This window comes from Xanthomonas euroxanthea, assembly GCF_900476395.1.
Classification (GTDB): Bacteria; Pseudomonadota; Gammaproteobacteria; order Xanthomonadales; family Xanthomonadaceae; genus Xanthomonas; species Xanthomonas euroxanthea.
The window spans coordinates 230,686-459,944 of the sequence record NZ_UIHB01000005.1 but is presented as its reverse complement, the minus strand read 5'-3'; the positions used below and the strand labels follow the sequence as shown (position 1 = coordinate 459,944).

Here is a 229,259-nt window from a genome sequence, read left to right as displayed (position 1 = left end):
GTGGATTCGAGCACGGTGCGCTGACTGCGGCTGCGATGTGCGGCATGCACGAAGCTGCGATCCAATTTGAGTTCGGTGAAGGGAATGCTGGCCAGGCGCTGCAGCGAGGAAAACCCCGTGCCGTAGTCGTCGATCGACAGGCCGAAGCCGTGCAGGCGCAGGCGCGCCAGCATGCTCAAGGCATTGGCCGGCTCCACGATGGCGCTTTCGGTGAGTTCCAGCACCAGATCGGCAGGGCTCAGGCCGTTGTCGCCCAGCTTGCCGCACAGCTGTTCGAGAAAGCCCTGCTCGCCGAGCAGGTTGGGCGACAGGTTCAGCGCCAGGCTCAGCTCCAGGCCTTCCGCGCGCCAGTCCACCAGTTGCGCGACTGCCATGTCGATCACCTGCTGGGTCAGGGCATGGATCAGGCCCTCGCGTTCGGCCAGCGGAATGAAGCGGTCCGGCCCGATCATGTCGCCTTGCGGGCGGCGCCAGCGGGCGAGCGCTTCCACGCCGCGCAGGCGACCGTCCTTGAGATCGAGCTTGGGTTGGTAGGCCACGCGGATTTCGCCGCGGCGCATGGCCCGGTCCAGCCGCGAGGCAGCCGCGCCACCGCTGGACATCAGCGGCGAGATCGCCGCCTGGGCAAACGCGGGCGCGTTCGTGGCCAGTCCCGGTTCGCACTCCAGCACGTTGGCCAGGTCCTGCAGATGCATCGGCTTTTCGATGCCGCCGAGCACGCGCACGCCGGCGCTGCGGCTGAGCTGCATCACCGCATCGATCAGGGCGCCGCCGCGCTGCGAGACCACCACCACCGGCACGCTGTACTTGCCGCGTGCCAGCGCATCCAGCAGCTGCACGCCATCCATGCCCGGCATTTCCAGATCGATCAGCAGCAGCGACGGGGCCACTGCACTGCTCAGCCAAGCCAGCGCGGCGTGGCCGTCGACTGCGCCGTCGACGGCGACGGCACCGAGCTGGCGGCACAGCGCCATCGCGTGTTCGCGCTGGACCACGCTGTCGTCGACGACCAGTACCGGGCCGTCCAGCGCGCAGCTGCAGGAGAGAAGGGTGGGGCGCATGGGAGTCCTTGCGTGCAGGCTGGACATGTCAGGCTGCCAGCTCGGCGACAGGCAGCTGGGCGAGGGCGTCGTTGCCCAGCACCGCATCGGCGTCGAGCAGGATCACGAAGCGCTCGCCGATCCTGGCCATCGCATGGATGCATTCGCGTGCGATGCCGGCGCCAAAACTGGGCGCGTCGGCAATCGCATCGGGCGCGATTTCCAGCACCTCGCTCACCGCATCCACCAACAGGCCGAGCACCTGATGCGTATGGCCATGGGCGATCTCCACGATCACGATGCAGCTGCGCTTGGTGATCGCGCTGGCGTTGCGGCCGAAGCGCTGCTGCAGATCCACCACCGGCACCACCGCGCCGCGCAGGTTGATCACCCCGCGCAGGGCCGGCGGCATCATCGGCACGTCGGTCGGCATGCGGTATTCGATGATTTCCTTGATGCCGAGGATGCCCAGGCCGAACATCTCCGTGCCCAGCACAAAGGTCAGGTATTGCTGCGGCGCCGTCGATGGCGGCGCGACGGCGGTTGGCATGGTGCTGGCTGCGCTGTGCGGTTGCATCGTCGTGTCCTCAGAAGCTGGCGAACTGCGATTCGTCGATCGCATCGGCGGTGGCTGCCACCGCGCTGAACTGGCGCACGTTGCTGCGACGCGGCGGCGCGCTGATTGCGGTGCTGCTGCCATGCGGTGCGATCCGGCGCGGGCCCGGCTTGTTGCTGGGCGATGCCGCCGCGCGCGCGCCATTGCCGAGCCGGAAGAAGCCCATCAACTGCTGCAGTTGTTCGGCCTGCGCGCTCATTTCCTCCGAGGTGGCGGCCAGTTCTTCGGCATTGGCGGCGGCCGACTGCGTGGTCTGGTTCAACTGGCCGACGGCGGTGTTGATCTGGCTGACGCCGGCGGTCTGTTCTTCGGAAGCCGCGGCGATTTCCTGCACCAGGTCGGAGGTGCGGCGGATCGAGGGCACCATCTCGCCGAGCACGCGGCCGGCGCTTTCGGCCAGGTCCACGCTGGAGCCGGCCACCTCGCCGATCTCCTGCGCGGCGATCTGGCTGCGCTCGGCCAGCTTGCGCACTTCCGCCGCCACCACCGCAAAGCCCTTGCCATGTTCGCCGGCACGCGCGGCCTCGATGGCGGCATTGAGCGCCAGCAGGTTGGTCTGGTAGGCGATGTCGTCGATGATGCCGATCTTTTTGGCGATGTCCTTCATCGCCACCACGGTGGCGCGCACGGTGTCGCCGCCATCGGCCGCCTCGCTGGCCGCCTTGGCAGCCATGCTGTCGGTGACGCGCGCGTTCTCGGTGTTCTGCGCGATGGAGGCGGTCATCTGTTCCAGCGAGGCGCTGGTCTCTTCCACCCCGGCCGCCTGTTCGCTGGCGGCCTGCGCCAGCGCCTGTGCGGTGGCGCTGACCTGTTCGGAGGCGCTGGCCAGGTTCTCGGCGTTGCGGTTGACCTCATCGACGATCTCGGTCAGCCGGCTCATGGTGGTGTTGACGTAGCGCTGCATGTCGGCGAAGGCGCCTTCGTAGCGGCCTTCCACGGTATGGGTGAGGTCACCGTCGGCCATCGCGCCCATCACCTGGATCACCTCGGAAATGCTGCGCAGGTTGCCGCGCGCACGCTCCACGGTGTCGTTGATGAAGGCCTTCTTGCCCGGCAGCTGCGCCAGCGGTGCCTCGAAGTTGCCGCGGCCGAATTCGGCCACCACACCCATCGCCAGCTTCTTGACCGCGATATGCGCGCCCACCATCTGGTTGATGCCGGTGGCCATGCTGCGGAAATCGCCGTCGAAACCGCTGCTGTCGATGACCACATCGATATCGCCGGCTTCGTGTTCGGCCGACATGTGGTTGATCTCGCGGATCAGGCCGGTGAGGTTGCCGCGCACCTGTTCCAGGGTCTCGTTGATGAAGCGCTTCTTGCCCGGCAGCAACGGCAGCTGCGCGGTGAAGTTGCCGCGGCCGAACTCGGCCACGCAGGCGATGGCCTGTTTCTTGACCGCGATGTGGCTGGCTACCATTGCATTGATGCCTTCGGCCATGCGGCGGAAATCGCCGGTGAAACGTTGCGTGTCGATGACCACGTCGATATCGCCGGCGTCGTGCTCGGCCGCCATGTGGTTGACCTCGGCGACCATGCCGGTGAGGTTGCCGCGGATCTGCTCGACGATCTCGTTGATGAGGGCCTTCTTGCCCGGCAGGCGTTCCAGCTCGGCGGAGAAGTTGCCGCGGCCGAACTCGGCCACGCAGGCCATGAGCTGCTTCTCGACCGCGATATGGTTGGTGACCAGGCGGTTGATGCCTTCGCCGGTGGTGCGGAAATCGCCATCGAAGCGTGCCACGTCGATGCGCGCGTCGATCTCGCCGGCGTCGTGTTCCTGCCAGACGCGGTTGATCTCCTGGTTGACCTGGGCAATGGTGCCCTGCACCTTGCGCAGCGCACGCAGCACCTCGCAGGCCTGCTCGTCGCGCAGCTGCGGCAGGGCGACGGCGAAGTTGCCACGCGCGAATGCATCCAGCGTGGTGGTGGCAAGCTCCAGCGAGCCGGCCGCGATGCGGATCGCATGGAGCAGCAACGCACCGCTGACGAGTGCGGCCAGGACGCTGGCGGCGAGCAGGGCGCCGTGCGACAGCGTCAGCGCAAAGCCGGCGACCACCACCACGACAGGCAAGGCAAGGGCGAGGGCGGCGGTGAACCACAACTGCGTGGCGATCGGGAGACGGTGTGACATGGCGGCAGCTTCCTGGGGTCAGGGAACAACGAACGAGGCGGTGATGTGGGGAGTGCTTGTGTGGTGACTCAGGCCGCCAGGGCGTCCTGGTTTGGATGCAATTGCTGCAGCAGGCTGGGTACGTCGAGAATCAGCGCGACATCGCCGCTGCCCAGGATGCTCGAACCGCTGATGCCCTTGACCTGTGCGAAGACCCTGGACAACGGCTTGATCACGGTCTGCCATTCGCCCAGCAAGGTGTCCACGACCAGCCCGAAACGCTGCGCGCCCTGGCGGATCACCACGATGCTCTCGCGCGCAGGCGTCCTGCCGCCGAGCGCGAACAGTGCGCGCAGGCGTACATACGGCAGCACGCTGCCACGCAGGTCGATGTAGTCGCTGCTGTAGTCGGGCGTGAATTCCACGCATTCCTCCACCACGTCCAGCGGCACCACGAACACCGATTTACCGACGCCGACCTGGAAGCCGTTGATGATGGCCAGCGTCAGCGGCAACCGCACCGAAATGGTGGTGCCCAGGCCTGCGGTGCTGTCGATCTCCACGGTGCCGCGCAGCGCGGTGATGTTGCGCTTGACCACGTCCATGCCCACGCCGCGGCCGGACAGGTTGGTGACCTTTTCGGCGGTGGAAAACCCCGGCTCGAAGATCATCGCGAATACCTCGCGGTCGCTGAGCTGGCGGCCCGGCTCGATCAGCCCGCGTTCCAGCGCCTTGGCCAGGATGCGGTCGCGATTCAGGCCGCCACCGTCGTCGGTGATCTGGATGACGATGCTGCCGGAATCGTGATAGGCATTCAGGCCCACGGTGCCGCGTGCGGGCTTGCCGCGTGCCACGCGCACCTCCGCCGGTTCGATGCCGTGATCCATGGCGTTGCGCACCAGATGGGTGAGCGGGTCGCCGATCTTTTCCACCACCGACTTGTCCAGTTCGGTGTCTTCGCCGGCCACGACCAGCGCGATGTCCTTGCCGAGTTCGCGCGCCACGTCGTGCACCACGCGCTGGAAGCGGCTGAAAGTGCCGCCGATCTTGACCATGCGCAGTTGCAGGGCGCTTTCGCGCACCTCTTCCACCAGGCCGGCCAGGATCGAGGCCGATTCCAGCAACTGTGCATCGCCGGTGCGCTGCGCGTTGGCATTGGTGCCGGCCACCGCGATGATGAGTTCGCCGACCAGGTCGATCATGCGATCGAGCTTGTCGGCGTCCACGCGGATCGAGCGCGCGTCGGCGTTGCGTGCGCCGGTGTCCTGCTGCGGACGTGCCGACGCTGTGGCCGGCACGGCCGCCAGCACGCCGCTAACCGGCGCGGCCGCAGCCACGACCGGCTCGTCTGCAAGCACGGTGCTGGCGTCCATCGGTGCCGGTACCGAGATGATCTCCAGGTCGCAGTCCTCGCGTACGAACTCGAACACGTCCTCGATCGCGGCACGGTCGGCATCGCTGCGCAGCAGGATCCGGAAGCCCAGGTAATTGGCTTCCGGATCCAGCGCTTCGAAGCTCGGCAGCCCGCTGACATCGGTATTGATCGACTCGACCGAGCCCAGCCCGCGCAAGTTGCGAATCAGCTTGAGCGGCGAGTTGCCGTAGCGCAGCGCATCGGCGAACAATTTCAGCGTGATGCGCCAGTAACCGCTCTGTTTCTCCGGGGTGTTGTGCTGGACGGCCGTGGCAGTGACACCGCAGGCGCTGACCTGCAGGTAGGTCTGCAGTTGCGCCAGCAGGGGCTCGGCCTCTGCAGTCAGGGCGTCGGCATCGGCGTGTGCCGGATCGGCTGCGGTTTCCACCAGGGCGTGGATGTGGTCGCAGCACACCAGCAGCAGCGCGATCAGTTCCGAGCTCAGCGTCAGTGCATCGTCGCGCACCAGGTCCAGCACGCTTTCCACGACGTGGGTGAAACCGACCAGCTGCGGCAGATCGAACAATCCACCCGAGCCCTTGATGGTGTGCGCCGCACGGAAGATCGCATTGACCGCATCCGGCGAGGATTCGCCACGCTCGGCTTCGAGCAGGTGACGTTCCATGTCTTCGAGCAGGTCCCGGCTTTCGGCCAGGAAGGTCTGCATCAGCTGGTTCATGTCCATGCGTGTCGCCGGTCCCTTAGTGAATGCGTTCGCCGAGACCCGCAACCGCATGCGGGTACAGCGCTTCGAGCAGGCCGAGCAGTTCGATCACATCGACCACCGCGCGGCTGGAATCGGTCAGCGAGAACGGCCGGCCGTCGGCCTGGATCGCCTGCTTGGTCGCCAGCAGCAACTGCAGGCCGGTGGTGTCGATCTCGCTGACCGCCCCCAGGTCCAGATGCAGCCCGCCCGGATGCAGCAAGGCCGGCTGCAGCAGCGGCTTGAGTTCGGCAGCGCGACGGATGGTCATCTCGCCTTCCAGGGCAAGCGTCAGCGGCGCGGGTAGATCGGACAGTGGCGTGTTCATTGATGCCTCAAGCGATGCGATGGCGCACGGTTGCGTGCCATGACGCGGAAGAAGGTCGCTCCGGCGTGGGCTTGCGTGGGCAGTGCTGCACACGGAGATCACGCCGGTCCATGCAGGTATCGGCGCGTGACAGGAATATTTAGGCCAAATTCAGTGCAGTGACGAATTTGAGAAGGCCATCACTGCCTGGGCATTAATTGCTCAGCTTTGTCGCAAGCAGGCTCAGGACACCAATGTCCTGGACAGTCCCGCAAGACAGATAGCCGCGTTCCCGTCGGCTTCTTGAGTGCCTGCGGCGTGAGGCGGTGCAAGGCGGCTGCAGCAACGACGCACCAGACAGGTCGCCTGCCTCCTGCACCGGCAGCGCAAGGGGCATGGGCTTTAGCGGAGGTGCCGCATTGGATCGGCGGCACTGTGCGCAGTGCCTGCAACGCGGTCGGCGCGTCCTGGCGTCTTCCAGGCCGGGCGCGGCGCCCATGGCAGGCGCAGCCGACCGCAGCGCGGTCTCATCTTGGCGCCAGCATCGTCAGCAGGCCGCGCGCGGCGTTGAAGCGGTCCGCGCCTTCCGGCAGCGGCAGCTTGATGCGCAGCTTGTCCGGGCCGTCCATCGTGTAGATCTTCGGCTGCTTCTGGATCATCTGGATCACCGCCATCGGGTCGATCGCCGGTTTTGCCTCGAAGACCAGCCGGCCACCGTGTTCGCCCAGGTCCAGCTTGCGCACGCCCAGCGCATTGGCCTGCAGCTTGAGTTCGGCAATGGCGAACAGGTGCTTGACCGGGTCCGGCAGCAGGCCGAAGCGGTCGATCATCTCCACCTGCAATTCGCGCAATGCATCGGCATCGCGTGCGCTGGAGATGCGCTTGTACAGCGTCAGCCGCGTATGCACGTCCGGCAGGTAATCCTCGGGAATCAGCGAGGCCACATGCAGCTCCACTTCGGCGCCGCGGACTTCCTCGCCGGCATCCAGATCCGGCAGCTTGCCCTGGCGGATGCTGCGTACCGCGCGTTCCAGCAGCTCGGTGTACAGGCTGAAGCCGACCTCGGCCATCTGCCCGCTCTGGTCCTCGCCCAGCAGCTCGCCGGCGCCGCGGATTTCCAGATCGTGCGTGGCCAGGGTGAAGCCGGCGCCGAGCTCGTCCATGGAGGCGATCGCTTCCAGGCGTTTGGCCGCGTCGGAGGTCATCGAACGTCGATCCGGCACCACCAGGTACGCGTAGGCGCGGTGATGCGAGCGGCCGACGCGGCCGCGCAGCTGGTGCAGCTGGGCCAGGCCGAAGCGGTCGGCGCGGTTGATGATGATGGTGTTGGCGTTGGGAATGTCGATGCCCGACTCGATGATCGTGGTCGACAGCAACACGTTGAAGCGCTGCTTCTGGAAATCCAGCATCACCCGCTCCAGCTCGCGCTCGGGCATCTGCCCGTGGGCGATGCCGATGCGCGCTTCCGGCACCAGCTCGGACAGCTCGCGCTGCATGCGCACGATGCTTTCCACATCGTTGTGCAGGAAGTACAGCTGCCCGCCGCGACTGAGCTCGCGCTGGAAGGCCTCGCGCAGCAGCGCGTTGTCCCAGGCAGTGATGAAGGTCTGCACCGCCAGCCGGTTCGGTGGCGGGGTGGCGATGATCGACAGGTCGCGCAGCCCGGCCATGGCCATGTTGAGCGTGCGCGGGATGGGGGTTGCGGTGAGCGTGAGCAGATGCACGTTGGCGCGCATCGCCTTGAGTGCTTCTTTTTGCCGCACGCCGAAGCGCTGCTCTTCGTCGACCACGACCAGGCCCAGGTCCTTGAACTTGACGTCCGGCTGCAGCAGCCGGTGCGTGCCGATGATCACGTCGATCTCGCCGCTGGCCACCTTCTCCAGCTCGGCCTTGATTTCCTTGGTGCTCTTGAAGCGCGACAGCACTTCCACCTTCATCGGGTAGTCGGCGAAGCGGTCGCGGAAATTGCGGTAATGCTGCTCGGCCAGCAGCGTTGTCGGCACCAGCACGGCAACCTGCTTGCCGGCGCTGGCGGCGGCAAAGGCGGCGCGCACCGCGACCTCGGTCTTGCCGAAGCCGACATCGCCGCAGACCACGCGGTCCATCGGCTGGCTGCTGCCCAGGTCGCGCAGGGTCGCATCGATGGCCGCCAGCTGGTCGCCGGTTTCCTCGAACGGAAAGCCGGCCGCGAACGGCTCGTACATCGCCCGGTCTACCTGCAAGGCCAGCCCGGCGCGTGCGCGCCGGCGCGCCTGGATCTCCAGCAATTCGGCCGCCACGTCGCGGACCTTTTCGGCCGCCTTGCGCTTGGCCTTGGTCCACTGCTCGCCGCCCAGCGAATGCAGCGGCGCGGTCTCGGCCGAGGCGCCGGAATAGCGGCTGATCAGATGCAGCTGCGCCACCGGCACGTACAGGCGGTCGCCCTTGGCGTATTCGATTTCCAGGAACTCGCCGGGCATGCCACCGGCATCGAGCACGATCAGCCCGCGGTAGCGGCCCACACCGTGGTCTTCGTGCACGATCGGCGCGCCTTCGGACAGCTCGCCCAGGTCGCGGATGATCGCTTCCGGTTCGCGCCCGACCCGGCGGCTGCGCCGCGGCTGGTTGGCGCGCTCGGGAAACAGCTGGCGCTCGGTCAGGACCGCAATCTGCGGGGTGTCCAGCGCAAAGCCGTCTTCCAGCGGCGCCACGGTGATACCGAAGCGCAGCTTGGTGGCAGCCAGGAAGGCGGGCAGGTCGGCAACGACCTCCGGCTTCAGCTGCGCGGCGGCCAGCACTTCCATCAAGGCTTCGCGCCGGCCGGCGGTATCGGCGGCCACCAGCACGCGGCCGGGATAATGGCCCAGGAACGAGGACAGCGCCTGGCCGGCCGGCGCGTCCTTTGCCGCCACCGGCAGCGGCGGCAAGGGCTGGTCGCCCAGCGCGGCGGCCTCGTCGATGCGCGGATGATCGCTGGCCCAGACTTCGATGCGCGCCAGCTTGTTGAGCCGCTCGCGCAAGGCGTCCGGCGATTGATACAGCTCGTCCGGCGTCAGCAGCGGGCGTTCCACGTCGTGGCGGCGCTGTTCGTAGCGGTCCTGTGCCTGCGCCCAGAACGTATCGGCCGCATTGGAGACACCGGTGGCGACCAGCGGCAACACGCGCTTGTCCAGATAATCGAACAAGGTGGCGGTCTTGCTGAAGAACATCGGCAGGTAGTACTCGACGCCCGACGGCGCCAGACCCGATTTCAGGTCGTGGTACAGCGCGCTGCGCCGGGTGTCCACGTCGAAGCGCTCGCGCAGGCAGGCCAGCACGCGCTCCACGCTGGCATCGTCCATCGGCACTTCGCGGCCGGGCAGCAGCTTGACGGCCTCGACCTTGTCCAGCGAGCGCTGCGATTCCGGGTCGAAGGCACGGATGGAGTCGATATCCTCGTCCAGCAACTCGATCCGCAACGGCGTGGCTTCGCCCATCGGAAATACGTCGAGCAGGCCGCCGCGCACCGCGAAATCGCCCGGGTCCATCACCTGCGGCACATTGCGGTAGCCGGCGCTTTCCAGCCGGCGTTTTTCCGCATCCAGATCCAGCCGCTGGCCGACCTTCAGATCGAAACTGCCGCCGACGATATAGCTCAGCGGTGCCAGCTGCTGCATCAGCGTCTGCACCGGCACGATCACCACCCCACGGGTCAGCGCGGGCAGCCGATGCAGCGCCGCCAGGCGCTGGCTGATGATTTCCGGATGCGGGCTGAACTGGTCGTAGGGCAGGGTCTCCCAATCGGGAAACGGCACCACCGGCAACGTGGCGTGCTCGCCGAGCAAGGCGTGCAGATCCGCCTCGATCTGATGCGCGCTCTGGTTGTCGCGTGCGATCACCAGCAGCGGGCCGGCATGCGCCTCGGCGGCGCGTGCGATCGACCAGGCCAGCGCAGTCGGCGAAGACGGAGCGCGCCAATAGGCGCGGAGCTGGCCGGACTTGGGCAGCGGCGGAGAGGGGAAGGTGGTTGGCGACGGCATCAGCCGGCAATTTTATCAGAGCACCCACCACGCCCGGTCCATCCGGCGTGAAAGCCGGCCTCGGCCCGCCTGCGCAGAAGCGCGCTGCACGGTCCTGCCTTAGCTATCGACTTGCTCGTACCGGGCACCGCCTGGGCCAGCACGCCGGTGGACCAGTTGCAGTCGTAAGCGCAGTCAAAAGCCCAATCAAAAACCCAGTCAAAAGCCCAGTCAAAAGCCCAGTCGGTCGAGGGTGCGGTGCCCTCACCGCTTGCGGGACACGCCGTGAACCCATCCCTGGGGGCTCGGTGGCGGCATCCATGCCGCCACACGGTCCCGCAATCGGTGAGGGCACCGCACCAGACAGTTGGTCGGTTGTTTGAAAAGCTGGTCCGCTGCCCTGGCTTTCTTGCGGAACGAGCGGACACGTCCTTGCCCGAGCAGGGCACCGTGCCTGCTCGCACTGTGCCGACCGACCATCCCGACAGGTCCTTGCCCGCTCACCGTCGCGGGACCTTACGCGGCATGGATGCCGCGTAAGAGCCTACAAGGACGTACTTGCGGCGTGTCCTGCGATGGTGGGCGGGCAAGGGCCCTGCAGCCAAGTGACAGATCAACAATCAAAGCCGGGTGAGTCGAGGGTGCGGCGTCCTCACCGCTCGCGGGACACGCCGTGAATCCGTCCATGGAGGCTCGGTGGCGGCATCCATGCCGCCACACGGTCCCGCAACCGGCGAGGGCATTGGCTGGTTGGTTGCTTAAAAGGCGTATCCGTTGATCGGTCAGCGTTAGGGGACGCTTCCTTGTCGGAACAGCAGACCACGGTGCCTGCTCTTACCAAACACACCGGCCATCTCGACAGGTCCTTGCCCGCTCACCGTCGCGGGACCTTACGCGGCATGGATGCCGCGTAAGAGCCTACAAGGACGTACTTGCGGCGTGTCCTGCGATGGTGGGCGGGCAAGGGCCCTGCAGCCAAGTCGCAGACCAACCGCCCAAGCCGCTTCACGAATCCCAATCCCCAATCCCGAATCCCAGCCCCTCAGGCATCCAGCTCCAGCACCATGCGCACCAACTCCGGCGAATCCGGATGCGGCTGCGGCTTGAAGCCCAGCGACTCGGCCAGTTGCAGCATCGGCACATTGCTTTGCAGCACGTCGCCGAACAGGCAATCCAGGTATTTGCGCCGCGCCCACTTGACCAGCTTGCGCATCAGCTGCCGTCCCAGTCCCTGGCCGGCGACGAAGCTGCTGACCAGAATGGTGTACTCGGCCTGGCGGGTGCCCGGCACCAGCGCTGCACGCGCCACCGCGCCCACCAGGGCTTCACCCGGCGGCAGCTGCTCGGCGGCCACCAGCACGATTTCGCTCTTGGGATTGGGATGGGTCAGGCGCTGCACCATCTCCGGGGTGATTTCGGCAGAGGAACGCACGAACCGCGCGCGGATTTCCTCCGGTCCCAACAGGCTGAAAGCGCCCTGCAGCGGCGGGCCGTCCTCTGGACGGATCGGGCGGAGCAGAAGCGTGCGGCCATTGGGCAGACTGAAGTTTTCATGCCAGGGAGGCATGCGATTGCGAATGGCCATGACCGGTGTTCCTTAAAGATCGGAAGATTCTGGCACCCGCCCAGCGCACAACCGTGAATGAATCCGGTGCGCCGCTGGGGGCCGTCAGGGGGTGGCAGTGCTTCCCTCATCACTGTACCGAGCGATACCGTGATCCAGTCGTGAGTATGCGGCCGCGTTTGCCAGCGCGAGGAGGCGTCTGGCGCCGGCGAATCAGGCGTCCTGGCGCAGCCACTCCAGCCGGGTCGAAGCACCGGCCTCGCCGAGATGCTGCTTCAGCACCGGCAGCGCGGGCGCCAGCATCTGGTCGAACTGCCACGGCGCATTGACGATCAACAGCCCGCTGCCGGTCAGGCGCAGCGGCGAGTCGTCCGGGCGCACCTGCAGCTCGGCCACCAGCACCGACTTGGCCGGCAGCGTGGCAGCCTTGCGCATGAAGGGCTGCAGGCTGCGGCGGAGCTTGATCGGGTACCACACCATGCAGATCGCCTGCGGCCAGCGCGCCAGGGTCTCGCGCACGCTGTGGATGACCTGCGGGTACTCGGCATCCTGCGATTCGTACGGCGGGTCGATCAGCACCAGCCCGCGGCCGATCCTGGTCTCGCCCGCGCGTGGCGGCACGAAGGCACGAATCGCCTCGTAGCCATCGCCGGCATGCACGCGTACGCGGCTGTCCTTGGCGAACAGGCGCTTGAGCGCCTCGGCCTCTTCCGGCTGCAATTCGCAGAACGCCATGCGGTCCTGCTCGCGCAGTGCCTGCGCCGCCAGCAGCGGCGAACCGGGATAGTGGTTGATCTGGATGCCGGCGGTGGCGCGCGCCGGCTTCTGGCCGGGCGTGGCCGGGCGGGCGATGGTCTGGTTGTCGGCCTGAACCGCGCGCAGATAGCGTTCCACCACCTCGGGCAGGGTCGACTCGGCCATCAGCCGCATCACCCCGGCATCGGCCTCGTTGGTCTTGCGGCTCTCTTCGCCGCCGAGCTGGTAGCGCCCGCGTCCGGCGTGGGTATCGAGCACGAAGAACGGGGTGTCCTTGCGCTTGAGGGTGTCGATCAGCGCCAGCAAGGCGATGTGCTTGAGCACGTCGGCATGGTTGCCGGCATGGAAGGCGTGGCGATAGTTCATCGCGGCAGTGTACGGGCCGCGCCAGCATGCGGCTATGCTGCGCGCCATGTCCGAGTCCCCCGCCCGCGTGCTCGTCGTCGAAGACGAAGCCGCCATTGCCGATACCGTGCTGTACGCGCTGCGCAGCGAAGGCTATGCGCCCGAGCATTGCCTGCTGGGCCGCGACGCGTTGGCGCGGCTGCGTGCCGACCCGGCCGATGTGGTGGTGCTGGACGTGGGCCTGCCGGACATCAACGGCTTCGAGGTGTGCCGCACGCTGCGCGGTTTCAGCGATGTGCCGGTGATCTTCCTGACCGCGCGCAATGACGAGATCGACCGCGTGCTCGGCCTGGAACTGGGCGCCGACGACTACATGGCCAAGCCGTTCTCCCCGCGCGAGCTGGTGGCGCGGGTGCGCGCACGGCTGCGTCGTCGCAACCAGGCCGCCGTGGTGGAGCCGGGCTGGCAGCCGCATGGCGCGTTTGCGATCGATCGGGAGGGCAGCCGCATCCGCTACGGCGATGCGCTGCTGCCGCTGACCCGCTACGAGTACGCGCTGCTGTCGGCGCTGTTGCAGCGCCCCGGTGCGATCCTGAGCCGCGCGCAGCTGATGGACCGCGGCTGGGACGCCAGCGCCGACAGCGCAGACCGCACCGTGGACACTCATATCAAGACGCTGCGCGGCAAGCTGCGCCAGGCCGGCGTGCCGGCCGACCCGATCCGCACCCATCGTGGCCTCGGCTACGCGCTGGAGCTGTAGTCATGGGCGAGCGCAGGCGTGGCGTTGTTCTCCGGGCCGGGGCCTGAGATGCGGCTCGGTCTCAAGTTGTTCCTGGGCTTCTTCCTGATCGTCGGGCTGGCCGCGTTCTTCGTGATGCGGGTGTTCGTCAACGAGGTCAAGCCGGGCGTGCGCCAGGCGATGGAATCCACGCTGGTGGACGCGGCAAACGTACTGGCGGAAATGGCCAGCGGCGAGCTGGCTGCCGGCACCATCGCCAGCGGCAGCTTTGCGCGCAACGTGGCGCAGGCGCAGCGGCGCGACCCCAAGGCCTGGGTGTGGCGGTTCCGCAAGAACGATGTGGCCTACCGCGTCACCGTCACCGACGCGCGTGGCGTGGTGGTGTTCGACTCGCTGGGCCGCGATGTAGGCCGCGACAACTCGCGCTGGAACGATGTCTATCGCACCTTGCGCGGCGAATACGGCGCGCGTTCCAGCCCCGAGGTCGATGGCGACCCGACCGCCACGGTGATGCATGTGGCCGCACCGATCTACGCGCCGAATGACCCAGCCAAGTTGATCGGCGTGCTGACGCTGGCGCAGCCCAATCGCAGCATCGACCCGTTCATCGAGGCCAGCCAGCGCAACATCCTGCAGCGCGGTGCCTGGCTGATCGGCATTTCCGCGCTGATCGGCATCTGGATGACCTGGTGGCTGATGCGCGGCATCGGCCGGCTCAATCGCTACGCACAGGCGGTGAGCGCCGGCGTGCCGGTGCCGCCGCCCGAGCCGCGCGGCGATGAAATCGGCGACCTGGGCCAGGCGCTGGAAAGCATGCGGCGCAAGCTGGAAGGCAAGGCCTACGTCGAGCAGTACGTGCAGTCGCTGACGCACGAGATGAAGAGCCCGCTGGCGGCAATCCGGGGTGCGTCCGAACTGTTGAGCGAGCCACTGCCGGAAGCCGATCGCCAGCACTTTGTCGCCAGCATCCGCGCGCAGGAGCTGCGCCTGACCGAAACCATCGACAAGCTGCTCGCACTGGCCGAGGTGGAACAGCACGGCTGGTTGCAGACGCGCGAGCGCGTCGCGGTGGCCGGCCTGCTGCAGGCGGCAATGGACGCCGTGTTGCCGCGCGCGGCAGCGGCCGGCGTGCGGCTGGACAGCGATGCCGGCTCCGACACGGCGCGCGGGCAGTACGTGCTCGGCGATGGATTCCTGCTGCGCCAGGCGCTGATCAACCTGCTGGAAAACGCCATCGCGTTCTCACCGCAGGGCAGCACCATCCAGTTGCGTGCACAGGTGCTGAAGGGGCAGGTGCAGCTGGTGGTGCAGGACCGTGGCAGCGGCGTGCCGGACTACGCACTGGAACGGGTGTTCGAGCGGTTCTATTCGCTGGCCCGCCCGCAGACCGGACAACGCAGCTCCGGCCTCGGCCTGCCGTTCGTGCGCGAAGTCGCGCGCCTGCACGGCGGCGAGGCGACACTGGACAATCGGGACGGTGGCGGTGCGATCGCGACCCTGCGCCTGCCCATCGGCTAGGCGCGGCTGACAATCCGTAGCGAGCAGTCGTCAGGTGGGTGCGGACGGCGCGGAGCAACCGGAGTGGACCAGTGGTACGCGAAGATTCCGCGCGCCGTCCGCGCCCGCCTGGCGGCTGCGCAGTAGGTTGTTGGCAGCTCTGGACCGCATGCATGCCACATGTGCACAGGCCGGAGCCAATGGCGCCCGCATCGCGGTGCACTGAAGCGGCATGCGCCAGGGCACATGCCGCCTCCGTGTCGGCCGCGCATCACGGTGCGCAGCCGCTGTGTGCTAGTGCACCACGTCGGCCACCATGACGTCCTTGGCGACCACCGACCAGGACAGCTTGCCAAAGCCCTTGTTGCCCCATTCGGTGCCCCAGCTGTTTTCGACGATCAGCCCGTCGCTGTCATACCCCAGCGCGACCACCGCGTGCCCGCCCAGGATCGGCGTCTTGATGTCGTAGTCGACCTGGTTCTTCGGCGTGAGGTCTTCAAACCCCTGGCGGACATAGAAGCCGATGACCACCGGCGTGGACGAGGCCAGCGCGAGTTTGATCTGTTCAATCAGGGCCCGCCCGCCATCGCCGTCGCCCGAGTACAGCACGGTGTACTTGCGGTACGGCGTGGGGTTCTTGGCAGCGTTGGCGCGGTCGGCTGCGGTGGGCGGATTCTTCCAGTTGTAGTTGCCCCACGAGTAATGCTGCTCGGTATCGATGCCCTGGGCCAGCGCGACGTCCAGCGGCGCTTCCAGCGTGGAGCCCTCATCGACGCCGTTGTTGACCTGGCTGTAGAGATACATCGGGGCGAAGCGGGTTTGCGCCTGCTTGCTGGCGTTGGCGTACCAACCGGTCAGGGTGTGGGCGGTTGCCCATGACGCACATGATCCCACCTGGCCCTGGTCGCCTGGCGCGATGGCCCAGGCAGTCAGGTCCACCGTGGCGGGCAGGGGTCTGGCGGCGCTGGCAATGCCGAACAAGGGCGTGACCGGCTGCATCAATGACGAGGGTTTCAGACCCATCCCGTGCATTGCCGCCTGTGCGGCGGCGGAGGACAGGCTCAGGGCAGCAAGCAGGCAGAGGCTGAGTGAACGTTGCTTGTTCATGGAAGGCAAACTCCAGGCGAAAGAGGAATGCAGTGGTGCGCACTTCTGGAACCACGGCCGGCAGGCGGGCATACGCGTGCGACACCGCCGATACGGCGTGCAAGTTGAAGGAGGACGCGACGAAACGACGGCACTGGAACGCCGTGATCAATACAGACTCGAAAAAAGCGATGGCCCCGTGATGCGCAACTGCACGCGCATCGTTGCGCCTGGCGGCCAGGCGCGCGCCGGTGATGCGAAACCTTGGCGATGCAACGGAAGCACGTCCTGGGCCTTGGTTGCAGTTTTGCAGGGCGAACACTGCATTTCCTAACTGGGTCACAGTGCCGGTCGCCGATCCTGCCGATCGCCCACTTCACATTCGCTTCAAATTCGCCTCAAACCCCCGACACCGGCGCATCGCACCCTGGCCACCTCCCCGAATGAGGATGGTCGATGAAATCCCTGAAACTGTTGTTGCGCTTCGCCACCATTGGCGGATTGATCCTGTTGCTGCTGATTCCGTTGCTGTTGATCCGCGGCACCGTGCAGGACCGTGCGCGTTACCGCGACGAGGCGGTGGAGCGGGTGGCGCAGAGCAAGGCCGGCGAGCAGCAGTTCATCGCGCCGGTGCGGGTGCTGCCGTTTACCGAGGATGTGCAGGTCACCGAGCCCGACGAGCAGGGCAATCCGCGCAAGGTCTGGCGCAAGCGCGACGGCCAGTTGCTGCAGACCCCGCGCACGCTCAGCCTGAGCGGCGAGTTGACCCCGTCCGAGCGGAGGATCGGCCTGTTCCGCGTGCAGGTGTATGCGTGGAAGGCCAGGCTCAAGGCCGAGTTCGAGCCTTTCGCCTATCCGGCCGTGGACGGTCGTCGCTATGGCCAGCCGCATCTGGCGGTGGGTATTTCCGATGTGCGTGGCCTGGTCGGCACGCCGAGCCTGCGCGTGGACGGGCGCACACTGCCGCTGGAGAGCGGGGCAGGCGGCCTGGCGGCGCGCTCGGCCGGTATCCACGCCGATCTGCAGCCGCTGGGCGATGCGCTGGCCGGCACGCTGGGCGAAGACAATCTGGTGGAGATGTCCTTCGTGCTGGACGGCACCCGCAGCCTGGCGATCGCGCCGATTGCCGACAACAACGACATCGCGCTGCGCTCGGCCTGGCCGCATCCGCTGTTCGGCGGGCGCTTCCTGCCCAATGCGCCGACCATCGGCGCGCGTGGTTTCGATGCGAGCTGGTCGTTGTCCTCGCTGGCCACCGGTGCGCAGACCCAGCTGCAGTCCAGCCAGTCGTCGCTGGATACGCTGCAAGTGCAGCTGGTCGACCCGGTGGACGTGTACACCCAGGCCGACCGGGCCAGCAAGTACGGCATCCTGTTCGTGGTGCTGACCTTCGTGGCGTTCGTGTTGTTCGAGCTGATCAAGCGTCTGCCGATCCATCCCCTGCAGTACCTGCTGGTGGGGCTGGCGCTGGCGATCTTCTTCCTGTTGCTGCTGAGCCTTTCCGAGCACATCGCGTTCTGGCAGGCGTACCTGGTGTCGGCCGCGGCATGTATCGGCCTGCAGTTCTTCTACCTGTCCGGGGTGTTGCGCAGCTGGGCGCGCGCAGCCGGGTTCTCGGTGATGCTCACTGCGTTGTACGGGGTGCTCTACAGCCTGTTGATCTCCGAAGACAACGCGCTGCTGATGGGATCGCTGCTGCTGTTCGGCATCCTGGCCAGCATCATGTGGGTGACCCGCAAGCTCGATTGGTACGAGCTTGGCAACAGCCTGCGCTGAGGCCGGCATGTTCGCTCACGCACGGCTGCACCGGCGGGCGCAGCGCTTGCTGCCCGCCGGGATCGACACGGTGGCGCTGCTTCCCGCAGCGCTGCCGCAGGCCTGGGAAGCTTCGCCGTTGTCGGCCTTGCCCTTGCACCGCGACGGACGCCGCGGGGTGATCGGCCTGCGCCTGCATCCAGGCACCGCGCAGGCACTGCGCCTGGATGGCAGCCGATTCCTGCAGGCGGCACAGCGGCAGGACGTGCCGGCAGACAGCGCGCTTCAGCGCGGCTACGGGCCATGGCAGCGGTTGAGCAACGGCAGCTACTGGGCGCGCAGCACCGATGCACTGCGCGGCGTGCTGCTGGCCAGCGAGGAGGCGGCGGTGTGGTTGTTGTGGCAGCAGCCGGTGGCCCCGGCCGCGATCAACGGCCGCTGGCTGCGCTGACCCACGGCAGCGCCGCGGCGCCAGGCTGGCTTACCATGGCCGGCATGAGCGGCTCCTCCCTGATCGTCGAAACGGTGCGCGGCACGCAGGTGCTGCCGCATCTGGCTGCGGTGGCGCAACTGCGCATCGCGGTGTTTCGCGCCTGGCCGTACCTGTATGACGGCGATGCCGATTACGAGCGCGGCTACCTGGCCGCGTATGCGGCCTCGCCGGACAGCGTGTTCGTGCTGGCACGCGATGGCGATGCGGTGATCGGCGCCTCCACCGGGCTGCCGCTGCTCGACGACAGCGACGCCTTCCATGCGCCGTTCCGCGCGGCCGGCATCGATCCGGCCGGCGTGTTCTATTTCGGCGAATCGGTGCTGCTGCCGGAATATCGCGGGCAGGGAATCGGCCACGCCTTCTTCGACCGGCGCGAGGCGCATGCGCGTGCACTGGGGCGCTTCGCGCTCACCGCGTTCTGCTCGGTGGAACGTGCGCAAGACGATCCGCGCCAGCCGGCCGACCATCGACCCAACGATGTGTTCTGGCGCAAACGTGGCTATGCACCGCAACCGGACATGCGCGTGCAGCTGGCGTGGGCGGAGTTGCAACACGGCGAGATCGACCACAGTCTGCGGGTTTGGACGCGGGCATTGCCGCCGTGACCGATTCGCTTCCTACGTCATCGATCCATCGCAACCAGGCCGCCAGATGAAAATTGCCGTCGCCAAATACCCGATCGGCAAACCCGCCGACTTCGCCGCCTTTGCCGCACGCCAGTCCGCGCTGGTGGGCGAGGCGGCCGCCGCCGGCGCGCGCCTGCTGGTGCTGCCGGAATACCTGTCGCTGGAGTTGGGCGCGACCTTCGGCACGCAGATTTCTGCCGGCTTGCCCGAGTCGCTGGCGGCGATCCAGGCGCTGCGTGCGCCGTGGCTGGAGCTGTTTGCCGGCCTGGCGCGCCGGCATCAGCTGCATCTGGTTGCCGGCAGCTTCCTGCTGGATCTGGGCCAGGGCCGTTACCGCAACCGCAGCGACTGGTTCACGCCCGACGGCCGGCACGGCTGGCAGGACAAGCTGCAGCTGACCGGCTTCGAAAAGGCTACCGGGCTGATCGAGCCGGGCGATACGGTGAAGGTGTTCGAGCTGGATGGCGTGCGTGCAGCGATCGCGATCTGCTACGACAGCGAGTTCCCGCTGCCGGTGCGCGCGCAGTACGAGGCCGGCGCGCGGCTGCTGATCGTGCCCAGCTGCACCGACACCGCCGCCGGCGCGATGCGGGTGCGCGTCGGTTGCCTGGCGCGCGCGCTGGAAAACCGCGTATTCGTCGCGCAATCGGTCACGGCCGGGCAAGCGCCGTGGAGCCCGGCGCTGGACGTCAATACCGGCGAAGCGGCGGTGTTTGCCCCGATGGATGTCGGCTTCCCGGCCGACGGCGTGCTGGCGCAGACCCAGGGCGGTACCGTGTGGGCGTATGCGGAGCTGGATTTCGCCGCCTTCGAGGCCAGCCGCGCGCAGGCCCAGGTCGCCAACGACCGCGATTGGGTCGGTCAATCGGGCGCTCACCTCACGCGTGCCACGCTGGCCTCCTTCGACTGACACGCGCGGCCATCCAGCCACTGCGGCGTGCATCGCCGCGCGAGCGCCGCCGTTGCCCGTGACCGGCTCGCGTACGCTTCGAGCGTTCTGCGCTATTCCCTGATTCGTCACCCGCACCGCCCACCAGGTTCCCATGGCCAAGAAAACCCTGATTCCACACAGCGTCCGTCTCGAGTTCGCGCCCGGCGCGCTGGTGCACAGCAATCTGTCCGGCGCGGCGTTTACCGACGACTGGCTGTGGGTGGCCGGCGACGAAGCCTGCGCGGTGGATCGCCTGCGCAGGCTCGAGCCCGTGCAGCGCGAGACGCTGCGCTTCGGCCAGGGGCAGAGTTTTGCGCTGGCCGAGCTGCTGGACCTGCCCGGCGAGGCGGCCGAGGAGGCGGACCTGGAAGGCATGGCGCTGTCGGACGGCTACCTGTGGGTGGTCGGCTCGCATGGGCTCAAGCGCAAGAACGCCAAGCGCAATCGCGACGATGCCGACAACGCCAAACGCCTGACCAAGCTCAAGCTCGACGCCAACCGCCGCCTGCTGGCCTGCCTGCCGATCGAGCGCGATGCCGACGGCACCCCGCGCCTGGTGCGCCAAGCCGCCGATGGCCGTCGCGCGCTGCGGCTCAAGGGCGATGCCAAACACAACCAACTCACCGAGCTGCTGGCCGACGATCCGCATGTTGGCCCGTTCATGAAGATTCCCGGCAAGGACAACGGCTTCGACATCGAAGGCATCGTGGTGGACGGCGAGCGCCTGCTGCTGGGCCTGCGCGGGCCGGTGCTGCGCGGCTGGTCGGCGCTGCTGGAGATCCGCGTCCAGGCGCATGGCGACCACCTGCGGCTGGCGCCGCTGGACGAGGACGGCACGCTGCTGCGCAAGCACTTCCTGCAATTGGGCGGGCTGGGCATCCGCGACCTGCACTATTCCGGCGACGACCTGTACCTGCTGGCCGGCCCGACCATGGTGTTGAATGGCGAAATCCGCCTGTTCAAATGGCCGGACGCACGTACCGTGCTGGCCACCAACCAGGCACCGGTGCGCTTTCAGCACGAGTTGCTGGAATCGGCGGTGTTGCCGCACGGCACCGACAGCGACCGCGCCGAGGCGATCTGCAATCTTCCCGGGCACCTGGCCGGCGACACGCCCAGCTGGCTGGTGCTGTACGACGCGCCCGGCCCGGCGCGCAGCGGCGGCGATGACGTGGTCTACGGCGACCTGTTGCGCAACCGCTGAGCCGCGTGCGGGCAGGTCCGTGCTGGTCAAGGTAAAATCGGCCGATCCCCGTTTCGCCGAGCGCTCCATGACCTGCCGCACCCGCTTTGCCCCCAGCCCCACCGGTTACCTGCACATCGGCGGCGCCCGCACCGCGCTGTATTGCTGGCTGGAGGCGCGCCGTCGCGGCGGGCAGTTCGTGCTGCGCATCGAGGACACCGACCGTGAGCGCAGCACCCAGGCCGCGATCGACGCCATCCTGGAGGCGATGGACTGGCTGGGCCTGGACTATGACGAAGGCCCGATCTACCAGACCCAGCGCGTGGCCCGCTACCAGGAGGTGGCCGAGCAACTGCTGGCGCAGGGCAAGGCCTATTACGCCTACGAAACCCGCGAAGAACTCGACGCCATGCGCGAGGCCGCCATGGCCCGGCAGGAAAAGCCGCGCTACAACGGCGCCGCCCGCGAGCAGAACCTGCCGTACCGCGACGACCCCAACCGGGTCATCCGCTTCAAGAACCCGGTCGGCGGCACGGTGGTGTTCGACGACCTGATCAAGGGCGTCATCGAGATTGCCAACAGCGAGCTCGACGACATGGTGATCTTCCGCCCGGACGGCTTCCCCACCTACAACTTCGCGGTGGTGGTGGACGATTGGGACATGGGCATCACCGAGGTGATCCGCGGCGATGACCACATCAACAACACCCCGCGCCAGATCAACATCTATGAGGCGCTGGGGGCGACTGTTCCCAAGTTCGCGCACATGCCGATGATCCTGGACGAGCAGGGCGCCAAGCTGTCCAAGCGCACCGGCGCGGCCGACGTGATGCAGTACAAGGACGCCGGCTACCTGCCGCATGCGCTGATCAACTACCTGGCACGTCTGGGTTGGTCGCACGGCGACCAGGAGTTGTTCAGTCGCCAGGAATTGCTCGACCTGTTCGACGTCAAGGACGTCAATTCCAAGGCCGCGCGCCTGGACATGGCCAAGTTGGGCTGGGTCAACCAGCATTACCTCAAGACCGACGACCCGGCCAGCATCGCCCCGCAGCTGGAATACCAGCTCGCCCGGCTCGGCATCGATGTGGCCGCCGGCCCGGCCGCCGCCGACGTGGTGGTGGCACTGCGCGAGCGCGTGCAGACCTTGAAGGACATGGCCGAAAAAGCCGTGGTCTGGTACCAGCCGCTGGAAACCTACGACGAGGCGGCGGTGATGAAGCACCTCAAGCTGGGTGCGGAAGTGCCGCTGGGCAAGGCGCGCGAACTGCTGGCGGCACAGAGCGAATGGAGCGTGGAGACCGTCTCGGCCGCGCTGCACGACGCGGCCGCCGCGCTGGAGCTGGGCATGGGCAAGGTGGCCCAGCCGCTGCGCGTGGCCATCACCGGCACCCAGGTCAGCCCGGACATTTCGCAGACCGTGTACCTGGCCGGACGCGAGGGCGCCTTGAAACGCATCGATGCCGCACTCATCAAGATAGGGGCGGGCTGACCGCCGGAGCCTGTATGACCAAGCATACGCACACCCAAACGCACGATCAGGAACATGCCTGCACAGCCCCGCATCACCATGTGGACGATGCCAACGGCTTCGTGCGCGCGGTGGAGCGTGCCTGCAGCGAGCGCGGCCTGCGGCTGACGCCGATCCGCGCCAATGTGCTGCGGCTGATTGCCGACGCCGGCAAGCCGGTCAAGGCCTACGAGTTGCTGGACTGGGTGCGCGAAGGCAAGGGCGTCGGTGCCGACGCCCCGCCCACGGTGTACCGCGCGCTGGATTTCCTGATGGCCAACGGCTTCGTGCACAAGCTCGAATCGGTCAATGCCTTCGTCGCCTGCCACCACCCCAACAGCGCCCAGCACTCGGTGCCGTTCCTGATCTGCGACCGCTGCCACAGCGCGGTGGAGCTGGAAGACCGCGAGGTGGTGGCGCAACTGGAAGCGCGCGCCAAGGCGCTGGGTTTCCAGCCGCAGGCGCAGACGCTGGAAGTGCACGGCCTGTGCGCCAAGTGCGCGGTGGCCGAGTAAGGATCGCCAGCCAAAACGCAGGGCGGTTCGCTTAGAGCGGCTGACAAAACCCAACGTGCGAGTGCCATGCACGCGCATCAGTGAGGTCGCTAGCGGCGCATCGCTTAACTCAGGTATCAGACACCACCGCGCATCACGCCGCGGCGTCGGTCTTGCTGCCATAGCCCGCCAGAAACAAGGCGACCGCGCGCTGCGTCGCCTCGCGCAGATACGCGGGCGAGGGGTTCTTGAGTGCGCCGAACAGGCAGGGCATCAGGGTTTCCGCCTCCAGCAGCCCGCCGAACTGCCTGGCCGCGATCAGGACATCGGCGCAGCGGATCACGCCGCGATCCATCTGCGTCTGCAGATAGTCGGCCATGCGCTGCACACCTTCTTCCGGGCCGGAATTGAAGAACAACGCGCCCACGTCCGACCGCCCCGACACGCCGATGATGGTTTGCCAGATGGTGATCGAGCTGGGCGCGCACAGGAAGCTGAGGATGTCCTCGCCGAAGCGCTGCAGGGTCTCGGCGACCGGGCCGTTGCTCTGCGAAAGCGCGTCCAGCAGCGGGTCGATGTAGCGGTCGGACATGTCCTTGGCAAACGCCACAAACAGCTCATCCTTGGATGGGAAATAGCCGTAGAGCGTGCGCTTGGAGCCGCCGACGCGGGCGGCGATCTGCGACATCGAGGCGCCTTCGAAGCCCAGTTCGAGGAACACCTCGCTGGCCGCCTGCACGATGGCGTCGCGTTTTCCTTCGGTTCTGACCCGCATCAACTGACTCCGTTGGGTAGTTAAGTATACCGACTGGGCAGTAATGCTTGACGGCCACGGATGCGCTCATTAGGATACCGAACCGTACCGTTTAGATTTAATCATCCTGCGTTCCGTCGGAGACCTCCCGTGCGTCCTCATGCTGCGTTTCGCCTGCCCCTGCTTGCTTCTGCCGTTGCAGCCACCCTCCTGCTCAGTGCCTGCGGCAGCCCGCCGGGCGGACCGCCGCCGGCGGAGGGCATGCCCGAAATGGGCGTGCTGACCGTCAGGCCGCAGCCGGTGACCCTGACCACCGAGCTCCCCGGGCGCACGGTTCCCTACCTGATCGCCGAAGTTCGCCCACAGGTGGGCGGCATCGTGCAGTCGCGCCAGTTCACCGAGGGCGGCGACGTCAAGGCCGGGCAGACGCTGTACCAGATCGATCCGGCGACCTACCGCGCCAGCTATGCCAGCGCCCAGGCCACCCTGGCCAAGGCGCAGGCCAACCTGCGCACCGCCAGGCTCAAGGCCGAGCGCTACACCGAACTGGTGCAGATCAAGGCGATCAGCCAGCAGGACGGCGACGACACCGCCGCTGCACTGGGCCAGGCCGAGGCCGATGTGGCGGCCGGCAAGGCCAGCGTGGAAACCGCGCGCATCAACCTGGCCTTCGCGCGCCTGGACGCGCCGATCTCCGGCCGCATCGGCCGCTCCAGCGTCACCCCGGGCGCCTTGGTGACCGCCAACCAGGCCACCGCGCTGACCACCATCCAGCAACTGGACCCGATCTACATCGACGTCACCCAGCCCAGCGCGGCCTTGCTCCGCCTGAAGCAGGCGATGGCGCGCGGCGAGCTGGAGAAGGCCGGCGACGATGCGGCAAAGGTGTCGCTGCTGCTGGAAGACGGCAGCACCTATCCGCTGCAGGGCCACCTGGCGTTTTCCGATGTCACCGTCGACCAGAACACCGGCTCGATCACCCTGCGCGCGGTGTTCCCGAACCCGAATGCGGAGTTGTTGCCGGGCATGTATGTGCGCGCGGTGCTGCAGGAGGGCATCAAGGAGCAGGGCGTACTGGTGCCGCAGCAGGCGGTCTCGCGCAATGGCGCCGGCAAGCCGACCGCGTTCGTGGTCGGTGCCGATCACAAGCTGCAACTGCGCGTACTGGAAACCGACCGCGAAGTCGGCGACCAGTGGCTGGTGCGCAGCGGCCTGAAGGCCGGCGAGCAACTGGTGGTCGAGGGCGTCTCGCGCGCCCGCGACGGCATCGAGGTCAAGACCGTGCCGTGGCAGCCCAAGGGCAAGCCCGCCGCCGGTGCTGGCAATGCTGCCGGCACGCCTTCCGCCCCGACCGCACCGCGTGCGGCCAACTGAGGCGGGATCACACGTCATGGCACGCTTCTTCATCGATCGTCCGATCTTCGCCTGGGTGCTGGCCATCATCGTGATGCTGGCCGGCATCCTGTCCATCGCCACCTTGCCGATTGCGCAATACCCCAGCATCGCGCCGCCCGCCGTCGCCATCACCGCCAACTATCCGGGCGCCTCGGCGCAGACCCTGGAAGACACCGTCACCCAGGTCATCGAGCAGAAGATGAAGGGGCTGGACCACCTCAGCTACATGGCCTCCACCAGCGAATCCAGCGGTGCGGTGACCATCACGCTGACCTTCGACAACGGCACCGACCCGGACACCGCGCAGGTGCAGGTGCAGAACAAGTTGTCGCTGGCCACGCCATTGTTGCCGCAGGAAGTGCAGCAGCAGGGCGTGACGGTGACCAAGTCGGCCACCAACTTCCTCAACGTGCTGGCCTTCACTTCCGAAGACGGCAGCATGAGCGATTCGGACCTGTCCGATTACGTGGCTGCCAACGTGCAGGAAACCATCAGCCGCGTCGAAGGCGTGGGCGACACCACCTTGTTCGGCTCGCAGTACGCGATGCGGGTATGGATGGACCCGAACAAGTTGAACAACTTCAGCCTGACCCCGGTGGATGTGCGCACCGCGATCCAGGCGCAGAACGCGCAGGTGTCGGCCGGCCAGCTGGGCGCGTTGCCGGCGGTGCCCAACCAGCAGCTCAATGCCACCATCACCGCGCAGACCCGGCTGAAGACCGCCGGGGAGTTCGAGAACATCCTGCTGCGCACGCAGTCCGATGGCTCGCAGGTGCGCCTGCGCGATGTGGCACGCATCGAACTGGGCAGCGAGAGCTACAACACGGTGGGCCGCTACAACGGCAAGCCGGCCGCCGGTCTGGCGATCAAGCTGGCCACCGGCGCCAATGCGCTGGATACGGTGCGCGCGATCGACAAGAGCCTGGAGGAGCAGGAGAAATTCTTCCCGCCCGGCATGAAGGTGCAAAAGCCGTACGACACCACGCCGTTCGTGCGCATCTCCATCGAGCAGGTGGTGCATACGCTGATCGAAGCGGTGGTGCTGGTGTTTCTGGTGATGTACCTGTTCCTGCAGAATTTTCGCGCGACGCTGATACCGACCATCGCGGTGCCGGTGGTGTTGCTCGGCACCTTCGGCGTGCTGGCGGCGTTCGGTTTCACCATCAACACGCTGACCATGTTCGCGATGGTGCTGGCGATCGGCCTGCTGGTGGACGATGCCATCGTGGTGGTGGAAAACGTCGAACGCGTGATGGGCGAGGAGCAGTTGTCGCCCAGGGACGCCACGCGCAAGTCGATGGACCAGATCTCCGGCGCGCTGGTCGGCGTGGCTCTGGTACTGGCCGCGGTGTTCGTGCCGATGGCGTTCTTCGGCGGTTCCACCGGTGTGATCTACCGGCAGTTCTCGATCACGATTGTTTCTGCCATGACCTTGTCGGTGCTGGTGGCGATGATCCTGACCCCTGCCCTGTGCGCCACCTTGCTCAAGCCGGTGGAGAAGGGCCATGGTCTGGCGACCACCGGCTTCTTCGGCTGGTTCAACCGCCTGTTCGATCGCGGCAACACCGGCTACCAGGGCGTGGTGCGGCACATGCTGGGCAAGGGCTGGCGCTACATGCTGGCCTATGCGGTGTTGCTGGCGCTGGTGGTGTTCGGCTTCATGAAGCTGCCGGTGGGCTTCCTGCCGGACGAGGACCAGGGCACGCTGTTCGTGCTGGTGCAATTGCCGCCCGGTGCCACCGATGCGCGCACCGGCGAGGTGCTCAAGCAGGTGGAGCATCACTTCCTGGTCGATCAGAAGGACTCGGTCGCCGGCATCTTTGCGGTCTCCGGTTTCAGCTTTGCCGGTACCGGCCAGAACGTGGGCTTTGCCTTCGTCAAGTTGCGGCCGTGGGACGAGCGCACCGGCAAGGGCCAGAGCGTCACCGACGTGGCGGGCAAGGCCGGTGCGTTCTTCAGCACCATTCGCGATGCCAAGGTGTTTGCGTTCGCACCGCCGGCAGTCTCCGAGCTGGGTAATGCGACCGGCTTCGACCTGATGCTGCAGGACCGCGCCAACCTCGGCCACGCCGCCTTGATGCAGGCACGCGATCAACTGCTGGCCGAGCTGTCGCAGGACAAGCGGCTGGTGGCGGTGCGCCCGAATGGGCAGGAAGACACGCCCGAGTTCAAGCTGGAGATCGATTCGCACAAGGCGCAGGCCATGGGCGTGTCGATCGCCGATATCAACAACACCTTCTCCAGCGCCTGGGGCAGCACCTACGTCAACGACTTCATCGACAAGGGCCGCGTCAAGAAGGTGATGCTGCAGGCCGACGCGGTGTACCGCATGAATCCGCAGGACATCGACCGCTGGTTCGTGCGCAACAGCGCCGGCACGATGGTGCCATTCAATGCCTTCGCCACTGCCAGCTGGCAATCGGGCTCGCCGCGGTTGGAGCGTTACAACAGCGTGCCGTCGGTGGAGATCCTGGGCATGGCGATGCCCGGTGCGGCCTCCAGCGGCGAGGCGATGCAGATCGTGGAAGCGGCGGCGGCCAAGTTGCCGCCGGGCATCGGCTACGAGTGGACCGGGTTGTCGCGGCAGGAAAAATCCTCGACCGGCCAGACCGGGCTGTTGTACGGGCTGTCGATCCTGATCGTGTTCCTGTGTCTGGCCGCGTTGTACGAAAGCTGGGCGATTCCGTTCTCGGTGATCCTGGTGGTGCCGCTGGGCGTATTCGGCACGCTGCTGGGCGCACTGCTGACCTGGAAAATGAACGATGTGTACTTCCAGGTAGGCCTGCTCACCACGATTGGTCTTGCATCGAAAAACGCGATCCTGATCGTGGAATTTGCTAAGGAACTGCACGAAAGCGGCAAGAGCCTGGTCGCAGCGGCACTGGAAGCGGCGCGCATGCGCCTGCGGCCGATCCTGATGACATCGCTGGCCTTCATCCTGGGCGTGGTGCCGCTGGTGCTCGGCAGTGGTGCCGGTGCAGGCGCACAGCATGCCTTGGGCACCGCGGTGATCGGCGGCATGTTGTCCGGCACGATCCTGGCGATCTTCTTCGTGCCGCTGTTCTTCGTGCTGATCAGCGGCTTGTTCAAGCGCCGCGCACAGCCCACTTCGCCCGCACCGCAACCGGCAGGACACTGAGATGACACCGATCCGCATGACATTGACCGCGATGGCGGTGGCCGGCGTGCTGTCCGGATGCACCCTGATGCCGCGCTATGCACGGCCCGACGCACCGGTGCCCGAGCGTTTTGCCGGCACCGAGCTCGCGACGGCATCCAATACCACCGCTGCCGCCAGCCCCGAGCCGGCGGTCGATATCGCCAACATCGGCTGGCGGCAGGTGTTCACCGACCCGGCGCTACAGCAGGTGATCGCGCTGGCATTGGAGAACAATCGCGACCTGCGCGTGGCCGCACTCAACATCGAGGTGGCACGTGCGCAGTACCGGGTGGAGCGCGCTGCGCTGCTGCCCGCCGTGCAGGGCACCGGCACCGCCAATAACGCGCGCACGCCGGCGGAGCTGGCCATTCCAGGCCAGCCGCAGGTGTTCCGGACCTACAGCGCCAACATCGGCGTCAGTGCGTACGAGCTGGATCTGTTCGGGCGTGTGCGCAGCCTCAAGGAACAGGCGCTGCAACAGTTCCTGTCCACCGCCGAGGCACGCCGCAGCGCCCATATCAGCCTGGTGGCCGAAGTGGCCACCGCCTATCTGACGCTGGCGGCCGATCAGCAGTTGCTGCAGCTGGCGCAGTCCACCTTGAGCAGCCAGGGCGACAGTTATCGCCTGCAGCAACGCAGTTTCGAGCTGGGTGTGGCTTCGCAGCTCACCTTGCGCCAGGCGCAGACCACGGTGGAAACCGCGCGCGTGGACGTGGAGCGCTATACCGCGCAGGTGGCGCAGGACCGCAACGCCCTGGTGCTGCTGGTCGGCACGCAGCTGCCGGCGGAGCTGTTGCCGCGGGCCTTGCCCGACGGCGCCAGCGTGGACGGCAACGTGCTGGCCAGCGTGCCGGCCGGCTTGCCGTCGCAGTTGCTGCAGCGTCGCCCGGATATCCTCGAGGCCGAGCGCAACCTGCGTGCGGCCAATGCCAACATCGGTGCGGCGCGCGCGGCGTTCTTCCCCAGCATCAGCCTGACCGCATCGACCGGCTCGTCCAGCAGTAGCCTGTCCAACCTGTTCGATTCCGGCACCCGCGCCTGGAGCTTCGTGCCCACGCTGACGCTGCCGATCTTCAACGCCGGGCGTAACCGCGCCAACCTGGACATGGCCAAGGCCAACCGAGACATCGAGGTGGCGCAATACGAAAAGGCGATCCAGAGCGCATTCCGCGAGGTTTCCGATGCGCTCGCGCAACGCGAGACCCTGGGCCGGCAATTGCAGGCGCAACAGGCTCTGGTCGACGCCACCGCTGACAGCTACCGGCTGTCGCAGGCGCGCTTCGAACGCGGCGTGGACAGCTACCTGCAGGCGCTGGATGCGCAGCGCGCGCTGTACAGCGCGCAGCAGAGCTTGATCACCACGCAGCTGTCGCGCTTCACCAATCTGGCGACGTTCTACAAGGCGATGGGCGGTGGTTGGCTGCAATCGGCCGAGCCGGCGGTGGCAACGACTGCGACGGGGCAGCCACGTGGATGACGCCGCTGCCGAACCGCCAGCACCCAGGCATGCACCGCACGACAAACGTGGTGCGATTCTGCGCGCGGCAGGCGAGCTGTTTCCACGCCAGGGCTTCGACAGGACCAGCATGGACAGCATCGCCGAGCGCGCGATGGTGTCCAAGGCCACGGTGTATGCGCATTTCGCCTCCAAGGAGGTGCTGTTCCGCACCACCCTGGAGGCGCTGGCGCACCAATCGCCCAATCCCTGGGAGGCGCTGTTGAACATGCGCGGGCCGTTGCCCGTGCGTCTGCTCGCCATCGCCGATGCGGTCGTGCGCATGGCGGCCAGGAATGCACTGGGCGATGCCGCGTATGGACTGGTGCGGCCGCCGGCACTGCCCGGCCAGATGCGCGAGGAGATGTGGACGCTGGGCTTCGAACGCTACGACACCACGATGCGTGCGGTGCTGGCGCGCGAAGTGGAGCAGGGCAGCCTGGTCATCGACAATCTGCCGGATGCCTCGGTGCATTTCTTCGGATTGATGACCGGGATGCCGGCCAATGCGGCGCTGCGTGGCGACCCATTGCAGGCACCGGCCGCCACGCCGCACGCGTATGTTGCCAGTGCGTTGGCGCTGTTCCTGCGCGCGTATCGGCCGCAATCGCCAGCGGTGACGACGGCAGGCAAGCGCGAGGTGCCGAGCGGGTTCTAGCGGCGGGGGCAGGCAGCGTGATGGATGGGGGGCGGTGGTGTCCGCGCTGGGCCTGGGCTGCATGGGCCTGAGTTATGGCTTCGGGCCGGCGACCGCGCGCAAGGTGTTCGCTCTGCACTTTCCCGGCACCACCAAGCGGCATCGCCTGGAAGAAAATCTGGGCGGCGCCGCATTGACCTTGAACAGCGAGGATCTTGCGCGCATCCAGCAGGCGCTGGATGCGGTGGCGATTGTCGGCGAGCGTTACCGCCCGGAGCAGCAGAAGCTGGTCGGTAAATAACCCCGGCGATCCAACTGACCGCCAACCGACGTAGTTGTAGGAGCGTGCCCGCGCGCGATGGAGCTTTACCGATAAAGCCCCGTCGCGCGCAGGCACGCTCCTACACACGCATGTCAGCGCACCAGAGCGTGCCGCAGTACGTCGGTCACCAGTCTCAAACCTGCCGCCAACCGACGCTGTTGTAGGAGCGTGCCCGCGCGCGATGGGGCTTTACCGATAAGGCCCCGTCGCGCGCAGGCACGCTCCTACACGAGCATTCCAACGCACCAGAGCGTGCCGCAACGCGTCGGTCACCAGCCTCAAACCTGCCGCCAACCGACGCTGTTGTAGGAGCGTGCCCGCGCGCGATGCAGCTTTACCGATAAGGCCTCGTCGCGCGCAGGCACGCTCCTACACGGACGCGTCAGCGCGCCGGATCGTGCCGCAATGCGTCGATCACGACCTTGAGTGCGCTTGAGGTTTGGCGGCGGCTGGGGTAATAGGCGTAATAGCCGTCGAATGGGGCGCGCCAGTCCTCCAGCACGCGGCGTAGCCGGCCGGCGGCGAGGTGCTCCAACACCATGGTTTCCGGCAAGAACGCGAGTCCGCCGCCGGCCAGTGCGGCACGCAGCACCGCGCTGCTGCCGTTGAATGTCCATTGCCCGTCCACGCGGACCTTGACCTCGTGCCCGTCCTTTTCGAAGTCCCAGACCAGCAAGCCGCCGTGGGTGGGCAGGCGCAGGCCGATGCAGTTGTGCCTGGCCAGGTCGGCCGGGGCAGCAGGGATGGTGTGGTGCACGAAGTAGCCCGGCACCGCCACCACCGCCATGCGCTGCATCGGGCTGATCGGCACCGCGATCATGTCCTTGGCGACCTGATCGCCCAGCCGGATGCCGATGTCGTAGCGCTGGGCAACGATATCGGCCAGCCCGTAATCGACGGTGATCTCGATCCTGAGGTCAGGATAGTCGGGCAGCACCTGCGACAACGCTGGCCAGATGTAGGCGTCGGCGGCGTGGCCGGTAGTGGTGATACGGATGGTGCCGGCCGGCGTGTCGCGGAATTCGGTGAGCGCGGACAGTTCGTGGTCGATCTCCTGCAGCCGCGGAGCCAGGGTGTCGAACAGGCGTGCGCCGGCTTCGGTCATCGACACGCTGCGCGTGGTGCGGGTCAACAGGCGGATGCCCAGACGTGCTTCCAGTGCGCGCACGGTATGGCTCAGCGCCGATTGCGAGACGCCAAGCTGCGCGGCGGCGCGGGTGAAGCTGCCTTCGCGCGCCACGGCGACGAAGGCCTGCAGATCGTTGAGGTTTTCCCGCGCCATTGGTTGCGAATGCCGACTCCACCGCATGCCATTCATGCGGCTGCATCATGCGCGATGGTGCGTGATGGCTCCACACCCGGCGGGTCATGGCCGCATTGATGCGCTGTGTTTCTAGGTGCATGCGCTGCTGCCTGGGTAATGCCGGTGCGCCTGCACGCTACAGTGCAGTCACTTGAATCGAGGAGCACGGCCATGAATCTGTTTGCAACCGCGATGTCGCTGTCGATGATGGCTGCCGTCACGCCCGCAGGTGAAGAGCGACACGCGATCAGGGTGAGCAAGGCCGGCGGCGCCGCATCTGCAGCCGGCCCGGCCGACTATTTCACCGGCACCGTGCGCATCGATGCGCCTTTCCAGGCCGATGCGCCGGCGCGGGTGGGCGGTGCCACCGTCACCTTCGAGCCGGGCGCGCGCACCGCCTGGCACACCCATCCGTTGGGGCAGACGCTGATCGTCACCGCCGGCGCCGGGCGTGTGCAGGAATGGGGCAAGCCGGCGCAGCAGATCCGCCCGGGCGACATCGTGTGGATTCCGCCGGGCGTCAAGCACTGGCACGGCGCCAACGCGACCGTGGCAATGTCGCACATTGCCATCGCCGAAGCGCAGGATGGCTCGCCGGTGACCTGGCTGGAGCAGGTCAGCGAGGCGCAGTACGCGGCTGAGTGAACGGTGCTCAACGATGACCTGGTGCGGTCTGCCGCGTCATCGTCGGTGATACATGTCGCTTGGTGCGGGCGCGTGACTGCGCTCCACTGCGCGCGGACAGGCTTACGCCGCTTGTGTCGCAGCCTGTGCCCCGGCACGCAACCGTTGTGCGTCACGTGCGGGCGGCGCGCCGAGAATGCGCGCGTAGTCGCGACTGAATTGCGAGGCGCTCTCGTAGCCGACGCGGAAGCCGGCATCAGCGGCATTCAGCGCTTCGGCCAGCATCAGCCGGCGCGCTTCGTGCACGCGCAGATGCGAGCGATATTCCAGCGGCGTCATCGAGGTGACCGCCTTGAAATGCGCATGAAAGGTGGAGCGGCTCATTGCCGACAGATCGGCAATCTGCTCGATACGGAAGCGCTGTGCGTAATGCTCGCGCAGCCAGACAATGGCTTTGGAAATCTGGTTGAGTCGGCTGTCGGCAATGGCCATCTGGCGCACCACCGCATTGGCCGGATCGGCCATCAGGCGATAGAGCACTTCGCGCAGCACCAGCGGTGCCAGCGCGGCAATCTCCTGGGGTTGATCGAGCAGACGCGCCAGCCGCACTGCAGCGTCCTGCAATGGCGGCGTGCTGTGGTTGAGCAACAACCCGGCCTGCGCCGCATCGCGTTGCGGCTCGACCAGCTCCGGGTGGCTGACGGCCAGGTCGCTCAGCACGGCGGTGTCCAGATCCAGGCAGAAACACAGATACGGCTGCGCGGCGCTGGCCTCGATCACCGAACCGACGATCGGCAGATCCACCGAGGCCACCAGATACATCTGCGGGTGATAGAGATACGCCGCCGCACCCAGCATCGCCTGCTTGCGGCCTTGCGCCACCAGGCACAGCATCGGCGTATAGACCGTGGGCACCGACACCGTCGGCGAGGCGCTGCGCATGATCTGCAGCCCGGCAATCCGGGTGGCGTGCATGCCATCGCCAGGGGCGTGGCGCAGCAGGATGTCGGTCATCTCGGTCAAGGCGGACATGCAGGACTCGGCAGTGGCACCAGGCGGCCTGGCCGCGATGCCGTCGATCGTACAAGACCGGATGTCATGGAGCCGGCAGGTCCGCAGCAGCGGCAGGCCACGGCAGCGCCGGTTGGCGCCGACACGTGCGTTCAGGTCCTTGCACGCCCAGCGCCTCAACACGACAGGCCTACCATGATCTGATAGGGCGCTCACGCGCGCGCCGTATCATGGGCGTCTGTTTCCGTGATCGTCTCGCCCATGCCCGCAAAACGTTCGACCATCCCCGCGCCGACGCGCCCCGCCGACTGGAAGGCGCTCGAGGCCGCCGCCACGGCCGAACTTGCGCGTCGCACAGCGCAAGCGCATCAGCAGATCCTGGGATTGTTGAACACGCATGGGCATCTGCTCAGCGAGGCGCAGCGGCGCGGCTTGCACAAGCGCTTGGTGCGTGCGGGGGGCTAAGAGCGGCGAAAAAACTCTATATCGGCAGCGGCGACGTGTTGGTCACGCGCGCCTTGTTGATCGATGAGTCGAATGCGCGGTGCCCTCGCCACCTTCGGGACACGCCGTGAATCCGTCCCTGGAGGCTCCTCGGCGGCATCCATGCCGCCGAGGGTCCCGCAAGTGGCGAGGGCACCGCACCAGAAAGTTGGTCGGTTATCGCACCAAAGGCCACTTGTCGTCGGATGTGCATCAAATGTTGCGACGTTGAGCCGGCGCATCAGTATCGGACAACCTGATTTTCGAACAACGCGCAGCGTGCACTGCTTGCACCTGCACACCGACCATCCCGACAGGTCCTTGCCCGCCACCGTCGCGGGACCGTGAGCGGCATGGATGCCGCGCCAGAACCTGCACGGACGTACTTGCGGCGTGTCCCGCGATGGTGGGCGGGCGAGGGCCATGCAGTAAAGCCACAGATCACCCGCTCTACAGCTGATCCATCCGCAAAGCCGTAGATTGGCTGCTCTCCAAGACGTCACGTCGCAGCCACGCATCGCTCCGCGTCCAGCGAGCACTGGCCGACGCAAGCACCAAACTTGCGTTCAACCGACACGCTCCCACGGCGGCACTTCGCCCAGGCGTTCCAGCAGAAACTCCACGAATGCGCGCACGCGCGGTGGCTGCAGCTGGCGGGCCGGCATCACCGCGTTGATCTGCGTGGTCGGTGGCGGGTAGTCGGGGAGGACCTCGACCAACCGGCCGTCGCGCAGCTCCTCGGCAATGTGCCAGTACGAATGCAACGCGATGCCTTGGCCGGCGACGGCCGCATCGCGGATCAACTCGCCGAAGTTGCTTTCGAAGCGGCTTTGCATGCGCACGCGTACCAGGCCACCCTCCGGCGTTTGCAACCGCCACACGTCCTGGCGGCCGTCGCGGCCCATCAGCAGCACGCCGGCGTGCCCGGCCAGGTCGTCCGGCGTGCGCGGGGTGCCATGGCGCTTCAGGTAATCGGGCGAGGCGGCGAGGGTGCGGCGGTTGTCGGCGATGCGCCGCGCCACCAGCCCGGAGTCGTCCAGCGGGCCGATGCGGATCGCCAGATCGAAGCCTTGCCTGACCAGGTCCACCAGGTCGTCGCTCAGATGCGCGCTGATGTGCACGCGCGGATGCCGGGCCTGGAATTCCGGCAGCAGCGGCGACACGTATTGCCGCCCGAACGAGGCCGACAGGGTCATGCGCAGGATGCCGCCGACCGCGTGCGCGCTCTCGCGCAGGTCGTCGGCCAGCGCGTCCAGATCCTGCACCAGCACGCGGCCGCGCTCGGCCAGGCGCTGGCCCTCGGGGGTGGGGTGCAGCCGGCGCGTGGTCCGGTGCAGCAGGCGCACGCCCAGCTCGCGTTCCAGCCGCTTCAGGCGCTGGCTGGCGACCGCCAGCGACAGGTCCAGGCTGCGCGCACCGGCGGTGATCGAGCCGGAATCGAGCACGCGCAGAAACAGCGCGATGTCGCCGAGGCGGTCCATGCGATTCTCAATGATTGGTTGATAGTGAATCAGGATAGCAGGGGTTTTTGCTTAGGACGCCGGAGCGCAGGCTGTGGGTCGTCTTCCCTGGTCCCTGCCCATGTCCGCTTCCGTGCGTTCTTCCCGCTTTCCGCCAGCGCTGCTGGCGCTGACCATCGGTGCCTTCGGCATCGGCACCACCGAGTTCGTGATCATGGGCCTGCTGCAGCAGGTGGCCACCGACCTGGGCGTGTCGCTCAGCGCCGCCGGCCTGCTGATCAGCGGCTATGCGCTGGGCGTGTTCGTCGGGGCGCCGGTGCTGACGCTGGCCAGTGCGCGCTTGCCGCGCAAGGCGGTGCTGGTCGGGTTGATGGCGATCTTCACCCTGGGCAACGTGGCCTGCGCGCTGGCGCCGGACTACACCAGCCTGATGGTCGCACGCGTGCTGACCTCGCTGGCGCACGGCACCTTCTTCGGCGTGGGCGCGGTGGTGGCGACCTCGCTGGTCCCGGCCGAGCGCCGCGCTTCGGCAATCTCGCTGATGTTTGCCGGGCTGACCGTGGCCACCCTGCTGGGGGTGCCGGCCGGCGCCTGGCTGGGCCTGCAGCTGGGCTGGCGGGCGACGTTCTGGGCGGTTGCGAGCGTCGGTGTGCTGGCCACGGCCGCGGTGGCGCTGTGGGTACCGGCGAACGCAGGCGCAGCCGCAGCGGTGTCATGGCGGCAGGAAGTGGCGGTGCTGGGGCGCGGCCAAGTGGTGCTGGCGCTGGCGATGACGGTGGTGGGCTATGCCGGCGTGTTCGCGGTGTTTACCTATATCCAGCCGTTGCTGGTGGAGGTGACCGGTTTTGCGCAGACCGCGGTGTCGCCGGTGTTGCTGGTCTTCGGTGTCGGCATGATCGTCGGCAATCTGCTGGGAGGGCGCCTGGCCGACCGGCGCCCCACCGCCGCCTTGCTGGGCAGCCTGGGGGCATTGGTGGTGGTGCTCGCTGCGATGGGCCTGGTCCTGCACAACAAGACCGCGATGGTGGTGTTCGTCGGGCTGCTGGGCGTGGCCGCCTTCGCCACCGTGGCGCCGCTGCAACTGCGCGTGCTCGAGCATGCGCGTGGTGCCGGCCAGAACCTGGCCTCCAGTCTCAATATCGCCGCGTTCAATCTGGGCAATGCCGTGGGCGCCTGGCTGGGCGGTGTGGTGATCGCCACCCATGCCGGCCTGGTTGCCACGCCGTGGGTCGCCGCGTTGTTGAGCGCGATGGGCCTGGGGATCGCGTTGTGGAGCGTGCAGCTGCAACGCCGGCGTGCCGCTGCGCCGGGCGTCTGCGTGCAGGCGGGTTGATTCGGTCCTGCCGGCGCAGCGCGCAGTACTTGCGCAACCGGCAGACCTGCGCGATCGGCGCCATCGGCGCAGGTCGCCGGCGAGCGGATCGTCGCGGCTGGCGTCGCGCAGTGGCCGATCCTCCGGCACTGCGCGTGGATTTTCTTTCGGTTTCAAGGAGTAGTGCGATGGACACACGTTTTCTCGGCCGGTCCGGTTTCAAGGTGCCGGTGCTCGGTCTGGGTGCCGGTACCTTTGGCGGCAAGGGGCCGCTGTTTTCTGCCTGGGGCGATACCGATGTGGCGCAGGCGCAGCGCATGATCGATCTGTGCCTGGAGGCGGGCCTGAACCTGTTCGACACTGCCGATGTGTATTCGGACGGTGCCTCCGAAGAGATTCTCGGCCAGGCGCTGCAGGGGCGCCGCGATCAGGTGATCCTGTCGACCAAGACCGGCCTGCGCCTGGGCGATGGGCCCAACGATGCCGGAGCATCGCGCTTCCGCCTGCTGCGTGCGGTGGATGCCTCGTTGCGGCGCTTGCGCACCGACCATATCGATCTGCTGCAGCTGCATGCCTTCGACGCGATGACGCCGGTGGAAGAAACCCTGTCCACGCTGGATGGGCTGGTCCGCGCCGGCAAGGTGCGCTACCTGGGTGCGTCCAATTACGCCGGTTGGCAGCTGATGAAGTCGTTGGCGGTGGCCGATGCGCAGGGCTGGAGCCGCTTTGTCGCCAACCAGACCTACTACTCGCTGGCCGGGCGCGACTACGAATGGGAGCTGATGCCGCTGGGCATCGACCAGGGCGTGGGCGCAGTGGTGTGGAGTCCGCTGGGGTGGGGCCGCCTGACCGGCAAGCTGCGGCGCGGCCAACCGCTGCCGGACACCAGCCGCCTGCATACGACGGCCGCTGCGGGCCCGGCGATCAGCGATGAGCGCCTGTTCGACATTGTCGATGTGCTGGACGCCATTGCCGAGGAGACCGGGCGCAGCGTGCCGCAGATCGCCATCAACTGGCTGCTGCAGCGGCCCACCGTCAGCACGGTGCTGATCGGCGCGCGCGACGAAACCCAGCTGCGCCAGAACCTGGGTGCGGTGGGCTGGTCGCTGACGGCCGAGCAGCGCACGCGCCTGGAGGCGGTGAGCGCGGTGGAGCCGCCGTATCCGTACTACCCGTACTGGCGCGGGCATTTTGCAGAGCGCAGCCCGCTGCCGGTATAGGCATGGTGGCCGCCCGCGTGCCGCCGGCAGACGCCAGCACCACGCGCGGGCTGGTGGGCGCACGTTGCGGCGTGGGCAGCGACCGGTGCACGCCTTCTGCGCGGATCACCAGCGATACGCCACCGACATCTGGTATTGCCGCCCGGCGATCGGCCGGCCCATGAACACGCCGCCGGTGGCCGCACCGGGCACGCGCACATTGCCTTCGGTCAGCCCCAGCGTATCGGTGACGTTGCTGCCGCTGGCGGTCACTTCCCAATGCTCGCCCACATGCAGGTTGGCGCCGATATCCACCATGTCGTAGGACGGCAGGCGCTGGCTGTTGGCCAGGTCGGCGAAGCGATCGCCGATGTAGGAGTAGGTGGCGAACAGCTTGAGGTCGCCGAACGGCAGCATCCAGTAGTAGCTGGGCGTCACGCGGAACTGCCGCTTGGGCTGGCGCATCACCTGGTTGCCGGTGAACTCGCGGTAGTTGCGGTATTTCGCATCCAGCCACACCCCGGTGCCGGCCAGCTCGAAGCCGCCGAACGGGCGGATGGCGCCTTCCACCTCCAGGCCGCGCGCGCGCGAATCCCCAACGGTGGTGAAGTTCTCGCCATTGGCCAAAAACGCCTGGAATGGCGAATTCTTGAAGGTGTTGTAGAACGCGGTCAGATACAGGTCGTAGCTGCTGGCGCCGGACTTGAGCCCGAGTTCGTACTGATCCACGTCCTGCACGCGATTCTGGCCATCGCGCAGATTGTCGAAGCCGGGAAACTTTACCCCCGAGTTGACGCGCGCGAACAGGCTGTTGCTGTCGTTGAGCTTGAAGTTCAGGCCCGCCGTCCACGAGAACGCCTCGTCGTCCTGGTCGATGCGGCGCGTGCTGGCCAGCGCCAGCGAGGTGGCGTTGTCGTACAGCGTGGCCGGGTTGCCGTCCAGGTCCACCGTGGCGGTGTCGTGCACGTCACCGGTGACGCTCTGGCGCTCGTAGCGTGCGCCCAGGTCCAGACGCAGCTGGTCATTGATTTCCCATTCGTCGGCGACGAAGGCGGCAATGTTCTCGCCGTCGTAGTTGGCGCGCAGGTTGAAGAACGCAGTGCTGGTGAAGCCCTGCCGCGTGGCCTGGCGCCCGTCAGCCAGATCCACGTCGATGCGGCGCGCGTTGTTCTGCGCTGTGAGCAACATGGTGTTGCCCAGGTACCAGGTATCTGCGGAGGAATACCTGGCGTAGTACGTGCCTACGGTGAGCGTATTGCCGGCAAACAGTTCGCGGCTCAGGCGCAGGTCGTTGGTGACCGAGTTCAGGCGCTTGTCCACCGACCACCAGCCGGCTTCCAGCACCTGCTGGTTCGGATCCACCGCGCCGCCGCCGTTGGTGAAGCGGCCGCTGCCAGCGCTGCCATAGCCGGCGATGAAGTCACCCAGCCGCTGCGGCGCATCCCCGGTGAACAGGGCATAGGTCGGCGCACTGCCGCTCATCACATTGAAGCGGTCGGCGATGGTCCAGTCGCCGCGCTCCCAGTTCAATTCGCCGCCGAACACATCGATGTTGACGCCGCGCCCATCGGCCAGATCGCGCTGGATGGTCTGCCCGTTCGGCCCGACCAGCAGATCGACATTGCGGAAGTCGCGGCCGAGCAGGGTGCCGGTCTGCGCATTCAAGCCGGGGAAACTGGACAGGTCGTTGCCGTTGTTGCGCGACAGCAGCGGAATGGCGGTGTAGAAGGCGTTGTTGTCGTCGGTATGCCGCGCGTAGAACGCCACCTCGCCGCTGTCCCAGCGCTTGCTCAGCGTGGCGCTGAACTGGCCGCCCTTGTCGGCGGCGAACTGCGGGTCGCGCACGCCATCGGTTTCGCGGAAGAACCCTCCCACGCTGTAGTACCAGCCATTGCCCATCGGCCCGCTGTTGAACACATCGATGCGGCGCAGGGCGTTGTTGCCGCCGGTCAGGCGCACGCTGCCTTCCGGTTCGTCCTGGCCTTTTTTCTGGATGAAATTGACCGTCAGCCCCGGCTGCCCGTTGGAGAAGATCGGGCTGGAACCGCCACGCAACACCTCCATGCGCTCGACCGTGTCGTCGACACGGAACAGCGTGGAATTTTCCAGAAACGACAGGCTTGGCGGCGGAAACAGCGGCGAGCCATCCAGTTGCATGGTCACGAACGGCGCATCGCCTTCGGACGGCATGCCGCGCACGAAGATGTTGGCACCGGTGCCGCCACCGCTGGGCTCGGCCCATACGCCCGGCACGATCTTCAACAGGTCCGCGGTGCTCTGCGGGACGGCCTGCTGGATCTGCTCCGGGCTGGCGGTGGTGATCGAAAAGCTGGCATCGCGCTTGGCCAGGCCCTTGAAGCGCGCGGTGCCGCTGACGATCACCGCATCCAGCGTGGTGGCGTCCTGTTGTGGCGGTGCCGCAGGCGCGGTTTGCGCGTAGGCGACAGGGCTGAGCAGGGCGATGATGGTCAATGACAGGGCGTGGCGGGACAGGGACGAGGTCATGCGTGCTCTCCTTCAATCGCAGCGATCGACGCAAGCCCCGCAAAACGCGGGCGAGCGCCGGAAAGGTGATGTGCCGCACAGGAGCGCGCCGGAACGGCAACGCGCGCATGCAGTGCGTGCTGCCGTTCTAATGGAAGCCGGGGCAAAAGCTGTTGTGCGCCGCATCAGCGGCAGACCGCGATGGCGGGCTGGTCGGCAGCCAGGCAACGCAGTTGCCGGCCCTGCGCAGCGGTGCACGGACCGGGAAAGAAGGCGTCCTGCCCGATCGCAACCGGTGCCAAGCGCATCACGTACCGTCTGCACATGCAGCTGTTTTCTGCCGTGCGACCACCAGCCGGCTGCGCAAGCTGACACATGACGAGGCCGCCCGAAGGCGGCCTCGCTTATGACGGCGGGAGAGAGGTACCGTCAGAAGAACATGCGCACGCCGAACGAGGCGCTGCGGCCGGGAAGCAACACATCGTCCTTGAGGAAGGAGGTGTGCACGCGTGCGTCCTGGTTGGTCAGGTTGTTGCCGTCCAGGAACACTTCCCACGCATTGCTGCCGCGGTCCACGTGGTAGGCCAGATGCGCATCGACGAACGTGTAGCCGTCGGTCGGGGTTTCGTTCACTGCCACCTTGTCCTGCTTCATGGTGCGGGTGGCACCGAGTGAGGCGCGCCATGCATCGGCATTCCAGCGCATCTGCGCGCCGACACGGCCCGGGGCGATGCGCGGCAGGTTGCCGCCATCCTTCAGGCGTGCACGCACGGTGTCGCCGAACACGCGCAGGTCCCACGCGCCGGTGTCGTTGTCGGCCAGATGGAAGGTGGCCTCGCCCTCGAAACCGTGGAAAACCGCATCGTTCTGCGTCCACTGGCGGATCGGCAGGAAGTCGTTGTCCTCTTCGTTGAACCACTGGCCGCCGGTATCGACGATGTAGACGAAGTCGTTGTAGCGGTTGTAGTACGCAGCGATCTTGGCATCCACCCAGGTGTTCTGGAAGTTCAGCCCCAGCTCGGCTTGGTTGGCCTTCTCGGTCTTCAGGTCCGCATCGCCGATCTCGTAGGCGAGGGTGGCGATATGCGGGCCGTTGGCGAACAGCTCCTCCTCGGCCGGCGCGCGCTCGGCATGGTCGAGGTTGGCGGTCAGGCGCCACTGTTCGTTGAAGCGGAAACCGCCGCTGGCCGAGAAGCTGGTCGGGGTGAAGTCGCGGTCCACGCCGATGTCGGTGGTGTACTTGACCTTGTCCACGCGCGCGCCGATTTCGGCGGTGACGCGGTCCCAGCTGTTGCGCGCAACGCCGAACACGCCCAGCGAGCGGGTGTCGGTCTTGGGGACGAAGGATTCTTCGCCCACTGCCTGGAAGGTGGTGTCGCTGCCCTGCAGGCCGAATGCGGTCTGCCAGCCGCCGCCGAAGGTGAAGGAGGCCTCCACGCGGCCTTCGTTGGCGCGCTTGGTGAACACGGTGCCCACTTCTTCGCCTTCGAATTCGGTATGCGCGTAATCGGTGTGGCCGAAGCTGTAGCGCACTGCACTGCCTTCGCCCCAGGGATCGGTCAGCCCGCCCTTGAGGTCGTAGCGGTCCTGCTGCAGCTTCAACGACACCCCGCGCTCGCCGATCGACAGATCGCCCGGCTCGCCGGGGTTGCCGTAGTTGTCGCGGAAGCGCGAGGCCGACAGGCCGACGAAGCCCCAGTCGCCGGACAGCGAGGCGCCGACCGAGCCGACCTTGGAGTCGATCCAGGAATTGGCCTGGCGTCCTTGCGGGGTGTCGTAATCGTTCTGGTTGCGGTACACGCCGTCGGCATGGATCGACAGGCCGCTGCCGTTGCCGGCATCGACGCGGAACATGTCGGTGTTGCCGTCCTTGTCGCCGCCGTCGAAGCGCACTTCGGCGCGGCCGCTGAAGCCGTCCACCGGGGTTTCGGCAATGCGTCCGTCGACCACGTTGACCACGCCGCCGATCGCGCCGGAGCCGTACAGCAGCGTGGACGGACCCTTGAGCACTTCGATCTGGTTGGCCAGGAACGGCTCGATCGCCGGCGAGTGATCCTGGCTGACCGTGGACACGTCCTGGGTGGACAGGCCGTCGCGCAGCACCGCCACGCGCGGGCCGTCCAGGCCACGGATGATCGGCCGGCCGACGCCGGGGCCGAAGTTGGAACTCTGCACGCCGGGCAGGCTGGCCACGGTTTCGCCCAGGCTGGAACTGCGCACTTCGTCCAGGCGTTCGCCGGCCAGCACTTCGACCGGGCGGCTCAGCTCGCCGGCCGCATCGCGCAGCGGGCTGGCGGTAACGACGACCTTGTCCAGGTCCTTGATGTGGCGGCCACTGGAAGCGGTGGCGTCGTGGCGCGTGTCCGAGCTGGGCGGGGTCTGCGGGTCGGCAACCGCCGGCGCGTCCGCGGCCATGGCCAGGGCGGGCGTCAGCAGGCTGGTCAAGGCCAGCGAGAGGGTGGAGCGACGAAACGAGAAAACGGGGCGAGGGTGCATGGCGGGCCGGACTCTGTGGTTGTTACTTTATATCAACGATAAGGCGCAGCTTGGCCACTGCGCCGACGGCGGGACCCGCTCAGCTGCGCGATGCAGTGGTGCGGGCCTGGAACAAGGAAGATGTTATATTATTCCACATCGCCGCGAGCCCCTGCTGGAAGTCATGCCTCTACCGTCTCTTCGCCATGTGCTCGACCGCTTCGGTGCGACCGGTTCGCTGCTGTGCGCCGTGCATTGCGCGGTGCTGCCGCTGGTGCTGGCCCTGGCCCCGTCCCTGGGCCTGTCGTTCTGGCTGGGCGACGGGGTCGAACGGGCCATCGTGGTGTTCGTGACGCTGCTGGGCCTGTTCAGCCTGGTACTGGGCTATCGCCGGCACAAGGCGCTGCATGCGCTGGCGCTGCTGCTGCCGGGCCTGTTGTTGCTGTGGGCCGGCCTGCTGTACGACCCGCTGCATCACGCGGTGCTGCCGCATGCCGTGGTGATGACGCTCGGCGGCGCGCTGGTCGGCATCGCCCACCTGGTCAATCTGCGTCTGAATCACGGGCACGCCCACGTCCACGACGCCAGCTGCGTCCACTAGCCCGGGCTGCGCGGGCAGGGGCCTACGTGGTAGGCTTGCCGGCCTTGCGCGAGGGCGCCGCCGGCGTAAACCTCGCCAGACCCGTGTTCAGCGCGGGGATTTTGTATTCAGTATTCACATTCAGGAGTCGACGAACATGGGTAAGGGTGACCGCAAGACCGCCAAGGGCAAGCGCTACAATTCCAGCTACGGCAATTCGCGTTCGCACGCGGTGAGCAAGGTCGTCGTGGGTGCAGCTGCCCCGGTTGCCAAGAAGGGCGTGGTCAAGGCGCCGGCCAAGAAGGCTGTTGCCAAGAAGACCGTTGCCAAGGCCGGCTGATCCCTAGCCCGCTTCGCGACACCAGAACGCGGCGCTTGCGCCGCGTTTTTTTATGTCCCGCATCGACGCCGCTGGTTTAGTGCGGCGCTGCCGCAGCCTGCGGTGGGTGTGTCGGCGTCGGCGCCAGCAACTGTTCGGCCAGGCCGCGATAGATCGGCGTCCTGCACACCAGCCCGGACATGGCACGCGCAATCAGCACGGTGGCCAGGATCGGCAGCAGCATCTGGCTGGTGTCGGTCAGTTCCAGCGAGATCACCGCCGAGGTCAGTGGCGCCTGGGTCACGCCGGTCAGATACGCGCACATGCCCAGCAGCACGAAGGTGCGCGGGTCCACGCCCGGCATCAGCACCGACAGGTTGTGGCCGATGCCGGCACCCACCGCCAGCGCCGGCGAGAACAGGCCGCCCGGAATGCCGGCCAGGTACGAGACCAGGTTGGCCAGCAGCTTCATCAGCCCGAATTCGTGGCCGACCACCGCGTGGCCCTGCACCAGGCTGCGCGCCTGCTCGTAGCCGGTGCCGAACGCGCCCTGCCCGAACACCAGCGCCAGGCCAACCAGAGCCACGCCGCACAGCGCGGCCAGCAGCACCGGATGGCGCTGGCGCAACGCCGCCAGCCAGCGTGGCTTGCCGCCGACGCTGGCCAGCACCAGGCGCGCGAAGATGCCGCCGAGCAGGCCGGCCACGCAGCCGCAGAGCGCGATCGCCAGCCAGGCCTGGCCCAGCGGCAAGGCCACCGCCACCTTGCCGAAGTAGGTGTAGTTGCCCAGCAGGCCCAGCGACACCACGCCGCCGACGATCACCGCGGTCAGCAGGGTGCCGGAGAAGCGGTGTTCGAAGCGCCCGCTCAATTCCTCGATCGCAAACACCACCCCGGCCAGCGGCGTGTTGAACGCTGCGGCGATACCGGCAGCGCCGCCGGCCAGCAGGAAATGCGAGAGCTCGCGCGGATCATGGAACCCGAACCAGCGCCCGAACACATGCATCAGGCTGGCGCCGACATGCACGGTGGGGCCTTCGCGGCCGACCGAGGCGCCACCGAGCAGCGACAAGGTGGTCAGGGCAAGCTTGCCGATCGACACCCGCAGCGACAGATTGCTCTGGCGGAATGCCGCGTCGTCATATTCCAGCGCCGCGATGACCTGCGGAATGCCGCTGCCACGCGTAGGCCGCATCGCGCCGGAGGTGAGCCAGGCCAGCAGGGCGAAGATGCCCGGCGTCAGCAGCAGCGCCCACCAGATCGAATGCGCGGTGATGCGCTGGAACACCTGGAAGGCGGCGTCGCTGGCCTTGGCGAACACGATCGCCACCAGTGCCACTGCAATGGCGCCACCCCACAGTGCGGCGCGGCGACGCCAGCCTTCGCTGGACAACAACGGCCGCAGCCGAAGCCGGCGCGGCGAGGGATCAGGAGCAGACATGGCGCCATTGTCGCATCCACGCAGCGCCGCCGCGACGCGTCACTCAGCGCGTATCGGCCGGCGGCACGCGCAAGGCCGGCAGCAGCGTGGCGGGATTGCCATCGTTGGGCGCGGCAGGAATGCCCAGCAACCGTGTCATCAGCGCATACACATCGACGTTGTCGAACCCCGGCAAGGTCTTGCCCTGCGCCAGATCCGGGCCCTGCGCCAGGAACACCGCGCGCATCGACGGCAGCGCCGGATCGAAGCCGTGCGAGCCGCGCATCTGATCGCGCGGGCGCCTGGCCAGCTTGTCCGGGAACAGTGCATCCCAGCCTTCGTGCATCTGGCACACGATCGGCGGAATGCGCGGATGGGTGCCGTAGTGCCAGCGTGCGGGCAGCGCCGTCTTGCGCCAGCAGTCGTACTGCGCATGCGCGCCGAGCAGGCCGGCTTCGGCGCGGGCCTGCTGTCCCGGCAATGGCGCAAAGCCGATCACCTGCCCCTCGGTCACGGCGGTGGCGATATCTGGCCGCACCATGTCCTGCACGCTGATCGCCTGCCCGGGCGGCACCTCGGCCATGCCGTGGTCGGACACCACGACGATGTTGGTGCGCTCGCGCGTGCCGTCGCGCTGCATGCCGGCCAGCAGCCGGCCGATCGCGCCATCCACCGCACGCACGCTGTCGGCGTATTGGCGTGATTCCGGGCCGTGGTCGTGGCCGGCTTCGTCCACGTGTTCGAAGTACAGCGTGACCAGGCGGTTGCGGTCGGCGCCGGACGCGGCCAGCCACCCCAGCACCTCGTCCACGCGCGCGTCCAGGCTGGTGCCTTCTTCGTAGTGGCGCCACCGCGTGGGGCGCACACCGCCGATCGCCGCCTCGCTGCCCGGCCACGACCAAGTCGCGGCATGCAGGCCGTGCGTTTCCGCGCCCACCCACAGCGGCTCGCCGCCCCACCAGCGCGCATCGCCGACCGCATCCTGCTTGCTCAACCAGAAGCCGCCCAGCGTCGCATCGCGCATGCTGTTGTGCACGATGCCGTGGTGGTCCGGTCGCAGGCCGGTGACCAGCGTGTAGTGATTGGGAAAGGTCAGCGACGGGTACGACGGCGTCATCCAGCGCGCACGCACGCCGTCGTGCGCCAGCTGCGACAGATGCGGTGTGATGCCGCGATCGAGCATGTCCGCGCGCAGGCCGTCGATGGAGATCAGCAGCACGCTGTGCGGCGCATCGTTGCGCGGTGCGTGCGCCGGGGCGGGCACCGCGGCGACGGGCGCTGGCGCGTGACGCGAAGGGGAGGGGGAGGTACAAGCCGCGAGCAGTGCGAGCGCGGCAAACACAAGACGTCGATCGATCATCGCGCCAGTTTACGGCCTCGCAATGACGTCGCGAAGTCAGCGCGTGCCGGTGGCGGATGCGGCGAACAGGTCGTCGGCCGCCGCGCTCCGGCGCGGTGACCAGCCCTCCAGCTGCAACAGTGCCTGCTTGGTCGGCAGGCCGCCGCCGAAGCCGGTCAGCGCACCATTGGCGCCGATCACGCGATGGCAGGGCAGCACGATCGGGAGTGGATTGCGTCCATTGGCGGCGCCGACCGCGCGGCTGGCGGCCGGGCGTCCCACCGCGTGCGCGAGTTGCGCATAGCTCCAGGTCTGCCCGAACGGAATCTGCGCCAGCGTGTGCCAGACCTGCAGCTGGAACGGCGTGCCGGTCGGTGCCAACGGCAGGTCGAAGCTGCGCCGCCCGCCATGCAGGTAATCGAGCAATTGTTCGCGCGCCTCGCGCACCAGCGGCGCATCCGGGGCATGCTGCCAGCGCGCGCGGCCGACCGCGTCGTAGCGGTTCTGCGCGAACAGGATGTGGTGCACGCCGGCAGCATCGGCGGCCACGCTGAGTGCGCCGATCGGCGAGGGAAAGGTGTCGTACTGCAGTGTGCTCATGAACAGGTGTCCTTGCGATCGACAGCGAGATGCCAAAGGTGCAACACGGCGTAGGCGCGCCAGGGTCGCCAGGCCTGCGAGCGCGCTTCGGTGGCACGCTCGCTCAGGCGCTCGGGGGTGCCGAGCACCTGCTGCAGGATCAGGTCGCCGGCCGGAAACGCATCCGGATGCGAGAGCGCACGCATGGCGATGTAGTGCGCAGTCCACGGCCCGATGCCGGGCAAGGCCGTGCAGGCGGCGACGAATTCGGGCAGGCGCTGGCCGGCGCCGAAATGCAGCCGCCCTTGCGCACACGCCGATGCCAGCGCACGCAACGTGGCGGCGCGTGCACGCGGCAGGCCGAGCTGTTCCAGCGGCGCTTCGGCCAGCTGTGCCGGGGTCGGAAAGATGCGGTCCAGGCCGGGCGGCATCTCCCCGTGATGGCCGCCATGCCGATCGACCAGCCGCGCCGCCAGCGTGGCCGCGCCGGCCACGCTGATCTGCTGGCCCAGCACGGCGCGCACGGCCACTTCGAAGCCGTCCCAGCCACCCGGTACGCGCAGGCCGGGGCGGCGCGCGATCGCCTCGGCCAGCAGCGGCTCGGCCGCCAGCGTGGCGTGCACCGCCTGCAGGTCTGCATCCAGATCGAACAGCCGGCGCACCCGCCGCACGATCTGCGGGATCTGGCGCGGGTCGGTCGCGCCGATGCGCAGCAGCAACTCCGCACGCTGCGGCGCCGCGCTGACCTCGATCAGCGTCGCGTTGCCCGGGGTGCCGATCACACGCCGGTAGCCGCTGGCGTCGACCTGCTCGATACCGGGAATCGCGCGGCGCTGCAGAAACGCCAGCATTGCCGGCAGGTCCAGCGGCGGGCGATAGCCCAGGCGCAGGGTCAACGCACCACCCGGCACCTCGGCACGCTGCTTGCGCAGCGCCGATGGCGGCATCCCGCAGCCTTCCAGGAAGGCTGCATTGAAGCGACGCAGGCTGTTGAAGCCGGCCGCCAGTGCGACCTCGGTCACCGGCAATGCGGTCTCGGTCAGCAGCTGCTTGGCCAGCAGCAGCCGGCGCGTGCCGTGCACCTGGATCGGGGTGGCACCGAGCTGCTGCACGAACTGCCGCTGCAGCTGGCGCGCGCTCAGGCCCACCGCATCGGCCAGGGTCTGCACCGGCTGCTCCTGCAGGGCCCCGTCGGCAATCATCGCCAATGCGCGTTGCACACTCTCTTCGCCCAGGTGCTGCTGCGCCTGCGGCGACAGCTCGGGGCGGCAGCGCAGGCACGGCCGGTAGCCGGCGGCACTGGCTGCCGCCGCGCTGGGGTAATAGCTGATGTTGCCCGGCTTGGGCGGCGGTGCCGGGCACACCGGGCGGCAGTAGATGCCGGTGCTGCGCACCGCCGTGAAGAACAGCCCGTCGAAGCGCGCATCGCGCGCCAGGCGGGCGCGGTCGCATTGGAGTCGGTCGGGTGTGGCGGTCTGCATGGCGCCAGTCTATGCGCTCACTCCAGCTGCGGCTGGCCGTTTTCGGACAGGGTTGCACCGCGCCTGTGTGTTCATGGCAGGGTCAAACGGTGGGCCCGTTCAGCCATAGACTGAGGGTGATCTCCGTCGCGGTCCGTTGCCTGACATCATGCTGAAACTGCTCTGCCTGTCCCTTTCCTGCCTGCTGGCGCTGGTGGCCTGTGAGCGCACCGGTACCTCGGCCGATGCCGCCGCCACGCAACAGGGCGGCGCGGGGCAGGGCGATGGTGACCACATGGTGTCGGTGGACACGCCCGAGCCGGCAGCGCCGCCGCCGCGGCCACGCGCGCAGGCGGGCGAGGCCGGCTGGCCGCAGGCGGAGCTGGACGCGGGCAAGGCCTGGATCAGTTGCGCTACCGATTACAGCAGCGACGCCGGCGACGGCACGCTGCTGCCGGCGCTGGACCGCGCCAGCGTGGAGGCGGCGCTGGCGCCATGCCGCGATACCGGCCTGCTGCGGGTGCGCTATGCCGGCAAGATCAACGCCGGCTTCGCAGCGTTGGTGTGGCGGCTGGCCACGGTGGCCGGGCAATTGCAGTTGCCGCATCGCATCCTGGACCTGGATTCCAGCGGCGGGCAGGTGGAAGCGGCGATCCGCGCCGGCGATGTGATCGGCGAATCCAACTGGACCATCTGGGTGCGCGAAGGCTCGATCTGCCACAGCGCCTGCGTGTTCGTGCTGGCCGCCGGCGACAACCGGCTGGTGGCCGGCAAGGTCGGCATCCACCGCATGATGCGGATCAGTTCCAAGGCCACCTCGCGCGCGGAACTCAATCGCGAGTTGCGCGAGGTCTACGGCAACGTCAAGGATTATCTGGAGCGCAACGGCGTGGCGGTGGCGGTGGCCGACCTGATGATGACCGTGCCCAATCGCAGCCTGCGCCTGCTGACGATGGACGAGCTGCGCGAGTACGGGCTGGATGGCACCAACGCGGTGCAGGACGATCTGGAGCGCATCCGCCAGATGCGCAAGTGCGGCGACGCCTTCGTGCGCCGCAAGGACGCGTTCCTGGTCGCCTTCGATCACAAGTGCAAGGGCGAGGGCGCCGATCTGGAGGCGGTCAACGCCTGCGGCCTGGCCTTGAAGCAGCGCTTCGGGTTTCCCGATGCGGCCTGCCCGGAAGAAAGCCCGCTGGCCGAAACCGATGCCGCCGCGCTGCCGGTAACCGCCGCACCGGACGCCGCGGCGGCGGCCGACGCAGCGCCGGCCGCATCGACCGCCGCCGAGCCTGCGCCGGGGCCCGCCCAGGGCGACGGCTGAGCTTCACGCGCACCGCACTGCCGGCTGCCTATGGTCGCGGCATATCACGGAGCCGGGGGCGCCATGCTCGGAAAGACAAAAGGTGTTGCGCTGGCGTATCTGCCATCGGCGTTGCTGGTGCTGGCCGGATTCGGCGTGGCCGAGCTCCTGCAGGTGATTGCGGCGGCCAGCCGGGTGCAGTGGCCGGCCACGCTGGCAGTGTGGCTGAGCCTGGTGGCGCTGATCGCGGCCATCGCCCGCGCGCTGTGGATCAGCTGGCGGCTATGGCGGCCGCGCGGCGTCGCGGCGGTTCCGCCCGGCGGCGAAGTCTGATGTTGCCAGGGCCGGCGCGGATTGCCCACACCCGGCTCCTGCGATCGTCGCGCGCTCACCGCTGCAGGCAGCGCAGGTCTTAAACTGCCGCACCCGCCACGCGCCCGCGTTGGCTCCCATTCGTTCGCTCCGTACAAGGTCAATCTGCCCCATGTTCCGTCCTCGTCTGCTTGCCGCGCTGCTGTTGGCTCCCTCGCTGGTCCTGGCCCAACAGCCGCAGACCGCTGCACGTCCGGCTGCCGCTGCGTCGACGGCGGCGCCCGCGGTCAACCCGGCGCAGCAGGCGCAGCTGGTCAAACAGAACACCGAGATGACCCAGGCGGCATTGCGGGTGGCGCAGATGGTCGATGCCAACCAGGTGGCCTCGCTGTGGGATGGCGCCTCCAGCGTCGCCAAGACCGCGGTCAAGCGCGATGCCTTCGTGAGCCAGATCGGTGCCGAACGTGCGCGCCTGGGGGCGGTGGTCGGACGCGGGCAGGGCTCGGTGACGCGGGTCAAATACGCCGCCGGCGCGCAGGTGCCCGAAGGCCTGTACGTCAACATCAGCTTCCCGACCCGCTTTGCCAAGGCCCAGCAGCCGGTGCGCGAGCTGGTGTCGTTCCGTCTGGACGAGGACAAGACCTGGCGGCTCGCCGGGTACAGCCTGCGCGCGTCGATCAAGTGATCTTGCAGCGCATCGGGAGACCCGCGTGGAACTGACCATCGAACTACAGATGCTGGGCTGGGCCATGGTGCTCGGTCTGGTGCAACTGCTGGCCGCCTCGGCCAGCATGACCGCTCAGCGCGGGACCAAGTGGAATGCCAGCGCCCGCGATGGCGATGCCAAGCCGTTGACCGGCATTGCGGCGCGGCTGGATCGCGCATTCCGCAACTATCTGGAGACCTTCCCGATCTTCGCGGCCGCCGTCCTGGCAGTGAGCGTTGCCGGCCGTACCAGTGCAGACACCGCGCTGGGCGTGCAGCTGTACCTGTGGGCGCGCGTGGCGTACGTGCCGGCATATGCGGCGGGGATTCCCTACCTGCGCAGCGCAATCTGGGTGGTGTCGTTCTGGGGCATCGTCAAACTGGTGCGGGCGTTGCTGGGCTGGTGACGCAGGCCAGGTGGTGTGCGCGCAGCCGGTGGCACAGTGACCGAGAAAACGCAGCAATAAGTCGCGCGCCCGCGACTGCGGTGGTCCGCCTGTTCGGTTGCTGCTTGATCCTGATCAAGTCCGGCCAGCACCACTGCCGTAAACTGAGAGCCGCTACCAAGACGGCTGCGCCCACCGCCAGGCGTGCGTGCTCGATGCTGCATGTGCCACGCATACATGCCGATTGCGCTGCACCGACCGCATCCACCTGACCACGGCACGCAAGGTCTTGTTAGCTTCTCTGGATTTCGGTGGTAAAGGAGCGCGGCATGCAATCGGTGGATATCGCAGTCATTGGTGCCGGGCCGGTTGGCCTGAGTTTTGCGCGCTCCCTGGCCGGCAGTGGCCTGTCGGTGATGCTGGTCGACCAGCAGCCACGCGCGCAGCTGGCCGAGCCGGCCTTCGACGGGCGCGAGATCGCGCTGACTCATGCCTCGCGTGCACTGCTGGAGCAATTGGGCATCTGGCAGCAATTTCCCGCCGATGCGATCTCGCCGCTGCGCGACGCCCGTGTCATGGACGGGCATTCGCACTTCGCATTGACCTTCGCTGCCTCCGCGCGTGGTGCCGGCGATCTGGGCTGGCTGGTGCCCAATCATCTGATCCGTCGTGCGGCCTGGCAGGCGGTGCAGGCGCAAGCTGCGTTGGAGATGCGCTGCTCTTGCACGCTGCAGGCCGTGCAGCAGGAGCGCGGCCGCGTGGTGCTGCAGTTGTCCGATGGGGAAACGGTGTCGGCGCGCCTGCTGGTGGCGGCCGACAGCCGGTTTTCCAGTACCCGGCGCCTGCTCGGCATCGGCGCGCAGCTGCGTGATTTCGGCAAAACCATGCTGGTGTGCCGGATGCGCCATGCGCTGCCGCACCGGCATGCCGCCTGGGAGTGGTTTGGCTACGGCAAGACGCTGGCGTTGTTGCCGCTGCAGGGCAATCGCGCCGGTGCGGTGCTGACCCTGCCGCCGCGACAGGTGGAGGCCTTGCTGGCGATGGAGGCGGCGGACTTCAGTGCGGCAGTGACCGAGGCGTTCGAGCATCGGCTCGGGCCGATGCAGCAGGACGGCAGCCGGCATGCCTATCCACTGGTGGCCGCCTATGCACAATGCTTTATCGCCGAGCGTGCCGCGCTGATCGGCGATGCGGCGGTGGGCATGCACCCGGTCACCGCGCATGGTTTCAATTTCGGATTGCAGAGCCAGGCACGCCTGGCCGAGCGTGTGCGTGCCGCTGCTGCAGCCGGACGCGACATCGGGGCTGCGGCCCTGCTGCAGGGGTACGAGCGGGCGCACCGGCTGGCGACGCGGCCGCTGTATGAAGCGACCAACGCGCTGGCCGCGCTGTACACCGACGACCGTGCGCCGGCCCGCCTGCTGCGACGCGGTGCCTTGCGTGCGGCGCATGCGGTGGCGCCGTTCAAGCAGGCGATTGCGGCGCATCTGACCCAGCGCAGCGTCTGAGGTATCGAAGTGGGAGCGGGGAGGCGCAGTGCGTGCAGCGCTGCACTGTGGTCCTCATGCGCAGTGGCCTGCAACGGTGTTCGACGCGCGGGCGGGCAATGCGGTCATCCGCTCGCTTGCAGGTGTTCTTGTGGCAATCGGGCGGGCTCGGTCAGCTCGGCTGTCATCAGTGCTGTCATCAGGCGCGCCGCAGTCAGGACGCGGCCATCAGGACGCAGCCATCAGGCCGGCGCATCGACCCGCGCAAGAATCGCATCGATCGCGGTGCGCGCATCGCCGCTGCGCAAGGCGTCTTCCAGCAGTGGAATCACCCAGGCGCAGCCGGCCTTGGTCACGTCTGCGCGCCAGCCGCCGGGCCAGCCTTCCAGTTCGTGCAAGGCCAGCATGCTGCAACCGCCGCGCTCGGCGTGACCGCCACGGATCGACTGCTCGAACCAGAACGGCGTGTCCGACTCGACGTCGATCGAAAAGATGTAGACATCGTGGTCCGGATCGTCCGCCGAGGGCGCGTTGTTGCGCCAGCCGACCTGCACCACGCTCATTCTGCCGGCTCCGCATCGGGGTCCAGCGCCAGCACGCGGATCTCCACATCGTCCAGTTGCACGCACTGGCCGGGGCGGATCTTGGCGGTCTTGCGCAGTTCCTGCACGCCATCGACGCTGACCGCGCCGCTGGCGACGATCGCCTTGCCCTGGCCACCGCTGTCGGCAATACCGGCCAGCTTGAGCAACTGGTTGAGTTCGATGTACTCGCCGTCCAGGTCGAATTCCAGAAATTGCATGGTGCGCTCGGTGACAGGAAGACGGCGATTATCCGCCTGTCGCAGCCGGCAACACCACCATGCCGAACGCAGCCCCGGCAGGTGGAGTCGGTGCAGCAGCGCTACGCCGGCGTCGCGGTGCGGCGTCGGCAAGCTTATTCGCGTCGAAAGCGTGCAATCTCGTCCAGCATGCTTTCGGCGCGCACGACGCCGGGCCCGGCATGCGCGTTGTCGATGCGCTCCAGCCACGGATGGCGTTTGCGCTGCAGCCGTCGATAGCCGAGCCAGGTGCCGATGCCGCCGAGCACGCCCACCAGCAGATTGAGCAGCAGCCAGTCGTGCGGCAGGGTCAGACCGGTCAGTGCGCGCCAGCCGGCGTCGGCCACGGCCACCCACAGCACCCAGAACGCCACGCCCAGCCACGGGGCCACCCGCGTGCGCCAGCGCCGCAACTGCGCGAGCGCGCGCTGCGTCGGCAGCAGCGGTCCGGCAAAGTCCAGTTGCGCCAGCAGCTGCAGCTGCCGTAGTGCGGAGATCGCCAGCGCAATGCTCCACAACTGCAGCAGCACGCCGCCGATGATCGCCGCAACCTGATCGGTATGGGCAAGCCAGCTGCGCGCGATCACGACGTGCAGCGCCACCGCGCACAGCAATTGCGCGGACTGGCTCACCCACAGCGGGCGCAGGCTGGTGCGCGCCGCATGGCCACGCACCTGGCCGATGATGTGACCGATCTGCGTGCCGTGCTGATCCAGGCGGTGTTCCATCGCGTGCCAGGCGCGTTGCATGTCGTCGAGTTCCATCGAATGTTCCTTGGGCGAAGTGGGTGGTCAGAGTTCGGCGCGGATGCGCGCCTTGAGGCGGCTGAGTTTCGTGGCGACATTGGTCTCGCTGATGCCGAGCACCTCGCCGATCTCGCGGTAGCTGTGCGCGTCCAGGTACAGCAGCATCAAGGCGCGTTCCAGCGGCGGCAGGTGGGCGATGAAGCCGTGGAGCGCGGCGACCTGCTGCGCGTGTGCCGGGTCGCGCGCCAGCGGATCGGCGATGCTGTCGGCCACCGCCTCCAGCGGGAGCGGGTCCTGCGGCGCGCGGCTGCGACCGCGCAGATCGCTGATCGCAACGTTCAAGGCAATGCGATACATCCAGGTGGAAAAGCGCCGGCCGGCGTCATAGCCGGGGAACGCGCGCCATAACTGCACGGTGATGTCTTGCGCCAGCTCGGCGCGGTCGTCCGGGTTCCAGCAATAGCTGGCCGCGACCTTCAGGACGATGCCGCGGTGCTGCTGCAGCAACGCGTTGAAGCGGGTGTGCAGGTCTGTTTCCAGGGACATGGCTCCGGCCGGGGTGGGTGGATGACAAGGGTCGAGGAGATGATTCGCCGCAGCGGGCGAATCCTCACAAGCTGAACGGACTGTCACGGAAATTTCGACAGCGGGGGGCCTGAGGGCGCACACTATGCTGCTTTGCGCCTGCCGGCTCCGTGCGGCGCCTCCGGAGTTACCCAATGACCCAAGAATCTCCCGCGCCGCTGCTGTTTGCAGACCTCGGCCTCTCAGACGCTGTGATGAAGGCGGTTGCCGCCGTCGGCTACGAGTCGCCGTCGCCGATCCAGGCCGCCACCATTCCCGCGCTGCTGGCCGGCCGCGACGTGCTCGGCCAGGCGCAGACCGGCACCGGCAAGACCGCCGCGTTCGCGCTGCCGGTGCTGTCCAACGCCGACCTCAACCAGCTCAAGCCGCAGGCGCTGGTGCTGGCCCCGACCCGCGAGCTGGCCATCCAGGTCGCCGAGGCGTTCCAGAAATATGCCGAAGCCATTCCCGGCTTCCGCGTGCTGCCGGTCTACGGCGGCCAGCCCTACGCGCAGCAGCTGAGCGCGCTCAAGCGCGGCGTGCATGTGGTGGTCGGCACTCCCGGCCGGGTGATTGATCACCTGGATCGCGGCACGCTGGACCTGTCCCAGCTCAAGACGCTGGTGCTGGACGAAGCCGACGAAATGCTGCGCATGGGCTTCATCGACGACGTCGAAGCGGTGCTGAAGAAGTTGCCGGAGAAACGCCAGGTGGCGCTGTTCTCGGCGACCATGCCGCCGGCGATCCGCCGCATCGCGCAGACCTATCTGAAGGACCCGGCCGAAGTCACCATCGCGGCCAAGACCACCACCTCGGCCAATATCCGCCAGCGCTACTGGTGGGTGAGCGGCCTGCACAAGCTGGACGCGCTGACCCGCATCCTGGAGGTCGAGCCGTTCGACGGCATGATCATCTTCGCGCGCACCAAGGCCGCCACCGAAGAGCTGGCGCAGAAGCTGCAGGCACGCGGCATGGCCGCGGCGGCCATCAATGGCGACATGCAGCAGGCCGCCCGCGAGAAGACCATTGCCCAGCTCAAGGACGGCAAGCTCGACATCCTGGTCGCCACCGACGTGGCCGCGCGCGGCCTGGACGTGGAGCGCGTCAGCCATGTGCTGAACTACGACATCCCGTACGACACCGAAAGCTACGTGCACCGCATCGGCCGTACCGGCCGTGCCGGCCGCAATGGCGACGCGATCCTGTTCGTCACCCCGCGCGAGAAGGGCATGCTGCGTTCGATCGAGCGCGCCACCCGCCAGCCGATCGAAGAGATGCAGCTGCCGAGCGTGGATGCGGTCAACGACACCCGCGTGGCAAGGTTCATGACCCGCATCACCGAGACCCTGGCCGGCGGCCAGATCGAGATGTATCGCGATCTGCTGCAGCGCTACGAGAGCGAGAACAACGTGCCGGCGATCGATATCGCCGCGGCGATGGCCAAGCTGCTGCAGGGCGATGCGCCGTTTCTGCTGACCCCGCCGGTGCGTGGCGCACGCGAGGAATTCGCTCCGCGCGAGCGCAACGATCGCGGTGATCGCGGCGAGCGTCCGCGCTTCGAGCCGAAGTTCGAGCGTGGCCCGCGTGCCGATGGTGAGCGCGCGGCACGCCCGCCGCGTGCGGAACGTCCGGCCTTCGCCGATGATGGCGCCGGTGCCGAGCGCCCGCGTCGCGACCCGGTTGCCCCGCGTGGCGAGCCGGAATTCGGCATGGAGAGCTACCGCATCGAAGTGGGCCACACCCACGGCGTGAAGCCGGCCAATATCGTCGGCGCGATCGCCAACGAAGCCGGCCTGGAAAGCCGTTACATCGGCCGTATCGACATCCAGGACGACTATTCGATCCTGGACCTGCCGGCCGACATGCCGCGCGAGCTGCTGACGCACCTGAAGAAAGTGTGGGTGTCCGGCCAGCAGCTCAACATGCGCAAGCTGGAAGACGGCGAGGCGGCTGCAGCGCCGTCCAGGCCGCGCTTCCCGCGCGGCGGCAAGCCGTCCGGCCGCCCGAATGGCCCGAACCGTCCGATGGACCGTGCCGGCGCGCCGCATCGCAAGGGCCCGCCCAAGCCCCGCGGCGAGTAAGCGCCGCTGAGGACCCGGCAGCGTTCGGCGGTCCTGCCGTCGCTGCGGGGCGCCGTGGTCGTTATGTTGGTTGATGCATATCGGACTGCAGGCGTCACGCGCTGACGTCTCGGGGATTGCCGGCAGCGTCCTGCCGGCCAGGCGAAGTGCCTGCGTCGACCGTGGTCAAGCAGGCGCTGCCATACAGACTGCGCCATTGCGGCCGCTACTGCCTTCAGGCGCCCACTGGGCGCCTGAATCGCATGGGGCGGCGGCAGGGTTCGAGGGTGACAATGGCGCAGATGGCGGGCGGTACCGGCGGTAGGCAGACCATGCATCTGATGCGCGGCTGGCTGACGCTTCCCTTGGCCTTGTTGATCGGCATGGCCATCAGCATGGCGGTGCTCTCTGCGCTGATGATCGAGATCCAGTCCGGAGCGACGTCCTGGATCGTCGGCCAGAGCCACTGGTCCAATGCCCAGCAGGAGTCGGTGTACTGGCTGGAGCGCTACCTGGGGAGCGGCGATCCGGCCGACCTGCAGGCCGCCTGCCGCGCGCTGGAAGTGCCGCTCGGCGACCGCGCGGCCCGCGAGGCGGTCGAGCAACCGGTGATCGACTGGAGCGCGGTCCATGCCGGGCTGGCGGCCGGCCGCAATGCCCCTGAGGACATGCCGCAAATGGTGCGGCTGTATCGCTACGGCCATGTCTTTCCGTATCTGCGCGACGCCATCGCGATGTGGAAACACACCGATGCCGACCTGTTGCAGCTGAGCGCGCTGGCCGACCGGGCCGCCTCGGTGCAGGCCGCCAGCCGCCCGGATCCGCGCGCGCTGCAGGCCCTGCGCGATGAGCTGCATCTGCTCGATGGCCGCATGCGCAGCGATACGGCGCAGTTCCAGGCGCTGCTGATCCGCTGCGCGCGGCTGCTGCACGACATGATGGTGATCTGCAGCTTGGCGACCTTGCTGCTGGTGCTGACCACCTGCGTGCTGGCGATGCGCCGCATCGGCGATTACCTGCTCTCGCACGAAGGCCGCTTTCGCACCGCGTTCCAACAGGCGGCGCTGGGCATGGTCAAGTTCGACCTGCGTGGCCGCGTGCTCGATGCCAATGCCTCGATGGCCGACATCCTGCGCTACCGGCCCGAAGAGCTGCAGGCCTGCACGCTGGCAGAGGTGATGCATCCGGACGACATCGCGCTGGACAGCCGCGGCATGGTCGACTGGCCGACCCTGCTGCAGTCCGGCGAGCGACGCTTCCTGCGCGCCGATGGCGGGGTGATGTGGGGGCGCTGGAGTGCCTCGCTGGTGGAACCCGGCCCGGAAGAGCCGACCCTGGTGCTGGCGGTGATCGAGGATGTCTCGCACGCGCACGAGCTTGCCGACGAAGTCGCCTTCCATGCGCGCCACGATGCCCTGACCGGCCTGATCAACCGCCGCGAGATCGAACGCCGGCTGCTGCGCCTGATCGAGCCGCCGCAATCGCCGCAGCTCCGCCATGCGCTGTGCTTCGTCGACCTGGATCACTTCAAGCTGGTCAACGACACCTTCGGGCATGCGGTGGGCGACAAGTTCCTGTGCCACTTCGCCGATGTGATCACCATGCAGCTGCGCCCCGGCGACTGGCTGGGGCGGCTGGGTGGCGACGAGTTCGCGATCCTGCTGGCCAATACCGACCTGGCGCAGGCGCAAACCGTGCTCGAGCGCATGCACGCGGTGCTGGGTCAGCCATGGAGCCACCAGGGCGGGCGGCCGCTGACGCCCGGTTGCAGCTTCGGCGTGGTGGAAATCCGCCAGGGCGCCAGCGACGTCAATGCCTTGATGACCGCCGCCGACCTGGCCTGTTACGCAGCCAAGGAAGAGGGGCGCAACCGGATTCGCTGTTTTGGCGAAAACGATTTGGCGCTGGCGCGGCGCCGCCACGACGGCGGCTGGATCAGCGCGGTGCAGCAGGCCATCGCCGAGGACCGCCTGCTGCTGTATGCGCAGAAGATCCAGGTGTTGCGCGATCCGGGACGCCTGCAGTACGAAGTGCTGGTGCGCATGCGCGCGGGTGACGGGCGGGTGCTGAGTCCGGGCGAATTCCTGCCTGCGGTGGAACGCTACGGCCTGGGGCGCATGGTCGACGTGCATGTGCTGGAAACGCTGTGCGCGCAGCTGGCGGCCAATCCGCTGCACTTGGCTAATCTGGATCTGTGCCACGTCAACCTGTCTGCGCAGTCGATCGCGCAAGCGGATTTTCTCGATTTCGTGTGCGCCCTGTTCGAGCGCTATCCGAGCCTGGTGCCCAAGCTGTGCATGGAGATCACCGAGACCGCCGTCATTGGCGATCTGGAGCACGCGCGGCGCTTCGTGCAGAGCGTGCGCGCGCGCGGCTGCCATGTGGCGCTGGACGATTTCGGCAGCGGCCTGGCCTCGTTCGGCTATCTCAAGCAGTTCACCGTGGATGTCCTCAAGATCGATTGCGGCTTCGTACGCAACTACGCACACGACGCGGTGGACCGTGCGGCGGTGCATTCGATCGCGCAGGTGGGCCTGGCGCTGGGCATCGAAGTGGTCGCCGAGGGCGTGGAGTCGGAGGCGGACATTCCCGGCCTGCACGAGGCCGGAGTGGGCCAGGTGCAGGGTTTCAGCCTGCATCGTCCATGCCCGCTCGACGAGTTGCTGCACGCCGGGCAGCCGCTGCTGGCGTTGTCCTGATCGCACATGGGTGCACGCGGGGCGCTGCAAATCGCCGATAATCGGCCGATGACGACCCGACTCAACAAATACATCGCCGAAACCGGCTTCTGCTCCCGCCGCGAGGCCGATCGCCTGATCGGCGAACGCCGGGTCACCGTCAATGGCGTGGCCGCCGGCACCGGTGCGGTGGTGGGCGAGGACGACACCGTGCTGGTGGACGGCCAGCCACTGCGCACGCGCGCCGCCAGCAAGCCCGGTGGGCGCAAGCATGTCTACATCGCACTCAACAAGCCGGTGGGCATCACCTGCACCACCGAAAGTTCGGTCAAGGGCAACATCGTCGAATTCGTCGGCCACGAGCAGCGCATCTTTCCGGTCGGCCGGCTCGACAAGGAGTCCGAGGGGCTGATCCTGATGACCAGCAACGGCAACATCGTCAACGAGATCCTGCGCGCGGAAAATCGCCACCAGAAGGAATATCTGGTGGCGGTCAACAAGCCGGTCACCGACGAATTCCTGCGTGGCATGGCGCGCGGCGTGCGCATCCACAACGAGACCACGTTGCCGTGCCGCACCGCGCGCATCGCCAAGTTCGGCTTCCGCATCGTGCTGGAGCAGGGCTTGAACCGGCAGATCCGCCTGATGTCCGCCGAATTCGGCTACCGCGTGACCCAGCTGCGCCGTGTGCGCATCGACAACATCAAGCTGGCCGCGCTCAAGCCCGGGCAGTGGCGCAACCTCAGTGATGCGGAATTGCGCGGATTGCTGCCGCAACGCACCGATTGGTGATGGGGCCCGGCGCGATGGGCCGCACATAGCGGCACGGTGCGCCGGCTGCGCATGTGCAGCCCAATGGCCGCGCATGACCGGCTCGGTCATACTTGCGCCGCTGACAGCCAGCTGGGGGAGCAGGCAGCGTGATCAAACCGACATTGCCGGACAACGAAGCCGAACGACTGGCCGCGCTGCGTCAGTACGAGGTGCTGGATTCGCCGCCCGAGCGTGCCTTCGACGACCTCACCATGATCGCGTCCACGTTGTGCCAGACGCAGATGGCGGCGGTGGTGCTGGTGGACGAGCAGCGGCAATGGTTCAAGTCCGCACATGGCGCGCCGCGTAGCGAAGCGTCGCGCGATATCTCGTTCTGCGCGCATGCGATCCTGCGCCCGGACGAAGTGATGATGGTCGACGACACCTTGCTCGACCCGCGCTTCCACGACAATCCGATGGTGACCGGCAGCTCTGCGGTGCGCTTCTATGCCGGCGCGCCGTTGGTGACCAGCGGCGGCATGGCGCTGGGCTCGCTGTGCGTGTTCGACCAGACCCCGGCGCATCTGCGCGAAGAGCAGCGGCAGGCGCTGCAGGCATTGTCGCGGCAGGCCGCACATCTGCTGGAACTGCGCCTGGCCGGCAAGCGCCTGCGCCAGCAACTGCATGAGCGCCAATGGTACGAACAGCAGCTGGCAAGTTACTACGCGCAAATGGATGCGTTGAACGCCGATCTGGTCGAGCAGACCCGCACCGATCCGCTGACCGGCCTGCCCAATCGACGTGCGTTTGCGGCGGCCCTGGGCGTGGCCATGGAACAGACGCGTGCGGCGGGCCAGCCGTTATCGGTGGCGTTGCTGGACGTGGACCACTTCAAGACCGTCAACGACGTGCACGGGCACGATCAGGGCGATGTGGTGCTGCGCGAGCTGTCGGCGTTGCTGCGCGCGCATGTGGCCGGTGCCGGCACCATCGCGCGTTACGGCGGCGAGGAATTCGTGCTGCTGCTGCCCGATGTGGATCTGCTGCAGGCACGCGTGCAGTGCGAGTACCTGCGCCAGAGCGTGGCAGTGATGACGATCGCGCTGCCGGTAACGGTGAGTATCGGCGTGGCCACGCTGCATCCGCAGGAAAGCGCGGACGCGGTGATCAAGCGCGCCGACCAGGCCCTGTATGCGGCCAAGCGGGGCGGGCGCGACCAGGTGGTGGCGTTGGGGTAGGGGTGGTTGTGATCGTGGTGATGTGCGGGCGTTGCTGCGTTATCGACAAGGCCGGTCGCGGCCTGGGCCGCTCCTACGACGACGGTTGTTGCTTGTGCGGTGCCGTCAGTCGACGATGTTCTTCGCCTCGGCGGTGCCGAGCAGTTCCGGATGCACGATCGTGCGTCGGCGTTCCAGCACTGGATGCAGGAACACCGCGCCGAGAATGATCGCCACGCCGAGATAGAACTGCACGGTCAACTCGCGTTGCTCGCCGAGCAGGGCGATCGCCAGCACGATGGCGTAGACCGGTTCGAGATTGGTCACCAGCTGCACCGAGTAGGCGCTGAGATGGCGCAGCGCCACCAGCGCCAGCGCAAACGGCAGCAGGGTGCAGGCCAGCGACAGCACCAGCAGCAGGATGCCGTCGTGCAGGCCGGGAACGATCAGCAGATCGCCATGCAGCGACGGCAGCACCAACGGCATGGCCGGTGCCAGCACGGTCAAGGTCAGCGTGCCGGCACCGAGTTCCAGTGCGGTGACGGTGAGCGGGTCGGCATGCGCGACCATGCGCTTGTTGAGCGAGCCGAACAGGCCCACGAACACCGCAGAAATCGCGCCGACCACCACGCCGGCACGCATGCCATCGGGCACCCCGCCGACCACCAGGGCCACCCCGGGCAGCACCGCCAGGCCGAACAGCAATTCGCGCGGGCGGAAGGGGCGCTGCGTCACCCATGGCTCGATCACTGCAGTGAACACCGGCGCCAGCGCGATGCAGGTCGCCGCCACCGAGGCATTGGCCAGCTTGATCGCGCCGTAGAAGGTCAGCCAGTGCAGGGCCACCAACGCGCCGATGCCGCAGTAGCCCAGCACCACGCGCGCGGACAGGCCGCGCAGCCCGCGCCATACCCGCGGCAACAGGGCCAGTGCCACCACCACGATCAACATGCGCCACCACACCAACGGCAACGCCGGCAGCGTGATCAGCTTGCCCAGGATCGCGGTGATGCCCCAGAGCAGGACGCAGAAATGGATTTGCAGTTGCGCCTTGCGCAGGTCGGTCATGGCCATGCGCCATTGTCGCGCAAGACGCGCCGCAACGCCGCTGCCTAGCGCGACCCCAACGCCTGCAGCAATGCCATTGCCGCAGCCGGATTGCGCTCCTTGGCGGCACTGATGAAAAACACGAACACCTCGCGTGGGGTGACCTTGACGTGCGTGGCCGCGTCGACATGCGGCAGGTCCGCCGGATCGTCGCCGCGCCGCCAGGCCTGGATGCGCTCGGCCCAGCGCGCCAGTGCCGGCGCAGGGTAACCGGCATGCAGGCGCGCCTGGCTGCGCATCAGGCGCGCATAGACGAAGTCGGTGGACAGATCGGCAAAGGACGGGTGCGCGTCCGAGTCGGTGAACACCGTGGCCACCCCATGCCGGCGCACCAGTGCCAGCAGCGAGGCATCCACCGCGTCGTGGTCGCGGATTTCCAGCACATGGCGCAGCACGCGCTTGCCGGCGCGCTTGGGCAGCAACGACAGGAACGCGTCCAGGTCGTCGGCCTGCAGCCGGTGCCCCTGTTCGAACTGCCACACCAGCGGCCCCAGCGTGTCGCCGAGCTCGACAATGCCGCCGATGAAGTCGTCCACCTGCGCCTGGGTGCCGGCCAGTTTGCGCGACTGGGTGATGCGGCGCGGTGCCTTGGCCGAGAACACGAACCCGGGCGGCACCTGCTCGCGCCACTTCGCGTAGGTCGCCGGCTTCTGTGCCCCGTAGTAGGTGCCGTTGATCTCGATGGCGGTGAGGTGGCGGCTTGCGTATTCCAGCTCGCGGCGTTGTACCAGCCCTTCCGGATAGAACATCCCCGCCCGCCACGGCGCATACACCCAGCCGCCGATACCGACGTGGATGCCATCGAGCGCGGGCGGGGTGGCGGCGAACAGATCGGTCATGAGGGATTCCACGTTGGCGTGAGCGCGTGCCTGGCATGTCCGGTGCACGCACCTGTTGCAGGCCGCCCCGATGATAGCCCCGCCGGCTTCGCCGTGACGCCCCGCAGTTGCCGCAGCGTCCGCGCGCACGCCCAGGCAGGCGCGGCCGTTGGCCGGGACCATCTGCAGGCAAGGGATGGATAGCGATCCAGGCGCAGCCGGCCAAGCGGCGCGGCGATCGGCGGCCTCCTCGGCAGCTTACGCGGACGCGGCCATGCCGCTACCATCGCAGCTCGCCACTTACGGACCGCAGCGATGACCTGGACCACGCCCGATCTGTGTGACCGCTTTCCCGAGGTGAGCATCGCCGAACCGGTGTTCCGCTCCTACGGCGCACGTGGGGCATTCTCCGGGCCGATCGTCACCGTGCGCTGTTTCGAGGACAACTCGCGCGTGCGCGAACTGGCCGCCACGCCCGGCGACGGACGGGTGCTGGTGGTGGACGGGCAGGGCTCGTTGAAACATGCCCTGCTCGGCGACCAGATCGCCGCACAGGCGGTCGCCAATGGCTGGGCCGGCGTGTTGATCCACGGCTGCGTGCGCGATGTGGAGATCCTGGCCACGCTGCCGCTGGGCGTGCTGGCGCTGGGCGCCTGCCCGCGCCGCACCGAGCGGCGCGATCTGGGCGATGTGGATGTGCCGGTGAATTTTGCCGGTGTGGCCTTCGTGCCCGGCCATTGGCTGTATGCCGATGGCAACGGCGTGTTGGTGGCACCGCTGCCACTGTCGCTGGACAGTGCGGGCGGATCGATCTGAGCGACATGCGAGGACCTGGGACAGTAACCGTGAACCGATGGCTGAGTGGAGGCGTGCTGATGCTGGCAAGCGTGGTGGCGACGACGCAGGCGGCCGAGCTTCCCGCCGGCATGCAGCAGTTCGACGCGCAGATGGAGCGCGTGCGCGAGCAGTTCGATGTGCCCGGCATTGCGGTGGCCATCGTCAAGGATGGGCAGGTGGTGCTGGAGCGCGGCTACGGCGTGCGCGAGATCGGCAAGCCTGCGCCGGTGCAGGCCGATACGCTGTTCGCGATCGCCTCCAACACCAAGGCCTTCACTGCCGCGTCGCTGTCGATCCTGGCCGACGAGGGCAAGCTCTCGCTCGATGACAAGGTCGTCGATCACCTGCCGTGGTTCCGCATGTCCGACCCGTACGTCAGCGGCGAGATGCGCCTGCGCGATCTGCTCGCGCACCGCAGCGGCTTGAGCCTGGGCGCGGGCGACCTGCTGTTCTGGCCGACCACCAGCTACAGCACCGACGAGGTGGTGCAGCGCCTGTCCAAGGTGCCGTTGAAGGGCGGTTTCCGCGATCGCTACGCCTACGACAACATCTTGTACGCGGTGGCGCAGAAGGTGATCGAGCAGGTCTCCGGGCAGAGCTATGCGGCGTTCCTGCAGCAACGCATCTTCGCCCCGGTCGGCATGCGCGGCACGCGCTTCAATGCCGACCATCTGCAGCCGGGCGACAACGCGGCGGTGGGCCATGCCAAATACGACTTCACCCAGCTGCGCACCGTCGCGCCGCTGACCTGGTCCAACAATTCCGGTGCCGGCGGCATCTATGCCAGCGCGCACGACATGGCGCTGTGGATGAAGGTGCAACTGGCCGGCGGCATTCTGCCCGATGGCACGCCGCTGTTCAGTGCCAAACGGCAGCAGGACATGTGGTCGATGATCACGCCGATCGCGATTGCCGAACCGGCCGTGCCGGAGCTGGCGGCAGCACGGCCCAATTTTTCCGGCTACGGCGAAGGCTGGAGCCTGAGCGATTACCGCGGCCATCGGCTGGTCTGGCACACCGGCGGCTGGCCGGGCATGGTGTCGCGGCTGACGCTGGTGCCCGACCAGCAACTGGGCGTGGTGGTGTTGACCAACCAGGAAGTCGGCGCGGCCTTCAATGCAGTGACCCTGCAGGTGCTGGATGCGTTCCTGCAGGTGCCGGCCACCGATTGGACCGCCGCCTATGCCAAGGCCGTGGCCAAGGCCGATGGCGATGCGGACACCAGCTGGAAGAAGCATCTGGACGCACGTGCAGCGCGCTCCACGCCGTCGCTGCCGTTGCGCAGCTATGCGGCGACCTATCGCGACCCGTGGTACGGCGATGTGGTGATCCGTCAGGACGGCAAGCGCCTGCGTCTGCAGTTTTCCAGGACCGCGCAATTGATCGGCACGCTGGAGCATTGGCAGCACGACAGCTTCATCGTGCGCTGGGACGACCGCTCATTGAATGCCGATGCCTTCGTCAATTTCGCGCTGACCCCGGATGGCGCGGTGCGCGAGATGCGGATGGAGGCGGTGTCGCCGCTGACCGATTTCAGCTTCGATTTCCAGGATCTGGTGTTGACGCCGGTGGCGGCAGCGCAGTCGACGCAGAAGTGATGCTTCGCTGATCCTTGCGGCGGCCATCGCCACTGCCCCGAGCGTGCGGTGGCCGGCTGCCTGTGCTGCAGCGTCGGCGCCGTGCGCACCGATGGCCTGGCGGTGGGGCGCCATCGGCGCCGCAGCCGCGCACACCGCGCATGGGCCTTGCGCAACCGGGCTCGGCGCATGGGCCACGTCGTCCGGGCCAACCGTGACGATGACTCCAGCCTCGCTCCGCCAAGGCCTGCGCGCCAGCTGCACGATGGCTATCGCCCACCGACACGGCTCGTTATGATCCGCGCACTTCTCAGGGATGTCGCCGAACGCATGACCACTCCGCAGATGTCGGTGTACTTCTTCCTGCAGGCCGCCGCGATCCTGCTGGTCTGTCGTCTGGTGGGGCTGCTGGCCAGGCGGATCGGCCAGCCGCAGGTGGTGGGCGAGATGATCGCCGGGGTGATGCTGGGGCCGTCGCTGTTCGGCGTGCTGGCACCTGCGACGCAGGCAGCCCTGTTTCCCAGGCAGACCATGGATGTGCTGTACGTGTTCGCGCAGTTCGGCGTGGGCCTGTACATGTTCCTGGTCGGTACCGACTTCCGCGGGGACCATTTCCGCGCGCGCTATCGCAGTGCGATGAGCGTGTCGATGGCCGGCATCGCGGTACCGTTCGCGTTGGCCTTTGCCCTGTGCCCGTGGTTGATCAACGTCGGCGGCCTGTTTTCGGAAAAGGCCAAGTTGATGGAGGCCTCGCTGTTCCTGGGGGCGGCCATCGCGATCACCGCGTTCCCGATGCTGGCGCGCATCATCCACGAGCGCGGTCTGACCAATAGCCCGTTGGGCACGCTGGCACTGACTGCAGGTGCGTTCGACGATGCGGCGGCGTGGTGCATTCTTGCCGTGGTCCTGGCCAGCTTCGGCGGCAGTTGGGGTAGTGCCTATCTGGCCATCGGCGGCGGGGTGGCCTATGCATTGTTCATGATCTTTGTCGGCCGGCATCTGCTGCGCCGCCTGGACGCCTACGTGGTGCCGAACCAGCCGCTCGGCAACGGTGTGCTCGCGGTGGTGTTGATGCTGTTCTGCCTCAGCGCGTGGGCAATGGATGCGATCGGCATCCACGCCGTGTTTGGCGGCTTCCTGCTGGGCGTCTGCCTGCCCAGGGGAGCGTTGACCGAAAAACTGCGCGAGATGCTGCAGCCGTTCGTGGTGGTATTGCTGCTGCCGCTGTTCTTCACCTATTCCGGCCTCAAGACCCAGCTCAGCGTGCTGCTGCAGCCGCAGATCATGCTGGCAGGTGTGGCGATCCTGGCCGCATCGTTCATCGGCAAGGGCGTGGCCTGCTGGGCCGCGGCGCGTGCCACCGGCGAGAACAACCGCGATGCGATGGCGATCGGCTCGCTGATGAATGCACGTGGCCTGATGGAGCTGATCATCATCAATATCGGCCTGCAGGCCGGGGTGATCGAACAGGGCCTGTTCTCGGTGCTGGTGCTGATGGCGATCCTCTCGACCCTGATGGCCACGCCGCTGTTCAACTGGATCATGCGGCGCCATCGCAACGTGACCGATGCGGTGCCGAGCCTGCAGCAGCGCTGAGGCGCTGCCATCGATTCCACCGATGCGGGCACGCGCTGCTGTCGCCTGACGCCTGCGCTTCGATGGTGGTCGCATCCAGGCGCCCCGATGCCTGCTGCGATACACGGCGCCCCGCGCGCTGGCGTCGCGCGGCTTGCGGGCATCCGTGCAGCATCCGGGCACCGTGCGGCGGCGGAGTCACCATCCCGGCGTATGTGGCCGGTCCGTTGCAGGTGCGTGCGCGCGCCTGCAGGACCGATAGCGGCAGGGTGCACCTTGCGGCACCGGCGGCGCAGCGATGCAGCCAGTGGCGTGGCGCTGCATACTTGCAGCGCAAACAGGTAGCCAAAACACGATGAGCAAGGCCAAGAAGAAAGCTGCACAGCAGGCGGTGCCCGCACCTGCGCCGGTGTATCAGCTGCATGTTTCGCTGGTGGAGAGCGCGCCGTTGATCTGGCGCCGCGTGCTGGTGGCGGGGGCGCTGCGCCTGGCCACGCTGCATCGCGTGCTGCAACCGGTGATGGGCTGGCACGGCGCGCATCCGTACGAATTCGACCTGGGCGGCGGCCGCTATGGCGAGTCCGGGCTGGACGTGCCGGACCGCTCGCGGCTCAAGCACGCCGCGCGCGTCACCGTCGAAAGCGCGGTGGGCGAGCTGGAGCGCTTCGACTATTTCTATGGGGCCGGCGCCGGCTGGCAGCACCGCGTCCAGGTCGAGGCGATCCTGCCGCCGGATGCGGGCTTGCGTGTGGCCCGTTGCGTGGACGGCGCCAACGCCTGCCCGCCGGAAAACAGCGAAGGGATCGACCACTACCAGGCATTGCTGCAGATCATCGCCGACCCGGATCATGCCCAGCATGTGCAGGAACTGGCCACTCTGGGCGGGCGCCTGGAGCCGGGCCATTTCGATCCGGCCGAGGTCAACCGCCTGCTTGCGCGTGTTCGTGAGTGAGCGTCGCTGCGCAGGACGTTGGCCAGCGTGATCCCGACGCGCGCTGGTCGGCACGGTGCAGCCACTGGCTGACACCCCATGACCTGTGGTGGTCACCGGGCCATGCCTGGCGCAGGCAGCCGCAAGCGATGCAAGGGAGCCGGTTGTCCGGCGCATGCAGCGCACGCCTGGCTTGCGTCTGTGGAAGCAGGCGCCGGCACTGGCGCCACTGCAGCTTGACGCGCGATCAGCTAGCCTGATGCCCCGGTTTTTCCCGAAAGTGTCTGCGATGTTTCGCTGGTTCGAATCCCTGATCGATGTCTTCCCGCCCATCGAGCGGGACATGCCGCCACGTAGCGTGTGGCGGTTCTACCTGCATTACCTGCGGCCGTTGTGGCCGATCCTGCTGGCCACGCTGATCGCCGGATTGCTGCTGGCCCTGGTGGAAGTGGCGATGTTCGACTTCCTCGGGCGCATCGTCGACATGCTGGCCGAGCGACCGGGAGCGGACTTCTTCCGCCGGCATGCCGGCGAGTTGACCTGGATGGCGGCGATCACGCTGGTGGCGCGGCCATTGTTCACCGGCCTGCACAACCTGTTGGTCAACCAGGCGATCGTGCCGGGGCTGAGCAACCGCTCGCGCTGGCTGATGCACAACTACGTGGTGCGGCAGAGCCTGGGCTTCTTCAACAACGATTTCGCCGGCCGGATCGCCAACCGGGTGATGCAGACCGGGACCTCGCTGCGCGAATCGGCGGTGCAGATGGTCGATGCGCTCTGGTACATCGTGGTCTACACCGGCAGCGCGCTGTGGTTGTTTGCGCAGGCCGACCCGTGGCTGATGCTGCCGCTGCTGATCTGGCTGGTGGTGTACGTCGCGTTGATGGCGTTCTTCGTGCCGCGCATGAAGGCGCGCGCGTGGATCGCATCGGATGCGCGCTCCAAGGCCACCGGGCGCATCGTCGACGGCTACACCAATATCTCCACGTTGAAGCTGTTTGCTCACGCCGGCCGCGAACAGGCCTATGTGCGCGATGCGATCGACGAGCTGGCGGTGAAACATCGCGGGCAGACCCGCGTGACCACCACCATGGATACCGCCATTGCGGTGGCCAACGGCTTTCTGATCGTCGGTACGTGCGGGCTGGCGTTGTGGCTGTGGAGCCGCGGCCAGATCAGCGTGGGCGCGATCACGCTGGCGACCGGCCTGGTGATCCGCATCCACAACATGTCCGGCTGGATCATGTGGACGGTCAACGGCATCTTCGAAGACATCGGCAGCGTGCAGGACGGCATGCAGACCATCTCGCAGCCGGTGCTGGTGCAGGACGCGCCCGACGCAGTGCCGCTGCAGGTGACCCAGGGCCAGGTGCAGTTCGAGCACATCCATTTCCATTACGGCAAGCGCGGCGGGGTGATCGCCGGGCTGGATCTGCAGGTGCGTGCCGGCGAGAAGATCGGCCTGGTCGGCCCATCGGGCGCGGGCAAGTCGACCCTGGTCAACGTGTTGCTGCGTCTGTACGACCTGGAGCAGGGACGCATCCTCATCGATGGGCAGGACATCGCCCAGGTCACCCAGGAAAGCCTGCGCGGGCAGATCGGCCTGGTGACCCAGGACACCTCGCTATTGCATCGTTCGATCCGCGACAACCTGCTGTATGGCAGGCCGCAGGCCAGCGACGCGCAGATGCTGGAAGCGGTGCGCAAGGCGCGCGCGGAAGGCTTCATCGACACGCTGGTCGATGGCGAAGGCCGGCGCGGATTCGATGCCTATGTGGGCGAACGCGGGGTCAAGCTGTCGGGCGGTCAGCGGCAGCGCATCGCCATTGCGCGCGTGCTGCTGAAGGATGCGCCGATCCTGATCCTGGACGAGGCCACCTCGGCGCTGGACTCGGAAGTGGAAGCGGCGATCCAGGACAGCCTGGACGCGTTGATGGGCAACAAGACCGTCATCGCGATTGCGCACCGCCTCTCCACCATCGCGCGCATGGACCGGCTGGTGGTGATGGATGCCGGACGCATCGTCGAGACCGGCACGCATGCGCAACTGATCGCGCAGGGCGGCCTGTATGCACGCCTGTGGGCGCGGCAAACCGGCGGGTTCGTTGCGGCCGATGGGTGATGTGGTTGTCGAGTGGGTGGCGGAAATGTGCAGCCACGGCAGCAGCGGCACTGGCAAACCCCTCTCCTGCGGGGCGCCAAGGCACGGCCTGCGCGCCACTGGCGCGCGTGGCCTGGAGCGCCCGCGCTGCAAGCGCGGGCCGGGGCTCGGAGCGGGGGGTGGGGTGAGGGTACGGGCGAAGCCACTCGCCAGGTGGGCTGCACGAGGCTTCGCGCGCGCCCTCATCCGCCCCTGCGGGTCACCTTCTCCCGCGTGCGGGAGAAGGGACATGCATGAGCGCCGCAGTAACCGCTCTTCCTTGTGCGGGAGAAGCATCGGTCACTCGATCGGCTGATCCAGCATCAGCTCGCGTGCAAAGCGCACCGGCGGGGCGCCGTAGGACAGCATCTGGTCGTGGTATGCCTTCAGGTTGAACTTGTCGCCCAGCTTGTCCTGCACCGCCTTGCGCGTGTCCAGATGTTCCTGCACGCCGACGAAGTAAGTCGGCAGCTGCGCCGACGACAGTTGCGCGCGCACCCACTTGCCCGAGGCCTCGCTCTCCTGCTGGAAGGTGTCGTGGGTCATCAGGTGCATCGCCTTGTCGCGCTCCCAGCCGTCCACATGCACGCCCTGGTCGAGGATGGCGTTGGCGATGGTGCGCAGGTAGAACTTGAGCTGCACCAGGTGGAACAGTGGGTCGTTATCCAGATAGCCCTGTTCCTGCATCATGCGCTCGGTGTACACCGCCCAGCCTTCGGCGAACATGCCCGAGCGCAGCACCGCGCGCAGCGTGGAGGGGAATTTGGCCGAATGCCAGCCTTCCAGGTAATGGCCCGGGGTGCCTTCGTGGATGCTGAGCAGGTGGATCATGCGGCTGTTGTACTCGCGCAGGAACGAATCGACCTGCTTGTCGTTCCAGTCGTCGGGAATCGGCGAGACCGCATAGAAGGTCTTGAGATTCTTGTCGAGCGGGCCGGGCGAATCGCAGTACGCCACCGCCACGCCGCGCTGGAACTCCGGCATCAGGATGATGTCCACCGGCGAATCGGGCAGCGTCATCAGATCCTTCTGGCGTACGAACTCGGTGGACTGCGCCAGTGCGGCCTTGGCATCGTCCACCACCTTGTCGCGTGCCGGCTTGTCGGCATAGGCCAGTTCCAGCGCCGCCTCAATCGCGGCCTGCTGCTGGTCGTCGTTGGGCGTTTCGGGCAGTGCCGGTGCGCCGGGCTTGTCCTTGAGCACCGTGCGGGCGATGCCGTACATCTCGCTGCGCACGCGCTTGAGCTCGGACTCGGCGCGCTGCTTGATCTCGCCGCGCGACAGCGACGACAGCAGCGCGAATTTCAGCTTCTGATCGTAGAGTTGCGCACCGACGCGGAAATCGCCCTTGGCATTGGGCACCAGCACGGTCTCCAGCCAGGTCTGCTGCTCGGCCACGGCCTTGCGCAGAGCGTCGATGGCGGCCTGCGCGCGGGCCGCTTCGATCGGGCCGAGCTGGCCGATGTTGGGCGCGATGAAGGTGTCGACGATGCTCAGGATGCCCTTGTTCTGCTTGGCCACCGTTTCGGCATGGATCTTCGGCACGCGGGCCGGGTCCAGGTTTTCGCGCGCCTGCGCAAAGATGCCGGGAATCTTCTCCATGCGCTGCGTGGCCGAGGTCAGGCGCTCGGACAGCGGCGCGAAGTCGCGTGCCATCAGGCCATACAGCGCGCTGCCGGCCAGGCCGTTGTAGACCTGCGGGTCCCAGGCCCAGCTCTGCAGCACCTCGCTGTTCCAGATTTCCGATTGCAGCTGGTTGCGCAAGATGGCCGCATCGACCTGGTTCTCGCGCGACAGCTTGGCTACTTCGATGGCATCCAGGTCCGACAGCAATGCCTTGCCGGCATCCAGGCTGCGCTGGCGGCCGGCGCTGCTCAGATCGTCGATCTGCGTGTCGAAGCGGTGATCGCCGGTCTGGGTGGCGGTGACCGGCGACAGCTGCATCCAGGTGTCGAGCGCGCGCTTGGACAGCGCCGCGAAGCGGGCATCCGGCGTCTGCGCATCCTGGGCGCTGGCATCCGGGGTGCCGGCGCGCGGCGATTGGGGCTGTTGCTGGCAGGCGCCGAGGCCGGCGAGCAGGGCGAGGACGAGCAGACGTTGACGCATGGTGGATCCCGATGGAAGCAATCGGCCAGCATAGGCATGTGCGCGCTTGTCCGCATCCGCCATTGGTTTAGAGTGGCCGCTTCCAAGGAGGATCACCATGCACCACGCCGGTAGCTGTCATTGCGGACGCAGCGCGTTCGAGCTGGAAACCGATGCGCCGATCACCGGGGCGCACCACGGCAATGGCCCGTTGGGCCGTGGCCATGGCGGCCTGCCGTGGTTCGGCATGCGCAGGCAATCACGCCTGCAGGGCGAGCCCCAGGCGCTGGGGGCCTGGCGCATCGACCAGCAGCGGATCGAGCATTCCCACTGCCGGCAGTGCGGTAGTGCGCCCATCAGCGCGGGGATGCACCCCGGTGCCGGCGAGCCCGCTCTGGTGGTCAAGCTGCGCTGCGTGCCGGAGCTGGCCGCGCCGAGCATGCATGCGGTCGCCGGAGCCGGCCGATGAGGCGCGCGATGCAGCGGTATGCGGTCGGGTTGCTGCTGGGCTGGGCGCTGAGCGGATGTTCCAGGCAGTCGGCAGAGCTGGCGGCAGACGGCGGCGCTGCGGCACCGGCACCGCCTGCCGCGCAAGGCAACGCGCTGGCGTATGAGCACGATGTGCGGATCGAGTTGCCGGCCGATCAGATCGGCCAACGCATCGTGGCGGTTCGCACTGCCTGCCAGTCGGCGCAGTTCGGCGACTGCGCGCTGCTGGCGGTCGAGCAGACCGGTGGCCGCGACCCCAGTGGCAGCGTCAGTGTACGTGTGGTGCCCGACGGCATCGAGCCGCTGGTGCAACTGGCCGGCCAGCATGGCGATGTCGCCGCGCGCAGCACGCGCGCCGAGGATCTGGCGCAGCAGATCGCCGACACCGGTCTGGCGCAGGCGCGCCTGCAGAAAGAACACGCACGCCTGCTCGAGCTGCAGCAACGCCGCGACCTGGCCGTGACCGATCTGCTGGCCCTGTCCAAGCGGCTGGCCGAGATCGAAGCCGAGGCGCAACAGGCCCAGCAGGACGCCGCGCAGCAGCAACGCCGCGTGCGCACCCAGCTGCTGACGCTCAATTTCCGTGGGACCGGGGGCGAGCAGGGCAGGGGCGAAATCGCCGAGGCGGCCGCCGGGTTCGGCCAGGTCTTCGCGTCCAGCGTGGCCTTTGTGATTCGCGCAGTGGCGGCGTTGCTGCCGGTGGCGGTGGTCGGGCTGATCGTTGGCTGGCTGCTGCTGCAGGCGTGGCGCTGGCGTGCGCGGCGGCGCCGGATGTCCTGATCGGCCGCGCGGCTGGCCGGCGATGCCGCACCAGCCGCGCATGTGTTGGAGACGCGCTTGTTTCAGACAGTGACGCGAGGCGTTGCGCGCTCGCAGGTCACGCGCGGTGCAGCCGTTCGTCTGCGATGGTTGCGCAGCGCCTCGGTGCACCATCGCCACACGCCGACTGCGCGCAAGGGCGGCGCAGTCGGTACGACGCCCGCTCAGCCTTCGTCGAATTCGTATTCGACAAACACATCCAGCCGCAGCGCCAGTTCCTGCACGGCGTCGCGCACCTTCTGCGCGGTGGCTTCGTTGCCGGCTTCCACTTCGAATTCGTGGCTGCCCGGACCTTCGTCGTCGGACAGGCCGGCCGAGCTGGAATCGTCATCGTCCAGGTGCGGCATCAGATCGTCGACTTCTTCCACGTGCTCGATGCCTTCGATGCTCTGCAGCAGGTTGGCGATGGCACGCGCGTCGTCGTCGGTGCCGGTGATACGCATGCGAAGAGTGGGCATGGGAACGTCCTAGGGATTGGGGAGCTAAAGCCTAGGCACCGGCAGGACAAAACGAGGTGATGGTGTAGGGCACTCGCGGCCTGCGCTCATTCACATCGGGCGGGTCGGCCGTCTGACGTCGGGCCGCTGCCCGACATGCAGCAAAGGCTGGCCTGCCGCGCGCAACATCGCCGGCAGGATGTAGTGACGATGCACGCGATGGATCGCAGCCATGTGCAGGTGGCCGAACCGGTTGCAGCAGCAGACCTGCGTGGCCATCGTCAGCGCGATCGTGTGCGCGTCCACGCGGCGCAGCGCGGAAGCTGACGCATGCGCCCGCTCCAGTCACTCGTGTGCCGAGGCCTTGCGCGATCGCCGACGCACACGCGGCGCACTCGCCGTATCGCGCGCCGGCAACGCCACCAGCTCCGCCGGCAGCGCCGGCATCGGGGTGCGCTCGTCCAGGGCCTCGCGCTTGAGCCAGTCGATAAACGCCATTGCCGCAGGTCCAGGCACGCGATGGCTGGGATGCACGATGTAGTAGGCGTAGCGCGCCTTGAGGGTGGGGCCGGGCAGGCGCACCAGCTCGTAGCGCTGCAGATACGGTTGGGCGATGTGCTTGCGTGCCAGGACCGCGCCCAGGCCATAGACCGCCGCGCGCATGGCGTCGGTGCTGTCGTTGAAGGTGTGCATCGGCGGCAGCGTGGTGCCGCGCACCTGCGCGGCACGGAACCAGTCACGCCATCCCTGTGGCGACATGTCGCTCAGCAGCGGCAATTGTGCGATCTGGGCCGGCGTGCGCAGCGCGGCGACCTCCGGCAGCGACGGCGAAGCCACCGGAAACAGTTCGTCGTCCATCAGATGATGCGAGGTCAATCCGGGCCAGGCGCCCTGGCCATAGCGGATGCCCAGGTCGGGGCCGCCTTCCTCGAAGCGCGAAAATGCCGCGTCCGACTGCAGGTCCATGCGGATATGCGGGTGCGCGCGACAGAAGCGCGGCAGCCGCGGCAACAGCCAGCAGTACGACAGCGAGCGCAGGGTGGTCACACGCAACGGGATGGCGTCTTCGCGCGGATGCAGGTTGCCGGCCACCGAGGCGATGTCGGCCAGCGCAGCGGTGGCCGCATCGGCCAATTGGCGCCCCTCCGCGGTGAGCTTGACCCCTCGCGGCAAGCGCTGGAACAGGGTCACGCCCAGCAGCGCTTCGAGCTTGCGCACGTGATGGCTGACCGCGCTGGCGGTCAGATGCAGTTCTTCGGCGGCATGCGCGAAGTTCTGGTGGCGCGCGGCGGCGGCGAACACGCCCAGCGCGGGCAACAGGGTGGGGCGCAGGTTCATCGAGGCATGAGTGAGATTTGTGGCTCGCCTCGATACTACGCGCTTGTCGCGCCTGCGGCTGCAACCGATGCTGCAGTACCCCATCGCGATGATCGTGCCATGTCCGTCTGTCTGCCTGATGTTGTCTTCTGCGGTTCCAGCACATCACGGCAGCCTGCGCAGGTGGGGCAATGAGCGCGCAACCGGCCCCGCAGCCGGGCGTTGCCACACGCGAATGGCGCACCCCGCTGGAGCTGGGGTTTCTCGGCATCGTCTGGGGCTGCTCGTTCCTGTTCATGCGCGTGGCCGCACCCAAGTTCGGCACCGTGGCGCTGGTGGAAATCCGCCTGGCGCTCGGGGCATTGGTGCTGTTGCCGTTCCTGTGGCTGGCGCGGGCGCGGTTCCCGCTGCATCGCTGGCCGATGCTGGCGGCGATCGGCGTGCTCAATTCCGCGTTGCCGTTCCTGCTGTTCGCCTGGGGCGCGCAACACGCGCCGGCCGCGATCGGTGCGATCTGCAATGCGATGACGGTGTTGTTCACCGCCTTGATTGCCTTCCTGTTCTTCGGCGAGAAGATCGGCACGCGGCGCGCACTGGCCTTGCTGGTCGGCTTCATCGGCGTGCTGGTGCTGGCCACCGGCAAGTCGGCCGGGTTGAGCGTGGGCCCGGCGGCCCTGGCGGGTGCCACCGCGTCGCTGCTGTATGGCATCGGCTACAACCTGGTGAAGCGCCACATGGGCGACTTGCCGCCGGCCGCATCGGCCGCGTCCACACTGGGCTGCAGTGCGCTGCTGCTGGCGCCGTTGGCCTGGTTGCAGTGGCCGACCACGCCGGTGCCGGCCGTGGCCTGGGCCTGCGCCACCGCGCTGGGCGTGGTGTGCACCGGGTTGGCGTTCCTGATGTATTACCGCCTGATCCAGCGCATCGGCCCGGCACGCGCCTCCACGGTGACCTACCTGGTGCCGGTGTTCGGCGCATTGCTGGCCTGGTCGCTGCTGGGCGAGCCGTTGACCTGGACCATGCTGGTGGCCGCGGTGCTGATCCTCGGCAGCGTCGCCTTCAGCCAGCGCGCCCGCTGAAAACAAGCGCGCCCGCTTTTACGAATCCCGAATCCCCGATCCCGAACTAGCCAGCAGGCGGCGCCCGCACCGGCAACGGCACATTGCACAGATCGATATGCCCGGCCGGGCGCTTGTAGAAATCGTCCCTGCGATTGCGGCGCGCTTCGACCACATCGCGGAAGGTCTGGCTGTCGGTGCGCAGCAACTGCAGTGGCGTGCGTTCGGGCATGGGCACCTCGCTGGCCAGGCGAATGGCACGGATCGGCGAGCGTTGCGCGGGATCTTCGTAGAAACCCATCGGGTCCGGCCCGCGCGGGATCACGCTGAGCAACTCCATGCCCTTGACCACGCGGCCGACCACGGTGATGTTGCGGTCCAGCTGGCGCGGCGACTGCCCGGTGACCACATACAGCTCGGCGCCGATGCTGCTGTCTTCGTCGTTGTTGCGGCCGGCGCCCAGGGTGCCGTAGCAGTGCGCCAGCCAGGTCTTGCCGCTGGCGCTGTCGCGCCCGACCGGGAAGCCGTCGACAAAGCCCACCTGCGCCGCCCAGCCATCGCTGTCGGGCAGGCGCTGGAAGTCCAGGCCTTGCGAGGTGCGTTCGAATTCGGCCGGCAGGTGCGTCTTGGCCGAGCCCAGCGACCTGGCCTTGGCCGGCGTCTCGCCATCCGGGTCGCCGAACTGCACCACGAAGTTGTCCTGCGAGCGATAGATGCTGAGACCGTCCCAGAAGCGTTCGTGCGCCAGCGTGCGGATGTTGCCCACGTGCGCGGGCGCGAACTGCGGCGCCAGCTCGATGATCACCCGTCCGCCATCCAGTTCCAGGTACAGCGTGCGCTCGGGGTCGAGCACGCGCCATGCGCTGGCCGGCGAGGCGTCCAGGATCTGTTGCGGGCTGCGATAGGCCGCGTTGGCGGCGGCGGGTAACACCAGGGCAAGCAGGCAGGCGGAAGCAACAGTGCGCAGCAGCATGAAGGCAGCCAGTCGGGAAGAAGCCTGATTCTTGACCAATGCGCGCAGGGGCGCAAAGTGCGGGTTCGCAACGCGCGCCATCGACGACGTATGCGCCGTGAATGCCGGCCGACCCATGCCTGCCCAAAGGAGTCGGTCGGTGCCCAGCATGCGCCGGCGCTGCAATCGCGCGCCGGTCTGCCGGTCAGCGCGCCGGCTTGCGTTTGACGTAGAGCTGCTTGCGCACGCGTGCCACGACCTCGCCATCGCGGTTGTGCACGCTGTTTTCGAACCAACGCAGGTACTTCTCGCCAGTGGCGGTGGCATCGCGCAACTCGCCCAGCACGCTATCGTCGATGACGAAATCCGCGCTCACCGTGCCGCGCCCGGGTTTGACGAACTCGATGCTGCCGGCCTTGTCCCACACGTAGTAGTCGCGCCCCAGGTTCTGCATGGTCAGCAGCATCCAGAACGGGTCGGTCATCGCGAACAGGCTGCCGCCGAAATGGGTGCCGACGTAATTGCGATTCCACGGCCGCTGGCGCAACTCGACGCGGGCATGGCGATAGTCGGCCGACAACGCGGTGACGTGGATCCCGGCAAACAGGTACGGCGGCCACAGGTTGATACCGAGCTTGAACAGGGAAGCACGCATGCGGCCAGGGTCCATGGCGGGGCGGACCCGCAGCATACCATTCGCATGCGTATGGAGCATGTGCCGGTGATGGCAGCGCCCGGCCGGTCTGCAGGCCGGGCGCCGTGGTGCCCGCGGCGCCTAGAACACCAGCGACGACATCTTGCGGCGGTAGCGGCCGACCAGGTCTTCGTCTTCGATCACCCGGAACGCATCGATCAGGCTACGCCGCGGCAGGTTGTCGTCGAAGCCGCGGTCCTGCCGCAGCATGTCCAGGAACTGCTCCAGCGCGGCTTCGTCATTGCCGTCGAGCAGGTGGCGCACGCCAAGCAGATGGCGCGCGCGCAGGTCGGCGCCGTTGGCGGCGACGGCGGCCTGCAGGGTGTCGGCGTCCGGCGCGTCCTTGAGCACATTGGCAAAGCCCAGCCGCGCCTTGGCGCGCACCGCACGGTCGTCGGTGGCCAGGTTGGCGGGCAGGGCGTCGATCAACTGTTCGGCCTCGGTGGTGTCGCCGGTCTTCAGCAGCGCCAGCGCCAGATCCAGCTTGAGCTCGTCCTTGTCCGGCTCGGCAGCGATCGCCTCGCGCAGCGCGGCAACCTGGTCCTGCGGCTCGAGCGGGGCCGGCGGCAGGTCTTCCACCACCTGCGCCTCGGCCGGCAGCACGCCGTGCTGGGTGAGGAATTCGCGCACCTGGCCTTCCGGCATCGCACCCGGGAAGCCGTCGACCAGCTCGCCGCCCTTGACCAGGAACACCGTCGGCACCGAGCGGATCTGGAACGCGGCGGCGATCTGCTGCTCCTTGTCCACATCGACCTTGGCCAGCTCGAAGGCGCCGTTGTAGTCGGCGGCGAGCTTTTCCAGGATCGGCGTCAACGACTTGCAGGGGCCGCACCAGGTAGCCCAGAAGTCCACCAGTACCGGTGTCGTCAACGATTTCTGCAGGACCTCGGTCTCGAAGGTGTCGGTGGTGGCATCGAATACGTGCGGCTTGTCGGACATGGGCTTCCAGAAGTGATTGCGGCAACAGTGGGAGGTAATGGTGGCAAACCGGGCCGACACAAGGCTGGCGGTGGCCAGGCGTGCCGGCGCGCGGTCGGCCGCCATGCTGCCGGCCGTCATGGCGGCAGGGGTTCACGCCAGGCGCGCCCGGCACGACAATGCCGCGTCCTGGCGGCGCAGCCTGCGCCCGGCGTTGGAGCAAGGCAATGACACGCATCGATGGCACCCAGCGCTACCTGGGCCTGGTCGCGGCAAGCGTATTCGTGCTGGCGGTGGCCGGCTTTGGCGTGGCGCTGCCCGGTTACCTGCAGGCCAGCCATCCGGTGGCCTTACTCGGTGCCAACGGGGTGCCGCATGCGTTGGGCTTCAACCTGCTGGCGTTCGTGCTGGTCGGCGCGCTCGGCATGGCCACCGGGGTCAGCCTGCTGGCGCGCATGCCGGCCAGGTCCAGTTGGAGCCTGCGGGTGGGCGGGCAGTTGATCGTGCTGGCCGGGCTGGCCTTTGTCGGCATGGGTGCGCTGCCGCTGGATCCCACCGATCTGGACGGGCGCGCCAGCCAGGCCCATGCCACGGCCTGGCTGCTGTGGGCGGTGGCCTTCGTGCCCGGCATGCTGTTGCTCGCCGCCGCGCTGCTCAACCAATCCAATACCCGCCTCCTGGCGTGGCTTAGCCTGGCGGCGGGGCTGCTGGTGGCGGTGCTGGCGTTCGGCCCGCCGGGCCTGCTGCGGCAGGCGATCGCCCAGCGCCTGGCGTTCCTGGCCTGGGTCGGCTGGCTGGCCGTGGCGGCCTGGCGCTGGCCGGCCAGAGCCGCCGGCTGAGGCGAGCGTTTGGAGCACCTGCTGCACTGCGGTACCCTGTGCCGCTTTGCACCGCCCGAGCATCCGCTCCCAATGTCCACCGTCGAACCGAACGCCTACGACCCGCAGCAGGTCGAAACCTCCGCCCAGCAGTTCTGGGATGCCACCCGCGCCTTCCAGGTCGACGAAACTTCGGACAAACCGAAGTTCTATTGCCTGTCGATGCTGCCGTACCCGTCCGGTGCGCTGCACATGGGCCATGTGCGCAACTACACCATCTCCGATGTGGTCAGCCGCTACAAGCGCATGACCGGCCACAACGTGCTGCAGCCGATGGGCTGGGATGCGTTCGGATTGCCGGCGGAAAACGCGGCGATCAAGAACAAGACCGCGCCGGCCAAGTGGACCTACGCCAACATCGACCACATGCGCGGCCAGCTCAAGTCGCTGGGCTATGCGATCGACTGGTCGCGCGAGTTCGCCACCTGCACGCCCGAGTACTACGTGCACGAGCAGCGCATGTTCACCCGGCTGATGCGCAAGGGCCTGGCCTACCGCCGCAACGCGGTGGTGAACTGGGACCCGATCGACCAGACCGTGCTGGCCAACGAGCAGGTCATCGACGGCCGCGGCTGGCGCTCCGGCGCGCTGGTGGAAAAACGCGAGATTCCGCAGTGGTTCCTGCGCATCACCGATTACGCGCAGGAACTGCTCGACGGCCTGGACCAGCTGGAGGGTTGGCCGGACTCGGTCAAGACCATGCAGCGCAACTGGATCGGCCGCTCGGAAGGGCTGGAGATCCAGTTCGACGTGCGCGACACCGACGGCACCGCGCTGGATCCGCTGCGCGTGTTCACCACCCGCCCGGACACGCTGATGGGCGTGACCTTCGTGTCGATCGCCGCCGAGCATCCGCTGGCGTTGCATGCGGCCAGGTCCAATCCGGAACTGGCGGCGCTGCTGGAAACGCTCAAGCACGGCGGCGTCTCCGAAGCCGAGCTGGAAACCCAGGAAAAACGCGGCATGGCCACGGGCCTGACCGCGGTGCATCCGATCAGCGGCGAGCAGGTGCCGGTGTGGGTGGCCAACTTCGTACTGATGGGCTACGGCACCGGCGCGGTGATGGCGGTACCGGGCCACGACCAGCGCGATTTCGAGTTCGCCAACAAGTACGCGCTGCCGATCGTGCAGGTGGTCAAGCTGCGCGAGCCGCGCAACGAAGAAGAGCAAACCTGGGATGCCACCCAGTGGCGCGACTGGTACACCGACAAAAGCCGCCCGCTGGAGCTGATCAATTCGGCCGAGTTCGACGGCCTGGATTTCGGCGGCGCCTTCGAGGCATTGGCCGAGCGCTTCGAGCGCAAGGGCCAGGGCCAGCGTCGGGTCAACTACCGCCTGCGCGACTGGGGCGTGAGCCGCCAGCGCTACTGGGGCTGCCCGATCCCGGTGATCTACTGCGCCAAGTGCGGCGCGGTGCCGGTGCCGGAAGACCAGTTGCCGGTGGTGCTGCCGGAAAACGTGGAATTTTCCGGCACCGGGTCGCCGATCAAGACCGACCCGACCTGGCGCCAGACCACCTGCCCGGACTGTGGCGGCCCGGCCGAGCGCGAGACCGACACCTTCGACACCTTCATGGAGTCGAGCTGGTACGTGGCGCGCTACACCAGCCCCAACGCGCGCGACATGGTCGATCGCCGTGCCAACTACTGGATGCCGGCCGACCTGTACGTGGGCGGCATCGAGCACGCGATCCTGCACCTGATGTACTTCCGCTTCTATCACAAGCTCATGCGCGACGCGCGGCTGGTGGACAGCGACGAGCCGGTGACCAACCTGCTTACCCAGGGCATGGTCATCGCCGACACCTTCTACCGCGATGCCGACAACGGCGGCAAGGACTGGATCAATCCGGCCGACGTGGAGATCCAGCGCGACGAGCGCGGCCGCGTCACCGGCGCGGTACTGATCGCCGATGGCCAGCCGGTGCACATCGGCGGCACCGAGAAGATGTCCAAGTCCAAGAACAACGGCGTGGACCCGCAGTCGATGGTGGCCAAGTACGGCGCCGACACCGTGCGGCTGTTCTCGATGTTCGCCGCACCGCCGGAGCAGTCGCTGGAATGGAACGAGGCCGGCGTCGATGGCATGGCGCGCTTCATGCGCCGGCTGTGGGTGCAGGTGCACAAGCATGTGGGCGAGGGCGCCGCCGCTGCACTGGATGCCGCCGCGCTGAACGCCGAGCAGAAGGCGATCCGCCGCAAGACCCACGAAACCATCGGCAAGGTGGACGACGACTACGGCCGCCGCCACAGCTTCAACACCGCCATTGCCGCGGTGATGGAACTGTCCAACGCGCTGGCCAAGTTCGACGATGCCAGCGCGCAGGGGCGTGCAGTGCGCCAGGAAGCCCTGGAAGCGATGGTGCTGCTGCTCAACCCGATCACCCCGCACGCCAGCCACGCCCTATGGCAGGTGCTGGGCCGCGACGAGACGCTGCTGGAAGATGTCGCGTTTCCGCAGGTCGATGCCGCCGCGCTGGTGCGCGACGCGCTGACCCTGGCGGTGCAGATCAACGGCAAGCTGCGCGGTACCATCGAGGTCGCTGCCGATGCCGGACGCGAGCAGATCGAAGCGCTGGCCCAGGCCGAGCCGAACGCGGCCAAGTTCCTGGAAGGGCTGAGCGTGCGCAAGATCATCATCGTGCCGGGCAAGATCGTGAATATCGTGGCGGGTTGATCGTCGCTGATCGGCTAGGTCGCCATTGCCGGTTCGGGCAGTGTCCCGGAGCGGCGTGGCGACGCGGTGCGAGGTCGCTGCGGCGTTGTCGGCAACGTGTCGCACTGGCGCGTGCTGTTGCGCGGGTCGGGGGTGCTGCAGGGGGTCTCTGCGATTGACTGCACTGGTGCGTTGCGACGCATGGGTGACGTTTCCGCGATGGTTCCTTGTCCTTCATTTCAGGCGCGCTTGGCGACGTGCAGGCGAGATTGCCGGGGTGGCTCCTGGTCATTCACTGCACCGGCGCGTGGCAACGCGTTTTTCATTCCTGGGCGCGGCGTTTTTTCGCCGCGCCCTCTCAAGCCCCGTTCACGCGGTGTCGGGCAGGCTAGCCGCCTGTTGCCGCCGCCGGGGCGCTCATCCAGACTGTGCCCATGATTCGATTCCCTACTGCCTTCGCTGCGTCCCTCGTGCTCGTCTCGAGCCTCACCGCCTGCGGCTTCCATCTGCGCAACTCGCTGGCGCTGCCGCCGGATACGCCCGCGGTAAAGGTGCAGTCCGCGGTGCAGTACAGCGAGCTGGCCAAGCTGCTGCGGCGTGGCCTCAAGGCTGCCGGCGCCACCCTGGCCGACGAAGATGCCAAGACCGGCTTCGCGCAGGTGCAGGTGTTGTCCGAGCGTTGGGGCGATCTGCCGATCGCCATCGACAGCCAGGGCCGTGCGCAGGAATACAGCCTGCGCTACGCCGCCATCTTCACCGTCACCACCGCCAACGGCTCGGTGCTGGTGCCGCAGCAGGTGATCGAGCTGTCGCGCGACTACGTGTCGCCACCGGTGGACGCCACCGGTACCGCGACCGAGCGCGAGATCCTCGCCGACGAATTGCGCAAGGACATGTCCGCCTCGATCCTGCGCCGTATCGACAGCGTGGTGCGCGCCCGCGTGCAGCGTGGCGAGAGCCTGGAAAGCACGCCGAGCGCGCCGCTGCCGCCGGCCGCCACGCCGCCCGTGCAGCCGTCCACGCCGGAATCGAGCGTGCCGGCGTCGCTGCCGCCGGCGTCCTCGTCCAATAACTGAGCAGCCGGTGATCAGCCCGTCCGCGCATCTGCCGGGCAGCCGCGCCCGGTGTCCGGAACTGGCGTGCGCCAGGCGCATGTCGCGTTTGCCGCGCGCTGACCATGCCGCGACGGCCGCCGCCGACGCGGTCTTGTCGGTAACGGTCCAGTCGCGCGTGTTCTCGTAGTCATGGAACTTCCGTAGTCATGGAACTTCGTCCAGAACAGCTGGCCGGCCAGTCCAACCAACCGTTGCAGCCGGTGTACCTGATCGCCGGCCCGGAAACCTTGCGGGTGCTGGAAGCGGCCGATGCGGTGCGCGCACGGGCGCGTGCCGAAGGCATCAGCGAACGCGAGGTCTTCGATGCCGACGGGCGGGAGTTCGACTGGAACCAGCTGGATGCGACCTTCAACGCGCCCAGCCTGTTCAGTCCGCGCCGGCTGGTGGAAGTGCGCCTGCCCAGCGGCAAGCCGGGCAAGGACGGCGCCGAGGTCATCACCCGCTTCTGCGCCAACCCGCCGCCGGATGTGGTGCTGTTGATCACCGCCAACGACTGGAGCAAGGCGCACCAGGGCAAGTGGGCCGATGCGGTCGGCCGCATCGGCACCATTGCGGTGGCCTGGGCGATCAAGCCGCACGAGCTCTCCGACTGGATCGAGCGCCGCCTGCGCAGCCACGGCCTGCGTGCGGACGCTGCCGCCGTGCAGCGCCTGAGCGAGCGGGTGGAAGGCAACCTGCTGGCCGCTGCACAGGAAATCGACAAGCTGGTGCTGCTGGCCGATGGCAAGGTGCTGGACCTGGAGGCGATGGAATCGCTGGTCGCCGATGCCGCGCGCTACGACGTGTTCCGTCTGGCCGAAACCACGTTTTCCGGGCAACCGGCCGCAGTGATCCGCATGCTGGCCGGCCTGCGCGCCGAAGGCGAGGCGGTGGCCGCACTGATGCCGATCCTGATCAAGGAACTGCTGCGTACCGCGGCCCTGGCCAAAGTGCAGGCCAACGGCGGCAACCTCGCTGCCGAAATGAAGGCGCAGGGCCTGTGGGAATCGCGCCAGGCGCCGTTCAAGCGCGCGCTGCAGCGGCACCCCGAGCCACGTCGCTGGGAGCGCTTCGTCGCCGAAGCCTCGCGGGTCGACCGCATGGCCAAGGGCCGCGCCGACGGCGACCCCTGGGTCGGCCTGGAACGCCTGCTGGTGGCCGTGGCCGAAGCCCGCGCGGTGAGATTGCTGGTGTGAACGCCGGCGATGCCGCCTCCGGAGACCGCGCCTGCGCCAAGGATGCGCGCCCCGTCTGCCCACGCAGCGCACCCCCCGGCCAGGCCACAGCTGCGGCCACCCCCGGCAGCGCGGCCTCCACCTCGCCGCCCACCAACGCCCACCCGGCAGCGCCGAACCCGCGCTCTTCCGATTCCCCAATCCCGACTCCCGATTCCCGGCCTCACCCCGATTCACCAATCCCGACTCCCGACTCCCGGCTCCACCTCTACTACGGCGGCACCTTCGATCCGATCCACCTGGGCCATCTCGCCATCGCCTGCGCCGCGCGCGACGAGCTGGGCGCGCGGGTGCATCTGGTACCGGCCGCCGACCCACCGCACCGCCCCGCGCCCGGCGCCACCGCTGCGCAGCGCGCCCGCATGCTGGAGCTGGCGCTGGCCGACAAACCCGGGCTGGTGCTGGACACCCGCGAACTTCGCCGCGCCGGCCAGGGGGGCGCGCCGTCCTACACCGTCGATACCTTGCGCGAACTACGCGCCGAACTCGGCCCCACGACACCGATCGCCTGGCTGCTCGGTGCCGATGCCTTCGTCGGGCTGAGCAGCTGGCATCACTGGCAGGCCTTGTTCGAACTGGCGCATTTCGTCGTTGCCGAGCGTCCAGGCGCACCGCTGGATCTGGGCCAGGCGCCTCAGCTTGCCCAGGCGGTGCAGGGCAGGTGGACTGCCAGCGCCAGCGAACTGGGCACTGCCCCGGCCGGTCGCCTGTGGCGGCTGCATCAGCCGTTGCGCGGCGAATCGGCCAGCGCCGTGCGCGCGCGCATCGCCGGCGGCAGCGACTGGCAGGCGCTGGTGCCGGCGTCGGTGGCGGCCTTCATCGTGCACGAAGGCCTGTACGGCGATGCGCTGCCGACTCGCTGAACACGCAGCCGGCCGGACCGGCCTATAATTCACGCCAATTCCATCGAGTTACCCGCTTTGACCACCCAAGCCCAAGTCATCAAGACCTCCATCCCGAATCCGCCGCCGTCCGTGCCGGCCCTGCTGGCCACCGTGCGTGAGGCCGTGGAGGAGCTGAAAGCCAAGGACGTGGTCGAGATCGATGTACGCGGCAAGTCCAGCGTCTGCGATTACATGGTGGTCGCCTCGGGTACCTCGACCCGCCATGTGAAGTCGATCGCCGAAGAAGTGGTCAAGTTCGCCAAGCGTCTTGACGTCATGCCGCTGGGCGTGGAAGGCGAGCGCGAGGCCGAGTGGGTGCTGGTGGACCTGGGCGATGTGGTGGTGCATGTGATGCTGCCGCGCGTGCGTGAGTTCTATGCACTGGAGCGCCTGTGGACAGTGGGCGACCAGCGTCCGGACGACGCGGACGCCGACCCCGAAGAGTGAGTGAGCCGGGCATGCCGCGCAATGCCCGACCCCCGACCGATGCGCCTGCCGCGCAGGCGCTGCAACAACTGCGCAGCCAGGCCGGGCAACCGTCCGGCGCGCCGCTGTCGCCGGCACGCAAGCGCTTCGACCGCCTGCTGCGCGACCTGGAACGGCATCGCGCCGACCTGCTGGCCTGGCACCTCGCGCGTTCGCAATGGCGCGAGCGTTACCACACCCAATTGCAGCCCTTGCTCGACCAGCGCCGCGCGGCCGACATTGCGCTGGTCGAAGCGCTCGACCGCGCGCATGCCACGGTCAAGCTGGGCAAGGCCGATCGCGCCCTCCTGTCCGAGTTGCTGTGCGACATCGCCGCCCCGCTGATCGAGGCCGGCCACGAGGCACTACGCCCGATTTACGATCGCCACAGCGCCGTCGGCTACGACCGGGAAGTGGCCGAATCCGATGCGCTGATGAAGCAGATCCTCGGCCAGGCCTACGGACTGGATGCCGACGAGCTGGATGGTATCGAGTCGCCCGAGGAGCTCTACGAGCGCGTCAGCGAGCGTCTGCAGCAGCAGCGCGCGCAACACCAGCAACGCGGTACGCAGCGGCGCAAGCGTGCCGAGAAGCAGGCGGTGGGGGAGAGTGCCGAGCCGCCGCCGGTGCGCGAGCTGTATCGCAAGCTGGCCGGCAATCTGCATCCGGACCGCGCAAGGGACGCCGACGACCACGCTGCGCGCACCATCCTGATGCAGCGGCTCAATGCGGCCTACAAGGCCGGCGATCTGCTGGGCCTGCTCGAACTGCAGGCCGAGATCGGCCTGATGGACGCACGAGGCGTGGACGCGATGAGCGCCGCGCGCCTGCAGGACTACAACCGCGAACTGGACCGGCAGTGCAGGCAGTTGCAGCAGCAGCTGCAGCAGCAATCGGACGAGTTTTGCGCCGAATACGGGCTGGAGCTGGCAGCGCGACCCAAGCCCGAGCGACTGGGCCGGTTGATGGCCCAGCTCAAGCGTGAGCTCGAGGACGAGCTGATGGAGGCGCACCGGGGCTTGCGCGAGCTGGAAGATCCGCAATCGCTCAAGCGCTGGTTGAAGCTGCAGCGCGCCATGTCCGACGCGCCCGACGCGCCCTGGTTCTGACCACGGTTCCGGGTCGTGGTCCGGCTGCGCACGCGCCACTGCGGGTGCGTGCGCGTGCTGTGCGCAGCCTCGGTTGGACATGCTGCCAGTCATGCAGGCCAGGCGCCTGCATGCATGGATTCGGCCGGTGACAGGGGCGCTGCCGAACGGCTGATCCGTTCGGCAGCAGGGGCGGGCCGGCGTGCGGGCACGGGCTTACAACGGCCCGCGCTCCCACGGCCCGGTGATCGCCAGCGTGATGCCAGGCGTCTGGATGTTGACGAACAAGGTGCGCGCCAGCGGGTCCCAGCAGGCGCCGCAGAACTCGGTATCGCGGTAATCGCCTTCAGCGATGGTCTTGCCGGCATCGGCGATCTGCTGCGAGGTGAGCTGCACGTTGTTCTTGGCCAGGTAGAACGATTCGCCGCCGCGGGTCAGCCCGAGCAGCCGCGCGCCGGGGCCGTAGTCGTCCGGGCTCTCGCCGCCGTCTTCGCACAGCACCACGCCGCCGCGCGCGCTGACGGTGACGTTGTCCGGGTTGTGCGCGGCCAGCTGATTGCCGCTGACGAACAGTGCACTCAGGCGCTGGGTGAACAGGTCCAGCACCCACACCGCACCATTGCCGTAACCGCGCCGGCCCTGCGCATCCACGCCGGTGCTGGTGTCGACGATGAAGAGTTTGCCGTAGCTGTACCAGATGCCTTCGCCGCGGCTCATACGTAGCGCCCCGTCTGCCCAGGCCTGCGCAAACGGTCCGCTCAGGGTGTCGTTGGCGCCGATGTCGGCAAAACCGGCGGGCGCGGCGATGCTGTCCAGATCCGGTTCGTCGATATCCACCCACTCCAGCTGGAACTGCTGGCCGATGCTGGCGACGGTGAGGTCGGCGTTGCGACGTCCGCGCACGCGCGCGGCCTGCAGGCGGCCGCCGTTTTCCAGCGAGCCATTCCGCCCACGGCGGTCATTGGGAATGAAGCGATACAGGCCGGCCTTGTTGCGGTCGTCCTCGGTGAGATAGACGATGCCGGTGCGCGGATCGATCGCCACCGCCTCATGGCTGAAGCGGCCCAGTCCGACCAGCGGCCGGCCGGTGGTGCGCTGGCTGTCCGGGTCCACTTCAAACACGTAGCCGTGCTTGCGGCCGGTGCTGGACACCGCATTGGTCTTGATCTCTTCGCAGCTCAGCCAGGTGCCCCATGGCGTCGGGCCGCCGGCGCAGTTGACCAGCGTACCGCCCAGGCTCGGCTCCAGGCTGCCCCAGCCGCGGCGGCCGTAACTCAGGGTGGTGGTGCCGCCGCCGGCCAGCTGGGTGCCGCTGACGAGGCCGGTGTCGTACATCGCCGGTGCGCGGAACGGCGTGGCCGCACCGCGTTCGTGGTTGCGGATCAGCACGTATTCCAGGCCGCGCAGCGGATCGCTGCCCGGGCGCCAGTCCGGCCGACGCAGGCCGACCACGGCCATGCCGTCATGGCGGTCGGGGCAGGGCTGCCCATCGTCCATGCGATCGCCGCTCCAGCCGAACGAGCGGTAGCTGAAACCTCGCGGCAACTGCAGTAACGGCAGCCCGGTGCTCTGGTCGGCGACCGGCGCGAGCGGGCCATAGCGGCTGGGCACCGGTGCCAGTTGCAGCGGCGGCGAGGCGCTGTTGGCGGCCTGGGCCTGGCGCGATTGCAGCGCGCTCAAACTGCCAAGCGCACCGGTGGCCATCACGGCAGCGCTGCCCTTGAGCACCTGGCGGCGGGCGGGATCGAAAATCGGCATCGAACGACTCCTGCGGGCTGGGTAGTGCGCCGACGCTAGAAGCCCGCTGTAACCGCACCATGACACCGCTGTGATCGCCCCGGTTCCGATGCCCAAGCTGTGACGCGGATATCATGTGGCCATGAAATGCCGACTTATCGCTACCGGCGAGCGTGCACCGGCCTGGGTGGCGCAGGGCTTTGCCGAATATCAGAAACGTCTCTCGCACTGGATGCCGCTGGAGCTGGTGGAGATCGAACCCGGCCTGCGCGGCAAGGGCCGCGATGCGCAACGCGCGATCGACGACGAAGGCCGCCGCGTGCTTGCCGCGCTGCCGAAGAACGCCTACGTGGTTGCGCTCGACATCCCGGGCCGCCCGCTCAGTTCGGAGCAGCTGGCCCAGCGCATGGAGCACTGGCGCGGGCAGGGCCGGGATCTGGCGTTCCTGATCGGCGGCCCCGAAGGTCACGCTGCCGAGGTGCTGAAAACCGCCAGCGAAAGCTGGTCGATCGGCCCGCTGACCCTGCCGCACATGCTGGTGCGCCTGATCGTCGCCGAGCAGCTGTACCGCGCTGCGGCGATGCTGGCCAATCATCCGTATCACCGCGCGTAAGCGGCATGCGCGATGGCGGTAATCCGCGCGTATCCGCTGCGCTTTCGAGATGGGTGTGCGGGCAAGTAGCCGGGCGCACCCTGAACCCGATCCGCGAGACCGCACGTCGTCGTGTGCACGCAAGGAGCACTGCAACGATGCGCATGCAATAGCTGAAACCGTGGCCTTGCAGCAGCCGGCTGCGCAACGCCAGACCGTGCGGCGACCGGGCATCCGAGTCGCCGCAGGTAATGACGCATCAGTTCAACGAAAAGCTCACCGGCACCAGGCCATATGCCTGTACGGCCTGGCCGTTCTGCATCGCCGGCTGGAAGCGCCAGCTGCGCAGCACCTGGCTGCGTGCGGCCAGGTCCAGTGCACGATGACCGCTGCTGGTCTGCACGCTCACCTCGGCCGGGCGGCCATCGGTGCCGACCAACACGCGCAGCAGCACCGTGCCCTGCTGACCGGCACGCAAGGCCGCCACCGGGTAACTGGGCGCGGGCGAGCTCAGGTAGTGCAACTGGCCTGCCTCGACCGGGCCGCTGGGTGCGGCAATCGCCGGCGCGCTGTCGGTGACTGCGTCCGTGACTGCAGGTAAGGCGACCGCTGCGTCTTCGACCACGGCCGGCTGACTGATCACCGGGGTCTGCACCGGCACCGGGACCGTGGTCGGCGGTGTGTGCGGCACCTTCGGCGTGAACTCCCGCTTGACCTTGATCACCGGCGGTGGTGGCGTCGCGATGGTGACGGGCATGACCCAGCGTTCCTTCGGTGCGGGCGGCTGCGGAACCGCCCGGTACGAGAGCGGAATCAACAACAGCCCGCCGGCCAGCAGATGCAGGGCCACCGCCGTGCTCATCGCCAGGACGCGCGAGCTGTCGATGCCTGTGGATCGGGAAGAAACCTGGGATTGCGTGCGAACCATCATCCACCTCCTCAACGGAACTGCGGAAAGGACCAGCGCGACCCGGACGCACGACACCATCCGGTAGCGTAGGTTTACCGCGCCCTTTGCACGGGCACAAGTGATTTCGAAGCGCCGGAGGTCGGCTGGCTGATTCGCCCGGTTGCCGCGATCCGCACAGATGAGTCGGCACCGCAGGCTCGTGCGGTTCGAAGGACCGGTGGCATCGCAAGGCCAGGTACCGGAACTTGCGGCGTGCCCCCAAAAAAAAACTGCCCTCGAGGAGGGCAGTCTGGAAATCACACCGAACGCGATCGCGGCTGGATCAACGACCCAGCTCGAAGGTCACGTCCAGGTTGATCGACAAGGTGCTCTCGCCCGGGGCGACCTGGGTGTCCATCTCGGCCTTGGCCGAGCGCATCGAGGCGGCCATCATCATCGGGCGCACGCCGCCGCCGCTGCGGCCTTCGGAGATGCTGACGATGCGGCGCACCTTCAGGCCCAGCGACTTGGCGTAGGTGTCGGCGCGGGCCTGGGCCTTCTTCAGGGCGGCCACGCGCGCTTCGTCATAGGCGGGCTCGGGCTGGTCGACCGAGAAGCTGGGGCCGTTGATGTCGTTGGCGCCCTGGGCGACCAGTGCGTCCAGGACCTTGCCCAGCCGCGAGATGTCGCGGACCTTGAGGCTGACGGTGTTGCTGGCCTGGTAGCCGTTGATCCTGGGCGCCTCGTTCTCCTTGTAGGTGTACTGCGGGCTGAGGTTGATGCCGGTGGTCTGCACGTCCTTGTCGGCGATGCCGGCGGCCTTGATCGCGGCCATGACCTTGCTCATCTGCTCGGCGTTCTGGCGCATGGCGGCGTTGCCGTCGGCGGCCTGGGTGACCACGCCGGCCGACAGCGTGGCGATGTCCGGGATGCGCTTGGCCTCCGCCTCGGCCGACACGTTGAGCAGGGTGCCATCGTTGGGAATGGTGTAGCTCGGAGTGGTCTGGGCGTGGGCAGTCATGGCGGTTCCGGCAGCGATGGACAGGGCCAGCAACAACGGTGTGAGGGTGGTACGCATGAGATCTCCTGGTCTGTAAGGGAAGCGTGTTGCGGGTTCGATGAACATGTTGTGAGTCGAACGCGACCACTGCCGCCCGGATCGGCAAGCGGGCGAGGAGGAGCAACAGGTATGCTGGACGGATGCTCTATCTCGCCTCCCGGTCGCCGCGCCGACAAGAACTGCTGCAACGCTTGGATGTGCCTTTCCAGACCCTGCAACTGGACGTGCCCGAACTGCGCGCCGCCGACGAATCGCCTGCGCAGTACGTGCAGCGCGTTGCGCTGGACAAGGCGCGTGCCGGCCTGGCGCAGGTGCAGGCCGGCGACCCCGCTGCGATCGTGCTCGGCTCCGATACCGAAGTGGTGCTGGGCGAGCGGGTGTTCGGCAAGCCGGCCGATGCGGACGACGCGATCGCCATGCTGAGCCTGCTGTCCGGGCGTACCCACCAGGTACTCACGGCCGTGGTTCTAGTCTGCGCACAACGCGCGCCGGTGCAGGCCCTGGTGGTGTCGGAGGTGACCTTCGCCACGCTCGATGCCTCACAGATCGCCGCCTATGTGGCGTGCGGCGAGCCGATGGGCAAGGCCGGCGCGTATGCGATCCAAGGTCGCGCCGAACGTTTCATCAGCCATCTGTCCGGCAGCTATTCCGGCGTGATGGGATTGCCGCTGTTTCACACCTCGCAGTTGCTCACAGCCCTCGGAGCGCATTGATGTCGGAAGAGATCCTGGTCAACGTCACCCCGCGCGAAACCCGCGTCGCGGTGATCGAGAACGGCATGCTGCAGGAGCTGCATATCGAGCGCGGCTGGCGCCGGGGCGTGGTCGGCAACATCTACAAGGGCAAGGTGCAGCGGGTGATGCCGGGCATGCAGGCGGCCTTTGTCGAGCTGGGGCTGGAGCGCGCCGCGTTCCTGCATGCCAACGACGTGGTGCGTCCGGCGCCGGCGCCGGCCAGCGTGGTCGATACCGAGGAGACGCCGATCCCGCCACCGCCGGCGGCCTCGGTGCCGATCGTGGAGCTGTTGCGCGACGGCCAGGACATCGTGGTGCAGGTGGTCAAGGACCCGATCGGCACCAAGGGCGCGCGGCTGACCACCCAGATCAGCATCCCCTCGCGCTACCTGGTGCTGCTGCCGCAGTCCAAGATCGTCGGGGTGTCGGCGCGGATCGAGGACGAGGCCGAGCGGCTGCGCCTGAAGACCATCGTCAGCGAGGTTTCGGCCCAGCACGGCGGCTTCGGCTACATCATCCGCACCAACGCCGAAGGCCAGCCGGCCGAGGCGCTGGCCGAGGACATCGCCTACCTGTCGCGGGTCTGGAACGTGGTCGAGCGGCGCGGCCGCGAAGCACCGCCGTGCAGCATCATCTACGAAGACCTGAGCCTGCCCTTGCGTGCGGTGCGCGACCTGATCCGCCGCGACGTGGAAAAGGTCAAGGTCGACTCCAACGAGACCTTCGTGCAGCTGCAGGCCTTCGTGGCCAAGTACATGCCGGTGCTGGCCGAGCGGCTGGAGCTGTACACCGGCGACCGGCCGATCTTCGACCTGTACGGGGTCGAGGACGAGATCGGGCGCGCGTTGAACAAGCAGGTACCGCTCAAATCCGGCGGTTATCTGGTGATCGACCAGACCGAGGCGATGACCACCATCGACGTCAACACCGGTTCGTTCGTCGGCCAGCGCAATCTCGAGGAAACCGTGTTCCGCACCAACCTGGAAGCCGCGCAGGCGGTGGCGCGGCAGCTGCGGCTGCGCAACCTGGGCGGGATCATCATCATCGACTTCATCGACATGGACGATGCCGAGCATCGCCGCCAGGTGCTGCGCACGCTGGAAAAGGCGCTGGCGCGCGATCATGCCAAGACCACCGTGTACGAATTCTCGCCGCTGGGCCTGGTCGAGATGACCCGCAAGCGCACCGTCGAGAGCCTGGAACGGCAGCTGTCGGAAACCTGCGGCCAGTGCAGCGGGCGCGGCACCATCAAGACAGCCGAGACGGTGACCTACGAGATCTTTCGCGAGATCACCCGCGCGGTACGCCAGTTCGATGCCGCGCGGCTGCTGGTGATCGCCTCCTCGAAAGTCGTCGCCCGCATCACCGACGAAGAGTCGGCCGCGGTGGCCGAGCTGGAGGAATTCCTCGGCAAGAGCATCCGCTTCCAGTCCGACGACCAGTATCTGCAGGAGCAGTTCGATGTGGTGCTGCTGTGAGGCCGGGAATGGAGAGTCGGGAATCGGGAATGGGGGTGGAGCGAAAGGCGCTCTGCGGGGCGCCGGTGACATCTTTAGAATGGCGGCGCGCGCGGATGGATGATCGTGCGCGCGGCGCGGTTTGTGCTCCTGCGATTCCCTATTCCCTATTCACCATTCCCCGCCGTTAATGCCCACCCCGCTGCGCCGCCGTCTCCGTCTGTTTCGCCGCTATGCGATCACCGCCACTGCGCTTGCGCTGGTGGCGATCGCGTTGCTGGTGGGTGCGGCCAGCCAGGCCTTGCCGTTGGCCGAGCAGCGGCCGCAGCAGATCGCCGCGTGGCTGAGCCAGCGCGCCGGCCAGCCGATCGGCTTTGATCGCCTGCAGACCGAATGGACCCGGCGCGGTCCGCTGCTGCGGCTGGAAGGCCTGCGGATCGGCCCGCATGGCGAGGTGCGGGTCGGCCAGGCCGAAATCCTGCTGGCGATGTATGCCGGCCTGTTGCCCGGCCACTCGCTGACCGAGGTGCGTCTGCGTGGTCTGGCGCTGACGCTGCAACGTAGCGACGATGGCGTGTGGTCGGTGCAGGGCTTGCCGGCCGGGCGGCGTTCGGACCCGTTGGAGGCGCTGCGTCGCCTCGGCGAGATCCAGGTGGCCGAGGCACGCCTGCGGGTGGCCGCGCCGTCGATCGGCGTGGACACCACGCTGCCGCGCATCGACCTGCGCCTGCGCGTCAACGGCTCGACCGTGAACGTCGGCAGCCACGCCTGGATCGACCTGCAGCGCGCACCGCTGACCACGGTGATCGCATTCGACCGCGACAGCGGCGACGGCAGCGCGTATGCGCAAGCCGACCCGGCCGATCTGGCCGCCTGGGCGGCGTTGCTGCAGTTCGGCGGCATGCGCGTGGACGGCGGCGGCGGACGCGTGCAGGCCTGGGCGCAGCTGCGCGCGCGCCGCATCAGCGCGGTCACCGTGAATGCGGATCTGCGGCAGCTGCGCTTGTCCGGTGCGGCGTTGCCCGGGGAGTCCGCGCGCCGCACGCTGCTATGGGAGCGGCTGCAGGCGCGCGCACGCTGGCAGACCATCGACGGCGGTTGGCGGCTGGATGCGCCGCTGCTGCGGCTGGGCGCGGCGGCCAGGCCGCAGCGGCTGGACGGGTTGAGCGTTGCCGGCGGGCGGCGTTATGCAGTGGTGGGCAAACAGCTCGATGTTTCCGGCCTGATCGCGGCGGCGGCACTGAGCGAGCAACTGTCGCCTGGCTTGCGGCGCTGGCTGAGCCTGTCCCGACCACAGTTGCGCCTGGCCGACCTGCAGATTGCAGGCGAGCAGGGCGGCGCGGTGCGGGCGCAGGGCCGGATCGAGGAGCTGGGCTTCCTGCCGGTGGGCAGCGCGCCGGGCATCAGCGGCCTGCGTGGCAGGATCGATGGCGACGCGCAGGCGATTGCGCTCGATCCCGCCCCCGATGCCACGCTGCGCTTCGACTGGCCGGCCGGTTTCGGGGTGGTGCACGAGCTGCAGCTGGCCGGCAGCATCGTGGGCTGGCGCGACGGTGCCGGCTGGCAGGTTGCCACGCCGGCGTTGCGCGTACAGGCCAGGGACTACGGCGCCAACGTGCGCGGCGGGCTGTGGTTCCAGAACGATGGCAGCCGCCCGCGCATCCAGCTGGCCACGCAACTGGACGATGTCGCCCTGCCGGTGGCGCGCAAGTTCTGGATCCGCTCCAAGATGAGCAAGGCGGCCATTGACTGGCTGGACACGGCGGTGGCCGGTGGCGTGATCACCGGCGGCACGGGCCTGGTCAGCGGCGATCTGGACGACTGGCCGTTCGACAACAACGATGGCCGTTTCGAGGCGTTCGGCCAGATCCGCGATGGCGTGATCCCGTTCAATCCGGACTGGCCGGCGATGGAGCAGGTGCAGGCCGACCTGCGCTTCCTCGGCAACGGCTTTTCCCTGCAGGGCAGGGGCGCGCTGGCCGGTGCGCCGATCGCGCGCCTGGAGGCCGGCATTCCCAGCTTCGCCACGTCCGAACTCTACGTGCGCGCCTCCACCCAGGCCGACGCCGCGCAGCTGTTGGGCATGCTGCGCAAGAGCCCGCTGGAGCAGCGCTACGGTGACACCTTGCGCAATCTGGCGGTGTCCGGCCCGGCCGCGGTGAGCTTCGATTTGCTGCGTCCCCTGCGCACCCATGGCACCGGCGGCCACCTGCAGGGCACGGTCGCGCTGCAGGGCGCCAAGCTGGCCGATGCGCGCTGGAACCTGGCCTTCGACCAGGTCAGCGGGCATGCCGAGTACCGCGACACCGGCTTTGCCGCCGAGCGCTTGAGCGTGCAGCACCAGGGCCGCAGCGGCGAGTTGTCCCTGCGCGCCGGTGGCTTCGTGCAGGATCCCGCGCAGGCATTCGAGGCGCGCTTCGGCGCCACCCTGGACGCCAAGGAACTGTTTGATCGCGCGCCGCAGATGGAATGGCTGCGTCCCTACGTGCATGGCAGCGCACCCTGGCAGGTGGGCGTGGACGTACCGCTGCCGACCCCCGGGCAAGCGGACCCGCAGGCGCTGCTGACGCTGCGCTCGGAGCTGGTCGGCACCACCCTGGATCTGCCTGCGCCGCTGGACAAGGCGGCCACGCAGCCGCTGGATACGCAGGTCAAGGTGGCCTTGCCGGTGGGCGACGGCGACATCGACGTGGCCTTCGGCAAGCTGGTCGCGCTCAAGGCCAGCAGCCAGGGCAACCAGACCGGCGTGCGCGTGGTGATGGGCACCGACACGGTCAGCGAGCGTCCGCCGGCCAACGGCCTGGTGGTCACCGGCCGTACCGCCTCGCTGGATGCGATCGACTGGATCAGCCTGGCGCGCGGCAGCAGCGCGCCGGACACGCCGCCGCTGCCGGGCCAGCCGGCAACGCCGAAGACGGACGCGGTGCCGCTGCAGCAGGTGGATGTGCAGGCCGACAGGTTGCTGATGATCGGCGGCGTGTTTCCGCAGACGCGCCTGCGCCTGCGGCCGACCCGCGATGCGGTGGCGGTGACCCTGGACGGCCCGTCGTTGGCCGGCCAGCTCAGCGTGCCCAATGCCGATGGCGCCGCCGTGCAAGGCAAGCTGAGCACGGTGCACTGGCAGCCGGTGGCCGCACCGCCCGAACCGGCCGTGCCCGAGCCGGGCGACCCGCTGGCCGGTGCGTTGCCGGAGCCGGCCCGCCGTGCGGTGGCCGAGTTCGACCCGGTCTCGATCCCGCCCCTTTCGCTGGATATCGACGACCTGCAGGTCGGCAAGATGACCCTGGGCGCGGCCACCCTGCGCAGCAGCCGGCTGACCGACGGCATGCAGGTGGACCAGCTGCAACTGCGCTCCAACGACCAGAACATCGGCCTGACCGGCGCCTGGCGCGGCAAGGGCGATTCCGCCAGCACCCGGCTGTCGGCGCGGGTGGACAGCCGCAATCTCGGCAACCTGCTGCAGAACCTCACCCTGGGCGGCCAGCTGCGCGGCGGCGAAGGCCAGCTGGAACTCAACGCCGGCTGGCAAGGCTCGCCGACCGGGTTTGCGCTCGGTTCGCTGGATGGCAATCTCAAGATCGAGGTGCGCAACGGCCAGCTGCTGGAAGTGGAGCCCGGCGCCGGCCGCGTGCTCGGCCTGCTCAGCGTGGCGCAGCTGCCGCGCCGGCTGATGTTCGACTTCCGCGATTTCTTCTCCAAAGGGCTGGCCTTCAACAAGCTGGAAGGCCAGGTGCGCTTCGGCGAAGGCTTTGCGCGCACCGATGCGATCCGCATTGAAGGCCCGGCCGCCGACATCGCCATCCGTGGGCAGACCGACCTGCGCGCGCAGACCTTCGACCAGACCGTGGACGTGAACCCCAAGGCCGGCAACCTGCTCACCGTGGTGGGCGCGGTGGCCGGTGGCCCGGTCGGTGCGGCGGTGGGCGCGGCTGCCAATGCGGTGCTCGGCAAACCGCTGGGCGCGATCGGCGCCAAGACCTATCACGTCACCGGGCCGTGGAAGGATCCACAGGTGGACGTGGTGGAACGCGACGTGCGCGAGCGTGCGCCCGGCAAGCCGCCTGCAACGGGCGCGCCAACGGCGACACCAGGCACGCCCGGTCGGTCGCCCCGCTGACGCGTCCGAATGCGGGCGCGCTGGCGAGTGTCGGTGCCGGTCGTCGCGAGCGCTCAGGCCTTGCCGCAAGTGGATCGAACGCAGCACGCGCGCCAGCGGGCACGTCCCGCGCGCCGACGCAGCGATGCACTCAGTCGAGCGGACTGTCGCCGTCGCTGTCGGCGCGTACGAACATCGGCAGACGCAGGCGCGAACGGTGGCCCTGCACCGGCGCCTGATCGGCACCGGCGACGCCACGGAAATAGCCGCGTTGCCATTTCTCGCGCGCGGCGGCCGACTGCGCATCCGGCAGTTCCTGCAGAAACTGCGTGCGGCTCTGAGTCCAGTCGGCATGCTGCTGCGCCAGTTGCGGCGCCTCGGACAGGGGCTTCCACTGTGGCTGCACCTGCTCGATCAGCTGGCGCGGCAGCGGGAACAGATGGCAGAACGGCTCGCCGGCCGCAAAGCGCACCTGCCCGGGCCGGGTGAACTTCCAGTTCATGGTGAAGGTGTACGGGCTCCAGTAGGTTTCGACCAGCCCGCTCAGGGCGCCGATGCCGTCCTTGGGCCGGTTCAACGGCCCGGTGACGAACAGATCCATGCCGGTATCGGTACGAAACAGGCAGGGCACGTGGAAGGTCAGCACGCCGTAGCCGAAGTGGCTGACCGCCGGTGCCGCGGCGCCTGCGTCGGCACTGATCCGGATCGCGTCCAGGCCATCGCGGCCGTCCCAGCTGGCCTCGAACCCGGCCTGGCACAGCAGCTCCCAGCCATGCGCATTGGCGATCGCCAGCGGCAGGCAGCGGTAGGCATAGCGCTGGTCGGTGGCGTCCATCCAGTCGCGCTCGTGCGGGGCGGGGCGGATGTCCAGCGTATGGCCATCCAGGACGTGGGCAATGAGCTTCATGCGCGGGCGTCGGCTTAGCGATGGGCCCGCGATGATAGCCGCGCGGCATGTTCAGCCGGACGACTTGTCTCCCTGGCGCGCGGGCCCCATCCTGACTGCATGACCGATAACGCTCTCACTCTGGCCGAAACCCGGCTGCTGCTTCCTTCCGGCCTGGACACCGGCCATCTCGACCGCACCTTCGGCGCCCTGCTGGGCCCGGGCATCGACTTCGGCGACCTGTACTTCCAGCATTCGCGACGCGAGAGCTGGAGCGTGGAGGACGGCATCGTCAAGGACGGTGCGCATTCCATCGAACAAGGCGTGGGCGTGCGCGCGATTGCCGGGGAGAAGACCGGCTTCGCCTATTCCGACGATATCCAGCGCGACGCCCTGCTGGAGGCGGCGCAATCGGCACGCGCGATCTCGCGCGAGGGGGGTGCGCAATCCACCCGTTCACTGGTGCGTGGCAATGGCCGCGCGCTGTACCCGGCCACTGACCCGATCGACGACATGGACAGCGCGACCAAGGTCGAGTTGTTGCGGCGTATCGACCAATACGTGCGCGCGGCCGACCCGCGCGTCAAGCAGGTGATGGTGAGCCTGTCCGGCGGTGTGGACACGGTGCTGATCGCGCGCAGCGACGGCGTGCTGGCCGCCGACGTGCGCCCGCTGGTGCGCTTGAACGTGCAGGTGATCGTCGAGCACAACGGACGCCGCGAGTCCGGCTACTCCGGCGGCGGCGGCCGTTACGGCTATGCCGACCTGTTCGCCGACGGCCGCCCGGAAGGCTTCGCCCGCGAAGCGCTGCGTCAGGCGCTGGTCAATCTGGAGGCGATTCCCGCGCCGGCCGGCGTGATGCCGGTGGTACTCGGCCCGGGCTGGCCCGGCGTGCTGCTGCACGAGGCGGTGGGGCATGGCCTGGAAGGCGACTTCAATCGCAAGGGCACCAGCGTCTACGCCGGCCGCATCGGCGAGCGCGTGGCTTCGCCGGGCGTGACCATCGTCGATGACGGCACCCTGGACGGCCGGCGCGGCTCGCTCAATATCGACGACGAAGGTACGTCCACCCAGTGCACCACGCTGATCGAGGACGGCGTGCTGGTCGGCTACATGCAGGACACCCACAACGCGCGCCTGATGGGCGTGGCGCCGACCGGCAACGGCCGTCGCGAATCGTTCGCGCACCTGACCATGCCACGCATGACCAACACCTACATGCGCGCCGGCGAGCACGATCCGCAGGAGATGATCCGCTCGGTGAAAAAGGGCATCTACGCGGTCAACTTCGGTGGCGGCCAGGTCGACATCACCAGCGGCAAGTACGTGTTCTCGGCCACCGAGGCCTACCTGATCGAAGACGGCAAGGTCATCGCGCCGGTGAAGGGCGCCACGCTGATCGGCAACGGCCCGGAGACCATGCAGAAGGTGCGCATGATCGGCAATGACCTGGCGCTGGACGAAGGCGTGGGCGTGTGCGGCAAGGACGGGCAGAGCGTGCCGGTCGGCGTCGGCCAGCCGTCGCTATTGATCGACGGCATCACCGTTGGCGGAACGCAGGCCTGAGATGCGGGGATTTGGGAATCGGGATTCGGGATTCGCAACAGCGGGGACTGCGGGGTGTGGTGGGTTCCGCTTGGGTGATTGGCTGTGTGTGCGGGGATTCGGGAGCCGGGATTCGGGATTGGCAACGGCCGGGATGGCCGTTGCGGGGGTGAATGGACCGGTCGGGCCCTCATTCGTCGCTTTCCGCCGCCGGTTCGCTGTCTTCCAATCCCGAATCCCCACTCTCCAATCCCTGCGCCTGAGACAACTCGCGCAATACCTGGAACAGCTCGCGGTAGGCACGCGGCGGCTTGTTCTTGGCGCGCTCGTGGATGGCGTTGCGCACCAGTTGACGCAGTTGCTGGCGGTCGGCCGCCGGGTAGGCTTCCAGCAGTTCGGCCAGCGCCACGTCGCCTTCGGCGAGCAGGCGTTCGCGCCAGCGCTCGACGCGGTGGATCGCGGCCACTTCGCGGCGCGCCGTGTCGCTGTTGGCATCCAGCGCATCGCGGATCGCGGCCAGCGTTTCGTCGTCCTCGCGGCGCATGTGCTTGGCCAGAAACGCCAGCTGCCGCTTGTGCGCGATATGCGAGGTGATGCGCTTGCTCTCTTCGATATGCGGGATCAGCGATTCGGGAACCGGCAACTTGGCCAGCTGCGCCGGGGTCAGTGCCACCAGCTTTTCGCCCAGGTCGAAAATTTCCAGCGCCTCGCGCCGCTGCTGGCTACGGCTGGCGCCGCGAAATTCACCGGTTTCTTCATCGCGTCCGCGCATTGCAATCCATCCAGAACAAGAAGTTATTCATCATTAGACAAGCCCGGCCATGGATCGCCGGGCTCTTGCGGAAGGACCCGCAATCAGGTCACTCGCACCATGAGACTAGGATAAAGCATTGAACGCACTCTCCTCCGAAACACCTGTCCACGACGACAGCCTGCAGCGCCTGGACGCGCTCACCGACATCGCCCAGCGCCTGCTTGAGCGCGCGCGTGCGGCCGGCGCCACCCAGGCCGAAGTGAGCTGCAGCGAAGAGCGCGGCCTGGACGTCAATGTGCGCCTGGGCGATGTGGAGACGGTGGAATCCACCCGCGACCGCGGCATCGCGGTCACCGTGTACTTCGGCAAGCGCAAGGGCAGCGCCAGCACTGCCGATCTGCAGGATTCCAGCCTGGAATCGACCGTCGCCCAGGCCTGCGCGATCGCCCGCTACACCGAAGACGATGTCGCCGCCGGCCTAGCCGACCCGGAGCTGATGGCGCGCGACTTCCCCGAGCTGGACAGCTGGCATCCCTGGGCGCTGGACGCCGACACCGCGGTGGACCTGGCGCTGGCCTGCGAGAGCGCCGGGCGTGATGCCGACGCGCGGATCAGCAACTCCGATGGCGCCTCGGCCAGCACCGGGCTGAGCTTGTCGGTCTACGCCAACTCGCATGGCTTCATCGGCCGCGAGCGCGGCACCCATCATTCGATCAGCTGCGCCTTGATCGCCGGCCAGGGCGACGGCATGCAGCGCGATGGCTGGTACAGCAGCGCGCTGGCGCGCGAAGACCTGGAGGCGCCGGAAGCGATCGGCCGCCACGCGGCCGAACGCACCCTGGCGCGGCTACAGCCACGCTCGCTGCCGACCGGCCAGCTGCCGGTGCTGTTTGCGCCGGAAGTGGCGCGCTCGCTGGTCGGGCATCTGCTCGGCGCGGTCTCCGGCGGCGCGCTGTATCGCCGCGCCAGCTTCCTGCTCGACAGTGTCGGCAGCAAGCTGTTCCCGGACTGGTTCAATATCGAAGAGCTGCCGCACCTGCGGCGCGGCCTGCGCTCGGCCGCCTTCGACGGCGAAGGCGTGGCGACGCGGCGTTCGGCATTGATCAGCGAAGGCGTGCTGCAGCGCTATGTGCTGGGCAGCTACTCGGCGCGCAAGCTGGGCCTGCAGACCACCGCCAACGCCGGCGGCGTGCACAACCTGCAGGTCACCGCCAATGCCGGCGATCTGGCGTCGATGATCGCCGGCATGTCGCGCGGCCTGCTGGTCACCGAGCTGATGGGCAATGGCGTCAACCCGGTGACCGGCGACTATTCGCGCGGCGCCGGTGGCTTCTGGATCGAGAACGGCGCGATCGCCTATCCCGTCGACGGGCTGACCATCGCCGGTAATCTGCGCGAGATGTTCGCCGGCATCGAAGCGGTCGGCAACGACGTCGATCCGCGCTCGCACGTCAAGATCGGTTCGGTGTTGCTCAACCGCATGACGGTGGCAGGCGACAGCTAAGCGCGGCTGACCAGGCTGCTGCGCCCCTCACCCGGCGCGCGCACGTTTTGCCGCCGTGCTTGGCGGCAGCCGGCATGCGCCGCCGAGACCATGTCTTCCCGCACTGGTGGCTGGCTGAATCGTTGCTATAGTCCGCCGCACCACAACCATGCATGGGGAGACATGATGAGCGAATTCGAGTCACACGCCGCACCGCCGCCGCCGCCGATCGGCAGCAGCACGCCGTCGGAGGAGCGCACCCTGGCACTGGCCGCGCATCTGCTCGGCATCCTGACGTCCTTCATCGGCGCGCTGGTGATCTGGCTGGTCAGCAAGGACGCCAGCCCGTCCAAGCCGTTCGCCACTGACCAGGCCAAGGAAGCATTGAATTTCCAGATCACCGTGATCATTGCCTATGTGGCTGCGGTGATCCTGACCATCGTGTCGTTCGGCATCCTGTTCTTCGTGCCGACGCTGGTGTGGATCGCCAATCTGGTGTTCTGCATCCTGGCCGCGGTCAAGGCCAACAACGGCGAGCATTACCGTTATCCGTTCACGCTGCGCCTGATCAAGTAATCCGGCGCAATGGCAATGCCACAGGCCCGGCAGCGATGCCGGGCCTGTGTCGTTTCAGGCGATGCCGCGATCAGTTCTGCGCCGGGGTGTTCTCGGCGAAGTACTCGTGGCTGTCGGCATTGGTGATCGCCTGGGCCGGGTTGCTGATCGCCAGGTTGCGCGCACCAGACTGGCCATACACGCGGTCCTGGGTGCCGGCCACCGCGGTGAAGTGGCTCATCTCGTGCACCAGCGTACCGGCCTTGGAGTCGGTGCCCTGGGTCGGCGCGCTCCAAAACGCGTTGCAGACGTAGATCTCGTACGGCGCATTGGCGTAGACGTACGCGTAGGCGCTGTCGGTGCAATCGCAGTTGATGGTGATCTGGCCGTTGTTCTGGTCCAGCGCGTTGTCGATGTTGACGAAGTTCGAGCTAACCCGGCTGTAGCGCGAGGCGTTGTAGGCGCCGAACCAGGTGGTGTAGCGCGCGCCGGTGCTGCCGGCATTGAGGTAGCTGCGCGCGTTCTGCGAGTAGGCGCGGGCCGCCGTGACCGCGCTGCCGGCCTGGCTGGTGCGGGTGGTGCTGCAGTTCAGGTAATTGACGCCGTTGACCACGGCGGTGGGACCGATCGCCATCCGGCGCTGCACGCCGCGGTTGACGCCGTCCAGCCACACCGTCAATGGCGCGCTGCCGGCCACCGCGGGCTTGCCATCGGCGGTCTTCAGCAGGCTGCCATCGGCCAGCGAGGCGTACTGCAGCGGCGAGCTGACCCGGATGGTGTAGTTGCCGCTGGTGGACAGGTCGTAGGCGGCAGCCAGGTCGACCACGCCCTGCACGGTCTGGCCCGGCTTGAGGATGGTGAAGTCGGCCGCCTTGGGCAGGCCGCGCTTGACCAGGCGTCCGGTATAGGTCACCGGCGCGCCATCGCGGCTCACTTCCAGGATGCCGTTGTCCAGCGATTGCAGCGGCAGCTGGTAGGTCGGTACGCGGGCGATCTGGCTGCCGTTATTGGTGACGGTCACTGCGATCTTGCCCTGGTGTCGCCCGGCCTGATCGGCGACCGGTGCCAGTTCAATGGTCAACGGGACCGGTCCGCGCACGGACTGTGCCTGCGCCGAACCGAGCACGCCAACAACGGCCAACGTACCTGCTGCAAACGATGCGAGAAAAACGTTCTTCACCAGTGACTCTCCATGTGGTCGGGGGATGTCCGCGGACGCGGGCAAGTCAACCTAGGCAGAGCGAGCAGACGCAACAAGAGAACCGATTGATGCTGTTTTTGGCCTGCTGGTGATCAAGAAACGACAAAAGCGGACACCGATGGCGACAATTCACCCGAAAATTGCGTGGCCATCCACACTTTTCGGCCAATTTCTGGAAATGCGCGTGTGAAAACGTATGGAAAGAGAATTTACGTTCTGTGACGCAGCACATTGCCTGCGAGGCGGTGCGCGACAAAAACGCACCGTGCGCTGGCGCACGGTGTGCGCAAGGAGCGGTGTGACCGCTTGATCGGCGCAGGTAGTGAGGTGGGACGGGGGGCGGTGCACGTCCACCCGGCGTGCCGGGGAGGGTGGCCAGGCCACCGGTTGCTCTAGTGCGCGCGGTCCACCGCAAACCGGCCCAGCGTCGCCAGCGTGTCGCCGGGCGCGCCGTAGGGTTGCAGGATGTCATGCATGCGGGTGGCCAGTTCGGCCAGCTTGGCCTTGGCGCCGTCCATCCCGAGCAGGGCGGGATAGGTGGATTTGGCTTGCGCGGCGTCCTTGCCGGCGGTCTTGCCGAGCTGCGCCGAGCTCGATTCCACGTCGAGGATGTCGTCGCGGACCTGGAACGCCAGCCCCAGTGCGTCGGCAAACGCATCCAGGCGCTGCTGATCGTCGGCTGTGGCAGCACCGGTGAGCGCGCCCATGCGCACGGCCGCGCGGATCAGCGCGCCGGTCTTGAGTGCGTGCATGCGCTCGAGGTCGCGCAGCGATTGCAGCTGGCCGGTGGCATCGATATCCAGCGCCTGGCCGCCGCACATGCCGGCAGCGCCCGCGGCGGTGGCCAGGCTCTGCAGCCAGCCGACCCGCAGTTCCGCACTGACCGGGGCCGCAGCCAGCAGCTCGAACGCACGCGTCTGCAACGCATCGCCGGCCAGGATCGCAGTGGCTTCGTCGAAGGCGATATGCACGGTGGGTTGGCCGCGGCGCAGGGCGTCGTCGTCCATCGCCGGCAAGTCGTCGTGCACCAGCGAGTAGGCGTGGATCAGTTCCACCGCCACGGCGGGCGTGTCCAGGCTGTCCTCGTCGGCGCCGAACAGCGCGCCGGTTGCATACACCAGCAACGGGCGCATGCGCTTGCCGCCGCCCAGCACCGCGTGCCGCATCGCCGCGTGCAGTCGTTGCGGCGCCAGCGCCGGAGTGGGCAGGCAGGCTTCCAGCCGGCGTTCGGTACGGCCGATCCAGTGGTCAAACAACGCCGAACTCACTCAGCCGCCGTCCTGCGATGGCGGTTCGAAGGCTTCGGCCAGATCGGGGCGCGCGGGGTCGGTCAGCATGCGCACGCGCAGCTCGGCCTGTTCCAGCGCCTGCTGGCAGTCGCGGTACAGACCGATGCCACGCTCGTAGGCCGTGAGCGATTGCTCCAGGCTCTGGTCGCCGACTTCCATCTTCTGCACCAGTTGCTCGAGTTCTTCCAGCGACTGTTCGAAGCGGGCGACCGGGGAGGTTTCATTCAAGGATTTTTTGACCATCACCAAAGTGTGCGGCGCGCAGGCAGGCGGGTCAATTCGCATTGGCTCGGTCGCGCCAGTGCAAGGACGCGCCGTTGGCCTGCAGCCAGTGGCTCAATGCAGCCGAGAGGATGCGGTCGCCGGCTGCCAGCACCTGGCCGTCGGCCCACAGGATCGGCAGGCGCGCGCGTTGCCAGGGCGGTAGATCCAGCGCCTGCAGCAGGTGCTTGAGCCGATGCGAATGCGCGCGCTGCGGCAGCACGATGCGTTCGCCACCCTGGCGTGCGCGCACCAGCAGCGGTTGCGCGAAGCGCAGGCCGGCTGCGCCGTGCAACTGCAGGCAGGCGCCATCCGGCAGTGGCAGCGGGCTTGCGCCATCCCAGCACGCCTGCCACGACGCCGGCCAGGCGGCATGCGGATGCAGCAGGTACAGGCACTGGCGCCAGCGCCGCACCTGCACCTGTTGCCAGGCAAAGCAGGCTTGCCGATCCGGCGCGTCGTCGTCGATCTCCTGTTCCAGTGCGGCCACGCCGTGCGCAGGCAGCGGTGGCGCCTGCGCTGCAGCCACCCAGGCGCGCAGCAGCCGCGGCCGACGTGCGGCCGGCTGTGCACGCAGGATCCGCAGATCCAGCGCGCCGGTGGTGGTCAGCAGGCCGGGCAGTTGCGCACTGTCCTCCTGCAGCAGCAGGTCGCTGGCATCGGCGCTCAAGCGCGCGCTGCGCGCCAGTGCCTCGGCAGCCTGCGGCCAACGTTGCTGCAGCACGGGCATCAGCTGGATGCGCAGGAAGTTGCGGTCGTGGCGGACATCGGCATTGCTGGGGTCTTCGATCCATCGCAGGCCCTGTGCCTGCGCATAGGCCAGCACCGCGGCGCGCGCGTGCTCCAGCAAGGGACGCCACAGCATGCCGGCCGCGAATGGACGCTGCGCGCGCATCGCGGCCAAGCCGTCCGGGCCGGAAGCGCGCAATGTGCGCAGCAGGAAGGTTTCGGCCTGATCGTCGCGATGATGCGCCAGGGCCAGCCATTCGCCGGGCGCCAGTGCCTCGGCAAACGCGGCGTGGCGTGCATGGCGTGCCGCCGCTTCCAGGCCCAGGCCGCTGTCGCGCGCGACCTGCACGCGCGCGATCTGCAGGGGGACCTGCAGGGCGTCGCACTGGCGCTGGCAGTGCGCGGCCCAGGCATCGGCATCGGCGTGCAGGCCATGATGCACATGCACCGCACGCACCCCCATCTGGCGATAACGCGACGTTGTTGCCAGCAGATGCAGCAGCACGCTCGAATCCATGCCGCCGCTGTAGGCGACCAGGACCGGGCCGGGCGGTGGTGCCGGTGGCAGCAATCCGGTCATCGATGCAGGTGGCTTGCTGCGACGCTGCATCCGGGTGCGAGCGGCGACGACTGAGTCGCCGCCGCCGCCCGCGCTGCGCGCAGCCGGCGCATCAGCGCTTGGCCGCGGTCTCGAACGTGGCCGACTGCGGCAACGTCACCGGCACGCCGGCGCTGTCGCAGGTGCCGGCCTTGCACAGGCGCTCGCGCAGGCGCGGGGTGGCCTGGACGATGACGTGGTAGATCACGTTCTCCTCCAGCGTGCCGCGGAAGGCCGCGCTGCCCGGGCCGGTGGCCCAGATGCCGACGTCTTCGCCGCCATGGCTTTCGGACTTGGTCGGCACCAGCGATTCCTGCATGTAGCTGGGCGCCTCGGTGTCGACGTGGGTCAGGTCCGGGCGGCCGGCGGCCGGCTCGCTGCTGCTGGGTTCGTGCGGGTACTTCTTGGCGCCGGCCGGCTGCGCGTTGCTGGCGCCGGTGTAGCCGGGGCCGTTGGCGTAGCTCAGCGTGGTGTAGGGCTGGCCGGCCAGGTCGGTGGCCAGTTGGGTGCGGTCGCCTTCTTCGCCGCCGGTGCCGCGCACCTTGCCCAGGATCGGGTTGCCGCGCACCGGGTAGCCGACGAAGTTGAGCGTATGCGAATGGTCGGCGGTGACGATGATCAGCGTGTCCGGCGGCGCGGTCTGCACGGCGGCGCGCACCGCATCGGACAGCGACACGGTCTCATCGAGCGCGCGGTAGGCATTGCCGGCGTGGTTGGCGTGATCGATACGGCCGCCTTCGACCATCAGCACGAAGCCGTTCGGGTCGCGCGACAGCGACTGGATCGCGGTGCGGGTCATCTCGGTCAGGCTGGGCTCGCCCTGCGCGGTGCGATTGCGGTCGTGGTCGAACTGCATGTGATCCGGCTCGAACAGGCCCAGCAGCGCGGGCGCGCCGGAGGCCGCCTGCAACTGTTGCTCGTTCCAGACATAGGCGCCCTGCGGGTGCGCCTGTTTCCATTCGGCGACCAGGTCGCGGCCGTCCAGGCGCAGCCCGACCTTGTCGTCGTATTCCGGATCGCGTTCCTGCACGGTCTGGAACTGGCTGCGTCCGCCACCCAGCACCACCTGCGGGCCACGCCCGAAGCGCGTGGTGGACAGCAGTTGCTGGGCGATGTCCTGGCAGCCGGCGGTGCGGGCGGACTCGGGCAGGTCGGTATCGTTTTCCCAGTTGCGGTCCGGCGAATGCGCATAGGTCGCCGCCGGGGTGGCGTGGGTGAGGCGGGTGGTGGTGACGATGCCGGTGGCCATGCCGGCGCTGTCGGCCAGCTGCAGCCAGCTGAGCAGACCCTTGCCCAGGCTGTCGGCGCAGTCGCTGCGGTTGCCGCTGCTGACGCCGATCGCGCCCATGTGCGTTTTCACCCCGGTGGTGATCGCGGTCATGGTGCCGGCCGAATCCGGCGTCTGCGAATCGGTGTTGTAGGTCTTGCTGAAGGCGGTGGCCGGGAATTGCTCCCACGACAGCAGGTTCTCCTCGCCCGGCCCGCCCTTGCGCTGGCCATCCAGGATGCGCGCCGCCGCCACCGTGGTCAGGCTCATGCCGTCGCCCAGGAACAGGATCACGTTGCGCGCGCGGCCTGCCATTGCGCCATTGCCGGCCGCGCGTGCCGCGCCCGAGCGGTACCACCATTGCGGCGTCTCGCCGGCCGGATGCGCCACCTGCGGCACCTCCAGGCGCACGGCGGCAGGCGCGGATGCGCTGGTGCCGGCGCTGGAGGCGCAAGCGGCGACACACACGGTGGTCAGGGCGGCGAGGGCAGGCAGGCGGTAACGCATCGGCATCGAACTCGTGGCTGAATCGGCGCCTATTATGCCGGCATGCCTGGTGTCACACAGATGACACGCCGCTGTTCCAGTCGTGGCCTCGCGGGCGGCGCGGGCCTGGGCTATGGTGCATGCACTCTCCCCCCGGATGACTCGACGCATGACATTGGTCTCGGCCTGGTTGCGCATTCCGTTCTGGCAACGCGTGGTGGCCGGCTTCGTGCTCGGCGCGCTGGCCGGCTGGGCCATGGGCCCGGCGGCCGATGTGTGGTTCGGCCCGCTCGGTGACCTGTATGTCACCCTGATCAAGATGATCGCGATCCCGCTGGTGTTCTTCGCGGTGATCAATGCGATCTCCTCGTTGCACGGGCAAAAATCCGTCGCCGCGCTCGGCGGGCGCACCTTCCTGTGGTTCGTCATCACCGCGGCGTTGGCGGTGGGTGTGGGCCTGGCGGTGGGCACGCTGATGCAGCCCGGCGCCGGCCATTTCAGCCTGAGCGTGGATTCGGCCTGGAAACCGCGCGATGTCCCCAGCCCGATCAAGGTGCTGCTGGATGTGGTGCCGTCCAATCCGTTCTTTGCGCTGACCGGCATCGGCACCAAGACCAATGCGGCCGGCGAAACGGTGCTGGCGGCCGGGCGCGGATCGATCCTGCCGGTGATCTTCTTCGCTGCGCTGCTGGGCTTTGCGATGGTCAAGCTCGGCGAGCGCGTGGCCGAGGCGCGCAAGCTCACCGCGCAACTGAGCGACATCATGATCCAGGTCACCCGCTTCGTGCTGGAGGTGACCCCGCTGGGCACCTTCGGGCTGATCGCCAGCCTGGTCGGCAGCTATGGCTTCGAAAAACTGCTGCCGTTCGGCAATTTCGTGCTGGCGCTGTATGTGGCCTGCGCGATCCATATCGTGGTGGTCTACAGCAGCCTGTTGTTGCTGCATGGGCTGAATCCGTGGAAGTTCTTCCGTGGCGCCGCGCCGGGCATGCAGGTGGCGTTCGTCAGTTCGTCGAGCTTTGCCGCGATGCCGGTGGCGATGCGTTCGATCACGCATAACCTGGGTGTCAGCAAGGACTATGCTGCGTTCGCGGTGCCGCTGGGCGCCAGCATCAAGATGGACGGCTGTGGCGCGATCTTTCCGGCCTTGTGTGCGGTGTTCATTGCGCAGTACACCGGCGTGCCGCTGACCGCCAACCAGTACTTCGTGGTGTTGATTGCCTCGGTGCTCGGCAGCTTCGGCACGGCCGGCGTGCCCGGCACTGCGGTGATCATGGCCACGGTGGTGTTGAGCGCGGCCAACCTGCCGCTGGAAGTGATCGGTTACCTGTACGCCATCGACCGCATCCTCGACATGATGCGCACCATGACCAACGTGACCGGGCAGATGCTGGTGCCGGTGCTGGTGGCCAAGGAGACCGGCCTGCTAGACAAGGCGGTCTACGAGTCGGCATCGACCAACGTGGGGCTGGAAGATCCACTGGCCGATCGCGCTCCGACGCAGCGCTGAGCGCCAGCGATGCGCGCCGGGTCTCCCACGCTGCGCGATCGCCTGCAGCAGTTGCCTGAGCTGGAGAGCGTCGACGGCGTGTTCGTGCAGCGGTCGTTGGCCGACGACCCGTTCGAGCAGCAGTATCTGGAGGTTCGGCGCAAGGAAGGCCGGCTCTACACCGATGCACAGGTACGCAGCCTGCCGCGCCCCGGCGGCAAGCTCGGCGCCAGTCTGGAATGGCGGGTGCGTGCGTTGTCCAGCGCCTTGCTGGTCCGGCACCTGCGCGCGCAGGCAGGCGAGGGCGCCATTGCCGAACTGGGCTGCGGCAATGGCTGGCTGTCGCAGTTGCTGGCGCAGTCGCTGCAGCGCGATGTCTGCGGCATCGACGTCAACCGCACCGAACTGGCCCAGGCCGCGCGCGTGTTCGGCCACGACCAGCGCCTGAGTTTCATCGCCGCCGACATCCACACCCTGGCCCTGCCGCGCGATCTCTTCGACGTCATCGTGATCCCGGCCTGCATCCAGTATTTCGCCGACCCCGCGGCATTGGTCATCCGCCTGCTCGCCCAACTGCGCGACGGCGGCGAGCTGCATATCCTCGACAGCCCGCTGTATGCGGATGCGCACGCCGCCGATGCAAGCGCCGCGCGCAGCCTGCGCTACTTCACCGAGCTGGGTGTTCCGGCGCTGGCCGCGCACTACCACCAGCACACCTACGCCAGCTTCGACCGCTTTGCGGTGCAGCGCCTGTTCGACCCGCGAGGCCCGGGCGCGCGCCTGCGGCGGATGCTCAAGTTGCGGCAGCCGCATTTTCCCTGGTTGTGTCTGCGCAAACAGGACAACCTGGACGCGCTACGTCCTGGGTGAAGCAACCGCGCTGCCGGACCATGCATTGGGTGTTTGGGTCGTGCGCACCCGCGTCCCACCCGCATGGCACACTGCCAGCTCATCCATTGACGAGGGCGGGCGGTGATTGGCCAACAGCGTGATCTGACATTTCGTTTTCTGGCCGAGCCCAGCGACGTCAACTTCGGCGGCAAGGTGCATGGCGGCGTGGTGATGAAGTGGATCGACCAGGTCGGCTTTGCCGCGGCCAGTGGCTGGAGCGGGCACTACTGCGTCACCGTGGCGGTGGGCGGCATTCGCTTCGTGGCGCCGGTGCGGATCGGCGATCTGGTCGCGGTATCAGCCAAGCTGGTCTACACCGGACGCACCAGCATGCACTTTGCCATCGACGTGCGGGCACGCAGCCCGATGGGTGGCGACTCGCGGTTATGCACGCATTGCATCATCGTGTTCGTGGCGATGGACCCGGACGGCATCACCCCGGTGGCAGTGCCGTCCTGGCAGCCGGGTACCCCGGAAGACCAGCGCCTGGCCGAATACGCGCTCAAGGTAATGGAGCTGAGCAAGGGCATCGAGGACACCATGGCGCATTACCAGGCCGACACCTCGCGGTAACCTGCGGCGCGCGCTGCGCTGCGCCGTTGGTCCCGCCATGCGCGAGGTGCGACAGGTAGCCCGACGCTCGCTGCCTGCCACTTGGCCCGGCGATGGATGCCACCCGCTGTCATGCAGCGGTCATGGGGCCTGCGGGACGCCCACGCACGACGACGACCCAGCAAAAAGGCCGCGGGATCGCCGCGGCCTCTGTCATGCAATCGACGCAGTGTCCACGCAGTCGGTCAGAGCACCCGGCGTGCCTGGATGAACTTCTCGCTCCAATAGCCGCTGGCCAGCGAATCCACCCGCACATCCTTGCCGCGGCTGGGCGCATGCAGGAACTTGCCATCGCCGACCACCAGGCCCACATGGTCGATGCGGCCGCGCCTGCCGAAGAACACCAGATCGCCGGCCTTGAGCGCGTTGGGGTCCTTGATCAGCTCGGCAGACTCGTCGCGTGCGATGTCGCGCGAGACGCGCGGCAGGTCGATGCCCAGGGCGGTCTTGAACACATAGCCGACCAGGCCGCTGCAGTCGAACCCTTCGGTGGACTCGCCGCCCCAGACGTACGGGGTGCCCAGCAGGGCCATGGCGCGTTGCAGGATCACCTGGACACGGCTGTCGGCCACGGCGTTCTGGGCGGCGTTGGCCGCACTCTGGGACACGTCGTAATTGGCCAGCAGGCGGCTGAGGTCACCGGCGAACATCGCCGAACGGTCCATCAGCGGAATGGCGTCGTTGGCGGCCAGGTGCGGAAGCAGGGCGGCCAGTGTTGCGGTGGCAGCGGCGTCGGCGCGGCTGCGGGTTGCGGCTTTCTCGGCGGCGACGGTGCTGTCCGGCGGGGCCGTCTGCGGAGCGGATGCGGTGCCGTTGGCGGTCTGTGCCAGGGCGGGAAGGGCTGCGAGCCAAAGAGCGGTGGCGCATAGCAGGCGGAGCGGTTTCCGGGGCGGAAGCGGTGCGGCGCCAGTGATGATCTGTTCGTCGTTCGTCACGCGGGAATCACAATTCTGCTGTCGATGCGGGATGATGCCTTGGTGAAAGAATCGTTACGTTCAAAAAAGGTTAAATTTCCGTTTTATGAAATGTGATGCACGTCACATATCAGGGTAAAACCCGCTTTGAGCCTGAATAATGGTCACGCCAGTAGGCGCCATCCAGGAAATCCAAGCGGACGGTACCGCCAGTGGTGGGGGCATGCACGAAGCGGCCTTCACCGACATAAATGCCGACGTGGGTCACGTTGCCGCTGGAGCCGAAAAACACCAGATCGCCGGTGGTCAGTTTCTCCTGCGGGATGCGGGGTCCCTGCACCGCGGCCAGTTCACGCGAGGTGCGTGGCAGCGCCAGCGCCAGCACGTCCTTGTAGACATAGGTGACCAGCCCGCTGCAGTCGAAGCCGGTTTCCGGCGTGTTGCCGCCAAAGCGGTACGGCGTGCCGACCAGGCCCAGCGCACGCATCAGGATGTTGTTGGCGGCGGCCGGGTTCGACGGCGGCACCTGCGGCCAGACCCGCGGTGCCGGCGGCTTGGTGGCGGCCGGTCGGCGGACCGGCGCCTGTGCGCAACCGCCCAGCAGCACGAGCAGGCCCAGCAACGAACTGGCCGCCACGCGGCGGGCACGGGCGGCGAAAACTGGCGTGATATGCATGGAGCCGGGATAATGGGCGGTTCGAAAGGTCGCCATGATGGCGGCGCACCCGGCGGCCGACAAGCCGTCCTCCACCGTCTGCCACCGGGCAGCCTATCCAGAGCCAGGCATGAAGATCGAAAAAGACAGCGTCGTCCGCTTCCACTACACCGTTTCCGAGCTCGGCCAGGAGCCGATCGAGAGCTCCAAGGAGCGTGACCCGTTGGCGATCATGATCGGCCACGGCAACATCATTCCGGGCCTGGAAGCGGCCATGATGGACAAGGAGGCCGGCGAGAGCTTCGGCGTGGACGTCAAGGCCACCGAAGCCTATGGCGAATACCGCGAAGGCCTGAGCCAGCGCGTGCCCAAGAAGCACTTCGGCGCCACCAAGCTGGTACCGGGCACCCAGGTGGTGCTGCAGACCAACTTCGGCCCGCGCGCGGTGACGGTGCAGAAGGTCGGCATGAGCGTGGTCGACGTCGATCTCAATCACCCGATGGCGGGCAAGGACCTGCACTTCGACGTGGAGATCATCGAAGTGCGTGAAGCCACCCAGGAAGAGCGCGACCACGGGCATGTGCATGGCGAAGGCGGCCATCACCACTGAGCACAGCCGTTGTACGGTCTGTGAAGCGGGCGGACCGATGCGGGCAATCGGCAACATCGGCATGCACCGCGTGGTGATGCCGATTCGCCCGCGCCGGTCGTGTTCGCCCGGCCAGCGTTCGCTGGATGTGTTTCTGCGGCCCGCCATTTCGGCGGGCTGCTTGCATGGTGCGCGCCGCGATCGCCGCGGCGTGCTGTCCGGGCCGCGATGAGCCCGCGCGATCTTCTGCTGCCCGTTGCAACCAGCGAGCGCATGGTGGTGCTGGATGTGCTGCGCGGTTTCGCGCTGCTGGGCATCCTGCTGATGAATGTCGAAGCCTTCGTCGGTCCGCTCGATCTGGCGATCACCGGCGTGGAGCCGCATTGGCATGGTGCCGACCGGGTTGCCGATGCGCTGGTGTACCTGTTCGTGCAGGGCAAGTTCTACACGCTGTTCTCGCTGCTGTTCGGCATGGGGTTTGCGGTGATGGCGCAGCGCGCCGCGCAGGCTGGGCGCGGGTTGGTCGGCCCCTATCTGCGTCGCACCGTTGCGCTGCTGGCGATCGGGCTGGCGCATGCGCTGCTGCTGTGGTCTGGCGATATTCTAGTGACCTACGCCTTGCTCGCCTTGCTGCTGCTGGCCACGCGCGCGGTGCCGACGGTGACGCTGCCGTGGTTTGCCGTGCTGGTCTACTGCTGCGCGCCCGGGTTGATGCTGCTGTACGGCGTCGCGGGCACGTTGACGCAGCTGGACCCGGCATCTGCAGTGGAATGGAAGGCCGCAGTGGCCGACGCAGCGCAACAGGCGGCAGCCAACGTGCAGGCGCAGCGCGCCGCCTTCGGTGGCGGCAGCTATGCGCAGGCCACGCTGCAGCGCTGGCATGACCTGCAGCAGGCAATGACCGGGCTGAGCATCAACGGCCCGGCGATGCTCGGCATGTTCCTGCTGGGCAGCTGGTTCGTGCGCAGCGGTGCAATCGCCGCGCCCGAGCGCTTTCCGCGCCTGTTCCGGGGCTTGCGCTACGGTGCGCTGCCGCTCGGGCTGGGCGTGATGGCGGTGAGCTACGCGCTGGAGCCGTGGATCGATCCGGCGCGCCTGGATCTGCGCCTGTCGGGTGCCTTCGCGCTGGCGCTGATTGCCGGCCCGCTGATGAGCCTGGGCTATGCGGCGTGGGTGGTACGCCTGGCGCCGCGCCTGGCATGGCTGGCGCCCGCCGGACGCATGGCGCTGACCAACTACCTGATGCAGTCGTTGGTGTGCACGTGGATCTTCTACGGTTACGGGCTTGGCTACTTCGAACAGCTGCCGCGCGTATGGCAACTGCCGTTCGCGCTGGTGCTGTTTGCGCTGCAGGTGGTGCTGAGCCAGCTGTGGCTGCGCTGGTTCCGCTTCGGGCCGGTGGAATGGCTATGGCGCAGCGTGACCTATCTGCGCGTGCCGCCGATGCGTCGCAGCAGTGCGCGCGTGAGGTAGTGCGCACATGAGCGGCGCGCCTGTCGATGTGGTGGTGGTCGGGGCCGGCGCCATCGGCCTGGCGACCGCGCTGGCCCTGGTCGAGGCGGGGCGGCAGGTGCACGTGCTCGATGCCGGTGCGGTGGGTGCGGCAACTTCGTACGGCAACTGCGGCACCATCACGCCGAGCCATGCGCCGCCGCTGGCAGCGCCGGGCATGATCGCGCAGGCGCTGAAGTGGATGCTGACGCCGGACGCGCCGCTGTATATCCGGCCACGCCTGGATCCGGCGCTGTGGCGCTGGTTGCTGCGGTTTGCGCAGCGCTGCAATACGCGTCACTGGCAGGCCAGCGCGCAGGCGCGCGCGGCGTTGCTGGGCGATGCGCGACACCGCTTCGACGACTGGGTCGAGCGCTATGCACTGGACTGCGAATTTCGCAGCGATGGGCTGGACTACGTGTTCGGCGACGCGCGCCGCTTTGCGCAGTATCGCCACGAGTGCGGCGTGCTTGCACAGTGGGGCATCCAGGCCGAGATCATCGAGGGCGCCGACTATCTGCGCCAGGACCCGGCATTTCGCGCAGGCATTGCCGGTGCGATCCATTTCCCCGGCGATGCGCATCTGCGTCCGGAGCGCTACACCGCAGAACTGGCAAGGGTGCTGCGTGCGCGCGGTGCGGTGATCCAGGCGCAGTGCCGCGTCGACGCGGTGGTGCCGGACGCACGCGGCGCGTGCGTGCACACCGAGCGCGGGCGATGGCAGGCGCGTGAGGTGGTGATCGCAACCGGCCCGTGGTCGCCGGTGCTGGCGGCGCAGCTGGGGTTGCGCTTGCCGGTGCAGGCCGGCAAGGGCTATTCGATCACCTATACCGCCCCGGCATTGATGCCGCGCCGCCCGGTGGTGCTGAAGGACCGTTGGGTGTTCGTGGTGCCGTGGCGCGATCGTCTGCGTATCGGCAGCACGATGGAATTCTCCGGACGCGATACCCGCCTCAACCCCACGCGCCTGGCGGCGCTGGAGCGCGCAGCGGCCGATTATCTGCATGCGCCGGCTGGCCCGGCCGTGATCGAGCGCTGGTATGGATGGCGGCCGATGACCTGGGACGACGTGCCGGTGCTGGGGCCGGTGCCGGGGCGTCCTCACGTCTGGCTCGCAGCCGGGCATGGCATGCTCGGCATCAGCATGAGCACTGCAAGCGGACAACTGATGGCCGACCTGATCACGGGCCGCGCACCTGCGCTGGACCCGCATCCTTACCGGGCGGAGCGATTCGCGTGAGTGCCCGATACGATTACGATTTGGTGATCCTGGGCGGCGGCTCCGGTGGATTGGCCGCTGCGTTTCGCGCGGCCAGGCACGGTGCACGCGTGGCAGTGATGGAGCCGAACGAATTAGGTGGCACCTGCGTCAATCTCGGCTGCGTGCCGAAGAAGGCGATGTGGCTGGCGGCCGATCTGGCCGGCAAGATCGAGCTGGCCGGGGCGCTGGGTTTCGATGTGTCGCGACCGACATTGGCCTGGCAGGAACTGGTCACGCACCGGCAGGGCTACATCAACAACATCCACGCCAGTTATCGGCGTCGGCTCAACGAAGATGGCGTGGTGATGATTCCGCAGCGCGGCGTGCTGCAGGATCGGCATACCATCATGGGCGGCGATGGCGTGCCCGTCACTGCCGAGCACATCGTGATCGCCACCGGTGCGCATCCGCTGCGGCCGGACATCGACGGTGCCGAGCACGGTGAGGTGTCCGACGATTTCTTCAATCTCTGTCATGCGCCAGAGCAGGTGGCGATCGTCGGCGGCGGCTATATCGCGGTGGAGATCGCCGGCCTGCTGCAGGCGCTGGGCAGTCGCGTGCATCTGTTCGTACAGGGCGAGCGGCTGCTGGAGCGCTTCGATGCCGAGCTGACCCTGCAACTGGCCGACAACCTGCGGCACCTGGGCGTGCGCCTGCATTTCGGTTTTTCCACCACCGGCCTGGAACGCGATGCACACGGCAAGCTGCGCGTGCACGGCCATCCCGCGCACCCCAGCGAGCAGGGCAACGACGTCTTCGACCAAGTGTTTTTCGCCACCGGCCGACGCGCCAACACAGCGGGGCTGGGTCTGGAAGCGGTCGGCGTGCGCCTGGGCGACAAGGGCGAGGTGGTGGTGGACGAAGGGCAGACCACCAGCGTGCCGAACATCCATGCCATCGGCGATGTCGGCGGCAAGGTCGGGCTGACGCCGGTAGCGATCGCGGCCGGTCGCAAGTTGATGGACCGCCTGTTCGGCGAGCAGCCGGATGCACGCATGGACTACGAAGGCGTGCCGAGCGTGGTGTTCTCGCATCCGCCGCTCGGGCAGGTCGGGCTGACCGAGGAGCAGGCGCGCGCGCGGCACGGCAGCGCGGTACGCATCTACCGCAGCAACTTCCGTCCGATGTTGCATGCGCTGGCCGACGCGCCGCAGCGCAGCCTGTTCAAGCTGGTCTGCGTGGGCGAAGAAGAGCGCGTGGTCGGCGTGCACCTGCTGGGCGAAAGCGCTGACGAAATGCTGCAGGGGTTCGCGGTGGCCGTAAAGATGGGCGCGACCAAGCGCGACTTCGACGAGACCGTGGCAATCCATCCCACTTCGTCGGAAGAGATTGTGTTGATGCACTGATGCACTGTGCATCGATGCGGCTGTTGTGGCCGGACCAAAGAGGGCATCAGTCCCTTGCCTGATGCCGGTACTGACGTCGGCCCCTGCGTTTCACAACGTGTGGCAGCCCCGCGCAACACCGCACGCTAGTTCTGCACCCGACGTAAGTGCGCTTGACGCAGGCCAGGGCCCTGCGAGCGAACAGATCAAAGCCCCTCTCCCCTCGGGAGAGGGGTTGGGGTGAGGGTCCGGCACAATCGGCGCGTCAATCAACTGCCGATCTGCCGTCCACAGCCGGTCATGCCTCATCGCTGGCATCCTTGCGCGATGTCCAAGCCCCGCAAACCAGTGACGCTTCCCCCTGCCGGCCCACCTGCGCGCGCCGGCTCCCACGGCGCGGCGCTCTCCAGCGAACAGGCGCGATTGCGCATCCTCGCCGCGATTCGCGCAATTCCTTCCGGCCAGGTCGCAGGCTATGGCGAGGTCGCACTGCGCGCCGGCCTGCCCGGACGGGCGCGGCTGGTGGCCCGCGTGCTCAGCGGCAATGACGATCCGCACCTGCCCTGGCACCGGGTGCTGCGCAGCGATGGCCGGATCGCATTGCCGGACGGTTCGTCCGGCTACCGCGAGCAATGTCGGCGGCTGCGTGCCGAAGGCGTGGCGGTCGAGCAGGGCCGGGTGCGCCGCACCAGTGCCGCGCAGCGGCTGGATGCCGCCGTGTGGGGACCTTCATAAGCCTGACGTTATGATGGTTGGCATTCCGAAGGATGCCGTCATGCCCCAACTGCCGCCCGTCACCAAAGCGTTGTTGATCGCCAATATTGGCTTGTTCCTGCTGCAATGGGCACTGGGCGACCTGGGCGCCGGCGTGCTGCCCTCAGATGCGGTGCTGTCGTCGCTGATGCTGTGGCCGATCTCCAACGGCTTCGATGCGTTCTCGCCCGGCGCCAGCTTCATGCCGTGGCAGTTGCTGACCTATGCGTTCCTGCATGGCGGCTTCAACCATCTGTTCTTCAACATGCTGGCACTTTTCATGTTCGGTGCGGCACTGGAGCAGACCTGGGGCCAGAAGCGCTTTCTGACCTACTACCTGGTGTGCGTGGCCGGTGCCGGCGTGTGCCAGTTGCTGATGGCCTGGTTCACCCAGAGCGGGGCGCCGGTGGTAGGTGCGTCGGGCGGTGTGTTCGGCCTGTTGCTGGCCTACGGCATGCTGTTTCCGAATCAGCGGGTGATGTTGCTGTTTCCGCCGATCCCGATGAAGGCGCGCACCTTCGTGATCGTGTTCGGTGCGATCGAGCTGTTCCTGGGCGCAACCGGCTGGCAGCCGGGCGTGGCCCACTTCGCGCATCTGGGCGGCATGCTGTTCGGCTGGCTGATGATCCGTTACTGGCGCGGGCAGTCGCCGTTTGGCGGCAGCGGCGGCAGGAAGGGCGGTGGCAAGGGGCGCAAGCCGCCGCTGCGCGTGGTGCGCTGAGGCCGACAGCGCATCGCCTCGTAGGAGCGGACCTGGCCGCGACGGCGGTTTACCGGTAAAGCCTTGTCGCGGCCAGGTCCGCTCCTACGACCAGGGTGTTTCAGGCTGGTAGGCAGATCGATAAACGCCGGAGACAAAAAAAGAGCGCGGATTCCGCGCTCTTTTTCATTGCCTGCCACCGTGCGTTGATGGCCAGTGACGTCCTGGCGCCTGAATCAGCGCCAGATCTTCAACTGCTCGGCATCCACGCGCTGCATCGGCTGGCCGGCCTTGCAGCTGAACGCCGCACCGAACTCGGGCAGGTTGGACAGCGGGCCGTTGGTGCGCCACTGGCCCGGTGCACGGATGTCGGCGCTGGCGCGCTGCACCGCTTCGTTTGGCGACAGCTGCTGGGCCCACAAGCCGGCCCAGGCGGTGAAGAAGGCCTGCTTGTCGGCCTCGGTGGCGGCGGGCTGTGCCTTGCTGAAGGCCTGCCAGGCCAGTTCGATACCGGCCAGATCCGCCAGGTTTTCTTCGGCGGTCTGCGCGCCGTTGACCTTGACGTTGGGCACACCCGGATACGGGTAGGCGCCAAACTGCTCGGCCACCTTGCCGGTCAGCAGGGTCCAGCTGGTCTTTTCGGCCGGCGTCCACCAGCTGCGCAATTCGCCCTTGGCATCCACCAGCGAACCCTTGGCGTCAATGGCACGGGTGATTTCGTGGGCGACCAGCGCGCCGTAGGCGCCGTACTGCGCGGCCGGCGTGCTGCCGGCGGTGAGCACCGGCGGCTGCAGCACGGCGGCAGTGATGATCAGGCGGTTCTGCGCGATGTCGTAGGCCACTGCCGGCTGCTGCGGCAGCACGTCCCAACGACGGTCGGCGTTGCCCTTGCCGATGCGCTTCATCTCCTCGCGGTGGCGCCAGGTCGAGGCGATCAGCATGTTGCCGCCGAAGCTGCCGCGGCCCATCGGCTGCACGGTGTAATCCAGATCGCGACGCGGCGCGCCGACTTCGATCTTCATCGCCGACAGCTTGGCCTTGGCTTCGGCCACTACCTCACCGTTGCCCCAGCCGGTGCGCTCCAGCGCGGCCAGCTGTGCGTCGCGCATCTGGTCGGCGATGGCTTCGGCCTGGCGGCGCGTGTCGCTGCTCAGATAGCGCGCCACGTATTCGCGGCCGAGCATCGGGCCGGCGGCGATGTTGATCGCGTCCAGCACCTGCTGCCAGCGCTGCGGCGGCAGGGCATCGCCACGCAGCAGACGGCCGCGGAACTGGTACTCGGCATCGTGGAAGCTCTTGGACAGGTACGGCGCCATCGCATCGCCCACGCGCCAGCGCAGATAGGCCTTCCACTGTTCCGGCTTGATGCTGACGATCATGCTGTCGAGCTGCTTGAACATGGCCGGGTCGGCCATCGACACCAGGTCGTCCTTGACGCCCTGCGCTTCCAGGAAGTCGGCCAGGCGCAGGTTCTTGTACTGCTTGGTCAGCTCCTTGGTGGCGATCGGGGCGTAGTTGTTGAACGGGTTGTTGATGCCCTGCACCGACTGCGCGCTGCGTGCCAGCGCGGTCTCGATCTGCAGCACCGAGGCGGCATCGGCGTCGAGCTTGTCGGCGGCGGTGCCGGTGAGCGCCAGGATCTGCTTGACGTAGGCGCGGTAGCGGCCCATCAGCGCCTGGGTGTCGGCATCGGTACGGGTGTAGAAGGCCGGGTCGGGCAGGCCCATGCCGCCCTGCATGAAGTAGCCGATGTGGCGGTCGAGCGCCTTCAGGTCCACGTCCGGGCCGAAGTTGAAGCCGACCGGGATGCCGACCTGGTGCAGCGCGGCGATGGAAGCGGGCACATCCTTGGCCTTCTTGATCGCATCGATGCGCGACAGCAACGGAGCGATCGGATTGGAGCCGTCCTTTTCGACGGATGCTTCGTCCAGGCCGCTGGCCCAGAAGTCGCCGAGCAGTTTCTGCACGTTGCCCTGCGGTGCCTTCATCGACGCATCCAGCAAGTCGCGTTGCTGCTGCAGCGCGCGCTCGGACAACTGGCCCAGTGCGGTGACGGCACCCGCCTGCGGCATCGGGTTGGCCTTCAGCCAGCCGGCGTTGGCGTAATCGTAGAAGTTGGTGCAGGCCGCCGAGACGGCCGGGGCCTTGGGGGCAGCCTTCTTCTTGCGAGCGGCGTCGGCGTCGGGGGCGGATAGCAGCGTGATCAGGCTGAAGCCAAGAGCGAGGGCAAGCGGACGAATGGTGGGCATCGAGAAGACGGGTGGCCAGATTGAAGTCGGCGGAGTTTAGCAAGGCTGCGTGCTGCGCAGGCATGTGCCCGCTGCCGTTCGTCTCCGCTGCTGGGCGTTTGCGTGAACGCGACAGGCCCGCGTGTGCGGGTTTGTGCGGTCGGTGGTGGGTAGGTGGAAGCGCTTGCAGCCGGTTACCAGATCACCACGCGGTCCTTGTCCGGGCGCACCATCGCATCGCCGGGCTTGCAGGCGAAGGCGTGGGCGAACTGCGGCATGTTGGACGGCGAGGCGTTCGCGCGCAGGTTGTCGGGGGCATGCAGGTTGCTTGCCAGATCGACCAGTTGCTGCTTCTCACGCATCTGCCCGCGCCAGCTGAGCGCAAACCCCAGGAAAAAGCGTTGATCCGGGGTGTAGCCATCGATGGCGGCCGCCCGCTCGGGATGCGCCCGCAATGCCGCCTGTAGCGCGTCGTAGGCGACATTGGTGCCGCCCAGATCGGCGATGTTTTCGCCAAGGGTGAGCTTGCCATTGACGTGCCGGTCGGGGTGGTCGGGCAGTGGAGCGTGGGCATCGAACTGTCGAACCAGGGCATCGGCCCGCTGCTCGAATACCTTGCGATCCTGTGGCGTCCACCAGTTCACGTTGTTGCCCGCACCATCGAACTGGCTGCCCTGGTCGTCGAAGCCGTGCATGGCTTCATGCCCGATCGTTGCACCGATACCGCCATAGTTGAGGGCATCGTCGGCCTTGGGGTCGAAGAACGGTGGCTGCAGGATGCCTGCCGGGAAGTTGATGGAGTTGGCGCTGGGGTCGTAGTAGGCGTTGACGGTCTGCGGGGTCATCGCCCAACGGGTGCGGTCGGTCGGCTTGCCGATCTGGGCGATGTCGTAGCGATAGTTGAATGTGGCCGCCGCCTGCAGATTGCGGTGGTACGCGCCGGGAACGATCTCCAGCCCGGACCAGTCGCGCCAGGTATCGGGGTAGCCGATCTTCGGCTGGAAGGTTTGCCACTTGGCCAGGGCCTTGGCCTTGGTCTGCGCGCTCATCCAGTCGACGTGTTCGATACGCACCTTGAGCGCAGAGCGAATGTTGTCCACCAGCTCGCTGGCGCGCTGCTTGGCTTCGGGGGTGAACATCCTGGCCACATACAGCTGGCCCAGGCCTTCGCCCATGCTGGTATTGACCCTGCGCAGCACGCGCTTCCAGCGGGGTTCCTGTTCCGGTTGCCCGTGCAGCGTCTTGCCGTAGAACGCAAAGTTGTTGTCGGCGAAGGGCTTGCTGAGGTCGCCGGATGCATCGTCGATGGTATGGAAGCGCAGGTAGGCCTGCCACTGCGCGATCGGAGCGCTGGCGAGCTGGCGGTCGAACTCTGCGAAGAAGCGCGGATGCGACAGCGAGAAGCCGGACCCTGCGTCCACGCCCTGGGCGGCGAAGAAGCGCGTCCAGGAGAAGTGCGGCGTCAGTTTGTCCGCTTCGGCCAGGCTGACGAAGTGATACTGATTCTGCGGTTGACGTGCCTCGACCCGGCTCAACGTAGCAGCCGCCAGGCGCGTTTCCAGCGCAAGCACGTCGTTGGCTTGCGCACGCGCTGGGTCTTTGGCAATGCCGGTGAGTTCGAGCGACTTGGCGATGTAGTCCAGATATGCCGCACGGATGGGCGCGTACTCGGCGGCGCTGTAGTACTCCTTGGTCGGCAAACCCAGGCCGCCCTCGGTGGCGAAGGCGATCTGCATGTCCGCCGTGTGGAAATCGGCGCCGGCACCGAAGTAGAAGACCTGCGCGTCGCCCTCTGCGTAGCGGCCGGTGATGTAATCGGCGACCTGCCCGCCGGAGGTCAGCGCGGCGATGGCTTCCAGTTGCCGACGGATCGGTTGGTCACCCGCAGCCTCGATCGCGGCCTCGTCCATGCCCGACGCATACAGCATGCCGATCTTGCGGGCCACCGGATCGGCCTGTGCGCCTTCGTGCTTGGCTGCGGCTTCAGCGATCTCACGCTGCACGAGTTCACTTTGTTCAGTCAGGATGTCGCTGACGCCCCAACTGGTGCGATCTGCCGGTATCGGGTTGGCCTTGCGCCATTTTCCGTTGACGAAGTTGTCCAGGTCCTGGCATGCGCTTGTTGTCGGATCCAGTTCGCCGATGTCCAGCGCCGACTTGGATGGGGCGAGGGTCGCCGCAGGCGCCAGCGCGTCCGGCGTCTTCGTGGCGCTGCCGTCGTCGGAGGCGCGCTTGCAGCCGGCCAGTGCGATCAGCAGGCTGAGGGCGAGTGTCGAGGTCTTGATGGCGGACATGGCGGAAATGGGCAGGAAGGAGCGCCGAGGATAGGCGGGCGCTGCCGTGCCGGCACGCAGGCTTGAGCTTTATTGAGACTTGTTTTGAAGGCGACGAGGGGTGGGGCACCGATGCCCGATGGCATGGCCCGAAAAAGGAACAAGGGTGCGCCGCGGCAGGCCGCCTGAGGGCGTAAATGGCAGGGGGAGACGCAAAGAGAGGCGGCCTGCGTAAGTTGCGCCACCTGCAGCAAGCCGCGTCCGATGCGCGATGCACGTGTTGAATCCGCCACCTGCAGGCGTAGCGCGCGATCTTGGCGGCATCGCGCTCCACTGTCGCAAAACAAAAGGGCGACGATCTCTCGATCGCCGCCCCCGTTGTTTGCAGCTACCGTGCAATTACCAGATCACCACCTGCTTGTCGCCCTGGCGCACCATCGGATCGCCAGCCTTGCACGAGAACGCGGCGGCAAACGCCGGCATGTTCGACGGCGCACCGATGGCGCGGAAGTTGGCCGGGGCATGCGGATCGGTCTTCAGGCGCACCACCAGCTCTTCCGGAGTGAAGTTGCGGCGCCACACCGTGGCCCAGTTGAGGAAGAAGCGCTGGTCACGGGTGATGCCGTCGGTCTTGGGATCGTCCTTGCCGGCGGTGGCGGTCTTCATCGCGTCGTAGGCGGTGTTGAGGCCGCCCAGGTCGGCGATGTTTTCGCCCAGGGTCAGGTCGCCCTTGACCTTGTCGCCGGCCGGGGTGCGGTAGCCGTCGAACTGCGCGACCAGCTTGCCGGTGCGCGCCTTGAACGCGTCCAGGTCCTTCTGCGTCCACCAGCCCGGATCGGCGATGAAGTTGCCGTCGGCACCGAAGCGGCTGCCCTGGTCGTCGTAGCCGTGGGTCATCTCATGCCCGATCACCGCACCGATGCCGCCGTAGTTCATTTCCTCCGGCGCATTCGGGTCGAAGAACGGCGGCTGCAGGATCGCGGCCGGGAACACGATCTCGTTCTGCAGCGGGTTGTAGTAGGCGTTGACCGTCTGCGGGCTCATGCCCCATTCGGTCTTGTCCACCGGCTTGCCGATCTTAGACAGGTTCCACTTGTAGTTGTACTCGGACGCGGCCATCACGTTGCCCAGGTAGCTGTCGCGGCTGGTGGTCAAGCCGTTCCACTCGCGCCACTTTTCCGGGTAGCCGATCTTGGGCGTGAAGCTCTCCCACTTGGCGATCGCCTTGGTCTTGGTCTCCGGGCTCATCCAGTCCAGCTTTTCGATGCGGGCCTTCAGCGCAGTGCGCAGATTGGTCACCAGGGTTTCCATCTTGGCCTTGGAATCGGCCGGGAAGGCGACCTTGACGTACATCTGGCCCAGCGCTTCGCCGGTCTGGCCGTTGATGGTGGCCAGCACGCGCTTCCAGCGCGGCTTGATTTGCTTCTGCCCGCGCAGGGTCTGGTTGTAGAACGCGAAATTCTCATCGACGAACGGCTGGCTCAGGAACGGCGAGGCGCCATCGACGGTGTGGAAGCGCAGGTAGGCACGCCAGATCGCCGGATCGGTGTCGGCGATCATCTTGCTCACTTCCTGGTGGAAGGCCGGGATCGCCAGCGAGAACATCTCCGGCGTGGGGACGCCCTGCGACTTGAAGAACTCCGTCCACGACCAGTTGGGCGTCAGCTTGTCGGCTTCGGCCGGCGAGATCGGGTTGTAGGCCAGTGACGCATCGCGCGACATCTGGGTGCTGGTCTTGGAGACCTTGGCCAGACGGGTTTCGAACGCGACCACCTGCTTGGCCTGCGCGGCGGCATCGGCCGCGGCCACGCCGGACAGTTCCAGCACCTTGGCCACGTGCGCCTGGTAGGCCTCCAGCTTGGCCTTGTTGGCGGCGCTGGTGTAGTACTCCGGGTCCGGCAGGCCCAGGCCACCCTGCATGGCATAGGCGATGTTCTGGCTGGACTTCTTGAAATCCGCCTCGGCGCCGAAGCCGAACAGCTCGTTGTTGCCCTTGGCCGCGCTGCTGCGCAGATAGTCGACCAGCTTGGCCTGGTCGCTGATGGCGTCGATCGCGGCCAGTTCCGGCTTCAGCGGCTCGATGCCCTGGGCATTGATCTTGGCCTCGTCCATGCCGGTGGACCACAGGTCGCCGACGATCTTTTCCACGCCGGTGGCGCCGGTGTCGGCTGCGGCCTGTTCGACCAGCTGCTGCTGGATCGCATTGGAGCGCTCGTCGAGCATCTCGAACGCGCCCCAGCTGGTGCGATCGCCCGGCACCGGGTTGGCGGCCAAAAACTTGGCGTTGGCGTAGGCATTCAAATCCGTGCAGGCATTGCCGTTGGGGTCCAGATCGGCGGCGGTGAACTGGTTCACGGCCGGCAGCTTGCTCTGGTCCAGGGTCAGCGTCTTGGGCGCCGCAGGCGCAGCGGTTGCCGCAGTTGCGGCGTCGCCGGCCGGGGCCGCCGGCGCAGCGTCGTCGGATTTCTTGCAACCACTGAGCGCGGCCGCCACGGCCAGGGTCAACGTCAATAGATGAGGTGTTCGAATCACAAAGGCTCCAGGAGCAGCAGTCGATTGGGAAGCTCCGTCGCCGGAGCCGTGGCCGGCACTCTACGCCTCGCCAGCCGGATGGCATGGTGTCGAAGGTCATGGGTGCGGGGTGTGTAGAGGGGCGGGAGGCGGGCTCCGACGCAGCTGCAGTAGGGGACGCACTAAAAAAAACGGCCCCTTTCGGGGCCGTGGAGAAGTGCGTGTTCTAGTTCTGAACGCTGCGCTTAAAAGTCATAAGCCGCAGAGAGACGGACGAAGCGCGGTGGGTTGAAGTAGGTGCCCATGCCATAGGTGTTGGACACCGTGTAACGGTCGTCCCCGTACACCGCTTCCGTACGTGTGGCATCGCGGTCGTTGAGTACGTTGAAGACCTGCAGCCCGATGGCGAGCTTGTGATCGGCAAACGACGGGCGATAGGTCACGCCCAGATCCAGATTCGTCAGCCAAGGCGTGCGGCCTGCGTCGCCCGGACGAGAAGGAGAACCGGCGCAATAGTGGTAAGCCGACTCATAGCCAATCGGATCCTGCTCGCCCTCGCCGAAATAGCCCAGGCACGATTTTGGTGTGCCGGACAACACGCGCACCGTGGCAGATGCCATCCATTCCGGTGTGAACTGATAGGCACCGAATGCCTTGAACTGATGGCGGCGATCATTGGCCAGACTTCCACCTGCGTAGTACATCAGCTCTGCCGAGTCCCAGTCCTGCGTCTTGGAAACGTCAGCCTGTCCCAGATCGGATTTCACCTGGCCTTCGGTGTTGCCGTACAGATGCGACCAGGTGTAATCGACGCGGCCGAACCACTTTTCGTCGAACGGATGTTCCAGGAACAAGTCGACCGACACGTAGTTACGCTTGGCACCGCTGGTGAATCCCCAATCCTCCTGAGACATACGCACCTGCGTGCGGCCCGAGCCGTCGACATTGGCCAAGTTGTAGGTGTTGGTTTCGCCAGGGTTGAACATCACGCAGCCAGGAATGGCAACGGACGAGGAATCGATACCACCGGCCTCGAGCTTATCTGCTATCCGGCCTGTATCGCAGACGTCATCGATCGCGGTCTGCAGCTTGCGATAGGTCACCTTTGCACCCGAGTTCCACTTCTCGCCAAGCGTCTTCTCAAAGCCCATCAGGAACTCATCCTGGTACTGAGACTTCAAGTCGCTCGGTGCGAACGAATTCGGATCGGGCGTCTGCCCGTATTCGCCATTCGACGAGACCGGGCCCGGGCCCAACGCCCTCAAGCCAGTAGGCTCTCCATTTGCGTCCAGCCCGCTGTAGGCGAAGTATTCATCGGTATAGGTGGAAGCAGATGCACCGCGCACCGCAACGCTATTGGGCAGTGCCAGATAGTAGCGTCCCAGGTTGGCGTACAGCTTCAGCGACGAATCGCCGAACACATCCCAGCTCACGCCCAGACGTGGTGCCCACTGATCACCACTGTCAACATAGGGAGCGCCTGCGCTGTTGAAGTTGGTGAACTTGTCGTTACGGATGCCAAGCAATACCAGCCACTTGTCGGTGACTTGCCAGCGATCTTCCAGGTAATAGGCCTTCTGCTCGACTGCCATGCTTGTTGTCGTGGTGAAAATGCGGCGCTGTGCGTAGTAGCCATTGCCGCCGGAAGGGCCGACACCAAGGCTCGGGCGGATGTCGACCGCAGGGTTGGACTGACGCGCAAACAGCCACTGGTATCCCGGCCCGGTCGTCTGAACACCTTCATTGGACGCATTGAAGTACATGTTATCCACGCCGGCGGTCAGGTCGTGGTCACCAAGCCGGTATTCGAGTTCAAGGCGCAGGCTGCGGGTCTTGTTCTGCGGAAGAGCTGCCTTGATGCGGTTGCTTGCCTGGTCATTGGTGATCGGGGTACCACCGGTCAGCGCAGGGTCCTGGTTAGTAACATTCTGCAGGTAAGGAAGAGTGGAAACGTACGGATTGCTCTGCAGATTGTCCTGGCGGCTACGGCCCCATGTGGCGTTCAAGGTCAGGTCGTCGGTGAGATAACCGGTGTACTTGAAGATATCGTACCGGTCCTTGATCTTGTAGGTATCAGCGAACGTGCCGCTGCGGCCACCACCGGTTGATGTGTCGTAATCGAAATCGGTGTAATACCCAGCGCGACGATCAGTGCTCTCGATGCGGGTGTATTCCACAATGTTGCTGTCGTTGATATTCCAGTCGATCTTGCCGTAAAACTTTGGCGCGCTATAGGCGTAGTTGTTCCGTCCCAGGACACTTGCCGCGCTGGAGTTGGTGGAAACGCCATCGGTCTTGTCCGATTCGCCTGCCACGAAAACAAACAGCTTGTCTTCGATCAACGGGCCGCCCGCATACGCGCTATAGACCGTGCGAGTCGCTGCGTCGTCCTTGCGGCTGCGATACAGTGTGCCGGGTTGATCCGGATTGGTGTATTCAAATCCATCTGGCAAGGTGTTATTGGGGAAGCGCACGTTCTCGGGCGAACTTGCGAGCGACTTGGGTTCCCAGACTGCCTGAGCACCGAAATGCCATTCGTTGGTACCACGCTTGCCGACCTGATTGATCACGCCGCCGGTCGAGCGACCGTAACGCGCGCTGTAGCCGCCGGTGTAGGTCTCCTGCTGGTCGATCGCGCCATACGGCAAGCTCACGCCACCGAGGTTGCTAAGCGGGTTGCTGACGTTGAATCCGTTGATGTAGTAAGCATTTTCAGTGACGCCGGCGCCGCCGAACGAAACGACCGAGCGTGAGCCGTTATCGAATGCGCCACTGCCCGCCACGGCACCCGGTGCCAGCAAGGCAATTGCTTCCGCGCTACGGCCAAGAGGCAGGATCGCAAGCTGCTGGGACGTGATCACCGAGCGCGAGCTGGTGGAGCTCACGTCGATCTTCGGTGCATTGGCGGCGGTGACGGTGATTGCCCCTAGCGTGGTTGCATCGGCGTTTCCGCCAGAGGCGGCTGCGCCTGCAAACGAGACCTCAGTGCCGGATCCGACGCGCAACTGCACGTTCTTGCGAGTGTCGACGACCTGATCGCCACGCTTCAAGGTCACGGTGTAGGCGCCGACCGGCAACGAGCCGAGGTTGTAACGGCCATTGGCGTCGATGGTGATCGTGCGGCTGAGGCCGGTGTCGCTCTGCACGACGATGGTGCTACCGGCTTCCGAGGGAGCGCTACCGTAGATGCTGCCGGTCGTACTCTGTGCGTAGACTGCACCGTTGGCGAGACAGGCGCCGAGCACGACTGCCAGAGCAGTGCGCTTGAGGGCGTGGCGACGAAATTGATTGCTCATTCCTAACCTTTCAGCTGGGTATCGGGAGAAGTGGCGGTCATCGGAGAGTCAGATGGCCTTAACCCGAACGTAATGAATCTGTGGGCTCGGTCGCAAGCGCTTTGAATGATTCGTTAATGAAAAGGGTGAGATCCGCACCGAATATGCGGATCTGCGCACAATTCAGCGGGCATGCGGACGCGGGCACGCGTCACCTGCACGAGTATTCATTTTTGTCAGTGCGTGCGATGCGGCATGACATCGAATCAATCAACCGAATGCGGCATTCGGGCTGTGCCCCCTTCACAGATTGTCGCGTTTGGTTGAATGGTTTCAGCTGAAACATGACGCAAAAAAAAGACCCCGTCGAACGGGGTCTTTTCGATGCAGCGTCAACAGGCCTCAGAACCGCACCGTTGTCCCCAGATAGAAGAACCGTCCGACGTTGTCGTACAGCGCAGAGGTGAAGTCCGAGCCAAAGTAGTTACGCGGCGGATCCTTGTCGAAGGCGTTGTCGATGCCGAGGTAGACGTCGATCTTCGAGCCGGGGAACTGATAGCCGAACTGGAAGTTGTGATAGGTGTACGAGCCGTTCCTGATCGGGCTGGCCGAGCCCGGATTGCTGTTGTAGCTTTCCGGTGTCACGCGCAGGTTGCCGTCCACGTAGTTCATGTCCCACGAGGCGCGCCATTCGTTCCAGTTGTACTTGGTCTGGAACTGCGCGCGCCAGCGCGGGTCGGTCACGTAGGTCACGTACTCGTCGTACTCGGCCGGGAAGTCCTGGAACACCCATTCGCGCGACTGGATCAAACGGGTGCCGACCAGGCGCAGCACGGTGTTGCCTTCGCCGACCTGGAAGCGGTAGTCCATTTCCAGATCCACGCCCACACGCCGCGAGCGCGACAGGTTTTCATTGAGCGCCTGCCAGCCGATGATGCTGTGCTCGGGATAGATGCGGCCCTGCGGGTCGGTGAATCCACCCAGCGGGGCGCGCTGCACGAAGCCGCAGAAGCTGTTGTCGATGCCACCTGGATTGTCCACGCAACGCGTGGCATTGGTCTCTGCGGTCACGGTGCCGATCGCGTCCTGCAGGTCGATGCGCCAGTAGTCGATCGACATGCCGAAGCCGTCGAAGAACTCCGGTTGCCACACCAGGCCATAGGACAGGCTGCGCGCGCGCTCCGGCTTCAGCTCCGGGTTGCCGCCGCTGACGCCGGGGCGGGTGGAGGTGAAGGTGTCGATCCAGCCCACCGGCACGCCCAGCGCGCTGCAGTTGGCCTGGCGCAATGCCACGTCGCCTGCGGTGCCCGGGCGGTTGGTGTTGGTCGGCAGGTAGTTGCAGGGATCGTTGATAGTCGCGAAGTTCTCGCTCTGCGAGTCGTACAGCTCGCCGATGCTGGGCGCGCGCACTGCCTGTGCCAGCGTGCCGCGCAGACGCAGCGAGGGGATGATGGTCCAGTCCAGGCCCACGTTCCAGGTCTTGGTCGAGCCAATGCTGTCGTAGTCCGAATAGCGGCCTGCCACGTCCAGCGCCAACCGGTCCACCCCCGGCAGGCCGGCGAGCAATGGAATGGTGCTCTCGACGAAGATTTCCTTGACGGTGTACTCGCCACCGCTATTGGGGATGGCGTTGAGGAAGGTCACGCCCGAGGCTGCGAGCGGATCGGTGATCTCCTCGCTCTGCTCCTTGCGGTACTCCACGCCACCGGCAAACCCGATGTCGCCGGCCGGCAGCGACAGCAGGTTGCTGTTGGCCACCGATGCGCTGAACACGGTCTGCTGGATCTTGGCCTGCGAGCGCGCGGTGGTGTTGAACCACGCCCCTGCTTCCGGGGTCACCGCGCCGTTGCCGAACACACTGAACGGCACGCAGCCTTCGCGCGCCAGTGCCGAATAGACGCGGTTGGTGTGGGGGTTGATCGCGCCCGGATCCAGCGTGGTGCGGCAGACGATGTTGCCGCTAGCATCGCGTGCGGCGTCGATACCGGCTTGCCAGCGCTCATTGATGCGGTTGTTGAGGTTCAGGCGGTCGACCGTGGTCTTGCCGTAGTTGGCAGACACGTCGTAGCTCCAGTTGTCGGTGAAATTGCCTTCGGCGCCGAGCACTGCGCGATAGGTCTTGCGCTCGATGTTCTCGCCGCGACGGCCGGCATCGACGTTGAAGCGGTTCATCAGGATCTGGGTGGCACCGCGCGAATCCATCAGCGCACCGAGTTCGGGGCTGACATACGGATTCTGACGACGCACGCGCAGCGAGCTGTCGAATGCCGGCTGGCCGAAGAATTCCGAATCGGTCTCGCTGTACTTGCCCTCGAAGAACAGGCGATGGTTCGCGCTGATCTCGAAGTTGATCATGGTGTTGACGCTCTTGCGATCGAAGCCGGGCTGCAGGTCGGCAACCGCATTCAGATCGACGAAATCGCAATCCACGCACGAGGTATTGCTGACCACCGGGCCGTTGTAGCGATTGCGGCGGAAGCTGCCGTCCTGGTTGAACAGGTAGCGGTTGCCATAGCTGGCCGGGTTGCGGAAATCGAATGTGCCCAGGTTGAAGGTGCCGCCGTAGGACGTGGAATGATTGCCGCCCGGGCCGCTGAGCACATTCTGCGGATTGCGTTCGCTCGGCGGTTGGCTCGGGTCGAACGCGGGGTTCGGAACCGACACCAGATATTCGCGGCCGATGGCGCGGTTGCCGCGACCGAAGCGGTCCTGCTTGCTGTATTCGCCGGACACCGCGATGTTGCCGCGGCCATCCGCAAAGTCGGTGCCTGCCGAGAAGCTGGCGAAGGAGCGGTTGTAGTTGCCCTCGTCGGCCAGGCCGGTCTGCGCACGCGTCTCGAAACCGGTGAAGTTCTTCTTGAGGATGAAGTTGACCACGCCGGCCACCGCATCGGCGCCATACACGGCCGAGGCGCCACCGGTGATGACTTCCACGCGTTCGACCCATTCCACCGGAATGGTGTTGACGTCCACCGCGGTCGAGCCCGGGCTCGAACCAACATGGCGGCGGCCGTTGACCAGTACCAATGTGCGGTCCACGCCCATGCCGCGCAGGTCGAGCAGGCCCAGCCCGGCGGTGCCGATGAAGCGGGTGGAGTTGCCCAGCGTGTAGCTCGGTGCCAGCGCGGGCATGCGCGCCATCAGATCGCTGATGGTGGTCGCGCCAGTGGCGCGGATTTCCTCGGCGCTGATCGCAGTGACCGGCGAGGGCGTGACAAAGCCGGTACGCGCAATGCGCGAGCCGGTGACGGTGACCTTGTCCAGATCAGTGGTGCCGGGCGCGACCCCGCTTTCCGACTGCGCGGCGGCGTGGCCGGCAGAAGCGGCCAGCACGGCAAACAACGCGGTGCTCAAACGATGACGCTGGGTGTGTTGCGGAAGACGACTCGACATGACCTTGCGGATTCCTCGCTGAGATTTGGCGAAACAGTCGCGCTCGCTGAGCGCTGGCTGAACTGGAATTCGAACGTAACAATTCCTTAATCATGTGTCCATATTTGTGAAATTTGTCATTGGTCGACACATGCAGGAGTCTTCGGCACGCCTGGCTGCTGACGGCTTGCAACGCGTCTGCCTATGGCCGGACTGGGTAAACTGACGACCTTTCCAGCGCTGCGGCTGGCGATGCAGCCATCGCTGCGGCGCCAGCACGAGCAATCAGGCAGACAATGACGACGATGGTGCAACGCGCTTCAAGCAAGGCGATCGATCTCCCCCGGAGCGCATGCGCATGACCGGCGAACGCAGAATTCCCGCGCATGCGGTGCAGGGCGCGTTGGCGCCGCATCCGCGGATCCGCAATGTGATCGCGGTCGGCTCCGGCAAGGGTGGGGTGGGCAAATCCACCACGGCGGTGAATCTGGCACTGGCCCTGCGTCAGCAGGGCGCACGCGTGGGCGTGCTGGACGCGGATATCTATGGGCCGAGCGTGCCGGCGATGCTGGGCCTGAGCGGGCGGCCGGACAGCCCGGACAACAAGTCGATCGAGCCGTTGCGCGCGTTCGGCATCGAGGCGATGTCGATCGGCTTGCTGGTCGACCAGGACACGCCGATGATCTGGCGCGGGCCGATGGCGACCTCGGCGCTGACCCAGCTGTTCAACGACACACTGTGGGACGACCTGGATTACCTGCTGATCGACCTGCCGCCGGGCACCGGCGACATCCAGCTGACCTTGTCGCAGAAGATCCCGGTGGCCGGTGCGGTGATCGTCACCACGCCGCAGGACATCGCCACGCTGGACGCGCGCAAGGCCTTGAAGATGTTCGAAAAGGTCGAGGTGCCGGTGCTTGGCATCGTCGAGAACATGGCGGTGCATACCTGCTCCAGCTGTGGTCACCGCGAGCACCTGTTCGGCGAAGGCGGCGGTGAGCGCATGGCCGCGCAGTACGGTGTGCCCTTGCTCGGGTCGTTGCCATTGGCGATTGCGATCCGCGAGCAGGGCGACGCCGGCCAGCCGATCGTGGTGGCCGCGCCGGAGTCGGCGGCAGCGCGGGCCTATCTGGCTGCCGCCGCGCGGCTGTCCGAGGAGCTGGGCAAGCGCCCACGCGCCAGCATCCCGATTTCGGCGTCGTTGCTGTAGCGCGCAGGCCGGCCGCTGGTGCCGGCCGCTTGCTAGAATTCGCTGCCTTTCGCGCGGGCCGCTCGGCCTGCCGCCTTCCGTCTTCAAGGAACACCGCATGAGCATCAAGAGCGACCGCTGGATCAAGCGCATGGCCGAACAGCACGCGATGATCGAGCCGTTCGAGCCCGGGCAGATCAAGCACGATGCCGCCGGCCAGCGCATCGTCAGCTTCGGCACCTCCAGCTACGGGTACGACGTGCGCTGCTCGCGCGAGTTCAAGATCTTCACCAACATCAACTCGACGATCGTCGACCCCAAGCACTTCGACCCGGGCAGCTTTGTCGATATCGAATCGGATGTGTGCATCATCCCGCCGAACAGCTTTGCGCTGGCGCGGACGGTGGAATACTTCCGCATCCCGCGCGACACCCTGGTGGTGTGCCTGGGCAAGAGCACCTATGCGCGCTGCGGCATCATCGTCAACGTGACCCCGCTGGAACCGGAATGGGAAGGCCACGTCACGCTGGAATTCAGCAACACCACGCCGCTGCCGGCGCGCATCTACGCCAACGAAGGCGTGGCGCAGATGCTGTTCTTCCAGTCCGACGAGGTCTGCGAGACCTCGTACAAGGACCGCGGCGGCAAGTACCAGGGCCAGACCGGCGTGACCCTGCCGCGCACCTGATGCCATGGTGCGGCCGCGCCTTCAGCAGGTGGCGGCCGCCCGCTCGCGGTAGCGCAGCAGGTGGCGCACGCCCGCGGCGATCAGCAACGCCGGCCACCAGGTCGACACCAGGTTGCCCACATCGAGACGGGCCAGCCCGAGGTTGTCCAGCAGAAACAGCGTGCCCAGCGTGATCAGGAACAGGGCAGGGATCAGGCGGTAGTGCATGGTGGCGTCCTCGGTAGGTAGGAGGCCATGCTGCGCGCAATGCGCCTGCCGATCAGGTGCCGGAAGTCAACACGTGCGGATGACAAACGTCATGTCGGCAAAGCCGAGAGGTAGCCAGGGGCACAGGCTGGCGAATCAGCGGCCAGACGGCGCCAGCGCGCAATCGGGGCTGTCTCTTGGAAGACACCAAAGCAAACCAGGGAATCAACAGCGCCTGAAGCCCGCTCTCACGATTCCCCAATCCCGATTCCCGATTCCCGACTACTTGCCGCGCCCAAACAACATCCCCACACCGCAGGCAACCAACGCCGCCGGCCACCAGGTGGCGATCAGCCGGCCAAGACTGACATTGGTCCAGCCCAGGTTGTTGGCCAGGAACAGCAGGCCGACGAGGATCAGGATCAGTGCGGCGACGACATTGGATTTCATGCGGGAAGGTGGTTGTGAGGCGGGCGCCTATCGTAGCCGCTGCGCCCATGCAGCGACACGCTGCTGCAGCGTATCGGGGTCGGAGCGCTGCGCGCTGCCGCTACCCCAGACCGGGCCGGGCCAGGCCGCGTCGCCCGGATGCCGGCCGACCAGGTGCACATGCAACTGCTGCACGATGTTGCCCAGCGCGCCGATATTGAGCTTGGCGACGCCGGGCTCGACCCGCAGCAGCTGCGAGAGCTGATTGATCTCGGCCAGCAACAGGCGCTGCTGGCCGCCGTCCAGATCGATCCACTCGCTGGCATCGGCCACCCGCGGCACCAGCAGCAGCCATGGGAAGCGGCTGTCGTCCATCAGCCGCACCTGCGACAGCGGTCCGTCGGCGACGAACACGCTGTCGGCGGCCAGCCGCGCATCGAGCTGAAAGTCGCGCGCCTCGGACATGCCTGCTGCAACCTCGCTCATCCCAGATGCGCTTCGAAGAAGCCCAGGGTGCGTTGCAGCGCACGCTCGGCGCTGTCGGCGTCGTAGTGGTTTGGGTCGATGCTGCGGTTGAAGGCGTGGCCGGCGGGATACACGAAGGTCTCCATCTGCGGCAGCTTCTCGCGGTGGGCCTGGATCGCCTCGGGCGGAATGCTGCTGTCCTGCTCACCGAAGTGGAACATCACCGGTGCGGTCGGGGTTTCGTCCAGCAGCTGGGTGTTGCGGCCGCCGTAATAGCTCACCGAGGGCAGCCCCAGGCGGATCGCCGACAGCAGCGCCACCGAGCCGCCCCAGCAATAGCCCACGGTGCCGACCTTGCCGGCGCGGCTGAGCAGGGTGGCAGCGGATTTGACCACCTCCACCGCGCGCTCCAGGCCGACCGCATTGGCCAGTGCCAGGCCGCGCTGCAGGCTCTCCTGGTCGTAGGGCAGTTGCACGTCCTTCTCTTCCAGGTCGAAGAAGGCCGGCGCCAGCACTTCGTAGCCGCGCGCGGCGTAGTCGTCGGCCACCGCGCGGATATGGTCGTTGACGCCGAAGATTTCCTGGATCACCACCAGGCCGCCGCGCGGGCTGGTGGTCGGGGTGGCGTGCCAGGCGGCGACCTGGCCGTCGGGGGTGTCGAGCGTGGTCCAGTGACCCATGGGAACTCCTGCTGCGGTAAGGGGGAAGGCGCGCATTATCGACCGGATCGGCGGCGCTGCAGGTGAGGGACTCGCTAAGATGAGATTGCTTGCCCGGCGCGCGGTTCAGAGCGCTGCCCGCGCGCCGCTATAATTGCTCCACTCAGGCCCCAGGCCGCTCCGTTCCCAGGCTCCTGCTTTCATGTCCCAGCTGAACCCCAAAGTCGGCTTCGTCAGCCTTGGCTGTCCGAAGGCGCTCGTCGACTCCGAACGCATCCTCACCCAGCTGCGCGTGGAGGGCTACGACATCGTGCCCAGCTACGACGCTGCCGACGTGGTGGTGGTCAATACCTGCGGTTTCATCGATTCGGCGGTGACCGAGTCGCTGGACGCGATCGGCGAGGCGATGAACGCCAACGGCAAGGTGATCGTCACCGGCTGCCTGGGCAAGCGCCCGGAACAGATCCGCGAGGCCTACCCGCAGGTGCTGGCGGTGTCCGGCCCGCAGGACTACCAGAGCGTGATGGAGGCGGTGCATGCGGCACTGCCGCCGCGCCACGACCCGTTCGTCGATCTGGTGCCCGACTACGGCATCAAGCTGACCCCGCGCCATTACGCGTATCTGAAGATTTCCGAGGGCTGCAACCACCGCTGCAGCTTCTGCATCATCCCGTCCATGCGCGGCGACCTGGCCTCGCGTCCTGTGGATGAGGTCCTGCGCGAAGCCGAGCGGCTGGTGCGCGGCGGGGTCAAGGAATTGCTGGTGGTCTCGCAGGACACCTCGGCCTATGGCGTGGATCTGAAGTATGCCGAGCGCCCGTGGCGCGACCGCATGTACCAGACCCGCATGAAGGCGCTGTGCGAAGGCTTGTCGGAGCTCGGCGTGTGGACGCGCCTGCATTACGTGTATCCGTACCCGCACGTGGACGATGTGATTCCGCTGATGGCCGAAGGCAAGCTGCTGCCGTATCTGGACATCCCGTTCCAGCACGCCAGCCCGCGCATCCTCAAGCTGATGAAGCGCCCGGGCGCGGTGGAAAAAACCCTCGAGCGCGTGCAGCGCTGGAAGGCGATGTGCCCGGAGATCACGGTGCGATCCACCTTCATCGTCGGCTTCCCCGGCGAGACCGATGCCGAGTTCGAATCGCTGCTGGAATTTCTGGATCAGGCCCAGCTGGACCGCGTCGGTGCGTTCGCCTATTCCCCGGTGGAAGGCGCCAGCGCCAACGCGCTGCCGGATCAGGTGCCGAAAGAGCTCAAGCAGGAGCGCCTGGCGCGCTTCATGGCCAGGCAGGCGGAAATTTCTGCCGCGCGGCTGGAGGCGAAGATTGGCAGCGTGCAGCAATGCCTGGTCGACCTGATCGAAGACGATATCGCGGTGGCGCGCTCGCGCGCGGACGCACCGGAGATCGATGGCCTGGTACATATCCAGAACGGCGGCGAGCGCGGCTTGAAGGTGGGGGATCTGGTCGATGTGGAAATCACCGACAGCGACGAGCACGATCTGTTCGGCGATGCATTGCCGGCCAATGTCGCAATCCAGCAGGGACGTCCGTTGAATCTGCAGATGGTGTAACTGGGCGCTGGTCCTTGCACATCTGTCCGTAGGAGCGCACTTGTGCGCGATGGGGCCTTATCGATAACGCCCCATCGCGCACAAGTGCGCTCCTACACGCAGGTCGGCAGAGTGCGATCACTCGCCTACTGAGTGGCGTAATCCACCGACACCACCACGAAGCTGTGCTTGCCCGACGGCAACTGCGCTTCGAACTCGTCGTCCACGCGTTTTTTCAGCAGCGCGCGTGCCAAGGGCGAGTCGATGCTGATCCAGCCGCGTCCGGCGTCGGTTTCGTCCGGGCCGACGATGCGGTAGTGCAGCAGCTCGCCGCTGTCGGCGTCCTCCAGTTCGACCTGTGCGCCGAAGAACACCGCGCGCGGATCGGTCGGTGCGGTATCCACCACGCGCAGCGCTTCCAGCCGTTTGCTCAGGTAGCGCACGCGGCGGTCGATCTCGCCGAGCTGCTTCTTGCGATAGGTGTACTCGGCGTTCTCCGAGCGGTCGCCCTCGGCCGCGGCGGCGGCCAGCGCACGAACCACTTCCGGCCGACGCACGCGCCACAGCTCTTCCAGCTCGGCCTTGAGCCGGGCGTGGCCGTCGGGCGTGATCAGTGCGGTGCTTTTTTCGGCGGGCGGGCGCCAGCGGCTCATGGGCGGTGTATCCGACAGCGGGGCCGCGATGCTAGCGCGCATGGCCGGCTTGCGCATCTGCCGTCGCACGGCGAAGCTTTGCGCTCTCTCGGACACGGACGTTGTCATGCTGTTGATGCCGCTGCACAAACCCTGGTCGCGCCAGAACATTCCCTGGGTGACCCTGCTGCTGGTGTTGGTCAATGTGGTGGTCTACCTGGGCTATCAACGCAAGGACGACGCGCTGGTCGAAAACGCGGTGCGCTACTACGTCGAGTCCGGCCTCGGTGCACTGGAGGCGCAAGCCCACGAGCGCTATCTGCAGCAGACCGACGACACCAAGTTGCGCGCTGCGCGCCGGGCCAGGCTGGACAGCGTGCCGGCGCGCCAACGCCTTGCGTATCTGGCGCACCTGACGATGCACGACGTGGCCTTCGCACAGGCGTTGCGCAGCGGCGCATTGTTCGAGGACCAGGCGCGCTTGAGCGAATGGCGCACATTGCGCGCCCCCTACGATGCACGCCTGTCCAGGGTGTTCACGCTGCGGTATCTGCAGCGCAGCTCCGAGTGGTCTCCCGCGAGGATGCTGACGGCCACCTTCCTGCATGGCAGCTTCGATCATTTGCTGGGCAACATGCTGTTTCTGCTGGCGCTGGGCACCTTGCTGGAAGGGGCGATCGGCAGCGGCTGGTTCCTGCTGCTGTATCTGCTCGGCGGGTTCGGCGCCAGCGCGGCCAGCCTGTGGTGGCGCTGGGGAGCGCCGGGCGGTGGCCTGGGCGCCTCCGGTGCGATCGCCGCCTTGATGGGCGCGTTCTGCGTGGTCTGGGGCCGGCGCAAGGTGCGCTTCTTCTACTGGTTCTTCGTGGTATTCGACTACGTGCGCGGTCCGGCGATCCTGCTGCTGCCGCTGTGGCTGGGTTGGGAGCTGTACAGCCTGTTCTGGAACGACAACGGCGACGTCGCCTTCGAGGCGCATGCCGGTGGGCTGATCAGTGGCGCGTTGCTCGGCGTCGCGTTGGTGCTGCTGCGGCGCACGCGTGAGTCCTTTATGGAGGAGAGCGAGGCAGTGCTGGTGGACGATCGCTGGGAGCGCGCGCAGCGACATCTGGGACGCATGGAAAACGCGGAAGCCGAGCGCCTGCTGGCGGAGCTGGCCAGCGAGCAGCCGCATTGTCTGGACGTGGCGCTCGCGCGCTACCGCACCGCGCGCAATGCCGGTCGCAGCCAGGACAGCGTGCGACATGCGCAGACGCTATTGCAGCTGCACACCCATCACGCCGAACAGACGCGCAACCAGCTGACGGTGGCTGCCGAACTGAGCAAGGCCGGGACCGACTACGCGCCATCGGCCCGCATGGCGCTGATCGCCACCTGCCTGCGCAATGGACTGCTGGCCGATGCCGAACGTCTGTTGAAGGAGGTTGGGCTGGATGTGCCGCGCGATGAGCTGGCGCAGCACTGGTTCGTGCTGGCCTTGCGACACGGCGAGTTGCAGGACGGCGCGCAGCGTACGCGCTTGCTGCGTCAGCTGCTGGAGCAGTTCCCCGAGCAGGCACAGGCCGGCAAGGCGCGCTTTTTGCTCGAAAACGGATGAGTGGTTTCTGCGCGATCCGTGTTGCCAACGCAAGCGGTGAGGGCATCGCGCGCTCGACTCACCGAGCTTTTGACCTGGCATTTGACTGCACTTGAAAGACACTGCTACGTGAGGTCCGGGTTGCTGTTGTGTCTTCTGCCTCGAGCAGAATTATCTAGCGCGGATGGATGAGTTGCAGAGCGGTGGATCTGCAGCCTGGCTGCAGGGCCCTTACCCGCCCACCATCGCACGACACGCCGCAAGTACGTCCATGTAGGCTCTTGCGCGGCATCCATGCCGCGTAAGGCCCCGCGACGGTGGGCGGGCAAGGACCAGTCGAGATGGTCGGTCTGTAGGGCTGCAAGCAGTACACGTCGCGCGACGGACCGATGGTGGAGCATCTGAGCTGCGCCTCAAAAAGCTTTGTTGGCTGCTCAGGCCGGTTGGATCGCCACCGCTTTCAGCACGGCTTCCAGCTTCGCGCGCAGTGCATCATCGTCGCAGTGAGCCAGTGCGTCTTGCAGTACCTCGCGCGCCCGCTCGTCGCGGCCGAACCGTTCGGCCAGCAGCAGGCCCGCGTCCAGTGACCAGGCCGGCATCATCCGATCGCGCGGCCATGCGGCAATGGCCGCAAGCAGGCCATCGGTCGCCAGCTGGAACTGCCCGGCCATCTTCGCGCGCTCGGCCAGCAAGGTGGCTTGCTCAGGCGTCAGCGGGGTGAACGTGGAGTCGCCATCCAGCGCTTCGCGCTGCAACCCGAGCGCGCGACGCTCCTGTCTTTCCTGCAGCAGACGATTGATGTACTGGCGGGTGTGCTCGCGCAGTTCGTCGTTGCGACGGTGTTGACGCAGCAGGCGCTGATACAGCTCGTGCACCGCCAGGCTCACCGCACGCGAACGCACCGCCGCGCGCAGTGTCTGGAATGCTTCCTCGGAATGGCCATCGCGCACGTACTGTTCTGCTTCGTCGAGCAGGCGCTGATCCGGGTCTTCGCGCTCGGACGCCGCGCCGCCGCTGGGAACGTAGCCCAGTTCTTCGTGGTACTGGTACACCAGATAACCCATCAGGTGGAAGCTGGCGAACAGGCTCCAGATCGAGGCAATCACGATCGTCGCCTCGCGCACGATCGGCGGCAGAGACTTCACCGCGATGAAGATCGCTGCGGTAGCGCTGCCCTGGATCACGTACAGCAAACCGTATGCGGCCAGATACGGCCAGCCGATGCGCAGAGCCATGTCGATCGACACGGCCGGGTTGAGGGCGCGGCGCAGGCTGCCGTCGATGGCCAGTGCAATCATCATGCCCGGCAGCAGCAACTGCACCACCAGGTACGCGATGGTCAGGCCGGGCTTGCCCGCCAGCACGCCTGCCGCACCGATGACGATGCCCAGCGCAAACGCCAGCAGGATCAGCCGCAGCACCGCGCTGTCGAAGCTGTTGTAGCCCAGCCGCGGAGCATCGGCTTGCCCGTCGGCGGTATGGCGCAGGATGTCGAAGGCATAGGTGTAGGTGGCCATGCCGAGCACTCCGGCAATCACCAGTTTCAGGATGCCCGGCAGCACCAGCAGCGCGCTGCACAGCGTCAGTGCAATCAATGCGTAAAGCGCCGAGCCGCGCAGCGGATAGCTGGCAATGGCAGGAATGCGGGTCCAGAACGGTGCCGGCGCGGTCTGCGCGGCCACCTTGCGTGCGCGAAAACGGTCTTCCATGACGCTCCCCAGGCGTGTGATGTGAACGGATTGTGCGGTGGCGCGTGCCGTCGCGCAATTGGGGCAGGGCGAATCAACTGAGTCTGGAATGGCCAATGCTTGGCGGCATGTCGCCGGCACGGCCTGGATATTTGCTGGCCCCGCTGGGCGGGTGTCGGTGCCGGTATTGCATCGGGACGTGTCAGGTCTCCGATGGCATGATGCGTGTATCGACGGGCCGCCGATGCACTATGTGCGTCATTGCCTGACGCGCCGGCTGAGCGGTAGGTAACATGGTGGCCCGCCGCAATCCTTGCGGCCCGTACGGGCGACCGGGCGCGCCGCGTCCCGGCACTGCCATCGCTCGCATCACAAGGAGTGTCGCTTGAATCCATCCGCCACCGGCAACCCGCAGGTCCGCATTCGCAGCATCGATGTGCTCTCGGACAATTGGTACGTGCTGCGCAAGGTCACGTTCGATTTTCAGCGCAAGGACGGCCGCTGGCAGACCCTATCGCGCGAGGCCTACGATCGTGGCAATGGCGCCACCATCCTGCTGTATAGCCGTGCCAGGCAGACGGTGATGCTCACCCGCCAGTTCCGTTTGCCGACGCTGCTCAACGGCAACCCCGACGGCATGCTGATCGAAGCCTGCGCCGGCCTGCTGGATATGGACGATCCGCAGACCTGTATCCGCAAGGAAACCGAAGAGGAAACCGGCTACCGGATCGACAACGTGCGCAAGGTGTTCGAGGCGTTCATGAGCCCGGGCTCGGTAACCGAGCGTCTGTATTTCTTTGTCGGCGAATACTTCGACGGCGACAAGGTCGGCGAGGGCGGCGGGCTCGAAGAAGACGGCGAGGAGATCGAGGTGCTGGAACTGTCCCTCGACTCCGCGCTGGCGATGATCGCTACCGGTGAGATCGCCGATGCCAAGACCATCATGTTGCTGCAATACGCCAAGTTGCATGGTGTGCTGGGCTAAGCAGTGAGCATCGTTAGTGTGGATCGCTGGCAGCTTTTCAGCTGCCGGCAGCGAAGGAATGCTGCAGTCAGCGAATGCGTTTAAGTTGCTTATCGACGTATTCGGATGCTCCACCGCTCTCACAGTCGGACCCGTCCTGCGATAGCAAGCTGGCAACCTTGAGCTTGGGGTCGCCATTTGCGTCGATGCGAAAGCCATAGAGTGGATAAGAGGAAATCGTGCGCTTTGGATCCGGTTCTCTTTCCAGCACAAGACAGCTACCCGCTATCTCGTCGATCCACCAGGTGCTGCGCAGTGTCACGGTACGCTTGCGATAGTCCGGGTCCCGCCCGGACAGGCACGTGTACTTTAGGGTGTAGCGGTGGCTGTCCTAGTCACCTTTGATTGCCTCTAACCGCAAATCTGCAATAGCGGTGGGGCAGTCGAGTCGATCCACTGCGACCTGCAGCCTGCCTACATAATGTCCGGCGAGAAAATGTTGGCGGCGTAATGGCCATTGGATCGGGCCATAGTTGGAACCCGGTGTGTAGTCGTAGTCAGGATTGTGTTGCTGTTTCTGTGCGACGCTCGGGGTGGCAGCCAGGACAATCACTGCAACCCCGCCGAAATGGAGCCATGTCTTGCGCATAGCGTTCGTCCTTGTTGTTTGTCACTGCGATCAGCGCTTCCCACCGAAGATGCTGCCGAAGATACCGCGCACGATCTGCTGGCCGATCCTGTTGCCGATCGTACGCGAGGTCTGCTTGGCCATCGTCTCAAGCATGCCCTGGCGGCGGCTGGTGCCGAACACCGCGTCCTTGACCGCCTTGCCGAAGCCGCTGTCTTGCGCGTCGTCATCCGCGCTGGTGCGCGTCGGCGGTGCGGCGTTATGTTCGGCGACCTGCTCGACGCGGCGCGCCAGCAGCTCGGCGGCCGATTCACGGTCGATCGCGGTGTCGTAGCGGGTGCCGACCGGGCTGGCGGCGCGCACCTGCGTGCGCTCGGTCTCGCTGATGGCACCCATGCGGCAGCGTGGCGGGGCGATCACGGTCTGCTGCACCGGTGCCGGCACGCCCTTGCCGTGCAGTGGCGACACCAGTGCCTCGCCGGTGCCGAGGCTGGAGATCGCCGTGGCCACATCGAGCCTGGGATTGGCCACGAAGGTCTGCGCCGCGGTCCTGACCGCCTTCTGGTCGCGCGGGGTGAACGCGCGCAAGGCATGCTGCACGCGATTACCCAATTGGCCGAGGATGTTGTCCGGAATGTCGTCGGGAAACTGCGAGCAGACATACACGCCCACGCCCTTTGAGCGGATCAGCCGGACCACCTGCTCGATCCGCTGCACCAGTGCGGCCGGCGCGTCGTCGAACAGCAGGTGCGCTTCGTCGAACACGAACACCAGCTTGGGTTGTTCCAGATCGCCTACCTCGGGCAAACGTTCGAACAGTTCCGACAACAGCCACAGCAGGAAGGTGGAATACAGTTTCGGCTTGAGGACCAGTTGGTTGGCCGCCAGGATGCCGATCACGCCACGGCCGTCCGGCGCCACGCGCATCAGGTCGGCCAGTTCCAGCGCCGGCTCGCCGAAGAAGTGCTCGCCGCCGTCCTGCGCCAGGCGCAGCAGGGCACGCTGGATCGCCGCCACCGACTGGCTGGAGACCAGGCCATAGCTGGTGGACAGTTCCTTGCGCTCCTGGACCACCAGTGCGAGCAGTGCGCGCAGGTCGTCCAGGTCCAGCAACAGCAGGCCACGGTCATCGGCCAGCTTGAACACGATGTCGAGCACGCCGGACTGGGTATCGTTGAGTTCCAGGATGCGCGCCAGCAGGGTAGGGCCCATCTCACTGACGGTGGTGCGCACCGGATGCCCGAGCTGGCCGTACAGGTCCCAGAACACCACCGGGCTGGCGGCCGGCGCGTAGTCGGCGATGCCGATCTCCGTGGCGCGCTGCAGCACGCCGGCGGCGCCATCGCCGGCCATCGCCAGGCCGGCGACATCACCTTTCACATCGGCCAGGAACACCGGTACGCCCATGCGCGAGAAGCCTTCGGCCAGGGTCATCAGGGTCACGGTCTTGCCGGTGCCGGTGGCGCCGGCCACCAGCCCGTGGCGGTTACCGAAGCGTCCTTCCAGCACGACCGGGATGTCGTCGGTGACGCCTTTGCCGAGCAGGAACGAGGCCATTGCGCAGGTCCGGTGGGAAAAGCCGGATTCTAGCGGGCAACGTGGCTGGCCAAATCGCGCGGGGGCGACCCCGTACTTTGGTCGGCCGGTCCGCTGCCAATCGCCAGCAGGCAGTTCGACGCCGCCGGTTTGACAGACGCTGACCGCCAGTGGCTGCGGGCATTCCACGCGCCGGGCGCAACGGCCAAGCTAACGGCCCACTGACCCTGCCGCCTCCACCGCCTTGCCCCGGTGTTGCCCCGGCGGCTACCCTGCCTGCCTTTCCGCTGTACTGCCTACGATGCCGCTCGCTCATTTTGGTTTGCGCCCATGGCCGGTTCTGGTCGTGGTGGCGCTGATGTCTGTCGTCCCCGCTGCCCACGCCATTTCCAAACGCGACACGGAGAAGGCGGCCGTGCTCGATGCCCGCATGGCCGCCGCCGAAAAGCGTTATCGCGATGCGCTGGTGCTGGTGAACAACTCCGACCCCAAGGGCACTGCCGAAGGCGATGCCGCGCTGGAAGACATGGAAGACGTCATCGACGCCTGCATCAAGCAGCGCGGCTGCCTGGTCGCCAATCAGCTGGCCACCTACAAGCGCCTACTGAAGGCGCGCGCCGATGCCGAGGCCCCGGCCGCCGAGGATCCGGAAGACGACGACACGCTGCTGCAGGCCGACCCGGACCACCTCGGCCCGGCGGCCAACGGCGTGCCCGAGGCGGCGCGTGCGGCCACGTTGCTCAACGACCAGCGCCACGATTTCGACAAGATGGTGCAGTACAACCCCGCGGTGCAGGCCGGCATCCGCCGCTGGCTCACCGACATGCGCCCGGCGCTGCTGACCAGCTACGAGAACTACAGCAACCTGCGCGGGGTGATGTGGCCGGAATGGCAGAAACGCGGCCTGCCCGAGGCGCTGCTGTTCGGCATCATGGCCAAGGAATCTAACGGCAAGGTGCACGCGAGCTCGCGCGCCGGTGCGGCTGGGTTGATGCAGTTCATGCCCGCCACCGGGCGTCGCTTCGGGCTGGGCCCGGACGGCACCGGCTTCGACACGCGCTTTGATGCACGCAGCGCCGCCGAAGCCAGCGCCGCCTACCTCAACGAGCGCATGGCCGGGCTCAACCGCAACATCGAACTGGCGCTGGCCGCCTATAACGGCGGCGAAGGCCGCGCCGCGCGCGTGTTCACGCAGAGCGGCGGGCGCGGGTTCTGGGAGCAGGACGTCTACAACCAGTTCCCGGCCGAAACCAAGGACTACGTGCCGATGGTGATCGCGGCGGCCTGGATCTTCCTGCACCCGCGCCAGTACGGCGTGGACTTCGCCAAGCTCGACGCGCAGCCGGCCACGCTGAAGCTGGCCAAGTCCACCACCATCTACGAGCTCACCATCTGCCTGGGCAGCATGGGCACGCGCGACGGCTACATGCGCGCATTGCGCAACCTCAACCCGCGCTACGAATCCGATGGCTGGATTCCGGCCGGCACCGTCATCAACGCCACCAACCGCATCGCCAGCCTGTACACGCGCTATTGCGTCAGCGGCCCGCGCGCGGACCTGGCGCGCACGCTGATCACCGCCGACCTCAACAGCGCGATCGTGCGCAGCAGCGGCGCTCCGGAATACGTGCCAAGCGTGGCGGTGGGCGATGTCAGCCCGATGGCCGGCGTGCCGACCACCGTGGCCACCGGTCAGCCGGCGATCGCCAAGCCCAAGGCCAGGCAGGCGCGCAGCTACACCATCGCCAGGGGCGACACGCTCGGCCGCGTCGCGCAGAAATACCAGTGCGAAATCAAGGAACTGGCCAAGGCCAATGGCCTGAAGGCGCCGTCGTACGCGCTCAAGCCGGGGCAGAGCATCAAGCTGGCCGGCTGCGATCGCTGACCAGCGCGTGCAGTCCCACGCCGGTTAGAGCATTGGCCAGCCGCTTCGGCGAGCGGCGCCGAGCCGCGCTCCGTTAGAAGCGGTAGGGCGCCCCGTAGGAGCGGACCTGGCCGCGACGAAGCAGTCCGGGTAGTTCCAGCGCAGGCAAGGCAGTTCCGAATCGGAGGCTGGAGTCAGAAAGGCGCAAGCGCCCCAAGCCTCACTGCGAATGCCACGTCGCGGTCGGGCCCGCTCCTACAACCGCATCGTTCTTGTTGGGAGCCGGAGTGGGCATCGGTCTTGTAGCGAGCGAGCCTGGCGGCGATGACACCGTCACGGCGGCGTTTCGTCGCGGACCCATTGCTCCTGTATCGGAGTAGGCCATCGAGCTGACCAGCGGCGATCGTCGGCCAGCGCAGGCAAGCCTACCGCATCGGGCCACTGCGCCGGGCTGCGCCCTTGTAGGAGCGGACCTGGCCGCGACGAAGCGGTCCAGGTAGTTCCAGCGTGGGCGAGGACGCTCTACATCGGAGGCTGGGAGGGCAACATGCGCCTGCGCAGTGAACGTCGTCGAGAAGGCCCTGTCGCGGTCAGGCCCGCTCCTACGAGGGCGTCGCTGTTGCATCACTGCAACCGAAGCGGGCAATCGCAGGCGCGCGGCGGTGATCAGCCCACTTCGCGACGTGCGAGCGCTTGCCCCAGGCGAACCGCCGTCTCTGCAGCAAGTCCGCCTTCGAGCTTGGCGACACCTGGCGGCAGCAGCACGATCACGGTCGAGCCGTAGTTGAAGCGCGCCATCTCCGCAAACCGCTCCAGCACGATGCCCTTGCCGCGATAATCGGTGCGCGTGACGCGGTCGCCATAACGCGGGATCTCCACGCCGCTCCACACCGTTTCCACGCCCGATACCAGCAGCGCACCCACCATCACCGAGGCCATCGGGCCGAAGTCGGTGTCGAAGTGGCAGACCAGGCGCTCGTTGCGCGCGAACAGCCGCGGCACATTGCGCACCGCATCCGGTCCCACGCTGAACAGGCGGCCGGGCACATGCACGGTTTCGCGCAGGGTGCCGGTCCACGGCATATGCACGCGGTGGTAATCCTTGGGCGAGAGATAGACGGTGGCAAACAGGCCATCGGTGAACGGCTGCGCGGCTTCGGCGTCGCCGAGCAATTCGGCGGCAGTGAACGACTGCCCCTTGGCCTGGAAGATGCGGCCGTTCTCGATCGGGCCGAGCTGGCTGATGCGGCCGTCGGCAGGCATCAGCAGCGCCGCAGGGTCGGCATCGGGCACGCGTGCGCCCGGCTTCAACGCGCGGGTGAAAAATGCATTGAAGGTGGGATAGGCGCGCGGGTCCGGCTCCAGTGCTTCGCTCAGGTCCACGCCGAACTTGCGCGTGATCGTGTCGATCAACCACTGCTTGGTGGATGGCGTGTCGGAATAGGCCAGCGCGCGCGCCAGCGAGGACAGCAACCGGTGCGGCAGCACGTAGGTCAGGGAAGTGACGAGACTCACGGAGCGGTTACCTTGGTCAGTTGCTGGAGGTCGGCGGCGATCGCCTTGGGGTCGAGCGGGGGACGGATCAGCCCGGCCAGGCGGCCCTGCGGGTCGAGCACGGCGATGCCGGCCGAGTGATCCATGCTGTAGTCGTTGGGATTTTCCGCAAAGCCCTTGCCCGGCACCTTCTGGAACACGAAGCCCAGCGCGGTGGCAAAGCGCTGCAGCGCCGGCACGTCGGCGGTGGCGGCCAGGGTGTCCTTGTGGAAGGCATGCGCGTAGTCGCCCAGGCGTGCCGGCGGATCGCGCTGCGGGTCCACCGACACGAACAGCACGCGCGGGCGCAGGCCGTCGGGGATGGTTTCCCATTGCTGCTGCGCCACCGCCAGGTCCGTCAGCGTGGTCGGGCAGACATCCGGGCAGAAGGTGAAACCCAAAAACACCAGCGTCCAATGTCCCTTCAGCTCGCCGGGCACCAGCTGGGTGCCGTCGGACTGGCGCAGGCTGAACTGCGGCAGGGTGCGTGGCTGCGGATAGAAGGTGATGGTCCGGGTGGGCGGCCACGGCGAGCTGGGCGCGGCGCCGAGGAACTTCTGGCCCAGCAACAGCCCCAGGCCGGCGGCCAGCGCCACCAGCAGCACGATGCCGGTATTGCGATTGAACATGGCGGTTTCCAGTGCAACGGACGCTCATGATACCGATCCGACCTCTATAATCGTGGGCCGATTCCTCTTTAGTTGTTGCCATGACTGCCGCCGCGGCCGACGAACTGCACACCATCATCGACCTGATCCGCTACGGCACCAGCCGTTTCAATGCAGCCGGTCTGACTTTCGGCCATAGCTACGACAATGCGCTGGACGAGGCCACCCAGCTGGTCCTGCACAGCCTGCACCTGCCGCACGATCTGGGCCCGGCCTATGGCCAGGCGCGTCTGCTGCGTTCGGAAAAGCAGCAGGTGCTGGGCTTGTTCGAGCGCCGCATCAACGAGCGCGTGCCGGCCGCGTACCTGACCGGCGAGGCCTGGTTCGCCGGGCTCAGTTTCAAGAGCGATGTGCGCGCGCTGGTGCCGCGTTCGCCGATCGCCGAGTTGATCGAAGCCGGCTTCGAACCCTGGCTGGGCGGCCGCGAAGTCACCCGCGCGCTGGACCTGTGCACCGGGTCGGGCTGTATCGCCATCGCCATGGGCCACTACAACCCGCAGTGGGACGTGGACGGCGTGGACATCAGCGACGACGCGCTGGCACTGGCCGCCGAAAACAAGGCGCGCCTGCATGCCGACAACGTCACCCTGCTCAAATCGGACCTGTTCGCCGGGCTGGGCGGCCGCCAGTACGACCTGATCGTCACCAACCCGCCGTATGTCACCAACGACGAAACCGACGCGCTGCCGCAGGAGTATTCCTACGAGCCGGAGCTGGGGTTGCGCGCGGGCGACGATGGCCTGGATCTGGTGCTGAAGATCCTGCGCGATGCGCCGCAGCACCTCAGCGAAGACGGTCTGCTGATCTGCGAAGTGGGCGAGTCCGAGCAGCATCTGATCAAGCTGCTGCCGGAAGTGGATCTGGCCTGGGTCGAGTTCAAGGTCGGGCAGATGGGCATCTTCGCGGTCGAATGCCGCGAACTGATCGCGCACGGCGCGCGCATCGCCGAGCTGGCCAGTGCGCGCTGAGTCGTCCACAACGCGGCCGCAGCTGGGCGATCTGCTGTTGCTGCTGCCGGTGTCCATCTTCGGCGTCGGCATTCCGCTCGGCCTGGTCGACGTGGTGTACCGCCTGTTCGACCCGATGTACGGCGGTCCCTTGCCACAGCGCTTGTTGAGGGCGGGGGCGGAGATCGGCTTCGGCCTGATGGCGTTTTTCGGCCTGGTGTCGGCGTGGATCGTGGTGGTCAGTTCGGATGCGGCCTTGCGTGCGCATCGGCGCCGCACGCTCATTGTGGCACTCGGCCTGCTGGTCGGAACTGGCGTTGCGCTGCACCTGCTCGCCGATTGGCTGCTGAGTGGGCGCATTAAGCTGGATGTCTTTGCGCTGGTGTTCAGCGGCCTGTTGGCGGTGGCACCGATGCTGGTGGCGGCACGTCACCTGCCGCGCATCCTGCGCGCCACGCCACCTGCTGCAATGTTGAGAGGATGCCGTCATGGGCAGTAACAGTTTCGGCCGCCTGTTGACGGTCACCACCTTCGGCGAGTCGCATGGGCCGGCGATCGGCTGCGTGGTCGACGGTTGCCCGCCGGGCCTGGAGATCGCGCCGGAAGACTTCACCCACGATCTGCAGCGGCGTGCCTCCGGCAAGAGCCGGCACACCTCGGCACGCCGCGAAGCCGACGATATCGAGATCCTGTCCGGCGTCTACGAAGGCCGCACCACCGGCACGCCGATCGGCCTGCTGATCCGCAATACCGATCAGCGCAGCAAGGACTACAGCAACATCGCCCAGCAGTTCCGTCCCGGGCACGCGGACTACAGCTATTGGCAGAAGTACGGCATCCGCGATCCGCGCGGCGGTGGGCGCTCGTCCGCGCGCGAGACCACCATGCGCGTGGCCGCCGGGGTGATCGCCAAGAAGTGGCTCAGGCAGCGCTACGGCGTGCTGGTGCGCGGATTTCTATCGCAGCTGGGCGAGATCCGCCCGACCGGTTTCGACTGGAATGCGGTCGAGGACAATCCGTTCTTCTGGCCGCATGCCGAGCAGGTGCCGGAGCTGGAAACCTACATGGACGCGCTGCGCAAGTCCGGCGATTCGGTCGGTGCGCGCGTGGACGTGGTGGCCGGCGGCGTGCCGGCGGGCTGGGGCGAGCCGATTTACGGCAAGCTCGATGCCGAACTGGCCGCCGCCCTGATGAGCATCAACGCGGTCAAGGGCGTGGAGATCGGCGACGGCTTCGCCAGCGCCGCGCAGAAGGGCACCGAGCACCGCGACCTGATCACCCCGGAAGGCTTCCTCAGCAATCATGCCGGCGGCATCCTGGGCGGCATTTCCACCGGCCAGGCGATCACCGCCTCGATGGTGCTCAAGCCAACCTCCAGTCTGCGCCTGCCCGGCGCGACCGTGGATGCGGATGGCGCCGTGGTCGATGTGATCACCACCGGCCGCCACGACCCTTGCGTCGGCATCCGCGCCACCCCGATCGCCGAGGCGATGATGGCATTGGTGCTGATGGACCAGGCCTTGCGTCATCGCGCCCAGTGTGGCGATGTCGGCGAGGTGGCGCCACGTATTCCTGGTCAGGTCGATGTCTGAAGCAACGCGCCCCAAGGTGTGGGTCAGCCAGCCGCTGTTCGACGATGTCGTCGCGCAGCTGGGCGAACATTTCGAGCTGACCACCACCGAGCGCGTCACTGCGTATTCGCCGGCCGACCTGGCCGCGCGGCTGGCATCGCTGGACGGTGCCTTGATCACCCTCAACGAGCGTATCGGCGCGGCGGAAATCGGCTCCGCGCCGCGGCTGCGTGCGATCGCCAATGTCGGGGTGGGCTACAACAACCTGGATCTGGACGCACTCAGTGCAGCCGGCATCCTGGCCAGCAACACGCCGGATGTACTGACCGAGACCACGGCCGATCTCGGCTTTGCAGTCCTGATGGCCACCGCGCGCCGCATCACCGAAGCCGAGCGCTGGTTGCGCGACGGGCAGTGGGGGCAGTGGTCGTTCAAGACCATGCTCGGCGCCGATATCCACGGCAGCACGCTGGGCATCCTGGGCATGGGCCGGATCGGGCAGGGCATCGCCCGCCGTGGCGCGCACGGCTTTGGCATGCGCGTGCTGTATCACAACCGCAGCCAGCTGCCGGCCGCCACCGAACAGGCGCTCGGCGCGCGGTACGTGGACTTCGACACGCTGCTGGCGCAGTCCGATCACCTGGTCCTGGTGCTGCCGTACACCAAGGAGTCGCATCACATCATCGATGCCGCCGCGCTGGGCAAGATGCGCGCGAGCGCCACGCTGGTGAACATCGCGCGCGGTGGCTTGGTCGATGAAATCGCGCTGGCCGATGCGCTCGCCAATGGGCGCCTGGCCGCTGCCGGCCTGGATGTCTATGAAGGCGAACCTGCGGTCCGTCCTGAACTACTGGCCCTGCACAACGTCGTGCTCACCCCGCATATCGGCAGCGCCAGCCTGGCCACGCGCCGCGCAATGGTGCAGCTGGCGGTGGACAACCTGATTGCCGCGCTGGGCAAAGGCCCCAATGCCGGCCATCCGCCGAGCGCGCTGAATGCCGATGCGGTGGCCGCTGCCAAACAGGCCGGCGTGCGCGATGGCGAAGCGACCAACACCGGCGCCGGCAAAACCACCACGACCAAACGATAGGGAACCTCCGCGGCCAGCTTTGGAGGTTCCCCGAACCCACTGCGCAAGCGCGTTCCCCTCTTTCCCCATTCGATAAAGACAATCTCATGAGCAACGAAAACCGTCGTTTCAACGTCGCGGTCGTGGGCGCCACCGGCGCTGTCGGCGAGACCATGCTGAGCATCCTGGCCGAGCGCAACTTCCCGGTCGCCACCCTGTACGCGCTGGCCTCGGCGCGCTCGGCCGGCGGGCAGGTCGAGTTCAATGGCGGCAAGGTCGATGTGCTGGATCTGGCCGACTTCGACCCCACCGGCGTGGACATCGCGCTGTTTTCCGCGGGCGGCAGCGTGTCCAAGGAGTACGGCCCCAAGTTCGCCGCCGCCGGCGCGGTGGTGATCGATAATTCCTCCGCGTTCCGTTACGACGACGACGTGCCGCTGGTGGTCTCGGAGGTCAATCCCGAAGCGCTGAAGCAGCGTCCGCGCGGCATCGTCGCCAACCCCAATTGCTCGACCATGCAGATGCTGGTCGCGCTCGGCCCGATCCATCGCAAGTACGGCATCGAGCGCATCAATGTGGCGACCTACCAGTCGGTCTCCGGCGGCGGGCGTTCGGCGATGGAAGAGCTGGGCAAGCAGACCAGCGAGCTGCTGAGCTTCCAGCAGATCGACCCGCAGCGTTTCCCGGTGCAGATCGCCTTCAACCTGATTCCGCACATCGACGACTTCCAGGACAACGGCTACACCAAGGAAGAGATGAAGCTGGTCTGGGAGACGCGCAAGATCCTGGGCGATGACTCCATCCAGGTGAACCCCACCGCCGTGCGCGTGCCGGTGTTCTACGGGCACTCTGAAGCGGTGGCGATCGAAACCCGCGAAAAGATCACCGTCGACGAAGCGCGCGCGCTGCTGTCCGCATCGCCCGGCGTGGAAGTGGTGGACGAGCGCAAGCCTGGCGGCTACCCGACCCCGGTCACGCACGCGTCCGGCAAGGACGCGGTGTTCGTCGGCCGCATCCGTGAGGACCTGTCGCATCCGCGCGGCCTGAACCTGTGGATCGTGTCGGACAACATCCGCAAGGGCGCCGCCCTCAACGCCGTGCAGCTGGCCGAGCTGGTCGCCCAGGAAGGCTGACCACCATAGCCAGTAGGAGCGCACTTGTGCGCGATGGAGCTGTCCCGGTGAAGCCTCATCGCGCACAAGTGCGCTCCTACCAACGCGCTGCCGATGGCCTGCTGCATGGGTGTCGCATCGCGGTATCGCCACGGCATGCGCGCTCTGCACGGGGGCGCCGACTTTTTCGCCCATGCAGCGGCTATATTGATGCCCATGAAACATAGGGGCGGGGGCGCGATGCGTCCGATACAAGGGATAGGTGCGCTGCTGCTGATGGCCTGCAGCGGCGCTGCAATGGCGTTGGGCCTGGGCGATATCCGGGTGCTGTCCCGGCCGGGGCAGCCATTGGTGGCCGAGATTCCGGTCATCTCCAACGAGCCGGGCGAACTCGACAACGCACGCGTGGCGCTGGCATCGGCCACCACGTTTGCACGGGTCGGCCTGGAGCGCCCGCAGGGCCTGGTCAGCAACCTGCAGTTCCAGTTCGCGCAGGACGCGCGCGGGCGTGCGGTGATCCGCGTGACCAGCAGCCAGGCAGTGGACCAGCCGGCGATCAACTTCCTGATCGAGGTGGAGTGGGGCCAGGGCCGGCTGGTGCGCGAGTATTCCGCACTGGTCGATGCGCCCAATACCGCGGCTGCGATCGCCGGTCCTTCCATCGAGGCGCCGCGCGCCGGGGCCAGCAATGCCATCGCACGTGAGCCGGCCGCCGCGCCCGCAGCCGTTGCCGGACGCGCCGGGCAGGCTGCCGACGCAGTGGCGCCCGGCACACGTTCCGGCACGCGCGCAGCCGCGCCGGCGCCGGCCGGCGATGCGCTGCCGGCGGTGCGCTCGGGCCAGACCTTGTCCGAAATCGCTGCCGCCGTGGCCCGTTCCAACGGGCATTCGCTCGACCAGACCATGCTGGCGTTGCTGCGCACCAACCCGGATGCCTTCATCGACGGCAACATCAATCGCTTGAAGCAGGGTGCGGTGCTGCGCACCCCGCAGGAAGATGCGCTGGCGCAGGTCGGCGCTGCCGAGGCGGCGGTGATGGTGCGCGAGCAGGCCGCGCAGTGGCGACAGGCGCGCGCAGCGATTCCGCAGCCGGCCGAGGCCGGTGCAGCCGCTGCAACGCCGGCACCTGCCGCAGCTGCTGCGACGTCGGCAGGTGCCGGCGCGCGGCTCGAGATCGCCCCGGCAGTGGCGAGTCAGACCAACCAGGCCGGCGCCACGTCCGGCACCAGTGCCGAAGGCGAGGGCGACATGGCGGCCAACCAACAGTTGCAACAGGCCAGGGAAGACATCGCCACCCGCGATGCGGAATTGCAGGATCTGCGCACCCGCGTGGCCGATCTGGAGAAGCTCAAGCAGCAACAGCAAGCCTTGATCGCAATGAAGGACACCGACCTGGCGGCCGCGCAGAAGCGCTTGTCCGAAACGCCGGCCGCGGCACAGCAGGGTGGCGGTTTTCCACTGTGGTTGATCGGCGGGCTGGTGTTGCTCGTCGCGGCGGTCGTCGCCTGGCTGGCGGCACGCCGGCGCAAGCCCTCGCCGCTGCCGCCGTTGCCGCAGCGTCAGTTCGACATCGTGCCTGCCGGCGCCGCGGCAGACGCCGTGGCGCTGCAGGACGATGCACAGGCCACCGTGCCCAGCGAGCACGATGTGCTGCATGAAACCGAATTCGAGCAGGCCGACCTGCGCGAAGACGAGCGCGCCTACCAGGCGCAGCAGCCGCTGTCCGATGTGTTGCGTCGCGAACCGCTGCTGTCCGAGCCTGTCGCAGCGCCGTCGGTGGTTGCCAGCGAGGATTGGCGCTCGCTGCGTGCGACGCCGCCAGCGCCTCCGGTGGTGCAGCCGGAGTTCGTTGCGCCTGAGGAACCGGTGCCGGAGCAGGTGAGGTCCGCGCCTGCGGAGCTTCCGTACGGCCAGCCGCAGGACGTAGACGCCACGCGCGCCGGTAGCGATCGCGCGCCGGGCGTGCCGCTTGCGTCGGTCGCCACGCAGGACAGTCCGGAGATCGACCCGGTGCCTATCGCCCCGGCCGCTGCGCCCAGCGCGGTGAGCACCAGGGGGTTCGTCTCTGCAGGCCGCGATCGTCTGGAACTGGCCGTGGCCTACATGGATCTCGGCGACACGGACACCGCGCGTGGCTTGTTGCTGGAGGTGGCTGCAACCGGCGATGAGGCCACCCGCGCCGAAGCCGCCGAACTTCTGGAGCGGCTGGCATGAGCCCGGCGCTGGACAGCCTGGCCGCCGCACAGGCCGCCGCACGCGAGCGCCGCATCGATTACGTGGAATTTGCCTCGCTCGATCTGGATGCCAGCCGCGCGTTTTTCGAAACCGTGTTCGGCTGGCAGTTTCAGGCTTATGGTCCGGATTATCTGGCCTTCAATGACGGTCGTCTGGACGGTGGTTTCTATCGCGCCACTTCGGCAGCGTCGGCAGATGCGGGTCCGCTGATCGTGCTGTATGCCGACGCGCTGGAACCCATGAGCGAGCGCGTACGCGCTGCCGGTGGCGAGATCGTCAAGCCGGTGTTCGATTTTCCCGGCGGCAGCCGGTTTCATTTCCGCGAGCCGGGCGGTAACACGCTGGCGGTGTGGTCCGAGCGCGCCGTCGGCTAGTCCGCGCACGCTCCATCGATTCGACAACAGGCAGGTTCCGATGCGTTACGCGCTGGGCGTGGAGTACGACGGCAGCGAGTTCCAGGGCTGGCAGCAGTTGGGTGAGCAGGGTGGGCCGAGCGTGCAGGCCAGCCTGCAGGCGGCGCTGTCCTCGGTGGCCGATGCCCCGGTGCAGGTGGTATGCGCAGGCCGCACCGATGCCGGCGTGCATGGCGAGTGCCAGGTGGTGCATTTCGACAGCGATGCGCACCGCGCGCCGCGTGGCTGGATGCTGGGCACCACCGCGCGCCTGCCGCCTTCGATCGCGGTGCGCTGGTGCGTACCAGCGGCCGCCGACTTCCACGCGCGGTTTTCCGCGCGCGCACGCCGTTACCGGTATCGCCTGCTCAACCGGCAGATACGCCCGGCGCTGTATCGCCAGACCTTGAGCTGGGAACGCCGCCCGCTGGATGCCGATGCCATGCACGCGGCCGCGCAGGCGTTATTGGGCGAGAACGACTTCAGCGCATTCCGCAGCGTGCAATGCCAGGCCTTGCACGCACGCCGCAACCTGCAGGCCATCAGCGTGCAACGCATCGGCGAGGTGGTGGAGGTGCAGGTCCAGGCCAATGCATTCCTTCATCACATGGTGCGGAATATTGTTGGCTCGCTGATCCTGATCGGAACCGGGGAACAACCGGGCGACTGGATCGCGACGTTGCTGGCCGGTCGCGACCGCACGGTGGCCGGGCCGACAGCGCCGCCACAAGGTCTGGTCTTCATCGGGCCGTTGTATTCCGCAGAGTGGCATCTGCCCGCTGAGGTAACCCAATGAATCGATCGCTGTACCGCACCCGTATCAAGTTCTGTGGCATGACCCGCGCCGGTGATATTCGACTGGCCGGCGAGCTGGGTGTGGACGCGGTGGGGTTCATTTTTGCGCATGGCAGCCCGCGCCGCGTGGCGCCGGCCGAGGCGCGCGCAATGCGCCAGGCCACCGCGCCGATGGTCGATGTGGTGGCCTTGTTCCGCAACAATTCCAAGGAAGAAGTGCGCGAAGTGGTGCGTACCGTGCGCCCGACCTTGCTGCAGTTTCATGGCGAGGAAGACGACGCGTTCTGCCGCAGCTTCAACCTGCCGTATCTCAAGGCCATACCGATGGGCAGCACGGGCATGAACGGCGAGGACGCCAACGCGCGGACCTTGCAGCTCGCCTATCCCAATACCGCCGGTTTCCTGTTCGACAGCCATGCGCCCGGCGCCGGTGGCGGTACCGGCAAGACCTTCGATTGGTCGCGGCTGCCGACCGGCCTGCATCGCCCGTTTCTGCTGGCGGGCGGCATCACCGCCGACAACGTGTTCGATGCGATCGTGGCGACGCTGCCGTGGGGCGTGGACGTGTCCAGCGGCGTGGAGCTGGCGCCGGGGATCAAGGACGGCCACATGATGCGCAAGTTCGTCGAAGAAGTGCGCCGGGCCGATTGCCACGAGATGGGGTGAGTTGGGGGGGGGGCGGGAATCGGGAATCGGGATTGGGGAATCGGGGCAGGCAGTCTGCTTCGTGGGTTTGATTGCTCTTGAGGTCTTCGATTTCCCGGTGATTGCTTGGCCGCTTGTTTCGTCGGTCGGGACGATTTGAGAGTTCCGATTAGGCGCTTGCGGCATCCATGGTGTGCTGTTGATCCTCTGAAAGTGCATGACGGAACCAGCCGGCGAGCTGTTCGATGCGCGGATCGGGGTTGCGCCTTGCGGCGCACAGCACCCAGCGGCCGCGCGTCGGCGTAAAGCCCCAGGGCGCCAGCAGGCGCCCGGCGGCCAGGTCCGCGGCAACCAGCGGTTGCGGTGCGATCGCCACGCCCAGGCCGGCCGCGGCCGCCTCCAGCAGATAGACCAGATGTTCGAATTCGGTGCCGAAGCCCAGCGCCTCGGGTGCCAGACCGTGGCGTTGCGCCCATTCCGGCCAGGCCTGCGGGCGCGAGCGGGTATGCAGCAAGGCGTGGTCGAGCAGGGCGGTCGCCGCGCTGCCATCGAGCCGGGTGGCCGATGCCAGCTGCGGGCTCAGCACCGGGCCGATCCACTCCACGCCCAGCTCGTGCACCTGCCACTCGCCTGGCCACGGCGGGGTGTCCAGCAGCAAGGCCGCATCCAGGCCATCCAGGTCCGGACCGGGCGCCTGTTCATTGGCCGACAAATGCAGGCGCAGCTGCGGCAGATCCCGCTGCAGCCTGCCCAGCCGCGGGATGACCCAGCGCGCGAGCAGGCTGCCGGAGCAGCCCAGCACCAGCGGCGCCTCGCTGGTGGGGCGCCGCAACGCTGCCCAGGTGTCGCCGATCAGCGCAAAGCCTTCGCCGGTGGCATCACGCAGCCTGGCGCCGGCAGGCGTGAGCACCAGGCCGCGGCCCTGGCGGGTGAACAGCGCCGTGCCCAGCGCCTGTTCCAGCGAGCGCACGTGCCGGCTGATGGCGCCATGGGTCACGTGCAGCTCCTGCGCGGCCCGGCTGACGCTCTGCAGACGTGCGGCGGATTCGAACGCGCGCAGCGCTGCCAGCGGCGGAAGCAGTGTGCTCATATGTGAGTCCAGATCACAGGTTGCGGCAATCTTATCGATTTATCGCACGCCGTGGCTGCGCTACAGTAATGCCTCATGTACGACCGCATCGCTGCAGAGGATTCCCATGTCGGCCCAGCCCATCAGTGACTTTTACGCCTATCCGGACGCTGCCGGCCATTTCGGCAAGTTCGGTGGCCGGTTTGTCGCCGAGACCTTGATCGGCCCCTTGCAGGAGCTGTCTGCCGCCTACGACCAGGCGCGCCAGGATCCGGCCTTCATTGCCGAATACGACAAGGATCTCAAGCACTACGTCGGCCGGCCCAGCCCGATCTATCACGCCGAGCGCCTGAGCCGCGAAGTGGGCGGCGCGCAGATCCTGCTCAAGCGCGAAGACCTCAACCACACCGGCGCGCACAAGATCAACAACACCATCGGCCAGGCCTTGCTGGCCAGCCGCATGGGCAAGACCCGCATCATTGCCGAGACCGGCGCCGGCCAGCATGGCGTGGCCAGCGCCACGGTGGCCGCGCGGCTGGGCCTGGAATGCGTGGTCTACATGGGTGCCACCGACATCGAGCGGCAGAAGATCAACGTCTACCGCATGAAGCTGCTCGGTGCGACCGTGATACCGGTGACCTCCGGCTCGGCCACGCTCAAGGACGCGCTCAACGAAGCGATGCGCGACTGGGTCACCAACGTGCAGGACACCTTCTACATCATCGGCACCGTGGCCGGCCCGGATCCGTATCCGCGCATGGTGCGCGACTTCAACGCGATTGTCGGCCGCGAAGCGCGCGCGCAGATGCTGGAAGATTTCGGCCGCCTGCCGGATGCGCTCAGCGCCTGCGTCGGCGGCGGCAGCAATGCGATCGGCCTGTTCCATGCCTTCCTCAACGACCCAAGTGTCAAGATCTACGGCGCCGAAGCGGCCGGCGACGGCATCGCAACCGGCCGTCATGCGGCGTCGATCGCGGCCGGGCGCCCCGGCGTCCTGCATGGCAATCGCACCTATGTGATCTGCGACGACGACGGCCAGATCACCGAAACCCATTCGATTTCTGCGGGGCTGGATTACCCGGGCGTGGGCCCAGAGCATTCGTTCCTGTCCGACAGCGGGCGTGCGGTCTACCAGGGCATCACCGACGACGAAGCGATGGCCGCCTTCCATCTGCTGGCGCATACCGAAGGCATCCTGGCCGCACTCGAATCCAGCCATGCAGTGGCGCAGTCGATCAAGCTCGCGCGCGAGATGCCCAAGGACGCGCTGATCCTGTGCAACCTGTCCGGCAGGGGCGACAAGGACGTGCACACCATCGCCGCACGCGAAGGCGTGCAGGTCTGATGCCGCTGCGGCGCGTCACCGTGACCGCGCTAGCCGACCAGCCGGGCGAACAGGACCTGCTGTTCGCCTGGCTCGACCGCTGGGCGCCGCAGATCCGCACGTGTTCGGAAAACAGCGGCTGCGGCTGCTGCCTGGACAGTTTCGACCTTGAGGTCGAGGCCCAGGCATTGACCGAATTGCCGGCCACGATGTACCAGGACATCCATTGAGGCGGTCGCACCGCCTCTAACAATTGCAAGGTCTTTCAATGCGTCGTATCGACCAAACCTTCCAGCGTCTGCGTGCCGATGGCCGCAAGGCGCTCATCCCCTTCATCACCGCCGGCGATCCGTCGCTGGAAGCCACCGTGCCGGTGATGCATGCGCTGGTGCGCGCCGGTGCCGATGTCATCGAACTCGGCGTGCCGTTTTCCGACCCGATGGCCGACGGCCCCACCATCCAGCGCAGCTCCGAGCGCGCGCTGGGCCGTGGTGCCGGCCTGGCCTATGTGCTGGAAGCGGTGCACGAGTTCCGCCGTGAGGACGCCACCACGCCGGTGGTGCTGATGGGCTACCTCAACCCGATCGAGATCCACGGCCCCCGGCGCTTCGCCGAAGCCGCCGTCGCTGCCGGCGTGGATGGCCTGCTCCTGGTCGATCTGCCGCCCGAAGAGGCGGATGAGACCCGCGTGATCTTCACCGAGGTCGGCCTGGCGCTGATTGCGCTGGCGTCGCCGACCACCAGCGAGCAGCGCCTGGACATGCTGTGCAGCAGCGCCCAGGGCTATCTGTACTACGTCAGCTTCGCCGGCGTCACCGGCGCCTCGAACCTGCTCGACACCCATGCCGCCAGCGACCGCCTGCGCCAGCTGCGCCGGCGTGCCGGCGCCCCGGTGGTGGCCGGTTTCGGCATCAAGGACGCCGCCAGCGCCGCCGCCATGGCCGTCGACGCCGACGGCGTGGTGGTCGGCAGCGCGCTGGTCGCCGCGCTGGCCGAAGCCACCGATGTCCGCAGTGCCCGCGAACGCGCCGAGGCTTTCCTGGCCCCGCTGCGGCAGGCGCTCGACCAGGCCTGACACCACAGCCTCTCTGCGCCTGCGGGCGAGAAGGGTACACCTGGCGCGCCACCGGCACGCCAGCCTTGGAGCGGCCGCGCGGCAAGCGCGGGCCGGGCCACCCGGGCCCGCATTTAGCCTGCGCGCTACCTCGGCTTTCCCGCAGCGCGTTAGACTGTCGCCCCTCTGCGGCCCACATGGCCGCCCTGCATGGATTGTCATACACGCATGAGCTGGCTCAGCAAATTGATGCCCTCCGGCATCCGCACCGAGAACACCCCGGCCAAGAAGCGCAGCGTCCCCGAGGGCCTGTGGGAGAAGTGCAGCAACTGCGGCAGCGCGCTGTACGGCCCCGAGCTCGAGGAAAACCTCGAGGTGTGTCCCAAGTGCGACCACCATATGGCGATCCGCGCGCGCGCGCGCCTGAACTCGCTGTTCGATCCCGACACCGCGACCACCGAGATCGCCGCCCAGCTGGGCCCGGTCGACGTGCTCAAGTTCAAGGACCAGAAGCGCTATGGCGAGCGCATCAAGGCCAGCCAGAAGAGCAGCGGCGAGTACGACGCGCTGATCGCCATGCGCGGCACGCTCAAGGGCAACCCGCTGGTCGCCGCCGCATTCGACTTCGCCTTCATGGGCGGCTCGATGGGCTCGGTGGTCGGCGAGCGCTTCGCACGCGCGGCCGAAGTGGCGCTGGAAGTCGGCTGCCCGTTCGTATGCTTCTCCGCCAGCGGCGGGGCGCGCATGCAGGAAGGCCTGTTCTCGCTGATGCAGATGGCCAAGACCTCCGCGGCACTCGGGCGCCTGCGGGAAGCCGGCCTGCCGTACATCTCGGTGCTGACCCATCCCACCACCGGTGGCGTGTCGGCCTCGTTCGCGATGCTGGGCGACATCAATATCGCCGAGCCGCATGCGTTGATCGGTTTCGCCGGCCCGCGCGTGATCGAGCAGACCGTGCGCGAGACCCTGCCGGAAGGCTTCCAGCGGTCGGAGTTCCTGCTCGACCACGGTGCCATCGACCAGATCTGCGACCGCCGCGACATGCGCGACCGCATCGCCGATCTGACCGCGATGATGATGCGTCAGCCGCATCCGCAGGACGCGGCCGCATGAGGCCAGTGGCCGCGCGCTGGCGCGACCCCGTCGCACGCGCCGCTGCGCGTGCGTCCACCCGTAGGCAGGAACACCGCAACGCATGAGCAGTCGCAAGTATTTTGGAACCGACGGCATCCGTGGCCGGGTCGGGCAGGGCGTGATCTCGGCCGATTTCGTGCTGCGGCTGGGCAATGCGCTCGGTCGGGTGCTGACCCAGGGCCGCAGCAAGCGTCCGCTGGTGCTGATCGGCAAGGACACGCGGATTTCCGGTTACATGTTCGAAGCCGCATTGGAAGCCGGCCTGGTCGCCGCCGGCGCCGACGTGCAGCTGATCGGCCCGATGCCGACCCCGGCCATCGCCTTCCTGACCAACACGCTGCGCGCCGATGCCGGCGTGGTGATCAGCGCCTCGCACAACCCGCATTACGACAACGGCATCAAGTTCTTCTCCGCCGAAGGCGAGAAGCTCGACGACGCCACCGAAGCGGCGATCGAGGCCGCGCTGGACGAGCCGTTCCACACCGTGGAATCGGAGCGCCTGGGCAAGGCGATCCGCACCCGCGATGCGATCGGCCGTTACATCGAATTCTGCAAGGCCAGCGTGGCGCGCGGGTTCACCCTGCACGGCCTGAAGATGGTGCTGGACTGCGCGCATGGGGCGACCTATCACATTGCGCCGATGCTGTTCCGCGAGCTGGGTGCGGACGTGGTCGTCATCGGCGCCGCGCCCGACGGGCTCAATATCAACGCCGGTGTCGGCTCCACCCATATCGATAATCTCGCCGCCAAGGTGCGCGAGAGCGGCGCGCAGCTGGGCATCGCCTTCGACGGCGATGGCGACCGCGTGCTGATGGCCGACGACCAGGGCAACCCGGTCGATGGCGACGACCTGCTCTACGTGCTCGCGCGCTCCTGGCAGGCCAGCGGCCGGCTCACCGGCACCGTGGTCGGCACGCTGATGACCAACTACGGCCTGGAACAGGCGCTGGCTGCACGGAACATCCCGTTCCAGCGCGCCAAGGTCGGCGACCGCTATGTGCACCAGGCGCTGGTCGAAGGCGGCGGCACGCTGGGTGGCGAAACCTCCGGCCATCTGCTATGCCTGGATCGCGCCACCACCGGCGATGGCATCGTCAGTGCGCTGCAGGTGCTCGAGGCCCTGGGCCGCGATGGGCAGAGCCTGCGCCAGGCCCTGAGCAGCCTGAGCAAGGTGCCGCAGAAGACCGTCAACGTGCGGCTGGATGGCGGGGCGGCCAAGGCGATCGTGGAGGCCGCCGGCGTGCAGCAGGCACTGCAGCAGGCGCAGGCCGCCGTGCATGGCCGGGGACGTGCGTTCCTGCGTCCGTCCGGCACCGAGCCGGTGGTGCGCGTGACCGTGGAAGCCGACGACGCCGGCCTGATGCAGGACACGCTCGACCGTCTCTCCGGGGCCGTGCGTGACGCGGCGTGAGTCGCTGATCATTGCTGTGTGCGTGGTCTTTGCCAAGGCCGCGACGTTCTACCTGTTGTATCGCCTGCTGTCCTGAGCGGCAGGCCTTCCTTTCGACTTCCCGACTTCAACTGCAGATATCCGTATGAGCGCCCGCATCCCGACCCTGGACATCACCCGTTTCGACAGCGACCGCGACGCTTTCGTCGCCGAGCTCGGCGCGGCCTATCGGCAGTGGGGCTTTGCCGGCATCCGCAACCACGGCATCGCGCAGGCCGACATCGACGCGGCGTACGAGGTGTTCAAGGCGTTCTTTGCGCTGCCCGAAGAGGTCAAGCGTCGCTACCACGTGGAAGGCAGCGGCGGTGCGCGCGGCTATACCGCGTTCGGCGTGGAAACCGCCAAGGATTCCAAGCATTTCGATCTGAAGGAGTTCTGGCATATCGGCCGCGAAATCCCGGACGATTCGCCTTACCGCGCGGTGATGGCGCCGAATCTGTGGCCGGAAGAGGTGCCCGGGTTCCGTGAGCGCGGCTATCGCCTGTACCAGCAGCTGGATCACCTGGGCTCGCGCGTGCTGTCGGCATTGGCGCTGCATATCGGCCTGCCGCAGGAGTATTTCGTCGACAAGACCAACAACGGCAACTCGATCCTGCGGCCGATCCACTACCCGCCGATCACCAGCGACGACATTCCCAATGTGCGTGCCGGCGCGCATGGCGACATCAATTTCATCACCTTGCTGGTCGGTGCCAGCGCGGCCGGGCTGGAAGTGCGCTCCAACGATGGCGAGTGGGTGCCGTTCACTGCCGACGCCGACACCATCGTGGTCAACATCGGCGACATGCTGCAACGCCTGACCAACCACGTGTATCCGTCCACCATCCATCGCGTGGTCAATCCGCCGGGCGAACAGGCGCGCAAGCCGCGCTATTCGGTGCCGTTCTTCCTGCATCCCAATCCGGATTTCCTGATCGACGTGCTGCCTTCGTGCATCACCGCCGACAATCCGAGCCGCTACCCCGAGCCGATTACCGCGCACGGTTTTCTGGAAGAACGTCTGCGTGAGATCAAGCTGAAGTAATCCGTTCGCAGCCGCGACAGCGCAGCCAGCGGCTGCGCTCGCAGCATCGGCGATGACCTCCGCCACAGTTTGGTTCATAAAATTCTGCTGGCGGCCGGTTAAAGCTTGCATTCACCTCAGCCGATAACCCAGTCTGATCGCTAGCGCGACGTCGGATTCGCCTGGCGCCCGCTGCCGATTGCACTAGGCTTGGGGGGCGCATGCAGACGCAGTGGTTCAAACGGATCGGCCCGGTTTGCGGGGTGCTGGCGTACTGCGCCGCAAGCTGCGCATTGGCAACGCCGATCAGCGTGACCGTCGTCGATGCCAACGGCATGCTGGTCGATGCGGTGGTGAGCCTGGAGCCGGCACGTCCGGTTGCCGCCGGCGCGCCCCGGACCGTGGAGATGGACCAGGTCAATTCGCAGTTCGTGCCCGCCGTGCTGGCGGTGCGCACCGGCACCCTGGTGCGGTTTCCCAACAACGACCAGATTCGCCATCAGGTCTATTCGTTCTCCCCCGCCAAGCGCTTCGAATTGCCGCTGTTCCAGGGCAGCACCGCCGCACCGGTGCGCTTCGACCAGGCCGGTCTGGTGACGGTGGGCTGCAATATCCACGACTGGATGCTGGGCTATATCCTGGTGGTGGACACGCCGTATTTCGGCAAGACCGGCAGCGACGGCCGCGTGCAGCTGGATGCGCCGGCAGGAAACTACACGCTGCGGGTCTGGCATCCACGCATCAAGGGCGCCGCGCTCACCGAGCCGGTGGCACTTGCGCGCCAGGCCATGCAACGGCGCGTGACCCTGCAGACCACCGGCGCCGCGCCCGTGGTCGCGCCACCGGATGCGCGCGTGCGTGCGCTGCAGGACAAGTTCCGTCGCGCCGACCCGAAGACGCCGAAGCCATGAAGGCCATGCGCCTGCATACCCGGATCGCGGCCTTGTTGGTGCTGGTCGTGCTCGCCACGCAGGCACTGACCTTCATTGCGGTGCAGGTCGCCACCGAGCGTAGCGTCAAGGCGCAACTGGGCGAAGAACTGCAGATCGGCGAGCGCGTCTGGCAACGCATCAATCTGCGCCGCGACGAGCAACTGATGCAGTCGGCCTCGGTGCTGGCCGACGACTTCGGCTTTCGCGCGGCCGTGGCCAGCGGCGATGTGCCGACCATGCAATCGGCATTGCGCAATCACGCTGCGCGCATGTCGGCGCAGACCGCGCTGCTGTTGTCCCCGGACGGGGAGTTTCTGACCGGGCTCGCGGACCTGCCGCAAGCCGAACAGCTGCGCGCCGTGCAGACCCTGCTGCAGCAGGCGCAGCGCGATGGGCGTGCGGTCGGCGTGGTGGCCTTGGACAGCCGCATCGTGCGGCTGGCGGTGGTGCAGGTGCTGGCACCGAGCCGGGTGGGCTGGATCGCGATCGGCAATGAATCCGGCGACGGCCTGGCGCAGGATTTCCGTTCCACCACCGGGCTGGATGCGACCTTCTTCACCGATGGCCCGCCGGTGCGCGTGCTGGCCTCCACCCTGGAGCCGGCCGCGCGTGCAGAGTTCGCGCAGCAGTTGCCGACCGCCGAACGCGCGCAGGGCGCGGCGGTCGCCTTGACCCTGGCCCAGTCGCGCTACCTGGTCAAACTGCAGTCGATCCAGGGCGACAGTCATGTGCGGGTTGCGCTGCAGGCCTCGCTGGATCGCGCGGTGGCGCCCTATCGCGTGCTCAAGTTGCGCATCCTGCTGCTGGCGGGTCTGGCCACGGCTGCGGCGCTGGGCGTGGCGATCTTCCTGGCGCGCAGCGTCAGCAGGCCGGTCGCGCAGCTGGTACAGGCCGCACGGCGCATCCAGCGCGGCGATTACCACACCGCCGTCGAAGTACCATCCGGGCGCGAACTGGCCGAGTTGGCCGACAGCTTCGCGCGCATGCAGCAGCAGATTGCCAGTCGCGAGCAGCACATCCTGCATCAGGCGCGCCACGATGCCTTGACCGGTCTGCCCAATCGCATCTGCTTGCTGGAGCGGCTGAAGGACGTGGTGGAGCAGACCGTGGCGTCCGGCGGCACCGCCGCGGTGCTGATCCTGGATCTGGAACGCTTCAAGGAACTCAACGACAGCCTGGGCCACGATTTCGCCGACCAGGTCCTGGTCGAGGTGGGCCGCCGTCTTGCCGACGTGGTGCAGGAACCCAATCTGGTCGGGCGGCTGGGCAGCGACGAGTTCATGGTGGTGGTGGCGCAGACCGATGCCGCCACCGTGCAACAGGATGCACAGCGCTTGCTGCTGCAGCTGCGCCGCCCGCTGGCGCTGCCGCAGGCGCGCATCCAGCTGGAAGCCAGCATCGGCATCGCCCTGATCCCCGAACACGGCGCCGACCCGGACACCTTGCTGCGGCGCGCCGACATTGCCCGTCGCCAGGGCGGCAATGTCAGCACCATCGGTGCCAGCGTGTATCGCCTGGGCCAGGACGAGCAGCATCTGCGCCGGCTGCGCCTGACCGGCGATCTGCGCCAGGCCGTCGGTGGCAACGAGCTGACCTTGCGCTTTCAGCCCAAGATCTGCCTGCGCAACGATCGCGTCGAGCAGGTGGAGGTGCTGGTGCGCTGGCACCATCCGGTGCTCGGGGCGATCGGCCCGGACGAATTCATTCCACTGGCCGAGCACTCCGGCGTGATCCACCCCTTGACCCGCTTCGTGCTGGACGAGGCGCTGCGCTGCCAGGCGCAGTGGCGCCGGCAGGGCCTGGAGCTGGGCATGGCAATCAATCTTTCCGCGCTGGACCTGTCCGACCCCGGCTTGCCGGATTACGTACGTGGCCGTCTGGAGCATCACGCGGTGCCGGCGCAGTCGGTCACGCTGGAGCTGACCGAAAGCGCCTTGATGCGCGATGTCGAATCCGCGCTGCACATGCTGCATCAGCTGCGCAGCGTCGGCGTGCGGCTGTCCATCGACGACTTCGGCACCGGCTATTCCTCGTTGGCGCAGCTCAAGCGCATGCCGGTGGACGAATTGAAGATCGACAAGAGCTTCGTCATGCAGCTGGCCGAAGGCACGGACGATGCGTTCATCGTGCGCAGCACCATCGATCTCGGGCATAACCTGGGTTTGAGCGTGATCGCCGAAGGCGTGGAAAACGCCACGTCCCTGGGACTGCTGCGCGGTTACGGCTGCGACATGGTGCAAGGCTATCTGTACGCGCCGCCGTTGGAAGAGGTGCCGCTGGTCGCCTGGTGCCTGCGCCAACTTGATACGACGCCGGCAGCGCAGGCAGGAGTGCATCGATGACCCGGTGGCGGCGCACGCTACTGGCTGCGGCACTGGCCGGGCTGGCCATCGCGCCCGCGTCGGTGATCGCGGGTGATGGGCGTCTGCTCGCCACCGGCGGCGTGTCGATGATCGAAGGCAGCAGCGGGGGCGGCATCGTGCCGTGGGCCACGCTGTCGGGCTACGGCACCCGCGACGAACTCGGCACCGTCCTGTTTGCCACCCATGTGGACAGCGGCGATTACCGGCTCGACGTGCAGGGTGCCGCGCTGACGGTCGGCAACCGGCTGGAACTGTCGCTGGCGCGGCAGCGGCTGGATCTGGGCACCCTGCAGGACCGGCTGGGCCTGCCATGGAATGCGCTCGGCCAGGACGTGTTCGGCGCCAAGCTGCGGGTCTATGGCGATCTGGTCTACGGGCATGCGCCACAGGTCAGTGTGGGCGTGCAGTACAAACGCCTGCGCGATGGCACGCTGCCGCTGGCGATCGGCGCGCGCGACGATCACGGCACCGATGTGTATGTCAGCGCCAGCCGTTTGTTGCTGCAGGGCGCGGGCGGCTACCAATTGCTGCTCAACGGCACGCTGCGCGCAACCCGCGCCAATCAGACCGGCTTGCTCGGTTTCGGCGGCGATCGTCGCAACAGCTATCGGCTGGTCGGCGAGGCCAGCGCCGCCGTCGTGCTGTCGCCGGCATGGGTGGTCGGCATGGAGTACCGCGACAAACCCGATAACCTCGGCTTCGCCCGCGAGCAGGCATGGGCCGATGGATTCGTGGCCTGGTTTCCCAGCAAGCATGTGTCCCTGACCGCGGCATGGGCCGAGCTTGGCGACATAGCCACGCTCGCCGACCAGCGCGGCCCCTATCTTTCCCTGCAGGTGGCGTTCTGATGAATCGACGGCTGCGCTGGTCCTTGCTGGGCGTGCTGGCGCTGATGGGCGCCTGCGCCACCACGCAACCGCGCCCCACGCTCTATGACGAACTCGGCGGACAGGCCGGCATCGAGGCGCTGGTGGAAACCATGCTGTCGCGCATCGCCGACGATCCACGCATCGTCGACACCTTCGCGCGCGTCAACATCGTGATGCTCAACGAGCGGCTGGTGCAGAAGTTCTGCCATGTCGCCGATGGCCCGTGCCCGGATACCGCCAAGTCGATGCAGCAGGCGCATGCGCACCTGGTCATTCGCGAAGGCGACTTCAACGCGCTGGTGGAGGACCTGAACTGGGCGATGGATCAGCGCAGGATTCCACGCCGCACGCAGAACCGGTTGCTGGCACGGCTGGCGGCCATGCATGGCGACATCGTCAATCACTGACGGCATCACACACCGGCCGCGCGTAGCGCTGGACGCGACGCCGCAGCGGATGTGCAGCCGCCTCACCGCAACGGCCGTACCCGATGCGATCCGCGCGCCATCACGCGCAATGCAAGCGCATGCGGCAACACGCGCAACACCGCACTGACCAGGCGATAGCGCCAGCCCGGCACGGCCAGCACCTGGCCACGTTCTAGTGCGGCAATGCCGTACTCGGCCACGTCGTCGGCTTGCAGCCAGGCCCAGCGGGGCAGGGTGGACATCGCCTCGCGGGTGCCGGTGACATCGTGAAATTCCGACCAGGCAAAGCCGGGGCACAGCGCGCAGACCTTGACCGCGCAGTCGGCATTTTCCAGCGACAGCGATTCGCTGAAGCGCAGCAGGAAACTCTTGCTGGCCGCGTACAGCGTCTGCCCATCGGCACCCGGCGTCAGTGCGGCGAACGAGGCCACGTTGAGGATGCGGCCCTGGCCGCTGGCACGAATCATCGGCAACAACCGCCAGGTTAGCTCGCATACCGCGGCCACCATCACCTGCAGGAAGCGTGCATGCGTGGCCCAGTCGTTGCGCAGATAGCGGTCCGGCACGCCGTAGCCGGCATTGTTGACCAGGGTGCCCACCGTCCAGCCATTGCGCTGGATCCGCGCAACCAGTGTTTCGGCCGCGTCGGCATCGCCCAGATCGGCCGGCAGGACTTCGACCTGCACCAACGGCCGCAACTCCTCGGCCAGCGCCTGCAGCCGATCCACCCGGCGCGCGGTCAGGATCAGCGGCACGCCGCGCCTTGCGTAAGCGCGCGCAATCTCGCGGCCGATGCCGCTGGAGGCGCCGGTGACCAATGCAAAGACAGGTGAAACGGACATGGCAGGTTCCTGTTGAAGGAGGGAGGAGACAGGCAATGGACAGAAGTGTGCCGGCTGCCGACAGGGCATGGGCTATTCTGTCGCCTGTCTTCCACTCAGGAACCTGCGCCTGATGCGTCGAAAGATCGTTGCCGGAAATTGGAAGCTGCATGGCAGCCGCGCCTTCGCCACCGAACTGGTGGCCCGGATCGCCGCGCACATGCCCCTGGAGGGTGTCGATGTCGTCATCCTGCCGCCCCTGCCTTACCTCGGCGATCTGATCGAGGATTTCGAGGAGCACCACCTGTGTTTCGGTGCCCAGGACGTCAGCAGTAACGAGAAGGGCGCCTATACCGGTGAAGTCTCGGCCACCATGCTGGTCGATGTCGGCGCCGAATACGGGCTGGTCGGCCATTCCGAACGGCGTCAGTACCATCGTGAGAGCAGCGAGCTGGTGGCGCGCAAATTCGCCGCCGCCGTGCACGCCGGGCTGATCCCGGTGCTGTGCGTGGGCGAGTCGCTGGAACAGCGCGAAGCCAAGCAGACCGAAGCGGTGTTGCGCGCCCAGCTCGAACCGGTGCTGGCACTGGTGGGCAGCGCAGGCTTTGCCCGTGCCGTGCTTGCCTACGAGCCGATCTGGGCCATCGGCACCGGTCGCACCGCCAGCCCGGAGCAGGCGCAAGCCGTCCATGCCTTCCTGCGTGGCGAAGTCGCGAAGGCGGATGCTAGAATCGCCGATTCTCTGCCCATCCTGTACGGGGGCAGTGTCAAGCCCGATAACGCCGGCGAGCTGTTTGCGCAGCCCGACGTCGATGGCGGGCTGGTCGGAGGCGCCTCGCTGGTCGCCGAGGATTTCCTGGCCATCGCCCGTGCGGCGGCCGCTTGTTAACCCATTAAGTTTTGTCCGGGGACGGATTTCGAAATGCTGATGTTGATCCTCAATGTGGTCTACGTGCTGGTCGCGCTGGCGATGATTGCGCTGATCCTGATGCAGCGCGGTGCGGGTGCGGCAGCTGGTTCCGGCTTCGGTGCCGGCGCCTCGGGCACCGTGTTCGGCTCGCAGGGCGCGTCGAACTTCCTGTCCAAGTCGACCAAGTGGCTGGCGGTGGTGTTCTTCAGCATCAGCCTGTTCATGGCGTGGTACGCCACCCATGGCGCACGTCCCACCGACCAGAACCTGGGTGTGATGTCGCAGTCGGCCACCCCGGCGCCTGCCGCCGCGGGCGAGCTGACTCAGCCGTTGCCGCAGGCACCGGCCGCCGGCGCAGTTCCGACCGCCCCGTCGCAGCCGGCGCCTGCCGCAACTCCAGCTACGGCGCCTGCGCAGTCCGCACCGGCGCAGCAAGCGCCTGCGGCACGCGAAGAAAACGCTTCAGAACCAGCACAAAAACGCTGAAGCCGGTTACAATACGCTGCGCACTGGGATGCCCAGCGGCGCAACGTATGCCCAGGTGGCGGAATTGGTAGACGCACTACCTTGAGGTGGTAGCGACTTAGGTCGTAGGGGTTCGAGTCCCCTCTTGGGCACCATTGTTTGGCTGCAGTTCCTGCGCATTGCCTGTCGCGCGCGGGGTCTGCCTATACCCCATGCCGGCACGCGGCGCGTGCGGGCAGAGGCAAGAGAGAATCGCTGTGCTGGCCGAATATTTGCCGAGTCTGCTGTTTCTGATCGTCGCCACCGGTATCGGCATCGTGCTGATGCTGATCGGTCGATTCCTCGCACCGCGTACCCCGGATGCGCGCAAGCTCTCGCCTTACGAGTGCGGCTTCGAAGCCTTCGAAGACGCGCGCATGAAGTTCGACGTGCGCTACTACCTGATCGCGATCCAGTTCATCGTGTTCGATCTGGAAATCATCTTCATCGTGCCGTGGACACAGGTGTTCATGGAGATCGGCGCACGTTCGCTGGTCACCATGGGCCTGTTCGTCGGCATGTTGTTCCTCGGCTTTATCTACGTGTGGAAGAAGGGAGCGCTGGAATGGGAGTGATTCAGACCCTGGATCGTCTGATGACCAACCCGATGCCGGAAGGCCGGGTGGAAGACATCCTGCGCCCGGAAGGCGAAAACCCGCTGCTCGAGAAGGGCTACGTGACCACCAGTGTCGATGCGCTGCTGAACTGGGCGCGCACCGGCTCGATGTGGCCGATGACCTTCGGTTTGGCCTGCTGCGCGGTCGAGATGATGCATGCCGGTGCGGCGCGCCTGGATTTGGACCGCTACGGCGTGGTGTTCCGTCCGTCGCCGCGCCAGTCCGACGTGATGATCGTGGCCGGCACGCTGGTCAACAAGATGGCCCCGGCGCTGCGCAAGGTCTACGACCAGATGCCGGATCCGAAGTGGGTCATCTCGATGGGCAGCTGCGCCAATGGCGGCGGCTACTATCATTATTCGTATTCGGTGGTGCGCGGTTGCGATCGCATCGTGCCGGTGGACATCTACGTCCCCGGTTGCCCGCCGACCGCCGAGGCGCTGGTTTACGGCATCCTGCAGCTGCAGAAGAAGATCTGGCGTACCCAGACCATCGCGCGCTGACACCCGTCTTCTTCTACTGAGAGCAGCCAAGCCCCCATGGCAGAGCAAGCATCCTCCTTCACTGACCGACTTGCGGCACGTTTCGCCGGTGCGCAGATCGCCGTGGCATTGCCGCGCGGCGAAGTGACGCTGGAAGTCGCTGCGGCCGATTGGCACGCCACCTGCCTGGCCCTGCGCGACGAGCTCGGTTTTGAGCAGCTGAGCGATCTGTGCGGCGTCGATTACCTGGGCTACGGCAGCGACGAGTGGGATACCGCCGACGTGTCGTCGCAGGGCTTCAGTCGCGGCGTCGAAGGCAAGGCCGTCGGCCGTTTCGCCTGGGGTGAATTTCCCAGCCAGGAAAGTTCCGACGGCGCCCGTCCGCAGCACATGCCCAAGCAGCGTTTTGCGGTGGTGGCGCAGCTGATCTCCTACCAGCACAACCAGCGTCTGCGCGTGCGTTGTTACGCACCGGACGAGCAGGTGCCGGTGGTGGCATCGCTGACCGACATCTGGCCTGGCGTGAACTGGTTCGAGCGCGAAGCCTTCGACCTGTTCGGCATCGTCTTCGACGGCCACCCGGACCTGCGCCGCATCCTGACCGACTACGGATTTGTCGGCCATCCGTTCCGCAAGGATTTCCCGCTGATCGGCAACGTGGAAGTGCGTTACGACGACGAGCGCAAGCGTGTCGTGTACGAGCCGGTGACCTCGGTCGAGCCGCGCGTCGGTGTGCCGCGCGTGATCCGCGACGATGCCCGTTATGAGACTGCCGCTGGTGAAGTGGGCAAGTCGGAGACCGCCAAGTGAGTGAGTTCCGCCAGGCAACCGATGCCTTCGCGAGCAATCCTGTCGAAAGCAAGCAGGAAATCCGCAACTACACGATGAACTTCGGCCCGCAGCATCCTGCGGCGCACGGCGTGCTGCGCCTGATCCTGGAAATGGACGGCGAGACCGTGGTGCGTGCCGATCCGCATATCGGCCTGCTGCACCGTGGCACCGAGAAGCTGGCCGAGTCCAAGCCGTTCAACCAGTCGGTTCCGTACATGGACCGGCTGGATTACGTGTCGATGATGTGCAACGAGCATGCCTATGTGCGTGCGATCGAATCCCTGATGGGGATCGAGGTGCCCGAGCGCGCGCACTACATCCGCACCATGTTCGACGAGATCACCCGCATCAAGAACCACCTGATGTGGGTGGGGTCCAACGCGCTCGATCTGGGCGCGATGGCGGTGATGCTGTACGCGTTCCGCGAGCGCGAAGAATTGATGGACGTCTACGAGGCGGTCAGTGGCGCGCGCATGCACGCTGCCTACTACCGTCCCGGTGGCGTGTATCGCGATCTGCCTGATCGCATGCCCAAGTACAAGGAATCCCGCTGGCACAAGGGCGGGGCACTGAAGAAGCTCAATGCAGCGCGCGAAGGCTCGATGCTGGACTTCCTCGAGGATTTCACCAATACGTTCCCGTCGCGTGTGGACGAGTACGAGACGCTGCTGACCGACAACCGGATCTGGAAGCAGCGTACCGTCGACGTCGGCATCATCAGCCCCGACCTGGCGCGTGCCTGGGGCATGACCGGTCCGATGCTGCGTGGCTCGGGCATCGAGTGGGACCTGCGCAAGAAGCAGCCCTACGCCAAGTACGACGCGGTGGAGTTCGACGTGCCGGTCGGCACCAACGGCGATTGCTATGACCGCTATCTGGTGCGCGTGGCTGAGATGCGCGAATCCAACCGCATCATCAAGCAGTGCGTGAAGTGGCTGAAGGCCAATCCGGGCCCGGTCATGGTCACCAATTTCAAGGTCGCTCCGCCAAGCCGCGAAGGCATGAAGGACGACATGGAAGCGCTGATCCATCACTTCAAGCTGTTCAGTGAAGGCTACTGCGTGCCGGCCGGCGAAACCTACTGCGCGGTGGAAGCGCCCAAGGGCGAGTTCGGCTGCTACCTGATGTCCGATGGCGCCAACAAGCCGTTCCGCGTGCACCTGCGCGCGCCGGGCTTTGCGCATCTGTCGTCCATGGACGCGGTGGTGCGTGGCTATCTGCTGGCCGACGTCGTGGCGATGATCGGTACTTACGATTTGGTTTTCGGTGAGGTTGACCGATGAAGGCGACGGGTAATTTCGAAGCGGCGCGCGACGTCGATCCGCAGGTGGTGCTGAGCGACAAGACGCGCGCGCACATCGATCATTGGTTGAGCAAGTTCCCGCCCGATCGCAAGCGTTCGGCCGTGCTGCAGGGCCTGCATGCTGCGCAGGAGCAGAACCAGGGCTGGCTGACTGACGAGCTGATCGTGGGCGTGGCCAAGTATCTGGACCTGCCGCCGGTGTGGGCCTATGAGGTCGCCAGCTTCTACTCGATGTTCGAGACCGAAAAGGTCGGCCGCCACAACGTGGCGTTCTGCACCAATATCAGCTGCTGGCTCAATGGCGCCGAAGATCTGCTGGCGCATGCGGAAAAGAAACTGGGTTGCAAGCTGGGGCAGTCGACGGCCGATGGCCGCGTCTACCTCAAGCGCGAAGAAGAGTGCCTGGCGGCCTGCTCCGCAGCGCCGATGATGGTCATCAATGGCCATTACCACGAGCACCTGACGAAAGAGAAGGTCGACGCGCTGCTGGACGGGCTGGAGTAAGACATGGCACATCATCACGCACCCTCAGGCCCGGTCGGTCCGGCGCCGTTGCCGCATCAGGTCGTCTACACGACGCTGCACTACGACACCCCGTGGTCGTACGAGAGCTATCTGAAGACCGGTGGCTACGCCGCGCTGCGCAAGATTCTCGAAGAGAAGATCGCGCCGGCCGACGTCATCGAGATGGTCAAGGCATCCAACCTGCGCGGCCGTGGCGGCGCGGGCTTCCCGACCGGCCTGAAGTGGTCGTTCATGCCCAAGGGCACGATGCAGAAGTACATCCTGTGCAACTCGGACGAATCCGAGCCGGGCACCTGCAAGGACCGCGACATCCTGCGTTACAACCCGCATTCGGTGGTGGAGGGCATGGCGATCGCCTGCTACGCCACCGGCTCGACCGTGGGCTACAACTACCTGCGCGGCGAGTTCCACCATGAGCCGTTCGAAAACTTCGAGCTGGCGCTGGCCGATGCGTATGCCAACGGCTGGCTGGGCAAGAACATTCTCGGCAGCGGCGTGGATATCGACATCTACGGTGCGCTGGGTGCAGGCGCCTACATCTGCGGCGAAGAAACCGCGCTGATGGAATCGCTGGAAGGCAAGAAGGGCCAGCCGCGCTACAAGCCGCCGTTCCCGGCGAACTTCGGCCTGTACGGCAAGCCGACCACCATCAACAATACCGAGACCTACGCCTCGGTGCCGGCGATCATTCGCAACGGCCCGGAGTGGTTCTTAGGGCTGAGCAAGACCAAGAACGGCGGCCCGAAGATCTTCTCGGTGTCCGGCTGCGTGCAGAAGGGCGGCAATTTCGAAGTGCCGCTCGGCACCACCTTCGACGAACTGCTGGAAATGGCCGGCGGCCTGCGTCCAGGCCGCAAGCTCAAGGGCGTGGTGCCTGGCGGCGTGTCGATGCCGGTGCTGAAGGCCGACCAGGTTGCCGGGCTGCAGATGGACTACGACACCTTGCGTGCACTGGGCACCGGCCTGGGTTCCGGCGCGATCGTGGTGCTGGATGACAGCGTCTGCTGCGTACGCTTTGCCTGCCGCATCTCGCAGTTCTTCCACAAGGAATCCTGCGGCCAGTGCACCCCGTGCCGCGAAGGCACCGGCTGGATGCATCGGGTGCTGGAGCGCATCGTCGCCGGCAAGGCCACGATGGAAGACCTGCACCAGCTGCGCACGGTTGCCGGCCAGATCGAAGGACACACCATCTGTGCCTTCGGCGAAGCGGCGGCGTGGCCGATTCAGGGCTTCCTGCGCCAGTTCTGGGACGAGTTCGAGTACTACATCGTCAACGGTCGTTCGATCGTCGACACGCACGTCGGAGTGGCCGCATGAGCGCCCAACCAGTGAACCCGAACGTGCCACCGGACCATGTCACCGTCGAGATCGACGGGCAGTCGCTGGTGGTGCCGAAGGGCTCGATGATCATCCAGGCCGCCGACAAGGCCGGCATCCCGATCCCGCGCTTCTGCTACCACGAGAAGCTGCCGATCGCCGCGAACTGCCGCATGTGCCTGGTGGACGTCGAAAAATCCCCGAAGCCGTCGCCTGCCTGCGCCACGCCGGTGATGGACGGCATGAAGGTCACCACGCGTAGCGAGAAGGCGCTGAAGTACCAGCGCAGCGTGATGGAATTCCTGCTGATCAATCACCCGCTGGACTGCCCGATCTGCGATCAGGGCGGCGAGTGCGAGCTGCAGGACGTCTCGCTCGGCTACGGCCGTTCGGTCAGCCGCTTCAACGAACGCAAGCGCGTGGTGCCGGACGAGGACATCGGTCCGCTGGTCGCCACCGAAATGACCCGCTGCATCCAGTGCACCCGTTGCGTGCGTTTCACCGCGGACATCGCCGGTACCTACGAGTTGGGTGGCATGTATCGCGGCGAGAACCTGCAGATCGGCACCTACGACGGCAAGCCGCTGACCACCGAGATCTCCGGCAACGTCATCGACGTGTGCCCGGTCGGCGCGCTGACCAACAAGGTGTTCCAGTTCCGTGCCCGCCCGTGGGAGCTGATGGCACGCGAATCGCTCGGCTATCACGATGCAATGGGCTCGAACCTGTTCCTGCACGTGCGTCGCGGCGAAGTGCTGCGCACCGTGCCGCGCGAGAACGAGGCGGTCAACGAGTGCTGGCTGTCCGACCGCGACCGTTATTCGCATCAGGGCCTGTACGCCGAAGACCGCGCGGTCAAGCCGCTGAAGAAGGTCAACGGGCAGTGGACCGAAGTGAGCTGGACCGAAGGTCTGGCTGCCGCGACGCAGATCCTGCGTGACAACGCCGGCGATCAGCTCGGTGTGCTGGTGCATCCGTCCACCTCCAACGAGGAGGGCGCGTTGCTCGCACGTCTTGCCGAAGGCTTGAACAGCGGCAATCTGGATCACCGCCTGCTCAATCGCGATTTTTCCGACGCTGCGGTGGGCGAGCCGTTTGCCACGCCGCTGGCCGAGATCGAGCACGCCGATGTGGTGGTGCTGTTCGGCACCAACGTGCGTCACGAGTTGCCGTTGCTGCATGCGCGCCTGCGCAAGGCCAGCATCCAGAACGGGACGAAGATCCATTCGGTCAATCCGGTCGATTTCGATTTCGCCTTCACCCAGGCAAGCCGTGCGGTCGTTGCGCCGTCGCAGCTGGCTGGCGCGTTGGACGATGCGGCATTGCGCGATGCGGTCAAGGGCGCCACGCGCGCGGTGATCGTGGTCGGCGCACTGGCTGAAAATCATCCGCAGGCTGCTTCGTTGCGTGCTGCCGCACGCGATTTCGCCGCTGCAACCGGTGCCTCGCTGTGCCGGATCCCGCAGGGTGCGAACGCTGTCGGCCTGGTTGCGCAAGGTGTGTTGCCGACCGCGCGCGATGTCGCCGGCATGCTGGCGCAGCCGCGTCAGGCCTATGTGTTGTATGGCATCGAGCCGGGCCTGGATTTCGCCGATGCCGCCGCTGCACGCAGCGCGCTGGCGGGTGCCAAGGTAGTCGCGTTCAGCCAGTTCGCCTGCGCCTCGACGCGCGACGTGGCCGACGTGATCCTGCCGATCGGTGCACTGCCGGAAATCGACGCATCGCTGACCAATCTGGATGGCCGCGTGCAGACCGCACGTGCCGCCGGTCGCCTGCCGGTCGAAGCGCGCGAGGGTTGGCGCGTATTGCGTGCGCTTGGCGGCGAGCTGGGTCTGGCCGGGTTTGAATTCATCGATCTGGTCGGCCTGCGTGCCGGCATGCAGAACCGTCGCGTCAGTCCTGCCGCCTCGGCGCAACCGGCTGTTAGCGGTGGCGGGCTGGAGGTAGCCGCCACCGCTGCGATCTATCGCACCGATGCGGTGGTGCGCCGCGCCGCTGCGCTGCAGTCGCATCCGCTCAATCTCGCCCCGTGTGTGGCGATGCACCCGGAGCAGGCCGCGCAGTTGCAGGTCGGCGCCGGCCAGATGGTCAAGGTCGGCACCGATGCCGGTAAGGCAACGTTGCCGGTGGTGCTGGACAAGCGCGTCGCACCGGGCACGGTGTGGATCGAATCCGGCCATGGCGCAACCGCGCCGCTTGGTGCCGGTCGTGTAACGGTGGTGGCTGCATGAACGAATTGCTGTTGAACCTGGTCGATCCCTTGCACCAGTGGTTTGTCGGCCTGGGCGATGGCGGCATCGTGCTGTGGACCGTATTGAAGATCCTGCTGATCGCCGTGCCGGTGATCGTGTCGGTGGCCTTCTACGTGGTCTGGGAGCGCAAGCTGATCGGCTGGATGCATGTGCGTCACGGGCCGATGTATGTGGGCATGGGCATCTTCCAGGCCTTCGCCGACGTGTTCAAGCTGCTGTTCAAGGAGATCCTGCAGCCGAGCAGCTCGCACAAGGCGATGTTCATCATCGCGCCGCTGCTGACACTGGCACCGGCCTTCGCCGCCTGGTCGGTGGTGCCGTTCGATGCGCAGCTGGTGCTGTCCAATGCCAACGTCGGCCTGCTTTACCTGCTGGCGATGACCTCGTTGGGCGTGTACGGCATCATCCTGGCCGGCTGGGCATCCAACTCCAAGTACGCGTTCCTGGGCGCGATGCGCTCGGCCGCGCAGGTGGTCAGCTACGAAATCGCGATGGGTTTTGCGCTGGTCGGCGTGATGATTGCCTCCGGTAGCGTCAACCTGAGCCAGATCGTATTCGCGCAGGCCGGCAACTCCGGCTTCTTCGACTGGTTCCTGATTCCGCTGTTCCCGTTGTTCATCGTGTACTGGGTGTCGGGCGTTGCCGAAACCAACCGTGCGCCGTTCGACGTGGTGGAAGGTGAGTCGGAAATCGTTGCCGGCCACATGGTGGAGTATTCGGGCGGTGCGTTCGCACTGTTCTTCCTGGCCGAGTACGCCAACATGATCCTGGTCAGCTTCCTGATCTCGATCTTCTTCCTCGGCGGTTGGCTGAGCCCGATCCAGGGTTGGGTCAACGCGGATATCTCGCCGTGGATCGACTGGTTGTGGAAGGGTGGTTGGCCATGGCTGCTGATGAAGGTGTTCTTCTTCGCCAGCGCCTACATCTGGTTCCGTGCCAGCTTCCCGCGCTACCGCTACGACCAGATCATGCGTCTGGGCTGGAAGGTGTTCATTCCGCTCACGATCGTGTGGATCGCAGTGACGGCGTTGATGGTGTTTTACGGCGTGATCCAGAAGGGCGTGTAACCGATGAACAAGATCACCCATTACTTCAAGAGCCTGCTCCTGCTCGAACTGCTAGGCGGCTTGTGGCTGACGTTGAAATACACGTTCAAGCCCAAGTACACCGTGTTGTATCCGATGGAGAAGTTCCCGCAGTCGCCGCGTTTCCGTGGCCTGCACGCGCTGCGTCGCTATCCCAACGGCGAAGAGCGCTGCATCGCCTGCAAGCTGTGCGAAGCGGTGTGCCCGGCACTGGCGATCACCATCGACTCGGCCAAGCGCGAGGACGGCTCGCGCCGCACCACGCGCTACGACATCGACCTGTTCAAGTGCATCTTCTGCGGCTTCTGCGAGGAAAGCTGCCCGGTGGACTCGATCGTCGAGACGCACATCCTCGAGTACCACTTCGAGAAGCGTGGCGAGAACATTGTCAACAAGCCGCAGCTGCTGGCCATCGGAGACCGGTTCGAAACCGAGATCGCCGAGCGTCGCGCTGCCGATGCCGCCTTCCGTTGAGGTCATGATGGACTGGGTCACTATTGCTTTTTACGCCTTCTCCGCCGTCGCGGTCGTGTCCGCCGGTGCGGTGATCAGCGTGCGCAACCCGGTGTACGCCGTGTTGTGCCTGATCCTCACCTTCTTCTCGATGGCATGCATCTGGTTGCTGGTCGGCGCCGAATTCCTCGGCGTGACGCTGGTGCTGGTCTATGTCGGCGCGGTGATGGTGCTGTTCCTGTTCGTGGTGATGATGCTGGACATCGACACCAGCCGCCTGCGCGAAGGCTGGGTCAAGTACATGCCGGTCGGCGTCATCGTGGCGGTTGCCATGCTGGTGCAGATGGTCACCCTGATCGGCGTCAAGGCACGCAGTGCCGCGCCGTTCCCGGCCGACAATGCCGCTGCGCAGGCAGCCGATGTGTCGAACCTGACCTGGCTGGCCAAGACCCTCTACACCCAGTTCCTGCTGCCGTTCGAGTTCGCCGCGGTGATCCTGACCGTGGCCGTGGTGGCTGCCGTGATGCTGACCCTGCGCAAGCGCACCGGCATCAAGCATCAGAACGCTGGCGAGCAGTCGCGGGTGAAGGCGGGCGACCGTCTGCGCATGGTCAAAATGGCAGTTGAAAAGCCGGTACAGGTCGCGCCGACGCTCGATGCGACCGACGGACAGGAGGCGAAGTCTTGATTACCTTGGGCCACCTGCTTGGACTGGGCGCGGTGCTGTTCTGCATCTCGCTGGCCGGCATCTTCCTCAACCGCAAGAACGTCATCGTGTTGCTGATGTCGATCGAGCTGATGCTGCTGTCGGTCAACGTCAACTTCATTGCGTTTTCGCGCGAGCTTGGCGACCCCGCCGGTCAGTTGTTCGTGTTCTTCATCCTGACCGTTGCCGCCGCGGAGGCTGCGATCGGCCTTGCGATCCTGGTGACTCTGTTCCGCACGCGCCGCACGATCAATGTGGCCGAAGTCGATACGTTGAAGGGCTGACCTGTAGATGGAAATCACTCTCTCCAAGAGTCTGTTGATTGCGGTGGTGCTTGCACCGCTGGTCGGCAGCATCATCGCCGGCCTGTTCGGTCGCCAGGTAGGGCGCAAGGGCGCGCAGTACGTCACCATCCTGGGTGTGGCGGTCAGCTGCGTGCTGTCGTGCCTGACGCTGTATCAACTGGTGGAGCAGGGCGCCAGCCCGTTCAACCAGAACCTGTACACCTTCTTCGATGTCGGTAACTACTCCGCCCATGTGGGCTTCATGGTCGATCGCCTGACCGCGATGATGATGGTCGTGGTGACCTTCGTGTCGCTGCTGGTGCACATCTACACCATCGGCTACATGGAAGAAGACCCGGGTTACCAGCGCTTCTTCAGCTATATCTCGTTGTTCACCTTCTCCATGCTCACGCTGGTGATGAGCAACAACTTCCTGCAGCTGTTCTTCGGCTGGGAAGCGGTGGGCCTGGTGTCGTATCTGCTGATCGGCTTCTGGTTCAAGCGCCCGACCGCGGTGTTCGCCAACATGAAGGCGTTCCTGGTCAATCGCGTGGGCGACTTCGGTTTCATTCTCGGCATCGCCGGCGTGCTGCTGTGGTTCGGCTCGCTGGACTACTCCACCGTGTTCGCCAACGCGACCACCATGGCCGGCGCCAAGGTGCAGCTGTTCGCGGGCCACGAATGGAGCGTGATGACGCTGATCTGCATCTGCCTGTTCATCGGTGCGATGGGCAAGTCGGCGCAGGTGCCGCTGCACGTGTGGCTGCCCGACTCGATGGAAGGCCCGACGCCGATTTCGGCCCTGATCCATGCCGCCACGATGGTCACCGCCGGCATCTTCATGGTCGCGCGCATGTCGCCGCTGTTTGAGCTGTCGGAAACCGCGTTGAACTTCATCCTGTTCATCGGTGCGACCACGGCCTTCTTCACCGGCCTGATCGGCATCGTGCAGAACGACATCAAGCGTGTGGTCGCGTATTCGACGCTGTCCCAGCTCGGCTACATGACCGTGGCGCTGGGCGTCTCGGCCTATTCGGCGGCCGTGTTCCACCTGATGACGCATGCCTTCTTCAAGGCGCTGCTGTTCCTGGCGGCCGGTTCGGTCATCATCGGCATGCACCACGAGCAGGACATGCGCAAGATGGGCGGCCTGCGCAAGTACATGAAGGTGACTTACTGGACCAGCGTGATCGGTACCCTGGCGCTGGTCGGTACGCCGTTCTTCTCCGGCTTCTATTCCAAGGACACCATCATCGAGGCGGCGGCCCACCACGCCCACGAGTCGCATAGCTGGATCGCGACCTATGGTTACTGGGCCGTGCTCGGCGGCGTGCTGGTGACCAGCTTCTACAGCTTCCGTCTGCTGTTCCTGACCTTCCACGGCAAGGAGCGCTTCCGCGATGCCCATGCGCACGACGCCCATGGACACCATGACAGCGCGCATACCGATGCCGAGGCGCAGGTCCACGCACACGACAGCCATGCGCACGACGCACATGCACACGACACGCATGGCCACGATGACCACGGCCACGGCCACCACGGTGCCCATGAGCCGCACGAATCCAAGTGGGTGGTGACGCTGCCGTTGATCCTGCTGGCGATCCCGTCGGTGGCGATCGGCTTCTTCACCATCGGCCCGATGCTGTTCGGCACCGATTGGCAGGGCCACCACGCCGCACATGCGATGAAGGGGCAGGCAGTGTCGTTCTTCACCGGCATCGTCGACTTCTACGATCCGGCGCGCGACACCGTTGGCGCGCTGGCCGAGGAGTTCCATGGCCCGGTCGCCTTCGCGTTGCACGGCATGATGGCGGCGCCATTCTTCCTGACGCTTGCCGGCCTGTTGCTGGCTGCGCTGTTCTACCTGTGGAAGCCGGAACTGGCGACCAAGTCGCGCAAGGCGTTCGCGCCGGTCGTGTGGCTGCTGGAAAACAAGTACGGCTTCGACAAGCTCTGGATCAATGGCTTCGCCGGCGGTGGCGTGGCTCTTGGCAAGGCGTCACGTGCCATCGATACCCATGTGGTCGACGGTGTCGTCGTCAATGGTTCTGCCCGACTGATCGACCTGGCTGCAAATCTGCTGCGTCGCACGCAATCCGGTTTCCTCTATCACTACGCCTTCGCAATGATCATCGGTTTGATCGCCTTGTTGGCGGTACTGATGCATTTCTGGCGTTGACCTGTACGGAATAAGAAAACGTGTCGAACTGGCCTCTACTGTCTATCTTGATCTGGCTGCCGATTATCGGTGGCGCCTTGATCCTCGCGTTGCGCAACGCCGAGACTGCCCGCTGGGCGTCCCTGGCGGTGGCGGTGGCGACCTTTGTGCTGAGTCTGCCGCTGCTGGGCTACGACACGGCCAATGACGCCATGCAGTTCATCGAACTGCATGCCTGGATCCCGGCCTACAACATCGGCTACAACCTGGGCGTGGACGGCATCGCGGTCGCGTTGATCGTGCTGACCACGCTGGTGACGGTGCTGGCCCTGATCGGTGCCTGGCGCTCGATCGACAAGCGCGTGAATCAGTACGTCGCTGCCTTCCTGATCCTGGAAGGCGTCACGGTCGGCATCTTCGCCGCCACCGACGCGATGCTGTTCTATGTCTTCTTCGAAGCCATGCTGATCCCGATGTTCCTGATCATCGGTGTCTGGGGCGGCCCGCGGCGTATCTACGCGGCGATGAAGTTCTTCCTGTACACCTTCCTCGGCTCGGTGCTGATGCTGGTGGGCCTGGTCTACCTGTACCTGAAGGGCGGCAGCTTCCAGCTGGCCGATCTGTACGCGCTGCAGCTGACCGCCAAGGAACAGACCTGGATCTTCTTCGCCTTCCTGATCGCGTTTGCGGTCAAGGTGCCGATGTTCCCGGTGCACACCTGGCTGCCGGATGCGCACGTGGAGGCGCCCACCGCCGGCTCGGTGATCCTGGCCGCGATCGCGTTGAAGATCGGTGGCTACGGCTTCCTGCGCTTCAATCTGCCGATCGTGCCGGATGCGAGCCATGAGTTCGCATGGCTGGTCATTACGCTGTCGCTGATCGCGGTCGTCTACGTCGGCCTGGTGGCCCTGGTGCAGGACGACATGAAGAAGCTGGTGGCGTATTCGTCCATCGCGCACATGGGCTTTGTCACCCTCGGCACCTTCATCGCGTTCACCCTGGTGCGCGAGTACGGCAGCACCGACGCTGCCCGTCTGGGCCTGCAGGGCGCGATGGTGCAGATGATTTCGCACGGCTTCGTGTCCGGCGCGATGTTCTCCTGCATCGGCGTGCTCTACGACCGCATGCATACCCGCCGCATCGCCGATTACGGCGGCGTGGTCAATGTGATGCCGTGGTTCGCCACGTTCTCCATGCTGTTCTTCATGGCCAATGCCGGCCTGCCGGGTACCAGTGGCTTCGTCGGCGAGTTCATGGTGATCCTGGCCAGCTTCCAGAAGCATCCGCTGGTGGCCTTCGCTGCCGCCACCACGCTGGTGATCACTGCCGCCTACACGCTGTGGCTCTACAAGCGCGTGTTCTTTGGCGAGGTGGCCAACGCCCACGTGGCCGAGCTGAAGGACATCAATGGCCGTGAGGCATTCGTGCTGGGGGTGTTCGCCGTTGGCGTGCTGGCCCTGGGCCTGTATCCGAAGCCGTTGACCGATCTGATGGAACCATCGATCGCCAAGCTGGCTACCCAGATTGCCGCGACCAAGCTGTAACAGCTTGCCGTACGTTTTGATTTCCAGGATTTGATGATGACCACGCCAACGCTCGCGCCGTTGACCACCGCTGACCTGGCTCCGCTTGTTCCGGAGCTGGTGCTGATCGGCGGCGCCTTTGCACTGCTGATGCTCGATCTGTTCGTGAGCCAGCGGAACAAGGTCTGGACCCACCTGTTCTCCGTTGCCGTGCTTGCCGTGGTGTTCGCGCTGTTGGCGACCGGCACGGGCGGGCAGGGCGAGATCTTCCACGGCATGTTCGTACGCGACACCGCGGCCGACGTGATGAAGACGGTGATCGTGCTGGTCAGTGGTCTGAGCCTGGTGTACGGCTGGACATACCTGCGCGAGCGCAATCTCTATCAGGGCGAGATCCCGGTGCTGGTGTTGTTCGCCACCGCCGGCATGATGCTGCTGACCTCGGCGGGCAGCCTGCTGATGGTGTACCTGGGCCTGGAGCTGCTCGCGCTGTGCTCGTATGCGCTGGTCGCCTCCAATCGCGACAACGGCCTGGCCACCGAAGCGGCGATGAAGTATTTCGTGCTCGGTTCGCTGGCCTCGGGCCTGCTGCTGTACGGCATGTCGCTGGTCTATGGCGCCACCGGCACGCTCAGCCTGAGCGGCATCCACGACGCGATCGAAGGTTCCAGCGAGCGCACCCTGCTGCTGACCGGCACCATCTTCATGATCGCCGGTGTGGCATTCAAGCTGGGCGCCGCGCCGTTCCACATGTGGTTGCCCGACGTGTACCAGGGCGCGCCCGCACCGATCGCCTTGTTCATCAGCTCCGCGCCCAAGCTCGCCGCCTTCGGCATGGCCTACCGTCTGCTTGAAGTCGGCATGGGCCCGCTGTCGCCGCAGTGGCATCTGTTGATCGGCGGCCTGTCGGCGGTGTCGCTGGTGATCGGCAACCTGATGGCAATTGCGCAGAGCAACCTCAAGCGCATGCTGGCGTACTCGACCGTCTCGCACATCGGCTTCCTGCTGATGGGCGTGGCCGGTGGCGGCGAGGAAGGCTATGCCGCGGCCATGTTCTACGCGGTGAGCTACACCATCATGTCCACCGCCGCGTTCGGCGCGATCATCGCGTTGTCGCGCAATGGCTTCGAAGCCGAGAACATCGACGACTTCAAGGGACTCAACGCGCGCAATCCGTGGATGGCCGGCCTGGTGCTGTGCATCATGGCTTCGCTTGCGGGTATCCCGCCGTTCCTGGGTTTCTGGACCAAGCTGGCGGTGCTGGGCGCTGCGGTCAACGGCGACATGCTGTGGCTGGCCCTGGTCGGCGTGCTCTGTGCAGTGATCGGCGCCTTCTATTATCTGCGTGTCATCAAGGTCATGTACTTCGACGAGCCGGTGGGCGAGCCGTTGCCCGCCAATAACGATCGTGTGCTGGGCACCGTGCTCGGGGTCAACGCGCTCGCATTGCTCGCACTTGGCCTGGCCTGGAGCCCGATCATGGTGTGGTGCCAGCGTGCGTTCGCAGGCCTTGCCTAAGTCACGCATGCCTGCATGACGTCGCGGCGCGTGCCTCACACGCGCCGTCGATGGATGACTGCAATAAAGTCGTGATTGTTGTTTCGTTTTTGTTGCAATGCGGTTATCATTTGCCGCGACGTTGAAGACCCCAGGGTTTTCAATCGATGAAAAACTAGGGCTTGCAATTGCCGCTCAAGTTCTTCATAATTCCGCTTCTGCTGCGGGGTGGAGCAGTCTGGCAGCTCGTCGGGCTCATAACCCGAAGGTCGCAGGTTCAAATCCTGCCCCCGCTACCAAGTTTTGAAGTACTGCTTTAATGCAATGCCTTAGGGCAGTACTTCAGCTTCTTGGATCGCAAAGACGCATGTTCCCGTCTTTGCGCCGACCCTGAGAGGTCGGGCTTTTTTCACGCAAGGGGCCCATCGGGCCCCTTGTTTTTTCCGGAACCGGAAAGTTTGCTGCCGGTTGCCGGGGTTCTACTGGCAATCATCTTATCAGGGCAGTCTGTGAGCGAAAAAGCGACCGAAATCGCGAATCTGCTGAGTCCAACGGTTGAGTCCCTGGGCTTGGAACTGCTGGGTGTGGAATATCTTCCCGCTCCAGGTGGCGCCACATTGCGCCTGTACATCGATGTGCCGCTGGCCGAACAGCCCGAGCGTGTGATCAACGTCGATGACTGCGAGCGCGTGAGCCGTGAAGTGTCGGCCCAGCTCGACGTCGAAGATCCCATCACCGGCAACTACACGCTTGAGGTGTCTTCGCCGGGTGTGGACCGTCCGTTGTTCACGCTGGAGCAGTTCGGCCGTCACGCCGGCGAGTCCGCCAAGATCGTGTTGAAGCTGGCGCAGGATGGTCGGCGCCGCTTCCAGGGCCAAATCGTGCGGATCGAGTCCGAAGCACAGGCGGTGGTGTTCGCCATCGACGGAAAGGACGTGCAGATCGTCTTCGACAACATCGACAAGGCGCGCATTCTGCCGGATTGGGTCGCTCTGGGCCTGGCCCCGCAAAAACCGAACAAGCCCGGCCCGAAGAAACCCGGGCACGAGAAGAAGAAACCATCCAACGAGTCGGCGGCTGGCAAGCCGCGCGCGGAGTGACGAAATGAGCAAGGAACTTTTGCTGGTAGTGGATGCGGTGGCCAACGAAAAGGGCGTACCGCGCGAAGTGATCTTCGATGCGATCGAGGCCGCGTTGGCTTCCGCAGCGAAGAAGCGCTATCCCGACCAGGACGTGCTGACGCGCGTGACCATCGACCACAAGGACGGTAACTACGAAACCTATCGCCGCTGGGAAGTGGTTGCCGACGATGTGGTGATGGAATCCCCGGATCGCCAGGTGCGCCTGATGGATGCCGTCGACGAGGCTGATGGCGTCGATGTGGGCGACTACATCGAAGAACAGATCGAAAACCCGGACTTCGGCCGCATCGCCGCGCAGGCTGCCAAGCAGGTGATCGTGCAGCGTGTGCGCGAAGCCGAGCGTCAGCAGGTGGTCGATGCCTGGAAGGACCGCGTCGGCGAGTTGATCACCGGTGTGGTCAAGCGCGCCGAGCGCGGCAATATCTTTGTCGATCTGGGCGGCAATGCCGAAGCCTTCATCCCCAAGGACAAGGGCATTCCGCGCGACGTGTTGCGGCCGGGCGACCGCGTACGCGGCTATCTGGCCGAAGTGCGTTCCGAGCCGCGCGGCCCGCAGCTGTTCATCAGCCGCGCCGCGCCGGAATTCATGATCGAGCTGTTCAAGCTCGAAGTGCCGGAAGTGGGCCAGGGCCTGGTCGAGATCAAGGCCTGCGCCCGCGATCCGGGCGATCGCGCCAAGATCGCAGTGATCGCGCACGACACCCGCACCGATCCGATCGGCGCGTGCATCGGTATGCGTGGTTCACGCGTGCAGGCAGTGTCCAACGAGCTCAATGGCGAGCGCGTGGACATCGTGTTGTGGAACGAGAACCCGGCCAACTTCGTCATCAACGCGATGGCGCCGGCAGAAGTGCAGTCGATCATCGTCGATGAAGACAAGCACTCGATGGATCTGGCCGTGGCGGAAGACCGCCTGGCCCAGGCGATCGGCAAGGGCGGCCAGAACGTGCGTCTGGCCAGCCGCCTGACCGGTTGGCAGCTCAACGTAATGACCGCCGACCAGGTGGCCGCCAAGTCCGAAGCCGAGCAGACCTCCGCGCGCCAGTTGTTCATGGATCGCCTGGAAGTGGACGAGGAAATCGCAGCGATCCTGGTGACCGAGGGCTTCAATACGGTCGAGGAAATCGCCTACGTGCCGGTCGGCGAGTTGCTGGCGGTGGAAGGCTTCGACGAAGACATCGTCGAAGAGTTGCGCGCCCGTGCCCGCGATGCGTTGCTCAACGCCGCGCTGGCAGAAGAAGAAGGCCTGGAAGGAACTCAGCCCACCGAGGACCTGCTGGCGCTGGAGGGGATGGACGAGGAAACGGCCTTTGCTCTGGCCGAGCACGGCGTGCGCACCAGCGAGGACTTGTCCGACCTGGCAGCGGACGAGATCGTCGACTTCGGCATCGAGGGCTTGACCCAGGAGCGCGCCGCGGCGCTGATCCTGGCGGCCCGCGCCGAGGAGATCGCCCGTTTGGAGCGCGGCGAATGAGCCGGCAATGAACCGCGCCCTGACCCCATCAGGGCTTAGAATCAGCGTTTCCCTTGCTCTGGGCGAGGGGGCGCCAACCAGATCATAGGATCCGAATGTCGCAGCAAACCACCATCCGCAAGCTTGCCGAACTGGTCAATACGCCGGTCGATAAACTGCTGGTTCAACTGGCCGAGGCCGGAATGAAGTTCAGCGGTCCCGACCAGGTCGTGACCAGCACCGAGAAGATGAAACTGCTTGGCTTCCTGCGCCGCACGCATGGCAAGGCCGACACGCCCGCCGAAACGGCGAGCGAAGCAGCCAAGAAGATCACGCTCAACCGGCGCAAGCTGCAGGAAGTCACGGTCAGCGCCGGCCGCACCAAGACCACGGTCAACGTGGAAGTGCGGCAGAAGCGCACCTACGTGAAGTCCGAAAACGAAGGCGGCGGTCGCCCTGCGCCGATGACGCCGGACGAGGAGCGCGCCGACATCCTGGCCAAGCTCGCCGCTTCGCGTCAGCGCAATCTCGACGAGCAGCAGGCGCTGGCCGAAAGCGATCGTCTGCGCGATGAAGCGATTCAGCGCAAGCGTGAAGAAGAGCAGGCCGCCAAGGACCGCGCAGAAGCCGAGCGCAAGGCTGCCGAGGAAGCCGCTGCGGCTGCCAGTGCGCCGGCCCCGGTTGCTGCTGCGCCGACGCCGTCCGCGCGTGCACCGTCTTCGCCGTCGTCGGCACCGCGTCCGGCCCGTCCGGCTGGCGCGTCGCCGGCATCGCGCCCGGCAACGCCGGCGCGCCCGGACGATCGTTCCAATGCGGCCAAGCACAAGACGCGCGGTTCGCACGTCATGGTGGCCGGTGTCGAAGACGACGATGCGACCAAGCGTTTCGCCGGGCAGTTGCATCTGTCTGCAGCTGATCGTGCGCGCCGCTCCAATGTGCGCGGCAAGCCGACCGGTCGTCCCGGTTCGTCGTCCTCGCGCCGTGGCAACGACAACGGCCGTGGCGGCAACCAGGGCAACAGCGGTCCGCACGGGTTCGAGCGTCCGACCGCACCGGTGGTGCGCGAAGTGGCGATCGGCGACACCATCACCGTGGCCGACCTGGCGCAGAAGCTTGCGCTCAAGGGCGGCGACGTGGTCAAGGCGCTGTTCAAGATGGGCGTCATGGCGACCATCACCCAGAGCATCGACCATGACACCGCCGCGCTGGTGACCGAAGAGCTCGGCCACAAGGCCGTGCGTGCCGACAATGCCGACTTCGAGGATGCGCTGCTGGCGCATGCCGAGGATGCGCAGGGCGAGACCACCTCGCGTCCGCCGGTGGTCACCATCATGGGTCACGTCGATCACGGCAAGACCTCGTTGCTGGATTACATCCGTCGCACCAAGATCGCCTCTGGCGAAGCCGGCGGCATCACCCAGCACATCGGTGCGTACCACGTCGAAACCGGCCGTGGCGTCATCAGCTTCCTGGATACGCCCGGCCATGCCGCGTTTACCTCGATGCGTGCCCGTGGCGCCAAGATCACCGACATCGTGGTGCTGGTGGTCGCGGCCGATGACGGCGTGATGCCGCAGACCAAGGAAGCGGTGGCGCATGCCAAGGCGGCGGGCGTTCCGTTGATCGTGGCGGTCAACAAGATCGACAAGGCCGGCGCGGATCCGCTGCGGGTCAAGAATGAATTGCTGGCCGAAAACGTGGTGGCCGAAGAGTTCGGCGGCGATACCCAGTTCATCGAGGTGTCGGCCAAGCTCGGTACCGGTGTGGACACGTTGCTGGACGCGATCTCGCTGCAGGCCGAAGTGCTGGAACTCAAGGCGGTGGCCGAAGGCCGCGCCAGCGGTACCGTCATCGAGTCCTCGCTGGACAAGGGCCGTGGCCCGGTCGCAACGGTGCTGGTGCAGCAGGGCGCGCTGAAGCGTGGCGATTACCTGGTCTGCGGTATCCAGTACGGCCGTGTGCGTGCGCTGTTCGACGAGACCGGCCATCAGCCGGCCTCGGCCGGCCCATCGATTCCGGTGCAGGTGCTCGGCCTGTCCGGCGTGCCGGAAGCCGGTGATGATTTCGTGGTCGTCGACGACGAGCGTCTGGCCAAGGACGTGGCGCAGCAGCGCGAAACCAAGCGCCGCGAGTCGCGCCTGGTCGCCTCGGCCAGCAACCGCATGGAAGACATCCTGGCCCAGATGGGCAAGGGCGAAGGCCAGCAGGTGCTGAACCTGGTGATCAAGGCCGACGTGCAGGGTTCGGTGGAAGCGCTGAAGCAGTCGCTGGTGGCATTGTCCAACGACGACATCCGCATCAACGTGATCCACTCCGGCGTGGGCGGCATCACCGAGTCCGATGCGAATTCGGCGGCGGCTTCCAAGGCCACGATCATCGGCTTCAACGTGCGTGCCGATGCCTCGGCGCGCAAGATCGTCGAGTCCAACGGCATCGATCTGCGTTACTTCTCGATCATCTATGACGTGATCGACCAGGTGAAGCAGGTGGCGTCCGGTCTGCTCGGCGTGGAAATCCGCGAAGAGATCATCGGTATCGCGCAGGTTCGCGACGTGTTCCGCAGCTCCAAGTTCGGTGCGGTTGCAGGCTGCATGATCATCGAAGGCGTGGTGAAGCGCAGCAAGCCGATCCGCGTGCTCCGCGACAGCGTCGTGGTGTTCGAGGGCGAGCTGGAATCGTTGCGCCGCTTCAAGGAAAACGTCGAGGAAGTGCGCAACGGTACCGAATGCGGTATCGGCGTGAAGGCCTACAACGACGTCAAGGCCGGCGATCAGATCGAGTGCTTCGAGCGTATCGAAGTCGCCCGCACGCTGTAACGGTTGCCGGGGCCTGCGGGCCCCGGACTCCGTCGAGCGGAGTCGTTCCGTAACGCAAGTTCTGCAAGGCGAGGGCGGCATGGCCGCCCGCGTCCGTTTTTGGCTTCGGTGCCAACTGGCCCTCCGAATCAACCAGGTCCACGACCATGCCAACCAAATCATTCCATCGCACCGACCGCGTTTCGGCGCAGGTGCGCCGCGACCTCGGCACGATCGTGCACGCGGCCGTGCGCGACCACGGCCTGCCGTCGGTCAGCGTGTCCGACGTCGAAATCAGCCGCGACCTGGCGCATGCCAAGGTGTTCGTCACCGCGCTGCAGCAGGAGCGCTCGGCCGAAGCGGTCAAGGGGCTCAAGGAAATCGCGGGTCAGCTGCGCACGCAGCTGGCGCGCGCGATGAAGCTGCGGCATGTGCCCGAGCTGCATTTCCATTACGACGATTCGGTCGACCGCGGCGAGCGCATCGACAACCTGCTGCGTGACCTGGACGATGTCGGCCCCGAGGCCGCGTCCAGCGACGAGGACGCCGAGCAGCGCTGAGCGCTGCCGGCCGGCCGCCTGTTGACCAGCGGCCCTGATTTCAACGGGCGCGCACGGTGCCCGATTCGAGCACTGATCTCTTGAAACCCCGCATCGTCTATCGCCCGTTGCACGGCATCCTGTTGCTCGACAAGCCGGCTGGAGTCAGCTCCAACACGGCCTTGCAGTCCGCGCGTCGCTTGTTGCGTGCCGAAAAGGGCGGCCACACCGGCAGCCTGGACCCGCTGGCCACCGGCCTGCTGCCGCTGTGTCTGGGCGAGGCGACCAAGATTGCCGGCCTCCTGCTCAGTTCTGCCAAGGCCTACGATGCCGAGGTCGTGCTGGGTGTCACCACCGATACCGACGATGCCGATGGTCAGGTCCTGCGCGAGCGTGCAGTGCCCGCACTGGACGAAGACGCGCTGCGTGCAGCGCTGATGCCCTTCATCGGGCGCATCCGCCAACAGGCGCCGATCTATTCCGCGCTCAAGCAGGGCGGCGAGCCGCTGTACGCCAAGGCGCGCCGTGGCGAGGCAATCGAGGCGCCGGTGCGCGAGGTCGAGGTGCAGGCGATCGACGTGATCGGCTACGCCGCGCCGCGGCTGCAACTGCGCGTGACCTGCGGATCGGGCACCTATATCCGCAGCCTGGCGCGCGATCTGGGCGAAGTGCTCGGCTGCGGTGCGCATATCGCCTCGCTGCGCCGGCTCTGGGTCGAGCCGTTTCGCACGCCGCAGATGATCACGCTGGAGGCGCTGTCGGCTGCCCTGGAAGCGGGCACCGACGCACAGGACCTGCTGCTGCCGATCGAGGCCGGACTGGCCGATTTTGCGCGGATCGTGCTCGATGCCGCGCACGCGGCACGTTTTCGCATGGGCCAGCGTCTGCGCGATGCGACATTTCCGACCGGCCAGGTGGCGGTGTTCGGACCCGACGGAACCCCCTCCGGGCTAGGCCTGGTGGACGCGGAGGGGCGCTTGTCGCCGCAGCGATTGTTCAATGGACTGAACGAAGTGGCGTCTTGTTAAGGTTTAGTCAACTTGTTCCCGGGGCCGCACGACGTTACAATTTTGCGGCCCCGATCGGGGCACCTCAGCGCCAAGCGCGCTCATCCCAAGCAAACGGCGAGTCCGGCGGTGCGTCATGCACGTTCCTGTCGACCACGCATCTATCGAGTAAACATCATGTCCGTCGACACCCAGAAAGTTATTGAAGACAACAAGCGCAGCGCCCAGGACACCGGTTCGCCGGAAGTGCAGGTCGCCCTGCTGACCGCGCGCATCGAGCTGCTGACCGGCCACTTCAAGACCCACAAGAAGGATCACCACAGCCGTCGTGGCCTGCTGCAGATGGTCAACCGCCGCCGCAGCCTGCTCGACTACCTGAAGAAGAAGGACAACGAGCGTTACAAGTCCTTGATCGAGAAGCTCGGCCTGCGCCGCTAATCGAGTCCTACCGCCGCGGCGCAGCGATGCGCCGCGGCTTTGTTTTGGTCATTCGCATTACGTTATCTGCAGCATGCAGTTCATGGGCCGGAGCCTCCCGGCCGCCCGTTCTCGGCATGGGTCGACGACGGTCCAACGAAGACAGCAACACCTAAGGGAAAAAACCTCCGTGGCAAAAATCACCAAAACCTTCCAGTACGGCAAGCACACCGTCACCCTGGAGACGGGCGAAATCGCTCGCCAGGCAGGCGGCGCCGTCATCGTCAAGTTCGACGACACCGTACTGCTGGTCACCGCCGTCGCCGCCAAGAGTGCGCGCGAAGGGCAGGACTTCTTTCCTCTGACGGTCGATTATCAGGAGAAGTTCTACGCCGGCGGCCGCATCCCGGGCGGCTTCTTCAAGCGCGAAGGACGTGCGACCGAGAAGGAAACGTTGATCTCGCGCCTGATCGATCGCCCGATCCGCCCGCTGTTCCCGGAGGACTACAAGAACGAAGTGCAGATCATCGCCACCGTGATGTCGATGAACCCGGACATCGACGGCGATATCGCCGCGCTGATCGGCGCATCGGCCGCGCTGTCGCTGGCCGGCACCCCGTTCAACGGCCCGATCGCTGCGGCGAAGGTCGGCTACAAGAATGGCGAATACATCCTCAACCCGACCGTGACCGAGCTGAAGGATTCGCAGCTGGAGCTGGTCGTGGCCGGTACCGCCAACGCGGTGCTGATGGTCGAGTCCGAAGCCGAGCTGCTGTCGGAAGAAGTGATGCTGGGCGCGGTGACGTTCGGCCATCGCGAGATGCAGAAGGTCATCAACATCATCAACGAGCTGACCGTCGAAGCCGGCACCAAGCCGTCCGACTGGGTGGCCCCGGCCAAGAATGACGGCATGATCGCCGCGCTGAAGGAAGCGGTGGGCGATCAGCTCGCGTCGGCATTCCAGGTGCGCGACAAGCTGCAGCGCCGTGATGCGATTTCGGCGATCAAGAAGGACGTGCTGGGTGCGCTGGCACCGCGCGCCACCGTCGAAGGCTGGGCTGCCGGTGATCTGTCCAAGGAATTCGGCGAGCTGGAATACCAGACCATGCGTGGCTCGGTGCTGAGCACCAAGGTGCGCATCGACGGCCGTGCACTGGATACCGTGCGTCCGATCAGCGCCAAGGCCGGCGTGCTGCCGCGTACCCATGGCTCGGCGCTGTTCACCCGCGGCGAGACCCAGGCGATCGTGATCACCACGCTCGGCACCGCACGCGACGGTCAGGTCATCGACGCCGTCTCGGGCGAGTACAAGGAAAACTTCCTGTTCCATTACAACTTCCCTCCGTATTCGGTGGGCGAGTGCGGTCGTTTCGGTGCGCCGAAGCGTCGCGAGATCGGCCACGGCCGTCTGGCCAAGCGCGGCGTGCTGGCCGTGATGCCGAGCCTGGAAGAATTCCCGTACACCATCCGCGTGGTCTCGGAAATCACCGAGTCCAACGGTTCGTCCTCGATGGCCTCGGTCTGCGGCAGCTCGCTGGCGCTGATGGATGCCGGCGTGCCGATCAAGGCGCCGGTCGCAGGTATCGCGATGGGCCTGGTCAAGGAAGGCAACGACTTCGTTGTGCTGTCGGACATCCTGGGTGACGAAGATCACCTCGGCGACATGGACTTCAAGGTGGCCGGTACTGCCGAAGGCGTGTCCGCGCTGCAGATGGACATCAAGATCGAAGGCATCACCGAAGAGATCATGAAGCAGGCATTGCAGCAGGCCAAGGCCGGCCGTCTGCACATCCTCGGCGAGATGGCGCATGCCCTGACCACCCCGCGTCAGGAACTGAGCGATTACGCCCCGCGCCTGCTGACCATCAAGATCCACCCGGACAAGATCCGCGAAGTGATCGGCAAGGGTGGCTCGACCATCCAGGCCATCACCAAGGAAACCGGCACGCAGATTGATATCCAGGACGACGGCACGATCATCATCGCGTCGGTCAACGCCATCGCTGCGCAGGCTGCGAAGTCGCGCATCGAGCAGATCACCTCGGACGTGGAGCCGGGTCGCATCTACGAAGGCAAGGTCGCCAAGATCATGGACTTCGGTGCATTCGTCACCATCCTGCCGGGCAAGGACGGCCTGGTGCACGTCTCGCAGATTTCCAGCGAGCGCGTGGAGAAGGTCGGCGACAAGCTGAAGGAAGGCGATCTGGTCCGCGTCAAGGTGCTGGAAGTGGACAAGCAGGGCCGTATCCGTCTGTCGATCAAGGCAGTGGAAGAAGGCGAAGGCCTGCCGGCATCGGCCGAGTAATCGCCACGGTTTGACGCGTTACGAAAAGCGGGCTTCGGCCCGCTTTTTTATTGGGTGTTTAGGGCAATCGCCGGTGCCTTGATCCTTCTCCTGCGGGAGAAGGTGCACCGCAGGGGCGGATGAGGGTACGGGCGAAGCCTAGTGTGGTCGAACCTTGGCCAGGGCTTCGCTTCCGTACCCTCACCCCAGCCCCTCTCCCGACGGGAGAGGGGCTTCGAGCCTTGCTTACCCGGGCTGCTGGGTCGGCGCGGGCTGTGTTTCCGGACGCGGTGGCACGACGCGTGGAAAACCCGGCGGCATCGTTGCGGGCAAGGTGGTTGGCGAAGGCAGTGGCTCGACCGGCGGAGGCGCGGTCATCACCGCATCCGGGCGCAGCTTCAACAGGGCCGCCCAGTCGCGTCGATTGAAATCGCAGAGTTCTTCGTGTGCCGGCGTGCACTCGCTGGCGATGCCCAGGCCGTCCTCGCTCTGGTCCTGGCTGCCGTCAGACTGCGGTGTCGGCAATACCACGCGGCCGGCGCGGTCCAGCGGCATCTTGCGCATCATCACCGTGTTGAACACGTTGCCGCCGATCAGATACAGGGTGCGATCGCCACCGACGTTGGCGGCCACCACGACGTCGCAATGCGATTGCCAAGGCATCGGCGCGCTGCCGCCAAGCCCGGCCCTGAGGCCGGCATAGCCAAGCGCGACACTGCGCCCGCGCAACAGGCACAGCAGATCGCCGGGAGCGGGCTTCTCCACCGCCGGGTCGGTGAACTGGTAAGGCCCGCTGGCGCCATCGTTGTAGGCGCTGCGGATGTAATCCAGATGGCGTGCAGAGCGATGGAAGCCGCTCAGGCCTGCCTGTGTCATCACCCAGGAGATGAAGGCAGCCGACCACGGGTTGTCGACCAGGAACGCACGGCAATCGCTGGCGGTATAGCGCGTGCCATCCAGTGCCGCGCAGCTCGACGCGCCCGGGCGGCCGCCCATCGATGCGAGCGTGCCGCTGTCGCGCCAGTAGCCTGCCACGCGTTGCCACGCGACCACCCCATGGTCGGCGAGATAGCCTGATTCGGCTTCGGTGACGCCCAGGCTGGCCAGACGCCCCTTGGCATCGATAAACGGGCGTTGCCACAGGCGATGCTCGTTGCAGGCATTGCGCACGATGGCGATTGCAGCAGGGCTGGTGCCGAAGCGTGGCGGCACGTCGCAGACTTCCGCGGCGGCCGCGGTGCCGCCCCATGCGGCCAACACCAGACAGAGCCACGGCCAAGGTTTTACAGTCATCGCAGATCCTGCACAGAACAATCGCAGCAGGCTGACAGAGCCGGCTGCGGGCACGCGTGAAATCAGTGCGGCGGCGGGCCGAGTTTGAGCGACAGATCGACGGCGTGCACGTGCTTGGTGAGCCCGCCGATGGAGATGCAATCCACGCCATCGGCCGCAATGGCGGCAATGCCGGCCAGATCCACGCTGCCGGAGACTTCCAGCGGAATGCGTTGGTCGCGCGGCAGGGCGGCAACGATGCGCACCGCCTCGCGCCGCAGTGCCGGGTCGAAATCGTCGATCAGGATGCGCGTACACCCGACCTGCAAGGCCTCGCGCAGCTGCTCCAGGGTTTCCACCTCCACCACCAGCGGCAACTGTGGTTGCTGCGCACGTGCGGCATGCACGGCGGCGCTCAACGAGCCGGCGGCGCGGATATGGTTTTCCTTGAGCATCACCGTGTCGAACAGCCCGATGCGGTGGTTGTCGCCGCCACCGCAACGCACGGCGTATTTCTGCGCGGCGCGCAGGCCCGGCAGCGTCTTGCGCGTATCCAGAATGCGCGTGCCGGTGCCGGCCACGGCGGCGACATATGCAGCGGTGGTGGTCGCGGCAGCCGACAGCGTCTGCAGGAAGTTGAGCGAGGTGCGCTCGGCACTGACCAGGCTACGGCTGCGGCCATGCAGCAGCGCCAGCACCGTGCCGGCGGCAACGTGCTGGCCTTCGTGTACCTGCCAGTCGATACGCACCTGCGGATCGAGTGCGCGGTGCGTGGCGTCGAACCAGGGCCGCCCGGCGATCACGGCATCCTGCTTGCACAGCAGGTACGCGCTGTCGGCCTGGTCGGGCAACAGCGCTGCAGTCACATCGCCTGTGCCGATGTCTTCGGCCAGTGCGCGCGCCACATCTGCATCCACCTGCGCTGCCGGCGGCGCCTTCGGCACGGCCGTGCTTGCGGAAGACGTCACTTTTCGGGGAAGTCGGCGATCTGCGCTGTGCCGATCGCTTCTTCGGCCAGCAGCACCGGAATGCCGTCGTCGACGCGGAAGACCTGCTTGCGGTCGCGGGTGATCAGTGCCTCGCGCAGCGGCTGTGTCTGCGCCGCGCCGTCAGCACGCTGCAGGGTTCCGCCGGCGATGGCGGTATTGAGTGCCTCCAGGCCCTTGCCGTCGAGCAGCGAGAGCGGCTGGCGGGTGTCGGGCGAGCACAGCAGGTCGAGCAGTTTGCGATCCATCGAAGTCTTGTCTTGCGTGGAAGATGGCTAGAATACGTCTTTACCGCAGGGCAGGGCCATGACCTCCAACCACTCCGCGCCGCTGGTCGGCATCGTGATGGGTTCCCGTTCCGATTGGGAAACCATGCAACACGCAGCTCAGAAGCTCGATGCGCTGGGCGTGCCTTACGAAGTCAAGGTGGTCTCGGCGCACCGCACACCGGACGTGTTGTTCAGCTATGCAGAGCAGGCGGGCGACCGTGGCCTGCGCGCGATCATCGCCGGCGCCGGTGGCGCAGCGCACCTGCCCGGCATGCTGGCGGCCAAGACGGCGGTGCCGGTGCTCGGTGTGCCGGTGCAGTCCAAGGCGCTCAACGGCATGGATTCGCTGCTGTCGATCGTGCAGATGCCGGCCGGGATTCCGGTGGCGACGTTTGCGATCGGCAACGCCGGCGCGGCGAATGCGGCCTTGTTCGCCGCTGCGATGCTGGCGCCGGAGCAGGCGCAGATCGGTCAGGCACTGGCGCAGTTCCGCGCCAGGCAGACCGACGATGTCATGGCCAGCGACGACCCGCGCCAATGACCACGGTCGGTATTCTGGGCGGCGGCCAGTTGGCCCGCATGCTGGTCCTGGCCGGCGCGCCGCTGGGCTTGCGGTTTGCGGTGTTCGACCCGGCCGCCGATGGCTGCGCAGGGCAGGTGGCGCCGCTGCAGGCGGGCGCTTTCGACGATGCCGCCGCGCTTGCCGCATTCGCCGCACACGTGGATGTGATCACCTTCGATTTCGAAAACGTGCCGGCTGCCAGCGCGCAGCAATTGGCCGCGCAGGTGCCGGTGTTTCCCAGTGCTGCCGCGTTGGCGGTGGCGCAGGACCGGCTCAGCGAAAAGACCCTGTTCCGCGAGCTCGGCATTCCGGTGCCCGCGTTCGCCGCCATCGACGACCGTGCGGGACTGGATGCCGCGTTGGCCCGTATCGGCACGCCGTGCGTGCTCAAGACGCGCCGCTTCGGTTACGACGGCAAGGGCCAGTTCCGCATCAAGACGCCGGCCGATGCCGATGCCGCGTGGGACGCGCTCGGCGCGCAGGCCGCCAAGGTCGGCCTGATCGTGGAAGCCTTCGTACCGTTCGAGCGCGAGGTCAGCGTGGTGGCCGTGCGTGGGCGCGATGGCGAGTTCCGTGCCTGGCCGCTGACCGAAAACTGGCATGTGGACGGTGTGCTCTCGGCCAGTCTTGCGCCGGCGCATGTGGATGCCGGGTTGCAGGAGGTGGCAGAGGCGCATGCGCGCGCGATCGCCGAGCGCGTGGACTACGTGGGCGTCTTCGCGCTCGAGCTGTTCGTGCGCGATGGCCAACTGCTCGCCAACGAGATGGCGCCGCGCGTGCACAACTCCGGGCACTGGACCATCGAAGGCGCCGAGACCTCGCAGTTCGAAAATCACGTGCGTGCGGTGCTCGGTTTGCCGCTCGGCAGCACCGCGATGCGTGGACATGCCTGCATGCTCAACTGGCTGGGTGCGATGCCGGATGCTGCCGCATTCCTGGCGGTGCCCGGTGGGCATTGGCACGACTACGGCAAGCAATCGCGCGAGGGCCGCAAGGTCGGCCATGCCACGCTGCGCGCTGAGACGCCGCAGGCGCTTGCGCAGGCAGTGGGCGACGCAGGCACCGTGCTGCAGCGTGAGGCACAGGTCAGTCCGGTGCTTGCGCGCTTGAGCGAAGGGTCACTCGCAGAATGAGCGTTGGCGCCGCTGCGACCCGGCGCACGCGCAGGGTCGTGGCGGAGCTGGACCGCAGTGCGCGATGCCGCCGGGTGCGCCGTCGCAACCAGTCAATTGGACGTTGACCTGCTGCAACGGCGCAAGCGGCTAGCCCAGCCGGCTGGCCACGAAGTCCCAGTTGATCAGCTTCCAGAATGCGTCCAGGTATTGCGCGCGGTCCTGCCGATAGTCCAGGTAGTACGCATGCTCCCAGAGGTCGCAGGCGAGCAATGGCGTGTCCGGGCCGGTGAGCGGCGTGGAGGCATTCGGCGTGGCGACGATCGCCAAGGTGCCATCCGGCCGCTGCACCAGCCACACCCAGCCCGAGCCGAAGCTGCCCAGGGCGACGCGGTTGAATTCCTGCCTGAAGTGCACGAAGTCGCCGAATGATTTGGCAATGCGGTCGGCCAGCCGGCCCAGCGGCTCGCCGCCGCCACGTGGGCGCAGGCACTGCCAGTAGAACGTGTGGTTCCACACCTGCGCAGCCAGATGGAACAGCGTGCCCTGCGCCTGCGCGATGATGTCTTCCAGCGTCAGCTCGGCGAACTCGCTGCCTTCGATGCGTGCATTGAGCCGATCGACCTCGCTGCGGTAACAGACGCCGTGGTGCGCCTCCAGGGTGGCGGCGGAAAGATGCGGCTCCAGGGCGGCGCGGGAGTAGGGCAGTGCAAGGTGTTCGATCGGCATGATGGCAAGGGCAGCGAAGGGAGTACGGCGACAGGTCGCGCCGAGGGCTTACAATGCGCGCCTTTGCGGAAGTCTATCCGACCCGGCGGTCGGGCCTGCCGCTCCCAGTCAGGAGAGTCCAATGCCGGTGATGGAACGGATCCAGGCCGAAGTCGAACAACATCCGATCGTGCTGTTCATGAAAGGCACCCCGCAATTTCCGATGTGCGGTTTTTCCAGCCGCGCCGTGCAGGCCCTGGTCGCTGCCGGCGCCGATCAGCTGCGCACGGTCAACGTGCTCGAAGAGCCCGAAGTACGCGCCAATCTGCCGCGCTATTCCAACTGGCCGACCTTCCCGCAATTGTTCATCCACGGCGAGTTGATCGGCGGTTGCGACATCACGCTGGAACTGTTCGAGGCCGGCGAGCTCAAGCGCATTGTCAGCGAGGCCTACCAGCCGTGAGCCTGGCGCAGGCCCAGCCCGACGCGCCGGCGCTTGCCGGGCGCGTGGTGCTGATCTCCGGCGCAGCGGGCGGTCTTGGCGCAGCCGCTGCGCAGGCATGCGCAGCGGCCGATGCGACCGTGGTGCTGCTGGGCCGCAAGCTGCGCCCGCTGGAGCGCGTCTATGACGCCGTTGCCAAGCTCGGCCCGGAGCCGTTGTTGTATCCGCTGGATCTGGCCGGCGCCACGCCGGACGACTACGCCGCGCTGGCGCAACGGCTGCAATCCGAGCTGGGTGGCCTGCATGGCCTGCTGCACTGCGCTGCCGACTTCGCCGGCCTGACCCCGGCCGAACTTGCGGCACCTGCCGACTTCGCACGCACCCTGCATGTCAACCTCACCGCGCGCGCCTGGTTGACCCAGGCCTGCTTGCCGCTGTTGCGGCAGCAAGCCGATGCGGCGGTGGTCTTCGTCGTCGACGACCCTGCACGCGTTGGCCAGGCCTATTGGGGCGCCTACGGCGCTGCCCAGCATGCGCAGCGTGGCCTGCTCGCCAGCCTGCATCACGAAACCGCCGCTGGCCCGGTCCGCATCAGCGGACTGCAGCCCGGCCCGATGCGCACCGCCTTGCGCGCGCGCGCCTTTACCCATCAGGAAGACGGCGACGCGGTGGACCCCGCGCGCTATGCGTCCGCCTGCGTCACCTTGTTGTCCATGGCAGGTGCTTCGCACCGCGGTGCGATCTGGAGCACTTCCGCATGACCATTCTTTCGGCGGCGCTGCTGCTGTTCCTGATCCTCGACCCGCTGGGCAACATCCCGGTGTTTCTCAGCGTGCTCAAGCCGCTGCCACCGAAGCGGCAGCGCTTCGTGCTCGCGCGCGAGTTGCTGATCGCCTTGTGCGTGCTGATGGCGTTTCTGTGGGGCGGCAAGTACGCGCTGGAGCTGATGCACCTGCGCCAGGAGTCGGTGGCGATCGCCGGCGGCATCGTGCTGTTCCTGATCGGCATCCGCATGATCTTCCCGCGTCCGGAAGGCCTGATGGGCGAGATCCCCGATGGCGAGCCCTTCATCGTGCCGCTGGCGATCCCGCTGGTGGCCGGCCCGTCCGGCATGGCCGCGGTCATGCTCATGGGCAGCAACGAACCCACCCGGCTCTGGGATTGGAGCCTGGCCTTGATGATCGCCTGGATCGGTGCCTCCACCATCCTGGCCTCGGCCCCGCTGTTGTACAAACTGCTCGGTCATCGCGCACTGACCGCGATCGAGCGCCTGATGGGCATGTTGCTGGTGGCCATTTCGGTGCAGATGTTCCTGGATGGCCTGGGGACGTATTTCAAGCTACCGGTGTCGATCTGAGCCGTCGGTGATAGGCGGGCAGGGCGTGGGAGCGATCTGTGACACTGCCTAGCGAGAATCTGAAGCCACGCCACTGACGCGTAGCGGTGCAAGCCGCCGGGTGGCGCCGGGCTGCCTCTGTAACAGGGGGCCTCCGACAGCCCTCGCCGCGCTTTCGGGCCGAATTGGGCCTGTTTTCGATAAAACGGCTCTATAGCGCGACACCGGTCGCAAATACCGCGCGACGTTGCGCAAGCTGGCGCTTACGCCATCACATGCGAAGTTCATGTTGCACTGCGCGAACTTTGTCACGCCGCCGTCACAATCAGGCCTTAGCGTGTTAATCTGTTGTTAACCGTTGCGGCAGCAACCGCCGCGCGGCGAGGGACCCCAGATCATCGGCAGCCCACCCCCGGGAACGGTTGGGCTGACTGCGCCTTTTTGTCACTGCCCAACCTGTATCGAGGCTACCGAAATGACCCACCCCCGTTGTCTTCGCATGTCCAAGCTGACGCTTGGCCTTGTTGCCGCGCTCGCCGCCGCCCCCGTGTTCGCTCAGAGCACCTCTGCCGGCGTCGCTGGCCTGGTTACCAGCAGCGGCGGTCAGCCGGTGCCGAATGCCGAAGTGACGATCACCCATGTCGAATCGGGAACCGTCAGCCGCGCCACCACCGATGCCAGTGGACGCTACAACGCGCGCGGCCTGCGTGTGGGCGGGCCGTACACCATCACGATCACCAAGTCGGGTGAAGGGACGAAGACGGAAGAGGGCGTGTACCTGAACCTCAATCAGGTCAATAGCGTCGACGCATCCCTGGGCGGTGACGTGACCACGCTGGGCGCGGTGCAGGCCATCGGCGGCGATTACGGCTCGGCGCTGTTCAGTGCGAACAAGATGGGCACCGGTACCAATGTGACCCGCGAGCAGATCGAATCGCTGCCCTCGATCAACCGTAACCTGCAGGACTACGTACGTCTGGATCCGCGCGTGGCGCAGACCGACAAGGCGCGTAATGAAATTTCCGTGGGCGGCCAGAATCCGCGCTTCAACCTGATCCGTGTCGACGGTATCAGCACCAACGACGCGTTCGGCCTGGAATCCAACGGCTTGCCGACGCCGCGCCAGCCGTTCTCGATGGATGTCATTGACGAAATCTCCGTCGACGTCGCCAACTACGACGTCACCATCACCGGCGCCACCGGCGGCGTGATCAATGCGGTCACCAAGTCCGGTACCAACGAGTTCCACGGTTCGGTGTACGGCACCTACCGTGAGAACGATTGGTCGGGCAAGAACCAGAACGATATCCGCCCGCAGCTGTTCGATAACGAAACCACCTACGGCCTGACCCTGGGCGGCCCGGTCATCAAGGACAAGCTGTTCTTCTTCGCCAACTACGAAAAGTACAAGGGCAAGGGCGTGTTCACCGGAGCCTCCGGCTACGGCCCGATCGGTTCTGGCGCGAGCAACATCGTGCAGATCCCGCAGGCCGACATCGATCGGATCATCGACATCTCGCGTAACGTCTACGGGTTTGACCCGGGAACCCTGGCGCTGCCAGCGCTGGATTCGGATTCGGAAGAAAAGGGCTTCAAGCTTGACTGGAACATCTCCGACAAGCATCGCGCCTCGTTCCGTTATGGCGAGAGCGAGCAGAGCACTGCCAACCTCAACGGTTTCGGCAATCAGGCGCTGTCGCTGAATTCGTTCCACTACGTTCGCGATTTCAGCCTCAAGACGTATACGGCGCAGCTGTTCAGCGACTGGACCGACACGTTCTCCACGGAAGCCAAGGTGTCGTACCGCGATTACTCGGCAGTGCGTACCGCTGCATCGCAGCTGCCGGCCATTGCTGTGCGGATCAATAACAACACCGTCAACCTGGGCACCGAGCAGAGCACCCAGGCCAACGAACTGCGAACCGAAACCTGGAACGCCTTCTTTGCCGGCACGTTGTTCTTGAACGACCACACCGTCAAGTTCGGCTTCGACTACGAAGACAACGATCTGTTCAACCTGTTCGGCCAGCGCGTCTTCGGTTCCTACACGTTCAACTCGGTTGCCGACTACGCGGCCAATCGCCCGCTGAACTATCGTTATTCGCGGTCCAACAGCGGAAACATCGACGACATCGCCGCAGACTGGGGCATGCGCAATGTCGGCGTCTTCCTGCAGGACACCTGGGCCGTCAACAACAACCTGACGCTGACGTTCGGTGTGCGTTATGACGAGCCGATGGTCAAGAACAGCCCGGCCTACAATGCAACCGCGTCGACGCTGTTCGGTTTCCGCAACGACCAGACCATCGACGGCAACGGATTGTTCGAGCCGCGCTTCGGTTTCAACTACACCTTCGACAGCGATCGCCCCACCCAGTTGCGCGGCGGCGTGGGCCTGTTCCAGGGGGCCGCGGCAACCGTGTGGTTGTCCAACCCGTACTCCAACACCGGCCTGGCGTACACCGATTACAACTTCTCCAGCCAGACACTGGTGAACACCAATGGCATTCGTTTCACGCCTGACATCAATAACCAGCCGATCGGTAATGGTTCGTTGAATGGCGCTACGCAGTCCGTCGATTTCGTCGACAGCAAGCTGGGTCAGCCGTCGGTATGGAAGGCCAACCTGGCATTCGATACCGAGCTGCCCTGGTACGGCATCGTGGCATCTGCCGAGGCGGTGGTGACCAAGGTCAACGAGGCGATCTACTACCAGCAGCTCAATCTGGGCAATACCAGCCGCGTGGGTCAGGATGGTCGTAACCTGTACTGGAATACTGCAGGCTTGAATCCGGCCTGCTGGCTGGACGACGGCCGTAATCCGACCGGTGCAGGCGCTCCGGCGGCTTGTGTGCGCGGCACCGCCTCGGTGGTCGATGCGCGCGGCTCGCGTGATGGGCGCTTCAACGATGCCATCATCGCCCGTCCAACCGATAAGGGCGGCAGCGAGAGCTTCACCGTCGGCCTGAACAAACCCTTCAATGGCGGCGACTGGTCGTGGGGCTTGTACTACACCTACACCGACGCCGACGAAGTCAGCGGCCTGACCAGTTCGACCTCGGGTTCGCAGCTGGGCAACAATGCTGTCTTCCAGGCCAACGAAAATGTTGCCTCGACCGCTGCGTACGAAGTGAAGAACAGCATCCTCGGCACCTTGAACTGGAAGCATGCGTTCTTCGGCGACTACGAGACCAAGTTGGGCCTGATCTACCAAGGCCGCAATGGTCGCCCGTATAGCTATGCGTTCGACAACGACGCTAATGGCGACGGCCGCCTGAACGACCTGTTGTATATTCCGGCCGGCCGCGGCGATGTGCTGTTCGGTACCGCTCGAGAAGAACAGGCGTTCTGGAACTACATCGAAGGCAACGAGTATCTGGCTGCCCGCCGTGGTCAGGTGGCCGAGCGCAACGGCGCGCGCAACTCCTGGATCAACCAGTTCGACCTGCACATCGAGCAGGAGATCCCCGGCTTCTTCAAGGACAACAAGGCCTCTCTCTGGCTTGACGTCATGAACGTCGGCAACCTGCTGAACAAGAAGTGGGGCCGTGTCGAAGAGTACGGCTTCCCGGGCATGCGTGGTGTCGTGGAATACGGTGGTGTCGATGCGGCCAGCGGCAAGTACGTGTACCGCTTCAATACCCCGGACCAGTCCACGGTCTACGACGATCGCGGCATCTCCCGCTGGGCGCTGCAGCTGGGCTTCCGCTACCAGTTCTAAAGCTGGCTAGCGTGTCGAAGCTTGCAAAAACGGCCGGGTTCTCCCGGCCGTTTTCTTTTGTGCGGGTGAGTACGCTAAAGTTCTGAGATACGACAGGAGCAAGCTATGGAACTCAGCAGTACGGCAGCACGGGCGCTGCCGGTGGTGGATGCGCGGATCTATCCGCGTGGTGGCCTGGACGTATTGTCCAAGGCGGAAGTGGCGCGTCTACGCGACGCCTCCAGCGGCGGCATGCACGAGCTGTTGCGCCGTTGCGCGCTGGCCGTGCTCACCAGCGGCAGCGCGTCGGACGACCCGCGCGCCGCGCGCGACCTGTATCCGGATTTCGATATCCAGGTGAACCAGCAGGACCGTGGCATCCGTATCGATCTGAGCAACGCACCGGCGATGGCCTTTGTCGATGGCGAGATCATCCGCGGCGTGGCCGAGCTGCTGTTCGCCGTGGTGCGCGACCTGGCCTACATGGCGATCGAGCTGGAAGCCCAGCGCGGGGATCTTGATACCAGCGAAGGCATCACCAACGCCGTGTTCGGCCAGCTGCGCAACGCGCGCATCCTGCAGCCGTCGGACCCGAACCTGGTCGTGTGCTGGGGCGGCCATTCCATCTCGCGCGACGAATACCTCTACACCAAGCAGGTGGGCTACGAGCTGGGGCTGCGTGGCCTGGACATCTGCACCGGCTGCGGGCCGGGCGCGATGAAGGGCCCGATGAAGGGCGCCACCATCGCGCACGCCAAGCAGCGCAAGCATCACACGCGCTACATCGGCGTGACCGAGCCGGGCATCATCGCCGCCGAGTCGCCGAATCCGATCGTCAACCACCTGGTGATCATGCCGGACATCGAAAAGCGCCTGGAAGCCTTCGTCCGCATCGGACACGGCATCCTGGTGTTTCCGGGGGGCGTCGGCACGGCCGAGGAAATCCTCTACCTGCTCGGCATCCTGCTGCGCGAGGAGAACGCCGACCTGCCGTTCCCGCTGATTCTAACCGGCCCGACCATTGCCGCGCCGTATTTCGAGCAGATCGACCGCTTCATCCGGCTCACCCTGGGCGAAGCTGTCGCTTCCCGCTACGAGATCATCGTTGGCGACCCGGTTGCCGTGGCGCGTCGCATGGCCGAAGGCATCCACCAGGTACGCGCGCACCGCAAGGAACAGAAGGATTCGTACTACTTCAACTGGTCTGTGCACATCCCGCTCGAGTACCAGCAGCCATTCGAACCCAGCCACGAGGCCATGGCCGCCCTCGACCTGCATCACGGCCGCCCAGCGCCCGCGCTGGCCGCCGACCTGCGCCGTGCCTTCTCCGGCATCGTCGCCGGCAACGTGAAGGAAGACGGCATGCGCCGCATCGAGGAATTCGGCCCCTTCGAGATCAATGGCGACCCGGACATCATGCAGGCCCTGGACGAACTGCTGCGCGGCTTCGTCGAGCAGCGCCGGATGAAGATTTCGGGAGACTACCGGCCGTGCTATCGGGTGGTGACCTAGACCGCCTAAAACTCAAGGTCGGCTAATGATTGGCAACTCAAGCGTACTGATGAAGACCTCATCTGTACGCTGCGTTGTCAGGCGTGCGTAGCCGCTATCTGGAGTTTCCAGTCTGGCTTTCACTGCGCGCAGACCAAGTTGATGGCCGCGATTTGAGTTTTCTTGATTGGGCGGGAGTGGGTTAGTGATTTCAATTCGCGCCCATTTCTGGTCCAGAATAAGTTTGATGGATACATAGCCGCCATCGATTCGAGGTTCAATGCCATGGCGAACTGCATTTTCTAGTAAAGGCTGAATAGATAAGGGTGGGATATGGATGTCTGGTAGTGATGAGGGGACTTGCCAGTCAATGGTTAGTCGTCGTCCCAAGCGCATTCCCTCAATTTCCAAGTAACGTCGTGTCAATGCGAGTTCTTCGTACAGGCTGATTTGATCCGATGTGCCTAGTGCTGCACGAAACAAGTCAGCTAGGTCTAGTAGCAGGCGCTCCGCTTTTTCGGGATGCCCGTGGATAAGAGCAGCTCCTGTGTTAAGTGTATTGAAAAGAAAATGCGGTCGTATTCGTGCACGCAGTGCATCCAATTGTGCCTGCTGGGCTTGTACCGCCAACTGCCTTGCCCTCCAGTGATTGTGGAATGCCAGCAAGCTTAGAATGCCGACCGTGAGCGCAATTCCTGTAGTACGGAGGAAAGTCAATATCCATTCGCGTGGAGTAGCACTCCACGCTTCATGTAATGTTGCCCACGTCGCAATGCACACCGCCCAGGTACATCCCAGCATAAGTCCCAGGGACAAGGTGGCGATGTGCAGTGGCTTCAGCGCCGCCAATCGATGACGTAATCCATACAGACATGTGAGTGTCAGTAGCGCTACCCATTGCACCGCCAGAGAAGCAAGGCCAAAGTAGACCCAGCGATTTTCGTCCAAGGTAGGGGCGAGAGCCAGCACTGCCGCGACTCCCTCGCCAGCCAGCAGGGTCCAGATGATGACAGGCGCCTGCCATAAGATGTCCAGAGGCTGTACTTGGGAAGAAGGAATGGGCATACGCTTGAAGTCTTTCTAAGGTGCAATAGTGCGAACATGATGCACCGGTTCATCAAGCGAAAGTTGCTCCATTCATTCCCCAATCTGGGCCGCTCATCGGCCACTCGTTGCGTATGCTGACGACGACCACTAGCGTTACGCTGGGGAATGAAGCGAGGAAATACCATGCCGGCGTTGCGACGCAACCTGCGGGATGACGTGCAGTTAGGTCAGCATCTAGGGTTCAGTCTGGTTGAATTGATGGTGACCGTGGCTGTGCTTGCGATCGTGGCGGCAATTGCTATCCCAAGTTTTACAGGGCTGATAAATAGTAATCGGCTTACCGCATCTGCAAACGAGGTGTTGGCGTCGCTGCAGATGGCGCGGTCTGAGGCTGTGCGACGTAATCAGACGGTGCTTGTGTGCCCAAGCAGCAATGCGTCCAGTTGTACCAGCGGCTCTTGGAACCAATGGATCATTATGGTCAAAGCTACCAACGAGGTGCTGCGAGTCGGCACAGCGAAGATGCCGCTACTAATTCAGGCGAGTCCTGCAATTGTTAGTAACGGCAATGCAGTCGAATTTAGAGCTGATGGTTTGGCGCGTGATGCAACAGGTGCGTTGCTCGCTGCGGCTGTCAGTTCTTGCCTAACGACCAGCACTCCGCCTCAAAATGTCCGTGTTGTTGTAATCGTCAGCGGAAGCCGCGCTGCTGTGCGTAATGGTGCGAGCGATATCACCTGCGCATCTCCGGTCAATGCACCTACTACGCTGTGAGGCGGGCATGAAAAAATTTATTAAACGCAATTCGATGGCAGGCGTTGGTCTAGTTGAGGTCATGATTTCAGTGCTGGTGCTAGGGGTCGGTATGCTGGGTATTGCCGCAATGCAAGCTACAGCTCTCCGCAACAGTCAGAGTTCGCTGGAACGCAGCCAAGCCGTAATACAGGCTTACACCATTTTTGATGCGATGCGCGCAAATCTTGCAGTTGCCACGTCAGGGGGTTACAACCAAACCTCTTGCACCGCTCCCACTGGTTCCAGTCTGGTCTCCAACGATATCAGTAACTGGTTGCAAGGATTAAAAAGCTCCATAAATTCTACCGCTTGCGGCACTATTAGCTGCAGCGATACGGCATGCGAAGCGATAGTCAGGTGGGACGACAGTCGGGCAAAAAACGGTAGTTCTGTCCAGCAATTTTCAATTAAGACACGCCTATGAATAGCTTGAGGAAATATAGGCGTGCCAGCAGGTCGGGTATGCGTGGCGTAACGCTTATTGAGCTGATGATTGCTCTTATCTTAGGGCTGCTGGTAGTGGGTGCAGCTATTGGTATCTTCCTTTCCAATCGTCGTACTTATAGCGCCACTGAGGGCTTGGGGCGCGTTCAGGAAAATGTGCGGACAGCTTTCGAATTGATGGCACGCGATGTCCGTGAAGCTTCCGGGAATCCATGTGTAAATACAGTGCCAATCGCCAACGTGGTAAACAATAAGGCTGCGAATTGGTACACGAACATCGACACGTGGAGTTCCGGCATAACGGGTGTCGAGGGGGCTTTTTCTTCTGGTTCTCCAGCAAACGGCACAGCAACCGGTACCCGCATCGCAGGGACCGACGCACTACAAATTCTGGGTTCTGGCTATGAAGTCGCAACCATTGCGTTGGACAATACTGCTTCGGCCACGCTTACTCTTAATACCACGGCTGCCGCTGCGGGCATCTCGACAGGCGACGTCGTAGTGGCTTGCAATGCGCGACAGTCGGCCATTTTTCAGGTCAGCGCAGCGAGTGGGTCTAATGTTGTCCATGCGGTCAGTGGAGTTTCCCCAGGGAATTGTTCAACCGGTTTGGCGATGCCGATCTGTGGCGGCTCGCAGTTCGCGTTTGTTGCAGCTGGCTCCGTCCTCGCCAACCTGCATGCTTCCCGATGGTTCATTGGTACGAATGCGCGTGGAACCAGGTCTTTATATCAGTCGCAAATGGTTTATTCCGGGAGTGCTTTGTCGCAGCGTAACGACGAAGTGTTGGAAGGCGTCAATAACATGCAGTTGCAGTATCTTGTCAGAGGGCAGTCAACGTATGTAGACGCCAGTTCCGTAACCGACTGGTCATCCGTTATCGCTGTTAGCATTCGCCTGGAAATGCTGGATTCAACTCGTTCCGGCCCTGGCGGCGAGGCCATTACCCGCACCCTTAGTCATGTGATCGCACTTCGGAATCGCAATGCATGAACACTCTCCATTATCGATCTCAGGCCGGTGTGTCACTCATTGTCGTGCTTTTGCTTTTGTTAATCATGACTTTGCTGGGTTTGGCAGTCCTGCGCAGTACGCTGCTTGAAGAGCGAATGGCGTCGAATCTCGTCGATCGCGGCAGAAGTTTTCAAGCAGCAGAAGGTGCCATGCGAGAGGCAGAGGGACGTATCAAAGCTGCAACAACGATCAGTGTTCCAAATAGTGGATGCGTAGATGGGGTCTGCGCTACCCCATTGGCTACCGATACGGATCGTTGGCTCGCCACCAGCCGTTCCGGTTGGCGTACTGCAACCTTGACGGTAGATTTAACGACTGCGCCTCAATACATCATTGAATACATGGGCGATGCTCCTACATGGCCTGCATGTGATCGTATTTCACCGATACCGGCATTGTGCTTGTCACCCAGGTATCGCATTACCGCTGTCAGTGAGGGGGCCGGGCGTTCCCAGGTACTCCTGCAGACAAACTATATCAAGCAGTAGGGGCCCGACATGACCATCTCTAAAAGTCCATTCCGCCGGAGGTTGGATGGCTTGCGTAAGGCGCTCATGGTGCCTGTGTTATCTATGCTGGCTACCCTGCTGTCGCTTCCTGCCAATGCCGGTATCACATTGCCCACCGATCCGCTGACAACGGCCAGCCGTGTTCCGCCGAACATCATGTTCATTTTAGATGACTCAGGCTCGATGGCATTTGAGGATTTAGCAAACCCTCAGATTTCTCAGATTTGTCGCCGTGATACAAATGGTGGTAACTGTACAGTATCAAACAATCAGGTTGTGCTCGACATTACTGATAATGCTTATATCGGTAATACGATCTATTATAACCCCGCTGTTAACTATCAGCCTTGGATTACATCTGCCGGCGCATTGATGATGGGTGGTACCTCGTACGGTGCGGCGTATGGAGATTTTAATAGAGCTTCGGGTACAACTATAGATCTTGCAAATGGTGCTAGCTGTTCAAATTTTGATAGAAATGGTAACGCCGATGGTACAGGAGCTAATCAAAGGGTTTGTGGCGGAGTCCAGACGTTTTATGTGCCTAAGGATTTAAATAATGCTGCGACAAATTACCTTTCAAATGCAAATAACTATTTTCGATATCAGATCAGTGATGCAAACACGGTAACGCGGAGTGAATTTGGTCCTGTCGTTACTGCTGCTCCTTCCTCCGTAACTGGATATCCCGTCTCAAATTCCGTTAACAGAAACGAAACTGATTCTTATACTATTGTTGTACCTGCGAACAGGGTTTTTACTGCTACACTCACTACAACTGGGACCCGCTTAGCAACTTTGAGGGTAAGTAACGCGTTGAGTTCTGCTGCTGAATGCACCCAGACCGCAAGTGCAGGATCAACCGTTTCTTGTCAGGTGGTAGTTGCTACTGATAGTACATATCTTGTTGAGGTTTCACGGGGCGGTAATATCGGTTCAGCAACATATACACTCGCGGCCACAGTCGCGCGAACTAATCGCTGTTCTTCCGGGAGTGATAGTAGCGATTGGATAAATTGTACTGCTGCTACTCCAACGGGAAGAAATGCTTCCCAGGAAGCCATTAATTACGCCACCTGGTTTTCCTATCATCGTACCCGCATCAAAGCAGCCAAGGCTGGCGCTGGTCAAGCGTTCAGTGATCTTGGAGCCAATGTGCGGGTTGGTTTCAGGACCATTTGGTCGCGGAATAATCTCGATATTCCAGTCAATGACGGTAATCAGGGCCTTTTCATGGATAAGGCCGCTTCAGGCGGGGCTGCAGCAATCTCTGCGCGAACGAATTGGTATAACCGCTTGTATAATGCTAGCGGCTACAATGGAACTCCTTTGTTAAATGCTTTAGACGGAGTTGGGCAGTACTTTCAAGGTTCTAGTTCAACCGGACCTTATGGCCCGGAAGCAGGCGTAGATCAGTACGCTTGCCGCCAAAATTTCGCAATTATGACCACCGACGGTTACTGGAATGGCGCCACTGCTGTCAATCCGGGCAACCAAGATGGAACTAACGGAACTACATACAGCGGCCCTGGAGGCGTGCCGGCTCCCTATGGCTACACAGCAAGTACGCCGTATTCGGATTCTTATTCGAATACGTTGGCCGACGTCGCAATGTCGTACTGGAAGAGCGATTTACGATCGGATTTGGATAATATTGTGCCCACCAGCAATGCCGATCCGGCATTTTGGCAGCATATGGTCACTTTCGGGATTGCAATTGGTGCGCGGGGTGTTCTTGATCCTGCAACCGACTTGGCTCGTTTGGTGGCTGGTACTATCGGCTGGCCTGACCCACAGCCAACTTATACCGGTGGTAATGATATCCTGGCGCGCATCGATGACTTGTGGCATGCGGCAGTTAATGGGCGCGGAACCTTTCTAACTGCTGCGGATCCGAACGCATTCAAGCTTGGGCTGACCGCCGCTCTCTCGACAATCACTCAGCGTACAGGCTCTTTTTCCAATGTTTCAGCAACGTCAACCAGTTTGGACGGGGGGACGCTTGTTTTCACTGCCAGCTATCTTTCGGGCGTCTGGACAGGCGAGCTTAATGCCTATCCGGTTGTGAACTCTGCGGTTTCTGGTACCCCTACGTGGAGTGCTTCCCAAGGTATTCCCACCAGTAATCGCAAGATCTTCACTTGGAATGGTGTCGCGGGTTCCACATTCCCGACAGCAGGGCAGGCTGCGTCTCTTGCGCGTGCATCCGCGCCAGCTGTGACAGGTGATGATAATGCTTTGTACATAGCGGGGAACCGCAGTAAAGAACTGGTGAATGGCGGAACTCTGCGCAATCGGACCTCCCTCCTGGGTGATATCGTTAGTTCTTCGCCTGCATACTCGTCCGACACTGGAACGGTTTATGTGGGCGCCAATGACGGGATGTTGCATGCTTTTAATGCGACTAACGGTGTTGAACAATTTGCATACATTCCTTCTTCAATTAATTTCGCCGATCTAGGTAGTTTAAGTGCGCCTACGTACAGTCATCGCTACTTCGTCGATGGGCCAGTCATTCTTTCGACAAGAGCTCAGACACCTGATAGAACTATCCTAGTAGGAAGTCTAGGTAAAGGCGGGAAGGGTGTCTACGCGTTGGATGTGACGACGCCAAGTAATTTTTCTGCAAGTAACGTAAAGTGGGAGCGTTACGGTGCAAGTGGTGATGCGGAAGCTGCAAATATCGGATTTATTCAATCTCGTCCTTTCGTCGCCAGGCTCAATGACGGTACTACTGCGCTAGTAGTTGCGAATGGTATCAATAGCACTAACGATCAGGCTGTACTGCTGGTTTACAATCTGGAAACCGGTACGCTTCTCAAGCAGATTAATACTAATGTGGGATCTTCTAGTGCGCCGAATGGCCTATCCGGCGCAACGGGATGGGATGCGGATGCCAATGGGACGGTTGATTATGTGTATGCCGGTGATGTAAGGGGAAATGTTTGGAAGTTCGATCTTTCCGGGGTAGCATCCGGCGGTTGGCGTGTTGCAAACACCGGCAGTCCAATTTTTACTGCTTCTTATCCAGTTGGCACTGGCAGTACCTTGCAGCCAATCACTGCGGATATGACAGTGGCATTGAACCCAAGCACTTACGAGACATGGCTTTTCTTTGGTACCGGCCGTTTCATGACGACCGGTGATCTCACAGACAAGAGTGGACAATCTTTGTATGGGATCGTTGACACAGCAACTTCTGCCAGCAATACAACGCTTGCTCGAACAGCTTTGACTACCCGCTCAATCACGGTGACCGGCACTCAAAATGGATTTCCAGTACGAGCATTTCAGCCCAATTCGATCTTACCAGCTGGCTCTAGAGGTTGGTATATCGATTTACTGAAACCGGCGGCTGTCACTGGAGGTGCTGTTACCTTGGAGGGTGAGCGGATTGTGAGTGAAGCGCAATTGTTCAATAGAACGCTTTTGGTTAGCAGCATTATCCCGACAGCTAGTGCATGCCAGGCGGACGGTACAGGCTACATCAATGCACTGGATGCCTTTACTGGCACGAGCGGTACAGAGTCTTTCTTTGATCTCGACGGTGATGGTAGTTTTAGTGACGAGACTGTAGGTGGATTGCCAGTGGGTTCGGTCAATTTAGGGGTGGGCATGCCGACACTTGGGAATGTTCTGCGGGGGAAAATTGTCGTTGGTGGTTCCAAGGGAAGTTTGGGTGGCGTCAATATTGCGGATAATCGCAATACAGGGCGTGTATCCTGGCGCGAAATTATTAGGGACTAAATCATGAGCAATATGAATCGCAACTCATCTGGGGGTTACTTTCAGAAGAATTCTGGTTTCAGCTTGCTGGAGTTAATGATTGCAGTCGCGATCGTTGGCATTCTCGCTGCTATAGCAATCAATAGTTATCGATCATCAGTTATCAAATCTCGTCGTTCAGCCGCCGCCGCATGTCTTCAAGAGGGTGCTCAAACCATGGAGCGTTATTACACGATCAATACGACTTATGTTGGTGGAAGTATGGGGGCATGTAGTGCTGACATTGCAAATTTCTATACATTTTCCTCAGGCACGCCCACAGCTACAAGCTTTTCGTTGAGCGCTACGCCAACCTCTGGGCAGAACGACTCGACATGCGGCACGTTAACGATCAATCAGCTCGGTGTGCGTGCTGCTTCGGGTTCGGGTGGCGCCACCCAATGTTGGTAAAGTCTTTTGAGAATCACGTAAATTGATAAAAGCTAAAAGGGCGGCCTGGAATTCCAGGCCGCCCTTTATCGTATTCCAGATGCTTGGCTACCATGACTTTTACTCTTTGACCATATGTCTGATAACCGAACCGTATTGCCGTCAAAATTCTAGCAAAAAAAAAAGACCTCTATAGGAGGTCTTTTTTTGTTTTTGGCGCCCGAAGTTGGACTCGAACCAACGACCCCCTGATTAACAGTCAAGTGCTCTAACCGGCTGAGCTATTCGGGCGGGGAGGTGAATTATAGGGAGCGGTGGAGCGTTATGCAACCCCTTGTCTGATAAATTTTTCAGACGGGGCAAGCTTGCTGCGCTGCCGGCAGCAGCGACCTTGGGCGCCCAGCTGTGCTGACGATGACTTGGCCCCTGAGGATGCCGCGACTGCAGATATGAAAGGTCAGGTTGCTGCCAAGTGATCTGCCAAGCGGCCCATAGCGTACTTGTCCACGGCCATCGGTTGTGTAGATCTGGAGTTCCGAAGAAATCTTTGGGGAGCTTGTCGAGATGACATCGCTCCTAACGTCAGGGTGTCGATTGCCATCTGAGTCGGAATAGATCAGCCATCCGCCAGTCCAGTTGCTGTCGCCAAGGCAGACCAGCGTCGAAGATTTTGGGCAAACAGCGACGGGTCCTCCGCGCGTGACGGACGCTGAGCGGGCCATTGCCAGAGTGGCGCTAAGTTCGAACATGATCGCTCGCACGTGATGCGTTCGGCGAAGCTCAGCAAAGGATGGCCATGCAATGGAGGTAAGCACAGCCAGCAATGCGATGATTGCCAAGACTTCTATCAAGCTGATTCCTGAGTGAGGCTGTCTCCTCTCCATTCCGTTCGATGCTCCTTCCGTGGACATTGAGCATCCTGCAAGCGAGCAGGCTCAACTATCAGTCCGCTGCTCGGGTCGGAGTAGGGAAAGCACGAACACGACCATCATCCTGCGTCGCTATACTCAGTAGTCGATGTGAGGGCACCGCTCCATGACCGACCGTTTTCAGCTCGTATCCCCGTACTCCCCAGCCGGCGATCAGCCTGCCGCCATCGACAAGCTGGTTGCCAGCTTCGAGGCCGGCTTGGCCAAGCAGACCCTGTTGGGCGTGACCGGCTCCGGCAAGACCTACACCATTGCCAACGTGATCCAGCAGGTGCAGAAGCCCACCCTGGTGATGGCGCCAAACAAGACGCTGGCGGCGCAGCTGTACGGCGAGTTCAAGTCGTTCTTTCCGCACAACGCGGTGGAGTACTTCGTCAGCTACTACGACTACTACCAGCCCGAGGCTTATGTGCCGTCGTCGGACACCTTCATCGAGAAGGACAGTTCGATCAACGAGCACATCGAGCAGATGCGTCTGTCGGCGACCAAGACCCTGCTGTCGCGTCGCGATTCGCTGGTAGTGGCCACGGTGTCGGCGATCTACGGCCTGGGCGCGCCGGAAGACTATCTGTCTCTGCGCCTGATCCTGTCGGTGGGTGAGCACATTGACCAACGCCAGTTGATCCGCCATCTCACCGACCTGCAGTACACCCGCAATGAATTCGAACTGACCCGCGGCGCGTTCCGTGTGCGTGGCGAAGTGCTGGACGTGTTCCCGGCCGAATCCGACACCGAAGCGCTGCGGATCGAGTTGTTCGATGGCGACATCGAGCGGCTGACCCTGTTCGATCCGCTGACCGGCGAAACGCTGCGCAAGCTGCAGCGCTACACCGTGTACCCCAAGACGCACTACGCGACCACGCGCGAGCGCACGCTGAGTGCGGTGGATACGATCAAGGAGGAATTGAAGGAGCGCTTGGAGCAGCTGTACTCGCAGAACAAGCTGGTCGAAGCGCAGCGCCTGGCGCAGCGCACCCAGTTCGATCTGGAGATGATGGCCGAAGTCGGCTTCTGCAACGGTATCGAAAACTATTCGCGGCATCTCACCGGCAAGGCACCCGGCGAGCCACCGCCGACGTTGTTCGACTATTTGCCGCCGGACGCGCTACTGGTCATCGACGAGTCGCATGTGACCATTCCGCAGATCGGCGCGATGTACAAGGGCGACCGCTCGCGCAAGGAAACGCTGGTGGAGTTCGGTTTCCGCTTGCCCTCGGCGCTGGACAACCGGCCGCTGCGTTTCGAGGAATGGGAGGCGCGCTCGCCGCGCAGCATCTATGTGTCGGCCACGCCGGGGCCCTACGAGCTGCGTGAGTCCGCCGGCGAGATCACTGAGCTGGTGGTGCGCCCGACCGGGCTGATCGATCCGGTGGTCGAAATTCGCCCGGTCGGAACGCAGGTGGACGACCTGATGTCCGAAATCCATGAGCGCATCAAGCTCGGCGACCGTGTGCTGGTGACGACGCTGACCAAGCGCATGTCCGAGAACCTCACCGAGTACCTCGGCGAGCATGGCATCCGCGTACGCTATCTGCATTCGGATATCGACACCGTGGAGCGCGTGGAGATCATCCGCGACCTGCGCCTGGGCAAGTTCGACGTGCTGGTCGGCATCAATCTGTTGCGCGAAGGTCTGGATATGCCGGAAGTGTCGCTAGTGGCGATCCTGGACGCGGACAAGGAAGGCTTCCTGCGTTCGACCGGTTCGTTGATTCAGACCATTGGCCGCGCCGCGCGCAACCTGCGCGGCAAGGCCATTCTGTACGCCGACAAGATGACGCGCTCGATGCAGGCCGCGATCGACGAAACCGACCGTCGCCGCGAGAAGCAGGTCGAGTACAACCTGGAACATGGCATCACGCCCAAGTCGGTGGCGCGTCCGATCTCCGACATCATGGAAGGTGCGCGCGAGGATGCCGCCGAGAAGAAGGCGGGCAAGGGACGCTCGAAGTCGCGTCAGGTGGCGGAGGAAATGCCCGATTACCGCGCGATGGGGCCTGCCCAGATCGCCGGCAAGCTCAAGAGCCTGGAGCAGCAGATGTACCAGCACGCCAAGGACCTGGAGTTCGAGGCGGCCGCGCAGATTCGCGACCAGATCCAGAAACTGAAAGCTGCCAGTCTGGCGTAGGGCAGGGCGACAGCGTCGCAGTTCGGATGCAGGGAGGGCTTGTGGCGATCCAAACCCTGCGCTAGAATGCGCGCCCTGCACAGCGCAATGCTGATGCAGGAAACGGGCGGTTAGCTCAGCGGTAGAGCACTACCTTGACATGGTAGGGGTCACAGGTTCGAACCCTGTACCGCCCACCACTCCAAGTCCAGACGGCATGGCGACTTGAGTGGCTTCAACATCGGCAGCGACTGCTGCCGCGGATCCCAGGTTGGCTCATGCATTTACGCTCGCAGCGTCCGTGCGTCCTTTGCCAGGTCTTCGACGATCGCTTTCGTTTCCATCCTTGGCGTCCCCAAGCGTGTTGAATCGAACATCGTGCAGCGGCTAGGCGTCACGGGCGGCTGCACGCCGGCCTGGCAGGCCGGGCGCTTTTGCGTCCCATGCGTCGAGTGTCCTGGGGGGCAGGCTCGGGCCGCTGTTCAACGTTGTTTCGTCGCGGCGCTGGGCACCGCATCCATAGCTGGGCACCTCATCCACAAGGGGAGTTGTCACCGCCAGGCATGCGCGTGGCTTTGAAAGCACTTCAAGTGTCAACCGAATTCCTCCAGCACTGACGCATCCCGATCCTCGCCTTGCGTCGAAAGCAGGCGCTGTTGAGCCGGCTTCGCCGAAACCGCTTTCTCCATCACACGTCTTGCTTTAGCATCGCCTCCGCGCTGACGAAAAGGAAGGCTGGCGATGGACGAGTATCAGCACACCGTGCTGACCAGGGGCGGGTACCGTGTCGTGGCAATCACCCGGGAGGATACTTACGCGCCTGACGCTGTGGTTGCCTATGCCGTCGTGACGGATGCCGGAACCCGGCTTACGCCGGACCTGTCGCTGGATCAAGCCAGAGTCTGGATCGACTCGCTCGTCGAGAGCGAGAGCGGCGGGCGCAAGGCGGATCTGGTCGATCACAAGCCCGTCGTCCGTCGCTAATTGCCGTTGAGAAGTAAGCCAAGGAGTAGGGGCGCGTGTCCAAAGCCAAACTAATTGCAGTCGCCACCCTGGTGACATTGCTTGTTGGATATTTCCTGTCCGGGTATCTGACGCTTCTGTTGTTGCGGCTCGATACCGGGCTGTACGCCTGGGATACCTACTACCGCTACGTCAAGGCGCTGGGCTTGCCGGAAGTGGCGCCTTACGCAACCAAGATCAAGATGTCCGGCATTCTCGGCTTTGGTCTGCCCGGGATCATCTGGGCCATCACGGTCGTGCTCCTGGTCAAGCCGAAGGCACGGGCGCTGCATGGTGATGCGCGCTTTGCCGGAGCGGCAGACCTCTCCAAGCACGGTCTTTTCAAGCCTAGTGGTAACGGCATCGTCGTCGGCAAGTTCAACGGCAAGCTTGTACGGCTGAGCGGGCAACAGTTCGTGATCCTCGCTGCGCCAACGCGTTCCGGCAAGGGCGTCGGCGTGGTCATTCCCAACCTGCTGGAGTACCAGGAATCGGTCGTGGTCCTGGACATCAAGCAGGAGAACTTCGACCTCACCAGTGGCTGGCGCGCCAGTCAGGGGCATGAGGTGTTCCTCTTCAATCCTTTTGCCGAAGACCGTCGTACGCATCGGTGGAATCCGCTGACCTACGTGTCCAGCGACCCCGCCTTTCGTGTGTCGGATCTGATGAGCATCGCCGCGATGCTGTATCCGGACGGGTCGGATGACCAGAAATTCTGGGTCAGTCAGGCGCGTAATGCCTTCATGGCGTTCGCCCTGTATCTGTTCGAAAACCAGGACGAGGAGTTGTCGCTCGGCTTCCCTGGCGGGGCAGGGGCTCCCACGCTTGGCGGCATCTACCGCCTGTCGTCGGGAGATGGCACAGACCTCAAGAAGTACCTCAAGTCGCTGTCCGAGCGCAGGTTCCTCAGCAGCAATGCACGCTCGGCATTTGCCAACATGCTGTCACAGGCCGATGAGACATTCGCGTCCATCATGGGCACCCTGAAAGAGCCGCTCAACGCATGGATCAACCCGGTCCTGGATGCGGCAACCAGCGCAGACGACTTCCTGCTCACCGATCTGCGCAAGAAGAAGATGACGATCTACATCGGCATCCAGCCCAACAAGCTGGCCGAAAGCCGGCTCATCATCAATCTGCTCTTCAGCCAGATCATCAACCTCAACACGCGCGAGCTGCCGAAGTCCAATCCAGAGCTGAAATACCAATGCCTGCTGTTGATGGACGAATTCACCTCGATTGGCAAGGTCGACATCATCGCCACTGCGGTTGCCTACATGGCGGGCTACAACCTTCGTTTGCTGCCCATCATCCAGAGCATGGCGCAGCTGGACGCGACCTACGGCAAGGATCTGTCGCGCACCATCATCACCAACCATGCGCTGCAGATCCTGTATGCGCCGCGCGAGCAGCAGGATGCGAACGACTACTCCGAAATGTTGGGCTACACCACCATCAAGAAGAAGAACGTCACCCGCGGCAGGGAGACTACCCGTAGCGTTTCGGAGGAGCGGCGTGCCCTGATGCTTCCGCAGGAACTCAAGGCAATGGGCAACCAGAAAGAGGTCTTCCTGTACGAGGGCATCCCGCACCCGGTGAAGTGCGACAAGATCCGCTACTACGAAGATCGATATTTCACCGCACGCCTGTTGCCGAAGACGGACGTGAAAACGCTTTCCGTGAAAGTGTGATTTTGGTCACGAAATAGATGGGGCGACGTGCCGGCGATTCTTGACTCATGCGTACGTTGAGGGCAAAGTTACCCAGAATTTGCGCAATGTTGATTTTTTGTTAAAGGGGGGCGGCGCCAGACGGGGCCGCACAGGAGTAAGGCTATGGATGGTTCTGCAGCGTATTCTTTTTTTTCGTTGACGCGCATGTGCGGTGCCGGTTGGCCTGTTTCGGCTGGCTCGGATGGATATGTGCGCCCGCAAGTTGCATCGAAGGCAAATTCCCTCCGCCACCTGACGGTGAGCGGGGCCGTCGTGCTGTTCGCCGTAAGCACGAAATCTCATGAGTTGGAGAAGTCAGAGTGAATCCGATGTGTGTGCCCAAGCTGTCGCTGGTCTTGGTGGTCGCTGCGTTGGTCAGCGCGTGCGCGACCAAGCCTGCTCCCGATTTTGGTGGACGTTGGAAGCACGTCAATCACTTTGACGAAGCGCCCACTGAGATCCCGCTTTACACCTCCTATACGTATCAGGCCACGCCGATGGACGGCACGCTGAAGACGATGCTGGAACGGTGGGCTGCGGATTCCAACATGCAGCTGTCGTACAACCTGCCTTCGGATTACACCCTGATCGCTCCGGTTTCCAACATCAGTACCACCAGTGTGCAGCAAGCCGCAACCGAGCTGAGCGCGGTGTACGCGGCGCAAGGGGTGTCGGTCTCGGTCTCCGCCAACAAGCTGTTGGTACAGCCGGTGCCGGTGTCGTCTGGAGCCAAACTCTAAGAGCTGACTGCTGATCCGATGCTCTCCAGCATTCGGTCGGCGAGTCGGCTCAAGCCTCCCATGCGTCCGTGCTCTTCGCGGCGATAGTTTCAGGCCTGACAAGGCCCTACGGTGACGGATTTCGACATGTTGCGTAAGAAAGTGAGTGAAAAGGACGGTTCCGCCCAGGTTGGTGCGGCCGTCCAGAAAGCGGTGAACTACGAGGTCAGCATCGCCGATCTCGCACGCCGCAGCGAAAAGCGCGCATGGGTGGTGGCGACCGTCTCCATGCTCATTACCGTCATGACGGCCGGCGGTTATTACTACATGTTGCCGCTGAAGGAGAAGGTGCCTTACCTGGTAATGGCTGACGCGTATTCTGGCACCAGCACCATTGCCAAGCTCGAAGCGAATTACGGCGGACGCACCATCAGCACCAGCGAGGCATTGGCGCGTAGCAATATTGCGCGTTTCATCCTGGCCCGTGAGTCATTCGATGCGTCTACCATCGGTGATCGCGACTGGAATACGGTTGCTGCGATGGCGGCAACGAATGTGCTTGCCGAGTATCGCGCGCTGCATGCCGGTAATAATCCAACGAGGCCTTTCAATACCTATGGAAGGCTGCGTGCAATCCGCATCAATATTCTCAGCATCACCCTTATCGGTGGCAAAGGTAAGCCGTATACGGGTGCGACGGTGCGTTTTCAGCGGAATGTTTACGATAAGACATCTACTGTAACTACGCTTCTGGACAACAAGATTGCGACTATGGGGTTCGCTTACCAGGATAACCTGCAGATGAGTGATAGCCTTAGAGTGGAAAATCCCCTTGGTTTCCGGGTGACCGATTATCGTGTCGATAACGATTACTCGGCCTTGCCTGCCGCGCCGTCCGCGATCAGCACGCAGGCGCAAGCTGCACCACAGGCCGCAGCTTATCAGCAGCCGATGACTCCTGGCATGGTTGATCCGAATGCCGCTGGCGCTGCAACGCCAGCCAGTGTCCCGGCGCAGCAGGGCATGCAGGCGGCTCCTGGTAGCGTTCCAGTGCAACAGCAGCCCGGATATCCTGGCCAGGCACAGCCTCAGCCGTCCGGCCAAACTCAAGCCCAGCCCACGATCCAACCCCAAGGGATGCCGAACAATGTCAATGGAGCAAGCGGTCGATGAAACCCTCTAACCCCTACAGGGCGGCATTGGCTGCAGTGTTGCCACTTGCATTGTGCGCATTCTCGGCTGCAGCTCAGGTCGTACAAGAATACGAATACGCACCCGACCGTATCTATCAGGTGCGTACCGGACTGGGCATCACCACCCAGATCGAACTCAGTCCCAATGAAAAGATTCTTGACTACAGCACCGGTTTTACCGGAGGCTGGGAGCTGACACGTCGTGAAAACGTCTTTTATCTGAAGCCCAAGAACGTCGACGTCGATACGAATATGATGATTCGTACGGCTACGCATTCTTATATCCTCGAGCTCAAGGTTGTTGCGACCGATTGGCAACGCCTGGAGCAGGCCAAACAGGCCGGCGTACAATACAAAGTGGTATTCAGTTACCCCAAGGATACGAGCTTCAACAATGTCGAGGATGCAGCTGCCGCTAAGGATGGTCCTCTGTTGAATGCGAAGATTCTCAAGGATCGTCGCTACTATTACGACTATGACTTTGCTACGCGAAGCAAAAAGTCCTGGTTGATTCCGAGCCGAGTCTATGACGACGGTAAGTTCACTTATATCAATATGGATTTAACACGATTTCCCACAGGTAATTTCCCAGCGGTATTTGCTCGTGAGAAAGAGCATAGCGAGGACTTTCTCGTGAATACGACCGTTGAGGGTAATACCTTGATCGTTCATGGAACCTACCCCTTTCTGGTAGTTCGTCATGGCGATAATGTCGTCGGTCTGCGAAGGAACAAGCAAAAGTGAACTCCAACATTCCAAACAGCCCTGATGAGCGCTCCCGGGACAACCGATCGGATGAGCCCGTAACGAACGAGTACGACGAGCGCAGTAATCCGTACTTCGCACGCCAGCAGGCGGCTGCGGAGCCGGATCTGGATTCGACTGAGCCTGTGTTGCGGTCCAGCGACATCAAACGGTTGAACCGGAAGGCGCTGGTTTTTCTCGCACTGGTTGCCGGCTTGTTACTTTTAGCTATTTTCTGGTTGGCAAAGCAGGGCTCTGACGATTCTGCACCGGTGAAGCCGCGTGCCGAGACGGTTGTCGCGCCTGCACTTCCGCAAAATATGACCTCACCCGTCGAGACGGCTCCGGTGCCTCTTGCGCAACAACCGAGTTTGCCGCCGCTGCCGCCGATGCCTATCGACGAAAACGACAGCATGCCCGCCGAAGCTCCAGAGCGTCCGCGCGCTCCGACCTTGCTGGAACGACGCATTCTGGCCGAGCAGTCCGCTGCAGCTGGCGGCAATGCTTCGGGCACTCCCGGGATGTCGGGTCAGACTGGCGCACAGCCTGGAGCTCAAGAGGATGAGCAGGTGACGCTGGCCAAGCCGATCAGCAATCCTGACGGTTTGCTCGTGCGCGGTACCTATATCCGTTGCATTCTGGAAACGCGGATCATTTCCGACTTTGGCGGCTATACGTCCTGTATCGTTACCGAACCGGTTTATTCGATCAATGGGCACAATCTGCTGTTGCCGAAGGGTTCGAAGATGCTGGGTCAGTATGGTGCAGGCGAACCCACGACCCGGCGCCTGCAGGTCGTCTGGGATCGCGTGACTACTCCAACCGGGCTCGATGTCACTCTGGTCGGCCCGGGTATCGACACGCTCGGCAGTGCTGGTCATCCTGGCCAGTATGACGCTCACTGGGGCAACAAGATCGCTTCGGCGTTGTTCATCAGTCTTTTAAGCGATGCTTTCAAGTACGCGGCTGCGGAGTACGGTCCGGAGACGACCACCATCGGTGTAGGTTCCGGTGTCATCACGCAGCAGCCGTTCGAGAGCAACACCGCCCAAAGCGTTCAGCAACTTGCGCAACAGGCGGTAGAGAAATCCGGGCGTCGCCCTGCAACGCTGACGATCAATCAAGGAACGGTCCTGAACGTCTACGTTGCGAAGGATGTCGATTTTTCGGCGGTGCTGCCCAAGTGAGCGCGACGACCGCCATGACGATCGACGATTCTCCGACGGCGCGGATCTCGAATGATTTCCTGGATTACCAGTACTCCGTACTGGGGATCCTGGACTATTTGAATTCGCCCGAAGTCACGGAAATCTGCATCAATCGTCCCGGTGAGCTATACCTGGAGACGATCAATGGCTGGCAACGCATGGATGTGCCGTCGCTGACCTTTGATCGGGCCCGGCAGTTCTGTACGGCGGTCGTCAATGAAAGCAACACCGGGCAGCGCATCACTGACGCCGATCCGGTGGTCTCTCTGACCTTCCCGACGGGCCAGCGTGCGCAGTTCGTCATTCCGCCTGCCTGCGATGCCGGCAAGGTCTCGATCACGATTCGCCTGCCCTCCAAACACACCAAGACCCTCGAGCAGTACACAAGCGACGGGTTTTTTGACCAGGTACTCGAGCAGGCTGCCGATGTCAGCGATCACGACCGTGAACTGCTCGAGTTGCGTCGCAACAAGGAGTACTCCGAGTTCTTCAAGAAAGCGGTGCTTTACAAGAAGAATGTGGTGGTCGCCGGTGCAACCGGTAGCGGCAAGACCACCTTCATGAAGGCGCTGGTCAATCACATTCCGAACGAGGAACGCCTGGTCACCATTGAAGACGCCCGCGAGCTATTCATCAGTCAGCCCAATTCGGTGCACCTTTTGTATTCTAAAGGTGGCCAAAGTGTGAGTAATGTGACTGCCAAGAGTTGTATGGAGGCCTGCCTGCGCATGAAGCCGGATCGAATCATCCTGGCCGAGTTGCGTGGCGATGAGTCGTTTTATTTCATCCGTAACTGTGCATCTGGCCATCCTGGTTCGATCACCAGTTGCCATGCCGGCAGCGTCGAGCAGACCTGGGACCAGCTGGCGCTCATGGTGAAAGCGTCCAACGAAGGCTCCGGGCTGGAATTCGAGGTGATCAAACGGCTGCTGCGTATGACCATCGATATCGTGGTGCACATCAAGGCGCACGCCGGGCGCCGCTTTATTACCGGAATCGATTTCGATCCGGCAAGAACTCTGCGTGGCGGCTGACGGCCGCCAATGATTGACGTCGATCCAGTTTCAAGGAGACCGCTATGCTGCCTGGCATGGAATTGATGGGTTGTACTGGACTTGCCGTCCCAGGCGAGGTCATGCAGCACGTCGTTCGCGTGGAGTCTTCGCGCAATCCGTACGCCATCGGCGTAGTCGGTGGCCGGCTGGCACGCGAACCGCGTGGGCTCGAAGAAGCGGTAGCCACGGCCAAGATGCTGGAACAGAAGGGCTACAATTTCTCCCTGGGGCTTGGTCAGGTCAATCGCTACAACCTGCAGAAGTACGGGCTGACCAGTTATGAGATGGCATTTGCCAAGTGTCCCAACCTGGTCGCTGCATCCAGGATCCTGGCCGAGTGCCACTCGCGATCCGGTGCCAACTGGGGCAAGTCGTTCAGTTGCTACTACTCGGGCAACTTCGAAACCGGCTTCAAGCATGGTTATGTCCAGAAGATCTATGCCTCCATTCGTCAGTCGGTGGCATCTTCGGGGGCCGAGCCGATCACCGTGATTCCGAACCGCCCGATCAAGGTACGTGTCGAAAAACCCTTGCGTCAGGCAGCCGTCGAGCTGGCTGATGCGATCGTTGCACGTCGGATCCAGGATCTCGCAAATCCCGGGCGCACAGAAGCTTCACAGCAGGGCCCTATGATTGCATCGCCCACGCCGACACAACTGCCATCGCCCCACGTATCCCAGGCCAGTACAGCCGACGACGGACTATATGTGGTCAAGGCAACCGGACAGGGGCGGGGTGTTGCCCTACCTGCCGGCGTGCAACAAGCCCCAACCGTAATGAACCAAGCGCCAGCCAGCATGGCACCGGCGCAACCGATGCCTGCGACACAGCAAAAAGATGCCGCATTCGTTTTTTAACCAGGAAGGAAAACCTGCCAAGGATTGGCTATTAGCCCCCCCTGTTCCCCAAGGAGATTGATATGAAGTTTGAAATTAACAAGAAGACGGCCGCTGACGCCAAGATGATCGGCCAACAGGCATTGAAGGCTTTCGTGTTTACCTCGTTGCTGCTGCTTGCGTCCGGTGTCGGTGCAACGCCTAGTGCCGGCGGCCTAGCCGAAACTGACACGAAGGTATGCGGCTTTCTTAACAACGTCAATTCGCTGCTGAACATGGGTTCGGTCGCCGTGGTCACGATTGCGGTGATTATTGCCGGTTACCAGATTGCCTTTGCTCACAAGCGTATCGCTGAGGTCTCG

Annotated in this window: 198 protein-coding genes, 4 tRNA genes, 2 other RNA genes and 2 pseudogenes (2 of these 206 only partly in view); 137 read left to right on the top strand and 69 right to left on the bottom strand. The window is 65.7% G+C overall.

What is annotated here, in order from left to right; translation table 11 throughout:
* From CPBF1521_RS16140 to CPBF1521_RS16100, 8 genes are all read right to left on the bottom strand, one after another.
* A protein-coding gene (locus tag CPBF1521_RS16140; RefSeq protein WP_104648097.1) for an EAL domain-containing response regulator crosses the window boundary here: on the bottom strand, window positions 1-1,061 show its 5' portion. The gene continues 223 nt to the left of window position 1, outside the view; only the first 1,061 of its 1,284 coding nucleotides appear in the window; its start codon is at window positions 1,059-1,061; the stop codon falls past the left edge of the window.
* A 28-nt stretch (window positions 1,062-1,089) separates the two neighbouring features.
* Window positions 1,090-1,590, bottom strand: coding sequence for a chemotaxis protein CheW (locus tag CPBF1521_RS16135; RefSeq protein WP_115677749.1), 501 nt, complete (start codon window positions 1,588-1,590; stop codon window positions 1,090-1,092).
* A 37-nt stretch (window positions 1,591-1,627) separates the two neighbouring features.
* A complete protein-coding gene (locus CPBF1521_RS16130) occupies window positions 1,628-3,784 on the bottom strand; it encodes a methyl-accepting chemotaxis protein (protein ID WP_181901259.1) in 2,157 nt (718 codons plus the stop codon).
* Window positions 3,785-3,852: 68 nt separating this feature from the next.
* Window positions 3,853-5,862: a chemotaxis protein CheA gene (locus CPBF1521_RS16120; protein ID WP_115677615.1), complete on the bottom strand. Its 2,010-nt coding sequence runs from the start codon at window positions 5,860-5,862 to the stop codon at window positions 3,853-3,855.
* 16 nt (window positions 5,863-5,878) lie between these two features.
* A complete protein-coding gene (locus CPBF1521_RS16115; RefSeq protein ID WP_104583126.1) occupies window positions 5,879-6,208 on the bottom strand; it encodes an STAS domain-containing protein in 330 nt (109 codons plus the stop codon).
* A 506-nt stretch (window positions 6,209-6,714) separates the two neighbouring features.
* Window positions 6,715-10,185 (bottom strand): transcription-repair coupling factor, encoded by a 3,471-nt coding sequence (mfd, locus tag CPBF1521_RS16110; protein ID WP_115677614.1) that lies wholly within the window; start codon window positions 10,183-10,185, stop codon window positions 6,715-6,717.
* Between the two features lie 1,021 nt (window positions 10,186-11,206).
* Window positions 11,207-11,749, bottom strand: coding sequence for a GNAT family N-acetyltransferase (locus CPBF1521_RS16105; protein WP_024939889.1), 543 nt, complete (start codon window positions 11,747-11,749; stop codon window positions 11,207-11,209).
* A 192-nt stretch (window positions 11,750-11,941) separates the two neighbouring features.
* Window positions 11,942-12,850 carry a 23S rRNA (adenine(2030)-N(6))-methyltransferase RlmJ gene (locus tag CPBF1521_RS16100; RefSeq protein ID WP_104582197.1) on the bottom strand — a complete coding sequence of 303 codons (909 nt, stop codon included), beginning with the start codon at window positions 12,848-12,850 and terminating at the stop codon, window positions 11,942-11,944.
* 34 nt (window positions 12,851-12,884) lie between these two features.
* Between CPBF1521_RS16100 and creB the strand changes: the two genes are divergently transcribed.
* The gene (gene creB, locus CPBF1521_RS16095) at window positions 12,885-13,589 is read left to right on the top strand and encodes a two-component system response regulator CreB (protein ID WP_180707893.1); all 705 of its coding nucleotides are present in this window, start codon (window positions 12,885-12,887) and stop codon (window positions 13,587-13,589) included.
* Between the two features lie 48 nt (window positions 13,590-13,637).
* The gene (creC, locus tag CPBF1521_RS16090) at window positions 13,638-15,086 is read left to right on the top strand and encodes a two-component system sensor histidine kinase CreC (protein ID WP_115677613.1); all 1,449 of its coding nucleotides are present in this window, start codon (window positions 13,638-13,640) and stop codon (window positions 15,084-15,086) included.
* A 4-nt stretch (window positions 15,087-15,090) separates the two neighbouring features.
* Here the strand turns inward: creC and CPBF1521_RS16085 are convergent.
* Window positions 15,091-15,166, bottom strand: a non-coding RNA gene (locus CPBF1521_RS16085) — sX9 sRNA.
* Between the two features lie 193 nt (window positions 15,167-15,359).
* Entirely contained in the window at window positions 15,360-16,172 is an 813-nt protein-coding gene (locus CPBF1521_RS16080) for a C1 family peptidase (RefSeq protein WP_115677612.1), read from the bottom strand.
* Between CPBF1521_RS16080 and CPBF1521_RS16075 the strand changes: the two genes are divergently transcribed.
* From CPBF1521_RS16075 to CPBF1521_RS16040, 8 genes are all read left to right on the top strand, one after another.
* The gene (locus CPBF1521_RS16075; RefSeq protein ID WP_126945207.1) at window positions 16,171-16,485 is read left to right on the top strand and encodes a hypothetical protein; all 315 of its coding nucleotides are present in this window, start codon (window positions 16,171-16,173) and stop codon (window positions 16,483-16,485) included. The genes CPBF1521_RS16080 and CPBF1521_RS16075 overlap by 2 nt on opposite strands.
* A 122-nt stretch (window positions 16,486-16,607) precedes the next feature.
* Window positions 16,608-17,927 carry a cell envelope integrity protein CreD gene (gene creD / locus CPBF1521_RS16070; RefSeq protein ID WP_104648091.1) on the top strand — a complete coding sequence of 440 codons (1,320 nt, stop codon included), beginning with the start codon at window positions 16,608-16,610 and terminating at the stop codon, window positions 17,925-17,927.
* 7 nt (window positions 17,928-17,934) lie between these two features.
* Window positions 17,935-18,357 (top strand): hypothetical protein, encoded by a 423-nt coding sequence (locus tag CPBF1521_RS16065; protein WP_115677611.1) that lies wholly within the window; start codon window positions 17,935-17,937, stop codon window positions 18,355-18,357.
* Window positions 18,354-19,004 carry a GNAT family N-acetyltransferase gene (locus CPBF1521_RS16060; RefSeq protein ID WP_181901278.1) on the top strand — a complete coding sequence of 217 codons (651 nt, stop codon included), beginning with the start codon at window positions 18,354-18,356 and terminating at the stop codon, window positions 19,002-19,004. The genes CPBF1521_RS16065 and CPBF1521_RS16060 overlap by 4 nt, the downstream gene beginning before the upstream one ends.
* A 46-nt stretch (window positions 19,005-19,050) precedes the next feature.
* Window positions 19,051-19,935 (top strand): carbon-nitrogen hydrolase family protein, encoded by an 885-nt coding sequence (locus CPBF1521_RS16055; protein ID WP_115677610.1) that lies wholly within the window; start codon window positions 19,051-19,053, stop codon window positions 19,933-19,935.
* A 133-nt stretch (window positions 19,936-20,068) separates the two neighbouring features.
* Complete coding sequence (locus tag CPBF1521_RS16050) at window positions 20,069-21,160, top strand: DUF3616 domain-containing protein (protein ID WP_115677609.1); 1,092 nt, start codon at window positions 20,069-20,071, stop codon at window positions 21,158-21,160.
* Between the two features lie 67 nt (window positions 21,161-21,227).
* Window positions 21,228-22,631, top strand: a complete 1,404-nt coding sequence (gene gltX, locus CPBF1521_RS16045) for a glutamate--tRNA ligase (RefSeq protein WP_115677746.1) — start codon at window positions 21,228-21,230, stop codon at window positions 22,629-22,631.
* A gap of 14 nt (window positions 22,632-22,645) precedes the next feature.
* Window positions 22,646-23,164 (top strand): transcriptional repressor, encoded by a 519-nt coding sequence (locus tag CPBF1521_RS16040; RefSeq protein WP_016902320.1) that lies wholly within the window; start codon window positions 22,646-22,648, stop codon window positions 23,162-23,164.
* A 133-nt stretch (window positions 23,165-23,297) separates the two neighbouring features.
* Here the strand turns inward: CPBF1521_RS16040 and CPBF1521_RS16035 are convergent, their stop codons facing one another.
* Window positions 23,298-23,918 carry a TetR/AcrR family transcriptional regulator gene (locus CPBF1521_RS16035; protein ID WP_104581861.1) on the bottom strand — a complete coding sequence of 207 codons (621 nt, stop codon included), beginning with the start codon at window positions 23,916-23,918 and terminating at the stop codon, window positions 23,298-23,300.
* 129 nt (window positions 23,919-24,047) lie between these two features.
* Between CPBF1521_RS16035 and CPBF1521_RS16030 the strand changes: the two genes are divergently transcribed.
* From CPBF1521_RS16030 to CPBF1521_RS16010, 5 genes and pseudogenes are all read left to right on the top strand, one after another.
* Complete coding sequence (locus CPBF1521_RS16030) at window positions 24,048-25,271, top strand: efflux RND transporter periplasmic adaptor subunit (protein ID WP_115677608.1); 1,224 nt, start codon at window positions 24,048-24,050, stop codon at window positions 25,269-25,271.
* A gap of 16 nt (window positions 25,272-25,287) precedes the next feature.
* On the top strand, window positions 25,288-28,431 hold the full coding sequence (locus CPBF1521_RS16025; RefSeq protein ID WP_115677607.1) for an efflux RND transporter permease subunit: 3,144 nt from the start codon (window positions 25,288-25,290) through the stop codon (window positions 28,429-28,431).
* Between the two features lies 1 nt (window position 28,432).
* A complete protein-coding gene (locus tag CPBF1521_RS16020) occupies window positions 28,433-29,929 on the top strand; it encodes an efflux transporter outer membrane subunit (RefSeq protein ID WP_115677606.1) in 1,497 nt (498 codons plus the stop codon).
* Window positions 29,922-30,605 (top strand): TetR/AcrR family transcriptional regulator, encoded by a 684-nt coding sequence (locus CPBF1521_RS16015; protein WP_115677605.1) that lies wholly within the window; start codon window positions 29,922-29,924, stop codon window positions 30,603-30,605. The genes CPBF1521_RS16020 and CPBF1521_RS16015 overlap by 8 nt, the downstream gene beginning before the upstream one ends.
* 118 nt (window positions 30,606-30,723) lie before the next feature.
* A pseudogene (locus CPBF1521_RS16010) lies at window positions 30,724-30,885 on the top strand (aldo/keto reductase); the annotation flags it as partial.
* A 403-nt stretch (window positions 30,886-31,288) separates the two neighbouring features.
* Here the strand turns inward: CPBF1521_RS16010 and CPBF1521_RS16005 are convergent.
* Entirely contained in the window at window positions 31,289-32,188 is a 900-nt protein-coding gene (locus CPBF1521_RS16005; RefSeq protein WP_115677604.1) for a LysR family transcriptional regulator, read from the bottom strand.
* 192 nt (window positions 32,189-32,380) lie between these two features.
* On the opposite strand from CPBF1521_RS16005, the gene CPBF1521_RS16000 reads away from it, so the two are divergent.
* On the top strand, window positions 32,381-32,854 hold the full coding sequence (locus tag CPBF1521_RS16000; protein WP_164739142.1) for a (R)-mandelonitrile lyase: 474 nt from the start codon (window positions 32,381-32,383) through the stop codon (window positions 32,852-32,854).
* A gap of 102 nt (window positions 32,855-32,956) precedes the next feature.
* Here CPBF1521_RS16000 and CPBF1521_RS15995 read toward each other — a convergent pair whose 3' ends face one another.
* On the bottom strand, window positions 32,957-33,865 hold the full coding sequence (locus tag CPBF1521_RS15995) for an AraC family transcriptional regulator (protein WP_043088272.1): 909 nt from the start codon (window positions 33,863-33,865) through the stop codon (window positions 32,957-32,959).
* A 240-nt stretch (window positions 33,866-34,105) separates the two neighbouring features.
* Here CPBF1521_RS15995 and CPBF1521_RS15990 point away from each other — a divergent pair, with 240 nt between their 5' ends.
* Window positions 34,106-34,309 carry a hypothetical protein gene (locus CPBF1521_RS15990; RefSeq protein WP_115677603.1) on the top strand — a complete coding sequence of 68 codons (204 nt, stop codon included), beginning with the start codon at window positions 34,106-34,108 and terminating at the stop codon, window positions 34,307-34,309.
* 584 nt (window positions 34,310-34,893) lie between these two features.
* On the opposite strand, the gene CPBF1521_RS15975 is transcribed toward CPBF1521_RS15990, so the two are convergent.
* Entirely contained in the window at window positions 34,894-35,808 is a 915-nt protein-coding gene (locus CPBF1521_RS15975; protein ID WP_104648085.1) for a LysR family transcriptional regulator, read from the bottom strand.
* 100 nt (window positions 35,809-35,908) lie between these two features.
* On the opposite strand from CPBF1521_RS15975, the gene CPBF1521_RS15970 reads away from it, so the two are divergent.
* Both CPBF1521_RS15970 and CPBF1521_RS15965 read left to right on the top strand, forming a co-directional pair.
* Window positions 35,909-37,120: an MFS transporter gene (locus tag CPBF1521_RS15970; protein ID WP_115677601.1), complete on the top strand. Its 1,212-nt coding sequence runs from the start codon at window positions 35,909-35,911 to the stop codon at window positions 37,118-37,120.
* Between the two features lie 167 nt (window positions 37,121-37,287).
* Window positions 37,288-38,319, top strand: coding sequence for an aldo/keto reductase (locus CPBF1521_RS15965; protein ID WP_115677600.1), 1,032 nt, complete (start codon window positions 37,288-37,290; stop codon window positions 38,317-38,319).
* 105 nt (window positions 38,320-38,424) lie between these two features.
* On the opposite strand, the gene CPBF1521_RS15960 is transcribed toward CPBF1521_RS15965, so the two are convergent.
* Together CPBF1521_RS15960 and CPBF1521_RS15955 are read right to left on the bottom strand one after the other, a co-directional pair.
* Complete coding sequence (locus tag CPBF1521_RS15960) at window positions 38,425-40,803, bottom strand: TonB-dependent receptor (RefSeq protein WP_115677599.1); 2,379 nt, start codon at window positions 40,801-40,803, stop codon at window positions 38,425-38,427.
* Between the two features lie 408 nt (window positions 40,804-41,211).
* Window positions 41,212-43,278, bottom strand: coding sequence for a TonB-dependent receptor (locus CPBF1521_RS15955; RefSeq protein ID WP_115677598.1), 2,067 nt, complete (start codon window positions 43,276-43,278; stop codon window positions 41,212-41,214).
* A 163-nt stretch (window positions 43,279-43,441) separates the two neighbouring features.
* Between CPBF1521_RS15955 and CPBF1521_RS15950 the strand changes: the two genes are divergently transcribed.
* Both CPBF1521_RS15950 and CPBF1521_RS15945 read left to right on the top strand, forming a co-directional pair.
* Window positions 43,442-43,858, top strand: coding sequence for a MerC domain-containing protein (locus tag CPBF1521_RS15950; RefSeq protein ID WP_104581874.1), 417 nt, complete (start codon window positions 43,442-43,444; stop codon window positions 43,856-43,858).
* A gap of 136 nt (window positions 43,859-43,994) precedes the next feature.
* Window positions 43,995-44,177: a 30S ribosomal protein THX gene (locus CPBF1521_RS15945; protein WP_016904806.1), complete on the top strand. Its 183-nt coding sequence runs from the start codon at window positions 43,995-43,997 to the stop codon at window positions 44,175-44,177.
* A gap of 76 nt (window positions 44,178-44,253) precedes the next feature.
* Here CPBF1521_RS15945 and CPBF1521_RS15940 read toward each other — a convergent pair whose 3' ends face one another.
* From CPBF1521_RS15940 to CPBF1521_RS15925, 4 genes are read right to left on the bottom strand one after another with little or no spacing between them, the layout of a single operon-like run.
* Window positions 44,254-45,597, bottom strand: coding sequence for a chloride channel protein (locus CPBF1521_RS15940; RefSeq protein ID WP_115677597.1), 1,344 nt, complete (start codon window positions 45,595-45,597; stop codon window positions 44,254-44,256).
* 43 nt (window positions 45,598-45,640) lie between these two features.
* The gene (locus CPBF1521_RS15935; RefSeq protein WP_115677596.1) at window positions 45,641-46,936 is read right to left on the bottom strand and encodes an alkaline phosphatase family protein; all 1,296 of its coding nucleotides are present in this window, start codon (window positions 46,934-46,936) and stop codon (window positions 45,641-45,643) included.
* Window positions 46,937-46,972: 36 nt separating this feature from the next.
* Complete coding sequence (locus CPBF1521_RS15930) at window positions 46,973-47,515, bottom strand: methylated-DNA--[protein]-cysteine S-methyltransferase (protein WP_104648078.1); 543 nt, start codon at window positions 47,513-47,515, stop codon at window positions 46,973-46,975.
* Window positions 47,512-48,975, bottom strand: a complete 1,464-nt coding sequence (locus CPBF1521_RS15925; RefSeq protein WP_115677595.1) for an AlkA N-terminal domain-containing protein — start codon at window positions 48,973-48,975, stop codon at window positions 47,512-47,514. Before CPBF1521_RS15925 ends, CPBF1521_RS15930 begins: the two co-directional genes overlap by 4 nt.
* Window positions 48,976-49,123: 148 nt before the next feature.
* On the opposite strand from CPBF1521_RS15925, the gene CPBF1521_RS15920 reads away from it, so the two are divergent.
* The 6 genes from CPBF1521_RS15920 (at window position 49,124) to ubiM (ending at window position 53,165) form a co-directional block, all read left to right on the top strand.
* The gene (locus CPBF1521_RS15920; RefSeq protein WP_115677594.1) at window positions 49,124-50,275 is read left to right on the top strand and encodes a COG3904 family protein; all 1,152 of its coding nucleotides are present in this window, start codon (window positions 49,124-49,126) and stop codon (window positions 50,273-50,275) included.
* Between the two features lie 63 nt (window positions 50,276-50,338).
* Entirely contained in the window at window positions 50,339-50,587 is a 249-nt protein-coding gene (locus CPBF1521_RS15915; protein WP_104581880.1) for a hypothetical protein, read from the top strand.
* Window positions 50,588-50,738: 151 nt separating this feature from the next.
* Window positions 50,739-51,251: a DUF4019 domain-containing protein gene (locus tag CPBF1521_RS15910; protein ID WP_115677593.1), complete on the top strand. Its 513-nt coding sequence runs from the start codon at window positions 50,739-50,741 to the stop codon at window positions 51,249-51,251.
* 25 nt (window positions 51,252-51,276) lie between these two features.
* A complete protein-coding gene (locus tag CPBF1521_RS15905; RefSeq protein WP_104581882.1) occupies window positions 51,277-51,678 on the top strand; it encodes an MAPEG family protein in 402 nt (133 codons plus the stop codon).
* 201 nt (window positions 51,679-51,879) lie between these two features.
* A non-coding RNA gene (locus CPBF1521_RS15900) (sX9 sRNA) lies at window positions 51,880-51,955 on the top strand.
* A 31-nt stretch (window positions 51,956-51,986) separates the two neighbouring features.
* Window positions 51,987-53,165, top strand: coding sequence for a 5-demethoxyubiquinol-8 5-hydroxylase UbiM (ubiM, locus tag CPBF1521_RS15895; protein WP_115677592.1), 1,179 nt, complete (start codon window positions 51,987-51,989; stop codon window positions 53,163-53,165).
* Between the two features lie 221 nt (window positions 53,166-53,386).
* Here the strand turns inward: ubiM and CPBF1521_RS21515 are convergent, their stop codons facing one another.
* The 4 genes from CPBF1521_RS21515 to CPBF1521_RS15875 all read right to left on the bottom strand — a co-directional run bounded on the left by CPBF1521_RS21515 (window position 53,387) and on the right by CPBF1521_RS15875 (window position 55,256).
* A complete protein-coding gene (locus CPBF1521_RS21515; protein WP_164739141.1) occupies window positions 53,387-53,707 on the bottom strand; it encodes a hypothetical protein in 321 nt (106 codons plus the stop codon).
* The gene (locus CPBF1521_RS15885) at window positions 53,704-53,946 is read right to left on the bottom strand and encodes an RNA-binding S4 domain-containing protein (RefSeq protein WP_024939760.1); all 243 of its coding nucleotides are present in this window, start codon (window positions 53,944-53,946) and stop codon (window positions 53,704-53,706) included. The genes CPBF1521_RS21515 and CPBF1521_RS15885 overlap by 4 nt, the downstream gene beginning before the upstream one ends.
* A 134-nt stretch (window positions 53,947-54,080) precedes the next feature.
* Complete coding sequence (locus CPBF1521_RS15880) at window positions 54,081-54,728, bottom strand: hypothetical protein (protein ID WP_115677591.1); 648 nt, start codon at window positions 54,726-54,728, stop codon at window positions 54,081-54,083.
* Between the two features lie 27 nt (window positions 54,729-54,755).
* Window positions 54,756-55,256, bottom strand: a complete 501-nt coding sequence (locus CPBF1521_RS15875) for an RNA polymerase sigma factor (RefSeq protein ID WP_047129002.1) — start codon at window positions 55,254-55,256, stop codon at window positions 54,756-54,758.
* Between the two features lie 173 nt (window positions 55,257-55,429).
* On the opposite strand from CPBF1521_RS15875, the gene CPBF1521_RS15870 reads away from it, so the two are divergent.
* The 4 genes from CPBF1521_RS15870 (at window position 55,430) to CPBF1521_RS15855 (ending at window position 62,003) form a co-directional block, all read left to right on the top strand.
* Window positions 55,430-57,355, top strand: a complete 1,926-nt coding sequence (locus CPBF1521_RS15870; protein ID WP_115677590.1) for a DEAD/DEAH box helicase — start codon at window positions 55,430-55,432, stop codon at window positions 57,353-57,355.
* A 272-nt stretch (window positions 57,356-57,627) separates the two neighbouring features.
* Entirely contained in the window at window positions 57,628-60,033 is a 2,406-nt protein-coding gene (locus CPBF1521_RS15865) for a putative bifunctional diguanylate cyclase/phosphodiesterase (protein WP_181901258.1), read from the top strand.
* Window positions 60,034-60,081: 48 nt separating this feature from the next.
* Entirely contained in the window at window positions 60,082-60,804 is a 723-nt protein-coding gene (locus CPBF1521_RS15860) for a pseudouridine synthase (RefSeq protein ID WP_016903964.1), read from the top strand.
* 128 nt (window positions 60,805-60,932) lie between these two features.
* Complete coding sequence (locus CPBF1521_RS15855; protein WP_115677589.1) at window positions 60,933-62,003, top strand: GGDEF domain-containing protein; 1,071 nt, start codon at window positions 60,933-60,935, stop codon at window positions 62,001-62,003.
* A gap of 105 nt (window positions 62,004-62,108) precedes the next feature.
* Here CPBF1521_RS15855 and CPBF1521_RS15850 read toward each other — a convergent pair whose 3' ends face one another.
* Window positions 62,109-63,056: a DMT family transporter gene (locus CPBF1521_RS15850; protein ID WP_104581890.1), complete on the bottom strand. Its 948-nt coding sequence runs from the start codon at window positions 63,054-63,056 to the stop codon at window positions 62,109-62,111.
* Window positions 63,057-63,094: 38 nt separating this feature from the next.
* Complete coding sequence (locus tag CPBF1521_RS15845) at window positions 63,095-63,928, bottom strand: DUF72 domain-containing protein (RefSeq protein ID WP_115677588.1); 834 nt, start codon at window positions 63,926-63,928, stop codon at window positions 63,095-63,097.
* Between the two features lie 294 nt (window positions 63,929-64,222).
* Here CPBF1521_RS15845 and rraA point away from each other — a divergent pair, with 294 nt between their 5' ends.
* From rraA to CPBF1521_RS15820, 5 genes are all read left to right on the top strand, one after another.
* Window positions 64,223-64,723: a ribonuclease E activity regulator RraA gene (rraA, locus tag CPBF1521_RS15840; RefSeq protein ID WP_115677587.1), complete on the top strand. Its 501-nt coding sequence runs from the start codon at window positions 64,223-64,225 to the stop codon at window positions 64,721-64,723.
* Window positions 64,724-64,728: 5 nt separating this feature from the next.
* Window positions 64,729-66,342, top strand: coding sequence for a serine hydrolase (locus CPBF1521_RS15835; protein ID WP_115677586.1), 1,614 nt, complete (start codon window positions 64,729-64,731; stop codon window positions 66,340-66,342).
* A gap of 309 nt (window positions 66,343-66,651) precedes the next feature.
* Entirely contained in the window at window positions 66,652-67,917 is a 1,266-nt protein-coding gene (locus CPBF1521_RS15830; RefSeq protein WP_104582201.1) for a cation:proton antiporter, read from the top strand.
* Window positions 67,918-68,251: 334 nt separating this feature from the next.
* Window positions 68,252-68,848, top strand: coding sequence for a plasmid pRiA4b ORF-3 family protein (locus CPBF1521_RS15825; RefSeq protein ID WP_104581894.1), 597 nt, complete (start codon window positions 68,252-68,254; stop codon window positions 68,846-68,848).
* Window positions 68,849-69,116: 268 nt separating this feature from the next.
* The gene (locus CPBF1521_RS15820) at window positions 69,117-70,949 is read left to right on the top strand and encodes an ABC transporter ATP-binding protein (protein WP_115677585.1); all 1,833 of its coding nucleotides are present in this window, start codon (window positions 69,117-69,119) and stop codon (window positions 70,947-70,949) included.
* Between the two features lie 318 nt (window positions 70,950-71,267).
* Here CPBF1521_RS15820 and CPBF1521_RS15815 read toward each other — a convergent pair whose 3' ends face one another.
* Complete coding sequence (locus CPBF1521_RS15815; RefSeq protein WP_115677743.1) at window positions 71,268-73,073, bottom strand: DUF885 domain-containing protein; 1,806 nt, start codon at window positions 73,071-73,073, stop codon at window positions 71,268-71,270.
* A gap of 97 nt (window positions 73,074-73,170) precedes the next feature.
* Here CPBF1521_RS15815 and CPBF1521_RS15810 point away from each other — a divergent pair, with 97 nt between their 5' ends.
* Both CPBF1521_RS15810 and CPBF1521_RS15805 read left to right on the top strand, forming a co-directional pair.
* Window positions 73,171-73,521, top strand: a complete 351-nt coding sequence (locus tag CPBF1521_RS15810; protein ID WP_115677584.1) for a GFA family protein — start codon at window positions 73,171-73,173, stop codon at window positions 73,519-73,521.
* Complete coding sequence (locus CPBF1521_RS15805; RefSeq protein WP_104581897.1) at window positions 73,518-74,321, top strand: DUF4349 domain-containing protein; 804 nt, start codon at window positions 73,518-73,520, stop codon at window positions 74,319-74,321. The genes CPBF1521_RS15810 and CPBF1521_RS15805 overlap by 4 nt, the downstream gene beginning before the upstream one ends.
* A 203-nt stretch (window positions 74,322-74,524) precedes the next feature.
* Here the strand turns inward: CPBF1521_RS15805 and CPBF1521_RS15800 are convergent, their stop codons facing one another.
* From CPBF1521_RS15800 to CPBF1521_RS15790, 3 genes are all read right to left on the bottom strand, one after another.
* Entirely contained in the window at window positions 74,525-74,818 is a 294-nt protein-coding gene (locus CPBF1521_RS15800; RefSeq protein WP_104581898.1) for a hypothetical protein, read from the bottom strand.
* A 90-nt stretch (window positions 74,819-74,908) separates the two neighbouring features.
* Window positions 74,909-75,076, bottom strand: coding sequence for a hypothetical protein (locus CPBF1521_RS15795; protein WP_235858470.1), 168 nt, complete (start codon window positions 75,074-75,076; stop codon window positions 74,909-74,911).
* A 66-nt stretch (window positions 75,077-75,142) separates the two neighbouring features.
* Window positions 75,143-76,135, bottom strand: coding sequence for a LysR substrate-binding domain-containing protein (locus tag CPBF1521_RS15790; protein WP_115677582.1), 993 nt, complete (start codon window positions 76,133-76,135; stop codon window positions 75,143-75,145).
* Window positions 76,136-76,305: 170 nt separating this feature from the next.
* Here CPBF1521_RS15790 and CPBF1521_RS15785 point away from each other — a divergent pair, with 170 nt between their 5' ends.
* On the top strand, window positions 76,306-77,193 hold the full coding sequence (locus CPBF1521_RS15785; RefSeq protein ID WP_104581901.1) for a DMT family transporter: 888 nt from the start codon (window positions 76,306-76,308) through the stop codon (window positions 77,191-77,193).
* Between the two features lie 46 nt (window positions 77,194-77,239).
* Here the strand turns inward: CPBF1521_RS15785 and CPBF1521_RS15780 are convergent, their stop codons facing one another.
* The 3 genes from CPBF1521_RS15780 to trxA form a co-directional block, all read right to left on the bottom strand.
* Window positions 77,240-78,145, bottom strand: a complete 906-nt coding sequence (locus tag CPBF1521_RS15780) for a peptidylprolyl isomerase (RefSeq protein WP_104582203.1) — start codon at window positions 78,143-78,145, stop codon at window positions 77,240-77,242.
* Window positions 78,146-78,329: 184 nt separating this feature from the next.
* On the bottom strand, window positions 78,330-78,779 hold the full coding sequence (locus tag CPBF1521_RS15775; protein ID WP_104582204.1) for a DUF4442 domain-containing protein: 450 nt from the start codon (window positions 78,777-78,779) through the stop codon (window positions 78,330-78,332).
* Between the two features lie 120 nt (window positions 78,780-78,899).
* Window positions 78,900-79,757 carry a thioredoxin gene (gene trxA / locus CPBF1521_RS15770; protein ID WP_115677742.1) on the bottom strand — a complete coding sequence of 286 codons (858 nt, stop codon included), beginning with the start codon at window positions 79,755-79,757 and terminating at the stop codon, window positions 78,900-78,902.
* A gap of 206 nt (window positions 79,758-79,963) precedes the next feature.
* On the opposite strand from trxA, the gene CPBF1521_RS15765 reads away from it, so the two are divergent.
* The 7 genes from CPBF1521_RS15765 to CPBF1521_RS15730 all read left to right on the top strand — a co-directional run bounded on the left by CPBF1521_RS15765 (window position 79,964) and on the right by CPBF1521_RS15730 (window position 88,056).
* Window positions 79,964-80,575 (top strand): DUF998 domain-containing protein, encoded by a 612-nt coding sequence (locus CPBF1521_RS15765; protein ID WP_104581902.1) that lies wholly within the window; start codon window positions 79,964-79,966, stop codon window positions 80,573-80,575.
* 72 nt (window positions 80,576-80,647) lie between these two features.
* Window positions 80,648-83,290 (top strand): leucine--tRNA ligase, encoded by a 2,643-nt coding sequence (gene leuS / locus CPBF1521_RS15760; RefSeq protein WP_104648059.1) that lies wholly within the window; start codon window positions 80,648-80,650, stop codon window positions 83,288-83,290.
* 413 nt (window positions 83,291-83,703) lie between these two features.
* The gene (locus tag CPBF1521_RS15750) at window positions 83,704-84,345 is read left to right on the top strand and encodes an LPS-assembly lipoprotein LptE (protein ID WP_104648057.1); all 642 of its coding nucleotides are present in this window, start codon (window positions 83,704-83,706) and stop codon (window positions 84,343-84,345) included.
* A gap of 185 nt (window positions 84,346-84,530) precedes the next feature.
* Window positions 84,531-85,559, top strand: a complete 1,029-nt coding sequence (gene holA, locus CPBF1521_RS15745; protein WP_104581906.1) for a DNA polymerase III subunit delta — start codon at window positions 84,531-84,533, stop codon at window positions 85,557-85,559.
* Window positions 85,560-85,738: 179 nt separating this feature from the next.
* Complete coding sequence (nadD, locus tag CPBF1521_RS15740; RefSeq protein WP_181901277.1) at window positions 85,739-86,461, top strand: nicotinate-nucleotide adenylyltransferase; 723 nt, start codon at window positions 85,739-85,741, stop codon at window positions 86,459-86,461.
* Between the two features lie 57 nt (window positions 86,462-86,518).
* On the top strand, window positions 86,519-86,929 hold the full coding sequence (gene rsfS, locus CPBF1521_RS15735) for a ribosome silencing factor (RefSeq protein WP_024939731.1): 411 nt from the start codon (window positions 86,519-86,521) through the stop codon (window positions 86,927-86,929).
* A gap of 11 nt (window positions 86,930-86,940) precedes the next feature.
* Window positions 86,941-88,056 (top strand): J domain-containing protein, encoded by a 1,116-nt coding sequence (locus tag CPBF1521_RS15730; RefSeq protein ID WP_115677741.1) that lies wholly within the window; start codon window positions 86,941-86,943, stop codon window positions 88,054-88,056.
* Between the two features lie 195 nt (window positions 88,057-88,251).
* Here the strand turns inward: CPBF1521_RS15730 and CPBF1521_RS15725 are convergent, their stop codons facing one another.
* Window positions 88,252-89,793, bottom strand: coding sequence for a PhoX family protein (locus tag CPBF1521_RS15725; RefSeq protein ID WP_115677580.1), 1,542 nt, complete (start codon window positions 89,791-89,793; stop codon window positions 88,252-88,254).
* A 121-nt stretch (window positions 89,794-89,914) separates the two neighbouring features.
* Here CPBF1521_RS15725 and rlmH point away from each other — a divergent pair, with 121 nt between their 5' ends.
* Window positions 89,915-90,385: a 23S rRNA (pseudouridine(1915)-N(3))-methyltransferase RlmH gene (rlmH, locus tag CPBF1521_RS15720; RefSeq protein WP_016903756.1), complete on the top strand. Its 471-nt coding sequence runs from the start codon at window positions 89,915-89,917 to the stop codon at window positions 90,383-90,385.
* Window positions 90,386-90,623: 238 nt separating this feature from the next.
* On the opposite strand, the gene CPBF1521_RS15715 is transcribed toward rlmH, so the two are convergent.
* Both CPBF1521_RS15715 and CPBF1521_RS15710 read right to left on the bottom strand, forming a co-directional pair.
* On the bottom strand, window positions 90,624-91,295 hold the full coding sequence (locus tag CPBF1521_RS15715; protein WP_115677579.1) for an energy transducer TonB: 672 nt from the start codon (window positions 91,293-91,295) through the stop codon (window positions 90,624-90,626).
* Window positions 91,296-91,596: 301 nt separating this feature from the next.
* Window positions 91,597-92,331, bottom strand: a complete 735-nt coding sequence (locus CPBF1521_RS15710) for an SIMPL domain-containing protein (RefSeq protein WP_115677578.1) — start codon at window positions 92,329-92,331, stop codon at window positions 91,597-91,599.
* A gap of 122 nt (window positions 92,332-92,453) precedes the next feature.
* On the opposite strand from CPBF1521_RS15710, the gene CPBF1521_RS15705 reads away from it, so the two are divergent.
* The 3 genes from CPBF1521_RS15705 to CPBF1521_RS15695 all read left to right on the top strand — a co-directional run bounded on the left by CPBF1521_RS15705 (window position 92,454) and on the right by CPBF1521_RS15695 (window position 98,621).
* Window positions 92,454-93,026 carry a Maf-like protein gene (locus CPBF1521_RS15705; RefSeq protein WP_115677577.1) on the top strand — a complete coding sequence of 191 codons (573 nt, stop codon included), beginning with the start codon at window positions 92,454-92,456 and terminating at the stop codon, window positions 93,024-93,026.
* Complete coding sequence (gene rng / locus CPBF1521_RS15700; protein WP_104534149.1) at window positions 93,026-94,525, top strand: ribonuclease G; 1,500 nt, start codon at window positions 93,026-93,028, stop codon at window positions 94,523-94,525. The genes CPBF1521_RS15705 and rng overlap by 1 nt, the downstream gene beginning before the upstream one ends.
* 169 nt (window positions 94,526-94,694) lie before the next feature.
* On the top strand, window positions 94,695-98,621 hold the full coding sequence (locus tag CPBF1521_RS15695) for a YhdP family protein (protein WP_115677576.1): 3,927 nt from the start codon (window positions 94,695-94,697) through the stop codon (window positions 98,619-98,621).
* A gap of 130 nt (window positions 98,622-98,751) precedes the next feature.
* On the opposite strand, the gene CPBF1521_RS15690 is transcribed toward CPBF1521_RS15695, so the two are convergent.
* Window positions 98,752-99,507: a DUF6065 family protein gene (locus CPBF1521_RS15690; RefSeq protein WP_115677575.1), complete on the bottom strand. Its 756-nt coding sequence runs from the start codon at window positions 99,505-99,507 to the stop codon at window positions 98,752-98,754.
* Window positions 99,508-99,606: 99 nt separating this feature from the next.
* On the opposite strand from CPBF1521_RS15690, the gene tldD reads away from it, so the two are divergent.
* Complete coding sequence (gene tldD, locus CPBF1521_RS15685) at window positions 99,607-101,052, top strand: metalloprotease TldD (protein ID WP_115677574.1); 1,446 nt, start codon at window positions 99,607-99,609, stop codon at window positions 101,050-101,052.
* Window positions 101,053-101,221: 169 nt separating this feature from the next.
* Here tldD and yjgA read toward each other — a convergent pair whose 3' ends face one another.
* Window positions 101,222-101,803: a ribosome biogenesis factor YjgA gene (gene yjgA, locus CPBF1521_RS15680; RefSeq protein WP_115677573.1), complete on the bottom strand. Its 582-nt coding sequence runs from the start codon at window positions 101,801-101,803 to the stop codon at window positions 101,222-101,224.
* Between the two features lie 118 nt (window positions 101,804-101,921).
* Here yjgA and pmbA point away from each other — a divergent pair, with 118 nt between their 5' ends.
* Window positions 101,922-103,289 (top strand): metalloprotease PmbA, encoded by a 1,368-nt coding sequence (gene pmbA, locus CPBF1521_RS15675; protein ID WP_115677572.1) that lies wholly within the window; start codon window positions 101,922-101,924, stop codon window positions 103,287-103,289.
* Between the two features lie 90 nt (window positions 103,290-103,379).
* Window positions 103,380-103,844: a DUF4870 domain-containing protein gene (locus CPBF1521_RS15670; protein ID WP_164739140.1), complete on the top strand. Its 465-nt coding sequence runs from the start codon at window positions 103,380-103,382 to the stop codon at window positions 103,842-103,844.
* Window positions 103,845-103,914: 70 nt separating this feature from the next.
* Here the strand turns inward: CPBF1521_RS15670 and CPBF1521_RS15665 are convergent, their stop codons facing one another.
* The 5 genes from CPBF1521_RS15665 to CPBF1521_RS15645 form a co-directional block, all read right to left on the bottom strand.
* The gene (locus tag CPBF1521_RS15665; RefSeq protein WP_115677571.1) at window positions 103,915-105,003 is read right to left on the bottom strand and encodes a M35 family metalloendopeptidase; all 1,089 of its coding nucleotides are present in this window, start codon (window positions 105,001-105,003) and stop codon (window positions 103,915-103,917) included.
* A 413-nt stretch (window positions 105,004-105,416) separates the two neighbouring features.
* Window positions 105,417-106,292: a polyprenyl synthetase family protein gene (locus CPBF1521_RS15660; protein ID WP_115677570.1), complete on the bottom strand. Its 876-nt coding sequence runs from the start codon at window positions 106,290-106,292 to the stop codon at window positions 105,417-105,419.
* A complete protein-coding gene (locus CPBF1521_RS15655) occupies window positions 106,293-106,556 on the bottom strand; it encodes an exodeoxyribonuclease VII small subunit (RefSeq protein WP_115677569.1) in 264 nt (87 codons plus the stop codon).
* A 31-nt stretch (window positions 106,557-106,587) separates the two neighbouring features.
* Window positions 106,588-107,883: a tRNA lysidine(34) synthetase TilS gene (tilS, locus tag CPBF1521_RS15650; RefSeq protein WP_115677568.1), complete on the bottom strand. Its 1,296-nt coding sequence runs from the start codon at window positions 107,881-107,883 to the stop codon at window positions 106,588-106,590.
* Window positions 107,884-107,974: 91 nt separating this feature from the next.
* Window positions 107,975-109,681: an alkaline phosphatase family protein gene (locus CPBF1521_RS15645; RefSeq protein WP_115677567.1), complete on the bottom strand. Its 1,707-nt coding sequence runs from the start codon at window positions 109,679-109,681 to the stop codon at window positions 107,975-107,977.
* A 142-nt stretch (window positions 109,682-109,823) separates the two neighbouring features.
* On the opposite strand from CPBF1521_RS15645, the gene CPBF1521_RS15640 reads away from it, so the two are divergent.
* The 3 genes from CPBF1521_RS15640 (at window position 109,824) to CPBF1521_RS15630 (ending at window position 112,607) form a co-directional block, all read left to right on the top strand.
* Window positions 109,824-111,164: a dicarboxylate/amino acid:cation symporter gene (locus CPBF1521_RS15640; RefSeq protein WP_115677566.1), complete on the top strand. Its 1,341-nt coding sequence runs from the start codon at window positions 109,824-109,826 to the stop codon at window positions 111,162-111,164.
* 9 nt (window positions 111,165-111,173) lie between these two features.
* A complete protein-coding gene (locus CPBF1521_RS15635) occupies window positions 111,174-112,013 on the top strand; it encodes a class I SAM-dependent methyltransferase (RefSeq protein ID WP_181901257.1) in 840 nt (279 codons plus the stop codon).
* Between the two features lie 102 nt (window positions 112,014-112,115).
* Window positions 112,116-112,607: an acyl-CoA thioesterase gene (locus tag CPBF1521_RS15630; protein ID WP_104648042.1), complete on the top strand. Its 492-nt coding sequence runs from the start codon at window positions 112,116-112,118 to the stop codon at window positions 112,605-112,607.
* 224 nt (window positions 112,608-112,831) lie between these two features.
* Here CPBF1521_RS15630 and CPBF1521_RS15625 read toward each other — a convergent pair whose 3' ends face one another.
* Together CPBF1521_RS15625 and CPBF1521_RS15620 are read right to left on the bottom strand one after the other, a co-directional pair.
* Window positions 112,832-113,581, bottom strand: coding sequence for a C40 family peptidase (locus tag CPBF1521_RS15625; protein ID WP_104581923.1), 750 nt, complete (start codon window positions 113,579-113,581; stop codon window positions 112,832-112,834).
* Window positions 113,582-113,690: 109 nt separating this feature from the next.
* The gene (locus CPBF1521_RS15620; RefSeq protein WP_115677739.1) at window positions 113,691-114,272 is read right to left on the bottom strand and encodes a C40 family peptidase; all 582 of its coding nucleotides are present in this window, start codon (window positions 114,270-114,272) and stop codon (window positions 113,691-113,693) included.
* A 73-nt stretch (window positions 114,273-114,345) separates the two neighbouring features.
* Here CPBF1521_RS15620 and CPBF1521_RS15615 point away from each other — a divergent pair, with 73 nt between their 5' ends.
* The 7 genes from CPBF1521_RS15615 (at window position 114,346) to CPBF1521_RS15585 (ending at window position 120,355) form a co-directional block, all read left to right on the top strand.
* On the top strand, window positions 114,346-114,825 hold the full coding sequence (locus CPBF1521_RS15615; RefSeq protein ID WP_115677565.1) for an FKBP-type peptidyl-prolyl cis-trans isomerase: 480 nt from the start codon (window positions 114,346-114,348) through the stop codon (window positions 114,823-114,825).
* Window positions 114,800-115,036, top strand: a complete 237-nt coding sequence (locus CPBF1521_RS15610) for a hypothetical protein (protein WP_147295465.1) — start codon at window positions 114,800-114,802, stop codon at window positions 115,034-115,036. Before CPBF1521_RS15615 ends, CPBF1521_RS15610 begins: the two co-directional genes overlap by 26 nt.
* Window positions 115,033-116,277, top strand: a complete 1,245-nt coding sequence (locus CPBF1521_RS15605; protein WP_115677564.1) for a DUF418 domain-containing protein — start codon at window positions 115,033-115,035, stop codon at window positions 116,275-116,277. Before CPBF1521_RS15610 ends, CPBF1521_RS15605 begins: the two co-directional genes overlap by 4 nt.
* A 7-nt stretch (window positions 116,278-116,284) precedes the next feature.
* Window positions 116,285-117,535 (top strand): NAD(P)/FAD-dependent oxidoreductase, encoded by a 1,251-nt coding sequence (locus tag CPBF1521_RS15600; RefSeq protein ID WP_104648040.1) that lies wholly within the window; start codon window positions 116,285-116,287, stop codon window positions 117,533-117,535.
* Window positions 117,532-118,902, top strand: coding sequence for a glutathione-disulfide reductase (gene gorA / locus CPBF1521_RS15595; protein WP_115677563.1), 1,371 nt, complete (start codon window positions 117,532-117,534; stop codon window positions 118,900-118,902). The genes CPBF1521_RS15600 and gorA overlap by 4 nt, the downstream gene beginning before the upstream one ends.
* Window positions 118,903-119,208: 306 nt before the next feature.
* Window positions 119,209-119,616, top strand: a complete 408-nt coding sequence (locus CPBF1521_RS15590; RefSeq protein ID WP_115677562.1) for an MGMT family protein — start codon at window positions 119,209-119,211, stop codon at window positions 119,614-119,616.
* A 40-nt stretch (window positions 119,617-119,656) separates the two neighbouring features.
* Window positions 119,657-120,355 carry a rhomboid family intramembrane serine protease gene (locus CPBF1521_RS15585; protein WP_115677738.1) on the top strand — a complete coding sequence of 233 codons (699 nt, stop codon included), beginning with the start codon at window positions 119,657-119,659 and terminating at the stop codon, window positions 120,353-120,355.
* A gap of 215 nt (window positions 120,356-120,570) precedes the next feature.
* On the opposite strand, the gene CPBF1521_RS15580 is transcribed toward CPBF1521_RS15585, so the two are convergent.
* The 5 genes from CPBF1521_RS15580 to CPBF1521_RS15560 all read right to left on the bottom strand — a co-directional run bounded on the left by CPBF1521_RS15580 (window position 120,571) and on the right by CPBF1521_RS15560 (window position 134,014).
* Window positions 120,571-122,583, bottom strand: coding sequence for a M13 family metallopeptidase (locus CPBF1521_RS15580; protein WP_104597910.1), 2,013 nt, complete (start codon window positions 122,581-122,583; stop codon window positions 120,571-120,573).
* A 173-nt stretch (window positions 122,584-122,756) separates the two neighbouring features.
* Entirely contained in the window at window positions 122,757-124,856 is a 2,100-nt protein-coding gene (locus CPBF1521_RS15575) for a M13 family metallopeptidase (RefSeq protein WP_115677561.1), read from the bottom strand.
* 378 nt (window positions 124,857-125,234) lie between these two features.
* Window positions 125,235-127,346 (bottom strand): M13 family metallopeptidase, encoded by a 2,112-nt coding sequence (locus tag CPBF1521_RS15570; RefSeq protein ID WP_115677560.1) that lies wholly within the window; start codon window positions 127,344-127,346, stop codon window positions 125,235-125,237.
* Between the two features lie 245 nt (window positions 127,347-127,591).
* Window positions 127,592-130,642, bottom strand: a complete 3,051-nt coding sequence (locus CPBF1521_RS15565) for a TonB-dependent receptor (RefSeq protein ID WP_115677559.1) — start codon at window positions 130,640-130,642, stop codon at window positions 127,592-127,594.
* A 381-nt stretch (window positions 130,643-131,023) separates the two neighbouring features.
* The gene (locus tag CPBF1521_RS15560) at window positions 131,024-134,014 is read right to left on the bottom strand and encodes a TonB-dependent receptor plug domain-containing protein (RefSeq protein ID WP_115677558.1); all 2,991 of its coding nucleotides are present in this window, start codon (window positions 134,012-134,014) and stop codon (window positions 131,024-131,026) included.
* A 337-nt stretch (window positions 134,015-134,351) separates the two neighbouring features.
* Between CPBF1521_RS15560 and apbC the strand changes: the two genes are divergently transcribed.
* Both apbC and dcd read left to right on the top strand, forming a co-directional pair.
* Window positions 134,352-135,203 (top strand): iron-sulfur cluster carrier protein ApbC, encoded by an 852-nt coding sequence (apbC, locus tag CPBF1521_RS15555; RefSeq protein WP_104581933.1) that lies wholly within the window; start codon window positions 134,352-134,354, stop codon window positions 135,201-135,203.
* Window positions 135,204-135,300: 97 nt separating this feature from the next.
* On the top strand, window positions 135,301-135,870 hold the full coding sequence (gene dcd, locus CPBF1521_RS15545) for a dCTP deaminase (RefSeq protein ID WP_010366727.1): 570 nt from the start codon (window positions 135,301-135,303) through the stop codon (window positions 135,868-135,870).
* A gap of 21 nt (window positions 135,871-135,891) precedes the next feature.
* On the opposite strand, the gene CPBF1521_RS15540 is transcribed toward dcd, so the two are convergent.
* The 4 genes from CPBF1521_RS15540 to CPBF1521_RS15525 form a co-directional block, all read right to left on the bottom strand.
* Window positions 135,892-136,077, bottom strand: coding sequence for a LiaF transmembrane domain-containing protein (locus CPBF1521_RS15540; protein ID WP_115677557.1), 186 nt, complete (start codon window positions 136,075-136,077; stop codon window positions 135,892-135,894).
* A gap of 261 nt (window positions 136,078-136,338) precedes the next feature.
* The gene (locus CPBF1521_RS15535) at window positions 136,339-136,506 is read right to left on the bottom strand and encodes a LiaI-LiaF-like domain-containing protein (RefSeq protein ID WP_006452352.1); all 168 of its coding nucleotides are present in this window, start codon (window positions 136,504-136,506) and stop codon (window positions 136,339-136,341) included.
* 27 nt (window positions 136,507-136,533) lie between these two features.
* On the bottom strand, window positions 136,534-136,950 hold the full coding sequence (locus CPBF1521_RS15530; RefSeq protein ID WP_181901276.1) for an HIT domain-containing protein: 417 nt from the start codon (window positions 136,948-136,950) through the stop codon (window positions 136,534-136,536).
* Window positions 136,951-136,967: 17 nt separating this feature from the next.
* Window positions 136,968-137,630 (bottom strand): dienelactone hydrolase family protein, encoded by a 663-nt coding sequence (locus CPBF1521_RS15525; protein WP_115677555.1) that lies wholly within the window; start codon window positions 137,628-137,630, stop codon window positions 136,968-136,970.
* Between the two features lie 181 nt (window positions 137,631-137,811).
* Here CPBF1521_RS15525 and rimO point away from each other — a divergent pair, with 181 nt between their 5' ends.
* Window positions 137,812-139,185, top strand: coding sequence for a 30S ribosomal protein S12 methylthiotransferase RimO (gene rimO / locus CPBF1521_RS15520; RefSeq protein ID WP_115677554.1), 1,374 nt, complete (start codon window positions 137,812-137,814; stop codon window positions 139,183-139,185).
* A gap of 125 nt (window positions 139,186-139,310) precedes the next feature.
* On the opposite strand, the gene greB is transcribed toward rimO, so the two are convergent.
* Window positions 139,311-139,817: a transcription elongation factor GreB gene (greB, locus tag CPBF1521_RS15515; RefSeq protein WP_115677736.1), complete on the bottom strand. Its 507-nt coding sequence runs from the start codon at window positions 139,815-139,817 to the stop codon at window positions 139,311-139,313.
* 106 nt (window positions 139,818-139,923) lie between these two features.
* Here greB and CPBF1521_RS15510 point away from each other — a divergent pair, with 106 nt between their 5' ends.
* Window positions 139,924-141,390, top strand: a complete 1,467-nt coding sequence (locus tag CPBF1521_RS15510; protein ID WP_181901256.1) for a rhomboid family intramembrane serine protease — start codon at window positions 139,924-139,926, stop codon at window positions 141,388-141,390.
* Window positions 141,391-141,803: 413 nt separating this feature from the next.
* Here the strand turns inward: CPBF1521_RS15510 and CPBF1521_RS15500 are convergent, their stop codons facing one another.
* Window positions 141,804-143,078 carry a hypothetical protein gene (locus CPBF1521_RS15500; protein ID WP_181901255.1) on the bottom strand — a complete coding sequence of 425 codons (1,275 nt, stop codon included), beginning with the start codon at window positions 143,076-143,078 and terminating at the stop codon, window positions 141,804-141,806.
* A gap of 364 nt (window positions 143,079-143,442) precedes the next feature.
* On the opposite strand from CPBF1521_RS15500, the gene nudK reads away from it, so the two are divergent.
* The gene (nudK, locus tag CPBF1521_RS15495; protein WP_104648030.1) at window positions 143,443-144,042 is read left to right on the top strand and encodes a GDP-mannose pyrophosphatase NudK; all 600 of its coding nucleotides are present in this window, start codon (window positions 143,443-143,445) and stop codon (window positions 144,040-144,042) included.
* A gap of 67 nt (window positions 144,043-144,109) precedes the next feature.
* Here nudK and CPBF1521_RS15490 read toward each other — a convergent pair.
* Together CPBF1521_RS15490 and CPBF1521_RS15485 are read right to left on the bottom strand one after the other, a co-directional pair.
* Window positions 144,110-144,670: pseudogene (locus CPBF1521_RS15490) on the bottom strand (hypothetical protein).
* A gap of 30 nt (window positions 144,671-144,700) precedes the next feature.
* On the bottom strand, window positions 144,701-146,206 hold the full coding sequence (locus tag CPBF1521_RS15485; protein WP_115677553.1) for a helicase HerA-like domain-containing protein: 1,506 nt from the start codon (window positions 146,204-146,206) through the stop codon (window positions 144,701-144,703).
* A gap of 280 nt (window positions 146,207-146,486) precedes the next feature.
* Between CPBF1521_RS15485 and CPBF1521_RS15475 the strand changes: the two genes are divergently transcribed.
* A complete protein-coding gene (locus CPBF1521_RS15475; protein WP_104581940.1) occupies window positions 146,487-148,070 on the top strand; it encodes a transglycosylase SLT domain-containing protein in 1,584 nt (527 codons plus the stop codon).
* Window positions 148,071-148,715: 645 nt separating this feature from the next.
* On the opposite strand, the gene asd is transcribed toward CPBF1521_RS15475, so the two are convergent.
* Window positions 148,716-149,564, bottom strand: coding sequence for an archaetidylserine decarboxylase (asd, locus tag CPBF1521_RS15470; protein ID WP_115677551.1), 849 nt, complete (start codon window positions 149,562-149,564; stop codon window positions 148,716-148,718).
* A complete protein-coding gene (locus tag CPBF1521_RS15465; protein WP_115677550.1) occupies window positions 149,561-150,211 on the bottom strand; it encodes an SCO family protein in 651 nt (216 codons plus the stop codon). Before CPBF1521_RS15465 ends, asd begins: the two co-directional genes overlap by 4 nt.
* Before the next feature lie 80 nt (window positions 150,212-150,291).
* Between CPBF1521_RS15465 and prmB the strand changes: the two genes are divergently transcribed.
* From prmB to CPBF1521_RS15420, 9 genes are all read left to right on the top strand, one after another.
* Window positions 150,292-151,218 carry a 50S ribosomal protein L3 N(5)-glutamine methyltransferase gene (prmB, locus tag CPBF1521_RS15460; protein WP_115677549.1) on the top strand — a complete coding sequence of 309 codons (927 nt, stop codon included), beginning with the start codon at window positions 150,292-150,294 and terminating at the stop codon, window positions 151,216-151,218.
* Window positions 151,208-151,696 (top strand): hypothetical protein, encoded by a 489-nt coding sequence (locus CPBF1521_RS15455; protein WP_115677548.1) that lies wholly within the window; start codon window positions 151,208-151,210, stop codon window positions 151,694-151,696. The genes prmB and CPBF1521_RS15455 overlap by 11 nt, the downstream gene beginning before the upstream one ends.
* Complete coding sequence (aroC, locus tag CPBF1521_RS15450; protein ID WP_104648025.1) at window positions 151,686-152,789, top strand: chorismate synthase; 1,104 nt, start codon at window positions 151,686-151,688, stop codon at window positions 152,787-152,789. Before CPBF1521_RS15455 ends, aroC begins: the two co-directional genes overlap by 11 nt.
* A complete protein-coding gene (locus CPBF1521_RS15445; protein ID WP_115677547.1) occupies window positions 152,782-153,858 on the top strand; it encodes a 2-hydroxyacid dehydrogenase in 1,077 nt (358 codons plus the stop codon). The genes aroC and CPBF1521_RS15445 overlap by 8 nt, the downstream gene beginning before the upstream one ends.
* 86 nt (window positions 153,859-153,944) lie before the next feature.
* Window positions 153,945-154,970 (top strand): aspartate-semialdehyde dehydrogenase, encoded by a 1,026-nt coding sequence (locus CPBF1521_RS15440; protein WP_115677546.1) that lies wholly within the window; start codon window positions 153,945-153,947, stop codon window positions 154,968-154,970.
* 219 nt (window positions 154,971-155,189) lie between these two features.
* A complete protein-coding gene (locus CPBF1521_RS15435) occupies window positions 155,190-157,163 on the top strand; it encodes a motility hub landmark protein FimV (RefSeq protein ID WP_181901254.1) in 1,974 nt (657 codons plus the stop codon).
* Window positions 157,160-157,558 (top strand): VOC family protein, encoded by a 399-nt coding sequence (locus CPBF1521_RS15430; RefSeq protein ID WP_115677544.1) that lies wholly within the window; start codon window positions 157,160-157,162, stop codon window positions 157,556-157,558. Before CPBF1521_RS15435 ends, CPBF1521_RS15430 begins: the two co-directional genes overlap by 4 nt.
* Window positions 157,559-157,598: 40 nt before the next feature.
* Entirely contained in the window at window positions 157,599-158,372 is a 774-nt protein-coding gene (gene truA / locus CPBF1521_RS15425) for a tRNA pseudouridine(38-40) synthase TruA (protein WP_115677543.1), read from the top strand.
* Window positions 158,369-159,037, top strand: coding sequence for a phosphoribosylanthranilate isomerase (locus CPBF1521_RS15420; protein WP_104581949.1), 669 nt, complete (start codon window positions 158,369-158,371; stop codon window positions 159,035-159,037). Before truA ends, CPBF1521_RS15420 begins: the two co-directional genes overlap by 4 nt.
* Window positions 159,038-159,185: 148 nt before the next feature.
* Here CPBF1521_RS15420 and CPBF1521_RS15415 read toward each other — a convergent pair whose 3' ends face one another.
* Entirely contained in the window at window positions 159,186-160,106 is a 921-nt protein-coding gene (locus CPBF1521_RS15415) for a LysR family transcriptional regulator (protein ID WP_115677542.1), read from the bottom strand.
* A 106-nt stretch (window positions 160,107-160,212) separates the two neighbouring features.
* Between CPBF1521_RS15415 and trpB the strand changes: the two genes are divergently transcribed.
* From trpB to CPBF1521_RS15365, 10 genes are all read left to right on the top strand, one after another.
* Window positions 160,213-161,430, top strand: a complete 1,218-nt coding sequence (gene trpB, locus CPBF1521_RS15410) for a tryptophan synthase subunit beta (RefSeq protein WP_115677541.1) — start codon at window positions 160,213-160,215, stop codon at window positions 161,428-161,430.
* Complete coding sequence (locus CPBF1521_RS15405; RefSeq protein ID WP_104581952.1) at window positions 161,430-161,639, top strand: hypothetical protein; 210 nt, start codon at window positions 161,430-161,432, stop codon at window positions 161,637-161,639. The genes trpB and CPBF1521_RS15405 overlap by 1 nt, the downstream gene beginning before the upstream one ends.
* 38 nt (window positions 161,640-161,677) lie before the next feature.
* Window positions 161,678-162,484 (top strand): tryptophan synthase subunit alpha, encoded by an 807-nt coding sequence (trpA, locus tag CPBF1521_RS15400; RefSeq protein ID WP_115677540.1) that lies wholly within the window; start codon window positions 161,678-161,680, stop codon window positions 162,482-162,484.
* A 207-nt stretch (window positions 162,485-162,691) separates the two neighbouring features.
* Window positions 162,692-163,576, top strand: a complete 885-nt coding sequence (gene accD / locus CPBF1521_RS15395; protein ID WP_046343350.1) for an acetyl-CoA carboxylase, carboxyltransferase subunit beta — start codon at window positions 162,692-162,694, stop codon at window positions 163,574-163,576.
* An 82-nt stretch (window positions 163,577-163,658) separates the two neighbouring features.
* Window positions 163,659-165,008: a phosphoglucosamine mutase gene (gene glmM / locus CPBF1521_RS15390; protein ID WP_104581954.1), complete on the top strand. Its 1,350-nt coding sequence runs from the start codon at window positions 163,659-163,661 to the stop codon at window positions 165,006-165,008.
* A 124-nt stretch (window positions 165,009-165,132) separates the two neighbouring features.
* The gene (locus tag CPBF1521_RS15385) at window positions 165,133-166,071 is read left to right on the top strand and encodes an isopenicillin N synthase family dioxygenase (RefSeq protein ID WP_104581955.1); all 939 of its coding nucleotides are present in this window, start codon (window positions 165,133-165,135) and stop codon (window positions 166,069-166,071) included.
* A 200-nt stretch (window positions 166,072-166,271) separates the two neighbouring features.
* Window positions 166,272-166,961 carry a methylamine utilization protein gene (locus CPBF1521_RS15380; RefSeq protein WP_115677539.1) on the top strand — a complete coding sequence of 230 codons (690 nt, stop codon included), beginning with the start codon at window positions 166,272-166,274 and terminating at the stop codon, window positions 166,959-166,961.
* A complete protein-coding gene (locus CPBF1521_RS15375; protein WP_115677538.1) occupies window positions 166,958-169,324 on the top strand; it encodes a putative bifunctional diguanylate cyclase/phosphodiesterase in 2,367 nt (788 codons plus the stop codon). The genes CPBF1521_RS15380 and CPBF1521_RS15375 overlap by 4 nt, the downstream gene beginning before the upstream one ends.
* Window positions 169,321-170,193, top strand: coding sequence for a DUF3034 family protein (locus CPBF1521_RS15370; protein ID WP_115677537.1), 873 nt, complete (start codon window positions 169,321-169,323; stop codon window positions 170,191-170,193). The genes CPBF1521_RS15375 and CPBF1521_RS15370 overlap by 4 nt, the downstream gene beginning before the upstream one ends.
* Window positions 170,193-170,621, top strand: coding sequence for a group I truncated hemoglobin (locus CPBF1521_RS15365; protein ID WP_104648014.1), 429 nt, complete (start codon window positions 170,193-170,195; stop codon window positions 170,619-170,621). The genes CPBF1521_RS15370 and CPBF1521_RS15365 overlap by 1 nt, the downstream gene beginning before the upstream one ends.
* Before the next feature lie 62 nt (window positions 170,622-170,683).
* Here the strand turns inward: CPBF1521_RS15365 and CPBF1521_RS15360 are convergent, their stop codons facing one another.
* Window positions 170,684-171,484, bottom strand: a complete 801-nt coding sequence (locus CPBF1521_RS15360; RefSeq protein WP_115677536.1) for an SDR family NAD(P)-dependent oxidoreductase — start codon at window positions 171,482-171,484, stop codon at window positions 170,684-170,686.
* 112 nt (window positions 171,485-171,596) lie between these two features.
* Between CPBF1521_RS15360 and tpiA the strand changes: the two genes are divergently transcribed.
* From tpiA to pnp, 25 genes are all read left to right on the top strand, one after another.
* Window positions 171,597-172,352 carry a triose-phosphate isomerase gene (gene tpiA, locus CPBF1521_RS15355; RefSeq protein ID WP_115677535.1) on the top strand — a complete coding sequence of 252 codons (756 nt, stop codon included), beginning with the start codon at window positions 171,597-171,599 and terminating at the stop codon, window positions 172,350-172,352.
* Window positions 172,353-172,385: 33 nt separating this feature from the next.
* On the top strand, window positions 172,386-172,859 hold the full coding sequence (gene secG, locus CPBF1521_RS15350; protein WP_115677534.1) for a preprotein translocase subunit SecG: 474 nt from the start codon (window positions 172,386-172,388) through the stop codon (window positions 172,857-172,859).
* 49 nt (window positions 172,860-172,908) lie between these two features.
* A tRNA-Leu gene (locus CPBF1521_RS15345) sits at window positions 172,909-172,993 on the top strand.
* 102 nt (window positions 172,994-173,095) lie between these two features.
* Window positions 173,096-173,452, top strand: a complete 357-nt coding sequence (locus CPBF1521_RS15340; protein WP_010371162.1) for an NADH-quinone oxidoreductase subunit A — start codon at window positions 173,096-173,098, stop codon at window positions 173,450-173,452.
* A complete protein-coding gene (locus CPBF1521_RS15335) occupies window positions 173,443-173,997 on the top strand; it encodes a NuoB/complex I 20 kDa subunit family protein (protein WP_016944318.1) in 555 nt (184 codons plus the stop codon). The genes CPBF1521_RS15340 and CPBF1521_RS15335 overlap by 10 nt, the downstream gene beginning before the upstream one ends.
* Window positions 173,998-174,033: 36 nt before the next feature.
* A complete protein-coding gene (locus CPBF1521_RS15330; protein WP_104581963.1) occupies window positions 174,034-174,786 on the top strand; it encodes an NADH-quinone oxidoreductase subunit C in 753 nt (250 codons plus the stop codon).
* Window positions 174,783-176,090: an NADH-quinone oxidoreductase subunit D gene (locus CPBF1521_RS15325; RefSeq protein ID WP_016902995.1), complete on the top strand. Its 1,308-nt coding sequence runs from the start codon at window positions 174,783-174,785 to the stop codon at window positions 176,088-176,090. Before CPBF1521_RS15330 ends, CPBF1521_RS15325 begins: the two co-directional genes overlap by 4 nt.
* A complete protein-coding gene (nuoE, locus tag CPBF1521_RS15320) occupies window positions 176,087-176,614 on the top strand; it encodes an NADH-quinone oxidoreductase subunit NuoE (RefSeq protein ID WP_016902996.1) in 528 nt (175 codons plus the stop codon). Before CPBF1521_RS15325 ends, nuoE begins: the two co-directional genes overlap by 4 nt.
* A gap of 3 nt (window positions 176,615-176,617) precedes the next feature.
* A complete protein-coding gene (gene nuoF / locus CPBF1521_RS15315) occupies window positions 176,618-177,952 on the top strand; it encodes an NADH-quinone oxidoreductase subunit NuoF (protein ID WP_024937978.1) in 1,335 nt (444 codons plus the stop codon).
* The gene (gene nuoG / locus CPBF1521_RS15310) at window positions 177,949-180,183 is read left to right on the top strand and encodes an NADH-quinone oxidoreductase subunit NuoG (RefSeq protein ID WP_115677533.1); all 2,235 of its coding nucleotides are present in this window, start codon (window positions 177,949-177,951) and stop codon (window positions 180,181-180,183) included. The genes nuoF and nuoG overlap by 4 nt, the downstream gene beginning before the upstream one ends.
* Entirely contained in the window at window positions 180,180-181,271 is a 1,092-nt protein-coding gene (gene nuoH, locus CPBF1521_RS15305; RefSeq protein ID WP_104581965.1) for an NADH-quinone oxidoreductase subunit NuoH, read from the top strand. The genes nuoG and nuoH overlap by 4 nt, the downstream gene beginning before the upstream one ends.
* Window positions 181,272-181,274: 3 nt before the next feature.
* Entirely contained in the window at window positions 181,275-181,763 is a 489-nt protein-coding gene (nuoI, locus tag CPBF1521_RS15300; RefSeq protein ID WP_002810206.1) for an NADH-quinone oxidoreductase subunit NuoI, read from the top strand.
* A 4-nt stretch (window positions 181,764-181,767) separates the two neighbouring features.
* Window positions 181,768-182,430: an NADH-quinone oxidoreductase subunit J gene (locus CPBF1521_RS15295; RefSeq protein WP_180497024.1), complete on the top strand. Its 663-nt coding sequence runs from the start codon at window positions 181,768-181,770 to the stop codon at window positions 182,428-182,430.
* Window positions 182,427-182,732 carry an NADH-quinone oxidoreductase subunit NuoK gene (gene nuoK / locus CPBF1521_RS15290; RefSeq protein ID WP_006450557.1) on the top strand — a complete coding sequence of 102 codons (306 nt, stop codon included), beginning with the start codon at window positions 182,427-182,429 and terminating at the stop codon, window positions 182,730-182,732. Before CPBF1521_RS15295 ends, nuoK begins: the two co-directional genes overlap by 4 nt.
* Window positions 182,733-182,739: 7 nt before the next feature.
* Window positions 182,740-184,914 carry an NADH-quinone oxidoreductase subunit L gene (gene nuoL, locus CPBF1521_RS15285; protein ID WP_115677532.1) on the top strand — a complete coding sequence of 725 codons (2,175 nt, stop codon included), beginning with the start codon at window positions 182,740-182,742 and terminating at the stop codon, window positions 184,912-184,914.
* Window positions 184,915-184,934: 20 nt separating this feature from the next.
* Window positions 184,935-186,437 (top strand): NADH-quinone oxidoreductase subunit M, encoded by a 1,503-nt coding sequence (locus CPBF1521_RS15280; protein WP_104581967.1) that lies wholly within the window; start codon window positions 184,935-184,937, stop codon window positions 186,435-186,437.
* Between the two features lie 36 nt (window positions 186,438-186,473).
* Complete coding sequence (gene nuoN / locus CPBF1521_RS15275) at window positions 186,474-187,934, top strand: NADH-quinone oxidoreductase subunit NuoN (RefSeq protein WP_104581968.1); 1,461 nt, start codon at window positions 186,474-186,476, stop codon at window positions 187,932-187,934.
* A 201-nt stretch (window positions 187,935-188,135) separates the two neighbouring features.
* Window positions 188,136-188,212: transfer RNA gene (locus CPBF1521_RS15270), tRNA-Met, on the top strand.
* A 210-nt stretch (window positions 188,213-188,422) separates the two neighbouring features.
* Complete coding sequence (rimP, locus tag CPBF1521_RS15265) at window positions 188,423-189,013, top strand: ribosome maturation factor RimP (RefSeq protein ID WP_104581969.1); 591 nt, start codon at window positions 188,423-188,425, stop codon at window positions 189,011-189,013.
* 4 nt (window positions 189,014-189,017) lie between these two features.
* Window positions 189,018-190,529: a transcription termination factor NusA gene (gene nusA / locus CPBF1521_RS15260; protein WP_016903006.1), complete on the top strand. Its 1,512-nt coding sequence runs from the start codon at window positions 189,018-189,020 to the stop codon at window positions 190,527-190,529.
* 95 nt (window positions 190,530-190,624) lie between these two features.
* Window positions 190,625-193,324 carry a translation initiation factor IF-2 gene (gene infB, locus CPBF1521_RS15255; RefSeq protein ID WP_181901253.1) on the top strand — a complete coding sequence of 900 codons (2,700 nt, stop codon included), beginning with the start codon at window positions 190,625-190,627 and terminating at the stop codon, window positions 193,322-193,324.
* A 146-nt stretch (window positions 193,325-193,470) separates the two neighbouring features.
* Entirely contained in the window at window positions 193,471-193,863 is a 393-nt protein-coding gene (gene rbfA, locus CPBF1521_RS15250) for a 30S ribosome-binding factor RbfA (protein WP_024937968.1), read from the top strand.
* An 80-nt stretch (window positions 193,864-193,943) separates the two neighbouring features.
* Entirely contained in the window at window positions 193,944-194,870 is a 927-nt protein-coding gene (gene truB / locus CPBF1521_RS15245; RefSeq protein ID WP_115677530.1) for a tRNA pseudouridine(55) synthase TruB, read from the top strand.
* 156 nt (window positions 194,871-195,026) lie between these two features.
* On the top strand, window positions 195,027-195,287 hold the full coding sequence (gene rpsO, locus CPBF1521_RS15240) for a 30S ribosomal protein S15 (protein ID WP_003485583.1): 261 nt from the start codon (window positions 195,027-195,029) through the stop codon (window positions 195,285-195,287).
* 169 nt (window positions 195,288-195,456) lie between these two features.
* Window positions 195,457-197,571 (top strand): polyribonucleotide nucleotidyltransferase, encoded by a 2,115-nt coding sequence (gene pnp, locus CPBF1521_RS15235; RefSeq protein ID WP_104581972.1) that lies wholly within the window; start codon window positions 195,457-195,459, stop codon window positions 197,569-197,571.
* 225 nt (window positions 197,572-197,796) lie between these two features.
* On the opposite strand, the gene CPBF1521_RS15230 is transcribed toward pnp, so the two are convergent.
* From CPBF1521_RS15230 to CPBF1521_RS15220, 3 genes are all read right to left on the bottom strand, one after another.
* A complete protein-coding gene (locus CPBF1521_RS15230) occupies window positions 197,797-198,843 on the bottom strand; it encodes a DUF2272 domain-containing protein (RefSeq protein WP_164739134.1) in 1,047 nt (348 codons plus the stop codon).
* A gap of 62 nt (window positions 198,844-198,905) precedes the next feature.
* The gene (nadC, locus tag CPBF1521_RS15225) at window positions 198,906-199,790 is read right to left on the bottom strand and encodes a carboxylating nicotinate-nucleotide diphosphorylase (protein WP_181901252.1); all 885 of its coding nucleotides are present in this window, start codon (window positions 199,788-199,790) and stop codon (window positions 198,906-198,908) included.
* Window positions 199,787-200,056, bottom strand: a complete 270-nt coding sequence (locus CPBF1521_RS15220; protein ID WP_115677527.1) for a Trm112 family protein — start codon at window positions 200,054-200,056, stop codon at window positions 199,787-199,789. Before CPBF1521_RS15220 ends, nadC begins: the two co-directional genes overlap by 4 nt.
* Window positions 200,057-200,114: 58 nt before the next feature.
* On the opposite strand from CPBF1521_RS15220, the gene purE reads away from it, so the two are divergent.
* Both purE and CPBF1521_RS15210 read left to right on the top strand, forming a co-directional pair.
* The gene (purE, locus tag CPBF1521_RS15215; RefSeq protein WP_104581975.1) at window positions 200,115-200,618 is read left to right on the top strand and encodes a 5-(carboxyamino)imidazole ribonucleotide mutase; all 504 of its coding nucleotides are present in this window, start codon (window positions 200,115-200,117) and stop codon (window positions 200,616-200,618) included.
* On the top strand, window positions 200,615-201,772 hold the full coding sequence (locus tag CPBF1521_RS15210; RefSeq protein ID WP_115677526.1) for a 5-(carboxyamino)imidazole ribonucleotide synthase: 1,158 nt from the start codon (window positions 200,615-200,617) through the stop codon (window positions 201,770-201,772). Before purE ends, CPBF1521_RS15210 begins: the two co-directional genes overlap by 4 nt.
* A 129-nt stretch (window positions 201,773-201,901) precedes the next feature.
* Here CPBF1521_RS15210 and CPBF1521_RS15205 read toward each other — a convergent pair whose 3' ends face one another.
* Window positions 201,902-202,480: a superoxide dismutase gene (locus CPBF1521_RS15205; RefSeq protein WP_104648001.1), complete on the bottom strand. Its 579-nt coding sequence runs from the start codon at window positions 202,478-202,480 to the stop codon at window positions 201,902-201,904.
* A 121-nt stretch (window positions 202,481-202,601) separates the two neighbouring features.
* Here CPBF1521_RS15205 and grxD point away from each other — a divergent pair, with 121 nt between their 5' ends.
* From grxD to ppnN, 5 genes are all read left to right on the top strand, one after another.
* Window positions 202,602-202,922 (top strand): Grx4 family monothiol glutaredoxin, encoded by a 321-nt coding sequence (gene grxD / locus CPBF1521_RS15200; RefSeq protein ID WP_006450539.1) that lies wholly within the window; start codon window positions 202,602-202,604, stop codon window positions 202,920-202,922.
* Window positions 202,919-203,662, top strand: a complete 744-nt coding sequence (locus CPBF1521_RS15195) for an SDR family NAD(P)-dependent oxidoreductase (protein ID WP_115677525.1) — start codon at window positions 202,919-202,921, stop codon at window positions 203,660-203,662. The genes grxD and CPBF1521_RS15195 overlap by 4 nt, the downstream gene beginning before the upstream one ends.
* Window positions 203,659-204,258: a YhgN family NAAT transporter gene (locus CPBF1521_RS15190; RefSeq protein WP_005996031.1), complete on the top strand. Its 600-nt coding sequence runs from the start codon at window positions 203,659-203,661 to the stop codon at window positions 204,256-204,258. The genes CPBF1521_RS15195 and CPBF1521_RS15190 overlap by 4 nt, the downstream gene beginning before the upstream one ends.
* A gap of 454 nt (window positions 204,259-204,712) precedes the next feature.
* Complete coding sequence (locus tag CPBF1521_RS15185; protein ID WP_115677524.1) at window positions 204,713-207,958, top strand: TonB-dependent receptor; 3,246 nt, start codon at window positions 204,713-204,715, stop codon at window positions 207,956-207,958.
* Between the two features lie 105 nt (window positions 207,959-208,063).
* Window positions 208,064-209,449, top strand: coding sequence for a nucleotide 5'-monophosphate nucleosidase PpnN (ppnN, locus tag CPBF1521_RS15180; RefSeq protein ID WP_104647998.1), 1,386 nt, complete (start codon window positions 208,064-208,066; stop codon window positions 209,447-209,449).
* A gap of 12 nt (window positions 209,450-209,461) precedes the next feature.
* On the opposite strand, the gene CPBF1521_RS15175 is transcribed toward ppnN, so the two are convergent.
* Entirely contained in the window at window positions 209,462-210,493 is a 1,032-nt protein-coding gene (locus CPBF1521_RS15175; protein WP_115677523.1) for a sensor histidine kinase, read from the bottom strand.
* A 240-nt stretch (window positions 210,494-210,733) separates the two neighbouring features.
* Between CPBF1521_RS15175 and CPBF1521_RS15170 the strand changes: the two genes are divergently transcribed.
* Genes CPBF1521_RS15170 through CPBF1521_RS15145 form a run of 6 tightly spaced genes read left to right on the top strand, consistent with a single transcriptional unit; the run spans window position 210,734 to window position 217,413 of the window.
* Complete coding sequence (locus CPBF1521_RS15170) at window positions 210,734-211,249, top strand: GspH/FimT family pseudopilin (RefSeq protein WP_235858477.1); 516 nt, start codon at window positions 210,734-210,736, stop codon at window positions 211,247-211,249.
* 7 nt (window positions 211,250-211,256) lie between these two features.
* On the top strand, window positions 211,257-211,694 hold the full coding sequence (gene pilV / locus CPBF1521_RS15165) for a type IV pilus modification protein PilV (RefSeq protein ID WP_115677521.1): 438 nt from the start codon (window positions 211,257-211,259) through the stop codon (window positions 211,692-211,694).
* 38 nt (window positions 211,695-211,732) lie between these two features.
* The gene (locus CPBF1521_RS15160) at window positions 211,733-212,707 is read left to right on the top strand and encodes a PilW family protein (RefSeq protein WP_115677520.1); all 975 of its coding nucleotides are present in this window, start codon (window positions 211,733-211,735) and stop codon (window positions 212,705-212,707) included.
* Window positions 212,704-213,216, top strand: coding sequence for a pilus assembly PilX family protein (locus CPBF1521_RS15155; protein ID WP_115677519.1), 513 nt, complete (start codon window positions 212,704-212,706; stop codon window positions 213,214-213,216). Before CPBF1521_RS15160 ends, CPBF1521_RS15155 begins: the two co-directional genes overlap by 4 nt.
* A gap of 9 nt (window positions 213,217-213,225) precedes the next feature.
* On the top strand, window positions 213,226-216,984 hold the full coding sequence (locus CPBF1521_RS15150; RefSeq protein WP_235858469.1) for a pilus assembly protein: 3,759 nt from the start codon (window positions 213,226-213,228) through the stop codon (window positions 216,982-216,984).
* Between the two features lie 3 nt (window positions 216,985-216,987).
* Window positions 216,988-217,413 (top strand): type IV pilin protein, encoded by a 426-nt coding sequence (locus tag CPBF1521_RS15145; RefSeq protein WP_235858468.1) that lies wholly within the window; start codon window positions 216,988-216,990, stop codon window positions 217,411-217,413.
* Between the two features lie 193 nt (window positions 217,414-217,606).
* Here the strand turns inward: CPBF1521_RS15145 and CPBF1521_RS15140 are convergent.
* Together CPBF1521_RS15140 and CPBF1521_RS15135 are read right to left on the bottom strand one after the other, a co-directional pair.
* Window positions 217,607-217,683, bottom strand: a tRNA-Asn gene (locus tag CPBF1521_RS15140).
* 59 nt (window positions 217,684-217,742) lie between these two features.
* Entirely contained in the window at window positions 217,743-218,141 is a 399-nt protein-coding gene (locus tag CPBF1521_RS15135; protein WP_256359931.1) for a GspH/FimT family protein, read from the bottom strand.
* Window positions 218,142-218,427: 286 nt separating this feature from the next.
* Between CPBF1521_RS15135 and uvrB the strand changes: the two genes are divergently transcribed.
* From uvrB to CPBF1521_RS15080, 11 genes are all read left to right on the top strand, one after another.
* Window positions 218,428-220,449 carry an excinuclease ABC subunit UvrB gene (gene uvrB, locus CPBF1521_RS15130; RefSeq protein ID WP_102253869.1) on the top strand — a complete coding sequence of 674 codons (2,022 nt, stop codon included), beginning with the start codon at window positions 218,428-218,430 and terminating at the stop codon, window positions 220,447-220,449.
* A 104-nt stretch (window positions 220,450-220,553) separates the two neighbouring features.
* A tRNA-Val gene (locus tag CPBF1521_RS15125) sits at window positions 220,554-220,628 on the top strand.
* Window positions 220,629-221,169: 541 nt separating this feature from the next.
* Window positions 221,170-221,412 (top strand): hypothetical protein, encoded by a 243-nt coding sequence (locus tag CPBF1521_RS15120; RefSeq protein ID WP_104581988.1) that lies wholly within the window; start codon window positions 221,170-221,172, stop codon window positions 221,410-221,412.
* Between the two features lie 35 nt (window positions 221,413-221,447).
* Window positions 221,448-223,121 carry a type IV secretory system conjugative DNA transfer family protein gene (locus tag CPBF1521_RS15115; protein WP_115677516.1) on the top strand — a complete coding sequence of 558 codons (1,674 nt, stop codon included), beginning with the start codon at window positions 221,448-221,450 and terminating at the stop codon, window positions 223,119-223,121.
* A 350-nt stretch (window positions 223,122-223,471) separates the two neighbouring features.
* Window positions 223,472-223,882: a TcpQ domain-containing protein gene (locus tag CPBF1521_RS15110; protein WP_115677515.1), complete on the top strand. Its 411-nt coding sequence runs from the start codon at window positions 223,472-223,474 to the stop codon at window positions 223,880-223,882.
* A gap of 126 nt (window positions 223,883-224,008) precedes the next feature.
* On the top strand, window positions 224,009-225,034 hold the full coding sequence (locus CPBF1521_RS15105) for a VirB8 family type IV secretion system protein (protein ID WP_181901251.1): 1,026 nt from the start codon (window positions 224,009-224,011) through the stop codon (window positions 225,032-225,034).
* Window positions 225,031-225,798, top strand: a complete 768-nt coding sequence (locus CPBF1521_RS15100) for a TrbG/VirB9 family P-type conjugative transfer protein (RefSeq protein ID WP_115677513.1) — start codon at window positions 225,031-225,033, stop codon at window positions 225,796-225,798. Before CPBF1521_RS15105 ends, CPBF1521_RS15100 begins: the two co-directional genes overlap by 4 nt.
* A complete protein-coding gene (locus CPBF1521_RS15095) occupies window positions 225,795-226,985 on the top strand; it encodes a TraB/TrbI/VirB10 family type IV secretion system protein (RefSeq protein ID WP_115677512.1) in 1,191 nt (396 codons plus the stop codon). The genes CPBF1521_RS15100 and CPBF1521_RS15095 overlap by 4 nt, the downstream gene beginning before the upstream one ends.
* A 14-nt stretch (window positions 226,986-226,999) precedes the next feature.
* The gene (gene virB11 / locus CPBF1521_RS15090; RefSeq protein WP_164740152.1) at window positions 227,000-228,040 is read left to right on the top strand and encodes a P-type DNA transfer ATPase VirB11; all 1,041 of its coding nucleotides are present in this window, start codon (window positions 227,000-227,002) and stop codon (window positions 228,038-228,040) included.
* 56 nt (window positions 228,041-228,096) lie between these two features.
* Window positions 228,097-228,918, top strand: a complete 822-nt coding sequence (locus tag CPBF1521_RS15085) for a lytic transglycosylase domain-containing protein (RefSeq protein ID WP_181901274.1) — start codon at window positions 228,097-228,099, stop codon at window positions 228,916-228,918.
* Window positions 228,919-228,980: 62 nt separating this feature from the next.
* Window positions 228,981-229,259 carry the 5' portion of a TrbC/VirB2 family protein gene (locus CPBF1521_RS15080; RefSeq protein ID WP_115677509.1) on the top strand. The gene runs 132 nt beyond the window's last position, so only the first 279 of its 411 coding nucleotides appear in the window; its start codon is at window positions 228,981-228,983; its stop codon lies off the right edge, out of view.

Coding starts and splice junctions, on each gene's coding strand:
- CPBF1521_RS16135 (WP_115677749.1), bottom strand. CDS start 1,590: ATGCCAACCGCCGTCGCGCCGCCATCGACGGCGCCGCAGCAATACCTG.
- CPBF1521_RS16130 (WP_181901259.1), bottom strand. CDS start 3,784: ATGTCACACCGTCTCCCGATCGCCACGCAGTTGTGGTTCACCGCCGCC.
- CPBF1521_RS16120 (WP_115677615.1), bottom strand. CDS start 5,862: ATGGACATGAACCAGCTGATGCAGACCTTCCTGGCCGAAAGCCGGGAC.
- CPBF1521_RS16115 (WP_104583126.1), bottom strand. CDS start 6,208: ATGAACACGCCACTGTCCGATCTACCCGCGCCGCTGACGCTTGCCCTG.
- mfd (WP_115677614.1), bottom strand. CDS start 10,185: ATGCCGTCGCCAACCACCTTCCCCTCTCCGCCGCTGCCCAAGTCCGGC.
- CPBF1521_RS16105 (WP_024939889.1), bottom strand. CDS start 11,749: ATGGCCATTCGCAATCGCATGCCTCCCTGGCATGAAAACTTCAGTCTG.
- CPBF1521_RS16100 (WP_104582197.1), bottom strand. CDS start 12,850: ATGAACTATCGCCACGCCTTCCATGCCGGCAACCATGCCGACGTGCTC.
- creB (WP_180707893.1), top strand. CDS start 12,885: ATGCTGCGCGCCATGTCCGAGTCCCCCGCCCGCGTGCTCGTCGTCGAA.
- creC (WP_115677613.1), top strand. CDS start 13,638: ATGCGGCTCGGTCTCAAGTTGTTCCTGGGCTTCTTCCTGATCGTCGGG.
- CPBF1521_RS16075 (WP_126945207.1), top strand. CDS start 16,171: ATGGAAGGCAAACTCCAGGCGAAAGAGGAATGCAGTGGTGCGCACTTC.
- CPBF1521_RS16080 (WP_115677612.1), bottom strand. CDS start 16,172: ATGAACAAGCAACGTTCACTCAGCCTCTGCCTGCTTGCTGCCCTGAGC.
- creD (WP_104648091.1), top strand. CDS start 16,608: ATGAAATCCCTGAAACTGTTGTTGCGCTTCGCCACCATTGGCGGATTG.
- CPBF1521_RS16065 (WP_115677611.1), top strand. CDS start 17,935: ATGTTCGCTCACGCACGGCTGCACCGGCGGGCGCAGCGCTTGCTGCCC.
- CPBF1521_RS16055 (WP_115677610.1), top strand. CDS start 19,051: ATGAAAATTGCCGTCGCCAAATACCCGATCGGCAAACCCGCCGACTTC.
- CPBF1521_RS16050 (WP_115677609.1), top strand. CDS start 20,069: ATGGCCAAGAAAACCCTGATTCCACACAGCGTCCGTCTCGAGTTCGCG.
- gltX (WP_115677746.1), top strand. CDS start 21,228: ATGACCTGCCGCACCCGCTTTGCCCCCAGCCCCACCGGTTACCTGCAC.
- CPBF1521_RS16040 (WP_016902320.1), top strand. CDS start 22,646: ATGACCAAGCATACGCACACCCAAACGCACGATCAGGAACATGCCTGC.
- CPBF1521_RS16035 (WP_104581861.1), bottom strand. CDS start 23,918: ATGCGGGTCAGAACCGAAGGAAAACGCGACGCCATCGTGCAGGCGGCC.
- CPBF1521_RS16025 (WP_115677607.1), top strand. CDS start 25,288: ATGGCACGCTTCTTCATCGATCGTCCGATCTTCGCCTGGGTGCTGGCC.
- CPBF1521_RS16020 (WP_115677606.1), top strand. CDS start 28,433: ATGACACCGATCCGCATGACATTGACCGCGATGGCGGTGGCCGGCGTG.
- CPBF1521_RS16005 (WP_115677604.1), bottom strand. CDS start 32,188: ATGGCGCGGGAAAACCTCAACGATCTGCAGGCCTTCGTCGCCGTGGCG.
- CPBF1521_RS16000 (WP_164739142.1), top strand. CDS start 32,381: ATGAATCTGTTTGCAACCGCGATGTCGCTGTCGATGATGGCTGCCGTC.
- CPBF1521_RS15995 (WP_043088272.1), bottom strand. CDS start 33,865: ATGTCCGCCTTGACCGAGATGACCGACATCCTGCTGCGCCACGCCCCT.
- CPBF1521_RS15990 (WP_115677603.1), top strand. CDS start 34,106: ATGCCCGCAAAACGTTCGACCATCCCCGCGCCGACGCGCCCCGCCGAC.
- CPBF1521_RS15975 (WP_104648085.1), bottom strand. CDS start 35,808: ATGGACCGCCTCGGCGACATCGCGCTGTTTCTGCGCGTGCTCGATTCC.
- CPBF1521_RS15970 (WP_115677601.1), top strand. CDS start 35,909: ATGTCCGCTTCCGTGCGTTCTTCCCGCTTTCCGCCAGCGCTGCTGGCG.
- CPBF1521_RS15965 (WP_115677600.1), top strand. CDS start 37,288: ATGGACACACGTTTTCTCGGCCGGTCCGGTTTCAAGGTGCCGGTGCTC.
- CPBF1521_RS15960 (WP_115677599.1), bottom strand. CDS start 40,803: ATGACCTCGTCCCTGTCCCGCCACGCCCTGTCATTGACCATCATCGCC.
- CPBF1521_RS15955 (WP_115677598.1), bottom strand. CDS start 43,278: ATGCACCCTCGCCCCGTTTTCTCGTTTCGTCGCTCCACCCTCTCGCTG.
- CPBF1521_RS15950 (WP_104581874.1), top strand. CDS start 43,442: ATGCCTCTACCGTCTCTTCGCCATGTGCTCGACCGCTTCGGTGCGACC.
- CPBF1521_RS15945 (WP_016904806.1), top strand. CDS start 43,995: ATGGGTAAGGGTGACCGCAAGACCGCCAAGGGCAAGCGCTACAATTCC.
- CPBF1521_RS15940 (WP_115677597.1), bottom strand. CDS start 45,597: ATGTCTGCTCCTGATCCCTCGCCGCGCCGGCTTCGGCTGCGGCCGTTG.
- CPBF1521_RS15935 (WP_115677596.1), bottom strand. CDS start 46,936: ATGATCGATCGACGTCTTGTGTTTGCCGCGCTCGCACTGCTCGCGGCT.
- CPBF1521_RS15930 (WP_104648078.1), bottom strand. CDS start 47,515: ATGAGCACACTGCAGTACGACACCTTTCCCTCGCCGATCGGCGCACTC.
- CPBF1521_RS15925 (WP_115677595.1), bottom strand. CDS start 48,975: ATGCAGACCGCCACACCCGACCGACTCCAATGCGACCGCGCCCGCCTG.
- CPBF1521_RS15920 (WP_115677594.1), top strand. CDS start 49,124: ATGCTGAAACTGCTCTGCCTGTCCCTTTCCTGCCTGCTGGCGCTGGTG.
- CPBF1521_RS15915 (WP_104581880.1), top strand. CDS start 50,339: ATGCTCGGAAAGACAAAAGGTGTTGCGCTGGCGTATCTGCCATCGGCG.
- CPBF1521_RS15910 (WP_115677593.1), top strand. CDS start 50,739: ATGTTCCGTCCTCGTCTGCTTGCCGCGCTGCTGTTGGCTCCCTCGCTG.
- ubiM (WP_115677592.1), top strand. CDS start 51,987: ATGCAATCGGTGGATATCGCAGTCATTGGTGCCGGGCCGGTTGGCCTG.
- CPBF1521_RS21515 (WP_164739141.1), bottom strand. CDS start 53,707: ATGAGCGTGGTGCAGGTCGGCTGGCGCAACAACGCGCCCTCGGCGGAC.
- CPBF1521_RS15885 (WP_024939760.1), bottom strand. CDS start 53,946: ATGCAATTTCTGGAATTCGACCTGGACGGCGAGTACATCGAACTCAAC.
- CPBF1521_RS15880 (WP_115677591.1), bottom strand. CDS start 54,728: ATGGAACTCGACGACATGCAACGCGCCTGGCACGCGATGGAACACCGC.
- CPBF1521_RS15875 (WP_047129002.1), bottom strand. CDS start 55,256: ATGTCCCTGGAAACAGACCTGCACACCCGCTTCAACGCGTTGCTGCAG.
- CPBF1521_RS15870 (WP_115677590.1), top strand. CDS start 55,430: ATGACCCAAGAATCTCCCGCGCCGCTGCTGTTTGCAGACCTCGGCCTC.
- CPBF1521_RS15865 (WP_181901258.1), top strand. CDS start 57,628: ATGGCGCAGATGGCGGGCGGTACCGGCGGTAGGCAGACCATGCATCTG.
- CPBF1521_RS15860 (WP_016903964.1), top strand. CDS start 60,082: ATGACGACCCGACTCAACAAATACATCGCCGAAACCGGCTTCTGCTCC.
- CPBF1521_RS15850 (WP_104581890.1), bottom strand. CDS start 63,056: ATGGCCATGACCGACCTGCGCAAGGCGCAACTGCAAATCCATTTCTGC.
- CPBF1521_RS15845 (WP_115677588.1), bottom strand. CDS start 63,928: ATGACCGATCTGTTCGCCGCCACCCCGCCCGCGCTCGATGGCATCCAC.
- rraA (WP_115677587.1), top strand. CDS start 64,223: ATGACCTGGACCACGCCCGATCTGTGTGACCGCTTTCCCGAGGTGAGC.
- CPBF1521_RS15835 (WP_115677586.1), top strand. CDS start 64,729: ATGCGAGGACCTGGGACAGTAACCGTGAACCGATGGCTGAGTGGAGGC.
- CPBF1521_RS15830 (WP_104582201.1), top strand. CDS start 66,652: ATGACCACTCCGCAGATGTCGGTGTACTTCTTCCTGCAGGCCGCCGCG.
- CPBF1521_RS15825 (WP_104581894.1), top strand. CDS start 68,252: ATGAGCAAGGCCAAGAAGAAAGCTGCACAGCAGGCGGTGCCCGCACCT.
- CPBF1521_RS15820 (WP_115677585.1), top strand. CDS start 69,117: ATGTTTCGCTGGTTCGAATCCCTGATCGATGTCTTCCCGCCCATCGAG.
- CPBF1521_RS15815 (WP_115677743.1), bottom strand. CDS start 73,073: ATGCGTCAACGTCTGCTCGTCCTCGCCCTGCTCGCCGGCCTCGGCGCC.
- CPBF1521_RS15810 (WP_115677584.1), top strand. CDS start 73,171: ATGCACCACGCCGGTAGCTGTCATTGCGGACGCAGCGCGTTCGAGCTG.
- CPBF1521_RS15805 (WP_104581897.1), top strand. CDS start 73,518: ATGAGGCGCGCGATGCAGCGGTATGCGGTCGGGTTGCTGCTGGGCTGG.
- CPBF1521_RS15800 (WP_104581898.1), bottom strand. CDS start 74,818: ATGCCCACTCTTCGCATGCGTATCACCGGCACCGACGACGACGCGCGT.
- CPBF1521_RS15795 (WP_235858470.1), bottom strand. CDS start 75,076: ATGGCCACGCAGGTCTGCTGCTGCAACCGGTTCGGCCACCTGCACATG.
- CPBF1521_RS15790 (WP_115677582.1), bottom strand. CDS start 76,135: ATGAACCTGCGCCCCACCCTGTTGCCCGCGCTGGGCGTGTTCGCCGCC.
- CPBF1521_RS15785 (WP_104581901.1), top strand. CDS start 76,306: ATGAGCGCGCAACCGGCCCCGCAGCCGGGCGTTGCCACACGCGAATGG.
- CPBF1521_RS15780 (WP_104582203.1), bottom strand. CDS start 78,145: ATGCTGCTGCGCACTGTTGCTTCCGCCTGCCTGCTTGCCCTGGTGTTA.
- CPBF1521_RS15775 (WP_104582204.1), bottom strand. CDS start 78,779: ATGCGTGCTTCCCTGTTCAAGCTCGGTATCAACCTGTGGCCGCCGTAC.
- trxA (WP_115677742.1), bottom strand. CDS start 79,757: ATGTCCGACAAGCCGCACGTATTCGATGCCACCACCGACACCTTCGAG.
- CPBF1521_RS15765 (WP_104581902.1), top strand. CDS start 79,964: ATGACACGCATCGATGGCACCCAGCGCTACCTGGGCCTGGTCGCGGCA.
- leuS (WP_104648059.1), top strand. CDS start 80,648: ATGTCCACCGTCGAACCGAACGCCTACGACCCGCAGCAGGTCGAAACC.
- CPBF1521_RS15750 (WP_104648057.1), top strand. CDS start 83,704: ATGATTCGATTCCCTACTGCCTTCGCTGCGTCCCTCGTGCTCGTCTCG.
- holA (WP_104581906.1), top strand. CDS start 84,531: ATGGAACTTCGTCCAGAACAGCTGGCCGGCCAGTCCAACCAACCGTTG.
- CPBF1521_RS15730 (WP_115677741.1), top strand. CDS start 86,941: ATGCCGCGCAATGCCCGACCCCCGACCGATGCGCCTGCCGCGCAGGCG.
- CPBF1521_RS15725 (WP_115677580.1), bottom strand. CDS start 89,793: ATGCCGATTTTCGATCCCGCCCGCCGCCAGGTGCTCAAGGGCAGCGCT.
- rlmH (WP_016903756.1), top strand. CDS start 89,915: ATGAAATGCCGACTTATCGCTACCGGCGAGCGTGCACCGGCCTGGGTG.
- CPBF1521_RS15715 (WP_115677579.1), bottom strand. CDS start 91,295: ATGATGGTTCGCACGCAATCCCAGGTTTCTTCCCGATCCACAGGCATC.
- CPBF1521_RS15710 (WP_115677578.1), bottom strand. CDS start 92,331: ATGCGTACCACCCTCACACCGTTGTTGCTGGCCCTGTCCATCGCTGCC.
- CPBF1521_RS15705 (WP_115677577.1), top strand. CDS start 92,454: ATGCTCTATCTCGCCTCCCGGTCGCCGCGCCGACAAGAACTGCTGCAA.
- rng (WP_104534149.1), top strand. CDS start 93,026: ATGTCGGAAGAGATCCTGGTCAACGTCACCCCGCGCGAAACCCGCGTC.
- CPBF1521_RS15695 (WP_115677576.1), top strand. CDS start 94,695: ATGCCCACCCCGCTGCGCCGCCGTCTCCGTCTGTTTCGCCGCTATGCG.
- CPBF1521_RS15690 (WP_115677575.1), bottom strand. CDS start 99,507: ATGAAGCTCATTGCCCACGTCCTGGATGGCCATACGCTGGACATCCGC.
- tldD (WP_115677574.1), top strand. CDS start 99,607: ATGACCGATAACGCTCTCACTCTGGCCGAAACCCGGCTGCTGCTTCCT.
- yjgA (WP_115677573.1), bottom strand. CDS start 101,803: ATGCGCGGACGCGATGAAGAAACCGGTGAATTTCGCGGCGCCAGCCGT.
- CPBF1521_RS15670 (WP_164739140.1), top strand. CDS start 103,380: ATGTCTTCCCGCACTGGTGGCTGGCTGAATCGTTGCTATAGTCCGCCG.
- CPBF1521_RS15655 (WP_115677569.1), bottom strand. CDS start 106,556: ATGGTCAAAAAATCCTTGAATGAAACCTCCCCGGTCGCCCGCTTCGAA.
- tilS (WP_115677568.1), bottom strand. CDS start 107,883: ATGACCGGATTGCTGCCACCGGCACCACCGCCCGGCCCGGTCCTGGTC.
- CPBF1521_RS15645 (WP_115677567.1), bottom strand. CDS start 109,681: ATGCCGATGCGTTACCGCCTGCCTGCCCTCGCCGCCCTGACCACCGTG.
- CPBF1521_RS15640 (WP_115677566.1), top strand. CDS start 109,824: ATGACATTGGTCTCGGCCTGGTTGCGCATTCCGTTCTGGCAACGCGTG.
- CPBF1521_RS15635 (WP_181901257.1), top strand. CDS start 111,174: ATGCGCGCCGGGTCTCCCACGCTGCGCGATCGCCTGCAGCAGTTGCCT.
- CPBF1521_RS15620 (WP_115677739.1), bottom strand. CDS start 114,272: ATGGCGACCTTTCGAACCGCCCATTATCCCGGCTCCATGCATATCACG.
- CPBF1521_RS15615 (WP_115677565.1), top strand. CDS start 114,346: ATGAAGATCGAAAAAGACAGCGTCGTCCGCTTCCACTACACCGTTTCC.
- CPBF1521_RS15610 (WP_147295465.1), top strand. CDS start 114,800: ATGGCGAAGGCGGCCATCACCACTGAGCACAGCCGTTGTACGGTCTGT.
- CPBF1521_RS15605 (WP_115677564.1), top strand. CDS start 115,033: ATGAGCCCGCGCGATCTTCTGCTGCCCGTTGCAACCAGCGAGCGCATG.
- CPBF1521_RS15600 (WP_104648040.1), top strand. CDS start 116,285: ATGAGCGGCGCGCCTGTCGATGTGGTGGTGGTCGGGGCCGGCGCCATC.
- CPBF1521_RS15590 (WP_115677562.1), top strand. CDS start 119,209: ATGTCCAAGCCCCGCAAACCAGTGACGCTTCCCCCTGCCGGCCCACCT.
- CPBF1521_RS15585 (WP_115677738.1), top strand. CDS start 119,657: ATGCCCCAACTGCCGCCCGTCACCAAAGCGTTGTTGATCGCCAATATT.
- CPBF1521_RS15580 (WP_104597910.1), bottom strand. CDS start 122,583: ATGCCCACCATTCGTCCGCTTGCCCTCGCTCTTGGCTTCAGCCTGATC.
- CPBF1521_RS15575 (WP_115677561.1), bottom strand. CDS start 124,856: ATGTCCGCCATCAAGACCTCGACACTCGCCCTCAGCCTGCTGATCGCA.
- CPBF1521_RS15565 (WP_115677559.1), bottom strand. CDS start 130,642: ATGAGCAATCAATTTCGTCGCCACGCCCTCAAGCGCACTGCTCTGGCA.
- CPBF1521_RS15560 (WP_115677558.1), bottom strand. CDS start 134,014: ATGTCGAGTCGTCTTCCGCAACACACCCAGCGTCATCGTTTGAGCACC.
- apbC (WP_104581933.1), top strand. CDS start 134,352: ATGACCGGCGAACGCAGAATTCCCGCGCATGCGGTGCAGGGCGCGTTG.
- dcd (WP_010366727.1), top strand. CDS start 135,301: ATGAGCATCAAGAGCGACCGCTGGATCAAGCGCATGGCCGAACAGCAC.
- CPBF1521_RS15540 (WP_115677557.1), bottom strand. CDS start 136,077: ATGCACTACCGCCTGATCCCTGCCCTGTTCCTGATCACGCTGGGCACG.
- CPBF1521_RS15535 (WP_006452352.1), bottom strand. CDS start 136,506: ATGAAATCCAATGTCGTCGCCGCACTGATCCTGATCCTCGTCGGCCTG.
- CPBF1521_RS15530 (WP_181901276.1), bottom strand. CDS start 136,950: ATGTCCGAGGCGCGCGACTTTCAGCTCGATGCGCGGCTGGCCGCCGAC.
- CPBF1521_RS15525 (WP_115677555.1), bottom strand. CDS start 137,630: ATGGGTCACTGGACCACGCTCGACACCCCCGACGGCCAGGTCGCCGCC.
- rimO (WP_115677554.1), top strand. CDS start 137,812: ATGTCCCAGCTGAACCCCAAAGTCGGCTTCGTCAGCCTTGGCTGTCCG.
- greB (WP_115677736.1), bottom strand. CDS start 139,817: ATGAGCCGCTGGCGCCCGCCCGCCGAAAAAAGCACCGCACTGATCACG.
- CPBF1521_RS15510 (WP_181901256.1), top strand. CDS start 139,924: ATGCTGTTGATGCCGCTGCACAAACCCTGGTCGCGCCAGAACATTCCC.
- CPBF1521_RS15500 (WP_181901255.1), bottom strand. CDS start 143,078: ATGGAAGACCGTTTTCGCGCACGCAAGGTGGCCGCGCAGACCGCGCCG.
- CPBF1521_RS15485 (WP_115677553.1), bottom strand. CDS start 146,206: ATGGCCTCGTTCCTGCTCGGCAAAGGCGTCACCGACGACATCCCGGTC.
- CPBF1521_RS15475 (WP_104581940.1), top strand. CDS start 146,487: ATGCCGCTCGCTCATTTTGGTTTGCGCCCATGGCCGGTTCTGGTCGTG.
- CPBF1521_RS15465 (WP_115677550.1), bottom strand. CDS start 150,211: ATGTTCAATCGCAATACCGGCATCGTGCTGCTGGTGGCGCTGGCCGCC.
- prmB (WP_115677549.1), top strand. CDS start 150,292: ATGACTGCCGCCGCGGCCGACGAACTGCACACCATCATCGACCTGATC.
- aroC (WP_104648025.1), top strand. CDS start 151,686: ATGGGCAGTAACAGTTTCGGCCGCCTGTTGACGGTCACCACCTTCGGC.
- CPBF1521_RS15445 (WP_115677547.1), top strand. CDS start 152,782: ATGTCTGAAGCAACGCGCCCCAAGGTGTGGGTCAGCCAGCCGCTGTTC.
- CPBF1521_RS15440 (WP_115677546.1), top strand. CDS start 153,945: ATGAGCAACGAAAACCGTCGTTTCAACGTCGCGGTCGTGGGCGCCACC.
- CPBF1521_RS15435 (WP_181901254.1), top strand. CDS start 155,190: ATGCGTCCGATACAAGGGATAGGTGCGCTGCTGCTGATGGCCTGCAGC.
- CPBF1521_RS15430 (WP_115677544.1), top strand. CDS start 157,160: ATGAGCCCGGCGCTGGACAGCCTGGCCGCCGCACAGGCCGCCGCACGC.
- truA (WP_115677543.1), top strand. CDS start 157,599: ATGCGTTACGCGCTGGGCGTGGAGTACGACGGCAGCGAGTTCCAGGGC.
- CPBF1521_RS15420 (WP_104581949.1), top strand. CDS start 158,369: ATGAATCGATCGCTGTACCGCACCCGTATCAAGTTCTGTGGCATGACC.
- CPBF1521_RS15415 (WP_115677542.1), bottom strand. CDS start 160,106: ATGAGCACACTGCTTCCGCCGCTGGCAGCGCTGCGCGCGTTCGAATCC.
- trpB (WP_115677541.1), top strand. CDS start 160,213: ATGTCGGCCCAGCCCATCAGTGACTTTTACGCCTATCCGGACGCTGCC.
- CPBF1521_RS15405 (WP_104581952.1), top strand. CDS start 161,430: ATGCCGCTGCGGCGCGTCACCGTGACCGCGCTAGCCGACCAGCCGGGC.
- trpA (WP_115677540.1), top strand. CDS start 161,678: ATGCGTCGTATCGACCAAACCTTCCAGCGTCTGCGTGCCGATGGCCGC.
- accD (WP_046343350.1), top strand. CDS start 162,692: ATGAGCTGGCTCAGCAAATTGATGCCCTCCGGCATCCGCACCGAGAAC.
- glmM (WP_104581954.1), top strand. CDS start 163,659: ATGAGCAGTCGCAAGTATTTTGGAACCGACGGCATCCGTGGCCGGGTC.
- CPBF1521_RS15385 (WP_104581955.1), top strand. CDS start 165,133: ATGAGCGCCCGCATCCCGACCCTGGACATCACCCGTTTCGACAGCGAC.
- CPBF1521_RS15380 (WP_115677539.1), top strand. CDS start 166,272: ATGCAGACGCAGTGGTTCAAACGGATCGGCCCGGTTTGCGGGGTGCTG.
- CPBF1521_RS15375 (WP_115677538.1), top strand. CDS start 166,958: ATGAAGGCCATGCGCCTGCATACCCGGATCGCGGCCTTGTTGGTGCTG.
- CPBF1521_RS15370 (WP_115677537.1), top strand. CDS start 169,321: ATGACCCGGTGGCGGCGCACGCTACTGGCTGCGGCACTGGCCGGGCTG.
- CPBF1521_RS15365 (WP_104648014.1), top strand. CDS start 170,193: ATGAATCGACGGCTGCGCTGGTCCTTGCTGGGCGTGCTGGCGCTGATG.
- CPBF1521_RS15360 (WP_115677536.1), bottom strand. CDS start 171,484: ATGTCCGTTTCACCTGTCTTTGCATTGGTCACCGGCGCCTCCAGCGGC.
- tpiA (WP_115677535.1), top strand. CDS start 171,597: ATGCGTCGAAAGATCGTTGCCGGAAATTGGAAGCTGCATGGCAGCCGC.
- secG (WP_115677534.1), top strand. CDS start 172,386: ATGCTGATGTTGATCCTCAATGTGGTCTACGTGCTGGTCGCGCTGGCG.
- CPBF1521_RS15335 (WP_016944318.1), top strand. CDS start 173,443: ATGGGAGTGATTCAGACCCTGGATCGTCTGATGACCAACCCGATGCCG.
- CPBF1521_RS15330 (WP_104581963.1), top strand. CDS start 174,034: ATGGCAGAGCAAGCATCCTCCTTCACTGACCGACTTGCGGCACGTTTC.
- nuoE (WP_016902996.1), top strand. CDS start 176,087: ATGAAGGCGACGGGTAATTTCGAAGCGGCGCGCGACGTCGATCCGCAG.
- nuoF (WP_024937978.1), top strand. CDS start 176,618: ATGGCACATCATCACGCACCCTCAGGCCCGGTCGGTCCGGCGCCGTTG.
- nuoG (WP_115677533.1), top strand. CDS start 177,949: ATGAGCGCCCAACCAGTGAACCCGAACGTGCCACCGGACCATGTCACC.
- nuoH (WP_104581965.1), top strand. CDS start 180,180: ATGAACGAATTGCTGTTGAACCTGGTCGATCCCTTGCACCAGTGGTTT.
- nuoI (WP_002810206.1), top strand. CDS start 181,275: ATGAACAAGATCACCCATTACTTCAAGAGCCTGCTCCTGCTCGAACTG.
- CPBF1521_RS15295 (WP_180497024.1), top strand. CDS start 181,768: ATGATGGACTGGGTCACTATTGCTTTTTACGCCTTCTCCGCCGTCGCG.
- nuoL (WP_115677532.1), top strand. CDS start 182,740: ATGGAAATCACTCTCTCCAAGAGTCTGTTGATTGCGGTGGTGCTTGCA.
- nuoN (WP_104581968.1), top strand. CDS start 186,474: ATGACCACGCCAACGCTCGCGCCGTTGACCACCGCTGACCTGGCTCCG.
- nusA (WP_016903006.1), top strand. CDS start 189,018: ATGAGCAAGGAACTTTTGCTGGTAGTGGATGCGGTGGCCAACGAAAAG.
- infB (WP_181901253.1), top strand. CDS start 190,625: ATGTCGCAGCAAACCACCATCCGCAAGCTTGCCGAACTGGTCAATACG.
- rbfA (WP_024937968.1), top strand. CDS start 193,471: ATGCCAACCAAATCATTCCATCGCACCGACCGCGTTTCGGCGCAGGTG.
- rpsO (WP_003485583.1), top strand. CDS start 195,027: ATGTCCGTCGACACCCAGAAAGTTATTGAAGACAACAAGCGCAGCGCC.
- CPBF1521_RS15230 (WP_164739134.1), bottom strand. CDS start 198,843: ATGACTGTAAAACCTTGGCCGTGGCTCTGTCTGGTGTTGGCCGCATGG.
- CPBF1521_RS15220 (WP_115677527.1), bottom strand. CDS start 200,056: ATGGATCGCAAACTGCTCGACCTGCTGTGCTCGCCCGACACCCGCCAG.
- purE (WP_104581975.1), top strand. CDS start 200,115: ATGACCTCCAACCACTCCGCGCCGCTGGTCGGCATCGTGATGGGTTCC.
- CPBF1521_RS15210 (WP_115677526.1), top strand. CDS start 200,615: ATGACCACGGTCGGTATTCTGGGCGGCGGCCAGTTGGCCCGCATGCTG.
- CPBF1521_RS15205 (WP_104648001.1), bottom strand. CDS start 202,480: ATGCCGATCGAACACCTTGCACTGCCCTACTCCCGCGCCGCCCTGGAG.
- grxD (WP_006450539.1), top strand. CDS start 202,602: ATGCCGGTGATGGAACGGATCCAGGCCGAAGTCGAACAACATCCGATC.
- CPBF1521_RS15190 (WP_005996031.1), top strand. CDS start 203,659: ATGACCATTCTTTCGGCGGCGCTGCTGCTGTTCCTGATCCTCGACCCG.
- CPBF1521_RS15185 (WP_115677524.1), top strand. CDS start 204,713: ATGACCCACCCCCGTTGTCTTCGCATGTCCAAGCTGACGCTTGGCCTT.
- ppnN (WP_104647998.1), top strand. CDS start 208,064: ATGGAACTCAGCAGTACGGCAGCACGGGCGCTGCCGGTGGTGGATGCG.
- CPBF1521_RS15175 (WP_115677523.1), bottom strand. CDS start 210,493: ATGCCCATTCCTTCTTCCCAAGTACAGCCTCTGGACATCTTATGGCAG.
- CPBF1521_RS15170 (WP_235858477.1), top strand. CDS start 210,734: ATGGTGACCGTGGCTGTGCTTGCGATCGTGGCGGCAATTGCTATCCCA.
- pilV (WP_115677521.1), top strand. CDS start 211,257: ATGAAAAAATTTATTAAACGCAATTCGATGGCAGGCGTTGGTCTAGTT.
- CPBF1521_RS15160 (WP_115677520.1), top strand. CDS start 211,733: ATGCGTGGCGTAACGCTTATTGAGCTGATGATTGCTCTTATCTTAGGG.
- CPBF1521_RS15155 (WP_115677519.1), top strand. CDS start 212,704: ATGAACACTCTCCATTATCGATCTCAGGCCGGTGTGTCACTCATTGTC.
- CPBF1521_RS15150 (WP_235858469.1), top strand. CDS start 213,226: ATGACCATCTCTAAAAGTCCATTCCGCCGGAGGTTGGATGGCTTGCGT.
- CPBF1521_RS15145 (WP_235858468.1), top strand. CDS start 216,988: ATGAGCAATATGAATCGCAACTCATCTGGGGGTTACTTTCAGAAGAAT.
- CPBF1521_RS15135 (WP_256359931.1), bottom strand. CDS start 218,141: ATGTTCGAACTTAGCGCCACTCTGGCAATGGCCCGCTCAGCGTCCGTC.
- uvrB (WP_102253869.1), top strand. CDS start 218,428: ATGACCGACCGTTTTCAGCTCGTATCCCCGTACTCCCCAGCCGGCGAT.
- CPBF1521_RS15120 (WP_104581988.1), top strand. CDS start 221,170: ATGGACGAGTATCAGCACACCGTGCTGACCAGGGGCGGGTACCGTGTC.
- CPBF1521_RS15110 (WP_115677515.1), top strand. CDS start 223,472: ATGTGTGTGCCCAAGCTGTCGCTGGTCTTGGTGGTCGCTGCGTTGGTC.
- CPBF1521_RS15105 (WP_181901251.1), top strand. CDS start 224,009: ATGTTGCGTAAGAAAGTGAGTGAAAAGGACGGTTCCGCCCAGGTTGGT.
- CPBF1521_RS15100 (WP_115677513.1), top strand. CDS start 225,031: ATGAAACCCTCTAACCCCTACAGGGCGGCATTGGCTGCAGTGTTGCCA.
- virB11 (WP_164740152.1), top strand. CDS start 227,000: ATGACGATCGACGATTCTCCGACGGCGCGGATCTCGAATGATTTCCTG.
- CPBF1521_RS15085 (WP_181901274.1), top strand. CDS start 228,097: ATGGAATTGATGGGTTGTACTGGACTTGCCGTCCCAGGCGAGGTCATG.